This is a genomic window from Candidatus Methylopumilus universalis, assembly GCF_006364435.1.
In the GTDB taxonomy this organism is placed as follows: Bacteria; Pseudomonadota; Gammaproteobacteria; order Burkholderiales; family Methylophilaceae; genus Methylopumilus; species Methylopumilus universalis.
Window position 1 is genome coordinate 914990 of record NZ_CP040977.1, and the last position, 230686, is coordinate 1145675.

Sequence of the window (230686 nt, forward strand, 5' to 3'; positions counted from 1 at the left end):
AAACGACAATGAGATTAAAGAAGCTCAACAATTAAGATATAAAGTATTCGCTGAAGAGATGGGCGCTCATTTGCCTTCAAACTACGAAAAAGTAGATAAAGATGTGCTTGATCAGTATTGCGATCATCTTCTTATTCGCGATACTGAAACATTAAAAGTGATAGGTACTTATCGTGTATTACCTCCTCATAAAGCCAGAGAAGCCGGTTTTTATTACTCAGATATGGAATTTAATTTAGATCGCTTGAGCCATCTCTCTGACAAAATGGTCGAAGTTGGTCGCTCATGTGTGCATAAAGATTACCGCACAGGTGGTGTCATCATGGCTTTATGGAGTGGTTTAGCTCAATACATGAAAAAACATGGCTACGAAGTGATGATAGGTTGTGCAAGTGTTCCTATGGGGGATGGTGGCCACTATGCGGCTAGCCTAGCTAAAAAAATTAATGCTTCACATCTTTCAAGTATTGAGTATCGCGTGACACCAAAACTACCATTACCTATTCATGAGCTTGATCAAGACCTAGATGTGGAACCTCCTGCTTTATTAAAAGGATACTTACGTATTGGTGCTAAAGTCTGTGGCGATCCAGCGTGGGATCCGGACTTTAATACGGCAGATTTTTTAACGATGTTATTCCTCAAAGATATCAACCCGCGCTACGCTAAGCATTTCTTAACATAGTTAAACCTAGTCAAAGCATTTAACACACTACTATTTCGTCTCCTCAATATGTTGTTCTAACTTATCGAGCCTGACGAAACATCACGAACAGTGGGTAACCACTTATTCATTTTTTTTAATCCTCAATCATATAATTCAATCCTTTATAATGCGAAACCATTATGAATAGTTTATTAAAAATACTTGTCTTGTTTTTTAGTTTTTGTGTAATTAATCATGCAGAAGCAGCAAGACCGATGCTTACAGATGATGCTCGCATTGTCGATCCTAAATCTTGTCAGTTAGAAAGTTGGGTCAGAGATTCAAAACATGTCACTGAATATTGGGCACTTCCTGCCTGCAATGTCGGTGAAAATTTAGAGGTGACAATTGGAGGAAGTCTTGAAGATGAGAACGGTCACTCAAGTTTTGCGAATGAGCTCTATCAAATTAAATCTATTCTCCAACCTATCGCTCTTAATCAAACAGGTTTTTCAATTGTTTTGGGTAATGGAAGAGACCCCAAAAGGACAATGAATAAAGCTATACAGGATTGGTATCTTAATGTACCTATGAGCTATCCTTACAATGATCGTTTAGTCATCCATACCAACTTGGGTGTCACACATCTTACAGATGAACATAAAGAAAAAATGAATTGGGGATTGTCGAGTGAATACAATTACAATGAGCGTATCGATTTAATCAGTGAAATATTTAACCAATCCTCTAATAGCACTTTCTTTCAATTTGGGTTGCGATATTGGTTAATTAAGAATCGAGCGCAGATTGATACCACGTATATGAATAGCTTTAATCGTTTCGGTGAAGATCAGTCTTTCTCTATGGGATTGAGGTTATTATCTCTACCATTCCTGCCATAAGAGCCTAGGAGAGCTTATCTACTTTGATTAACCTAATAAATGACCGTGGAGAATTTGTATGCATTTGTTCCATGACCACTGCTGATTAATATTAGACGCAACACTTTTTCGGTCAAGTTTTAAGCATTTTCTAATATTGTCTTCTAAATTATCTCCTAAGTATCCAGTTTTACCTTCCTCGACAATATCTTTAGGTCCTGTGACGTTGAATGCAGCTACAGGCAGGCCATTTGCCAGCGCTTCAATCATAACAATTCCAAATGTATCTGTCTTACTTGGGAAACAAAATACATCATGCGCTTTATAAGTGTCAGCTAATGCTGAACCAAAGCGATATCCTAAAAAATTAACTTTAGGAAATTTTAATTTAAATTTATTGAGTAATGGTCCCTCACCCACAATGGTAATGTCAAACTTGTCCTGCAATTCACATAACACTTCTAAATTTTTTTCTTTACTCACTCTTCCCACGTAAATAATTTTAGGTATTTTTGACTTGCGATAAGGCTTGTTACTTATTAAATTCTTTGATACTCCCCTCGTCCAAACAACGACATGGTTAAAGCCTTTTTTGTTTAACTCTTCCTTACACGATAGAGAGGGAACCAGAATCGCTTTACTATCATTATGAAAAACTTTTAAGTAGCTGTATGTAATAAAAAGTGGGATGTGAGCGAGTTTCCAGAGGTACTCAGGAAACTTCGTATGATAGCCCGTTGTATAAGGAACCTTATTGAGTTTGCAATAAATCCTTGCGGCTAATCCAATAGGACCCTCTGTTCCAATATGGATATGGGTGGGATTTATTTCTTTGATTTTTTTATAGGCCTTCAGAGGCTCTTTACAAATCTGAACTTCAGGGTATATAGAAATACTTTTCCACTTAAATAATCCCGGATGAATGACGTATGTTTTTTTTCGCGAGTGCTTGAGAATATTTCTATAGGTGGTAGAAACACCGTTTACTTGATCAAATGAATCTGTTGCGATGAGAATCTTATGCACAATAGATTCTTACAAACAAATATGACAATTTTTTTACAAAAAGAGAAATTCATTTAATTAAATTTAACAATAAATAAGGATTGCTTTAGAATTCTCATTTAAACATTTGAATTCTAAAATTATGAAAAATCCTTACAAGGGTAAAACTGGTCTTAAACGTCTTGTCAACGCTTTTGGTTATTCTATCGCCGGAACCTTGGCTGCCTTTAAGCATGAAGATGCTTTTAGGCAGGAGGTGGTACTGACTCTTGTGCTTACACCTGTTGCACTTTATTTTGGTGGAACAGCTATTGATCAAGCATTGATGATAAGTAGCCTGCTATTTATTATTATTGTTGAATTATTAAACTCATCGATTGAAGCTACTGTTGATCGTATTTCTGTCAAACATCACAAACTTGCAAAGCGTGCTAAGGATATTGGTAGTGCAGCCGTTTTTTTTAGTCTCATCAATGCTGCTGTGATATGGTTTTTAATTCTTGTGAAATAATTTAATTTTAAACTCTATCTTCTTCGATAATTCGTTCAAAAGTTTCTCATAGCAAGTGAGAAGATTTTTTTGAGAAGTGCGGGACCAGTTTCTGGGCAAATTAAAAATAGTGTTAGTGAGATTTTTTTATGTTATTTTTAATATAATTTTTTAGCTCTATTACCACTTCACTCATAACTCCTTCCCATTGCCCAGGTTCTTTTTGGGTAAAAATTCTGACTGATGGGTACCATGGACTTGAAGTCCTGTGATCTGAAAACCAACGCCAACATGTGTTATAGCGATTTAATATCCAAGTCTCTTTCCCAAGCGCGCCTGAGAGGTGAGCAACAGAAGTATCTACGGTAATGACTAGATCTAAATTCTCTATCAACGCAGCCGTGTCACTAAAGTCATGTAATTCATTCGAAAGATCTAAAATATCTATTTTTGAATCTTCTGACTTTATTAATTTTAATTGTTCAAGGGCAGACTCCCCCTTTTGCAAGCTAATCACATCGATTTTAAGTGAAGTGATTTCTAAAAAATTTTTTAATTCTATGCTACGGCTCTTTTGAAGGTTCCAAACTTTTGGTTGATCAGGTCTATAACCGCCTTCCCATACAATTCCGACTCGATACTGAATCTTATTCAAAAGTTTTTTTTCAAAGTGTTCAATTTTTTTTGGCTGAGCGCTCAGGTATTTTTTAGGGGATGGAATGCTTGAGGTATCCGTTTTAAAAACATAAGGTAGACTCATAATTGGACAGTGATAATCGTAACCATCGACTGGTTGTTTAACTTCTTTGAACTTCACGTTGAGCGTGGACATGATACTTCTCAAAACCTCAGGAACTTCAAGCCAGACAACCGCCCCCATTTTAACCAGCATTGGAATATACCTACAAAACTGGAGGCAATCCCCTAAACCCTGCTCAGGATGGACGTAAATAATTTTGCCATCAATGTTGTCGGTATCGTGTAAGAGGGGTCTGCTAAATTTTTTCTGATTAAGTGTAAGATGCCGACACTCATAAGCCTGCCATCCGCGCTCATAGTCGCCGATCGATAGGTAACACGTTGCGAGATTAAATTGTGCATCTGCGTAGAATGGCTTTAAATTTATTGCCTTATTAAAGTATGTTATGGCGCTTGATGGGTCGCTGTATATGAGTAATAGCGCCTTATTGTTGTAAGCCTCAGCTAGATTTGCATTCGTTGCAATGGCTAAATCAAAGTAATGATTAGCTTCCTCGTATCGATATTGATTGAGCAATGAAACACCCTTGCTATTGAGAAGCTCCTCATGATCGGGCTTTAATATCAGCCCTCGATCTATAAATTCACTTGCCTCCTCATAACGGCCCAAAAGATTGAGAGTGTTACAAAGATTGAGATACACCTCTGGTATCCTATGATTCGACTTCAAAGCCTCTTTATAAGAACTCACCGCCTCAACATAGAGCTTTAAATTCTCATTACAGATGCCTTGGTTGTAATGAAGCTGAAATCCATCACCTCCAGCAAGTAAAGCCTCTTTATAGTCCAAAAGCGCCTTGTCATAGCGCGATTGTTTTTGATAGATATTGCCTCTGTTATTTCTGGCATCAATATCTCGAGGATTAATCTCAAGAATGGCGTCATAAGCAATAAGCGCTTCACTCAAATTTTTTTGTTCAGTGTGTATGATTGCCTTATTGAAGAGCACATCAACCTGACTCGAGTCTAACTCTAAAGATTTTCCATAGGCATCGAGCGCACCTTGATTGTCGTCTGAGGCTAGATAAAGATCGCCAAGGGCGTTAAGAAGGTTTAGGTTATGAGGGGCTTCTTGAAGTCCATCCCTTATAATCTTTATAGCACCGACCTTATCCCCTGTTGAGAATTTATCAGAGGCCTTTGAAATTATTTCATCTTCACTGCGGTCAGCCATCAAACAAAAAAATCCTTTTTAAAAAAAAACCCGCAAGTTTGCGGGTTTTTTTAAACCTTCATTTACCCTAGAACATTATCTGCGTGCGCATAAGGATAGCCTGCTCATCCTTGTACTCTCTTCCATTAAGGGTTGGAGTAGTAGTTCCTAAAAGGCCATTGAAGTCAGTATACACATACTCTGCCATCATCCTAAAGTTTGGATTCGCCCAGAATTTAACACCAACCGAAACTGCATTTGCCTTCGTGTAACCTGCTGTTTTGGTCACTAAGCCATTGCCTACAGTTGTCCCTGAAGCTCCTGCAGTAGCTATAAGCTGTGCTGAAGTACCGAAGTCGCTTGCGTCAAATGAACTGTATCTCGCGCCCACTTCCCAAGCGCCGCCCGTCATGGTATCGCCGTCAAAGTTTTTGATTGGTTTTAATGCACCAAACGCTCCATCCTTGTATCGATCTGCCCACTTCTCACCCGTGAGGGTATGAAGAACCTGCACATAGCCAGTGTTGATGTCGTGGTCTTGGTTCACACTATCAACATAAAATTCGTGGTTCTGTCGAGTGTATTGTGCCTGTATCTTAGTAGAGTTGAAGGCAAAGGCGCCCTCAAGATTCCATCTCGTCCTTGTTTGCGTCTTATCACCAGTACCAATCGGCGATACTACAGGCTGAGTATAGAATGAGAGACCTCTTGCCTCGGTGGAACGATTTCCACCAAATCCTCCTGAAAGCGGAGACTCACCCGCTGAAAAGGAAGCGCCTAGATGCATAACCTTCTCCTTGTCGCCCATTGCCTCTGAAAAGTTATAGGTCAAGCGTCCGATGATGTCCTTGCCATCCTGACGATTATCAAGCTCAGCCGTAGTTGAGTTTGCTGATCCATATCCATTCGAAGCAGCTAGTGCGTAGGTCATGCCCTTTGTAGGGGAACCAAATAGTTGCAAGCCCACCTCTTTTGCTGGGATGTAGGCATCCACAAAGCTACGCTCTATGAAGTCGATGTTGTTCGAGCTTGTCAACTGCTCCAAGCTGAAGGGCATCTTAAACTGGCCGAAGCGGAATTTTGCTTTCTCAAACCATGACACATCCATGTAGCCAACGTCCAATACGTTAACAGCACCAACTGTGTTGATTGTGACCTCACCGCTGTAATACTTAGCAAACTTAAACTTCGTAGTGATCCGAGCACGTCTGATGTCGAAGGTATCTGCTTGGACTGCAGATGGGGTTGCAGTTACTGATGAGAGTGCAGCATTAGAATCACCATTTTCGTTGTAGTCTCTGTAATCAAAATGGATACGACCCCCAATCGACACGTTACCACTACCGTCTGGCGTCTCTAAAAATAGCGCGCCATCTTTCTCTTTCGCAACTGGCGTGACCTTAGCTTTTGCATTGTGGCCCTTAGTAATCAATCGACCCTCTTCTTCTGTTAAAACACCCTTCATCACCAAAGCATCAACGATATCTGTGGAGCTGTCTGCTAAGGCAACTTGACCCGCCATTAACAAAACTGCGCTAGATACAGCGGCTGCTAATTTTTTATTGAAATTCATTTATTGCTCCCTTTGATTTTTACTTTAAGTTTATTAAATTCGAATGTTAGTCAAACTTTAAAGCTTTTTGACATTTATGAATCTTACGGATGGAATATGACACATATGTGACAAACAAATATTACAAGTGGTTTTTTTGAATATATTTTTGATTTGTTGTAAAAAAACAACAACCCTGCTGTTTATAGTTTACTTATAAGGGCTCTGAGCAATCTTAATAGCTAACATTTCACTAAAAATGAATGTGATTCTGGTTAAATTCTACCTCACCTGAAGCCAAATTGTATACAGCCCCCACTAGACCGATTTCTTTTTTTTCAATCATGTCAGTCAAGAGTGGGCTGCTCTTTAAGATCCGTTCCATTTGCACTTCCACGTTATGGAAACACACTCTTTCAACAAACGTGTCATTGCTTGAGTCGCGTTTATCTGTAATTGTTTTTTCTAAAAGAACTGCAGGGTCAATGAGTTCAATAATTTCCCCGATGTTGCCACCCTTGTAATGATCGCACGCCGCCTTGATAGCACCGCAATTAGAGTGTCCCATCACGACAACTAATTTTGAACCTAAGTACTTACAAGAAAATTCTAAACTACCAATCGCTTTGATCGACGCGATGTTGCCTGCAAGTCGCACACTAAAAATATCGCCTAGGTTCTGATCAAAAATAAGTTCAACAGTCGTTCTTGAGTCACTGCATCCTAATACAGATGCAAAGGGATGTTGTTTTTCTTTAATGACGTCACGCACGCTTAACATGTCGTGCTCACGCTGCACATTATTTTTAAAGCGCTCATTACCCTCAATCAAAATATCAAGCGCTTGCCTCGGGGTACATTTATCTCGATCTATGAGTGGATGACGGTACATAGGATTAATTCGCCTCAGCGCGCATGTGTGGAAATAAAATCACATCACGAATCGAAGGACTGTCAGTGAGTAACATCACAAGACGATCAATCCCAATACCACAGCCTCCTGTCGGTGGCATACCGTATTCAAGTGCGCGAATAAAATCCGCATCGTAGAACATCGCTTCATGGTCACCCGCTTCTTTTGCTTTTGCCTGATTGTGGAATCGTTGTGCCTGATCTTCTGCGTCATTCAATTCAGAAAAACCATTTGCAATTTCTCGCCCTGCAATAAAAAGTTCAAAGCGCTCTGTGATGTCTTTATTTTTGTCAGATGCACGTGCAAGTGGCGACACCTCAACTGGATAGTCAATAATATAAGTAGGATTCCAAAGTTGCGATTCAGCAGTGCCTTCAAAGAGTGCTAGTTGTAATGCACCGAGACCAGCGTGATCAAATGCTTTGTGATCGTACTTTAAAAGTTCATCACGTAAAAATTTTTCATCGTTCAATTGTACGTCCGAATATTGCGGTGCATATTTTTTTATAGCACCCACAATAGTAAGTCGCTCAAACGGATCGGTGAAATTAATTTCACGACCTTGATATTCAATTGTAGTTTTTCCTAATGCAATCATCGCAGCATCACGAATACAATCTTCAGTGAATTGCATCAACCAATGGTAATCGGTATACGCTGCATAAAATTCCATCATGGTAAATTCTGGATTGTGTCTTACACTTAATCCTTCATTTCTAAAGTTGCGATTAATTTCAAATACACGATCAAATCCACCGACCACTAATCTTTTTAAATAAAGTTCGGGTGCGATACGCATATACATCTGCATGTCGAGCGCGTTGTGATGCGTGATAAAAGGTTTTGCTGCAGCACCTCCTGGAATAGGATGAAGCATGGGCGTCTCAACTTCGTTGAAACAATGCTTCACCATGAACGCACGAATGCCGCTCATGATTTTTGATCTTGTTAAAAAAGTTTGTTTTGTTTCATCACTCATGATGAGATCAACATAACGTTGGCGATACTTCACTTCTTGATCGGAGAGTCCATGAAATTTTTCAGGCAAGGGCCGAATCGATTTTGTGAGGAGTCTTAAATGACTCACGCGAATAGAAAGTTCACCTGTTTTAGTTTTAAATAAAACACCAGTCGCCCCTAGGATGTCACCTAAGTCCCAGTGCTTAAAATTTTCGTAAATGGTTTCTGCGTCATCACTCTTAATATTGTCTTTTGAGATAAAAAGTTGAATACGTCCTGATCCATCTTGGAGAGTTGCGAAGCTAGCTTTCCCCATGACACGTTTTAGCATCATGCGTCCAGCGACAATCACTTCAACAGCTTTAGGTTCGAGCGTATCATTTTCGAACTTACCAAATTCTTCGTGAATCGTTTTTGCAAAATGTTGTGGCTTGAAGTCATTCGGAAATGCAACACCCGCTTCTCTTATTTTTTTTAATTTTTCACGACGTTCTAATATGACGTGATTTTCATTTTGCTCTATCGGTTGGTTTTCTTCTGACAACTTTTTATACTCCCTGCTTTAAGCTTTCACTAATAAATGGATCAAGGTCACCATCAAGGACGCCTTGCGTATTACCTACTTCAACATTCGTGCGTAAATCTTTAATACGCGATTGATCGAGCACATAACTTCTAATCTGATGCCCCCAACCTATATCGGTTTTTGCGTCTTCTAACGCTTGCTTTTCTTCGTTACGTTTATTTAACTCTAACGCATAAAGTTGTGCGCGTAACATATTCATAGCTTCCGCTCTATTGCGATGCTGTGATCGATCATCCTGACACTGCACGACTGTATTCGTGGGTATGTGTGTAATACGTACTGCTGAGTCGGTCTTATTAATATGTTGGCCACCTGCACCCGATGCTCTATAAGTATCAATTCTTAAATCCGCTGGATTAATATCCACCTCAATCGAGTCATCCACCTCAGGATAGACTTGCACACTCGCAAAAGATGTGTGACGACGATTTCCCGAATCAAAGGGGGACTTTCTGACCAAGCGATGAACACCTGTTTCGGTTCTTAAATGCCCGAAAGCATAATCACCCGAAATTTTTAATGTCGCACTTTTAATGCCGGCGATATCCCCATCTGAAATATCGAGCACCTCTACTTTAAATCCTTTTCTTTCTCCATACCTTATATACATACGAAGAAGCATATTTGCCCAATCTTGTGCCTCAGTCCCGCCACTGCCTGATTGGAAATTAATGAAGCAGTTATTCGGATCCATGGGATGAGAAAACATGCGACGGAATTCCATCGCCTCTACACTCTTTTCGAGCGTTTGACTTTCATCTAACACTACCTTAAGTGTCTCGTCATCATTCTCAGTGCGGGCTAATTCAAATAACTCACACTGATCCTTTAAATTTGACGCAAGGTGACTCAAGCCGTTGACTATAAAGTCGAGCTCGCGCTTTTCTTTACCCAAAGCCTGGCTTTTGGGTTGGTCATTCCAAATAGACGGGTCTTCAAGCTCCTTTGAAATTTGCTCTAGACGTGACTTTTTGACGTCAAAGTCAAAGATACCCCCTAAGGGCTTGATGGCGTTCATTTAATCCATCGAGTCGGTGTTGAATCTGGTTAAGGGTTTCTGCGTCCATGAGCTTTTTACCTATGAAAACAACGCATTATACATTTAAATGGCTAGTTAATTTTCTGTCATATATATGTCACAATTTATCCATAAACTAGCCCCTGATTCACTCAACTTAAAACAAATCCAGGAGCTTTTATGAAGTCTAACAAAATCAAGAACTTAGGTTTAGCAGCTTTAGTTGCTTCAACCTTCGCCTTTTCATACAACATTCATGCAGCAGATAAAGTCATTGCAATTGATGGCTCTTCTACTGTTTACCCAATTACTGAAGCTGTCGCTGAAGACTTCCAAAAGAAAACAGGCACTAAAGTGACTGTGGGTGTTTCAGGTACAGGTGGTGGCTTTAAAAAATTCTGCCGTGGCGAAACGATGATCTCTAATGCATCACGTCCTATCTCTAAAAAAGAAATGGACATGTGTGCTGAGTCTGGTATTACTTACATCGAACTACCAGTTGCCTTTGACGCGTTAACTGTAGTAACAAACAAGGGTAACGACTGGGCAAAATCAATGACAGTCGCTGAGCTTAATAAAGTATGGATGTCAGGTAGCTCTGTTAAAAATTGGAAGGATGTCAATCCAGCTTGGCCTAATCAACCGATGAAATTATTTGGCCCAGGTGCTGACTCAGGAACATTCGACTACTTTACTGAAGCGATTAATGGACGTGCTAAATCATCACGCTCTGATTACACAGCGTCTGAAGATGACAATGTCTTGGTGACAGGTGTGTCAGGCGATAAAGGTGGTATGGGATACTTTGGTTTAGCTTACTACCTCGAGAACAAAGACAAGCTTAACGCTGTTGCAATTGTAGCTAAAGGCAAAACTGAAGGTGTGCTTCCTTCTGAAGCAACTGTGATGGATGGTACATACCAACCACTAGCGCGTCCTTTATTCATCTATGTCAATGGTACTAAAGGTGCTTTTGATAAAGACGTGAAAGCCTTTGTGGAATTCTACCTAGCGAACGCACCTAAATTGGTGAAGGAAGTAAAATTTGTTCCGCTTACTTCACCTGAGTACGCAGCAGTAACTAAGCACTGGCAATCTAAAAAAGCGGGTACTGGCTTTGGTGGTACAAATGAAGTGGGTCTAAAAATCGAAGACCTTATCAAGCGTATTAAAGACTAATCGCTAGAAAGCCTTTAAAGCAAGTTAAGTAACGACTAAAAAAGGCGGCACAAAGGCCGCCTTTTTTAACTTTAAAAAGATACAATCATTTTCAAGTAACTTACATCATAGAAAAAAATAAATTGACAACAACTCAATTAAAAGACCCGCCGATTAGTAAAAGACTCGCTAAAAATATTAAGCGAAACTTTGTTGAGCGCGTCATCGAAATTATTTTGATGTTTGCAGCACTTGCTGCTACTTTTATTACCTTAGGTATTGTTTACATTTTAGTGACTGAAGCCTCAGGATTTTTTAAAGATGTCAGTATTGTCGAATTCTTAACGAGTAGGCAATGGAGCCCGCTCTTTGAAGATGCACACTACGGCATTCTTCCTCTTATATCAGGAACCCTCACCACATCGTTCATTGCCCTTACTATCGCAATTCCGATTGGAACAGTTGCCGCAATCTACCTTTCTGAATTTGCATCACACAAGACACGTGAGACTGTGAAACCAATATTGGAACTTTTGGTGGGTGTACCTACCGTCGTCTTTGGTTACTTCGCCCTTCTTTTTGTCACCCCATTACTCCAAAAGTTAAATCCTGACTTACCAACATTCAACATGCTAGGGGCCGGCATCGTCATGGGCGTGATGATTATCCCTTACATTGCATCCGTAGCAGAGGACGCCATGAGGGCAGTACCTATGAATATGCGCGAGGGCTCTTACGCAATGGGTGCCACCAAATTTCAAACAGCCATTCGTGTCGTGACCCCTGCTGCCACATCCGGCATTATTGCCGCTTACATTTTAGGGATCAGCCGCGCAGTGGGCGAAACCATGGTCGTTGCGATTGCAGCAGGCCAGCAGCCTACTTTTACATTCAACCCATTGGAAGGTGCTGCGACAATCACAGCGTATATTGTGCAAGTGGCTATGGGCGATTTGCCGCATGGAAGCCTAGGCTATCAGAGTATTTTTGCAGCCGGTATGGTGTTATTTGTGATTACCTTCGTGTTTAACATACTAGGTCACATGGCAAGAAAACGTTTTGCAGAGAGGTATTAATTCATGGTGAAAAGTAAAGTAGATTCAGAACATAATTCAATCAAGCCTAAAACGCTTGAAGAAGTGCGCACCATGATTCGAGCGCATAAGCGCAATGACTATATTTTTTCATCGATTGGTTTATTGACCATCACGTTCGCACTCCTCACATTACTTATTCTGTTCGTGGATCTTGTGATGGATGGCTATCCTAAATTAAATTATCAATTCTTTACCGACTTCCCCTCAAGACGAGCAGCAAACGCAGGTATCTTGTCGGCATGGGTCGGTTCATCCCTTATTATGTTGGTGACCTTTATCACCGCAGTGCCTATGGGGGTGGCAGCTGGAGTGTATTTAGAAGAATACGCGCCTAAGAATTGGTTCACTGATATCGTTGAAATCAATGTCACTAATCTCGCAGGCGTACCCTCTATCATCTATGGCTTGTTGGCACTTGGATTATTTGTATACACATTCCATCTTGGTCAAACAATTGTTACAGCTGGACTAACCCTTGGTCTTTTAATGTTGCCGATTGTGATTGTATCTACACGAGAAGCCATCCGATCAATTCCTGTTGCAATACGTGAGGCCGCTTATGCTGTGGGTGCCACAAAATGGCAGGTTGTTTTACACCACGTGATTCAATATTCGTTTGGTGGCATCCTCACAGGGATTATTATTGGCATGGCAAGAGCCTTAGGTGAAACAGCGCCTATCATTACCGTAGGTGCTTTAACCTTTATTGCATTCCTCCCGCCAGCCCCTTTAACCAATGTAGCTCCCTTTATTTCTTTTGAATGGTTGCAATCAGGATTTACAGTACTGCCAATTCAAATGTTTAGCTGGCTCTCGAGACCTGAACATGCATTTCATATCAATGCAGCTGCAGCTGGCGCGGTCATTATCATGCTTACCCTTGTAATGAACGGAACAGCAATTTGGTTACGTTATCGTATTCGTAAAAATATTAAATGGTAAATTTTATCTACAGGAAAAAAAATGGCACAAAATAAACCCAACATCAAAGCTGAAGCAAAGAATCTTAACTTTTTCTATGCGGATGGCACCAAGGCGCTCAAAGATGTAAGCCTACCTGTTTATGAGAATAAAATTACAGCGCTTATCGGCCCTTCAGGTTGCGGCAAATCTACATTCTTACGCTGCTTTAATCGTATGCACGATTTATATCCTGGCAATCGCTATGATGGTCAAATTCTTCTTCACCCAGATAATACAAATGTACTTGCTAAAGGTGTTGATCCGATCGAAGTACGTATGCGCATCAGTATGGTGTTTCAAAAACCAAACCCATTTCCAAAGTCTATTTATGAGAACGTCGCTTACGGCTTAAGAGTGCGTGGAGAAAGATCAAAATCTGCAGTGGATGACAAAGTTGAGGAGGCATTAAAAGGTGCTTCACTTTGGAATGAGGTCAAAGATCGATTACAGGATTTAGCTTTTAATTTATCGGGTGGCCAACAGCAGCGTCTATGTATTGCGCGCGCACTAGCAACAGATCCAGAGATTATGTTATTCGATGAGCCTACATCAGCGCTCGATCCAATTGCGACGGTGAATATTGAAGAACTTATGTCAGGCTTAAAAAATAAGCTTTCCATTTTAATCGTGACACATAATATGCAACAAGCTGCGCGTATTTCTGATTACACAGCCTATATGTATCTAGGTGAAATGATTGAGTTCGACAAGACCGACAAGATCTTCACAAACCCAAGCAAGAAAGAAACTGAAGATTACATTACAGGTAAGTTCGGCTAAGATTTTTTTAAATTGCTTAAAGCTACAAAAAAATTTCTTAAAAAAAATTTAAAGTGGTTTGCCACTTTTTTTATTCTACTAGGACTTCTTCTTACCAATCTGAATCTCTACCCCTACAATATTTTTTCTCACAGCCTTGGTGTTTTAGGTTGGACGTTCACAGGCTATGTCAATAAAGATCGCGCCATCCTGATCAACTTCGGACTTCAAATTCCTTTATTTATGATTGGCTATTTCAAACTGTTTGGAATGAGTTAAGCGGCTTCTTTAACTTTTTCTGCAATAAGCTTAGCGTAACTTTTAACTTCCTCTAAGTCTTGACCCTCTACCATGACACGAATCTTAGGCTCTGTTCCTGAAGGCCTTAGGAGCACACGACCTTTATTGTTTAGTTTCTCCTCCACACTTTTCACAGCATCCTGAATTGATTTATTTTTTTCTAGGTCAATTTTTTTATGGGTTTCAACATTGATTAACACTTGAGGATAAAGTGGCGAATCTTTAGTGGCGTCATGAAGGGATTGATTAAGAAGCCGTAATGATTTTAAAACTTGAAGAGATGCGATGATGGCATCTCCAGTTGAATGCTGATCAAGGGTCAGTATATGGCCTGAGTTTTCACCACCAATCGACCAACCTTTTTCAAGAAGCGCTTCTAAAACATAACGATCACCTACATGTGCTCTCATAAATTCAACGCCTAGATCCTGAAAGGCTTTTTCAATTGCCATATTAGTCATTAATGTTCCAACCACGCCACCTTTTAATTGATTTCTTTCTTTTAGGGCTTTTGCGATCACTAAAAGAAGTTGATCGCCGTCAACAATATGGCCTAAATGATCTATCATCACCACGCGATCACCATCCCCATCAAAAGCAATACCTAAGTCTGCTTTATGTTTTAAGGTAGCTTCCTTAATAGTTTTGGGATGTGTGGAGCCAACATCTAGATTAATATTAAATCCGTTAGGCTCATTACCCACAGCGATAACTTCAGCACCTAATTCAGAGAATATTTTTGGGGCGACATGGTAAGTAGCGCCATGCGCGCAATCTAATACAATTTTAAGACCTCGAAGATTTAGCTTTTCTGGGAATGTACTTTTACAAAACTCGACATAACGACCTTCAGCATCATCGACGCGCTTTGCTTTTCCTAACTCATGAGGCAATACAGTTTTAATAGTTTGATTTAAAGCTGATTCAACTTCCGCTTCAAATGCATCAGGTAGTTTTTCTCCAGCATCAGAAAATATTTTAATACCGTTATCAGGAAATGGGTTATGGGATGCTGAAATGACAATGCCTGCTTGTGACCTTAATGCTTTCGTAAGATACGCAATCGCTGGAGTTGGCATGGGACCAGTTAAATATACATTGACACCTGCCGCAATAAATCCTGACTCCAGCGCTGATTCCAACATATAGCCTGACACTCTTGTATCTTTGCCAATGACAACACTTGGATGTTTGATTTTTTCATCTCGATTATTTTTAACGAGAATAGACCCGATCGCAAAACCTAGACGAATAAAAAAGTCAGGTGTGATGGGATCTTGACCCACAACACCTCGAATACCGTCCGTTCCAAAATAATGTCTTGTCATATTTAAGTCGTGCTCTGAGCTACATGAATAATCTTAAGTGCGCTTTGGGTTTCTTTTACATCGTGAACTCGTAATATTTTAGCCCCTTTTAATACAGAAAAGATAGCTGCTGAAATGCTGCCTGATAGATGATCGTCATGATCACCGCTCAAGATTTTTCTAATGAATGATTTTCTGGAAAGGCCTACCAGCATGGGTAAATTTAGCGATTGAAACGATTCAATGTTTTGTAGAAGGTCTATATTATGTTCGAATGTTTTTCCGAAGCCAAAGCCTGGATCTAAGATAACACGCGATTTATCGATACCTTCATTTGTAAGAAGATTCACACGCTCTTCTAAAAATGATTTCACTTCATTTATCACATTTTTATAAATAGGATTAAGTTGCATTGTCTTAGGTGTACCTTGCATGTGCATTAAACAGATGCCCACATTTGATTTTTTTATTATATCGATAGCATTTGGTTTTTGTAGCGCAAAAATATCATTGATCATCGCCACATCCATATCAATGACTTCTTTCATAACTTCGGGTTTATATGTGTCAATTGATATGGCAATATCAGAAATTTTTTTTATCGCCTCAATAATAGGTGTAATACGCTTTAATTCTTCATCTGCACTGACAGCGTCTGATCCGGGCCGCGTCGATTCTCCACCAATATCGATGATATCAACCCCCTCTTCGATCATTTTTTCAGCGCGCTTTAAAGCTGTATTGAAATCTAAATACATACCGCCATCAGAAAATGAATCGGGTGTGATATTTAATATACCCATTACAAGTGGGCGCTTTAAATCAAAGGAATGTTTATTTAATTGAAGCATTGTAAAAAAACAAAGGCTAGATAAACTAGCCTTGATTTCATTTAGCCCTTGGCGCTCGGCTGAGGAGCTACCGCTACCTTTGTACCTGAAGAACCTTTATCGATCTTCGGAGGATTAGGTGTTTGTTTAGGTTTTGGTGGTCTCGCTTTTTTCCCTGCCATGATGTCATTGATCTGATCTGCATCAATCGTTTCATATTCAAGTAAAGCTTTTGCCATTGCTTCGACTTTGCGACGATTTTTTTCAATCAACTTTCTAGCCACACTATATTGCTCGTCAAGAATACGGCGAATCTCAGCGTCGACTTTTTGTTGAGTTGCTTCAGAAATTGTTTTCGAAGACATCGAACCAAAGAAGGAGTCCTGGTCTTGCCCTACGTAAACCATCGTACCTAACTTATCTGACATACCGTAACGCGTTACCATATCACGCGCCAATTTCGTTGCGCGCTCAAAGTCGTTCGATGCGCCTGTCGACATTTGCTTCATGAAAACTTCTTCTGCAATACGTCCGCCAAAGAGAATTGAGATTTCTTCTAGCATCTTATTTTTGTAATTACTAATACGATCAAACTCTGGCAGCTGCCATGTAAGACCCAACGCCCAACCACGAGGCATAATTGTCACTTTATGCACAGGATCTGCGTGAGGTAGTAATTTTGCAACCACTGCATGACCTGACTCATGGAATGCTGTATTCATTCGCTCTTCTTCTCTCATCACGAGTGATTTTCTTTCAGGCCCCATAAAGATTTTATCTTTGGCATCTTCAAAATCTTGCATATCGACGGTGCGTTTATTTCTTCGAGCGGCAAACAATGCTGATTCGTTTACAAGGTTAGCTAAGTCAGCGCCTGAAAAGCCTGGCGTACCTCTGGCAATGATGCTTGCTTTCACATCAGGATCTGCTGGAATTTTTCTCATGTGTACTAAAAGAATTTCTTCGCGACCTTTAATATCAGGAAGAGATACCATCACTTGTCGATCAAAACGTCCTGGACGTAATAAAGCTTTATCGAGGACATCTGCACGATTAGTTGCCGCAATGACGATCACGCCTGAGTTAGGTTCGAAGCCGTCGAGCTCAACTAAAAGCTGATTGAGTGTTTGTTCGCGCTCATCATTACCGCCACCTGAACCCTGACCTCGATGACGACCTACTGCATCAATTTCATCAATAAAAATAATACATGGCGCACTCTTTTTAGATTGTTCAAACATATCTCTCACACGAGCAGCACCCACACCTACAAACATTTCTACGAAGTCAGATCCTGAAATCGTAAAGAAAGGTACCTTAGCTTCACCCGCAATTGCACGCGCTAGCAATGTCTTACCTGTGCCTGGAGGTCCTACCATGAGAACGCCTCTTGGTATGCGGCCACCTAATTTATGAAACTTGCTTGGATCTTTTAGGAATTCAACAATTTCTGTTACCTCTTCTTTTGCTTCATCGCAGCCCGCTACGTCAGCAAATGTTGTTTGATTGTTCGTTTGATCAAGTTGTCTAGCTTTACTCTTACCAAATGAAAATGGGCCGCCACCTTTAGAGCCACCTTGCATCTGACGCATAAAGAAAATCCAAACGCCTACTAGAAGAATCATCGGAAACCAAGAAATGAAAATACTCATAAGCACTGATTGCTGTTCTTCAGGCTTAGCTTCCACAATGACATTATTTTTTAGAAGGTCGGACACCAACCAAGGATCAGTGGGAGCATAAGTATTAAATTTCTTACCCTCGCTCGTTGTGCCTTTGATTCTATGGTTATCAATCTCAACTTTGGCAATCCTGCCTTCTTTAACCTGCTGCATAAATTGAGAGTAGACAAGTGGTGTATCAGTTTTCGAAGACCCTGAGAACTGATTAAAAATCGTCATGAGAATGAGTGCTATCGCAACCCAGATGGCAATGCTTTTTAGTGTGTTGTTATTCAATTGATGGATGACCTCGTATCATCTGATTTAATCATTTAATTTTAAACCTAATTACGTGACTACATTATGACTTTTTAAGCTTTTGCAAAGCCTAGCAAATAAACCTCACTACTTCGATCACGTGAAGCTTTAGGCTTAACTGTGATAACTTTTTCGAACTCAGGACGCATCTTTTTCACCAACTCATCAAAATCAGCGCCAATAAAGGTTTTGACTAGAAAATGACCGCCTGGTTTCAACCATTGCAAAGAAAAATCTAAAGCAAGCTCAGTAAGATGCATAACACCTGGCTGATCAACTGTCTTTATCCCTGTAATATTGGGGGCCATATCCGAAATTACAAGGTCTATCATCGAATTATTTAAGTAGGCTTCAAGCTCTCTTAATGAGGCTTCTTCTCTAAAATCTCCCTGAATAAAATCGACCCTAGGAATAGGATCCATAGGCAGTAAATCCATAGCGATAATGTGGCCTTTACCTTGAAGGAGTTTTGCTACTACCTGAGACCAACTTCCAGGAGTTGAACCCAAATCGACGACATTCATACCAGGCTTGATGAGCTTATATTTCTCATGGATCTCCATAAGCTTGTAAGCAGCTCGAGATCGAAAGCCATCTTTCTGGGCTTGTTTAACGAAGGCATCATTTACATGCTCTTGCATCCAAGCCTTGCTAGTTCTTGTTCTTTTCATCTGTTAAAATCGATTCTTTTAGATCTTAAGAAGTTTTCTACCTTGAATTCAAAAGCCATTGCATACCTTCGAAGCTTAGCGCACACATTAAATCCAGTGGTTAGAATTGGGAATAAGGGTTTATCAGCATCAGTCATTAAGGAAATTGAGCTTAATCTTAACGCACATGAGTTGATTAAAATTAAAATTCAAAATGATGATAGATCGGTTCGTGAATCCATGTTAAGTGAAATATGTGAGGCACTTAAGGCAACCGCCGTTCATCATATTGGCTTGCAAATTATTGTTTATCGTCAGGCATCCGAGCCTAAGATCGTTATACCCAAATAATTATCTAATTTTTAAAATCGCAAAAACGCCCAAGAAACACTCAAGCAAATACGCAATACTTGATACGCCATGCCACGTTGTAAATCGATCAGCAAATACGCTCTCCATCACATCTTTCGGCATCGCATCTAATTTGAATTTTTCTAAAAGGGGATTAATACCTAAATGACTGATAAGAATTAAAACGAGCATCAGTACAACCAACCAGAAAAAACTTTGCTTTAATGCATTCGTGCCAAACTGATAAACGCGCTGAATTAACAAAAAAATACTCGTTGCCATACCCACATATGCCATCATCTTAAAAAGCTGGCCCGCAATATTACCTGCAAGTTGCGCCTCAGGAATCAGCTTAAATAGTTCATAAGCCACAATACCCACAACCCACAACCCACCTATCCAAAAGGTTGCGGCAACCAGCGCTAAATTTTCTAACCATTGTTTCATGATGTTTTTAGTTTAATACAAAAATGAATTTAATTTACACATACTTGATATCTAATATCTCGTAGGATTTAGCACCCCCTGGCGTATTGACTTCAGCCACGTCGCCAATAGCCTTACCAATAAATGCTTTTGCAATCGGTGAGTTGATTGAAATCTTTTTCTGCTTAATATCAGCCTCATCATCGCCCACAATTTGGTAAGTAAAGATATCTTCTGTATCTAGATCTTGCACTTCAACTGTGGAACCAAACACACATTCACTCTCGCCTACAATCGAAGAAGGATCAATCACCATAGCAGTGGAAAGTTTAGCTTCAATTTCTGCTATGCGACCTTCAATAAAACTTTGACGCTCTTTCGCAGATTCATATTCTGCATTCTCAGACAAGTCGCCTTGCGCTCTTGCCTCTGAGATTGCCTGGATGATATTAGGGCGGTCAACACTTTTTAAGCGGTGAAGCTCTTCTTTAAGCTGCTCAGCGCCTTTAATTGTCATGGGTATTTGTTTAAGCATATTCATTCCTATTAAAACAAAAACCACGCTCTTTGAATGGAGTGTGGTTTATAAAAATTGAGTGTATTTTAAGTGAGTTCTTTATGCAAGCTTTGGATAGAGTTGACTGTAATTTCTTCCACGAAGTTCATGCCAATACAAGCGGCTTTAGCGCCTGCAATCGTCGTGTAATAAGTCACTTTATTTTGTAAAGCATATCTTCGAATTTCATAAGAGTCTGAAATAGCACGCTTATCTTCCGTCACATTCACAATAAAAGAAATTTCATTATTCTTAATCATATCCACAATATGAGGTCTTCCCTCTGCGACTTTATTGACTGGCTCAACATTAAGCCCTGCATCCATTAAAGCTTTTGCGGTTCCTTTAGTGGCAACAATTTGAAAACCTAATGTATCTAATGATTTTGCAATCTCAACCACTTTATGATGGTCTTCACGACGCACACTGATAAATGCTTTTCCATCTTTTGGTAATTTTGTTGATGAACCGAGTTGAGATTTAATAAATGCTTCCGCAAATGTTTTACCTAGTCCCATGACTTCGCCCGTTGATTTCATCTCAGGCCCTAAAATTGTATCAACGCCTGGAAACTTAATAAATGGAAAGACAGCTTCTTTGACGGAGAAAAATTTAGGCACAATTTCTTTTGTAACTTTTTGTGACTTAAGACTTGAACCTATCATTGCGCGGGCAGCAATTTTTGCTAATTGCAATCCGCATGCTTTAGAAACGAAAGGAACAGTTCGAGAGGCTCTCGGATTTACTTCTAAAACGTAAATCACCTCACCTTGAATCGCGAATTGAACATTCATAAGACCTACAACGTTGAGTGCTTTTGCCATCTCAACTGTTTGCTTTCTTAATTGATCTTGAATTTTTTTAGATAAGCTATAAGGCGGAAGGGAGCATGCTGAGTCACCTGAGTGAACACCAGCTTGTTCGATATGTTCCATAATGCCACCAATAATCACATCTGTACCATCTGATAATGCATCCACATCCACCTCAAGTGCATCGTTTAAAAACCGGTCAAGGAGTACAGGTGAGTCATGAGAAACTTTTACAGCCTCTCTCATGTAACGTTCAAGCTGGGCTTGTTCATGCACGATCTCCATTGCACGACCGCCTAGAACATAACTAGGTCTCACAACAAGTGGGTAACCAATTTCTTCTGCTAAACGAATGGCATCTTCAGGCGTTCTCGCTGTACGATTAGGTGGTTGTTTAAGTCCAATCGAATTTAGCATTTTTTGGAAGCGCTCACGGTCCTCTGCCATATCAATAGCATCCGGCGTAGTCCCAATAATTGGGACACCTGCACTTTCTAAATCTTTAGCTAATTTCAAAGGTGTTTGTCCGCCATACTGAACAATGACGCCAAGTGGTTTTTCAATAGCAACAATTTCTAAAACATCTTCAAGTGTCACGGGCTCAAAATAAAGTCGGTCTGACGTATCGTAATCCGTTGATACTGTTTCAGGATTACAGTTCACCATGATGGTTTCGTAACCATCCTCACGTAATGCTAAAGCTGCATGGACACAACAGTAATCAAATTCAATGCCCTGCCCAATACGGTTAGGTCCGCCACCTAAGACAATAATTTTTTTTCTGTCTGTAGGTTTTGCTTCGCATTCTTCTTCGTATGTTGAATACATATACGCAGTATTTGTTGAAAATTCTGCAGCACATGTGTCTACACGTTTATATACGGGTCGCACATCATGCTTATGACGATAATGTCTAATATCTTCTTGTTTAACTTTTAGAAGCGTTGCAAGTCTTCGATCAGAAAAACCTTTTTGTTTTAGATGAAATAAATTTTCTTTGGATAAATCTTTAAGAGAAGTGCCTAATAAATCTTTTTCAAGATCAATAATATTTTTAATTTGATAGAGAAACCACGGATCAATATTGGAATGTTCAAATACATCTTCTATCGACATGCCTAATCTAAAGGCGTCGCCAACATACCAAATACGCTCTGGTCCAGGTTCTCTCATCTCTTTAATAATGAGATCTTGATCAGTCGTTTTTTCATCTAGTCCATCTACACCAATTTCGAGGCCTCTTAGTGCTTTTTGAAAAGATTCTTGGAAAGTACGTCCAATGGCCATAACTTCCCCTACGGATTTCATTTGTGTCGTGAGCCTTGAATCCGCTTGTGGAAATTTTTCAAATGCAAATCTTGGAACTTTGGTGACTACGTAATCAATACTTGGCTCAAATGATGCAGGTGTTGCGCCACCTGTAATTTCATTTTTCAATTCATCCAATGTGAAACCAACTGCTAATTTTGCTGCAATTTTAGCGATAGGGAATCCAGTAGCTTTAGAGGCTAAAGCTGACGAACGAGATACGCGAGGATTCATTTCAATGACAATCATACGGCCATCTTTTGGATTGATTGCGAATTGCACATTCGATCCCCCTGTGTCTACACCAATTTCTCGAAGGACTGCAATCGATGCATTACGCATGATTTGATATTCTTTATCTGTGAGTGTTTGAGCAGGAGCTACGGTAATAGAATCCCCTGTATGCACTCCCATCGGGTCTAAATTTTCAATGGAACAAATAATAATGCAGTTATCTTTGGAATCGCGAACCACTTCCATTTCATATTCTTTCCAGCCAAGCAAAGACTCTTCAATCAGAAGTTCTTTTGTAGGAGATGCTTCGAGCCCTCTTTCACATATCTCAATAAATTCTTCACGATTGTATGCAATCCCGCCGCCACTGCCTCCCATCGTAAATGATGGGCGAATAATTGCTGGATAACCGATACCCGCTTGAACTTGAATGGCCTCTTCTAAACTGTGTGCAATCGCTGATTTAGCAGATCCTAAACCAATTTTATTCATGGCTTCTTTAAATTTTTGTCTGTCTTCAGCTTTGTCGATCGCCTCTTTTGAAGCACCAATTAATTCGACTTTATATTTTTTTAAAACGCCGTACTTATCTAAATCGAGCGCGCAATTAAGCGCCGTTTGTCCACCCATGGTAGGAAGGAGTGCATCTGGCTTTTCTTTGGCAATAATTTTTTCGACAATCTGCCATGTGATCGGCTCGATATAAGTCGCATCTGCCATCTCAGGATCTGTCATGATAGTTGCAGGATTAGAATTCACGAGAATGACACGATATCCTTCTTCACGAAGCGCTTTACATGCCTGCGCGCCGGAATAATCAAACTCACATGCTTGACCTATGACAATTGGGCCAGCACCAATAATAAGTATGGACTTAATATCTTTACGCTTCGGCATAGCCTTTTTTCTTTTTTTCAATAAGATTAATAAAGTGATCAAACAAGTAACTCATTTCAGATGGACCTGGGCTCGCTTCAGGATGCCCCTGAAAACTAAATGCGGGCTGATCTGATCTTTCAATCCCTTGTAAGCTGCCATCAAAAAGAGATTGATGTGTAGCTACTAAATTTTTAGGAAGTGAAGTTTGGTCTACGGTGAAGCCATGATTTTGACTGGTAATAAATACGCGTTTTGTTTTTAAATCTTGAACGGGATGATTAGCGCCATGATGTCCAAATTTCATTTTGGATGTTTTAGCGCCACTCGCTAAAGCTAAAAGTTGATGGCCTAAACATATACCAAAGGTTGGGTAACCATCATCCACTAATTGTTTAATCGCTTTAATAGCATAATCACATGGCTCAGGATCTCCCGGACCATTGGATAAAAATACACCATCAGGTTTTAGACGAACCACTTCTTCATAAGAAGTTTCAGCAGGCACAATAGTGACTTTACATCGCCTTGAAACCAACATTCTTAAAATATTTTTCTTAATGCCATAATCAAATGCAACAACATGATGATCTGATTCAAGGTGATTGCTATAACCTTCAGATAATGACCACTCGCCTTGATTGAATGTATAAGACTTTTTGCAGCTCACGACCTTAGCCAAATCCATGCCAGAAAGTCCTGGAAAGGTTTTTGCTTCTTGGTGCGCTTTTTTATCGTCTTCTGACTCAGCAATAATGCAACCTGCTTGTGAGCCATGCTCTCTTAAATGTCTTGTGAGTTTTCTAGTGTCAATATTTGCGATCGCAACAATATGATTTTCTTTTAAGTATTTGGAAAGGGTTTGTTCGCTTCTAAAATTACTATCAATCATCGCTAAATCACGAATGATTAAACCACTGGCATAGACTTTGTCAGACTCGACATCTGCTTTATTAACACCGACATTACCAATATGAGGATAGGTGAGTGTGACTATTTGTTTTGTATAAGAAGGGTCGGTCAGAATTTCTTGATAACCAGTCATCGAAGTATTAAAAACAACTTCACCTGCGGTTAAACCTGGAGCCCCAATTGAAATGCCTCGAAACTTAGTTCCGTCTGCAAGCACTAACACTGCCGACATATTTCGCGACAAAATGACTCTCCAGTATTTGCGAATTCAAGGGTTGGGTACTGGATATACAAAACGGGAGAAGTTTTTAGCAGCTCCCGTTTCAAATATCGTAGATATTATAGTCGATTTAGCGCCTTAATTCAACGCACTAAACCTTGATAAATGGTTTAATTGTCAGAAAGTCCCAAGACCTTCTGCATATCAAAAAGACCTGATTTTTGGTGTGATAAAAATTTAGCCGCCTTTAATGCGCCCTTAGCAAAAGTGGCTCGGCTTGAAGCTTTATGAGTTAATTCAATTCGCTCGCCAGTGCCGGCATATAAAACTGTATGGTCACCTACAATATCGCCACCGCGAATTGTTGAAAAGCCAATTGTGGTTTGTTTACGCTCACCAGTATTGCCAAAACGTTCATACTGCGCTTCTTTTTTAAGGTCCCTTCCGCTCGCTTTTGCAACAGCTTCACCGAGTCTTAAAGCCGTACCTGATGGAGCGTCAATCTTATGTCGGTGATGCGCTTCAATAATTTCAATATCAAAATCATCTTTGAGTAATTGCGTTGCTTTTTCAACAAGCGAAATCAGTAAATTAACTCCCACACTCATATTGGGTGCAAAAACAATGGGTATCGTTTTTGAAGCATCGAGAATCAATTTTTTTTCTTGATCTGAAAACCCGGTTGTACCAATGACATATTTTACTTGGTGCGCTTCGCATAATTTCAAATACTCAAGACTTGCTTCGGGTCTTGTGAAATCTATAAGAACATCAGTAGATGAAATTACTTTTGTGATGTCATGATCGATTTTAATGCCTGTTGAAATGCCGATAGCCTCGCCTGCATCACGTCCTAATTTATCACTCGACTTATGATCAATAGCCGCTACAAGAGCTAAGTCTTTATCATTAGTAATTTCTTGAATAAGACTCTGGCCCATCCGGCCTGAGGCACCCACGATAAGAATATTTAATTTACTCATACAATTAGAATCCTATTTTTTCTAGCATCAAATCAAAATAATTTCGATCAGTTTCAGCTGGCAATGGTTTCGTATTTTCAGCCTTTGCAGCCTCGGGTTTTACAACTGCAGGCTCTTTTTTAATATCTGCTGGAGCGACTTCCGTGACAGGTTTTATGATATCTGGCTCTGGTATATCTTTTTTAGGAGTCACGATTTTTCTGTCTTCTGCAGGTAAGTCTTTCTTAGGCGGCATAGCTTTTTCAATAGGCTTATCATCGTCTTCCCAAAATTTTAATCGATCGAGCATGCTCTTCTCTTTTTGTCCTGGATTTGGATTAGGTTCACTACTCTTAATAGGCACTATCTCTTGTCGATCTTCATTTTTATTTGCATTTGCATTTGCATTAGCAGGAATCACATCGCCTTTTACTTTAGCCAACAAATCTTTTTCAAACATCAAAATAACTCTTCTTTTCTCGATGATTGCCCCGTCTTTTTCCATTTGGTAAAAATAATCCCATTGATCTTTATGGAAGCTGTCTGTAATGAGGGGTGTTCCCATCACAAATCGCACTTGGGTTTTTGTCATGCCAGGCTTTAATTGCATCATCATTTTTGAAGTCACTAAATTACCCTGTTGAATAGGCATTTTGTAAGGCTTGATAGAGGGTAAGGAAGGAGAGCAAGCGGTGACTAAAAGACTTAAAACGAGAAGAAATATACGCATTTTTATAACTTTAAACATAATGCGTATTAATATAACATGCTAGACAGTATTCAAAATGCTTCCTAAAGCAAATTTTAAGGTGTTTCAATGGGACAAGATCATAAAGATTTAAAAAAATCAGGGCTTAAAGCAACGCTTCCCAGACTTAAAATCTTAAGTCTTTTTGAGCACAGCGATGCGAAACATCTTTCCGCCGAAGACGTGTATAAACTTTTAATTAAATCTGGTGAAGACGTCGGTCTTGCAACGATTTATCGTGTGCTGACTCAATTTGAACAGGCTGGTCTATTAATTCGTCACCATTTTGAAAGTGATAAAGCTGTTTTTGAATTAAGCGACTCACAACACCATGATCATCTGGTATGCATGCAATGTGGTCATGTAGAAGAATTTTGTGATGATGAGATTGAAAAGAGACAGAAAATGATTGCAACGAAAAAAGGATTTACTATTCAAGAACATTCGCTCTATATCTATGCTGAATGTAATAGAAACCCCTGCCCTAATAAAGTCTAAACCTGCAACATTTCCTTCGCGTGCGCCCTTGTCGTATCAGTGATCGATACACCACCTAACATACGCGCAATTTCATCGATGCGCATCTTGTCATCCATCAAATGAATGTGGCTGAGTGTCTGATTATTTTCTTGGGTCTTAGAGACTTTGTAATGATGAATAGCTAATGATGCTACTTGCGCCAAATGCGTGATCACTAAAACTTGTCTTTGATCGTGATGTCCTAGTTCTTTTAAAAGCTTACCTACAATTTCCGCTACACTTCCTCCAATACCTACATCTACTTCATCAAAAATCATACAGGGCACATTCGCTTTAGAAATAGATGCAACACGAATCGCGAGGCTTAGGCGAGAAAGCTCGCCGCCTGATGCGGCTTTATGAATAGGTCTTGGTTCTGCGCCTAAATGAGATGCTACCAAAAATTCAATTTGTTCTAATCCATGCGCTGTTGGATCTTGAGGCGTGAGCTTAACTTCAAAACTTCCATGGCTAAAAGATAACTTTTGCATAGCCGAAGTAATATTCTGACTTAATATTTCTGATGCAGTCTTTCGCGCCTTACTTAATAATTGCGCACTGATATGAAAAGCTTCGAGGGCTAATTTTTCTTTGGCATCAATACCGTCATCCGATTCAAAAGACTCGAGTTCGTCCATGCGAGCTTGCCAAGTGAGTAAGGTTGACTCAAAATCTTCAGGCTTAATACGATGCTTCCTGCCAAAATTATGAATCGCTTGAATCCGCGCTTCAATATCTTTAAGCCTTTCTGGATCTAAATCGACTTTTTGTAAATATCTATTGAGTGAACGAAGCAATTCTTCTATTTGAATATTAATAGAATCGATGAGATCCGAAGGTTCTTTTAATTTCTCATCAATACTAAGCGCATGAGAAATTTTCTGCTGGACTAAATGAAGCCTGTCAGAAATCGCCGTTTCATCTTTTTCTAAAAGCTCAATACAAAGATTAACATCCTCAATGAGTTCATTACCATGAGACATCATGACATGATCTTGTTGCAAGGTTTCCCAGTCACTCAACGTGAATGAAAATTGTTTTAATTCTCGCAATTTATCTCTTAACTCTGCAAGTTCGTCGCTATAGATTAGCGCGTTTTTTTCATACTCAATTTTTTGCACATGAAGCTTGTGCCATGCTTGGTAAAGTTGATAAGTTGTGGCTGCAAGATCTGAGTGGCCACCAAAGTTATCTAAAATTTCTCTCTGTGCACTTAATTTTAAAAGTGAGTGGTGAGAGTTTTGACTGTAAATATCAACGAGGGACTCGCCTAATTCTTTTAATTGCTGGAGCGTGGCTACCTTGCCATTAATAAAAGCTCTTGATTTGCCATCAGCATGAATGACTCTTCTTAAAATAAGTTCAGCGCCATCAGATTCCAATTCATTTTCTTTTAACCAGTCGATCACTTCTTGATTGTGCTTAATATCAAAGATAGCACTGATATCAGCTTTATCTTGATGAAGCCTGACTACTCCACCTTCGTTTCTTTGGCCCAAAGCTAAAGACAAAGCATCAATAAGAATGGACTTTCCAGCACCCGTTTCGCCAGTTAATGCTGAAAAACCAGATTTAAAATCTAAGCTCATTTTATCGACAATGACAAAATCAAGGATAGAGAGATTAAGTAACATAGTGCTTTATTAACCCCAGTTTAATTTTTTTCTAAGCATCTCAAAATAACAGTAGTCTTTTGGATGAAGAAACGTGATCATTTTTTCTGCGCGAATAATTTCGACACGATCATGAATCTCAAGCGGTACTTTAAGCTGTCCATCAATACTTAAATAAGATTCATCCATACTCACCACATGAATTTCAATAGCACTTTTACTACTTACTGCAATTGGGCGATTACTTAATGTATGCGGGCTAATCGGCACGATAGAAATTGCCTCTAATTCAGGATGGAGAATAGGCCCGCCAGCTGAAAGTGCGTAAGCAGTTGTGCCTGTTGGTGTTGTCACAACAAGTCCGTCTGATCTTTGCTTGTGGACAAAACTGCCATTGATAGAAACTTCTAATTCAATTAAGCGAGATCCACTTCTTACTACAACATCATTAAGTGCTAATGATTCATGGATACATTTTGAGCCTCTAAAAATTTTGGACTGCAGCAACATTCTTTTGTCTTTATAAGAAGAACCTTGAAATATTTCATCGATAGATTCAAACATATTACTTGTATTCAGATCTGCTAAAAACCCAAAACGGCCTTGGTTAATGCCTATTAATGGAATGTCGAAATTCACAAGTGATCTTGCAACTCCCAACATCGTCCCATCCCCACCTACAACAATGGCGAGATCAGCTTTTTCACCAATCTCTTCTAGATTAATAGCTTTAAAAGCTTGAAATTTTCCGGACTGATGTGTTTTAGCCTCAATAAAAATATTGATATGCTTATTCGTCAAATATTGAGCGAGCTCTAAAAGCTGGGATTCAATGTCAGAAGATTCACTTCCGCTCGCATATTTTCCGATAATTGCGACTGATTTATAGAGACTTTCCATAATTGAATTAAAGCATACTTAGGATGAAAGAATATATAGCAATTTAATAAAGAAAAATTAGTATATTAAGCATTCATTTTCAAAAGTACCGCATGCTAGAATGGCTTATTACACTATGAAAATTAGGCTTTACTGACTATTTTAAAGCATAACGATTTATATGAATAACCCTATTTGATGATGCTAGATAAGCGCGCCCAAATTCTTCTAAAAACCCTCATTGAGCAACACATTTATGATGGGCAGCCCGTGGGATCTAGAACCCTTTCTCAATCGTCCGGCCTTGACCTAAGTCCAGCCTCCATTCGAAATACTATGAAAGATCTAGAGGATCTTGGTTTTATCACAAGCCCCCATACTTCAGCAGGAAGAATTCCTACGCAATTAGGTTATAGGCTCTTTGTAGATTCTCTTCTAACTGTAAAACCTTTGGATGACAAAATCATTAGCTCATTAAAAGATCAAATGAATATTGGTGACAATAAAAAAATTATTAATAATGCTGCGGATATTTTATCAACACTGACACATTTTGCTGGTGTAGTTCTTATTCCTAAGGCTAAGAAAACAACCTTTAAACATTTAGAATTTATAGGCTTATCTGAGAAAAAAATTCTTGTCATTATTGTGACAAATGACGGCAATGTTCAAAACAGAATTGTCATGACAGAAAAACACTACTCTCATGATGACTTAGTTGAGGCTGCAAATTATTTTAATCACAACTTTAGTGGCAACACTTTTGCTAAAGTTAAAGATACACTCGTGGATGAATTATCTAAAATGCATGCTGATATGATTAAACTTATGACGGCAGCTATTGAAGTCGGTAATGATGTCATTTCGCCAGAGAGCGGATCGATCGTAATCACAGGACAAAATAATCTTATCCAATCTGAAGAGCTCGCAAAAAATATATCCAGCTTAAGAAAAATTTTTGAGATATTTGAAAAGCGAACAGCCCTTATGAAACTTCTTGATCAAAGTCAGCTTGGAGAAGGCATTCAAATTTTTATTGGAAATGAATCAGGCTATTCGTCTCTAGATGAATGTAGTCTCGTTACATCTCCTTATGAAACAGATGGTGAAATTGTAGGCACCCTTGGCGTGATTGGTCCTACAAGAATGGCTTACGAAAGAGTCATTCCCATTGTCGATATCACAGCGAAACTTCTTTCTAACGCATTGAGTCAACACTAAAATGAATTACTTCACAAAAGAACCGCAATACCAACATGGTGATCCACCTAAAATAGGCGTGATCCTCGCAAATTTAGGAACGCCTGATTCCTTGAGTACGCATGCTGTAAGAAGATATTTACAACAATTTCTCATGGATCGAAGAGTGGTCGAAGTGCCTCGATTTATTTGGTGTTGGATACTTCATTTCATTATCTTAGTATTTAGGCCAGGCAGTTCAGCAAAGAAATATGCAAAAGTTTGGACTAAAAAAGGCTCTCCACTTTTAGTCAATGCTACAAATCAAACAAAAGCATTAACTGCAAAAATTAAAAAGTCAGTATCTCAGCCTATTGAAATTGAATTAGGAATGTCTTATGGCAATCCTTCAATGAAAAATGCAGTCCTCAAATTAAAAGAAAAGAATTGCACTAAAATTCTCTTGCTTCCGCTCTATCCTCAGTATGCTGCTTCATCAAGTGCGTCAGCAATGGATGCGCTATGGCGTGTGCTTCTTAAAACAAGAAATGTGCCAGGAGTAAGAACCGTCAGGAATTACCACGATCATCCTCTTTATATTAACGCGCTTAAATTATCCGTCCTGCAATTCTGGAAAAAAAATGGAAAGCCCACAAAGTTAATCATGAGCTTTCATGGCATTCCAAAAAAATCACTGATGCAAGGCGATCCTTATCATTGTGAATGCTATAAAACTGCCCGCTTACTTGCTGAGGCTTTAAAATTAAAGGAAAGCGAATATATAGTCTCTTTCCAGTCCCGCTTTGGCAGGGCTGAATGGCTAAAACCTTATTACGCTGAAATGATGGCTGATCTCGGAAAAAAGAAAGAAAAGAATGTTCATGTGATTTGTCCAGGCTTCTCCAGCGACTGCTTAGAAACCTTAGAAGAAATTAATATTGAGGGTAGACATATTTTCTTAAGCAATGGCGGTAAAAACTTTAGTTATATCCCTGCTCTCAATGACAATCCAGATTGGATTGATGCGATGCAAGGTATAATTTTAGAAAATTTAGAAGGCTGGATTGATAAAAACTGGACAGCTAAAAAAGAAGCTAACAATTCAGCAATCACAAAGAAAAGAGTTGCGCTTTTAGAAAAGAAACAGTCTTAATTATTTAAAGACAATCTCATTATGATAATACTTACGGGTGGTGCTGGCATGATTGGAAGTGTCATTGCTTGGCATCTAAATAGCATTCTCGACAGAAAAGATATCATCGTCGTTGATGATATTCATCATCAAGATCAATGGAACAATTTAAGTAAGCGAACATATATTGATTACCTTGATAAAGATGATCTATTTCCTTGGCTTGAAAAAAAACAAGAAATTGAAGTTATTATTCATATGGGGGCTATCAGTGCTACAACTGAAACAGATTTTAATAAGCTTTTAAACCAGAATATTCGTTACAGTCAAAATCTATGGCGCTATGCAAGCGATCATAACGTGCCTTTCCTTTATGCAAGTTCAGCAGCTACTTATGGCGGAGGAGAATTTGGCTATGATGACAATGAAGCCGAGCTCAGAAAACTAAGGCCTCTAAATGCTTATGGGTATTCAAAACAATTTTTCGATCAATGGGCAGTGCAACAAGTCCTCGCAAAAGAAAAAACACCTCCTCAATGGTGTGGATTTAAATTCTTTAATGTCTATGGTCCAAACGAGTATCATAAAGATAGAATGGCAAGCGTTGTATTTCATGCATTTAATCAACTTAAAACAGAAGGTGAAATTAGACTCTTCAAGAGCGATCGTCCTGACTATAAAGATGGTATGCAATTAAGAGATTTTGTATATGTAAAAGATGCTGCAGCAGTTGTTTTACATTTTTTAAGTCACAAAAAACATTCAGGTATCTATAATGTAGGCACAGGAAAAGCTTCAAGCTTTAAAGCACTTGCTGAATCGCTTGTGAAAAGTGTTAAGGGCGATCTAAATACAATTAAATATATTGATATGCCAAATGATCTTAAGGGAAAATACCAATACTTTACTGAAGCTAATATAAAAAAACTAAAAGATGCTGGATACACAAAGCCTTTTCTTAGCATTGAAGAAGGCGTTGAGGATTACGCAATAAATTATTTAACTAAAAGTGATACTTACGCATGAGTAATGAAAATTTAAAGAAAATTGAATCTATTTTTAAGAAGCATCAAGACACGATTCAAAAATTAACTTCGCTTATTCCCAAGATCAATGAAGTTGCAAGTCTTATTAAAAAAACAGTTCACTCAGGCGGTAAAGTGCTGATCTTTGGAAATGGCGGCAGCGCGTCTGATAGCCAACATATTGCAGCAGAAATTGTAGGTAGATTTGTTAAAGAGCGTAAAGGACTTCCTGCTATTGCATTAACGACAGACACTTCAATTATTACCGCTGTCGCAAATGATTATGGCTATGAGCATATTTTTTCAAGGCAAATCGAAGCGCTATGTTTGAAAAATGATGTAGTGATCGGCATTTCCACATCAGGCAATAGTAAAAATGTCATTAAAGGGCTAGAAAAAGCAAATACATTAGGTGCTATTACAATTGGCTTAACGGGCGGCGATGGTGGTCTCATTAAAAAAATATCAACACACGCTATCGTTGTAGACTCAAACGAAACAGCAAGAATTCAAGAGGCACACATTCTCATTGGACATACGCTCTGCGAACTCATTGATGAAGGTCAATAGCTTATGAGTGAAATTGACATTATTAAAAATAAATTTAATGCACAAAAAAAGTGGGCTTTAGTTGTGGGCGATTTAATGTTAGATCGCTATTTAATAGGTAGCGTCTCAAGAATCTCACCCGAAGCGCCTGTTCCAGTTGTCAGATTAAAAGAGTCATTTGATCGTATTGGCGGGTCAGGTAATGTAGCAGCTAATTTAGCTCAGCTTGGTATCAAAACAATTTTAGCTGGTCAAATTGGAGATGATGTAGATGGTAAAAAGTTACTTGATATTCTCAAGAAAAATCATATTGGTGTAGATGGTATTGTCAAAGACAAAAATCCAACAACCACAAAAACACGGATTATTGGCGAACACCAACAAATGATGCGAATTGATCAAGAAGCCACAGCAGATTTGATTGATTCTAAACCGCTCATTAAAAGAATATCAACGCTTCTTAATAAAAAACCTTCTATTGTTATATTGTCTGACTATGCAAAAGGAGTTTTAAGCGAAGCGCTATGCAAACATGTTATTAAACTTGCAAAATCTAAAAAAATACCAGTACTTGTTGACCCTAAAGGTATTAATTACAGTAAATATAAAAATGCAACTGCGATAACTCCAAACAAAAAAGAAGCTATCGAAGCTTGCCATATTCATGTCACAAAAAATACGAACTTTTTAACACCTCTTCTAAAATTAAAAAAATCTCTTAATTTGCAATTTATTGCCATGACAAAGGGAGAAGATGGTATCGATTTAATACAAAAAAATACTATTAAAAACTTGCCTGCCGTCAATCAACAACAGGTATTTGATGTCTCAGGAGCCGGCGATACTGTTATTGCAACTCTTGCAGCGTGCATGATTGCAAAGATGCCTATTGAGACTTGCCTTAATATTGCAAATGTAGCTGCGGGTATAGTAATTGGAAAATTAGGTACGATACCTATCACGCTTCAAAACCTTATAGAAACTTTAAGCTCTAAGCATTCCGAACAAGAAAAAAAAATTCACTCCCTCTCGGCTCTAATGGAACAAGTTCTTATTTGGAAAAAACAAAAAAAGAAAATTGTATTTACAAATGGCTGTTTTGATATTCTTCACGCAGGGCATGTGACCTATCTAGAAAAAGCTAAAAAACTAGGCGACGTCCTTATCTTAGCTCTTAACAGCGACTCGTCAGTCACAAAGCTAAAAGGTAAATCAAGGCCTGTCATTCACCAAGAAGATCGAGCAAGAGTTCTTTCGGCACTTTCTTCTGTGGATAGTATTATCATTTTTAGCGAAACAACACCGCTTCATTTAATAAAAAAGATTCAGCCTGATATTTTAGTTAAAGGTAGCGATTATAAAAAAAATCAAGTTGTAGGCCACCAAGAATTAAAAAAATGGCATGGAAAAGTTGAATTAGTTTCTGTTGTACCAGGTAGAAGCACGAGTGCTATCCTCAAAAAAATCACTTAAGATTTTGAACCCAAAAAAAATTCTCATTATTGGACCATCATGGCTTGGTGATATGGTTATCGCACAAAAGCTATTTAAGGTCATTAAAGATATTTATCCTGATAGTGAGCTTCATGTAGCCTCTCCCGCTTGGACGATTCCCTTGGTGACTAGAATGCCTGAGGTTGACAAATCTATTTCATTGCCTTTTTCTCACGGTGAGCTAAATATATTAAAACGCTATCAGATTGCTAAAGTTTTGAAGCTGGAAGGTTATTCACAGGCTATTGTCTTACCGAATTCATTTAAGTCAGCTCTGATACCATTTTTTGCAGGCATTTCAAAGCGCACTGGTTTTTTAGGAGAAGTGCGTTTTGCTTTAATTAACGATCGCATTAAAAAAGATCCTTCACTGTATAGAACGGTTGACCAATTTTTAGCGCTTGCACCAAAATCAAAAAGCACTAAGGTGAGTTTATCGACATACCTTATCTCAAAGCCTAGTCAGGGTAAAAAACTTTTGCCAGGTAAATTAAGCGGGTCTGATAAAGTTCTTGGTATTGCCCCTGGTGCTGAATACGGTGAGTCTAAAAGATGGCCTATTGAGTATTTTGCTGATGTAGCAAATGAGGCTATACAAAAAGGATGGGTAGTTATTTCATTAGGCTCTACTCACGATCAAGATTTAGGAAAAACTTTAGATCGACTCACAAAAAACAAAGTGATTAATCTGATCGGCAAAACTAAACTTGAAGAGGTGATTGATGTAATGAGTTTATGCCAAACGTTCTTAAGTAATGATTCCGGACTTATGCATGTGGCGGCAAGTTTAAATATTAAACAAGTCGCTATTTTTGGCTCTTCTGACCCTAAAAAAACTCCACCATTGAGTAGGCATGCAAAATTAGCTTATCTCGATCTCTCATGCAGCCCTTGCTTTGAAAGAATTTGCCCTCTTCAACATACCAATTGCTTAAAAAATATTAAGCCTAGTGAGATTATAAAAAAACTTATTTAACGATTTAGATCGTTTAGCTTTTGATAGACTTCAATTTTATTTTCTTCGCAAAAATGTTTCCACTCGAAGAAATTTGTCCAGTCACTTAAAAAAATAAAATCTAAATTATTCTTCTTTGCAACTTGATAGTCATATTTTGAATCGCCAATAAATAAAGTAGGCGCTTGTCCTGTAGATTTTTTTAATTCGCGCGCCACAATATCTTCTTTAGAATCAGGGCTTCCAAAAATACCAACATCAAAATATTTTAATAATGATTTTCTAGAAAAAAGTCGAATAATTTCTTCTTGATCACCACCGGAAACAATCATCCAGTGAGCCTGTTTTGTTTTTTCTCTAAGATTTTCTAGGCCTTCAGCGATATCACAATTTTCAAGGAGTCTCTCAACTTCAATGTTTAATTGTCTTAGCAAATGATTCATGGCTGACTCATCTGCTGGCTTTTTAAGTATGGTCTCTAAAAAATAAGCAAATTTAATGTTTCTAGATATGCCCGTATATTCGATGTGATGGTTAACTAGCCTCATAGCATCTTCTTCGGATGCTCCGAATTCTAATGCAGTTAACCGATATGCTTCTATTTTTAAAAAGTTTGAATTTAGAATAACCCCATCACAATCAAATAGGATTGTTTTATATTGGGAAATAGGCAGCATTATTTTTGAATAATGCTAAAGACGTTGAATCGCACTGGCTTCTTTTGCTAGTTTTGTAATTTCTACCCAATTTTTATTTGCGACAAGATCTTTTGGGGTTAACCAAGTTCCGCCGCAGACAGGAACATTAGGCAGACTCAAAAAATCTGAAGCTGACTGAACAGTTACGCCACCTGTTGGACAAAACTTAACGTCAGAAAATGGGCCTGCAAATCCTTTTAGAAGATTAATACCGCCAACTGCAACCGCAGGGAAAAGTTTTAAGAAATAATAACCATCATTATTAGCCATCATGACTTCGCTTCCTGTCGATACCCCTGGCAATAAAGGCAGTCCAATGTCCAAACAATGCTTTCCTATTTCACTTGTATAACCTGGACTCACTGCAAACTGACAACCAATCGACTTTACGGCTGAAGCATCTTCTTTAGTTCTTACTGTTCCAGCTCCAACGATAGCCTCCGGCAGATGCTTAATAATTCTATCCATAGCCTCCATAGCGCATGCAGTTCTTAAAGTGACTTCTAAAACTTTAATACCGCCTTCGAGAAGAGCTTCTGCCATAGGCACGGCATCTTCAACTTTATCAATCACAATGACTGGTATCACTGGTCCATAATTTGCTAAATCTAATGTTTTCATATTGTCCTTATATTATCAAAGCCATGTGACTGCCCCTTCTTCGGCAGATAGCACATTTTTTCTCATGCCCGCGAATAACTCGCGGCCAATATCATGAGCATTATCATTTCTATGTTTGTCTGAGAGTACTTCATATTCTCTTTCATGCCATGTATCTTCATCAACTAAAACATTGAGAGTCCCTACCAACGCATTCAATCGGATCGTATCGCCGTTGCGGATTTTTCCAATAGGTCCATTTGCTGAAGCCTCTGGACTTAAATGAATTGCGGCTGGAATTTTACCTGAAGCGCCACTCATTCTTCCGTCCGTAACTATTGCCACTTTAAACCCTTTATTTTGAAGCACAGCTAGAGGTGGTGTAAGTTTATGTAATTCTGGCATTCCATTTGCTTTAGGTCCTTGGAATCTTACGACTGCAACAAAATCTTTTTCAAGTTCTCCTCTATCGAATGCGCTTAAAAGTTCTTCTTGTGTATCAAAAATAATTGCAGGGCCTTCGATAATATAACGATCTTCTGGAACAGCGGATATTTTAATGACTGATCGTCCGAGATTACCATTCAGCAATTTAAGTCCGCCTGATTCACTGAATGGGTTATCTGCAGTCCTGACAATGGTGTCATCACCGCTTTTTTTAGGTAGATCAGTCCAAATAATTTTGCCGTTTTCTTTGCTAGGTTTTTTTGTATATTCTTTTAAGCCACCTTCACTGATAGTCATCACATCCGGATACATACATCCAGTCTCAATGAGCTCACGAATCACAAATGCAGGCCCGCCTGCGGTTTGAAATTCATTGACATCAGCTTTGCCGTTTGGATAAATACTTGCTAATAATGGCGTTGACTTCGCAAGATCATGAAAATCTGTCCAGTCAATAATAATGCCTGCAGCTCTTGCAATCGCGACCCAATGAATAAGATGGTTTGTTGATCCGCCAGTTGCTAGTAAGGCTGCCATCGCATTGACTATCACTCGCTCATCTACTAATTTACCTATGGGTTTATTATGTTTATTTTTAATAATATTCAGGAGAGACCGCACCGACTCGCGCGTAATTTCTTCTCTAATATCTTCACGTGGATGAATAAATGCAGCGCCTGGAATATGAAGACCCATAGCCTCCATCAACATTTGATTGCTATTTGCAGTGCCATAAAATGTGCACGTACCTTCACCATGATAAGCAGCAGACTCAGAAGCCAGCAATTCTTCGCGCCCCACCAATCCTTGAGCATATTTTTCACGTACTTTAGATTTTGAAGTATTGTCGAGGCCGGTAGACATTGGTCCTGCGGGCACAAAAATTGTAGGTAAATGTCCAAAATGCAAAGCGCCGATTAATAAACCAGGGACAATTTTGTCGCAAATACCCAGCATTAGAGCGCCATCATAGACATCATGTGATAAGGCAATTGCTGAAGACATCGCAATAGTATCTCGAGAAAATAAACTTAATTCCATACCTGGTTCGCCTTGTGTAATTCCATCACACATGGCAGGGACACCACCTGCTACTTGAGCAGTAGCATCTAGCTTATTCGCTTCATCGCGAATAATTGAAGGATAATTTTCATAAGGCTTGTGCGCTGAAAGCATGTCGTTATAAGCCGTCACAATCGCAATATTAGGTTTCTTCTCACTAACAATTCTTAATTTGTCATTTTTAGGAAGAGCGGCGATTGCATGTGCCACGTTAGCGCAACCTAAGCGATCTGCTCCTCGCTGCCTTTGAAGCATGGCATCTACGCGCGCCAAATAAGCAAGGCGTGTTGGTCTACTTTTTTCTTTAATTCTCTCGGTAATTTCGACTATGGAATTTTTCATTTAATAGATTCGTTTGGTTGAATGAATAAAAATTTCTCTCTATGACAGATTATCCTAGAAACACTCAGTAAGCGTCAAACGATTAAATATGAATTAATTATATAAATGATTTATAGGCATTGATTTATATGAGAAAATTCTTTATATGGTTCGCATACTTATCATTAAAACATCCTCACTAGGCGATATTGTTCACTGTTTACCAGTCATTAATGATATTAAATATTTTGTCCCTGAGAGCTCGATTGATTGGCTTGTAGAGGAATGTTTCGCAGATGTGCCGAGACTTCATCCAGGAGTTGACTCTGTTATTACGATCTCTTTGAGAACGTGGAAAAAAAATCTTAGAAAAAAGTCAACTTGGATTGGACTGTATAAATCTATTAAGGCTATCCGAGAAAATCATTACGACATTATTATTGATTTTCAGGGTCTTTTAAAAAGTGCTTTTTTTACTCTCTTTACACGTGGGGATATTCATGGCTTTGATAAAACCTCTATCCGAGAAGGAGCCGCCTCTTACTTTTATAAATACACGCATACTGTATCAAAGCAAATTCATGCAGTTGTTCGCAATCGAGAATTAGCCTCTAAATGTTTTCAATATGAATTGTTAGATCAGTCAGCTCATTTTGGATTAGAGATTCATAATATCAACAACTTCAATCTTTCTGAGCGCTATGTCGTTCTGATTCATGGATCTAGCAAAAAATCAAAGCAATGGCCTAAGGAACATTGGCTCAAAGTTATTCAATTTTTCAATATGCTAGGTTTAAGGGTCCTTTTGCCATGGGGTAATCTTGAGGAATATCATTTTTCTAAAGCTCTCCGCAAAGCCTCAACTAATTCTTTAGTGCTGCCTAAAATGAATATCAGTGATCTCGCTAATGTTATTTCAGGAGCTAAATGCATCATAGGCGTTGATTCTGGACTCACCCATCTTGGCAATGCCCTGGGTATTCCAACGATTGGCCTTTATATGGATAGCAACCCTTACCTCACTGGCGTTTATCCTAACATTAAGGTGCCATCAGTTAACCTAGGTGAGATAGGTGTGACGCCCACCCCAGAATCCACGATTTCTCAAATTGAAGCAATTATTTAACTCTACCCTCTTGAAATTTACTACTTCACCCCCAAATTTGTTTTAACCCGCACTATTTTCAAAAGATTTAAAAGGTAAAAATATGAACGCAGAAGATAAAAATAATACTCCCATAGATGAGTCAGAAAATCATTCAGATCAATCTACTACTGATAGTCCAGAAGATAAACTAAAGCTCCTCGAAGAAAAATTAGCTGAAGCTGAAGCGCAGGTTCTTTATGTTAAAGCTGAGGGCGAGAATATAAGAAAACGTTCTATTGAAGATATCGATAAAGCTAGAAAATTTGCACTAGAAAGATTTAGCGGCGAATTACTTTCTGTGAAAGACAGCCTTGATGCTGCCCTTACTGTTGAGAATGCGAATCTCGAGAGCTATAAAAACGGGGTTGAGCTTACACAAAAACAATTAATCAATGTATTTGAAAAATTTGGTATCAATGAGATTAAAGCATTAGGTGAAAAATTTGATCCTAATCAACATCAGGCAATCAGTATGGTGGAATCAGAAGAAGAGCCAAATAAAATTTTAACAGTACTTCAAAAAGGTTATCTATTGAACGAAAGAGTCATAAGACCAGCTTTGGTAACCGTCTCAAAAACTAAAAGTACTTAAGCTCTTGAAATATTCAAGATCATCCCAATTATAGATCTATCAAATTAAACAGATTTTTTAAGGAAAAAAAATGGCTAAAATTATCGGTATTGACTTAGGAACAACAAACTCCTGTGTGGCTGTCATGGAAGGCGGGAAGCCTAAGGTGATTGAAAATGCGGAAGGTGCTAGAACTACTCCTTCAATTATTGCCTATCAAGATGATGGCGAAATCCTAGTTGGCGCGCCAGCAAAAAGACAGGCAGTCACAAATCCAAAAAATACGTTGTTTGCTGTAAAGCGATTAATTGGTCGTCGTTTTGAAGAAAAAGAAGTACAAAAAGATATTGGCTTAATGCCATATGAAATTTCAAAAGCTGACAATGGTGACGCCTGGGTAACAGTGCGTGATCAAAAAATGGCCCCACCCCAAATCTCAGCTGAAGTCTTAAGAAAAATGAAAAAAACGGCTGAAGACTATTTGGGTGAAGAAGTCACAGAAGCTGTAATTACAGTTCCTGCTTACTTTAATGATAGTCAACGCCAAGCAACTAAAGATGCCGGCCGAATTGCAGGTCTTGAAGTTAAACGTATCATCAATGAGCCTACCGCAGCTGCACTTGCTTTTGGTTTAGATAAACAAGAAGGTGATCGAAAGATTGCAGTATATGACCTAGGTGGCGGGACGTTTGACGTATCCATAATTGAAATTTCTACTGTGGATGGCGAACATCAATTTGAAGTGCTTTCAACCAATGGGGATACATTTCTTGGTGGCGAAGACTTTGATAATCGCTTAATTGATTTCTTGGCAGATGAATTTAAAAAAGAAAATGGGCTCGATTTAAGAAATGACTTGCTTGCTAAACAACGCCTTAAAGAAGCAGCTGAAAAAGCAAAGATTGAACTTTCAAGTAGCCAACAAACTGAAGTTAATCTTCCTTATATTACTGCTGATGCGAGCGGCCCAAAACATCTTGTCGTTAAAATCACGCGCGCAAAGTTTGAGTCTCTTGTAGATGATCTTATCGAAAGAACAATTGAGCCTTGCAAAGTTGCAATGAAGGATGCGGGCGTTTCTGGAAGTGACATCACAGATATCATTTTAGTGGGTGGGCAAAGTCGCATGCCTAAAGTCCAAGAAAAAGTAAAAGACATCTTTGGTAAAGAGCCAAGAAAAGATGTCAATCCTGATGAAGCCGTAGCTGTGGGCGCTGCAATTCAAGGAGGTGTTCTTCAAGGTGATGTAAAAGATGTGTTGCTTCTTGATGTTACTCCATTGAGCTTAGGCATTGAAACACTAGGAAGTGTTATGACTAAACTTATTAAGAAAAATACTACCATTCCTACAAAGGCATCTCAGGTATTCTCAACAGCGGAAGATAATCAAAATGCTGTGACAATTCATGTGCTTCAAGGTGAGCGAGAGGTTGCTTCAGGCAATAAGAGCTTGGGTCAATTTAATTTGACTGACATACCTCCTGCACAAAGGGGTTCGCCGCAAATTGAAGTAACATTCGACATCGATGCTAATGGTATCTTGCATGTATCAGCTAAAGATAAAGCTACTGGCAAAGAAAATAAAATTACGATTAAAGCAAATAGCGGGCTTAGCGAAGAAGAAATTAAAAAAATGGAAGATGATGCCGTTAAGTATGCAGATGAAGACCGTAAAATTAGAGAGCTTGTAGATGTTAAAAACTCTGCAGATGGCATGATTCATTCAGTAAAAAAATCTATCACCGACCATGGAGATAAACTAGATGCTGCAGAAAAAGAAAAAATTGAAACTGCTATAAAATCTCTAGAAGAATCTTTGAAATCTGACAATAAAGAAGAGATTGAAGCTAAAACAAAAGAGCTTATGGAATCATCGCAAAAACTAGGTGAGAAAATATATGCCGAACAACAAGCACAACAACCTAACTCTAACTCAGCACCTCAGGAAGAAAAAACGGTGGATGCTGAAGTTGTTGATGCTGAATTTGAAGAAGTAAAGCAAGACAAACAAGACAAATAACCTTTAACCACTAAAACAACATCAGAAATTCTGATGTTGTTTTATTATTTGAAAAAATACCATGGCAACTAAAAAAGATTATTACGAGATTCTTGGTGTATCTCGTGACGCTTCAGAAGATGAAATAAAAAAAGCTTATCGTAAGCTTGCGATGAAATTTCATCCTGATCGAAATCCTGATAATCCAAAAGCTGAAGAAAATTTTAAAGAAGCTAAAGAAGCTTACGAAATACTGTCGGACTCACAAAAAAGAACAAGTTACGATCAATATGGTCATGCAGGTGTAGATCCCAGCATGGGTGGCCCTGGATCTGGAGGATTTTCAGATTTTAATGACGCCTTTGGTGATATCTTTGGCGATATTTTTGGCGGTGGTCGTGGCGGTCAAAAATCTAATGTATATCGAGGGGCTGATCTTCGATACAACATGGAAATCAGTTTAGAAGATGCGGCAAAGGGAACGGAAACAAAAATACGCATCCCTGTCATGACTTCTTGTGAGCCATGTAAAGGGAGTGGCGCTAAACCGGGCACACAACCCGTCTCTTGTGATACATGTCATGGCCATGGCCAAGTCCGAATGCAACAAGGGTTTTTCTCTGTACAACAAACATGTCCTAAGTGTCATGGAACTGGAAAAATTATCAAAGAACCCTGTTCAACTTGTCATGGAGCTAGCCGTGTCAAACAAACTAAAACACTATCCGTCAAAATTCCTTCAGGCATAGATGAAGGCGATCGTATTCGATTGTCAGGTGAAGGTGAATCCGGCATAAATGGTGGTCCACCAGGAGATCTTTACGTTGTAGCTCATCTTAAAAAACATGATTTATTTGAACGTGATGGTGGAAATTTGCATTGCGAAATGCCAATCAGCTTTTCTACTGCAGCTCTTGGTGGTGAAATTGAAGTACCCACTTTAGACGGACATGCAAAAATGAAAATCCCTGCTGAAACACAAACTGGGGCTGTATTCAGATTAAAAGGTAAGGGCATTAAACCATTAAGACAAAGTTCACCTGGTGACCTTCATTGTCATGTTTCTATAGAAACACCCGTTAAGCTGACAGACAGACAAAAAGAATTGTTAAAAGAACTTGAAGAAATCAATCAATTAGATCGAGGCAAGCACAGCCCAAAATCAAAGGGTTGGCTTGATAAAATGAAAGGCTTATTTGATTAATTAAAAAGTACCTGCTTGAATTAACTCAATTTTATAGCCGTCTGGATCTTCAATAAAAGCAATTACCGTTGTCCCATGTTGCATCGCACCAGCTTCACGAACAACTTTTCCACCTTTACTTTTAATTAGCTCGCAAGTTTTATATGCGTCTTCAACTTCAATTGCAATATGCCCAAAAGCGTTACCTTTATCATATGATGTAACACCCCAATTATAAGTAAGCTCAATCACAGCATGGTCTTTTTCATCTCCAAAACCCACAAAGGCTAATGTAAATTTTCCCTCTGGATACTCATAAAGTCTTAAGAGTTTCATGCCTAAAATATTAGTATAAAAAGTGAGTGATTTTTCCAAATCACTGACACGAATCATGGTATGAAGGACACGCATATCTAATTCACTTTGTCTTTCTGCAGTTGATGATATTTGAGCATAAGATCTTCTTTAGACTCTGTGTATTCAGGATGGAGAGGAATACAATCTACCGGGCATACTTCTTGGCATTGAGGCTTATCAAAATGTCCAACACATTCCGTACATAACTGTGGATTAATTTCGTAAATGTTAACCCCCTGATAAATTGCATTATTTGGACATTCAGGCTCACATACATCACAGTTAATACATTCGTCCGTAATCATTAATGCCATGATTAACGTCCAGTTTTTTTCATAGCATCCTTGACGATTGGAGATACAAATTGCTCTATATTCCCACCTAAGGTAGCGACTTCTCTAACTAAGCTCGAAGATACAAAAGTAAATTGCTCAGAAGGTGTTAAAAAAAGCGTTTCAACATTTGGATATAATTTACGATTCATGCCTGCTAATTGAAACTCATATTCAAAATCAGAAACAGCTCTGAGCCCTCTAATAACAACTTGAGCATTTTGTGCTTCAACAAAGTCCATTAAAAGTCCATTAAAACCAATAACTTCAATTTCTTTGTACTCTTTAAATACAGCCTTCACTAAGCCTACTCTTTCCTCAAAAGAGAAAAAGCATTGTTTACTTGAATTGGAAGCGACAGCCACAATAACTTTATCGAAAATTCTTGTGGCACGATGAGCAATATTTTCGTGACCTAATGTAATAGGGTCAAACGTTCCTGGATAGATAGCAATAGCTAGGTTAGATTGAGTCATTATTTTTTAATGTAACTAGATGGTAATAGACATTGCCTGCTTTTCTTTTTTTTATTATTTTAAATAAACTATATTCATTTAAGCTCACTTCTGATTCAAAGTATATTAGCCCATCCGCCGTTAAATGGTTAGCTAATTGAGGAAATAATTTACCTTCCCAGCCCTCATTAAAAGGTGGATCGCAGAAAATAATATCGAACTTAGTATTATTCTTCTCAAGAAACATCAGCGCATCCGTGAGCAGAAGAGACGCTCGGTCAGCTTGTAGAAGTTTTTTATTTTCTTGAATTGTTTTAAAAACCTGAGGGGATTTTTCAACCATAACTACATTTAGAGCGCCTCTGGAAAGAGATTCAAAGCCGATGACACCGGAGCCCGAAAAGAGATCTAAACAAACTTTACCGGTTAAATCCTGTTCTAACCAATTAAATAGAGTTTCTCTAACTCTGCCTGGGGTAGGCCGCAGTCCTGGAGAATCAATAAAAGAAATATTTTTTCTTTTCCACTCTCCGCCAATAATTTTGACTTGATTTTTTACTGTCTTCAAAAACTATTCTGCACCAACAATTATGGTCGTAAGTTTATTAGGATCAATTTTATTTTTAAATGTTGTCTTTATTTGGCTAGTAGTAACTTTATTAATTTCTTGTATGTAAGTATCGATATAAGAAATAGGTAGGTTATAGAAAGCAATCATACTTAGATAATCAACAATTTTTGCATTGCTATCTAACCTTAAAGGGAATCCCCCGACCAAATTTTGTTTAGCAGCAATAAGTTCTTTTTCAGTAGGCCCATCATCGATAAATTTTTTAATCGTGCTATTTACAATAGTAAGCGCTTCATCTGCTTGTTCTTTTTTAGTTTGCAACCCAATTTCAAGGGGGCCTTCAGCGTAGAGAGGCATAAAGTAACTATAGACACTATAAACTAGTCCTTTTTTTTCTCTGACCTCTTCAGTTAGCCTTGATACAAAACCACCACCTCCTAAAATATAATTACCAACATAAAGAGGAAAATAATCTTTATCTCCGCGCTTTAATGCAGGCATGCCCATCAAAATATGCGCCTGTTTTGCAGGATGTTGTATTTTTTTAACGCCAACGTAATTTGAGGCTGTTACAGCACTGATTTTATGTTTTGCATTTCCTTGAGGCAATCCTTGGCTGATTGATTCACTTATTTTTTTAGCTTCATCAATATTAAGATCGCCAACAATTACAATAGAAGCTTCGGATGATAAATAATAGTTTTTATAGAACTGTTTCAAATCTTCTTGATTTAACTTTTGAAGCGTCTCGATGCTACCTGCTTCATCATGCGCATAGGGATGTTCACCATATATAGATTTCATGAATGCCAAATTAGCAATTGCTTCCGGCTGAGTCATCGCTTGCTTAATGCTTGCAATAAATCTATTTTTTTCTCTGTCTATCACTTGCACTGGAAAATCGGGTGAATGAATTACATTTTTAAAAAGAGTAAGCGCTTTGTCTTTTTGAGAAGAGGAGCTTAGTGTTCTTAATTTAAAATAGGCTCTGTCGAGATCAACATCCCCTTTAATGACTGCTCCAATATCTGAAAATTGATTAGCTAACTTTTCCTCATTTATGCCCCCAGCTCCCAAATTCATAAGGTGACGAGTTAAATTAGCAAGACCTTCTTTGCCAGCAGGATCTTGGGCGCTACCTGCAAAAAAATTTATATTGATATCAAGTATAGGAAGGTCATGATTCTCGACAAAAAAAACTTTTGTCCCTGCTTGTGTATTCCATGTATCAATTTTTAATGCAGCAAAAGAATTTTGCATAAAACATACAAACAAGAAAATAATTTGAATGAATTTAATGAACATGAGGCCGCCCCTTCGGTAAGGTAGCTTCCGACATTGGCTGAGGGTCGAGAATTACTATAGATAATTTATCTCGAGTTAAGTATTTCGTAGCTACATTTTTTATTTGTTCAGAAGTAACGCTATTTACTTTTTCAATATAACCATCACTTAAGTGAAATGAATAACCCATTGTTTCAAGTTGACCAATTTCCATCGCCATCCCGAACATTGAGTCTTTTTGGTATACATCGCTTGCGATGACCATAGATTTAACTCTATCTAATTCTTCCTGGGTTACGCCATCTTTTTTAATTTTCTCAATTTCTTGGAGCAATGCATTTTCAAGCTCATTGATCTTCTTAAAGTCATTTGGAGTGCCCTCTAACTCAAAAAGACTAATTCTTCCTCTGGATGTTGAGTCATATCCAGCGCTCACATTCACTGCCAAACGTTGATTTCTGACAATGTTTTGATTAAGTCTTGATGAACCATTCCCAGCCAGAATATTAGATAACATCTCTAAGGCATAAGGCTCCCAAGATGATTCATTATTGCCCAAAGGATCCATTAGAGTTGGTGCTTGATAACCCATTAATAGATAGGATAATTCACTTGGCGCCTTAATAACCGATCTTCTTTCACCAATTTGTTTAGCCTCAACCTGAGGTTTTCTTTCTGGAATTTTTCGTGCAGGAATTTTTTCAAAATACTTCTTTGCTAAATTAAGCACATCATTAGCTTGAATATCTCCAACTACTACAAGAATTGCATTGTTGGGTGCATACCAGTTTTGATACCATTCTCTCGCATCTTCTACTGTCATGTTTTCTAAATCATTCATCCATCCAACTACGGGCCTGCTATATGGGTGAGATTTAAAAACTGTTGACGCAAATTGTTCTTTTACTTGTGAAGTTGGTTTATCGTCAGTCCTCCATCTTCGCTCCTCCATTACAACCTTAATTTCCTTATCGAATTCTTCCTTAGATAAATTAAGATTTTGCATGCGATCGGCCTCTAACCTGAATGAAAGTTCGAGATTTGATTTCTCAAGCTGCTGGAAATAACAGGTATAGTCGGCGCCTGTAAATGCATTTTCTTTTCCACCTGCCTTTGCGATCAACCTTGAAAACTCACCAGCCTTAATTTTCTTGGTTCCTTTAAACATCATATGCTCGAGAACATGAGCTACTCCAGTTTTCCCATTCACCTCATCAAGACTCCCTGCTCGATACCAAACCTGAGATACAACCACAGGTGAGCGATGATCTTCTCTCACAAAAACTTTTAACCCATTGGAAAGCTTAAATTCTTGAGTTTGTGCTAAGAGCAAACTTGGAAACAACAACAAAAGAAGTAAAATATTTTTTAACAACGCGTCTCGTCCTTGGATGATTTAGCTATTATAATGAATATGAATGTTTCGTAGACTTTTCTTTATCTCATTAAGTTCTTAAAATTTTAAAAAATGTTTGAATTCCTAAAAAAAATCATTAAAAAAGATAGCCCAGAGAAAAAGCCTGCGGTAAAAAAAGAAGTTGTTAAAAAACCAGAGAAGAAGACCTCTGCTGCACCCAAACAAATAGTTACTAAAACACCCAATCTCCCAAAAAAGAAAAAAGCTTTAAAACCTGAGTCCTCAATTAAGCCTCCTCCAAAAGCTTTAAAAAATAAACCTCCCGAGATTAAAGAAGAAAAAGCGCCTCCAAAAGAAGAGAAAAAAGGTGGTTTTTTTGGTTTTGCAGACAAGATAAAGAAGGGTCTTACTAAGACCAGAGAAAAGTTAACAACCGAACTTACCTCTTTATTTACTGGCAAAAAAATTGATGAGGCCCTTTTTGAAGAGTTAGAAACTATATTACTTACTTCTGATGTGGGTATTTCGGCTACCACTTACCTCCTTGATAGCATAAGGGCCTCGATCAAAAAAAATAAGATTGAAAATGCAGATGAGATTAAAGGCTTGCTTAAAGAAAAATTAATCGAACTCTTAACGCCTATTGAAAATCCACTTGTATTAGAAGGCACAAGCCCTTTTGTTATTATGGTAGTTGGGGTTAACGGTGCAGGCAAAACAACCACCATTGGAAAGCTGACTAAAATTTTTCTTGAAGAAAATAAGTCTGTCTTGATTGCTGCAGGCGATACTTTTCGTGCAGCCGCCACAGAACAGCTTGAAGTTTGGGGCGAAAGAAATAATGTACACGTTGTTTCACAAGCTTCCGGTGACCCAAGTGCTGTAATTTTCGATGCAATCAATTCTGCAAAAGCAAAAAATATTGATATTGTTATTGCTGACACAGCAGGAAGATTGCCGACCCAGAAACATTTAATTGATGAAATTACAAAAATTAAACGTGTAATTAATAAATGTCATTTGGAAGCTCCCCATGAAATTCTTCTCGTTTTAGATGCTAATACTGGCCAAAATGCTATCAGTCAGCTCAAAATATTTAATGAAGCCTTAGGAATTACAGGTCTTGCTTTAACTAAGCTTGACGGTACAGCCAAAGGAGGCGTAATTGCAGCTATCGCTAAAGAACAACCTACCCCATTAAGATATGTTGGCGTAGGAGAGTCTATAGATGATCTAAAAGTTTTTAATGCAAAAGAGTATGTTGATGCACTTTTTTAAAATCGGCTTTTATCAATGATCAAATTTGACCAGGTTCATAAAAGATATCCAGGAAATTTAGGGGCATTACAAAATATTACTTTTGAAATTAATGCTGGTGAGCTTGTTTTTGTTACCGGTCCCTCAGGAGCAGGAAAATCAACACTATTAAAATTAATAACGGCCATTGAACCTGCTACTCATGGAACGATTATTTTCGAGAATCAAAATTTGGGCCAAGTAAAAAATGCTTCTATTCCTTACATTAGGAGAAAATTTGGTTTAGTTTTTCAAGACCATAAACTTTTATATGATCGCAATTGTTTTGAAAATATTACGCTAGCATTAGAAATTAACGAAGTAGAGGTCAATGATATCAGAGGTCGTGTTCGGGCAGCATTAGACAAGGTTGGATTACTAAACCGAGAAAAATCAATGCCAATTAGCTTATCAGGTGGCGAACAGCAACGTCTCGCTATTGCGAGAGCTATTGCATGTAGGCCTTCCATTCTTCTTGCAGACGAGCCCACAGGAAATTTAGATAAAAAATATGCAGATGAAATTATGAGTCTCTTTTACAGTTTTCAAGAGCTTGGTGTAACCGTAATTATTGCAACACATGAAATGCCAATAGTTTCAAAAAAACATAAACAACTTTATTTACAAGACGGCAATCTCATAAAAATTACTGAGCAATAAATGAGCTATTTAACTGGTCACTATCAGATGTTTCTTAAAGCGCTTCAGCGAAGTCATGCATCATTACTTTCTACACTTATGATGTTTTTAGTCATAGGCGTTACCTTTATATTACCGAGCATATCTTTTCTTGTAGTGCAAAATTTAAAGTCTATTTCTGAGACCATTCAGCATGAATCACAAATAAGTATTTTTTTAAAAAAAGACACTTCATCCGATGCTAAAAATAAAATTGAAAAAGAATTAAAAAATCGTTCCGAAATTAATAGCTTTCATTTTGTGAAAAAAGAAGAGGCTTGGCCTAAGCTCCAAAAATCGATGGGCTTTAATGATTCAAATAATGGGCTATCTGAAAATCCATTACCTGATGCCTTCTTTATTTCTCCCAATACAGTGAATCCAAATCAAATCGTGGACCTAAAATCATTCATAGAAAAACTTGATGGTGTAGATCAAGTGGTTGTTGATACGGGATGGGTTAAAAAATTGAACTCGGTCCTTCATTTGGCAAATAAAGCTATTCTTTTGGCTTCAGTTTTACTTGCTTCTATGCTTACGGTAGTTATTGGAAATACAATTCGTCTTCAAATGACTTCCCACCATGAAGAAATTGAACTGAGCAAATTAATTGGCGCAACTAATCAATTTATTAGAAGGCCTTTTTTATACAGCGGATTTATTTACGGGCTTGGCGGTGGATTAACTGCTGCCATCGCACTCAAATTAATTGTAATTTTCTTAAATCAAACCGTCATTGAGGTTGAAGCTCTTTATGGAGCTCAATTTAGTATTATTGACTTAAAACCTTTGGAATATTTATTCATCGTAGGCGGCTCGATTTTGATCGCTGTCGCAGCATCTTTCATATCCATTAATCAATCGATTAAGAAATTCTAGCCATATAACCTATTGTATTTATTAGGTTAATTTATTATTTAAGGAACCTTATTAGACTAGCACTCTCTAAGGAAGAGTGCTAAAATTATGTTTAATAATGAAGTTTTTACAAAGGATTTTAAAAAAATGACTTTGGATTTAAGCTTGTCTACATTGGGTTCTATTGATAGCTACGACCGCTATATGCAATCCATCAGAACTATTCCTTCGCTCACTGCGGAAGAAGAGATGGCTCTTGGCATGCGCCTTAAAAAATCAAACGATCTCGAGGCTGCGAAAACCCTCATTTTGTCGCACTTAAAATTAGTAGCTAAAGTAGCTAAAGGCTATTCTGGTTACGGGCTTCCTCAATCAGACTTAGTTCAAGAAGGCAATATAGGCCTAATGAAAGCTGTAAAAAGATTTGATCCCGAAAGGGGTGTAAGGCTTGTATCTTTTGCAATCTACTGGATTAAAGCTGAAATTCAAGAATACATTGTTAAAAACTGGCGTTTAGTTAAAACAGCCACTACAAAAGCACAGCGTAAGTTGTTTTTTAATCTACGAAGCATGAAAAAAACTCTTCAACCGCTTAAATCCGATGAGATTAATTCGATCGCAAAAGAGCTTAATGTGAAGCCTGAAGATGTGCGCGAAATGGAATATCGCTTTAATGGCAATGAAATATCATTAGATTATGGATCTGAAGAATCAGAAGATGATGTTTATAGACCCATCGCTTACCTAAAAGATGAGGCGCCTGAACCATCAGAACAAATGGAAATAGACCAATCTGAAAGTAATAGTCTGTCTACCCTTAAAACAGCGCTTTTATCGCTCGATGAAAGAAGTCGTCTTATTTTAGAAGAAAGATGGCTTAAAGATAAAGATGCCTCAACTCTTCACGAACTTGCGGATAAGCTTGGCGTGTCTGCTGAAAGAATTAGACAGATCGAACAATCAGCAATGAAAAAAATTAAATCATTACTACAATCTTCTATTCATTAATCATTTAATTTTTACCAAAAAAGCCAATAGAACTCCGATAATATAGTTTTTTTAGGCTTCCTCATAAAGTGACAACAAGTAACGCTAAAATATACCCTTTAGAAATTAAGCTTCATCAGTCGTCTAATCTGTTAGAAATTAAATTTAACAATCTAACCGAATGCATGCTTTCATGCGAATTTCTAAGAGTGCATTCTCCGTCCGCTGAGGTAAGAGGTCACGGGCCAGGGCAAGAAACACTTCAAGTACAAAAAGAAAATGTCACCATTGAAAATATTGAGCCCATCGGCCAGTACGCAATTAAATTAATATTTTCAGACGGCCATAATACAGGCATATATACCTGGGATTATCTTTATGAACTTGCTGCAACTTATGATGCGCTCTGGGAAGAGTATTTAAGAAAATTATCTCTAGCGGGTATTCAAAGAACAAAAACGCATGCCTAATAAAAAAACACATTTTGGCTATAGTGAAGTAGATGAAACGGAAAAAGCTAGCAAGGTAGCCTCTGTTTTTCATTCTGTGGCATCAAATTATGATCTGATGAATGATCTGATGTCATTTGGAATGCATCATATTTGGAAAAAATTTCTTGTAAATACTTCTAACGTAAAGAAAAATGCACGGATTCTTGATATTGCAGGTGGAACAGCTGACTTGTCTATTCTTCTTGCAAAAAAAATAGGGGTGCAATCATCTGATTTTAAAGGGCAGATGATACATTCTGATATTAATTTATCCATGCTAAACATTGGACGCGATAAATTAATTGATCAAGGTATTTTTATACCTTCTATATTATGCGATGCGGAATCACTCCCCTTTCCTGATAATTATTTCGACTGCGTCACAATAGGCTTTGGTATTCGTAATATGACCGACAAAAAAAGAGCATTAAAAGAAATTTATCGCGTCTTATCTCCTGGTGGAAAAATTTTGATCCTAGAATTTTCAAAAGTTTGGAAGCCACTGCAGTTTTTTTATGATCAATTTTCTTTTAAATTACTGCCAAAATTAGGTAAGTTATTTGCTAAAGATGAATCAAGTTATCAATACCTCGTCGAATCGATAAGAATGCATCCTGATCAAGAATCATTAAAAACTATGATGGAAGCAGAGTCTTTTTTAAAAGTGGAATATCTGAATTTGTCTTCGGGTGTAGTTGCTATACATATGGGATATAAATTTTGATCATTGACACAATTAAAACAAAACTCACTAACCATTTATTTCAACAAAATGAGTGGTTAAAAAAAGGTCTTACCAAGCATAGATCAAAATCTATTTTATTTAATGTAGGGCCCATTCATTACGCATTAATAATTAATGAGAGCGGCCTCCCAGAATATAGAGATCAAATCGATACTTATGATGCAGAAATTAAATTATCTATATCCTCAGCAATTGAACTTATGCGTGGAAATAAAAAAACTTACATTGAAATTAAAGGTGATATCGAGTTTGCCACGCTAATGAGTAACTTATTAAGAGATGTTGAGTGGGATTATGAAGATGATTTGAGTGAGATGATTGGAGATATTCCAGCATACCATCTCGTAAAACTTGCGAAAAAAGTAGTAACTTCAACAAAAGAGACATCATTTAATATTGCAGACACATTTAAAGAGTACTGGCTCGAAGAGAAGCCAATGATTGCTAAGAAAAGACTAGTAGAACAATTTAATAATGAAGTTGACCGTTTGCGATTTGACGTGGATCGTTTAGAACTTAGGCTTAAAAAGCTATGAAGTACTTTAGATTAATTTATATACTTTATATACTTATTAAGTATCGCCTCGAGGAGTTCATCACATTCAATCGACAACTGAATGTTTTTGCCTATTCTATCTCGATACTATTTTTCTTTAGATCAGCCAAAGAAAATAGAGGTACAAGACTTAGGCTTGCGCTCGAAGAATTAGGTCCAATTTTTGTTAAATTTGGTCAAATGTTATCCACCAGAAGAGATCTCATTCCTTTAGATATTGCAGATGAGCTAGCTAAACTTCAGGATCAAGTGCCCCCCTTTCCGTATAAGAATGTTGAAAAAATTATTACAGCTTCATATGGTATGTCGCCAGATAAAATTTTTAAAACGTTTGACCAAACCCCTATAGCAAGTGCATCAGTTGCCCAAGTTCACTTTGCAACGCTTCATGACGGAAAAGATGTTGCAGTCAAAATATTAAGACCTAATATTAAGCGCGTGATTAATAAAGATATAAATTTACTTTATCTCATTGCTTTCATGCTTGAATTGACATGGTCAGATGGCAAACGACTAAGGCCAAGAGAGGTTGTAGCTGAGTTTTCAAAACATGTTCAATGTGAATTAAATCTAATGTTAGATGCAGCAAATTGCAGTCGCTTAGGTGAAAATTTTAAAGATAAAAAACTGCTTATCGTGCCAGAAGTTTATTGGGATTACTGTAATGAAGATGTCATGGTCATGGAAAGAATGTACGGAACACCTATAAGCCACATCGAAATCCTTCGCAAGAAAAAAATCGATATTAAGCAACTCGCACGCAACGGGGTAGAAATATTCTTTACGCAGGTATTTAGGGATAGTTTTTTTCATGCAGATATGCACCCTGGCAATATTCAGGTTGCTGATGATGGTCGCTATATTGCAATGGATTTTGGTATCATGGGGTCTCTTAGTGAGAATGATAAAAATTATCTAGCACGTAATTTTTTAGCCTTTTTTAAACGTGATTACCATGACGTAGCACTTGCTCATATCGAATCGGGCTGGGTTCCTAGGAATACTTCTTTAGATGAATTTGAAAATGCAATACGATCAGTATGTGAGCCGATTTTTAATAAGCCTTTGAAGGAAATATCATTTGGTCGCCTTCTTATCAGGTTATTTCAAACATCGAGACGATTTAATATGGAAATCCAGCCTCAGCTTACCATGCTTCAAAAGACACTTTTAAATGTTGAGGGTCTTGGTCGAAACCTAGATCCTGATTTAGACTTATGGAAAACAGCCGCTCCATTTTTGAAAAAATATATGTCAGAACAAAAAGGTATTAAACATATTTTAAAGAGTTTAAAAAATGAACTCCCACATTGGCTTCATTTAACGCCACAATTGCCAAGACTTATTCATGAGTTTCTCGAACAAAAAAAACATGAAAATATAAATGCATTTAACCAAGATGACATTAATCACCTATTAAAAACGCAAAAAAAACAGAATCGCTGGTTTAAAATTGCTATTGCTTTAATTGGATTTACTTTGTTGCTAAATTTAACAATCTTGTTTTGTTTTATTAAATAAATTTAGGAAGTTTTGATTTGCTTATTTGGTTTGTCTCTCTCTATCTTTTAGTCACAATTGGGATTGGTATTTTTGTATCCTCCCGCGTTAAAAATACGAAAGACTATGCTGTAGCCGGAAGGCACCTGCCACTCCCTATCGTGACTGCAACCGTTTTTGCAACTTGGTTTGGAGCAGAAGCAATTTTTGGTGTGTCGTCTACTTTTGTTAAAGAAGGCTTAAATGGGGTTGTGGCTGACCCTTTTGGGTCAAGCCTTTGTTTGGTTATTGCTGGTATTTTCTTTTCTTCTAAATTATATAAATTAAATATTATTACTTTGGGAGACTTTTACAGGGCGAGATACAACAGAACTATTGAGGTATTAACAACTATCGCAATTGTCATCTCATACTTGGGATGGGTAGCGGCACAGATTAAAGCGCTTGGATTAATATTTAACCTTATTACACATCAATATATTAGCGAAGAACTGGGCATGGTTATTGGGATATTAATTGTGCTGACTTTCACTACCTTTGGCGGCATGTTATCTGTAGCCATATTAGATTTTATCCAAATGATCGTAGTTATTGGTGGGCTTCTATATATTGCATATGCTATTTCTCATTTAACAGGGGGGGTTGCCCCGGTTATTGAAAGTGCCTCTATAAATCATAAGTTAGACTTTTTCCCAAAAGGTAATATTTGGACATGGATAACTTTTTTGGGTACATGGATTACTATGATGCTGGGGTCGGTTCCTCAACAAGACGTTTTTCAACGCGTAACATCGGCTAAAACTGCCAAAATTGCGTTATACGGCTCGATACTTGGCGCTTCAATTTATTTTATATTTACGTTTGTACCAATGTTTATTGCATATTCGGCAACTTTAATTGATGCTGAATATTTTAACGGACTCGTCAATACAAACTCACAGCATGTCTTGCCCATGCTTGTGCTTAACTATATGCCACTCTTTGCACAAGTGATATTTTTTGGAGCTGTTCTATCAGCAATAATGAGTTGCTCTTCAGCAACGCTTCTAGCGCCATCTATTTCTTTTGCAGAAAATATTGTTAAAGGTTATTTTCCGAAAATCAGCGACAAACATTTACTCAAAATTATGAGAATTACCCTCGTCTGTTTTTCTGCTATTGTCTTGCTATATGCCCTTAGTTCAAATCTTTCCATTTTTGGGATGGTTGAATCAGCCTATAAAATTACCTTAGCAGGTGCTTTTGTGCCTCTCGTATTTGGTGCATTTTGGAAAAAAGCTAATAGCCAAGGGGCTTTAATGGCCATTATTGGCGGTATAGGTTCGTGGTTATTCGTAGAAGTATTTTTAGGTGATAGTGCGCTGATTCCTGCTCAACTAATTGGCTTGGGTAATAGTATTATTGGGATGATTGTAGGGTCCTTATTACCGAAGATTATCAAAGAAACAAATAAGCTTAATATTAATTAGTTCTGACACTTAATACAGAAGAAACTTGAGCGCTGTCCAATTTTTATGTTTTCAATAATTGACTTGCACTTTCGGCAAGGCTTACCTTTCATTCCATAAACATTATAAGTCTGCTGAAAATAACCAGACTGTCCATTAACGTTATAAAAATCTTTAAGAGAACTTCCGCCTAGTTCAATTGCTTTTATTAATGTAGCTTTAATATGTTTAACGATCTTTGTGCATTCGTCCAGTGAAGTGTCTTTACCTAATTTACTGGGAATCACTCCAGCTTTAAATAATGATTCACTTGCATATATATTACCAACGCCAACAACGATATGACTATCCATGATGATATTTTTAATAGGTGATTTTTTATTCTGCGCTTTTGAAAATAAATAATCTCCAGTAAATAAACTTTCTAATGGTTCAGGACCTAACCTAGAAATTAAAAAATGATCTTTAATATCTTTATCTATCCAGAATATAGATCCAAATCTTCTTGGGTCTGTATACCTCAAAATATTTTTTGAATTATGAAACGTGATATCAACATGATCATGCTTTTTAGGAGGTATCTCTTTGTCTAAGATTTCAAGCCGTCCTGACATGCCTAGATGAATCATGAGGGTGCCTTTTTCAAATTGAACAAGAATATATTTCGCGCGTCTTTTTATGAAGAGTATTTTCTGGTTAGGAAGTGTTTTCTTTAAGTGCGATGGAATTGGCCATCTTAAAGATGGATTCCTGATAATAATATTTGAAATAGACTTTTGAAGAATGGGTTTTAGACCGATACAGGTGATCTCAACCTCTGGAAGTTCAGGCATAAAAGAATTTATTTATTAGAATGTTCGACGGGAGGATTCAGCATAGTAAATCCAATATCACTCCCAAAGTGGTACAGTAAACCTTCATCTACTCTATAGAGTTGCGTCTCCGGTGATTCCTGGACACGTAAAAATGTAATCTTTTTCCCATCTGTCGTATGGATATCAAAACTCTTATATGGGATCCTTAAATCAATGGCGAATTTTTCAACCGACTTTGCTGGATTTTTAACCCATGTCATATCAAACCATTCAGCCATATCGCTTTGTTTAAGTTGATTGCCTTCGTTTGCAGACCATTCGTTATTATTGCGCGTGACTTTTAATTTTTTAGATTTCCATTGTTCAAGACGAGAAAAATCGAAATCCTTAATTTGTTCTGACTTGCTTAAGGGAGACTTATCAATGAGCTCAATTGGCTGCGTAGATGCAGATTCAGAATAAGAACCGCTAATAAGGTACACATTGTCTTTATACAAAAGGTATTGGTCTTCTGTTACAGAGTTGTATGTGCCAAAAATAAACTCCTCTTCCACCCCCTTATGAATTAATTTTAAATTCATAGTAGGTTTATCTAAGCCATATTTTGCTAGATCGTTTGAAGGCAATTTTTCGCTACTTGATGTTGCTACGATGGATATTATTTTTTGCACTGAAAATTGGTCTGCTCTACCTTTTATAGGCTCAACCATATCCCATGACTCGGTAGATTTTTTAAAAATCACAGAAGCTCTAGATGGAAAATCTACCTTTATAGAGTCAAAATCGCTCAAATTAAAAGTGCTAATTGAAAATTGTTTGGTTTGCTTTATTTTTGAAGGCTTTAGAAATAAAAAGAGTGATATCGATAAAACCATCACTAACAAGATAATATTAATTAGCCAACGATTTTTCATAATTACAAACTAAGCTTTTCTTCGTTTGAACCAAAACAGTATACCTACAACAAAAAAACCAATCGGTATGAAGTATTGAAAACTATGGAATATGGTCCAGGCAATAATGAATGAAATTTTGTTATCAGGAATAGTGACATTGACATCTTTTAATGGCATGGGCTGTATAGAAATTAAATTATCATCGCCTGATAGCCAGTTAATCATGTTGATACCGAGATCTAAATTGCCACCATTTATAATAAATGTATTAGATAAGAAGTTACCATTACCCACTACAACCACTCTTTGGCCCTTTTTTCCATAAACTCTTTGAAGTGCAACTGCTATATTAATTGGGCCAGGCTTATCTTTGCTTTTATCGAAAGTAGGTTTTTGATTTGCCATTACCTGAGTAGACTCCAGCCATCCGTTGGGCGATACCTCTATCAATTTACTAACTTCCCAACCATTATCTAATGTTCCTTTAGCATTAACTTCGTGTGCATTAGAAAATCGAGTTCCTAGCATAAAGTTTTTAGTAATAGCGTGCTCACCATAAGAAGAAGCATAAGCAATATTTTCATTACTCCCCTCACTCCTATCTGCTGGATCTATAACTTGTCCGCTTGAAACGCTTAGTCCAAGATAGGTAGCAATTTCATCTAGGCCATGAAAGTTATTATCATCAAGAAGCCAAAGTAAATTTCCGCCTGACTCTAAGAATTTTTTAATTTTTTTTGCTTCAATTGGAGAAATATTTTTTTGCGGGCTTGCAATCACTAACATCGAACCATTCAAAGGAACTTCTGGCTCAATAGTTAAATTTAAATTAGCGAATTTCAAACCTTTAGATTCTAATTGCTTACCAAATTCACCTACGTCATTATTCTTCAGACCAATTAAGTTTCTTTCACCATGTCCATCTAAATACATAACTGCCTGTTGGCTTGTTCTTGATAAGCGCATAAAAAGATTTGTCATCTCTTGTTCTGCAAAAGGAGGTTTAATATGCTCAGATCTTTTTTGATATTCAACCACAACTTCGCCGTCTTCTTTAATACCGTTTTCCTGGGCTAATTTTGGTTCTTTTATTGGGCTAATAAATTTAACATTGATATCAGGTTTCGTTCTCTGATATCTGGCCATAAAATTAATAATGCCCTGCCTAAATGTGTCACCGTTATTCACGTCATCTTCCGAAGCGAAGACAGTTAATGTTATTGGGCCTTGCATTTGCTTCAATACATTAATACTTCCGGTTGTTAATGTATTTCTATTAGCTTGGGTTATATCTTTAGCAAACTTGTATTGATTTGCAACAAATCCTAATAAAAATATTAAGGCTATGAATAAAACTACAAAAAAACTATTTTGTATAAGAATCTGTAATCTTAATTTTGGATTAACTTTCATAATTATCCACGAAGCCTTTCTGCATCAAGACGTCTTATAGTTAATGTTAAGAATGTTGAAATGAATAAAAAGAAATATATTAAATCCGAGGTATCAATCATTCCCCTTGAAAAGCTTTGGAAGTGTTTCATTAAGGATACGTATGCAAACCAGTGATTAGGATCACTCGCAAACATACTTTCAAGAAAAATTAATGCAAATAATGAGATAAAACTTAGTATTGCAGCAATAATAGGCTGTTTTGTTAAGCTTGAAAAATAAATACCTAAAGCAGAAAAGCTTCCTAAAAGAAGCCAAAGACCAAATGAATTTGCGATTAAATACCCAAAATCTATATCCGACCAAATATTAAGCGTTATGAGCATCATAAAAATATAAACAATAAGAATGCTTAAGAAAATAATCAATCCGACAAATTTACCTAAAACAATTTCAGTTAACGAAATGGGTGCGCTAAATAAAAATGGCAATGTTTGATTGCGTCTCTCTTCGCTAATAAGACGCATAGTCAAAAGTGGAACAGCGAAAAGCATAATATAGCGCGCTATGCCAAAAACTGTCTGACCTACAAAAATTGTAACTCCAACTCTTTCAGCAGGTCGAACTGCACCCGACATCACTTCAAAGTATTTATTTACTCCGGTCAGATAAAAATTACCAAGCAAAGCCATAAGAAGGGCCAATATAGTCCACCCCATTGGTGAAGCAAATAAACTTTTAAGCTCTTTTCTTGCGATATTTAAAATCATTTTAGCGATCACTCATATTCATTTAATTTGTTTGTTTCTTTTCAGTTAATTGCACAAAAACATCTTCTAGGCTCGTTTGATCAGGAGCTATTTGATAAAGCCCCCAGCGATTTTTTACCGATAACCTCACGATAGCATCTGCTGGAGACTGTTTATTTTTAAAGTGAATGCGATACATACGATCTTCTGCTTTTTCAACTTTAATAACACCTTCAATATCTTTAAGTGCTGAGACTGTAGGTGCTTTTGCAAAGCCCACCATAAGCTTATTGCCTTGCCGATGCTGTTTTAATTCATCAATTGACCCATGAAATACTAAATTACCTTTATCGATAATTTGAACACGATCACATACCATTTCAACTTCAGGAAGAATATGTGTAGATAAAATTACGCTATGTTTTTGACCTATTTCTCTAATAAGTGACCTAATTTCTCTAATTTGAATCGGATCAAGTCCTACTGTAGGCTCATCAAGAATTACAACTAAAGGATTATGAATAATTGCTTGAGCAATTGCTACGCGTTGCTGATAGCCATTAGATAAGTTTTCAATTAATCGCTTGCTCATATGGCTTAGGCCACATTTTTGTTTGGCAATTTCTACAGCTTTTTTAATTTGTTTACTAGGTACCTTATGAAGACGGGCAGCAATGGTTAAAAATTCATCCACCGTAAGTTCCTTATATATGGGACGCATCTCAGGCAAATACCCTATTAATGCTTTTGCTTCCTTAGGATTTTCAATCATATCAATGCCACAAATTTTTACGGTACCGATCGAGGGGGCTAAATTTCCCGTAAGCATTCGCATTGTGGTCGACTTACCGGCTCCATTAGGTCCAAGAAAGCCTAGAACCTCACCTTTTTCTAGTTGAAAACTTACATTTTTAACGGCCTCGCGACCCCCAAAAAGGCGCGTCAGCTCAATAGCTTCTAAGGTTAAATTTGACATAGATGTTTTTTTGAATTTTTATTGAAAAAATGAATCATAGATTATACATATTAAAATATCTTGTTTTGCTTTATTAAGCCCCGGATCATTGCTGACAGCTATTTGTCAAATTAGTTTAAACTATTGTGGAAATCAAATCTCAGGAATCTTTATGCATCTGCTTAGAATATTTACACTTATTACCATTCTCCTGTTTAGTATTTTAGCTAATGCAAAGCCAGGCACATCAAGTTCTGCTAATAATTATACCAATCCTGATCTTGTTTTTAGGCTCTTATTAGCTGAAATTGCATCTCAACGCGGGGAGCTTAATCTTGCCAGCGAACTTTTTTTGGATTTAGCCAAGCAAACTGATAACGCTCTATTAGCTGAACGCGCAACAAAAATTACTGGCTACACAAGAAATGCTGCTTTAGCTTTGGAGGCTTCCAAGGTATGGAATGAGCTTAATAAAGATTCTATTGATGCTCAACAAGCCTTAAGTGAAATACTTATAGCCAACAATAAACTTAACGAAGCAAAGTCAGTTTTACAAAAGTTACTCCTCAAAGAAAAAACAAGGGCGAGTGGCTTTTTGTACTTGAATAGCATGCTTTCTCGAGTGCCAGATAAGAAAGCTGTATTGACTTTAGTAACCGAGCTTGCTCAACCTTATCCCAAACTAGCAGAGGCACATTTTGCGGTCGTGCATGCAGCTTGGATTGGTAAAGATCAAAAAGTGTATGAAAAAGAATTGGCTGCTATCAATCAAATTAAACCGGAATGGGAGATGCCAGTCTTATTTAAAGGGCAAATCTTGGCTCAAGAAAGTCCAGAAAATGCCCTTAATTTCTATAGTGGTTTCTTAAGTAAATATCCAAAATCAAACGATGTAAGACTCGAATATGCAAAGCTTCTAACAAATGGTCGCAAATTTAATGAAGCTAAAAATGAATTTATTAAACTTGTAAATACAGCAAATAGTTCTGCGGAGGTTACACTTGCTGTGGGTTTGTTATCAGTTGAGCTTGAAGATTACGATCTTGCTGAAAAGTATTTTTTACAAAGCCTTAAAAGAAACCCAAAAGACAAAGATCAAGTCTTTATCTACCTTGCAAAAATTGCAGACAAAAAGAATCTGACTGATGCGGCAATTGCTTGGCTTAATAAAGTAGGCAATGGAAATCATTTTATTGAATCAAAATTAATTACAGCAGAAATCATTGCAAAAAAAGAATCCGTCGATAAAGCATTGGAATTTTTAAGTACAATAAAATCTAATTCGGCAGATGAAAAATTAAGTGTCGTTCAATTAAAAACATCTTTACTCACTCGATTTAACCGCCACCAAGAAGCGTTTCAGCTCATGCAGAGTGAGGCGCCTAACTTTGCTAAATCTGCTGAATTCAAATTTGATTATGCACTCCTCGCGGATAAGTTAAATAAATATGACTTAATGGAAAATCTTTTAAGGGAAGCTATCAAGATTAAACCTGACTACGCTGTAGCTTATAATGCACTGGGCTATTCATTTGCTGATAGAAACATTCATTTAGAAGATGCAAGAAAATATATTGAGGTTGCTTTATCGATATCACCTAATAATCATTATATTTTAGATAGTATGGGTTGGTTGTATTTCAGACTTGGCAAATTAGATTCTGCTCTTTCTTTCATTCAGAAAGCCTATGATATTCAAGCGGACCCAGAGATCGCAGCACATCTTAGTGAAATTTTGTGGGCCCAAGGAAAAAAGAAAGAAGCTAGCGATGTTCTAGAATTATCACTTCAATCATTTCCCGATAATGAAGTTCTGAAAGAAACGTTTAAAAGATTACGTTAACTCTTACAGAGCTTTTATTTAATTGAATTTTTCTAGCGCCTCCCTTCTTGTTGTAGTATTTTTTTTCTCAGGCTGCACAACATTGAATGATCCATTTGAGATATTTAGATCTCATTCTCCTGCAATTGAAACCTCGCAAGCCATTGACGAAAATCGTTTTATAGAGAAATTTTCCATAAAAGCTAAATTTTCTTACTCTATCGATTCTAAAGGAGGCTCAGGCCGTCTCATTTGGCACTATGAAAATAATCAAGATGAGATTGATATCTTTTCGCCCTTTAATACCCAAGTTGCAAAAATTATTTACTCATCTCATGATAAACGCATCATTGATGCCAATGGAAAAATACTATCAGGTGATGACTTTGATCGCTATATACAGTCTTTATTTGGTAAGAATATTTCACCAGATCTTTTTAGAAATCTGATTACAAATCACGTTGATCGAATTAAAAATTTACGTAAAGATGAAAATCAACTTAATCGTGCAACTCATTTTTATAATGATGAGTGGAATATTTTAATTAATGCTTTCAAAACTCAGGATGGCTATACCGTTCCCTCTAAAATATCAATTACTCAAGGTACATTTAATTTTAATTTTATCGTAGAAGAGATTATTAACATTGCAGGCAAATGAACTTAAAGAAAATGGTTATCAAGAATTTTTGGCGCCAGCAAAGTTAAACTTATTTCTTCATGTAATAAATAAGAGACTTGATGGTTATCACAATATTCAAACAGTCTTTCAGCTCATCGATCTTTATGACAATCTTTTTATAAAGACAAACGAGTCTGGGTTGATACGTCGCACTTCTCATCACCCTAACATTCAAGAAAGTGATGATTTAACCATTAAAGCTGCTCACTTATTAAAGCCATTTGCAAACAAGCAATCAGGTGCAGATATCTTCATTAAAAAAACTATCCCGATGGGCGGTGGTCTTGGAGGAGGAAGCTCAGATGCTGCAACTGTACTTATTGCCCTCAATGCTCTATGGGATTGCCAATTGACTCAGCAAGAATTACAAGAATTAGCTCTTAAGCTAGGGGCGGACGTTCCATTCTTTATTTTTGGTCAAAATGCTTGGGCTGAAGGTATAGGTGAAAAGCTCACCCCTTTCCAGACCACACCGCAAGATTACCTTGTCATAGCGCCTAGGGAGACGGTTTCCACGAGAGAGGTTTTTGAGTCACTTGAATTGACAAAAGACCGGATTCCATTGAAAATAGCAGGCTTTTCCAATGAATTAGACCCTAAAAATTTGGTCAACGATTTGGAAAAAGGAGTCTTAAAAGAATTTAAAGGAATTACCCTTGTTTTTGACTGGTTAAACCAGTTTGGCCACGCAAAAATGACGGGCTCAGGATCATGTTTTTTTATCTCTTTAAGTTCGGTAGATGAAGGTAAAAAAATAGCAGAGAAAAGGCCAGAACATACACTAGGCTTTGTAGTTAAAGGATTAAATAACCACCCTCATTTTAATTTAATGTTGGGAACAGAATAATAGGGGAGTCGCCAAGCTGGTTAAGGCACTGGATTTTGATTCCAGCATGCGAAGGTTCGAATCCTTCCTCCCCTGCCATTTTTTGAGACTGACCATTCATAACTAGGACCGAGACTTTGGACAATAACAGCGTCATGATATTCACGGGCAATGCCAATCCTATTCTTGCTGAGCAAGTTGCAGAGAATCTTGGTATGCACCTTGGTCGCGCTGACGTAGGGCGTTTCAGTGATGGGGAAATCATGGTTGAGCTCCTTGAAAATGTTCGTGGTAGAGATGTATTTGTGCTTCAGTCTACAAGCCATCCAACCAACGATAACTTAATGGAAATTATGGTGATTGTAGATGCCTTAAGAAGATCATCTGCATCGAGAATTACAGCAGCCATCCCTTATCTCGGGTACTCAAGGCAGGACAGAAGACCAAGATCAGCGCGGGTTGCGATTACAGCTAAAGTTGTAGCTAATATGCTTACAAGTGTTGGTGTGAATAGATTGCTTACTATGGATCTTCACTCTGACCAAATTCAGGGGTTTTTTGATATCCCTGTTGATAACATATACGCAACACCTGTGCTGCTTAAAGATTTGCTTGAACAAAAGCATGAAAATCTTGTAGTAGTGTCTCCTGATGTTGGCGGTGTTGTTAGAGCAAGAGCGTGCGCTAAACAATTAGGGTCAGATCTTGCAATCATAGATAAACGTAGACCAAAGCCAAATGTGTCTAAAGTAATGAATATTATTGGTGAAGTAGAAAATAGAACCTGCGTTATTATTGATGACATGGTCGACACTGCAAATACACTTTGCGAAGCTGCCGCTGCTTTAAAAAAGAATGGCGCTATTAAAGTGGTGGCTTATGCGACACACCCAATTCTTTCGGGAGACGCAGCAAAAATTATTACTGAGTCAGCATTAGATGAATTAGTTGTAACAAATACAATTCCACTTAATAAAGTGGCAATGGCATGCAAAAAAATTAGGCAACTAAGTGTTGCTGAACTCTTAGCAGAAACGATTCGTCGTATCAGCCAAGGTGATTCCGTAAGTTCTCTTTTTATGGAATAAAGAATTTGGTCATATTGACCAAGAAACTGCTGCAGTCTGGTCGCGGAATGCAGATTTAATTTAAGGAGTGGTAAATGAAAATCGAAATTAACGCAACAAAACGTGGTGTGAAAGGTACGGGTGCGAGCCGCCGTCTTCGCCACGCTGGAAGTGTTCCTGGAATCTTATATGGTGGAGGCAAAGACCCTATCTCATTAGACCTAGAGCATAAATCTTTATTTTTACAATTTAGACATGAAGCATTTCATGCATCTATCTTAACGCTCAATTTAGAAGGCTCTAAAGAGTCTGTTTTGTTAAGAGATTATCAAATGCATCCTGTAAGAAACACAATTCAGCATATTGATTTTCAACGTGTCAATGAAAATGAAAAAATTCATGTGAAAGTACCGTTCCACTTTATTAATGCTGAAGTATCACCAGGCGTTAAACTTAACGGCGGTATTGTGTCTCACATCATGACTGAAGCAAATATCTCATGTTTACCAAAAAATCTTCCTGAGTTTATTGAAGTTGATTTGGCGACACTTGATATCGGCCAATCAATTCACTTGTCAGAAATTAAAATGGGCGAAGGCGTAGAATTCGTTCAACTTTCGCATGGTAACGATGCAGCAGTGGCATCTGTATCTAAACCAAGAGCAATAGTTGAAGAAGTTGTAGCTAAACCAGCTGAAGGCGCTGCAGATGCTGCCGCTCCAGCAGCTGAAGGCGCTAAGGCAGCTGATGCAGCTCCAGCTGACGAAGCTAAATCAGACAAAGCTAAGTAATTTAACTTTTGATATGAATAAGGCGCACTTAATTTAAAAAAAGTGCGCCTTATTTTTTCATATGAACCAAATTAAATTATTTGTAGGCCTTGGAAATCCTGGCGAAAAATACTCAGATACTAGACATAATGCAGGTTTTTGGTGGATTGATCTCGTGGCTCATCACCATAATATCAAGTTACAAAATAGCGATAAGTTTTCTTCAAGTATTGGAAAATTATCCAATGCAGATGAAATTTATTTTGCTAAGCCTAGCACTTACATGAATGATAGTGGAAAAGCGCTTGCAGCAATTTCAAAGTTTTATAAGATAAATCCAAATGAAATCTTAGTCATTCACGACGACCTTGATATTGACGTCGGTCAAGCCAAGCTAAAATTTGGCGGAAGTCATGGCGGTCACAATGGGCTTAAAAGTATATTTGCATGCATCGGCTCTCAAGATTTTTGGAGGTTAAAAATTGGTATTAGTCATCCAGGAGAGAAGCATTTAGTCGTTGATTATGTTTTAAAAAATCCTTCATCTAAAGAGAGAAGTCTCATCGATGAATCTATAGAAGCAAGCAGTAAACTTTTTAATGAAATTGCATCAGGTCAATTTGAAAAAGCTATGCTCAATCTTCACACTAACAAATAAAGAAAATAAATTATGAAATGTGGCATTGTCGGATTACCTAACGTCGGAAAATCAACGCTATTCAATGCGATTACTAAGGCAAGTATAGCCGCGGAAAATTACCCCTTCTGTACCATCGAGCCCAATATTGGGATTGTAGAAGTTCCAGACCTTAGAATCGAAAAGCTAATAGCAATAGTTAATCCAGAAAAAACCCAGCCAGCCATTGTCGAGTTTGTTGATATCGCAGGCCTTGTTGCTGGAGCCTCCAAGGGCGAAGGCCTTGGTAATAAATTTTTAGCTAACATTAGAGAAACAGATGCCATTGTGCATGTAGTACGCTGCTTTCAAGACGACAATATTGTTCACGTCTCTGGCAAAGTTGACCCTCTCTCTGATATTGAAGTCATCAATACAGAGCTTATTTTAGCGGACATGGAAACTGTGGATAAAACACTTCATCGCGAAAATAAAAAAGCAAAGTCAGGAGATAAAGAAGCTATTCAGCTAGTTTCAATTCTGACAAAAGTTGCAACACACCTTGACCAGGGAAAACTGGTTAAAAATTTAAATTTAGATCAGGATGAGCTTAAACTTATTAAGCCTCTTTGCTTAATTACTGTGAAGCCTGTCATGTTTGTTGCTAATGTGAATGAAACAGGATTCACTAATAACCCTATACTGGACTCACTTCAAGCATTAGCTCAGAAAGACAATCTTCCTGTAATCTCTATCTGTGCAAAAATTGAAGCTGAAATTGCTGACCTAGAAGACGAAGATAAAGCAATATTTTTAAGCGAGCTCGGTCTTGAAGAGCCAGGTCTCGATAAAGTTATTAGATCCGCATACACGCTGCTAGGCTTACAAACCTACTTCACAGCAGGCGTAAAAGAAGTAAGAGCATGGACTGTAAAAAAAGGTGCGACTGCTCCTGAAGCTGCCGGAGTTATCCATACGGACTTTGAAAAAGGCTTTATTCGTGCAGAAGTTATTTCTTACAATGATTTTATTACATACAATGGCGAGCAAAAATCTAAAGAGGCTGGGAAAATGCGCTTAGAGGGTAAAGAGTATATTGTTCAAGATGGGGATGTGATGCATTTTAGGTTTAATGTATAGCGATCAATCTTTGACTTTAAGGGCTTAAAAAAATATAATTCAACGCTTCATTTGTTTCACAAAAGGGTGATGTAGCTCAGCTGGTTAGAGCGCAGGATTCATAATCCTGAGGTCGAGGGATCGTGACCCTCCATCACCACCATCTTTTAAATATTTAATTCAGTTTTATAAGGTGCTCTCTCATTAAGTTCGTTTGTATATTGATCGATTCCAGTCTTTTCTCTTCTTAAAAAATCTTTGATTGCGAGCTCAAATTTTTCATCAAAAATTCTGTGAAATGAAAATGTATTGAATGGCTCAAAACCTCTTGCAAGTTTATGCTCTCCTTGCGCCCCACCCTCAAACGAAACAATTCTATTTTCAATACAAAATTCCTGACCTTGATAGTAAGAAAGTTCAAAATGCAGTCCAGGATAAAAAGATTTTGACCCCCAATATCTTCCATATAAATTTTTATCATCATAAATGAAGAATGACGCTGCGACAGGAAGATCTCCTTCATAGGCCAATATCAATAATAAGTTCTCAGGCATGCTTTCTTTGATAAGACTAAAAAAAATTCTTGTGAGATATGGATGCGAATGATGATCTTGGTAGGTATTACAGTAACAAGCATAAAAAAAATCTAAATCTGATTCTGAAATTTCAGGGCCTTTTATTTTTTTAATCTTAAGCCCTAAGTCATGAATCTTTTTTCTTTCTTGTTTTATTTTTTTGCGCTTATCGTGAGAGAGTTGAGATAAAAATTCTGCAAAATTATTGTAATTTTTATTAAACCATTTAAATTGAACCCCCTCTCTTAGCATCCATTTTGGATCTCCAAATATATCTTTCTCGCTCTCATTGCAAAATAAAATATGACTTGAAGACATTTTATTTTCATAAGCTAGCTCTTCTATTTGTACAGCTATATTTTTTTTAATCGATAGATCTAATCCAAAAATTCTAGGGCCGGTCGCTGGAGTAAATGGTATACAAGAAGCGATTTTTGGGTAGTAGTTTTTTCCATATTTTTGGTAGGCTTCTGCCCAAGACCAATCAAATACATATTCGCCGTAAGAATGTTCCTTCAAAAATATAGGCGATGCGCCAACGAGGCTCCCTTGATCAATGACAATTGCCGGAAAAGGGTGCCATCCTGTTCCCTCTCCTATGGACTTCGATGCCTCAAGTGATTGAAAAAATTCAAGCCTTAAAAAAGGGTTGGATTTTGTAAGATCATTCCATTCTTTTTGATTGATATCTTTAAAGCTAGATTGAAATTCTAAGCGTGCCATAGCGATCTATTCTAACAAGATTCACTAAGACTTAATTTATGGGTGTTTTGGTATTTGATGAGGCTTGATTATTTTTACGTTTGTTAATTTCTATATGGGCTTTTTCAAATTCCTTTGCTAATAAAGCAAGCTCATCTAGTGATATAACTTCATTTTCATCGAGATCAAGACGGTTAAATTGACGGGCGACTTGAGGTAAGCATCGAGTTGTTTCTGCTAAATCCAGCGTATTGTCATTATCTTCATCGCAAGCAATAAATCGGGATTCCAAACCTTTTAGCATTTCTCTCTGTTTTTCTTCAATAAGACTACTTTCTTTACCTGATGATTTTGCGTACGCTGCAAGAGCACGTCTAATTCTTGCTCGCTCTTCTGGAGATAATGCGCTACTTTCTTTTAATTTATTAAGCTCAGTTGCAACAGATGAATTAGTTTCTGATTCAGCTTTTTGTACCTGATTGTTAGTCCCACCAAACGCCTGCATGGATAAGCCAGAAAACGCAGCCGAGCAAAATAAAACGAGTTTTAATAAATTATGCAATTGATTGATTTTTATCTGAAAAGGAGTCCTATATTCAATCCTAAATGTAAACACTTTATTACAAAAAAATGCATATTTGTTTCTATTTGTAACAATGGATCACAATCACTTTGATGTAAACTTATAAATTAAGTTCAACTCGCACCAACTGATTTAGACTAAAACCATGGCAACCAATCCAGCATCTATCTTAATTGTTGATGACGATCCTAAAATAAGGGATCTCACAAGCCAATATCTTATTGATCAAGGCCTAAATGTGCATTCGGCTAACGGCGGCAAGGAGATGGATACATTTATTGCTAGCCATCAAGTTAGTCTCATCATTCTCGACCTGATGATGCCTGAAGAAAGTGGGCTTGCTATATGCCAAAGATTAAGAGGGTCGGGAAATCTCACCCCTATTATTATTCTTACCGCTAAAGGTGATGAAATTGATCGAATTGTGGGCTTAGAAATGGGAGCAGATGATTATGTATCAAAACCCTTTAATCCTCGCGAACTTTTGGCGCGTATTAATGCAGTCTTAAGACGTAATGATTTAAAACAAGCGCAGGCCTCAAATTCCGAGAGCTTAGCGTTTGGTCCTTTTGTATTTAGTTCAGACGCAAGAAGCCTCACAAAAAATGGTGTGCCTATTAGTATTACATCTGGAGAATTCGAATTATTAAAAGTATTTATTGATCACCCCCGCCAACCCTTATCTCGAGATCAAATTATGCAATTAGCTAAAGGGCGTGAACTTGATGTTTTTGACAGGAGTATTGATGTTCAAATTTCAAGATTAAGAAAAATTCTAGAAGAAGATCATACGAGCCCTAAATTTCTTCAAACGATGTGGGGCTTTGGATACATCTTCGTTCCAGATGGTGATGCCGCGCATTGAAATTTATTCCTAATACACTTCTCGCTAGATTTCTTATTCTTATCGCAACAGTGCTTATCATTGCGCAAGTTGTGTCAATTCGAATATTTGACTATTTTGAAAGAGGCCCCAGAGCCGAAGCTGTAGCTCAAGAAATTGAAACGATAGTTAATTTTACAAGAGTCTCCCTTATATCCTCAAGAGAAGATAAAAGACTTGAGCTTCTATCTGAGCTATCAACCAAAGGTGATATTAGAATTTATCCTGCTTATTACTTTGAAGATATTGAGCCGCTAGCTCCGGACCCTTTCTTGCAAGTTATCGTAAGCAAGCTTAAAGAAAGGCTCGGTGAGAATACCATTGTAGTTACTAATCACTATGGTATCCCAGGTCTTTGGGTAAGCTTTGCTATTGATCAAGATGAGTTTTGGGTAGTGATTCCCACGCCAGGAGATAGGCCTTTCCCATGGCACTGGATTGGCTGGGGCATTATTGTTGCCGGTCTTTCAATCATTGGTGCATATGCTACTGCAACAAGAATTAATAAGCCTCTAAATCTTTTAATCAATGCAACAGAGCAGCTAAAAAAAGGTATGTTTCCTGAAAAACTTCCTTTAGATAGTGTGACTGAATTCCAAATGATGAGCCAAACATTTAACGAAATGGCGGAGAGTCTTAATAAAGTAGAGCAAGAGAGAAAGCTACTTCTTGCCGGCATTTCTCATGACGTGAGAACACCACTCACCAGGCTTAGAATTGCAATTGAAATGCTTCCTGAAAAAATAGCTACCAAACTTAAAAAAAGTATGGAGGAAGATATTGGTGAGATAGATAGTATTCTTAACCAATTTATGGATTACGTTCGTGGCTTTGATCAAGAAAGTAAATCGCTAACAAATTTAAATGATTTTTTTAGTCACTTAAAAGAGCAGCATAAAATGCTTAATCACAATATTGTTTTCGTGAGTAATATTAAGATACCTATTTTTTATGACATCAGACCTGTTTCATTTAGAAGATTATTTGATAATTTAATCAATAATGCATTCTCATATTCAAACGGAGAGGTATTAATTACACTTAAAAAAAATAAGGATAGCATTTCAATTAGCATTTTAGATGATGGGCCAGGTATACCCCCTGAAGAAATTAAAAGGCTCCTTAAGCCTTTTGAGCGCATGGATGAGGCAAGAGGCAACAGCGAAGGATGCGGCCTAGGTCTTGCAATTGCAGAGCGCATTACCCAATCACATGATGGAAAACTTACAATCTCAAATCGAGCAAAAAAAGGTTTAGAAGTTAAGATTATTCTTCCTTTAGTGAGCGAAAGCTAACTAAACCAATTTAATTTTTTTCGAAGTCTAACAACGTCGCCAATAATAATAAGTGATGGTGATTGTAATTTTTTCTTATCAACTTTTTGAGTAATATCAGAAAGGCTTCCACTTACAACCTTTTGCCCTGAAGTAGTTCCCTGTTCAACAACTGCGATCGGCAAACCTTTAGAAGCGCCATGTTTAATAAGTTGTTCACAGATTTGCGAAAGTGCTAAGAGTCCCATATAAATGACAATGGTTTGATTAGGCTTAGCTAATGAATCCCATTCGAGGGTCAATCTTTCATCCTTCATATGACCTGTAACAAATGTACAAGACTGCGCATAATCTCGATGGGTTAAGGGAATGCCTGCATAACAAGATACGCCATTAGCAGCAGTAATTCCAGGCACTACTTGAAATGGAATTTTATGTTCCATAAGCATTTCTATTTCTTCGCCGCCCCTGCCAAAAATAAAAGGATCTCCACCTTTTAATCGCAAAACACGCATACCTTTTTTTGCTAACTTTACGAGCAGTTGATTAATTTTTTCTTGTGGTAAAGTATGTCGATCTCTTTCCTTGCCAACATATATAAACTCTGCATCACGTCTCACAAGATTTAATACATCCTTACTGACAAGCTTGTCATAAATACATACATCTGATCGCTGCATTAAATGGAGCGCTCTGAATGTGAGAAGATCTGGATCGCCTGGTCCGCCACCGACTAAAAAAACTTCGCCCTGTTTTTTTTGTATGCCATTCTTTTTTACTAATGTCATTAATTGCTGGGTACTAAGTTTTTTGGTTTGATTAAGAAACTGTCTAACTAAAGGATGATCAATAAAATTTTCCCAAAAAATTCTCCTAGTCTGTGTTGTTTCATACCTCCCTTTGATGCTATCTCTCATGGAGCCCATAATAGAGGCAAGCTTACTAAAGTTATGTGGAATCAAGGCTTCAATTTTTTCGCGAACAAATTTAGCTAATACAGGGGCATTACCTTCGCTCGAAATTGCAATTAGTAAAGGTGATCGATCTATAATCGATCCCATTGTAAAAGTACAAAGTGCAGGTTCATCGACTACATTGACCGGAATATTAAGAGCTTGAGCAGTTTTGGAAACTAACGAATTAACTTTTTTATTGTCAGTCGCTGCAACAACAAGAACCGAATGAGTTAAATCATTTTTCTCAAAGGACTTTAATCTAACTTGAATTTTTTTTAATTTTTCATAATGCTTTAATTCATTACATAACTTAGAGGCGATTACAGTAATTTTTGCGTCAGCCTTAAGAAGCATATCAATCTTTCTTAAAGCAACATCCCCGCCCCCTACAACCAAAACAGGCTTATGTATTAAATTAATAAAAATCGGGAAACTTTTCATAGCATTATTTTACCTGTTCATTGAAAGGTAAATCTTATCTAAAATGCAATAATTTACCTGTATTATTAATCACTTAAAGCCACTATACTTAACATATACCAATTTTAATGCGCCATCTATTCCTGTAGCTTTATGCTTAAAAAAGTTTTTATTAAAACATTCGGCTGTCAAATGAATGAGTATGACTCATCAAAAATGCAAGATGTATTAAATCAGGCCCACGCCAGCTCTAAAACTGAAAATCCCGAAGAAGCAGATCTTATTATTTTAAATACATGTTCCGTAAGGGAAAAGGCTGAAGAAAAAATTTACAGCCATCTTGGCGAGTATGAGACCCTTAAGAAAGCTAATCCAAATCTACTTATTGCAATTGGCGGATGCGTTGCAAGTCAGGAAGGTGAAAATATTCTTAAGCGAGCTCCTTTTGTGGATCTAATTTTTGGCCCACAAACTCTTCATCGATTGCCAGATTTGGTAAGCAAAAGAAGATCAGCTGGCTTGTCACAAGTTGACATTTCTTTCCCTGAGATAGAAAAGTTTGATCATTTGCCTTCCCCAAGTTTCTCAGGTGCTTCAGCCATGGTTTCAATTATTGAGGGTTGCAGCAAATATTGTTCATTCTGTGTCGTCCCTTACACGAGAGGGGAAGAGATCTCGAGACCGTTTGAGGATGTATTAGCCGAAGTGATTCATCTAGCTTCCTTGGGTGCGAAAGAAATAACTTTGCTAGGACAAAATGTTAATGCTTATCGATCTCATACTAAGAATGGATCACCTGCAGATCTAGCTTTACTTATAGAGTACATATCTGAAATTGATGAAATTAAACGCATTAAATTTACAACAAGCCATCCAAATGAAATGAGTGAAAATCTTCTTGAATGCTTTGGAAAATTTCCAAAACTTGCAGCTCATCTTCATTTGCCTATTCAGTCTGGCTCAGATCGCATATTGTCAGCTATGAAAAGAAACTACACAGCGCTAGAGTATAAAAATATCATAAGAAAATTAAAAAAGAATTGTCCTCAAATCTCAATAAGCTCTGATTTTATTGTTGGATTCCCCAATGAAACGGATGCCGATTTTGAGCTGACAAAAAAAATTATGGAAGAAGTGCAATTTGACTTCAGTTTTAGTTTTTTATACAGTCCAAGACCTGGGACTCCAGCCTCATATATTCATGATGAAATTCCACATAAGACAAAATTAAAAAGATTGAATGAATTACAATTGATGAATGAAGCTCAAGGCAAAGCAATTAGTCACCTTATGTTGGGGACTAAACAGCGCATTCTAATTGATGGTCAGTCATGGAAAAATCCAGCTGAAATGGCTGGCAAAACAGATAATAATAGAGTGGTAGATATTAAAACTGATAAATCATTTATCAACCAATTTGTAGATGTAACAATTACTGAGGTAACTTCGAAAAGGCTTCGCGGAGAAATCATTTAATATGGGTATGGAATTCAATTTACCTTCTGACAATAATAGGCAACTATCTAATTTATGTGGTGCATTAGATCAAAACCTAAAACAAATTGAAGCAGCTCTAGAAGTTGATATTGTGAGACGTGGATCAAATTTTATCGTCAACGGCTCTTCAAAAAATATCAAAGCCGCAGCAATGCTTATCCAAAAATTTTATAAAGAAGCGGGCGATCCTATTGAACTGGAAGATATTCAATTAGGGCTTGTCGAAATAAATAAATTTGAAAAAACGGTAAAAGCAACTGCAGAAATTAATGAGCTCAAAACAAAACGAAGTGATCTTAGGGGCAGAACACCAAGGCAAAATGCATATTTAAAAAATATACAAGATTTTGATATTACTTTTGGTATTGGGCCTGCAGGTACTGGCAAAACATATCTTGCTGTAGCTAGCGCCGTGGATGCCATTAATCGAGATAAAATTAAACGTATCGTTTTAGTCAGGCCTGCCGTAGAAGCGGGTGAGCGATTAGGTTTTCTTCCAGGTGATCTAGCACAAAAAGTAAACCCTTATCTAAGACCTCTTTACGATGCACTTTATGATCTCGCAGGTTACGATAATGTTCATAAAATGATTGATAAAAGTATCATCGAGATTGCCCCGTTAGCTTACATGAGGGGGCGTACATTAAATCAAAGCTTTATTATTTTAGATGAAGCTCAGAATACAACACCTGAACAAATGAAGATGTTTTTGACGCGCATTGGCTTTGGTTCAAAAACTGTCATTACAGGGGATATCACGCAAATTGATTTAGCAAAAGGACAAAAAAGTGGGTTGATTGAAGCAAAAAAGATCTTGTCTAAAGTTAAAGGTATTGCATTCACTCATTTCCTATCTGAAGATGTCGTCAGGCATCCACTTGTTCAAAAAATTATTAATGCTTATGAAACCTTCGAAAAAAAAGAAAGTAAGTAATTCACTTTAAATGGAATCGAAACCGATCATTGCCATTCAAGATATGGTGCATAAAAAACCAATCTTAAAAAAAACACAATGTCTAAAATGGCTCTCGCCTATCGTTGATAAAAATGCTGAGATAACTATTCGAATCGTAGATAACGATGAGTCAATAAACTTAAATAATATATATCGCAAAAAAAAATATCCGACAAATGTACTTTCATTTCTCGTAGACGATGAGGTTCATTTAATTGGAGATATTGTTCTTTGTGCGCCAGTTATAGAAAAAGAAGCGCTTGAACAATCAAAAAAACTTGAAGCCCATTATGCTCATCTTATTATTCATGGCGCACTTCATTTATATGGTTACGACCATGAAAATAAAAAAGATGCTGATATTATGGAAGCTAAGGAAATTAAAATTTTAACTAAGTTAGGCTATAAAAATCCATACCTCATAGAAGAGAGTAAATCGCAATGAGCGAATTAAAGAAGTCTAAATTAATCGAACGTCTCAGTCACTTTCTCTTGAGGGGGCCCGAAGATCGCGAACAGCTTTTTGAGCTGCTCAAATCATCATATGAGAAAAATTTAATGGATGCTGATTCGCTTTCAATGATTGAGGGTGTGCTGCAAGTTTCCGAAATGCAAGTCAGAGATATTATGATTCCAAGATCACAGATGGATGTAATTGATATCTCTCATCCACCAGAAAAATTTATCCCTTTTGTTATAGAGACAGCTCACTCTCGCTTTCCTGTTATCGAAGATGATAAAAATGATGTGATAGGCATTTTGCTTGCTAAAGATCTTCTCAAATATTATGCAGGTGATGACTTTGAAATTAGAGATATGCTGCGCCCTACTGTTTTTATTCCTGAATCTAAAAGGCTGAATGTCCTGCTTAAAGAGTTTAGAGGAAGTAGAAATCACATTGCTATCGTCGTAGATGAATACGGCGGTGTTTCTGGTATGGTCACGATCGAAGATGTATTAGAGCAAATCGTTGGTGAGATTGAAGATGAATTTGATTTTGATGAAACCGAAGACAATATTATTCAAGATAAAAATGGCCACTATAGAGTAAAAGCATCGACAGAAATTGAAGATTTTAATGATTACTTTAATGTTAGCTTTAGTAATGAAGAATTTTCAACCATTGGTGGCTTAATTATTCATGCATTTGGCCACCTCCCAAAACGAGATGAAAAAATTACTTTCGAGGGATTTAAGATCACAATTCTCAGGGCTGATAGCCGCAAACTCTATTCCGTACTCCTTGAAATTGACACCCCCTCTAATAGCGTGTAATTTTTTGAACTAATCGACATATTATTCTTCAAATTGTTTTAGGAATCTTTCATGAAAAAACTACTTTTAGCCATTTTTTTAATCGCATCACCATATTTACATGCGGCAGAAACGAACTCTGATAGAAGCGCTCTTCCGGTAGATGAAAAATCCTTTATTGAAGCTATTAGTCGTTTTAATAAGGATGAAATTCTTAAGGTTCTTGGTGAGCCTGCTTTCAAGGAAGACATTAAAATGAAATCTTCTGAGCAAATTGTGGGATCTATCTGGCAATATCACAATATCAATACTGCAGAAGATGGGAGCTATTACCCAACAACAGAATTAGATTTTCTAGACGAGTTCGTTGAGACGGTTGTTTTCCAAAATGACACTGATAAGACCTCGAAAAGTCCTTCTCAAACTTATAAAATTCAAAAGCCTTAATTACTTTAAGGCTTTATTCTTGATAATTCAGTACAATTGCCTTAAACGGCATTTTGTATATTGAATAAACATTACCCACTCTTTTATTTAGCTATTTCTTTTTTGCTCGGAGCACTCTCGGTTCTGAGCTTTGCTCCTTTTAACTATCATTTCATTTCGCTTCTTTCTTTAAGTGGTCTTTTTTACATCTGGCATAGGCTAAATAATGCTAGGCAAGGATTTCTCTCAGGCCTCTTTTTTGGTCTAGGTTTATTTGGCTTTGGTATTTCATGGATTTATATCAGTCTCAATACATATGGTGGCATGCCCTCTTGGTTATCTTGTTTGAGTACTTTTTTATTCTGTCTCTTCTGTGCTTTTTTTACTGGTCTTATTGGATGGTTTTCTTTACATAAAAAATCGAGCTTTTTTTTAATCCCATTTATTTGGACGTTCTTTGAATGGATTAAAGGCTGGGTTTTCACTGGCTTTCCATGGCTTACAATGGGTTATTCACAAGTTCCTTCAAGTCCTCTTGTGGGATTTCTCCCTATTATTGGTATTTATGGGCTGACTCTGATACTCACTTCTCTAGCGCTCATTCTTAGCCTCGTATTGCTGAATAAAGATAAACGCTCAAAGCTTTTAAGGGTTGGTTTAGTGGCTGCTGTATTAGTGTCAGGGCAGCTTTTAAAAAATATAGAATGGACCGAGCCTTCAGGCAAACCTATCTCTATCTCGCTTGTTCAAGGCAATATTGCTCAGGATATTAAATGGCAAAAAGAAACCGTTACACAAACGCTACAAACTTATCAAAAGCTTATTCAAAAAACAAAAGGTCAAATTATTCTTCTGCCAGAAACTGCTTTGCCGCTTCTTGCAGAATATATTCCTGAAACATTTAAAAAATCTGTTTTACTTCATGCCTCAAAAGTACAAGGCCACGTTCTGATAGGTGCGATTGAACGTCAAGATGCAAAATACTTTAATGTGGTATTAAATTTAGACGGTGATTCGTCTCAAGTTTATCGAAAATCACATTTAGTGCCGTTTGGCGAATTCATACCGTTAAAATTTATCTTTCAGTATATTTATTCGCATTATCTCAACATGCCTATGAATGACTTGTCGAGAGGCAGTAATCGTCAAGAGCCCATGGCAATTAAAAATCAGAAAATTGCTTTTAATATTTGTTATGAGGATGTTTTTGGTGAAGAAATTATTCAAGCACTTCCTTCTGCAACAATTTTAGCTAATGTCAGCAACGATGCATGGTATGGAAGATCTATTGCTGCTTATCAACACTTACAATTTTCTCAAGCAAGAGCCATCGAAACAGGAAGAATGCTAATTCGCGCGACAAATACAGGTGCTACTGCGATTATTGATGAGCACGGTATTGTCAAAGAAATATTACCCGCATTTACTGAAGGCATCCTCGAAGGTGATGTGCAAGGATTTAAAAATACAACGCCTTATGTTTTTTTTGGTAATTGGCCAGTTATTACTTTATGTTTCATTGCGCTTCTTGGTTGGATCATGAGACATTCAAAACTTTTATGGATATTGAAAAAGAAGTAGAATGCTTGAATTAGAGATCAATTCATTATGCAATTAACCTTTCAAGACATTATTCTCAAACTTCAACATTATTGGGCTAGCCAAGGATGTGCCATCCTTCAGCCCTATGATATGGAAGTGGGTGCAGGTACTTCACATACTGCAACTTTTTTAAGGTCACTTGGGCCAGAACCATGGAAGGCAACCTATGTTCAGCCAAGTCGCCGTCCAAAAGATGGGCGCTATGGTAAAAATCCAAATAGACTTCAGCATTATTATCAATTACAAGTTGTTCTTAAGCCTTCCCCATTAAACATTCTTGAGCTTTATCTGGGTTCGCTCAAAGCACTCGGCTTTAATCTGAAAGAAAATGATATTCGCTTTGTAGAAGATGACTGGGAAAATCCAACGCTTGGGGCTTGGGGTTTAGGCTGGGAAGTTTGGCTCAATGGAATGGAAATTACTCAATTCACTTACTTCCAGCAAGTCGGAGGCATTGATTGTAAACCCATCACAGGAGAAATCACTTACGGACTAGAAAGGCTCGCTATGTATATCCAAGGGGTCGACAATGTTTACGATCTCACATGGACTGATAATTTAAAATATGGTGATGTATATCTTCAAAATGAAATTGAACAAAGTGCATATAACTTTGAACATAGTGACGCTGATTTTTTATTTCAAGCGTTTACTGCCCATGAAAAACAAGCCAACCATCTTATAAGCGAGCACTTAGCGCTTCCAGCCTACGAGCAAGTATTAAAAGCAGCACACTCTTTTAATCTACTAGATGCAAGGGGCTCTATTAGCATTACCGAAAGAGCAGAATATATTGGTCGTATAAGAAATTTAGCCCGTAACGTTGCGAGTAGCTATCTATTAAGTCGCGCAAATTTAGGCTTTCCTTTAGCTGATAAAGGCCACGCGAAAGAAATTATTGATCAACTCAATGCAAAAAAGACGGTTAAATCGTGAAGTTAGATAATTTACTTATTGAGCTTTTAACTGAGGAACTTCCTCCAAAATCACAAAAGCAGCTTGGTATTTCGTTCGCAAAAAATATCAAAGAATTTCTTGCAAAACATCATCTCGCAAATGAGATATCTGAAGATTCAATCTTTTCAACACCAAGAAGAATCGGCTTATATTTAAAAAATGTTAAAGATGAAGCAGACAATCAGAATGTATCAATTAAACTCATGCCTGCTTCAGTTGGATTTGATGGCTCAGAAAAACCAACTGAAGCTTTATTAAAAAAATTACATGCGATTGGTTTAAATGAAAAAGACGTGAGTGGCATTGTTAAAAAAAATGAAAACAATGCTGAAATTCTATACATCAATAAAAATGAAGAAGGTGCAAAGCTAAAAGATATTATTGCTGAATGCATTTCATCAAGCCTTGCACGTTTACCTATAAAAAAGATGATGTCTTATCAGCTCTCAGATGGATGGACGACTGTTAACTTTGTGCGGCCAGCTCATGGATTAGTCATTCTTCATGGGGCTAATGTCATCAATGCAAATGTTCTAGGCATTACTTCAAATAGAACAACATTGGGCCATCGGTTCGAGTCTAAAAAAGAAATAATTGAGATTCAACATGCTGACCAATACGAAGAGCAAATGAAAATCGAGGGCGCTGTGATTGTGTCCTTTGAAGAGAGAAAAGCGTTAATTAAAAACACTTTAAATGAAAGGGCAGCCAGTCTTTCAAATCAACTTACCCCCATTGAAGACGAAGATCTTCTTGATGAAGTTACAGCGCTCGTTGAATACCCAAATGTTCTAGCGGGTAAATTCGAATCTAAATTTCTTGACGTTCCTCAAGAATGTCTTATTTTGAGCATGAAGGCTAATCAGAAATACTTTCCTTTGATTGATAAAAATAAGAAACTATCTAATCAATTTTTAATTGTTTCAAACATATCACCAAAAAATTCAGACCTCATTATTCAGGGCAATGAAAAAGTGATCAGACCAAGATTATCTGACGCAGAATTTTTTTATGCACAAGATAAGAAAAAACCACTTAAAGACTATCTCTCACAGCTATCACATATTGTGTACCACAATAAACTTGGCTCACAATCTGAGAGATCTGAGAGAGTTAAAACTATTGCATCTCTCATTGTAAAAAATTTAAACCAATCTAAATTGCTCGATGCTGTAATGCTTGCGTCTGATTTATCTAAAGCGGATTTATCTTCAAACATGGTAGGTGAATTTCCCGAACTTCAAGGCATCATGGGAAGATATTACGCCTTAAATGAAAAAATTTCAGATGAGGTAGCATTTGCTATTGAAGATCATTACAAGCCAAGATTTTCTGGTGATTCCCTTCCAAGAAGCACTGTTGGAGATATCGTTGCGATTGCTGACAAAATTGAAACTTTAATAGGTTTATTCAGTATTGGTGAAAAGCCGACTGGCGACAAGGATCCTTTTGCGCTTAGGCGTCAAGTGATTGGAATCATTCGTATTCTTACTGAAAAAAATATTGGCCTAAATTTAAATACAGTTATTTCTGAGTCTATTCAGGCAACTAAATTAGTAGAATCAAAAGATCTTAATTCTTTTATTTATGATCGTCTGTCCAATTTCTTCAAAGACCAAGGTTATGCTGCTCTCGATATCGAAGCCGTGCTTGCGATTGAATCAGGCTTAATCAATGAAATACCCCCAAGATTAAATGCAATTAAAGAGTTTTTATTACTCTCAGAATCTGAAGACCTAGCATCAGCCAACAAAAGAGTTGGCAATATTCTTAAAAAAGCTGACGTTAAATCAACCTTAAAAGTTGATCAGTCTTTACTTAAGGACGACGCCGAAATTAATTTATATAAAACATTAGATTTAGTAGATGCTGAGTCTAGAAAAGAATATGCCGCAAAAAATTATTCGGGTTCATTAAAGTTACTTTGTAAACTTAAAAATCCGATTGATCAGTTTTTTAAAGATGTTATGGTAAATGCTGAAGATGAATCACTCAAAATGAATCGACTTGCCCTTCTCGAAAAACTTTATTCGGCGATGAATTTAGTTGCTGACTTATCGAAACTCTCTTCTTAAATTATGAAATTAGTCATTCTAGATAGAGATGGCGTAATCAATGAAGATAGCGTAAATTTTATTAAAACGCCTAATGAATGGATCCCCATCCAAGACAGTCTAGAGTCAATTGCACTTTTAAATCAGTCTGGCTTCAAAATCGCAATAGCTACCAATCAATCAGGCATTAGCCGGGGTCTTTTTGATGTATCAACACTTAATCTCATTCATGAAAAAATGTTTAAATTACTCTCCCAACAAGGTGGACATATCGACGCTATTTTCTTTTGTCCCCACAGAGCAGAAGAAAATTGTGAATGCCGCAAACCAAAACCAGGTATGTTAAAGGAGATTGCCCATCGTTTTTCGATCAATTTAAAAAATGTTCCAGCCATAGGAGATTCCTTAAGAGATCTTCAAGCTTTTGATGCAGCAGGGGCTCAGCCTATACTCGTTAAGACAGGCAAAGGAGAAGAGACGCTCGCCAAAGGTGGGCTACCTAAAAATACTTGGGTTTGTGAAAATCTCGCAGAAGCGGCACAAAAAATTATTACGGAGTACGCTTAACTTAAAAATAATGCTTTATTTAAGATCTATTATTTTTTTAATTGGTATGTGGATTTTTACTATTCCATTTACTTTGGCATCCCTTCTTACATTTCCGTTTCCAGCCATTACAAGGTATAAATTTATTTCAATTTGGGCAAAAACAATGCTATATTGGCTTCGAATTTCCTGTAATCTAAATTTTGTTGTCAAAGGGGAGCAAAACATAGGTTCAACTGCATCGATTGTACTTTCCAAACATCAATCAGCATGGGAAACGCTTGCTTTTCAAAAAATATTTCCTCCGCAAGTTTGGGTACTTAAAAAAGAATTATTATGGGTTCCGTTTTTCGGATGGGGCCTAGCCATGACATCTCCCATCGCCATTAATCGAAAAGCAGGACGTAAATCTCTAGAACAAATTCTTACGCAAGGTCTCGATCGACTTAAAAAAGGTTTTTGGATTGTCATGTTTCCTGAAGGCACGCGAACCCTTCCAGGACAAAAAGGTAAATATCACATTGGTGGCGCTTGGGTTGCTTCAAAAACAAATACGCAAGTCATTCCTGTTGCTCATAACGCAGGTTTATTTTGGCCAAAAAATTCAATTCTTAAAAAACCAGGAACTATCCAAGTCAGCATCGGCGAAGCTATAGATGTAAACAATAAGGAACCTGATGAAATTATTAGGCTTACTGAAAATTGGATTGAAAAAGAGGTTTTACATTTAAATGATTAATTTAAAACCTACCAATCTTGAGTTATTTTTACCTAGCGGTAAAAAAATTAAATACCTTCTAAAAAGAAGAAATCGAAGAACTATTGGTTTGAAAGTAGATCACGACGGCCTTGTTATTCATGCGCCTATTCTTATTCCTAGATCTCGCATTGAAGAACTTATTGCGCCAAAACTTGATTGGATTCAAGAGAAGCTGTCCCTTCAACTAAACAAGAAAAAGAAAATCAATTGGAAAACAGGTGAATTAATTCACATTTTGGGCAATAAAGTTATTCTCAGTCTTAAGGCGAGCAAAACAAATTCGGTTCTGCAAGATAAAGACATACTTCATGTCGATACAAATCGTGTGAATGATCAAGTACATTCCGCTAAGCTCGTATCCAAATGGTTAAAAGAAAAAGCATTGAAAGATTTTGTTCGAAGAGTAGAAGTATTTAGCGTTAAACTTAATGTTCATCCTTCTAGCGTTTACCTCTCAAATGCAAAATCTAGATGGGGAAGCTGTAACTCTAAAAGAGAAATTAGACTTAATTGGAGGTTAATCCAAGCGCCCCCACATATTATCAATTATGTGATCTGTCATGAATTAGCTCACCTAAAAGAAATGAACCATTCAAATCGTTTTTGGGAAGAAGTAGAAAAAGTACTTCCTGAATATCGCTCATCAGAAAAAGAACTCAAAACGCTCTCAAGCGACTTGTATCTTATTGGCTAAATAAGCTTTGCGAGGTCGCTCGCTAAGTCTTCAGGTTTTTGTCCGTTACTTATATGAAGCTTAATGCTCCCCTTCTTATCAATAACATACAAACCTGCACTATGATCAATCGTGTAGCCGGCTTTACTTCCGTCATTCACTTTTTTATTAAAAATCTTTAATTGATTTGCAACTTTATCGATATCACTCTCTGTTCCAGTAAGTCCTAGGAAAGAACTATTAAAGGTTGGAATAAATTTCTTCAAAACGTCCTCGGTATCGCGCGCTGGATCTAAAGTAATAAAAATAACTTGCACGGCTGAGGCTTTATCCTTGAGGAGAACCATTGTTTTTTTAAGATCAGTCAAAGTTGTAGGGCATATATCAGGACAATGCGTAAAACCAAAGAAAAGCACTACGACTTTACCTTTAAAGTCTTCTAAAGTTCTTATGCGCCCATTAAAGTCTTTTAAACTAAAAGCCGTGTCCATACGAACAGAGCTTATATCTGTACCCACAAAAGTCTGTTGATTAGAGTTTTGACAAGAGACAAGACAAATGAGGATTAAAAATAAAAGTACAATTTTTTTCATAATATGTTTCTCAATAAAAGCGATTCATTTTATCATGTTAATAAATGACAATTAAGCATCAAAGAAACCTAACGAAGATTCAACAATTTTAAGGAAAACTATGGCAATCCCAAGTTCAATGGAAGACCGTGACGGACACATTTGGTTTGATAACAAAATGACGCCTTGGCGTGAGGCTAAAACTCATGTGCTTACTCACACTCTTCACTACGGTATGGGTGTGTTTGAGGGAGTAAGGGCCTATAAAACCAATGAAGGCACTGCCATTTTTAGACTCAAAGAACATACGGATCGATTCTTTAATTCTGCGCATATTCTTGGAATGAAAATGCCTTATGACAAAAATGTCATTATGGATGCTCACAAAAAAGCCGTTAAAGAAAATAAATTAGAATCGGCGTACATTAGGCCTATGGCATTTTATGGCGCTGAAGCCATGGGAATTTCTGCAAAAACTTTATCGACACATGTCATCGTTGCAGCATGGGAATGGGGCGCTTATATGGGCAAAGAAGCGCTTGAAAATGGCATTCGCGTAAAAACATCGTCTTTTTCAAGACATCACGTCAACATCACCATGTGTAAAGCAAAAGCAAATGGTAACTATATGAATTCAATTCTAGCGCATCAAGAAGCATGTCAAGACGGCTATGACGAAGCATTATTACTTGATGTAAATGGTTTGGTTACTGAGGGTTCAGGTGAAAATATATTTATCGTCAAACATAACAAACTGATGACGCCTGATCTTACGAGTGCATTAGAGGGTATTACCCGCGATACGATCATTCAAATTGCAAATGATTTAAAAATACCAGTGATTGAAAAAAGAATCACACGAGATGAAGTCTATACTGCTGATGAAGCTTTCTTTACAGGAACAGCTGCGGAAGTTACGCCTATTAAAGAACTAGACAGAAGAATGATTGGCAAAGGCCATCGCGGAGAAATAACTAAAGAATTACAAAGTATTTATTTTGATGCTGTTACAGGAAAATCAAAAAAATATGCAGATTGGCTTACTCACGTTTAACACATGAATAATAAAGTGATAAGCGTAGATAAAAAAAGTCTTCCATTGTTTTGTCCTACGCAAAAAGAAAATTTATTCTCATCTCACCCAAGAGTGTTTTTAGATATCACGCAAACGGGCATGGTGTCCTGCCCCTATTGCGGTACAACTTATAAGCTAAAATAAATTAAACCCAAAGACCTCTGTAATTAAAGCTTTCCGGGCCTTGCCCCCACAGTTCCGCTATAACCTTATCCGCATTTTGATCTAAGCTATTTGTCCAGAAATGAGTTGTCCCTGAGGCGCTATTTTGATTTAGTAAATCCTTTTCTATTAATACATGTTTTAAATAACTTGCTACTGCATTGCCTGTATCTACAATCTTAATATGATCCGGTATTAATGTTTGAATTACGGGCTTTAAAAAAGAATAATGCGTACACCCCAATACTAGGGTATCAATTTTTTCCTTTAAAAGAGGGTCAATATACTTTTTTAAAAGTGCAATAAGCGCTGGACTCCCTAAATCACCTTGCTCAATAAGTTCAACCAAGCCAAAACATGGCTGCGTAATAAAATGAATATCATTACTATGGTGTTCGAGAAGTGCTGAAAATTTTGCACTTAATAAAGTGCCTGATGTTGCCAATATGCCAACTATTTTATTTTTTGACATCAGTGAGGCGGGCTTAACTGCTGGCTCCATACCTATAATCGGAAAATGAAAGCGTTCTCTAAGTATCTGAATTGAGGCAGCTGTAGCTGTATTACAAGCTACGACAATGCACTTAACGTCTTGTTTATTTAAAAAATCAAAAGCAGTTAAGACGCGACGCGTAATTTCTTCGTTTGATTTTTCACCATAAGGTGCAAACTTAGAATCTGCAACATAAATGAGATTCTCATGAAGCAAATGCGCTCTTATACACTTAAGAACTGAAATGCCCCCTACTCCGGAATCAATCACACCAATAGCATTATTTTGAGATGGAGACATGGGTTTAATCTAAAGTTTTATTCAAATCTAAATATAGATGATAGCAAGCTTAATGTACAATAGATTGAAAAGGAAAATCATGGGTTACCGTTTATCAAAAATATTCACCAGGGGTGGAGACAAAGGATCCACAGGCCTCGGCGATGGATCAAAGACCAGTAAATTTAGCGATCGTATCGTAGCCTTAGGTGCGATAGACGAGCTTAATTCAATGATTGGGCTTATGCTTACAGAAAGTCTCCCGCCAAAAATCAATAAAATTTTAACTGTTGTCCAGCATCACCTATTTAACTTAGGTGGCGAAATATCAATGCCAGGACACAAAATTATCCTAAAAAATGATGTTCTTGAATTAGAAGAAATTATCACCTCATACAATAAAGATTTACCACCCTTGAAAGAATTTATTCTTCCGGGAGGCTCAAGAGCTGCAGCATTTTGTCATATGGCCAGAACAATTTGCAGAAGATCCGAACAAGCTATATTTAAACTCAACGCAAAAGATCCGATTAACGCTTACTCTCTTCAGTTTATTAATAGGCTCTCAGATCTTTTATTTGTGCTTGCGAGAGTTATCAATAAACATAAAAAAGTTAAAGACGTTTTTTGGAAAAAAGATATTAGTTAATACAGATCTTCATTAATGTCATCGACCCCTCCTATACTTAAAGCCTTTTTTAAAAAATTTAAAAAAACTAAAAAATCTAACTTTGAAATCGATTTCAAAAAAATTGATATCAGTCTTATCAGCGTTCATGCAATCAAAACCATAGAAGTTCTAGAAGATAATGGTTTTGAAGCTTACCTTGTAGGAGGAGCAGTCAGAGATCTTCTTTTTGGGATTAAGCCAAAGGACTTTGACGTAGTTACAAACGCTACGCCCGATCAAATACATCATTTATTTAGGCGCTCTAGGATGATCGGACGACGTTTCAAATTAGTTCATGTGATATACGGACGAGAAGTCATTGAAGTCTCTACATACCGTTCCCAGCAAAAAGAAATTCCTCAGCCTGATGGTTCTATGATTAGGGATGATAATCATTACGGAACCATAGAAGAAGATGCGATGCGACGCGACTTCACTATTAATGCAATGTTTTATAGTCCAACGAATCATAAGCTTGTTGATTTTCATGAAGGACTAGAAGATCTTAAACATGGGATTATTCGGATGATTGGCGATCCAGAAAAACGCTATCAAGAAGACCCTATTCGTATCTTAAGAGCATTCCGTGTATGTGCAAAACTCAATATGACTCTTCATAACCCTTCAAGAAGTCCTATAAAAAAAATTATCCCTCTACTTCATGACATTCCTCATTCAAGGCTGTTTGATGAAGTTATTAAATTTTTCTTAACAGGTCACGCATTAAACAGCTATAAAGTAATGCAAGATGAAAGTATCTACTCACAGTTTTTCTTATCACCAACATTTAAATCAGAAGAAATTAATCTTTTCATTTCGAATGGCCTTAAAAATACTGACTTAAGAATTAACCAAGACAAGTCATGTAACCCGAGTTTCTTATTTTCATTTTTATTGTGGCATCAAGTTCATTTATTGTGGGACCAATACAAAGTCGAGCTTAAACATTCTATAGCCGGCCTTAACCAAGCGATTGATGAAGTGATCGAAAAACAAATTAAACTTTTCCCTATTCATAAACGCTTCACAATTACTATGAAAGAAATATGGCGATTGCAGCCACGATTTGAAAATCAATCTCCAAAAAAAATATACCGATTATTGCTTCATCCAAGATTCAGGGCTGCTTATGACTTTATGCTATTGCGATGTCAATCTAATCAGCTTGATCAGAGTATCGGCATATGGTGGACAAGTTTTATTGATGCTGATCACCATGAAAAATCATTAATGGTTAAACAACTTACCCGCAAATAATCAAAGATGGGCACCTTAGCTTACATTGCAATAGGAAGTAATCTTGCAAATCCACTAAATCAAGTTACCTCTGCATTCAATGAAATTGGAAACATGCCCAAAAGCAGACTTATAAAAAAATCAAGTTGCTATAGCAGTTCGCCTCTAGGTTATAAAGACCAACCCGACTTTATAAATGCTGTAGTATCAATTGAAACTGATCTCAGCCCTCATCAGCTCTTAGCGGAACTACAAATGATAGAAATCTCACACAAAAGAGAGCGTCCATTCCCTAACGCGCCTAGAACGCTTGATTTAGATATTCTTCTTTATGGGGACATGAGGCTGGTTGAGCCTAAACTTACGATACCGCATCCAAGAATGCATGAGCGGGCCTTTGTTATTTTCCCCTTACAAGAAATTAATGAAAATATTTCTATTCCCCCTTTCGGAGATATCGCTAAAATAGCCAAAGGATTAGACCCAGAAAATACTAAACGCATAACTCTATGAATATTTTTGATAGATTTCCTTATATCGTAGTTGAAGGGCCTATTGGCTCAGGAAAATCAACGCTAGCAAAAATTTTAGCTGACCGATTTTCAGTCAATTTTTTAAGCGAAAAAGCCGAAAAAAATCCTTTTTTGCCAAAGTTTTATGAAGACATGAAGCGCTATGCTTTATCAACTCAGTTATTTTTTCTTTTTCAAAGAGCGGATCAGATCCAAAAAATTTCACAGATAGATATGTTTAAAGAATCAACGATTGCTGACTTTTTTCTTGAAAAAGATCCTATCTTTGCAAAAATTAATTTAGATCAAGAAGAGTTTAATCTTTACCATCAAATCTTTTCCCACTTGCAATTAAAAGCTCCAAAACCAGATCTCATTATTTATATTCAAACATCGATAGAAACTCTAGAAAAAAGAATTAAAGATAGAAGTATTGATTTTGAGATGGATATTTCAACTGAATATTTAGAAGCGATTGCTGAATCATATAGCCAATTTTTTCATAGCTATGATCACTCACCTGTTTTAATTCTTAACAATGAAAATTTAAATATTCTCAAAGATAAAAATGCAATTGATCTCTTGGTTGAACGAATCATGAACATCAAAAGTAATCGTGAGTTTTTTAATCCTCAGCTTCTATGAACTCAATACCTCTTAAATCTACAGTAAAAAATGGTAAAAAAATTACTATTCTCACTTGCTACGATGCATCTTTTGCAATGCTCTTAGAGTCAATAGAAGTTGATGCTATTTTAGTGGGAGATTCTCTGGGTATGTTTATTAAGGGCGATGTGAATACGCATGATGTTTCTTTAAACGATATGATTTATCACACGAGAGCGGTCGCGCAGGGTGCTAAATCTACACTCATTATCAGTGATCTACCTATCCATACTTATGAGACCAATGACCTTGCATACAAAAGTGCCATAGCGCTTATTGAAGCAGGGGCACATATGGTTAAGCTCGAGGGTGGTGCATCATTGGCATCTATCGTTAGCCACTTAAAAACAAAAAATATTAAAGTATGTGGTCATATAGGATATATGCCACAAAGCATTAAAGATATGGATAGCAATGAAATTCAAACTTCATTAGAAAAAACTCTAAAAACTATTGTTGAGGATGCAAAAGCGCTTGAGAAATCTGGGGCCGATATGTTGGTGCTATCTTCTGTCCCTGAGGATGTTGCCAAGAGAATTACGCAAGAAATATCTATTCCGACGATTGGATTTCACTCGGGCTCATCATGCGATGGCGAGGTTTTTATTTTGTATGATTTATTAATAAATTCGAATACATCTCATGATCTTTATTTAAACAAAACATCCGCACCAAGTAAAAATAGCGACGTCAAAAACCTTCTTTTGCAGTTCATGAAAAATCATTCTTAAAGTATGGATGTCATTCATACTCAAAACCAATTAATTCAAACATTAAAGGGATTAACACATATTGCTTTTGTGCCTACCATGGGGAATCTCCATGAAGGCCACATTAAACTCATTCAAGAAGCATCAAAAGTTTCAAGAAATATTGTAGTGAGCATTTTTATTAATCCACTTCAATTTAACTCAAAAGAAGACTTTAAAAATTATCCGCGGACATTAAAAGAAGACTTATCTATACTTAAAGAATTGGACATACCTTTCGTATTTGCTCCATCCGAAGAAGATATTCTTGATTCATTAGAAACAATTGAAATTAAGCTCCCTGGCATTGCAAACGATTTGTGTGGAAAATTTAGACCAGGGCATTTTAATGGCGTTGCCACTATTGTCTGTAAATTATTTAACCTTATTCAGCCCGACATAGCTTTTTTTGGAAAAAAGGATTTTCAACAACTTTTTTTGATTAAAGCATTGGTAAAACAGCTTAACTATCCTATTGAAATTGTTGGAATCGATACAGTTCGAGATCATGACGGCCTAGCAAAAAGCTCAAGAAATAATTTACTTTCCCAGGAAGATAGAAAAAAAGCCCCTCAATTATTTGAGCAATTGAATACTATGAAGGAAAAGGTGATACAAAAAACTTCTTCATTTAAAGAAATTGAAGCGCACGCATTGAGCGTATTAAATACTTCTGGATGGTCAGTCGATTATCTATCGATTCGCTCAGCTCAATCACTTGAAAATCCAGTTCATGATGAAAATCAGATAGTTATTTTAGGAGCCGCCACCCTAGGGTCTGTTCGCCTCATTGATAATATTGAATTTTGCATCCAGGATTGAACTGGCTATAATAGAACATCCTATATACCTGGTTTTGTAGTCCAAATATATGCAAAGAATCATGCTCAAATCTAAACTTCATCGCGTTCAAGTTACGCACTCAGAACTTGAATATGAGGGCTCATGTGCGATTGATGAAACATTGCTTGAGGCAGCTCAAATTAGAGAATACGAGCAAATTGCTATCTACAATATTACGAACGGTGAACGTTTTACAACTTATGCTATTAGGGCACAAAGAAATTCAGGTGTTATTTCGATTAATGGAGCAGCAGCGCACAAAGCTAACCCTGGTGACCTTATTATTATTGCAACCTATGCAAATTACTCTGAGCTAGAGCTAGAAAAATACAAACCAGCGCTTATTTACGTTAACGAAAAAAACCAGATTATTGCAAAAAAAGATTTTATTCAGATTCAGGCTGCTTAATCAGCAATGACCTTGAATGATATTAAAAAAGCGGTAGTTGAGGCGCTTGAAGATATTAAAGCGTTTGATATTGAAGTGATTGATGTAAGAAAAATTACTACGGTTACAAGCTTTATGGTGGTCGCAAGTGCCAACTCAACGAGACAAACAAAAGCTCTCGCTCACAATGTTTGCGAAAAAATGAAGTCGCTTAATATTCATATTAATGGGGTTGAGGGTGAAAAAGAAGGTGAATGGGTTCTAGTGGATGTGGATGATGTCATTGTGCATATCATGCTCCCTACTACACGTGCCTATTATAATCTTGAGCAGTTGTGGATAGAGCCGCCAAAAAAATCTCCAAAAAAAATTAATTCGCTTCATTGAAAATTAAAATCATCTCAATTGGCAATAAAATGCCAGGCTGGATTAACGAAGCTTTTGACGGATACATTTCAAAGCTCAATCACGATTTTTCTCCTCAGCTCGTAGAAATCAAACCAGAAAAAAAATTTGACTCCATAGAGCAAAAAAAAATGAGTGAGGCTGAAAAAATTTTATCTCATCTCGACAAAGAATTTTTAATTGTGCTTGATGAAAAGGGAGCCCAGTTTACATCGCAAGAGCTGGCTCAAAAATTAAATCATTGGTCAGAACATTTCAAACATATTGCGTTTGTGATTGGGGGTGCTGATGGCATACATGATGACGTTCTTCAAAAAGCCAATCTTACATGGAGCCTATCCAAATCAACATTCCCCCACGCTCTTGTAAGGGTCTTAGTGGCAGAGCAGTTATATCGAGCCCACTCAATTTTAGAAAATCATCCTTATCATCGTGAATAAAAAATATAACAATTCACTTGTTTGGTTTAGAAGAGATTTGCGTGATTATGATCATGCTGCTCTTTCTCATGCGCTTCAAGAGTCTAAACAAGTTTTTTGTATTTTTATTTTTGATAAAGAAATTTTAGATGCGTTAAAAAATAAAGAAGATAGACGTGTCGAATTTATTTGGGAAAGCATTAAAGAACTTAAAGAAAGTTTTATCCAAAAAAAATCTGATTTAATTGTGATGCATAGCTTGGCTTCTGATGCAATTTCTCGTGTCATTGATCAATTTAAGATCGAAGCAATTTATACCAACAAAGATTATGAACCTCAAGCTATCAAACGAGATGAAGAAATAAAAAATATAGCGATTAAAAAAAATGTCGTATTTTATGGCTTTAAAGATCAGGTAATTTTTGAACAAGATGAGATTCTAACTGCGCTCGATAAGCCGTATACTGTTTTTACGCCTTACAAAAATAATTATTTAAAAAAACTTACTCAAACTACGATACCTCGCTTCGACATTGAGCCGTTTATCGAAAATCTTGCTCAATTTAAATCCGATCCACTATTGAGCCTCGAGGACATGGGATTTAAAAAAACCAATCTTCATCAAATAAAAATTCATACCGGTATGACGGGGGGAAAATTACTCGCCGAGGATTTTAAAGAGAGAATAGCGCTCTACAAAAAAACGCGTGATTTCCCAGCGGTTAAAGGTGTCTCATACCTTTCTGTCCACTTACGATTTGGCACGCTATCGATAAGACAGCTTGTTCGGCTAACTCAAGAGTCTTTTAGCGAAGGCGCTGAAACATGGCTTAATGAATTGATTTGGCGTGAATTTTATTTTCAAATTCTATTTCATCGTCCAGACGTAGCGCTTGGTAGAGCTTTCAAAAAAGATTATGAATCGATCGCTTTTGAAAATAACGCTGAATATTTCAAGGCATGGACAGAAGGCCAAACTGGATTTCCTATTGTAGACGCTGCGATGAGGCAACTTAACCAAACAGGCTTTATGCATAATCGACTTAGAATGATTGCCGCTTCTTTTTTAGTCAAAGATCTTCTTGTTGATTGGCGATGGGGCGAAGCCTATTTTGCAGAAAAGCTTATTGATTTTGACTTAAGTGCTAATAACGGCGGTTGGCAATGGGCAGCCTCTACAGGTTGTGATGCTCAACCATGGTTTAGGATTTTTAACCCAATTACGCAGTCCTTAAGATTCGATCCTCAAGGTAAATTTATTAAAAAATATATCCCTGAGCTTGATCATTGCAGTGATGATGAGATTCACGCTCCATGGCTTAGTCAAAACGCTCATAAAATAAGCTACCCAAAGCCCATCATTGATCATGCCTCCCAAAGAGTTAAAGCGCTGGCCCTTTATAAATCTGTCAAAAACTAGGCTGTTGTTTTTATGCTACGCCAATAGCCTCTAGGCTTTAATTTTCAATAAGTTATAGACAAAAAAACAACATTAATAGATAATTTGTCTAACATTAATGCGCCTTTTAGACATGACAAAATACATCAGCAAATTCCTCGTTGCAATCTTAGTTACTTTCGTCATGTTTGGTTGTGCTTCACAACAAAACAAAGACCCTCTCGAAGGCCTTAATCGTACAGTTTACAAATTTAATGATGTCGTTGACAAAGTGGCATTAAAACCTGTGGCTCAGGGCTACCAAGCAATTACGCCCACCCCTGTCCAAACAGGCGTGAGTAACTTCTTTAAAAATATCTTTGATGTCGTAACACTCGTAAACGAATTGTTCCAATTTAAATTCAAGCAAGCTGCTAATACAACGGGTCGAGTAGCCTTAAATACAACCGTGGGTGTGCTTGGCCTATTTGATGTCCATTCAAAAATAGGTGGCGCTCGTACAAAAGAAGATTTTGGTCAAACGCTTGGTTACTATGGTTTTGATAGTGGAGCATATTTAGTTCTGCCTTTCTTTGGTCCATCAAGCACCAGAGACGGCATTGGGTTGGCAACTGATGCATTCTTCTTTAATCCAATTGGTTATATCAATGATGACCCTGCAAGATGGGCTTTAATTGGAGCAGCTATAATTGATAGACGCGCCCAACTTATGGATGACATCGATATTCGAGATAAATCATTCGATCCTTATGCCTATATGCGAGATAGCTATATGCAAAACAGAGAAAACTTAGTTAAAGATGGCGTAGAAGATCCAAGTGGCGTTAAACCTTACACCATGCCTCTTGGCAACTAATTAGCCTTTTATCAACTAGAAGCAATACTCATTGATTCTAGTAAGATCGAACCCGTATGTTTCGATCCGTTTCTGTAAACATCATTTCCAATAGCTAAAATCTGTTTCAACATATCTTTCATATTGCCTGCAATCGTAATTTCTTCAACGGGATAAGCAATCACCCCATCTTCAACCCAAAACCCTGCAGCACCTCTAGAGTAATCACCTGTCACCATATTGATGCCGTGACCCAGTAGCTCTGTTACAAATAGACCTTTATGCATTTGTTTAATAAGATCTTTTAGGTTTTGATTGCCCGTCTTCACAATGAGATTATGCGCACCACCAGCATTCCCTGTTGATTGCATGCCAAGCTTTCTGGCGGAGTAAGAAGATAGAAGGTATCCATTGATTGTACCTTGGTTAACTAACAGTCTTGAATTTGTCGCTACCCCTTCATCATCAAACATAGAACTTGCATCTCCCCGCAAAAGGAAAGGGTCTTCTTCAATCGTTAATTGATCACTTGCTACTTTTTCGCCGAGCGAGTTTAGAAGAAATGAAGATTGGCGATATAAATTACCGCCAGAGATGGCCGAGATAAGAGATGAGATCAGTCCGGTCGCTATCGGTGCTTCAAAAATAACTGGCGCATGGCATGTCTGAATTTTTTTAGCGCCTAATCGTGAGAGTGTTCGTGTGCCTGCTAATTTTCCTACCGATTCAACTGACTCTAAATCTTCAACATGTCTTGCTGACGAATACCAATAATCTCTTTGCATCATCGACTTTTCTTCTGCAATCACAGAGCAGCCAATCGAATGTCTCGATGTGGGATAGCCTCCCATAAAACCATGACTATTAGCATAAATAAAAATACCCTCGGAAGATGAGATGCTAGCTCCTTCGGAATTTGTAATTTTTTGACTTACACCAAGCGCTGAAGCCTCACATGTTTTCGCAAGGTCAATCATATGGTCAATAGAGATGTCCCATGCATTATACAAATCAAGATCTTGCATGTTTGTCGCCATCAAATTTTTATCAGCTAAGTCAAAAAAAGGATCGGGCGCTGTATAGCGCGCAATATTAAAAGCAGCCTCTACGGTATCTTCAATACTTTGCATGGATAGATCAGATGAGCTTGAACTACCCTTCCGCTGGCCATTATAAAGGGTGACAGAAAATCCTTTATCTCTATTGATTTCAAGTGTTTCAAGCTCACCTAAACGTACAGAAATATTTTTACCTGTACCATAACTTAGCTCAACTTCAGATGCAGTAGCACCTATACTCTTTGCATAATGCAATGTGTGGTCAGCAATTTTTTTTAATTGTTCTAAATCAAATTGATTTTTTTTCATGTCTCTATAGGTAGGAAAGTAAACCCTGTTATCATAACTTAGAAATAGTCACTCTATTAAGTCACTTACATTCATATGGCAAAAGATAAAGATTTCGAAAATAATACCGTCAGCAGGACGCAGCTTAAACTTGAGGCTGAAAAACTTCAATCACTTGGATTGAAATTATGTGATTTATCAGTATCCAAATTAAAGGCTTTGAATTTACCACCCGATTTATTCGAAGCAATTATAGCCATGCAAAAAATTACGAGTAATGGCGCCAAAAGGCGTCAGAGTCAATATATTGGCAAGCTCATGAGAAATTTTGATGCTACTGAATTAAATACGATTATGACTTTTTGGGATCAGCAAGAAATTAAAGAAAAACAACATTTTCACAATGTAGAATTGTGGCGGAAAAAATTAGTTGAAGATCCTGGAAGTGTTAATGATTTCTTAATTAAGTTTCCTACGGAAGAAAAATTAATTTTATTAAACACAATCAAAGAAGCAGTTGAAGAAAAGACTAAAGATAAAGCGCCTAAATATAGTCGAGAATTATTTAAGCTTATAAAAAAAATTATAGAGAAATAAAACTATCTGCGGTTAAGTTCAGTAACTACAACCTTTTCCTCATTATCTCTTGCATATTTAATTTTCACTTTATTGCCTTGCTGTTTGAATACTGATTTAGCGAACTCTTCAGGCGACTCAGTATTAACATCATTTAATACAAGTATCACATCACCTTTTTGAATGCCTGATTTAAAAGCGGGTGAATCTTTAATCACTGCAATGACTTTCAAGCCCGCCTCTTCCTTCTTCTCTTTGGTGTCTGAGTTTTTCTTAATTAACTTAATGACATGTAATCCTAAAATTGGCTGAGGGAGCTTGGCCCAATAGGTTGCATAAAAGTCAAACTTACTATTTTTATCTTGTAAGTCCGCTTCACTCACTTCAATCACACTATTTTTTTCACTCTTGCTGCTTTTTTTCATTTCAGCATGAATCTGCCTTAAGCGCTCTGTTCGGGTCATTTCATTAATTTTACGATCGTAGACTAAAACCACGTCTGCTTCGATCGATTGGGCATGTTTAAGCGCTTGGTTAGGTTCCGTAAAAGGCCCCTGAAATGCAGAGGTTCCCATAAGGTCATAGCCATCTTCTAACATTCTAATATTATCTTTTTCTTTATTCATGCCAGCATAAATTTTTGTATCAGGCTTTTTTTGCAACGAATGAAGACTGTCATTACTTTGCGTAAGATAATTTACTTGAAATAGATTGGTCTCTTCAGCAAATGCCAGAGTGCTTAATAAATTGAGGATGACAAAAATAAGTTTAAATTGCATAGAATTCCCTTAAAGCGATAATGTTATGATCGAACTTTCACTAATTATGACCCATCATGAAAAATAAGTTCACTAAAATTGGACTCATTTCAATTAGCGATCGAGCTTCAAAAGGCGAATACGAGGATCAAGGCATTCCTCATCTGAAGGCTTGGCTTCAAAAAGCCCTCATTTCACCCTTCGAAACGATAGAAAAAATTATCCCTGATGAAAGACCAATCATTGAATCTTCTTTAATTCATTTTGTAGATATCGATTTATGCGATCTTATTCTTACGACAGGCGGAACAGGCCCTGCTATAAGAGACGTCACGCCTGAGGCCACCTTAGCAATTGCGGATCGTGAGATGCCGGGCTTTGGTGAGCAAATGCGTCAAATCAGCTTACATTTCGTTCCCACTGCCATTCTATCGAGGCAGGTTGCAGTTGTGCGTAAAAATACCCTTATTATTAATTTGCCTGGCCAACCTAAATCTATTGCGCAAACACTTGAGGGATTGAAAAATGACCAAGGGGAAGTGATGGTGCATGGCATTTTTGCGTCCGTGCCTTATTGTATTGATCTTTTAAATGGCTCTTTTATTGAAACACATCAAGATATCGTGAAGGCTTTTAGGCCTAAAACTAAATAATTATGTCCTCAGAGTTCGAAATTATTGATCAATACTTTAAGAAAAAAATGAAACAGACTTTGCTGGGTGTGGGTGATGATGCAGCAATTATTCATATCAAAAAAAATCGTGAAATAGTGATTTCTTCCGACATGCTTGTAGAAAATGTTCACTTTCTAAAAAATACAAATCCAGCTCACTTAGGCTGGAAATCTCTTGCAGTTAATTTATCTGATATTGCAGCGATGGGCGCCATACCTAAATGGGCGACTTTATCGATTTCGCTTCCTAAAATAAATCATGGCTGGCTAAAAGAATTCTCAAAAGGCTTTTTTAAATGCGCTGATCAATTTGGTATTGATCTTATTGGTGGTGATACTACAAAAGGTCCTCTTACAATTTCAATCACGATCATGGGCGAAGTTAAAAAAAATAAAAGTCTATTAAGGTCTGGTGCAAAAATAAATGACGATATATGGGTGACTGGACAATTGGGGATGGCCTCCATGGGCTTGGCGAGCCTCCAAGGGAAGTTAAAACTTGCTCCTTCTTTAAAAGTGAAATGTATAAAAGCGCTTGAAACGCCTTCACCTAAAGTTTTAATTGGCTCCCATTTATCTCGCTATGCGAATAGCTGTATTGATATTTCTGATGGCCTCATTCAAGACTTAAGTCATATCTTAAAAGCTTCAACTGTTGGCGCTAGTCTTTTACTTAATGAAATCCCATGTGATCAATTTATTCATACATCAAAAAAATATCAACTTGCATTAAATGGTGGTGATGATTATGAATTACTATTTACAGCATCGAAAAAGCATAGGCTCTCTATAGAAAAAATTGCAAAAAAAACGAACACAGCTATTAGCGTCATTGGTGTTATCACTCAGAACAAAACACTAAAAATCATGGATCAAAAAGGCAAATCCATATCATTCAATAAAAAAGGATTTGATCATTTTGCCTAATCTTAAATTTCTAATAAAGCATCCGTCATATTTTTTAGCTCTAGGTTTTGGTGCGGGACTTTCAAAAAGAGCGCCGGGCACGCTGGGGACGCTTGTAGGAATTCCTATTTATTTATGGGCATCGTCGTATAGTTTTTCCATACAGATGATGATGGCCTTGGTGTTTACAATTTTAGGCGTCTTTATTTGTAATCAAACAGCACTTGCACTTAAAGTTAAAGATCCAAGCGCTATTGTGTGGGATGAAATCTCCGCTTTCTTTTTAATGTTAATCATTGCGCAACCCCTTTTAAATGCTTTCAAAATTTTTGAGTTATTTGTGCTCTTTAGAATCTTTGATATTTGGAAGCCTTTTCCAATCAATTATCTAGATAAGCATATGGGGGGCGGATTAGGTATCATGCTTGACGATTATGTTGCTGCATTTTTTGCACTACTTATTTATTTCTCAATTCAATGACGCAAACAATGATTCAAGATATCTGCCTTGAGCTTGGCAATGCGCTCACGAAAAAAAAATTTCGGATAGCGCTTGCTGAGTCATGCACCGGGGGGTTAGTTTGTCAGTACCTCACAAATATTCCTGGTAGCTCTGTCTGGTTTGACCGAGGATTCGTGACATATAGTAATGAATCAAAAATTGAATTACTTAAAGTCAGTCAAGATACACTTTTAAAATTTGGTGCAGTCAGTAAAGAAGTTGCTTCCGAAATGGCATTAGGCGCTCTTAACGAGAGCCATGCTCAAATAGCTTTATCAATTACAGGCATTGCAGGTCCCTCAGGAGGGTCTATTGAGAAGCCTGTCGGTACTGTTTTCTTTGCTATCGCCCATCAAAATAAGATTATTTTTAATGCTTCAAAAGTCTTCCCTGGATCGAGGGAATATATACGTGAATCTTCTTGTCTATTTGCCCTAAATCAAGTCTTAGCGCTTACTTTAAACCCCCAAGTATGAAATAATTATTAGTGATAAAAACACTTTAATTAAAGGCAAATTTAGATGGATGACAATAAAAGTAAGGCACTCGCTGCCGCATTAGCGCAGATCGAAAAACAATTCGGAAAAGGCTCCGTCATGAGGATGGATGATTCCGATGTTATCCAGGACATTCAATCCGTTTCAACAGGTTCCTTAGGTCTTGATATTGCGCTCGGCATAGGTGGCCTTCCTCGAGGACGTGTGGTTGAAATATACGGTCCAGAATCCTCAGGAAAGACGTCTTTAACACTCTCCGTCATTGCACAAATGCAAAAGCTTGGCGGTGTGGCTGCCTTTATTGATGCTGAACATGCACTTGATCCTCAATATGCTGCCAAATTAGGTGTCGTGGTTCCAGACTTACTCATATCTCAACCAGATACAGGCGAACAAGCCCTTGAAATTGCAGACATGCTTGTCCGCAGCGGGTCCGTGGATATTGTCGTCATTGACTCTGTCGCAGCATTAACACCGCGTGCCGAAATTGAAGGTGAAATGGGCGACTCTCATATGGGTCTTCAAGCGCGTCTTATGTCACAAGCCTTAAGAAAATTAACCGGCAACATTAAAAAAACAAATACGCTTGTCATATTCATTAACCAAATTCGTATGAAGATTGGTGTGATGTTTGGCAACCCAGAAACGACGACGGGCGGTAATGCTTTGAAATTCTACGCGTCTGTGAGGCTTGATATTCGCCGTATTGGTGCAATCAAAAAAGGTGATGAAGTCGTGGGTGCTGAAACAAGAGTTAAAGTGGTTAAAAATAAGGTGGCGCCTCCATTTAAACAGGCTGAATTTGATGTGCTTTATGGTGAAGGCATTTCAAGAGAAGGTGAAATTATTGAAATTGGTGCCCAATTAAATTTCATTGAAAAAGCAGGGTCATGGTATAGCTATAACGGTGAGAAAATTGGCCAAGGCAAAGACAACGCCAGAGAATTTTTAAAAGAAAATCCAAAAATTGCTCAAGAAATTGAAGATAAGATTAGGGCAAACTCATCAGCCCTCAACGAGGCGATGACTGCACCGCAGGAAACAGACGAAACTGAGTAACACAAAAAACAATCCATTAGTTTTACTTAAAAAAAGAGCGCTGTATTACCTAGCAAAAAGAGAGTATTCACATCTCGAATTGAAATTGAAATTAAGTGAGTACGCTCATACGCTCGAATTTGATGAAGACGCACTAGATCTTTTTATATCATCTCTAGTGTCAGATGGATGGCTGTCTAATGAGCGGTATTGTGAACAATTTATTCATGCAAAAAAAAATAAATTCGGACGATATAAGATCATTCGAGAACTTGAAGAAAAAGGAATAGAGCAGGCACTGATAGAACAGTTCATAGACCCTCTTAAAAACCAAGAATTATTATATGCAAAACAAGTGTGGCAAAAGAAATTTAAACTCCTCCCATCTTCTAAAGAAGAATGGTCAAAACAGGCTCGCTTTTTACAAAGTCGCGGGTTTGATGTTTCGCTTATAAAAAAAATATTGAATGCCAAGGAAGAATAGCTAGCGTATGTCAACTGCATCAAATCATCCATTTATTTCTAGCGAAGAAATTAGAAATACTTTCTTAGATTTTTTCAAGAACAAACAACATCAAATTGTAGCTTCAAGCTCATTAGTGCCTGGCGAAGATCCTACTTTATTATTTACAAACGCAGGTATGAATCAATTCAAAGACGTGTTCTTAGGATTTGATAAACGTACATATGCCAGAGCGACTTCAAGCCAAAAGTGTGTCAGAGCGGGCGGCAAACATAACGACTTAGAAAATGTAGGCTATACCGCAAGGCATCATACTTTTTTTGAAATGCTCGGCAATTTCAGCTTTGGTGATTACTTCAAAAAAGATGCGATCCAATATGCCTGGGAACTTCTCACGGAAATTTATAAAATCCCCAAAGAAAAACTCCTTGTAACTGTCTATAGTGAAGATGATGAAGCATACGATATCTGGGCTAAATCAATCGGCATTCATCCAGACAAAATCATTCGTATTGGTGATAACAAGGGTGCTAAGTATGCATCAGATAATTTTTGGATGATGGGTGATACAGGTCCATGTGGTCCATGTACTGAAATTTTTTATGATCACGGAAGCCATATCCCAGGTGGTCCCCCTGGATCTAAGGATGAAGACGGCGATCGATTCATTGAAATTTGGAATATTGTTTTTATGCAATATAACCGCGATGAAAAAGGTGTCATGCATGCATTACCAAAACCTTCAGTCGATACAGGTATGGGCTTAGAGAGAATATGCGCAGTCCTTCAGGGCGTTCATGCAAATTATGAAACCGATTTATTTGTGCCGTTGATTCAATCAGCTGCAACTATTACAAAAACATCAGACATCCATCACCCTTCATTAAAAGTATTATCAGACCATATTCGCGCTTGTACATTTTTAATTTCAGATGGTGTGATTCCCGGTAACGAAGGTCGTGGCTACGTTCTAAGAAGAATTATCCGTAGAGCTATAAGACACGGCTACAAACTAGGTTGTAGACAACCTTTCTTTCATAAATTAGTTGATGATGTGGTCCGCATGTTAGGTAAGGCATATCCTGATATCGAAAAAAATAAAAAAAATATTTCGTTGTCTCTCAAGCAAGAAGAAGAACGATTCTTTGAAACCATTGAAAATGGCATGAATATATTAGAAGAATCTATTCAAACGCTTGTTAAAAAAAATCAAAAGACTTTTGATGGTCAAATTGCTTTTAAGCTACATGATACTTTTGGATTCCCTCTCGATCTAACCGCCGACATTTGTCGAGAGAAAAATATCTCCATCGATCAAAAAGGTTTTGATCAAGCGATGGAAGCCCAAAAATCTATGGCTCGATCTTCTAATAAATTCAAAATGAAGATAGATGTTGACTATAACGGTGACGCTACAAAATTTACTGGTTACGAAGCGATAGAGTGCAAGGCAAAAGTATTAGCTTTATTTAAAGATGGTGAGTCGAAGACAGAGCTTCTTAAAGGTGAATCTGGCATTGTCATTCTTGATACCACACCCTTCTATGCAGAATCCGGCGGCCAGGTTGGCGATAAAGGTTTTATTAAAACCTCGAATAGCTCTTTTAAAGTTGAAGATACACTAAAAATCAAAGCTAAAATTTTTGTGCATTATGGTGTGGTTGAAACAAATAGTTTAAAAGTGTCTGATGAAGTCATAGCATCCGTTGAGAATGATTCAAGAAAAAATATTATGCGAAATCACTCAGCGACTCATTTGTTGCATAAAGGGCTTAAGAACACATTAGGCTCACATGTAGAACAAAAAGGTTCGCTTGTTGATGAATCGAAAACACGTTTTGACTTTTCACACCCCAAGGCTTTAACTTCTGATGAAATTAAATCTGTTGAGATGTTTGTGAACCAAGAAATACTAAACAATACAGATACGGAAGCCAAAACCATGCATCTCGATGATGCTAAAAAAAGTGGTGCCATGATGCTCTTTGGTGAAAAGTATGCTGACGAAGTCAGGGTGCTTAGCATTGGATCAAGTAAAGAACTTTGCGGCGGCACCCATGTAAAAAGAACTGGGGATATTGGCGCTTTCAAAATTATCTCTGAGACAGGCATTTCCTCTGGCATTCGACGCATTGAAGCGACGACAGGATTTAATGTGATTCATTATATGAATGAACATGTTTCAATCATTGATCGTTTAGCACACGATCTTAAAGTCCCCTCCTCCGAACTTTTAAGTAAGATTGATCAAATTCAAGACCTGATGAAAGAGCAAGAAAAAAGTATTCAACAACTCAAATCAAAAATTGCTTCTTCTGAAAGCGGTAACTTATCTAAAAAAGCTATCTCTGTAGGAGAAGTGAAAGTTGTGATGGAAAAACTAGGCGCTTCCGATGCGCAAGCATTAAGAGAGACCATTGATAAACTTAAATCAGAACTCAAAAGTGCAGTTATAATTTTAAGTGGCGTTGATGAGGGCAAAGTAACCCTTGCAGTCGGCGTGACTCAGGATCTTGTGAACAAAATAAAAGCAGGCGAAATTGCAAGTGAGCTAGCTATTGCAATTGGCGGTAAAGGTGGCGGTAAGCCTGATCTTGCAATGGCTGGCGGATCAAAACCAGAACTCCTTGATCAAGCCTTTAATGATTGCTTAACTAAAATAAAGAAAATAATACTTAACTAAATATCTATGAGTTTAATTGTACAAAAATATGGTGGCACATCGGTTGGAACGCCAGAAAGAATTCGGGCTGTTGCAAGACGTGTCGCTCGATATAAATCGCTCGGACATCAAATCGTTGTCGTGGTTTCTGCCATGTCTGGTGAAACGAATCGACTCATTGGCCTTGCTAAAGAAATTATGGCAGAACCTGATCCACGTGAGTTGGATGTCATGGTCTCTACAGGCGAGCAGGTCACTATTGGTATGACAACACTTGCTTTAATCGATCTTGGCATTAAAGCTAAAAGCTATACCGGTTCCCAAGTAAAAATTCTGACTGATGACGCTCATACGAAAGCTAGAATTTTGAAAATTGACCATCACAATATTCAAGAAGATTTAGATCAAGGTTATGTTGTGGTTGTTGCTGGATTCCAAGGTGTGGATGAACAAGGTAACATCACCACCCTCGGGCGCGGCGGTTCGGATACAACGGGTGTTGCGCTAGCCGCAGCTCTTAAAGCGGATGAATGCCAAATCTATACCGATGTGGATGGTATTTATACAACCGATCCTAGAGTGGTGCCTGAAGCTAAGAAATTAGATTCAATTACTTTTGAAGAGATGTTAGAAATGGCAAGTCTAGGATCAAAAGTACTTCAAATTAGATCAGTCGAATTTGCAGGTAAATACAAAGTTAAATTAAGAGTGTTATCAAGCTTTGAAGAAGAAGGTGACGGCACTTTAATTACATTTGAGGAAAAAAATAATATGGAAGATCCCATTATTTCAGGTATTGCTTTTAATCGCGATGAAGCCAAGGTAAGTATTCTTGGCGTGCCAGATAAGCCAGGTATTGCTTATCAAATATTAGGCCCTATTGCAGATGCCAATATCGATGTTGATATGATTATTCAAAATGTAGGCGCTGTTGGAACAACTGACTTTACATTTACTGTGAATAGAATTGATTTAAGCAAAGCCTTAGGCATTCTTAATGAAAAAGTTAAGGGTCACGTGGGCGCTAGAGAAGTAAATGGAAACGATAAAATTGCAAAAGTATCTATCGTAGGCGTTGGTATGCGCTCACACGTAGGTGTTGCAAGCCAAATGTTTAGAACATTATCCGAAGAAGGTATTAATATCGACATGATCTCAACGAGCGAAATTAAAATTTCAGTGCTTATTGACGAGAAATATCTAGAGCTTGCAGTCAGAGCCCTTCACAAAGCATTTGGACTTGACGCATAAGCCCTAGAAATTGATTTTTAAAGCAATTTAGCGTATCGTTCGCGCTTCTGGAGAGCTGGCCGAGTGGTCGAAGGCACTTCCCTGCTAAGGAAGCATACGGGCTTAAACCTGTATCGAGGGTTCGAATCCCTCGCTCTCCGCCATTATTCAATATCATTAAGTTATAATGTCACCACGCGCCCGTAGCTCAGCTGGATAGAGTACTTGGCTACGAACCAAGGGGTCAGGAGTTCGAATCTCTTCGGGCGCGCCACTTTTTATCATCTCTACTATTTATGCGCCCGTAGCTCAGCTGGATAGAGTACTTGGCTTCGAACCAAGGGGTCAGGAGTTCGAATCTCTTCGGGCGCGCCACTTTAATAAAAAGCTAAATAATGGGTAAATTAGCCTATAACTTCTTCTCATGTATCTATGGGCATCAAATTTCTAATTTGGATAGGATTAAAATTTATAAGATAATCCAAGACTACCGATGGTTGAATCAGCATCAAATGCAACAGGGGAAACATTTTCTCTGCTATAAAATACTCTTTGCACTTCAAGATTGCCATAAAAGTTATCTGCAATAAGTGTTCTAAATCCAATACCGATACCATAACCATCAAACTTTTTGGTATATCTACTATTGGCTGTTCCTAATTCATTTCCATCTAATGTATTAATATTTTCAAATTTTGTTTGGTGATAAGCGAGTTTTATATATCCAAGAGAACTCTCTGATAATTGATAAGCAGGGGCTACAAAAAGTGAATAATGATTTTTTTCTTTAACTTTTACTTCACTACCGATTCTTCCATAAACTCTAACAATGTCTGAATCATTAAAATCATAAGTACCGCCTAATAAGAATAATGCTCTATCAGAGACTCTGAAGGCATAATCACCAAAGATACCTATACCTAAATTTTGCTGTCCAACACCATCAAGATTATTGGCTATACCATTTATTGTTGTTGATGTTTTTATTGAAGTTGATTTTAAAAGTCCATTAATCCCAAGAGATAATCCATTGAATTTACCTTTAGAGTTTTCTGCTATGAAAAGCTGCTTCCTATCATCCGCAAAACTATACCCCAAACCAAAACTTCCAACCGTAGACCCTGTTCCTAAATTTGATAGAAAGAATGAGTCATCGCTATACATGATTCTTTGAATTTCAATATTGGCAAAGATATTATTAGTTAGATAGCTTCTAGCACCAATGCCAACTCCATAACCATGAAGACTCTTTGTTCCTTGTGAGTAATTAAAATCGTTTGAGTGTTCAATTTTAGAATTATGGTACGCTAATTTTAAATATCCCGATGTGTCAGAGGATAATCTATAAGTCGGAGCGACAAATAATGAATAATGATTTTTTTCTGTGGCTCTTACACTTCTAATTTTATTTATATGAATCCCACCATTTGCATTTAATAAATCATTATCATTAAAATCCATAGTGGCGCCAACTAATAAGCCGAATTTATTATCTATTCTAAATTCATAGTCAGCTTGTAGGTTTGTAATAAAATTTTGTTGTCCTAAACCATCAATACCATAATCACCTGCCTTAACTTTTGCAGTCGTAGATTTAAATTGCCCATTAATACCTACAGATAAGCCATTGAAATTACTACTTTCCTCAGAGCTTACTGACTTAACTTTTATTTGCTGTTTTTTCTCATAATCGTTAGGGCTTGCTTGCAGCTCAATTAACTCTTTATTTTTACTACTCTCTCCGGCAAGAATGTAATCTTCAATTTGTTTAGCGGTCTTTAATACCTCATCTACTGAAGCATTCTTTCCTTTGAGTAACTCCATGGCTTTTGCAAGAGAATTCTCACGGATCCTTGCTAATGTTTCATTGTTAGCAGCTAAAGAAGTTGATATAGATAGGACAATTAATGCTCCAAGCAAAGCTATATTGATTATTTTTTTCATATGCATTTCAAAATAAATTAGTAAACTTCAGTATACATAATTGATGTGAAATATAATGATTTATCAATCTGATATATCTATGATGATTCATACAGATACAAAACGGAGAAATTGACCTGCCCCCTCAGAACCTAAATAAGATACATATATATAGTAAGAATTAGTTCAAGCGCAGTCTAGGCGCAGTCTGTGAGGTAATGTGAGATGGACTTTGTATGGTTAATACTTCAAAGCCCTTGATATTATTGGTGGGTCGGGCGGGATTCGAACCCACGACCAACGGATTAAAAGTGCTCCACTCCCTTGGTAGAGTAGGCGACCCAAGTGTTTCAGAGCCTTGGTTTCGAAAGTACCTTTTTCTGTCAATGTACGCATCCATGAAAATCCACAGCACTAAAATCAGTTAGTACGCTTGTGAATCCTGCGACTGATGATGTCTGCAACAAAGTTTAAACTGTCATCCAATTCCCCCTCTGCAACAGCCTTTTTAAGCGTTTCTACAGCCGTTTCTAACTCTGTGAGTGTCTTAGCCTCAAAGCCTGTTTTGCCTTTAGCAATTTCTAATCGTTTACTTCCGTATTTAATTTCAAATACCAAATTGCCACTTTCTGAAGTGAACCACCAAGGCTTGAGACGTCTTTGTTTAGCTAATTCCACCCTTTCTCCACTATCCTTCTTTAAGCTTACATATTTTGTCTGAACATATTCTTCGCCTTTAATCTTGGCTTTTACACATTGAAGTTGGTCATGAAGTTTAGAGATAAGTTTATTACGACGAATCACAATACTTGGCTGTGATTTGGGGCGAACAACACTAACCGCTTTGAGTTCTGAGAGAATTGACACGATTGACTCCTTATAAAGTTTATATTCATCATCGATGCTATATAAACGATGCGAAGAGTCGATCGTTTTTATGACTTTTCCAAGATAATATCTACGTTTTTAACTAACTATAAATATCAAATTATCCTGAAAACTCATTAAAGTTAAGATAAGCCATAGCACAGTTATAAAAATGATTATTTTAAAATTACTAAAAAATTTTAATTCAATATAAAATTAAATAATATTATTCTAGCCAAAAAAGACTTAAAACGGCTAGCTATTGATTTTACTAATTAAATATATCTAAATGGATCAAAATTGACTAAATCCAAACTTTTTCTCGTAATAACAATTAGCTCCTTCTTTCTTTCAGGCTGTGGAAGCCAAGTAAAAGAAAAATTTATAAATAAAGTCATAGAAGAACAAAAGAATAGCTGGTTGAACATAAAGACGGATGAACAAACACGTCAATATGCTAAATGTCTTTTTGATGTGTATAATAATTTAGGCTTGGTAGAGAAGATAAGATTCTACTTAGACACTTTAGACATTATCCATATACCAGCATCAGACCCACTCTTTTTCGAAATAGGCTTCAAAGCAGGTTTTTCATGTAGCTACGAGGCTTTATATGGTAAAAAAAATGATTCTGGAAATATTTCCGAACAACCTGAGCAGGCTGAAGAAGAGGACCTCAATAATGTCAAACATTACAAGGATGAAAAGCCAATTCAAAAAATCCAAAGCAAGAATGAAAGCATATTTTCAAAATTGAGAAAGAGCTCGGAAATTTCTAGCAATAAAAAAGAATCTGAAATGCAAGAAAAAAAATATGGCAGTGAAAATAGTTCTACTAACTCAAATCATGACAAAAAAAATGTCACTACCTTGTATGAATATCAAACTAATACTGGCTGTATATATAAGGAAATAGCTCCATCAAAACAAAATAATCGATCTATTCATTGGGATGGCAGTTGTCAAAATGGTTACATGCATGGGTTTGGCTCTTTAATCATTGATGATAAATTAAAGAATACAACTACTGTTTGCGAGGCAAACTATAGTTATGGATTAGAAAATGGGCAAGGCAAATGTACATATAATCATAATAACAATGAGATGATTATTACTGAGACAGGTATTTACAAGAATGGAAAATTCTTTTCTGGCTCAAGGGAATATGAGGATCAAGCAGGGCTGTACAAAAAAGATATTTTAGAGCATCCCAGCTATCCAGGCAATCAAGAACATTCGTCACAAAGTCTAGAAAATTATAGTAATCTTATTTCAAAAAAAATAAGGAAAAATTTTTTATATCCAAAAATTGCTCAAATGCGAGGTTGGCAAGGCACTGTTATTGCAGATCTTGAAATTGATAGTAAAGGCTCATTGATTAGTGTTAAGATTAAAAAGAGCAGTTCTTATGAAGTTTTAGATAATGAAGCACTCGAGATGATTAGAAAAGCTTCACCATTTCCACCCCCGCCAGATAATTTGCGTGGTAAAAATTTAAATGCACTTCTGCCTATTTCATTCAAACTCGAATAAATTAAGAGTGCAAATAAATCTAAAAATATAGATGAAAAAGAATTATTAAGCTTAAAAAGTGATTTTAAAAAATTATTAGAAGCCTCTACTCCACAGATTAATTATTCTGACTTAGCCATGTTTTTCACAAATATCATGGCTAATCGCCTAAGCCATTGATTTCAAAGTAGCCTGTAATTAAGCTTTTTTAGGTCGACTCTTTTTATCCTTGTCTTTATCATCGCTGATTATTTAAACAAGGATAATCACCATGCCACAAGCCAAAACTCTCAAAGATAGCGAATTAAGAAAGGTTCTTAATGTTTGTCAGATTGGTAGAAATTCTCATAGAAATAGAATTATGCTTTTAATCTCATTTTGGAGTGGGATGAGAGTGGGAGAAATAGCATCTCTAAAAATTGATGATGTTTTGAATTTGGATAATAGTGTTAAAAGTGAGATATGGCTAAAAGCAGAACAGACCAAAGGTAAATTTGGCAGAAAAGTCATGATCGGTGAAAAATTACGTAAAGAGATAGATGTGTATATCCACACTCTAAAACATACAGAAAGGCATCGTCCTTTAATTTATTCACAACGACATAAAGATGGCTTTACCTCTAATAATTTGGGGCAGGAATTCATAAAGCTATTTAAATTAGCAGGTATAGACGGAGCCACAAGCCATAGTGGTAGAAGGACATTTATTACTAACTTAGCTAACAAAGGTATTGGGGTCCGAATCTTACAAACATTGGCAGGTCATAGAAGCATAGCCACCACACAGCTTTATATAGATGTTAATGATGAAATGTTAAGGTCTGCCGTCGATTTACTCTAAAACACCCCTCAAAAAGCTTGATAATAAAGGGGATTGCTCTCATTGAATCCCATATACAGCCTTCATTCCAAGGCGTCAAAAATCGCTAAATTCACAAAAACGTGTCAATACAAATATTTAATATATTTACAAAAATAGTCTAAAAAAAAGGGTGAATTTATATAAATAGGGTTATAGCCAATAACAAGCTGAATCCCAATTTTATGAATAAAAACCAATTTTTCGACCAATTTTTGAGTGAAATTAGGCCATTTAAAACAACATATTTTTTGACTTTAAACACATTTATTAATGACCAAATAATCTTTGAGCGTCATCTAGAAAAACTGTTTAATCAACTCAACAAATACTGTTTTGGAAGGTCATTTAAAAGAAATAATAAAAGATTAAAGATTTTAGGGGCAAAGCAAATTGGGATTTTTAATGAAACATTACATTGTCATTTAGTGATTGCTCACAATAATGATATGAAAAGATCACATCAAGAAATTGAGTATCTTATTAGAAAAAATTGGCTAGGCATTTTAAAAACTAAAAGCAAAATAAGCAGCAATTTAATTAAATTTGAAGAAATTAATAATTTAAGTGATGTTATGTTTTATTCACTTCGTGAATTGAAATTCAACAAAACACAAAATTACTTGGCATTTTAAATAATTCTGTCCAACGAGCGACGAAGTAAATTAATTAGCCTTACATTTAGATTTTAAATATGGTGAGACTCCATAGCTTGAGCTTTATCTAAATTTTAAGAAATTAATAGTTACGGTGAGCGAAGCGAACGTTAGCTGAATGAAATGAAGATAACTGAATGATGTTACTAATTAGTTATCCAAATTCCACTTCACAAGTAACTTATTAATAGCACTTGGATTTACATGAATCTTATTTAATACTGGATTATAAGCTAACATAGATCTTCGCTTATTTTGAATATTTTTCTTCTTTACCTTTGGCTCATTCATGACGATATAATGTAAATATGATTCTTCTAAGTGCCAAAAAGACTCGCATTGTTTGGCTAACATTTTGATATCTTTCAGTGACTCTTTCCATTTCTGCTCACGCTTGACCATAAAGTAATTGATCGCTGATGAAACAACGATACCCAATAATAAAAATAGTCCATTTATAATTGCATTATTAATTTCCATGACTCTCTCCTAATATGTGATGAAATAACTAATTAACTACACGTTGATGATGATATTGATTAAGTATATATCTAACTTGTTCTATGACATGCAGAATCATTTCTTTGGCTAATGGATCATTAGTCAAAGTGACTCTAAACTTAAAGAAGTAGTTATTGATCACTGTAAATATAATATAACTATCCATGCCATCAACAACATAAGCTCTTGTTATAAAATTATCGAAATTTATAGTATCTAATAAGTCTGACTTTGTTTCTTCACCATCAATCTGACTTGCTGACTCTTCAAATTCATTGATCATCAACTCACGATTGCCATCCATATCAATATTATTGAGTCCTTTGTTATAGATGTACAAGGTTCCCTTAATCATGGGACATGCATAAGTGAAAGTCATGCCATCACCTGCACTATCTTTTTCGTTATCAATGAATTCTCTGAAATTTAACCATCCAAACTGAAATGGAACAGCAACTTTACTTAATGGATCTATGTAAACAGTGGGGAAATAAGTATAGATTGGGATTTCATTAAATTTCACACTGCTAATATCAAAGTAATAATCACGAACAACTTTTGTAGGGGTTTTATCTTTGTAATAATTTACTGCGATTGTGACTTTCTCTATTAGCTTATCATTATGTTTTGATATTTTTTTGTCATAGAGAAACCATGCGCTTTCAAGTGATCTGCTAACACAATCTATGACTCTCCATTCAATATTGGGAGCGTCAATTTCATCAAAGGTATCTATGACAATAGGATCATCTGCGGTTAACCCAACACCACCTGATATAGGAACATCAAATCCATAGTCAGCTTTTATGGATTCTTTTAAATTGAATTTAGCCATCAGTTAAAACTACAAGTAATCAGAGTAATCAGTAACAAGTTTTGGTTCTATTAATGTCCTAACTCTTAACAACACCTTCAAAACCCATTGTTCAGCCAAGATGTCATGCAACGCCTTCATTCTTTCTTTTGCCACTCAAAAACAGAGCAAAAATAATTTTATATTTCTCTAATAACCAAGCCCTTTAAAATATAAAAATATTATTCCAAATAGACTAAATAGCAGAACACAAGAAACAAAAAGATACTTTTGATCGTCGAAAAGACTTTTAATGCTCTCTTGATAATATAGGAGAACAATTATCATCCCAATTAAAATTCCAACGACATCTGCTATTAAATACGGATTGCTTCCCATATGTTAATTTTAACTGAAACTCTTAGCCTTCATAGCCGAATTTAAGTGTGAATAATGCTTTTCAATCATAACCACACTTGTTCCCATTTGCCTTGCTAAATCGTGTATGCCCACCTGCCCTCTCATCAAGGTCATGGTGGCATAGGTATGACGCAGTGAATATAGAGTGCGGTTATCGCCGAACTTATCCTTTAGCAACCCCACAAACTTTAAGAATTGCTCAAAGCTCTGATTAAGATTATTGGTCTGCAACCCATTTCTTAATCTAAACACATAGACATCTAACTTGGCTTCTAATAATTCATCGAATGTCATGGTGTTTAAGTCATCAAATCTACTTTGTATGCGTTTTAAATAAACCAACACATTATGGCGTGCTATCAGCTCACGACGACCTGTTTTACCATCAACGGCAATCATTAAATAGCGGTTGCTGTCCTTATCCATGAACCAATTTATGTGTTTCCATTTAATGTTCTGACTTTCAGTGCCATATCTCATGCCTGTATTTGTCAATATCAACACATAATCTCTTAACAACTCACGCATATCACGTGTGATGGTTTTCTGACCCATGTTTTGCCAAGTTTTTAACTGTCTGATAATGACTTTCCATTCATCAACACTGAATGCAGGTCGCCTTTCACCCTTGACTCCTTTATTGCTCAATGGTGGCACTTGTGATTTCGACATCCATCCTCTACTAATCGCTGTATCAAAAATTCTATTTAAAGATGAGTTGTAATTAGTAAGCGTAGAAGTTTTAAGTGGTCTATTTAATTTGCGTGTTTGATTGGCTTTGAAATTAAGCAAGTCTAATTGTGTAATTTTATCCACAGACTTTTTAGCGAAGAACGGAATTAAATGTGTGCGAATACTACTTATATAAGTGTGATAAACAATTTTACCAATGCCCATGTCTAATTCTTTTTCCATTTCTCTTATTGCTAATTCAGCAACATGCTTAAACTTTTTGCTTTGAAGTGGCAGATTGTATTTGTGCAGAAAACGACTTTCGTCGTAGATTTCTGTGGCGACTTTAACAGCGTAATCAAAATGAATGTGCTTTGTGCTACATCGATGCCATTTGCTATTTGGTAATTTAAAACGACATTGCCAAAAACGATTCGGAGATTTTTTGAACAGCACAACTTCGCCGTCTCTGACATATTTTAAATCGTGAATTACCTTCACAATCGATGTTCAGACCCATGAAAAAACCACACTGACAGAAAAAGTATTGCGATGAAGTGACTATGGAATTCGTTAGCACGAAAAGGCTCTGAAAGCCTTGTAAATGGTGGGTCGGGCGGGATTCGAACCCACGACCAACGGATTAAAAGTCCGCTGCTCTACCGACTGAGCTACCGACCCAGAAGAAACAAAACAGGTGATTATCCTTTATTGAGCCTAAATGGTCAACAATGGTTCATTGAAAATTAGGATCTGAGGCCAGGTATTTTGCCAGCCATACCACGCATCAGTTTGCCTAAGCCGCCTTTTGAAAACATCTTCATCATCTTTTGCATTTCTTCAAACTGATTGAGGACGCGATTCACATCTTGGACTTGCACACCAGATCCCAAAGCAATTCTTTTCTTTCTTGTAGCTTTAATTAATTCGGGTTTTCTTCTTTCAAGAGGCGTCATTGAGCTAATAATGGCTTCTATTTGACGAAGCGATTTGTCGCCATCTTCAGGATTAATTTTAGATGCAGCGCTCGTAAATTGAGCGGGCATCTTATCCATTAATGCGCCTACGCCACCCATTTTTTTCATTTGTCCTATTTGATTTTTGAAATCTTCTAAATCGAAATTTTTTCCTGATTTAACTTTTTCCGCTAACTTCTCGGCTTCTTTAACATCTAATGTTTTCTGTGCATCTTCGACAAGACTTACAATGTCACCCATGCCAAGAATTCTTGACGCCATTCTTTCGGGGTGAAAAGGCTCAAGGCCATTAATTTTTTCGCTTGTCCCAATATATTTGATTGGCTTGCCAGTCACTTGACGCACAGATAAGGCTGCACCACCGCGCGTATCACTATCTAACTTTGTTAAAATAACACCTGTTAAAGGGAGTGCGTCACCAAAAGCTTTTGCAGTATTCACTGCATCTTGTCCTTGCATGGCATCGACTACAAATAAAGTCTCTATTGGATTTAATTTCTTATGTAGCGCTTTGATTTCATCCATCATTTCAACGTCAATACCTAAGCGGCCTGCTGTGTCAAAAATAACTACATCAAAAAAATGTTTTTTTGCGTAATCGATCGTCTCTGATGCAATCTTTAGTGGTTTCTGGGAAGGGTTTGAATCAAAACATTCAATATTTAAACTTTTGGCAAGTGTTTTAAGTTGATCAATCGCTGCAGGACGATATACGTCAGCACTTGCAAGCAATACCTTTTTCTTTTTTTCGATAAGCAGCTTAGCAAGCTTGGCAGAAGTGGTTGTTTTGCCAGAACCTTGGAGACCTGCCATTAAAATAATAGCTGGGGGAGCAACATTTAGATCCAAGGAAACATTTTGATCGCCCATGAGGATCGTGAGTTCATCTTGGACAATTTTAATAATCGCTTGTCCTGGAGATAGGCTTTGCAATACTTCAACACCGAGGGCTTTTGTTTTAACGCGATCGATAAAATCTTTTACGACAGCCAAAGCAACGTCTGCTTCAATTAAAGCGATTCTAACTTCGCGCATCGCATCACTGATATTCTGCTCAGTAAATCTGGCTTGCCCGCGAATTGTTTTAATGACACTCTGTAGTCGGTCGGTTAGATTTTCTAACATGCGTTCATCCTGTTTTAAGTTAACTCTTCTTTATGTACATGGTATATTAAACTTTTAATGACGAATTAAAAATTATGGAAATTTGGCTACCTATTTTAATTGCTTGTGCGTGTTATCTCACGCCAAGTTTCTTACTATTTAAAAAACAAACGCCTGATAAAAAGCTTACTAATTTTAATGCGCTATTAATTGGTATCGGCTTATTAGCTCATTTTACAATTCTTAAAGCTAGCATTTCTTTCAATCCTATCAATCTAGGGTTTTCTAACGCCCTTATTGCAACCTCATTCTTTAGTATTTTGATTTTTTGGTTACTTAATTTTAATAAAAATTTTAATTATCTGCAGCCGTTTTTGCTTATCCCATCGGCTTTTTTACTGATCATACATCCTTTATTTTTATCAAATCACTTTTTAACAACTGATTTATCACCATTATTTATTACACATATCGCGATCGCTTTGTTGGCATATAGCCTATTTACATTTTCAGCTTATTTAGCCATATTCATTTTAATTTTCGAGAAAAAATTACATCAAAAAAAGAAAATAGATATGCTCTTAAGTGGCTTCCAGCCATTAATTGAAATGGAAAATTTCCTTTTTAATATTAATAAAATTGGGTTTCTTTTATTGACCATAACACTTATAAGCGGAATTCTATTTTCTGAGCAAGTTTTTGGGACGCCACTTCAGTTTAACCACAAAACAGTTTTCTCAATATTAGCTTGGCTTATTTATGGGCTTATTTTGGCAGGTAAAAAACTTTTTGGTTGGCGCGGTAGAAATTCTATCTATATTAAACTAACTGCTTTTTTATTTCTTTTGCTGTCTTATCTTGGAAGTAAATTCGTTTTGGAAATTATCCTTCATAGATAACGAATCATCTCAATGAAATTTGAGGCCAGCCCTTAGATTTTGCATATTCACTTAAAACATCATCCGAATCAACAGCCACAGGGTGTGTGACTTTTTGCATTAAAGGCAGGTCATTATGAGAGTCGCTATAGAAGTATGACTTTTCAAAGCTCGCTAATGATAAATTTTTGCCTTTAAGCCAGGCTTCTAAACGAGTCACCTTCCCTTCCTTAAAAGAAGGAAGTCCCGAGACTTTTCCAGTAAATTCACCTTCTTTTTCTTCGGGATCAGTGCCTATTAAATTTTCAATACCAAATAATTCAGCGATGGGTTTTGTAATAAAGCTGTTAGTGGCTGTAATAACAATGATCAGGTCACCTTCGTCCTGATGTCTTTTGACAAGTGCACGCGCCTTTTCAGTGATCATAGGTTTAATCACTTCTTCTACGTATTTTTTAATGAGTTGATTAAGCACCGTCCTAGGATTCCTCGCAAGCGGCTTAAATTGAAACTCAACGAATGCGTATATATCTAGCGTGCCAGCTTTATAATCCGCGTAGAATTTCTCATTTTTTTCAGCATGAATCGCACCATCAAGATAGCCTTCTTGAATAAGAAATCGACTCCAGTTGTAATCACTGTCTCCAGCTAAAATCGTATTGTCTAAATCGAAGAGTGCTAGATTCAAATTAACCTCTAAACCTGAGGATGGGCACGTTCTAATTTGGATTGGAGTTTATTTAATCCATTGATATAAGCTTTTGCAGATGCAATCACAATGTCTGTATCAGCACCTTGACCATTCACAATGCGACCGCCTTTTGCCAATCTCACGGTCACTTCACCTTGAGCATCCGTTCCGCTTGTGATGTTATTCACAGAATAAAGTTGAAGTTCTGAACCTGAGTTTGCAATTTTTTCGATCGCTTTAAATGTAGCATCCACAGGGCCGCCGCCAGAAGATTCAGCCATCACCTCTTTGCCATTTTCGGAAATTTTAATGACCGCGTGAGGGATTGTGCCTGTTTCTGACATTGTTTTTAAATGAATTAATTTATAATGCTCTATCGCCTCAGAGGTATATTCTTCGCTCATAAGCGCATGAAGGTCTTCATCAAAAATTTCGGATTTTTTATCTGCTAAATCTTTAAATCTTGCAAATGCGGCATTAATAATATCTTCTGATTGAATGTCGATGCCCAATTCTTGGAGTCTAGTTTTAAATGCATTACGACCAGACAACTTTCCAAGTGAGATCTTATTTGCTCCCCAACCCACATCTTGCGCGCGCATAATTTCATAGGTTTCTCTATGTTTTAAAACGCCGTCTTGATGGATGCCAGATTCATGTGCAAAAGCATTTGCGCCTACAATCGCCTTATTGGGTTGAACAGGGTAGCCTGTAATTGTTGAAACCAATCTCGAAGTTGGCACAATTTGTGTAGTATCGATGCTTGTCGTTAGATTAAATAGATCTTTTCTGGTTTTAACCGCCATCACGATTTCTTCTAGACTTGCATTGCCCGCTCTTTCGCCCAATCCATTAATCGTACATTCAACTTGTCTCGCGCCATTCATCACTGCTGCAAGTGAATTTGCAACTGCCATGCCTAAATCGTTATGACAATGGGTGGACCATACAACTTTTGAAGAGTTTTCAACTTGGTTGATGAGGGCCTTCATACGCTCGCCCCAAACACCTGGGATTGAATACCCAACCGTATCGGGTACATTGATTGTTTTAGCGCCAACTTTAATCACAGCATTAAATACTTTAACAAGAAAATCCATTTCAGAGCGCACCGCATCTTCGGCAGAAAACTCGACGTCGTCCGTATATTCCAAAGACCATTTCACAGCCTGAACCGCTCGATCTAAGACTTCATCTTCTGACATACGGAGTTTATTTTCCATATGAATTTTGCTAGTCGCAATGAAGGTATGGATACGTCCTTTTTTTGCATGTTGAATAGCTTCGCCAGCTTTGCGAATATCATTTTCAACAGCGCGAGCTAATGAGCATACAGTCGACTCTTTAATGTTTTTTGCAACAGCGCTTATAGAGTTAAAGTCTCCAGGGCTTGCAGCTGCAAAGCCCGCCTCAATGACATCGACACCAAGCTTCTCAAGCTGCCTTGCAATGCGCAACTTTTCTTCCTGTGTCATCGATGCACCAGGGCTCTGCTCACCGTCCCTTAAGGTGGTATCAAAAATGATGAGTTTGTTATTTTGTATTTCTTGTTGCATTCACTATTGCCTTATTCTTAAATTTAAAATTTCTAATGAAATTGAAATAGCCTGACAAGAAATAACAACCCACTATAATAAAAATAGCTTCAGGTGGGCTATAAGAAACTAATACAAATGCCAAAATGACCAATAGAATAGCGACGAATGGAACGCTATTTCTAAGATTAATATCTTTGCCACTATAAAATCTAATTTCACTTACCATGGAAAGTGCGATCACTATGGTGAGTGACCAAGAAACCCATTTCATTTTAATCATATTGAAAAAAATCTCGTTTCCACTAAAGCCATTTTCATTAGATACCCAGACAAAACTTACTAACAATGCTGCTGCTGCCGGGCTTGGTAATCCAAAAAAATATTTTTTTTCATCTCGGTCTAGTTTAACGTTGAAGCGCGCAAGTCTAAATGCTGCACAACAGCAATAAATAAAAGCTGCAATCCAGCCTAACTTACCTAACGGCTTTAATGTCCATACATATAAGATAAGTGCAGGTGCTACGCCAAATGACACCATGTCGGAAAGACTATCGTATTCGGCTCCAAAAGCACTTTCAGTATGCGTCAGTCGCGCAATGCGTCCATCTAATCCATCCATAATAATGGCAATAAATATCGCAATAGCAGCAAGCTCATATTTCCCATTCATCGCTTGAACAATAGAATAAAATCCGGAGAATAAAGCAGCCGTTGTAATAAAATTAGGAAGCAAATAAAAAGTGTGCTTACTTATTTTATTTCTTAATAAATCTTCTTTATTTTTTCCGATACTTTTTAACTTTTTCATGTGTTATTTTTAATTGGAAACTCAATCTTTTAGTATAACAAAGCTTTAACGATTTCATTAATTCTAATTTATACTCATTGACTTACCGCTATCGAGAACTACAAATTAAAGATGCAATTTAAGCTCATAAAAAAAGATGGTGAAGCTAGACGAGGTGAACTCAAGCTTCAACATGGCACCGTGCAAACTCCCGTATTTATGCCTGTGGGTACTTATGGTGCTGTGAAGTCTTTAAGTCCTCAAGATCTAGAATCTATTGGCTTTGAAATTATCCTGGGAAATACTTTTCATCTATGGCTTCGACCAGGATTAGAAACAATTTCAGCCTTTAAAGGCTTGCATGATTTTATTCAATGGCATCGATCAATGCTGACAGACTCTGGTGGTTTTCAGGTGTGGAGTCTTGGCAAAATGAGGAAAATTACCGAGGAAGGTGTTGAGTTTAAATCGCCTATTAACGGTGATACTTGTTTCCTGAGCCCAGAAGAATCCATGCGAATTCAAAAAACACTTAACTCAGATATCGTCATGATCTTTGACGAATGCACGCCCTATCCAGCATCACATGAGGAAGCAAAAGCATCTATGGAGCTAAGTTTAAAATGGGCCTATAGAAGTAAAGTGGCTCACGAAACAAATAAGAATGCTTTATTCGGCATCATTCAAGGAGGTATGTTCGAGGATCTTCGAGAGCACTCACTAGATGAGTTAAAAAAAATCAATTTCGATGGCTATGCCATTGGTGGATTATCCGTAGGCGAGCCTAAAGAAGAAATGCGCAAAGTGATTTCTTTTATCGCACCTAAAATGCCAGAAGAAAAGCCACGCTATTTAATGGGGGTGGGTACCCCGGAAGACATTATCGAGGCCATTGCGCATGGTATTGATATGTTTGATTGTGTGATGCCAACAAGGAATGCCAGGAATGGCTGGCTCTTTACGAAGTATGGGGATTTAAAGCTTAAAAATACACAGTATAAAAATGATACGAATCCAATCGACAGTGATTGTGGGTGCTATACATGCCAAAACTATTCTCGCGCTTACCTTCACCATCTTTTTAGAATTGGAGAAATGCTAGGTTCTCGCTTAAATACGATCCATAACCTGTCCTATTATCAAAAAATAATACAAGAAGCTAGGGTGGCTATTGAAAATGGAACATTTGAAACTTATAGAAAAATATTCCATCAAAACCGTCAGCGTGGCATTCAATAAATGCCTGCTGTGTTAAAATTAACCTTTAAAATTAATTACCTGTAGGAATAAAATGTTTATAAGTTACGCATATGCCGCTGATGCGGTTCCCACTGATCTCATGAGCTTTTTGCCATTTATCATCATTTTTGTACTTTTTTACTTCATGTTAATTCGCCCACAAATGAAACAAGCAAAAGCCCATAAGCTTATGATTGATTCGCTCAAAAAAGACGATGAGATTGTGACCAATGGCGGCCTGCTTGGTAAAGTAGTCAAAATCAAAGATCAGTATGTCACTGTAGAAATTGCAGCGAGCACTCAAATTCATATCCAAAAGCAATCTGTCATCACTTTGCTGCCTAAAGGCACCATAAAATCTATCTAATTTCTGAAGTGATAGCTTAAGTTAAAAATGAATCAATACCCTAAATGGAAGTATGGCCTTGTCTTAATTGCAATTTTTATTGGCCTTATTTACTCCGTCCCTAATTTTTTTGGGGAATCGCCTGCAGTTCAAATCATGCCACCTAAAACATCAGATAAATTAGATTTATCTATATTAGCGACGATTGAAGGCAGTTTAAAGCAAGCAAATCTTCCTGTTGAAGGCATTATCCAAGAACCCAATGGCATTAAAATTAAATTTGCAAATCCTGATAACCAGCTAAAAGCCAAAGATATTCTTCAAAATGCTTTAGGTGCCAACTATGTGATTGCGCTTAACTTGGTATCTAAATCACCTTCATGGCTATCTAAAATTGGGGCTATCCCAATGTATTTAGGTTTAGATTTAAGAGGTGGTGTGCACTTTCTTCTTCAGGTCGACATGAAAGCTGCATCCGAACAAGCGGCTGAAAGTAACCTAAATGATTTCCGCATGACTTTGAGAAAAGAACGTATTTCTTATATTGGTGCTTCAAGATTAAATGAAATTGTAAAGCTTGAATTCGACAATCAAGAAGATCGCGAAAAAGCTAAAAAACTTATCAAAGTGAATTATCCAGATTTAGTGGTCAATGAATCTTCATCGGGGAAAGATAAAGCGCTTGATATTAGTATGAGCGAAATGGGCAAGAAAAAAATTCAAGAATTTGCGCTCAAACAAAATTTACAAACACTCCATAACCGCATTAACGAACTTGGTGTTGCAGAACCTATTATTCAACAACAAGGTTTAGATCGAATCGTTGTGCAACTTCCGGGCGTTCAAGACACAGCAAAAGCTAAAGAAATTCTTGGTCGAACAGCGACACTCGAAATTAGATTGGTCGATGAAGATAAAACAGATATTGCTTCATTAGAAAGCGCACAAAAAGGAAATGCACCTTTTGGAGACGATCTTTTTAAAGATAGAGACGGCAGATCCATTCTTGTTAAGAAAAACGTATTACTTACAGGTGAGAGAATTACTGATGCTGGGCCTGGCGTAGATCAACAATCAGGAAGGTCTGTTGTTCATGTCACACTGGACGGAAGAGGCTCAAATATATTTAAACAAGTCACACGAGAAAATGTAGGGAAGCGTTTAGCAATTCTTCTGGTCGAAAAAGGACAAACGGAAGTTGTAACAGCGCCAGTAATTCAGCAAGAAATTGGTGGTGGTCGAGTACAAATTTCTGGCATGAATAGCCCGCAAGAGGCCACGGATATATCTCTTTTATTAAGAGCTGGGGCTCTGGCAGCGCCTATGCAAATTATTGAAGAGCGAACCGTAGGTCCAAGCATGGGTGAAGAAAATATTAAACGCGGCGTGCACTCTACCTTATGGGGTTTTGCAGCCATCTCTATCATGATGATCATTTACTACATGGCCTTTGGTGGCGTTTCTATTTTCGCACTTGCTGTGAATTTATTATTACTAGTCGCTTTATTATCAATAATGCAAGCCACCCTAACACTTCCTGGACTAGCAGCGATTGCGTTGGCATTAGGTATGGCAATTGATGCAAACGTTCTCATTAATGAAAGAATCAGGGAAGAGCTTAGAAATGGCAACACGCCACAAGCAAGTATTCATGCTGGTTATGATCGAGCTTTTGATACTATCCTTGACTCTAATGTCACTACTTTAATTGCAGGTCTTGCCTTATTTATGTTTGGCACAGGTCCGATTAAAGGATTTGCGGTTGTTCACGTGTTAGGCATCTTAACTTCTATGTTCAGTGCCATTTTAGTTTCACGAGCGCTTGTAAATATTATTTATGGTTATCGTCGCAAAATTGATAAATTGTCTATTGGTCAAATTTACAAGCCACAAGAAGATTAATTATGGAATTATTTAGAATTAAAAAAGATATCCCCTTTATGAGTTACGGTCGACTAACCACGACCATTTCTCTCATTACATTTATTATCTCTATTGTCTTTCTGAGTTTTAAAGGTCTTAATCTTGGTGTAGATTTTACTGGTGGCACGCTTATGGAAGTAAGTTATAGCCATCCAGCCGATATCGATAAGATTCGTCAAGTCATGGATAAAATTGATCTTAAAGATACGACGGTACAAAATTTCGGCACAAGTAAGGATGTATTGATTCGCTTGCCTATTCGACAAGATCTATCTATCGCTCAATTGTCAGAAAAAGTATCCGCGGCACTTATTGAGAGTGATAAAGATACAAAAATACAAAGAGTAGAGTCTGTCGGATCACAAGTTGGGGAAGAGCTTTATGCAAATGGAGCACTTGCTCTACTTCTCGTGTGCTTTGGAATTATTGCTTATCTAGCATTAAGATTTGAATGGCGTTTTGCAGTTGCTGCTGTGATTGCCAATATGCATGATGTCATTATTATTTTAGGCTTTTTTGCATTTTTCCAATGGGAATTTAATCTCACAGTCCTCGCGGCTATCCTTGCTGTCTTAGGCTATTCTGTGAATGAATCGGTTGTGGTTTTTGATCGCGTCAGAGAAAACTTTAAAAAAATGAGAAAAGCGAATGTAGTTGAAGTGATTGATAATGCAATCACAAGAACTATGTCTCGCACTGTGATTACCCATTTGATGACTCAAACGATGGTGTGCTCGATGTTATTTTTTGGCGGCGAAACACTTCATAACTTTGCACTTGCATTAACTATAGGTATTTTATTCGGCATCTATTCATCAGTACTTGTCGCATGTCCTGTTGCAATGTGGCTTGGCGTATCTCAACGCAATCTCGGTCAAGATCAACCTAAAGAAGATACGTCACAAGAAATCAATCCCTAAGTTTTTTTAAACTTTGAATACCCTTTCTATTAGTTACCAATTTGTCATTCTTGCAGCCTTACTCGCTATTGCTGCTTTTTTCTCGCTTGCTGAAACAAGCTTAATGACTCTCAACCGCTATCGATTAAAACACTTAGTGTCTCAAGGCGATCGCGCGGCCAAGCTCACATATAAATTACTCTCATCCCCTGCAAAGCTTTTAGGCGTTATTCTGCTTTGTAAAGAATTTGCAAGCGCCGCATCTGCAATGATTGTCACTATTATTACAGTGCGCCTCTATGGAGAAGGGCAAATAGCTCTTATGGCTGGAACCCTAGTGACCACATTCTTAATTCTTATTTTTGGTGAAGTATCCCCTAAGGTTATTGCAGCCTCCAAACCAGAAAGATTTGCATTTTTCAGTAGCTATATACTCTTCCCTCTTTTAAAAATTCTCTATCCGATAGTTGCTCTAGTTAACTTTTTTGTATTAAGTTTTGTAAAACTATTTAATGTGAAAATTGATTTGAATAATAATCTTCATGCAATATCGATGGATGAGTTAAGAAGTATTATTTCAGAAGCAGGTCAATTTATTCCGAATCAACATAGAAAAATCCTGCTGAATGTGTTTGAGCTTGAGCGCATTACAGTCGACGATATTATGATTCCGCATACTTCAGTTGAAACTATTGATTTTGACTTAATGGATGAAGAAATTATTCAGAAATTAGTCACTTTCCAACACAGCAGAATATTGGTAAAAACAAATTCACCTGACAGCATCCTAGGACTGCTTAATACTCAGAAAATTATTAAGCAACTTAATATTCATGATGCATTAAGTAAAATTACAAAGGATGATTTAAAGGCGCTTATTTCAGAACCATACTTCATTCCATCCGGCACACCTTTATATACTCAAATGCAGCACTTTCAAGATAAGCAAGAAAGAGTGGGTTTAATTGTAAATGAACATGGTGAATTTATTGGGCTAATAAGCCTTGAAGATATTCTAGAAGAAATTGTTGGCGAATTTAACCTAGATTTTCTTTCAAAATCATCTAAATTTAGTCAAGATGATGATGGGGGTTGGATTGTAGATGGTAGTGTAACGATTCGAACACTAAACAAAAAATTGAATCTTCAATTTCCAATTGACGGTCCTAAGACATTAAATGGCTTGGTGTTAGAATACTTTGAAGATATCCCAGAACCGAATACAAGTTTCAAAATTGCAAACCATACTATGGAAGTTCTTCAGTCTCACGACCGAATTGTAAAGAGCATAAAAATCTATCCTCTGTCGTAATTTTTTAAAAATTCTCCTGAAGAATTGCTTGAGTTTTTATTTTTTTTAATCACAATAATAAATAGGGTTTAGCTCATGCCAAAAGTAAATGCAACTGAAGACCTAAAGCTTAGTCCAAAGAAAGCTAAGACTAAACTTCCTAGCATGTATAAAGTTATTATACTGAACGATGACTTTACGCCCATGGAATTCGTTGTGAATACAATTCAGCGTTTTTTTAATAAAAGCGTTGATGAGGCCACTCGTATAATGTTAAAAATACATACAGAGGGCTTGGGTGTTTGTGGAATATTCCCTGTAGATATTGCGGAAACAAAAATGAATCAGGTGCTAAACTATGCAAAAGAACACCAGCACCCTTTGCAATGTATTATTGAAAGAATTGATTAAATTTAAATTATGATAGCTCAAGAACTCGAAGTTAGCCTGCATATGGCATTTATGGATGCGAGACAAAAGCGTCATGAGCTTATTACGGTTGAGCATTTGCTTCTTGCTATGCTTGATAACCCTTCTGCAGCAGAAGTTCTTAAAGCCTGCGGTTCAAATATTGAAACACTCAGAAATGAATTAACCCAATATATCGACGATCATACGCCAACTATTTCTGGCGAGGACGAAGTTGATACTCAGCCCACACTTGGATTTCAAAGAGTTATTCAAAGAGCAATGCTTCATATTCAATCCTCTGGTAAAAAAGAAGTTAATGGGGCAAATGTATTAGTTGCAATCTATGGCGAAAAAGATTCGCATGCTGTTTACTTTCTTCACCAGCAAGGTGTAACCCGACTTGATGTCGTTAATTTTATTGCGCATGGCGTTTCTAAATTAAATGAAGGTGAAACTCATAAACCATCTACCGAACAAGAGAATGATCAAGAGTCATCCGCTACCAAAGCACTAGAAACTTATACTATTAATCTTAATAAGATGGTACTAGCGGGCAAAATTGACCCTTTGATTGGTCGTGATTTAGAAATTGAGCGCGTAATTCAAACTCTCTGTAGAAGAAGAAAAAATAATCCGCTTCTAGTAGGTGAAGCTGGCGTTGGAAAAACTGCAATTGCTGAAGGACTCGCAAAAAGAATTGTCGACAAAGAAGTGCCTAGCATTTTAGAAGGCACAACAATATTCTCGCTTGATATGGGTACATTGTTAGCAGGCACAAAATACCGCGGCGACTTTGAGCAAAGACTGAAATCTGTGATGAAGCAACTCAATGAACATAAAGATGCTATTTTATTTATTGATGAGATTCACACGCTTATAGGGGCTGGATCTGCAAGCGGAGGCACGCTTGACGCGTCTAACCTTCTTAAGCCTGCTCTATCGAATGGATCTATTAAATGTATTGGTGCGACGACATATCAGGAATATAGAACAGTCTTTGAAAAAGATCATGCGTTAGCAAGAAGATTTCAGAAAATTGATGTGAATGAACCAAGCATTCTTGATACGATCAATATTCTCAAAGGGCTTAAAACCAGATTTGAAAAACATCATAATGTAAAATATTCTGTTGCAGCAATTCATAGCGCTGCAGAACTTTCTGCAAAATATATTAATGATAGACATCTTCCTGATAAAGCAATTGATGTCATTGATGAAGCTGGCGCTGCTCAGAGAATACTTCCAAAAAATAAACAGAAGAAAGTAATCACTAACAAAGAAATTGAAGAGGTCGTAGCTAAGATTGCTAAGATTCCTCCAAAAAATATTTCTAATGACGACAAGCATGCGCTAAAAAATCTAGAGCGTGATCTTAAAGCAGTTATCTTTGGCCAAGATAAAGCCATTGAAAATTTAGCTAGTGCTATAAAAATGACAAGAAGTGGATTGGGCGTTCCAAACAAGCCTATAGGTAACTTTCTTTTTAGCGGACCAACAGGTGTTGGAAAAACTGAAGTAGCTCGCCAACTTGCTTACATTCTAGGTATTGAACTCGTTCGTATCGATATGAGTGAATATATGGAAAGGCATGCAGTCTCAAGACTTATAGGCGCTCCACCAGGCTACGTCGGATTCGAGCAAGGTGGTTTAATGACAGAAGCTGTTAATAAACAACCTTATTGTGTTCTTCTTCTTGATGAGATTGAAAAAGCACACCCTGATATCTTTAATATTCTCTTGCAAGTCATGGATCATGGATCTTTAACTGATAGCAATGGTAGAAAAACAGATTTCAGAAATGTGACCCTGATTATGACAACCAATGCTGGTGCAGAATCTATTTCTAAAACTTCTATGGGCTTTACCCAATCTAAAAAAATGGGTGACGAGCAAGCAGAAATTAAACGCTTATTTACGCCTGAATTTAGAAATAGACTTGATGCGACTGTATCATTTGCAGCCCTCGACCATGATGTCATTCTAAAAGTTGTTGATAAATTCCTTATGCAGCTTGAAGATCAATTACATGAGAAAAAAGTAGATGCAACTTTCACAGAAAATCTCAAATCATACCTAGCCAAAAACGGCTTTGATCCAAGTATGGGTGCTAGACCTATGTCACGCCTCATTCAAGACACAATTAGAAAAGCACTTGCAGATGAGTTACTGTTTGGTAAGCTCACTAATGGTGGTAATGTAATTATTGATATTGATAGCGATGACAGAGTGAAATTAATTTTTGAAGAAGAAAATAAAGCTATTCTTCAAGAATCTTAATCCTTCCTCATCACCTCTTGAAACATCTGGGTGTTTATTAAGTTGTGTAGCCATTTTTTTAATTCTTGATATCTAGAATTCAAAAACCAATCCTCATCTACCAACGAAAATTGTCTTACAAATGGAAAGATTGCCGCATCAGCAAGGCTTATTCGCTCTACCATTAAGTAATTATTAGATTGCAATTTATCGTTTAACAAATTCAGAAAAATTTCACATTCAGAACGATAGTATTCTTTTGAATGTTCTGGAAAGCGATCAGCATATTTATATCTATCTAAATTTTTCTTAAAATTAAAATCATTTTCATCAATAAGTTTTTGGCTAGCATTCTCATCATTTAAAAGCCAGCATTCTGGGTCATGTTGACTGAGGGCCCATAGCATAATTTCCAGGCTCTCTTCGATGACTGCGCCATCGATATCAATTAATACAGGAACTGTACCTTTGGGACTTAAAGCTAAAAATTCGCTTGATTTATGCTTGAGTGAAATTTCTATAGGCTCATAAGCGATCTTAGCTTTATACAAGGCCAGTCTTGATCGAATGGCATAAGGACAGCGCCTATATGTATATAACCTTGGTTTAATCAATATCATTAGCCAATGGAATGGCAAGCATCAAGAATGAGCTTTCTTCCTTGGTAAACTAGACCTGAATAGATTTGAACAAGCTCAGCACCTGCTTTTATTTTCTCAACTGCATCTTCTCCAGAAAATATACCGCCAACACCAATGATTGGAACTTCTCCTTGAAGCCTTGAATAAAGCTCGCGAATAATTGAGTTGGACAAATTAAATAAGGGCTTGCCTGACATGCCGCCGGCTTCTTTTCCATTAAAAAGGTCATTTACCGAATCCCTATTAACAGTTGTATTAGTCGCTATCACTCCATCAATTTTATTTTTGATGATGCTTTTCGATATTGCATCTAAATGCTTAAGGGTTAAATCAGGTGAAATTTTTAAAGCAATAGGAACATAGCGTCCATAATAATCATTCAATCTGGTTTGCTCTTGTTTAAGTTGTGCTAATAAAATATTGAGCGCTTTTGTTTCTTGCAGATCTCTTAAGTTTTTTGTATTGGGTGAGGAAATGTTGACTGCAATATAATTTGCATATTGATATACCTTTTTCATACATAAAATATAATCTTCTGCTGCTTTTTCTATGGGAGTATCAAAGTTCTTGCCAATATTAATTCCAAGGACACCTTTATATTTGCTAAGTCTAATATTTTCAACGGCAGCATCTACGCCTATGTTATTAAAGCCAAATCGGTTGATAATGCCCTGAGCCTCCGGCAACCTAAATAATCGAGGTCTTGGATTGCCTGGTTGAGGTCTTGGGGTGATCGTTCCAACTTCAATAAAACCAAAACCTAATTTACCTAAGGCATCAATATGGCTTGCATTCTTATCTAGTCCTGCAGCTAATCCCACAGGGTTTTGAAAGGGGATGCCCATCACAGTTCTGAGCTTTGAAGGATGAGGGGCTTTTAAGAGGCCCAGTAAGCCCATTTTATTAGAAAGAGATAGTGCCTTAAGGGTTAAGTCATGCGAAAATTCTGCATCAAACTTAAATAATAGCGAACGAATTAATTGGTGGCTCATAACTCTGTTATTTTAACTTAGGAAGTTATAAGGCTAAATAAATATTATGCGATTAAATCCTAAAAATCATATTCTAGGAAAGATATCTAACGATGTCTTTCTTAAAAAATATTGGCAAAAAAAACCTCTTTTAATTAGGGGTGCCATTAAGAATTTTAAATCTCCAATTACAGAAAAAGATCTTTTTAAAATCGCGCAAAACGAAACCGCAATATCTCGCCTTATTGAATGCAAGCATGGTATTTGGCAAGTCAAATATGGCCCTTTTAAAAAATCAGATCTCCCTAAAAAAACCAATACATCTTGGACAATGCTTGTACAAAATATTAACCATCATGTTCCTTTTGCTGAGTCATTTTTAAATCTTTTTAAATTTATTCCTTATGCTCGTCTTGATGATTTAATGGTGAGCTTTGCTACAAAAAAAGGGAGTGTCGGCCCTCATTATGACTCTTATGATGTATTTCTATTTCAAGCACATGGCGAAAGAGAATGGAAAATTAGTGATCAAAAGAAATTTTCTTTAGATAAAAAATCGGCTATTAAAATAATTACTAATTTTAAGACTAAAAATACATGGGTACTTAAGCCAGGTGACATGCTGTATTTGCCGCCCAATGTAGGTCACTGGGGTATATCTCAAAGTGATGATTGCCTAACTTATTCTATTGGATTCAGAGCGCCTGGTACATTTGAGATCCAATCTAAATTTTTAGATTTTATTCAAGATAACCTCATTACAAATCAAAATGATCTTTATAAAGATCCGAATTTAAATCTTCAAAAAAATCCTGCTGAAATCAATTTAAATATGATAAAAAAAATTCAGCAGATTGTGAATCAATTGCGCTGGAATGCGAAATCAATTAATACTTTTATTGGTCAATTACTGACAGAGCCAATTGAAGGAGCTGTTTTCGAGACTTCTAAACCTTTAACACTTGAAATCTTTAAAAAAGATCTTATAAGAAAACCACTTAAACTTAACCCAAAAACAAGAATGCTTTTTATAAAAAATAATTTTTATATCAACGGTGAGCTGATTGAGACTGATAAAAAGAGCGTCGTACATCTAAAGCAACTTGCAAATGACAGAGAAATATCAGTAAAGTCTACTTTGAACAAAAAGGATTTGAACGCTTTGGGGATAGTCTTGCTCCCCCTCTATCTCTCGGGATTTATTGATTTTATTGAATAATATTAACTATCTCGCTTATTTTGTTGTAGAATATTTGGTAGGGAGTCTTTCATAGGCCCCGAATTCAACATTAATTTTAAGGATTAAAAATGACACGTTCACTACTTATCGCTTTATTATTAGCTATTGGTTTAACTGCTTGCGGCAAAAAAGAAGAAGCTGCTCCTGCTGCTGATGCAGCTCCAGCTGCTGAAGCTGCTCCAGCTGCTGAAGCTAAGTAATAGATAATTAATCTATTGTTTTAATAAAAAAGCCGGTTTCTAACCGGCTTTTTTTATATCATCTGCCACGACGTTCCCTCAGCTTGAGTTGCAATCTTTATCCAGTCTCGTTCACATCCTATTTTTCCTACAATAGCTTCTTTCACTAAGTCCTCAGTATTATTTTTCTCACTTAGATGTGCGGCTACAAGATGCTTTAATTGTTTAAATTGAATTTTTCCCAAAATATCAGCCGCTGTTTGATTGTCTAAATGACCCAGTTTGCCACTTATTCTTTTCTTTAGACTGTATGTATATTCGCTTGATTCAAGCAAGTTAAGATCATGATTAAATTCTATAATGAGGGCATCGAGCTGCTGAAGCATATTTTCAATATGAGGCGTTGAAGTGCCTGTATCCGTTAAAATGCCTAATTTACGATTACCATCACTCAATGTAAATTGAGTCGGTTCTCTTGCATCATGAGGGACTGGAAAGGGTTGAATTGTAAAGTCTTCTATTTCAAATGCATTGTGGCTATCAATCATATGGAAATCAATTTCATAAGATTTAATCATATGTTTTTCACACATTTTGAAAGTCCCATAAGAGAGCCAAATGGGAATCTTAAATTTGTTGGCTAGTTTAAAAGCGCCTTTGACGTGATCTTCATGCTCATGCGTTAGTAGGATTCCTGTAATATTTTCAGGAGTCTCATTAAGCCGATCTAATCGAGATACGACATCTTGAATTGCAAAACCACAATCAACCATTAAAAGTGATTTTTTTTGCTTAACTACAAATGAATTACCAGCACTTCCGCTACCTAAAGATGCGAATTGCATCTTTATTTCAATTGATCATAAAGAAGTGAGATGATTCGATTTGCGGTAGAAGAGTTATTTTTCTTGCCGTCCTGATGTTCAATGACAACTTGAGAACCCCCATTGTCTATAGAGACGATCTTAATCCGATATTGTTTTTCTGGATTAGTTTTTTCTTTCTCACTACCGCCCCAGAATTTAAGCCTTTCAGATAATGGCTTTTCTTTAGTTTGGCTTGTATCCTTAGTTTGCTTATCTTTTTTATCGTCGTCACTCCAAAATATAAGGGAATCTATGACACCTTTTTTCTTCTTAGGGCTATCATCAATATCCACATCGGCATATTTTACAAAATAGATTCCGTTTGATCTGTCTTTATCTTCAATCACAAATCCAATAATGTCTAAAGCTAAGCCAACTCTGCGCCACGCACGGTCAAATGGATCTTGAATTTCGAGAGAGGTACTTCCATCCGCCTCTTTTTTGATTTCAGCTCTCTTTTGACTGACAGGTGCTGCAATAATTTCTTTTGCTCGCTTATCTGCTACGCCGAGCTTTACCATCAGTCTTCGAAGAAGCTCAGCATCTAACTCACCATCTTTAGAATCGACTTTTGTACCCTCTTGAGTTTTAGTATCATTTTTATAGCCTAAATCAACGACACCAATAGTAGTTTGAAGCCTTTCCTTTCCATCTTCTGCAATATCGATTCCTCGATGAGTCATATAAATTTCAGTCGTACCTTCTTGAAGTCCACGCTCAAGACGAGTTCTAAATTTTTTACGATTAGCTTTAGCCACTGACAGAGCATCAAACCAATCATCCATTTTGTCTAAGACATTTTTATTATCATTAATTTTGAGATCAGTTTCTTTTATCCATTCTGTTTCCATAACACCTGTTTCAGGATTTTCTTTTCTTACGGCAAATCCCATTTCTTCCCAAAAATCTCTTATTACTGGCCATATTTTCTCTGCAGGTGCATTAACGACGAGCCATCTTTGAGCACCCGCTTTTATAATCTTCATACCCTCTGGATTAGGTAAGATTTTTGGCTGACCATTATCTTGTACCTGGCCACTTTTAAATTCTGAATAGCTCGTAGAGCCTGGAATCGCATATGCATCATTAGTTGTAGCTGAAGTTAAATCAGGAGGCACTTCTAGTGGGCGAGATCTCCCAGTCGCTTTATAGTCAGGCGCCGTGACTTGTTCTACAAAAGGAATATTTTCGCAGCCATTCAAGAGTAAGAATAACGGTAGTGCATAGAGCCATTTACTTTGCGCGATTAATTTCATTGAATATGAGCTTCCTTCATAGCAGTTTGAATAATTTTGTGATGCTCTTGATTAAGTTCCACTAAAGGTAATCGAATGCCCTCTTTAATAAGACCCATTGTTTTAAGTGCCCATTTTACAGGGATTGGATTCGACTCTATAAATAGATTTGTGTGAAGAGAAAACAATTGCTGATTGATTTCGATGGCTTTTTCGTTCTGTTTAGACATGACACAAGCGTACATTTCATGCATTAATTTAGGGGCGATATTTGCTGTAACGGAAATAACGCCTTTGCCACCAAGAAGCATAAAGGATAGCGCGGTAGCATCATCACCACTTATAACTGAAAAATGGGATGGCAATCTTTTAATAAGATCTATGCCCCGAGTCATATCTCCCGTTGCATCTTTAATACCAACAATATTAGGAATTTCGCTCAATTTTAATACTGTATCGTTTTGTAAATCACAGCCTGTTCTAGAAGGGACGTTATAAAGAATTTGATCAATGGCAACCTCATTAGCAATCTTAGTGAAGTGCTGCAAAAGTCCTGCCTGATTAGGTTTGTTGTAATAAGGTGTCACCAACAAACAAGCATCTGCACCCAGACGTTTTGCTTCTTTTGTGAGGTCTATAGCTTCAAGAGTTGAGTTTGCACCTGTGCCCGCTATGACTGGAATTCTTTTGTTAGCGTGCTTTACCGTCGTTTCAATAAGCTGACAATGCTCTTCATAACTCACTGTGGGCGATTCGCCCGTTGTGCCTACAATAACAATGCCATCTGTACCTTCATTAATATGAAAATCAATTAACCCATGAAGCGCTTGGATATCAAGACTTCCATCAGGAAACATTGGGGTAACAATTGCAACAATACTGCCTTGAGGTGACATGAGATTGGCTATTAATTAGTAAAGTCGCTATTTTAACTTAAATAGCTAAACACCAAAAAAATTGATCATGTACTATATATAAAATAGTTATATTACTATAAAACTTTATTCTTTGAAGTAATATAGAATTATTGGTATATTTCAAGTGGAAAAAAGATCCTAAACTTTCCAAAAGACATAATAGTCATAGTTCTGAGCTATAAATATTTTCTGCAATTTTAAACGTATAATTTAACTTTATGATTCAACACTATTTCTTAATCATCATTAGCACGGTATTAGTCAATAATATTGTGTTAGTAAAAATATTAGGGCTTTGCCCTTTTATGGGGGTATCTAAGAAACTAGAAACATCAGTCAGCATGTCTGCTGCCACCGCTTTTGTATTAACTATAGGCTCAATGACAAGCTGGGCAATTAATCATTACCTTCTTGAGCCAAATGATCTTGTCTACTTAAGAACGCTTTCATTTATTTTAGTCATTGCGGGTGTTGTCCAATTCACTGAAATGTTAATGGAAAAAAACTTTCCATTGCTTTATCAATTACTGGGTATTTTTCTACCTCTCATCACTACCAATTGTGCTGTATTAGGCATCCCTCTTTTAAATGCGCAATCAAGCCATACTCTTATAGAATCCGCATTATTTGGATTCGGCGGTGCTATTGGTTTTTCAATAGTGCTCATTCTATTTGCATCCATAAGAGAGCGTTTAGAAGGCGCTGAAATACCAGTGCCATTCAAAGGGACTGCAATAGCGCTTGTAACAGCCTCCATTATGAGTCTTGCATTTATGGGATTCGCGGGCTTGGATCGTTAATGGTTACCGCACTTCTTGTGATGATTTTTCTCGCCATCCTTTTAGGATTGGTCTTAGGTTATTCCGCCATTAGATTTAAAGTGGATGGCGATCCTATGGTTGCCAGAATTGACGCTATTCTTCCTCAGACACAATGTGGCCAATGTGGCTTCCCAGGTTGCAAACCATACGCCAATGCGATTGCTAAAGGCGAAGCTGATATTAACCAATGTCCTCCTGGAGGCGATGCTGGCGCTAAAGCTTTAGCAGAACTCATGGGGGTGGAGTTTAAACCGCTCAATCAAGAACATGGTGTTCAGAAGCCAAAATCGGTTGCACTTATCGATGAAGCTACTTGCATCGGATGCACTTTATGTATTCAAGCATGTCCAGTAGATGCTATCTTGGGAGCAGCAAAACAAATGCATACTATTATCGCAAGCGAATGCACCGGCTGCGAATTATGCTTACCTCCATGTCCAGTAGACTGCATTACCATGGAGCCCGTTCATGAAAATTCTGCATCATGGAAATGGAAATATCCTATCTATAATATTCAAAAAACTCAAAAGGCCTGATGGGTTTGTTATGCAATTAGAAAATATTTTTAAATTTAATGGTGGCGTTCATCCGGATGAAAACAAAACTGTATCAACTCGCCTTCCTATTGCAAAATTACCTATCCCAAAGAAATTAATACTTCCTTTAAGGCAGCATGTCGGTCATGTTGCAAAACTTAAAGTCAAGCCCGGCGATCAAGTCCTTAAAGGTCAAATTATTGCCGAAGCTGATGGTAATATTTCCGCGGCGATTCATGCGCCCACATCTGGGAAGGTCGTAAAAATCAGTGAGGAAATACTCCCTCATCCATCCGGCCTGCCTGATTTTTGTATCACAATCGAACCAGACTTTAAAGACACATGGGTTGAAAAAAAACCAATCTCATGGAAAACACTCGACCGCAATAAATTAATTGAAGCGATTTCTCAGTCAGGAATTGTAGGTTTAGGTGGCGCAGTATTTCCAACCCACATGAAATTAAAAATAAATCAAAGTCAGCTCATCAATACTTTAGTTATTAATGCTGCAGAGTGCGAACCATTCATCACTTGTGACGATATGTTAATGAGAGAAAGAGCTGATGAAATTATTCAAGGGTCATTAATTGCCCAAACGATCCTTGGCGCAAAAGAGTGTGTAGTCGGTATCGAAAATAATAAAACAGAAGCCTATGAAGCGCTAAAAAAAGCAGCTCAAAAAACGTCCATTGAAATTAAAGTAGTTCCAACACTTTATCCAAGCGGCGATGCAAAAAGACTTATTTATCTCTTAATGGGTACAGAAGTTCCGAAAGAAAAGCGCTCTGTAGATTTGGGTATTCAAGTATTTAATGTAGCTACGGTAGCAGCTATCTATAGATATCTTGAATTTGGCGAGCCATCTATCAGTCGAATTATAACAATCACAGGGGCCGTTAAAGTACCTCAAAATTATGAAGCATTATTCGGAACACCTTTATCAGAACTCATAATTGCTGCAGGTGGCTCTCCGAACAAAACAAAAAAATTTATTATGGGTGGTCCTATGATGGGATTTGATTTGCCATCAATTCATGTGCCTGTAACTAAAGCGATGAATTGTGTCATCGAAAGTTCGCCAGAATTATTTCCTGCGCCAAAACCTGTGATGCCATGTATTCGTTGTGCTCGATGTGCCGATGCCTGCCCAGTTAACTTACAGCCTCAAGAATTATATTGGTTTTCAAAATCTTCTCAGCTTGAAAAAGCCAGAGATTACAATTTATTCGATTGTATTGAATGTGGATGCTGTACTTATGTTTGCCCAAGTAATATTCCACTCGTACAATTTTATAGATATGCAAAGAGTGAAATTATTGCGCAAGATAAATCGAAAGAAGCTGCAAACACAGCCAGAGAAAGAAATGACTTTAGGCTTGCAAGAATAGAAAGGGAGAAAAAAGAACGTGCTGAAAGAAATGCACAAAAAGCCCTAGGAGCTCAGGAAAAGCAAGCTATTGATGAGAAAAAATCAACGATTGCTGCGGCTATGGAAAGAGTTAAACAAACCCAACAAGAAAATATAAAAAACTAATATGGAAAATAGATCTCCTTACGTTGTTAATGCGCCTTCAATCAGCATAATTATGCTTAAGGTTTTGCTTGCTCTCATTCCTGGTATAGCTTTGTATGTTTATGTTTTTGGTATAGGCGTCATTATAAATATTCTTCTCGCATCTGTTACAGTCATATTGACTGAATGTGCCATTCTTGCCATAAGAAAATTACCGATCAAACCGTTTATTCTAGATGGCAGCGGACTCGTCACTGCTTGGCTTCTCGCCCTCTCTATTCCATCCATAGCCCCTTGGTGGATTATTGTCTTAGGTACAATTCTTTGTATTATTTTTGGTAAGCATTTATACGGCGGACTCGGCTATAACTTATTTAATCCAGCCATGGTGGGATACGCAATCTTACTTATTTCGTTTCCGTCGATTATGACGCACTGGCAAATACCTTCCAATCTGATGATTGGTCATACGGACTGGCTGGATCAAATTAAAGTTATTTTTAATAGCAACTTATTGTCGAAAGAAACCCTCGATGCAATGAGCTCTGCGACCCCTCTTGATTACATTAAAACGCAACTGACTTTGAATCAACCTTTAGCAACGATTCAACAAGACAAAATATTTGGTTTTGTTGGTGGAAGAGGATTAGAGTTGATTAATTTAGGTTATCTTGCTGGTGGTCTTTATATGCTAAAAGAGAAAATTATTTCATGGCATTTACCCGTTGCTTTTTTATCCACCTTATTTGTTTCAGCTTTACTCTTTAATATCATTTCACCTGATACATTTGCTTCTCCACTTTTCCACATTATAAGCGGTGGCAGTATCCTCTGCGCTTTCTTTATTATCACCGATCCAGTAAGCGCCCCAACAACGCCTAAAGGAAAAATCTATTTTGGTATGGGAATAGCTTTATTAGTGCTTATCATTCGACTTTTCGGCGGCTATCCAGAGGGGATTGCATTTGCGGTATTGTTTTTAAATATCTGCGTGCCTCTTATTGATAGTCTTACTCAACCAAGAATTTTCGGTCATAAATAAATATATGTTTAAAGATCACTTTAAGAAAATATCAATCACCGCAACAACTATGATTATCTTTTCTTTGGCAGCATCAACGGCTCTAAGTATTTTCTACTTTGTGACAAAATCTCCAATTGAGGAAAGCGACGCAAAAGCAAAAAGAATTTTTTTAAACCAAGTAATTCCGGCGAATCTTTATGATAATAATCTCGTCAAAGATACAATCTCTATTGAGCCCAATTCCCTCCTCGGAAACAAAAAAAATATTGATGTTTATCGAGCAAAAAAAAATAATCAAGTGATTGCCGTGATTATTGAGACTATTGCGCCTGATGGCTACAGTGGTGAAATCAAAACACTTGTAGGTATTGATCAAGAAGATAAAATACTGGGTGTAAGAGTTATTACCCACAAAGAAACACCTGGCTTGGGGGATTATATTGAGATTGACAAAAGCCAGTGGATTAAAAATTTTGATTTCAAATCTTTAGATAAATTATCAGAAAAACAATGGGCCGTTAAAAAAGATGGTGGTGATTTTGACTATGTGTCTGGGGCAACGATTACGTCTCGAGCTGTCGTTAAATCGACGTACAAATGTCTTCTTTACTCAAAAGAAAATAAAAAAAGGCTATTTGCATCATGAGCGATATTAAGAAAATTGCATTTGATGGATTTTGGAAGCAAAATCCAGGAGTGGTTCAACTGCTTGGACTATGCCCGACTCTTGCTGTCACAACATCTGTGATCAATGGCTTAAGTCTTGGTATAGCAACAGCCCTTGTAATGGCTGCATCAAACGCCTCTGTCTCGCCGATTAGAAAATTTATACCCACTGAAATTAGGGTGCCTGTTTTTATTCTTATCATAGCTTCACTTGTAACAATCATCGATTTCAGCATTCATGCTTATATTCATCCGCTTTACAAAGCTTTAGGCATTTTCATTCCTCTGATTGTTACAAACTGTATTGTATTAGCGCGCGTTGAATCTTTTGCAGCCAAGAATGAAACAGCCCCTTCTTTTTTTGATGGCCTTTTTATGGGTCTTGGTTTAGCTCTGGTGTTGGCACTTCTTGGTGGAATGAGGGAATTTTTTGGTAAAGGTACTTTATTTTCTGGTATTGATCTCATATTTGGCGCTTCTACCAGCAATCTAGTGATTCATTTTTTTAGTGATTACAACGGTTTTCTTTTGGCTATCTTACCTCCCGGAGCATTTATTGGGCTGGCTTGTCTCATCGCACTAAAAAATCGTATCGAAACACGTTAGTCCATTTCCTATGAATCCTCAAAAGCGATTTAAAATTTTTGAGGCGCTATCTAAAGCTACACCCCATCCTACGACAGAGCTTATTTACCAGACACCTTTCCAGCTTCTGATCGCAGTTATTTTATCTGCTCAAGCCACTGATAAATCAGTCAATAAAGCAACCTTGTTGTTGTTTAGTAAAGCGCCTAATGCAAAACAACTTGCCCAAATGAAATTAAGCGATGTTGAGCTTTGTATAAAAACAATTGGGTTATATAAAACAAAAGCTAAAAACATACTTGAAACTGCGAAGATCATCAATAAAGAATTTCAAGGTGAAATACCTCAAGATCGATTAGCTCTTGAAGCGCTTCCTGGGGTAGGAAGAAAAACTGCGAACGTTATTTTAAATACTATCTTTAATGAGCCGACTATTGCAGTAGACACTCATATATTTAGGATTGCGAATCGCATTAACTTAGCACCAGGAGAAAATGTGCTTCAAGTAGAAAAAAAATTAATTAAATTAACGCCTAAAGAATTTTTGCAAGATGCGCATCATTTATTGATACTACACGGAAGATACACTTGTATTGCAAGACAACCAAAATGTGGTGTTTGCGTCATTTATGATTTATGCGAATATAAGAAAAAGCTTAAAAACTAAAACGAAATAAGCTTAATCTGTCTTTCAGATGCTAATTCAACAATCTCTTTTTTTTGTGTTTCATCTAACGCTATCCATTGAGCAATTTCATCTTGGCTTCTAAAACACCCTTCACAAAAATGGTGCTCTTTATTGATGAGACAAACGCCAATACAAGGAGATTCAATCAACATAATTAACTTTCTTTAACTATTCTAAAGCGCCATGGCAATGTTTATATTTTTTATCGCTTCCGCATGGACATGGGTCATTTCTACCCACTTTAGGTAACACATCTTCTGTGTCAGCTTTTTTGCTCGATGACTTTTTAACTTCATCTTTATTTTTTTTATCAATCTCATTAACTTCATCTTCATTCTTAATCTTCACGACCATCGTAATACGAGTCACCTCAGACTTAACCGTATCTAGAAGATACCCAAATAATTCAAAAGCTTCTTTCTTGTATTCTTGTTTTGGGTTTTTTTGCGCATAAGAACGTAAATGAATCCCTTGCCTTAAATGATCAAGTGAAGATAAATGCTCTCTCCAATGGTGATCTATACTTTGCAACATAACCGTTTTTTCAAAATGTCGAATGACATCCGGGCCTACCAAAGATTCTTTTTCTTGATATTGTTTATTCGCAAGAGAAATAACTCTTTCATAAATGTCTTCAATATTAATCTGGGGTTCTTTTTCAATCCATCCTTGGATAGAAAGACTTAATCCGTAATCTGAGAATAAGACTTTTTCTAAGGAAGGAATATCCCACATGTCTTCCATGCTGCCTTGAGGAATATGACTTTGTGAAAGGTTGCGAAGAACGTCAGCTCTCATTGCTGACACTGTTTCAGCAGTTTGATCTGAATCAAGCAATTCATTTCTTTGCTCATAAATCACTTTTCTTTGGTCATTTGCAACATCATCATATTCAAGTAACTGTTTCCTGATATCAAAATTACGACCCTCGACTTTTCTTTGTGCATTTTCAATGGCTTTTGTGACCCATGAATGTTCGATCGCTTCACCTTCTGGCATTTTTAGCTTTTCCATAATGGCTGACACGCGATCAGATGCAAATATTCTTAATAGCGAATCTTCTAATGATAAGTAGAAACGACTCGAGCCAGGGTCTCCTTGCCTTCCTGCACGGCCTCTTAATTGATTATCTACACGTCTTGATTCATGTCTTTCAGTGCCGATAATATGAAGACCGCCTGCTTTAACTACTAAGCTGTTTTGTTCTTTCCATGCATCTCTAATATCTTTAATTGCTTTTTCTTTTTTGCTTTCAGTTAATTTATCGTTTAATTTAATTTCATGAATATCAGCCTCGATACTTCCACCAAGTACAATATCTGTTCCGCGACCTGCCATATTCGTCGCAATAGTAATCATCCCAGGACGGCCTGCTTGCGCAATAATATGCGCTTCTTTTTCATGATGTTTTGCATTCAATACTTGATGTTTTAATTTTACTTTTGTAAGTAATGCTGAAATGAGCTCTGAATTTTCAATCGAAGTAGTTCCTACTAATACGGGCTGATCAATTTTTTGACATGCTTTAATATCTTCAATCACGGCAGCATATCTCTCTTGTGAAGTGCGATACACTTTATCCATCATATCTTTTCTTTGCGTGGTTCGATGCGGAGGAATAATGATGGTTTCTAGTCCATAGATTTGATTAAATTCAAAAGCCTCAGTATCAGCTGTGCCTGTCATACCAGATAATTTCTCATACATCCTAAAATAATTTTGGAATGTAATAGAGGCTAGCGTTTGATTTTCTTTTTGTATCTCAACGCCTTCTTTTGCTTCAACAGCTTGATGAATACCTTCTGACCATCTGCGGCCAGGCATCATTCTTCCGCTAAACTCATCGACAATAATGATGCTATTGTCTTTCACCACGTAATGTTGATCTTTGTTGAATAGGTTTCTAGCTTTTAATGATGCGTTGATATGGTGAACGAGCGAAATATTGGTTGCATCGTATAAGCTCGACTCCTCAGACAATAGACCTGCTTTAATTAATAGCTTCTCTACATTCTCATGACCACTCTCGGACAGAACTACTTGATGTGCTTTTTCATCTATCCAATAATCACCGCCTTCTTCTTCGGTTTTTTGTTTGGAAAGCTTTGCCACAACTAAATTAATTTTAGTATAAAGATCAACGTTATCTTCAGCCTGCCCTGAAATGATTAAAGGTGTCCGCGCCTCATCAATTAAAATTGAATCAACTTCATCTACTAAACCGTAATGTAACTTTCTCTGAACACGCTCTTCTTTAGAGAAGATCATATTATCTCTGAGATAGTCAAAACCAAATTCGTTGTTTGTGCCATAGGTAATGTCAGCCTCATAAGCTTTTTTCTTCTCTTCGCTTGAAATATTAGATAGATTAATACCTACTTCAAGACCTAAGAATCTATAAATCTGGCCCATCCATTCTGCATCTCTTTTTGCAAGATAATCATTTACAGTAATGACATGAACGCCCTTACCCAAAAGCGCATTAAGGTAAATCGGTAAAGTTGCAACAAGCGTCTTACCTTCACCTGTTCGCATTTCTGAAATTTTTCCGTCATGAAGCGCCATGCCGCCAATGAGCTGAACATCGAAGTGTCTCATTTCTAATACGCGTCGACTTGTCTCTCTGACAACAGCAAAAGCCTCAATTAATAAATCATCTAACTTTTGTCCTTCGTTAAGCCGTTTTTTAAATTCAGTGGTCTTAGCTTTTAAAGCTGCATCACTAAGTTTTTTAGTTGCATCTTCTAGTGTATTTATTTGCTGGGCTTTTTTGCCATAATCTTTGAGAAGCCTGTCGTTTCTGCTTCCAAATAAATTCTTAACAAGGGTCTTTAACATAATGTGAATATTCTTAATCGAAATAATTTGAAATAATTAATATTGTAGATATTTTCGAGGATCTAAAGACTCACCATTCATTCTGATTTCATAATGAAGATGAGGGCCTGTCGACCTTCCAGTATTGCCTACTAATGCTACAACTTGATTCTTTTTAATGCGATCACCTTCTTTAACTAATAATTTAGACGCGTGCGCATATCTTGTTTCAAGGCCAGATCCATGAGAGATCCTAACCATATTGCCATACTCAGGCGTGACTTCAGCTGCTATCACTATGCCTGCAGCAGTTGCCTTAATGGGCTGGCCAGCGTCTGCACTAAAATCTAATCCTTCATGAAAAGCCCTAACACCTAAAAAAGGATCTACTCTCCAGCCATAGCTAGATGAATTAAAAGGAGCGTTAACCGGTGAAGCATTTGGCAAAGTATCTTTAAAAACACTTTGTTTTAGATAAATGGCTTCTAAATTATTGTAGTGCTCTTCGTGTTTTTCAATATCAAGCGTTAACTTATCAATAAATGACTGAAGCTCAGCTTCTGAAAAATTCTTTCCAGGCACAAAAGGACCCCCTTGGCCAGATGATTTGATAGGGGCTGGTTTGGGAATTTTTTCATTTGTTTTTAATTTTTCATTAGCAAAGTCTTGCAGTCTTTGAGATTGATTATCTATGCGCATCAATCGGGCCTGGAGCTCGCCAATTTGAGTTGCATAAACATCTAAATTCTTTTGAAAACTTCCCAAATTAAGGTCAAGCTTAAGATTAATTAATGATTTTTTTTCTTCAACGTCGCCGTTATATTTTGAATCAAGCCAGCTAATCCCTTGAATGAAACCAATAAAGAACAAAAATAGTATGGCAATAAAAGTCACTAAATGGACACTTTTTGGCTTTGATGTACTATTTGTTACAAAGATAATTCGCATTGAAATCTAAAATTTAGCTTAAATAATAGATAATTATAACTTATGAAGCCCGTGAACAAGCTTTTGGAAAGTGAAGTATTTTCCTTGATTAGAGAGAAAAATCGCTCTATTTCTGGCTACCAAAAGCTATGGTCTATCAAAGCTCCAAGCAAACTAGCCCCTTTATCTCATGTCGGTGGAATTCAGGATGATGTTTTGACCATTTATGTTGAAAATAGTGGCATTGCGAGCAAATTAAAATTTATCGAGTCCACGCTGCTTAAGGACTTGAATGAAGGCATTAAAAAAGAAATCCCCTTTGCTAATCCTATTAAATCCTTAAAAATAAAATTAGTAATTAAAAACTCCAAAATCACCCCGCCTCGTGATAAAAGCTTTCCTGCTCAAGCTAAATTTGCCTTAGAAAATTTATTAAATAACCTCGAAGATTCACCTTTAAGGCATCGCCTTATTAGATTGATTAAACATCATACCAATGCTGACTGAAGCAATCATCCTTATCCTTGCTGGAAGTATCGTCGGGATTTTATCAGGGCTTCTAGGTATTGGCGGAGGCCTTATCATCGTCCCCGTCCTGACGTTTGTCTTAGTCCATTTTCATCAACTTGCCTTTGATCAATCGATTTTAATGGCAATTGGGACATCACTCGCTTCCATTGTTTTTACAGGAGGGATGTCAAGCTTCTACCATACAAAACGAAATAATATGAACTGGTCGACAGCCGGTCCCTATATTCCTGGGGTTTTATTAGGCTCAACTATTATGGCTTTTGTCATGCCTCATTTAAATATCACACTTATTAAACATGTTTTTATTGCCTATACTTTTCTTGCTGCCTATGAGATTTTTAAGGCACCTATAATCAAAAGTGTTGTTCAATTGCCGTCGGTATTTCTTGCTAATATTTATGGATTTACCATCGCTTCTATCTCGACCGTTATTGGGATTGGAGGCGGAACAATGTTTGTACCTTATTTCATTTATCATAAAGTTAATCCACGGCTTGCTGTCGGACTTGCAAGCTCATTAGGCATATTTATCGGGTTAGGCGCTTCTTTTGGATTTATCAAAAATGGCTTACATGGTAGCCATTTTCCTCAATTTAGTATCGGTTACATCTATCTACCTGGACTTATATTGATGACATCCTCAAGTCTCATTTTTGTTAGATTAGCAACAAAATGGATTCATCAAATTTCTGTTTTATCATTAAAAAAAATATTCGCTTGTTTATTATTTTTAATCGGCTTGTCAATGATTTTCGCAGGATAATTTGTAATTAAAATATCTAGTTTTCTAGTCACAAAGTTATTGAATGTGATAATTTATTAAATTAGTTTTTCATTTTAAGATTTCCAAAATTTAGGAGAATGTATGTCAGAACTTAACCTTATTATTGGCGCAGCACTATTGGCAATTCTTTATGGTGCAGTGATGAGCGCTTGGATATTTAAACTGCCTGCTGGCAATGCAAAAATGCAAGAAATTGCCCTGGCTATTCAAGAAGGGGCAAAGGCTTATCTCGCAAGACAATACAAAGCCATATCGATCGTAGGTGTCGTGCTAGCCATTTTAATTGGCATCTTTATTTCAAAGGATACTGCGTTAGGTTTTGTTGTAGGCGCTTTCCTATCGGGTGCTTGCGGGTTTATTGGCATGAATGTCTCAGTCAAAGCGAATGTCAGAACAGCACAAGCCGCCACAAAAGGCATCGTTCCAGCACTTGATGTAGCTTTTAAAGGTGGTGCTATCACGGGTTTATTAGTCGTTGGGCTTGGGCTTCTCGGAGTCACTGGGTTTTATATGTACTTAGGTGGGGCTGACGCAACTAATTTAAATCCTCTTATTGGGCTCGCTTTTGGTTCCTCACTTATTTCAATTTTTGCCCGTTTAGGTGGTGGAATATTTACTAAGGGCGCTGATGTAGGTGCTGACTTAGTAGGTAAAGTTGAAGCTGGTATTCCAGAAGATGATCCAAGAAATCCTGCTGTGATTGCAGATAACGTCGGTGACAATGTGGGTGATTGCGCAGGTATGGCAGCAGATTTATTTGAAACTTATGCAGTAACTTTAATTGCAACCATGCTCCTTGGTGGTCTCGTGATTACAAATAGTGGCGCAAGCGGAATTATTTATCCGCTTCTATTGGGTGCAGCTTCTATCGTGACATCGATTGTTGGATGTTTCTTTGTAAGAGCAACGCCTAAAATGAAAAATGTAATGCCTGCTTTATATAAAGGTCTCATCGTTGCCGGTGGACTTTCACTTATAGCTTTCTACTATGTAACAAACTTTGTATTTCCTGAAGGCGTTTCAATCCAAGATGTAAATGTTTCATCTATGGCTTTATTCCAAGCATGTATCGTAGGCCTAGTGCTAACAGCAGCTTTAGTATGGATTACGGAATATTATACGGGCACAGATTATGAGCCAGTAAGACACGTTGCACGTGCTTCTAAAACTGGTCACGCAACAAATATTATTGCTGGCATTGGCATCTCAATGAAATCAACAGCCTTGCCTGTAATATCTGTTTGTATTGCAATTTTCGTATCTCATCATCTTGCAGGTCTTTATGGTGTCGCAGTTGCTGCTACATCCATGTTAAGTATGGCGGGTATTATTGTGGCATTAGATGCTTACGGTCCTATAACCGATAACGCAGGTGGCATTGCTGAAATGGCCGGCCTACCTAAAAGCGTTCGTGATGTGACTGATCCATTAGATGCTGTTGGCAATACAACTAAAGCAGTTACTAAAGGTTATGCGATTGGCTCAGCCGGTCTTGCAGCGCTTGTTCTTTTTGCAGACTACACACATAAATTAGAATCGGTAGGTATTGCAACTACATTTGATCTAAGTGACCCGTTAGTTATTATTGGATTAATTATTGGTGGCCTTATCCCTTACCTTTTTGCTGCGATGGCTATGGAAGCTGTAGGAAGAGCCGCAGGTGCAGTCGTTGAAGAAGTAAGACGTCAATTCAAAACGATTAAAGGCATTATGACTGGTAAAGGCAAACCTGATTATGCGCGCGCCGTAGATATGTTAACGACAGCAGCAATTAAAGAAATGATTGTGCCTTCATTGCTTCCTGTTGCAGTGCCAATTGTTGTAGGTTTAACTTTAGGTCCTAAAGCATTAGGCGGTCTTCTCATGGGAACGATTGTGACCGGTTTATTTGTAGCTATCTCGATGTGCACAGGTGGTGGTGCTTGGGATAATGCAAAAAAATATATTGAAGATGGTAACCATGGCGGTAAAGGTTCAGAAGCCCATAAAGCAGCCATTACAGGAGATACCGTAGGTGATCCGTACAAAGATACTGCTGGCCCAGCTATTAATCCGCTTATTAAAATTATAAATATAGTGGCTCTTCTTATTGTGCCGCTTCTGTAATTGTTAAATGAAAAAAGGCGCCTTAATCAAGGCGCCTTTTTTATTTCATTCAATTTACTTTTTAATGTCTTGGCCTGTAAGTTTTTTAAAGGCTTCTAAATATTTTTGACTTGTTTTGTTAATAACATCTTCGGGTAATGAAGGGGGCGGCGGTGTTTTATTCCATCCGCTATTTTCTAGCCAGTCCCTAATAAATTGCTTATCAAAACTTGGCTGAGAAGCGCCTTCGCGATATTGATCTAGCGGCCAAAACCGAGAAGAATCTGGCGTTAATATTTCATCAATAAGCACTAAACGATTTTGATCATCCAAACCAAATTCAAACTTAGTGTCTGCGATAATAATGCCCTTTGTGAGAGCGAAGTTTGATGCTTCTTGATATAACTTAATACTAATTTCTTGAATTTGGGATGCAATATCTTTTCCGACACGAGCTTCGCATTCCTCATATGAAATATTTTCATCGTGACTGCCAACTGCTTCTTTGCTTGAAGGTGTAAATATAGGCTCACTTAATTTTGCAGACTCTTTTAAACCTTGTGGAAGTTTTATGCCACACACTGATTGTGTTTTTTGATAATCTTTCCAGCCACTACCTGACAAATAACCTCGGACAATTGCTTCAATAGGTAACGCCTTTAATTTTCGCGCCACAATGGCGCGATTTTTTACTTGAATTACTTCATTTTCAGCTACGACGCTTTCCGGGGCAATTCCAGACAAATGATTTGCAACGACAAAAGAGAGTTTATTAAACCAAAAATCAGCCATTTGCGTAAGAACAAATCCCTTAAATGGAATCGGCTCACTCATTACAACGTCAAATGCAGATAGTCGATCTGTTGTAACAATCAATAGATGTTTATCATCAATTTCATAAATATCTCTTACCTTGCCTTTGTGAAGTAAAGGCAGACTCTTAATTGATGTCGCTATTAATTGATTTTCTGGCATTTAGAATCTTCTTTCTAAGATTTCAATTGCAGGAAGTTTTTTGCCTTCTGCAAACTCTAAAAATGCGCCACCTGCTGTTGAAATATATGAAATATCTTTTGCAACTTTAAATTTTTCAATTGCAGCAATAGTGTCACCACCGCCTGCTAATGAAAATGCGGGCGAGTCTGCAATTGCTCGCGTCATTGTTTCAGTACCTTTTGCAAATTGATCGAATTCAAATACACCGATAGGACCGTTCCAAATGATAGTTTTAGCATTTTGAATACATTTCACAATTGTATCCACCGAGTCTTTTCCTAGATCAAAGATCATGTCATCTTTGTTAATGTCTTTAATATTTTTTGTGGTGGCTCTTTCATTTGCGTCTAATTTCTTACCACAAACAACATCGGAAATAATAGGCAACGATGCACCACGCTTAGATAGTTTATCAATAATTTTTTTTGCTGCAGGTACGAGTTCTTCTTCGAACAAAGAGCTACCGACTTCAAAACCCATCGCTTTGATAAAAGTATTTGCAATTCCACCGCCAACAATAAGCTGATCAACTTTGTCAGACAATGTATCTAATATACTTAACTTAGATGAGACTTTACTACCCCCTACAATAGCAATCATAGGTCTTGAGGGGTTTAATAAGGCTTTTTCAAGGGCTTCTAGTTCAGCCAAAAATAGAATACCTGCACATGCAATATCTACGTGTTCTGCAATACCATAAGTTGATGCTTCTTTGCGATGTGCCGTCCCAAATGCATCCATGACAAAAATATCTGCGAGTGAAGCGTATTTTTTTGCTAAAACTTCATCATTTCGTTTTTCGCCAATATTAAATCTACAATTCTCTAAAACTACTAGCTGGCCTGGAGCTGTATCAAAGGGAGTAATAGCCCAATCTGACACAAGACGCACTGGATAATCAAGATGATTTTTTAAGAACTCTACTACAGGCTTTAACGAATCACTCTCATTAAATTTTCCCTCTTCAGGCCTGCCTAGGTGAGATGTCACCATAACACTTGCGCCTTTTTGAAGTGCAAATGTAATGCTCGGAATTGAAGCTAGAATTCTTTTAGGGGAGGTAATTTTTCCATCTTGAATAGGGACATTCAAGTCAGAGCGAATAAAAACTCTTTTATCTTTAAGATTTAAATCGACTAGTTTTTTGATGTTCATTAATCAAATATTATTTGGCAGCAATCATAGCCAAAGCTGTATCAATCATTCGACAGCTAAACCCCCACTCATTGTCATACCACCCAAAAACTTTTACGAGCAATCCATCCTCACTCACTTTGGTGAGATTAGCATCAAAATGAGATGAGGCTTCTGTGTGATTGAAATCAACAGATACCAATGGCTCGTCATTGTAAATTAATATACCTTTTAATAGGCCTTGGTTGGCTGCTTCTTTCATGATGCGATTTACTTCTTCTTTTGATGTCGTTTTTTTAGGTGTGAAAGTAAGCTCTACTAATGATACATTTAATGTAGGTACTCTAATTGCAATACCATCAAGCTTACCTTTTAATTCAGGTATGACTAATGCAACGCTCTCTGCGGCACCTGTTTTGGTAGGAATCATAGAGGCTGTTGCAGAACGCGCTCTTCTTAGATCTTTATGTTGATTGTCATTTAAATATTGGTCATTTGTATATGAGTGAATGGTTGTCATAAGTCCTGTGACAATCCCCAGTTTTTCATGCAATGGTTTTACCATTGGCGCTAAGCCATTCGTTGTGCAAGAAGCATTAGAAACAATAAGGTCAGAAGCTTTTAAAGTAAGATGGTTTACGCCATAAACAATAGTTGCATCAACATCTTTATCTCCCGGTGAAGAAATCAATACTTTCTTAGCGCCTTGTTTCAAATGTATGTTCGATTTTTCTTTACTAGTAAAAGCACCGGTACATTCCATAACCACGTCTACATTTAATTCACCCCAAGGTAAGTCTTCAGGATTCCTTGTGCTATAAAATTTAATAACATCACCATTTATAATAATTTCATGGTCATTGGTTTTGATGTCAGCATTAAATTTTCCATGCGCGCTATCGTATTTTAATAAATGGGCATTAGATGCTGTATCACCCCGACTCGAATTAATAGCAACTACTTTAATATCTTGATGATTTAACTCATAAATCGCTCTTAATATTAAACGGCCTATTCTTCCAAATCCTGTGATTGCTATCTTAACTGCCATAAAGATTTCCTCGGTAAAAAATAAGGCATCTCAAAATTGAGATGCCTTATTAAACTTACTCAATAATAATTACAGAATTGATTTAACAGTTGAAACAACATTTTCTACTGTAAATCCAAAGTGTTTAAATAATGCGCCGCCAGGAGCTGATTCGCCAAATGTATCGATACCAACAGCTGCGCCGTCTAAACCAATATATTTTCTCCAGAAGTCGGTCACACCCGCTTCAATCGATACACGTTTTACACCTTTAGTTAATACGCTATCTTTGTATGCCTGATCTTGGCGATCATATACATTTGTTGATGGCATAGAAACAACACGTGCTTTGATATTTTGCTCTTTTAATGCCGCTTGTGATTTCAATGCAAGATCGACTTCTGATCCAGTTGCTATCAGAATGATATCTGCCTTGCCACCTTCAGCTTCTGATAATACATAAGCGCCTTTGCGAATTAAATCAATTTGCGCATCAGTTCTTTTTGTAAATGAAGTATTTTGTCTGCTTAATACTAAGCTTGTTGGGTTATGAATGCTTTCAACTGCAACTACCCATGCTACTGCTGTTTCAGTTGAGTCTGCTGGTCTCCATACATCCATTCTAGGAATGTAACGAAGACCTGAGGTAGTTTCGATCGGTTGATGTGTTGGGCCATCTTCACCTTGACCAATCGAGTCATGCGTTAAAACATAGATCACTCTTTGTTTCATAAGCGCTGCCATTCTCATGCCGTTCTTCATATAGTCTGTAAATATATGGAAAGTGCCACCGAATGGAAGCACGCCACCATGAAGCGCCATGCCATTCATAATAGCTGCCATACCAAATTCACGTACGCCATAGGAAATATAATTACCTGGTGTTTTGCCGCTTACGTGCTGGAATGATGAACAGCTTGTTAAGTTAGACCCTGTTAAGTCTGCTGAACCGCCCACAAATTCTGGCAACATTGGCGCAAGCGCAGCAATAGCATTTTGTGAGGCTTTACGTGTCGCTAATACTTCAGCTTTTTCATTTACTGATTTAATCATGGCATCAGTTGATGCTTTCCAATTTTTTGGAAGATCGCCTTTCATGCGACGTTTAAATTCAGCAGCTAAATCTGGAAATTCTTTTTCATAAGCCGCGAATTTATCATTCCATGCTGCTTCAGCTTTAGCACCTTTATCTTTAGCGCTCCATCCTGCGTATACGTCTTCAGGAATTACAAAAGGATCGTGCTTCCAACCAATGGCTTCTCTTGTAGCTGCGACTTCAGCATCACCTAATGCTGATCCATGACAATCATGTGATCCAGATTTATTAGGTGAGCCTTTGCCAATAATAGTTTTGCAACAAATTAATGATGGCTTGTCTGTTATTTTCTTCGCCGCTTCTACTGCTTTGTTAATGGCTTCAAAATCATGGCCATCTACATTTGGAATTACATGCCAACCATATGATTCGAAACGTTTGGCTGTATCGTCCGTATACCAACCTTCGATGTGACCATCGATAGAAATTCCATTGTCATCCCAGAATGCAATTAAATTTCCAAGGCCCCATGTTCCTGCAAGGGCAGAAGCCTCATGAGAAACTCCTTCCATCATGCAACCATCACCTAAAAATACATATGTGTGGTGATCTACAATTTTATGATTAGGTTTATTAAATTGGTTAGCAAGTAATTTTTCTGCCATTGCAAAACCTACCGCATTGCTTATGCCTTGTCCTAAAGGCCCTGTGGTTGTTTCTACACCTGGTGCATAACCGTATTCGGGGTGGCCTGCACACTTAGAATGAAGTTGACGAAATGTTTTGATTTCATCCATTGGTAAATCGTAACCTGTGAGATGAAGCAATGAATAAATCAACATCGAACCATGTCCATTCGAAAGAATAAAACGATCACGATTAGCCCAGTTTGGATTAGAAGGGTTATGTTGTAAATGATGATTCCATAAAACTTCGGCAATTTCAGCCATACCCATAGGCGCGCCTGGGTGACCTGAGTTTGCTTTTTGAACTGCATCCATTGATAACGCACGAATCGCGTTAGCTAAATCTTGACGTGTTGCCATTATTGCCTCCCGAAATTGACAGCATTACAAATATTTTTTAAGTATTTGCGTACTAAATGTAAAGTTAAAAAATTGATGTTATTTTTATCTAAATTATTGCTTAAATACCCCTTTTCAGCAAGGTGAATAGGGTCTTTTTGCCCCTTGATTATTTGAGCTAAATGCTTTTCATTCTCGCCATTTGATTGAGCAGCCTATACTCGATTTTTGGTCAACGGGGCCTTGCTGGGTCTTAGCAACAAGAAGCATTGCCTCATATAAATCTCGCGTATTATTGGGTGGCGGCTCTCCTCGACCAGTTGCATCGAAGCGCCCACGATATTGCAGTTCTAGATTACGATTAAAACCAAAAAAATCAGGTGTACAAATAGCATTATAGGAACGCGCAGTTTCTTGACTGTGATCAATTGCGTAAGGAAAAGGAAAGTTAAATTGATGCGCAACGAGTTTCATATTCTCAAATGAATCCTCAGGATAATTCTCAGTGTCATTACTTTGAATGGCAACCGTTTCAATGCCGAGATCTTTTAGTGCTCTAACATCTTTCACCAGTCTTGGCAAAATTGCTTTCACATATGGGCAGTGGTTACATATGAACATGATAAGCAAACCATTAGCCCCTTTTGATTTTTCTAGGTTCCAAAAGGTATCATCGACCCCCTGCAAATTAAAATCGATCGCTTTCCAACCAAAATCGCAAAGTGGAGTATTTAAACTAACCATGTTTTATGCCTTAATATAGCTTATCTTTTTAATAGAATTGACTATGGAAGAAAATCGATTTTACCACTCCGAAAACCTGGAACTCAAACATGTCGTTGAGTTAATTGTGCAGACACATATCCATGCTACAAAAGTTTTAAGATTAAAGGTGGGCGATCAATTCGCACTCTTTAATGGTGACGGTTATGATTATGTCGCAAAAGTAATTGAATTATCTAAGCATAAAACTTCTGTTGAGATTATCGATAGGTATGAAGTGAATCATGAGTCACCCTTAAAAATTACCCTCGCACAAGGTCTTGCAGCTGGAGATAAAATGGACTGGATTATTCAAAAAGCGGTTGAGCTTGGCATCCAATCCATACAGCCTCTGTTGACTGAACGATCTATTGTTAAGCTTGACCGTGAAAGAGCAGATAAAAAACTTGAGCACTGGAGAACTGTTGCTATTTCAGCCTGCGAACAAACCGGGCGAAGCATCATTCCGGATATTTTAAGTCCGATTCACCTAGTCCAATGGCTCAGTAATCAAAACCAAACAGCTAACAGTTTGAAGTTAATCCTTACGCCAGCGAAAGCTCAAAATATCAATCATTTAGAAAAACCTTCTTCTCCTGTTGTTTTTATGGTGGGACCTGAGGGCGGCTTTTCAGAAAAAGAAATGAATTTAGCTTTAAGTAGCTCATTCGTTCCAGTAAATTTTGGCAAGAGAGTTCTAAGAACGGAAACCGCCTCCGTCGTAGCGCTATCGATTATGCAAAATTTATGGGGTGATTTTGCATGAAACGCAAAATTTTTGATTTTTTTATAAAAATACATGTAAAATATGCATTTTAAGCAAATTATAAACCTATGTCTCTTGGCGAAGCAATCAGAAAAAGAAGGAAGTCTCTAGGGTTCACCCTGCAGGCATTAGCAAAAAAAATTGCGAGCGACCCCGGTAATCTTTCTAGAATAGAAAGGGGTGAGCAAAATATAGGTGAAGCGCAATTATTAAAAATATGTGAAGCGCTTAATTGCGCCCCCTCTAGTCTTTTTCAAAACAACGTGCCTGCAAACACCATTCCAAAACTAGACAGCCAAACATTTGCAAGATGGTTTAGATTAGCGGCCCCGTATATCAATACTTTTAGCAATAAAACATTTGTTATTGCTTTTGGCGGGGAGCTTCTTGATGAAGATCAGTTTACCGCTCTCTCTCACGACATCAATTTATTAACTTGCTTAAATGTCAAAATTATCCTCGTTCATGGGGCAAGACCTCAAATCGACCAAAAGCTAAAAGAGAAAAAAATTTCAACTCAGCTTGTAAGAAATGTTCGAGTCACTGATGATTTAAGTATGGAAGCTGTTAAAGAAGCTAATGGCCTTATTAAGATCAATATTGAATCAACACTTTCTTCAAGTCTTTTAAACTCGCCCATGGCGGGTAGTGATATTAAAGTCTCTAGCGGAAATTTTATTACTGCAAAACCTTTGGGTGTAATTGATGGTATCGATATGCAACATACAGGGGAAGTAAGAAAAATTGACAGCGCTGCCATCAAGAAAAAATTAGACAACAAAGAATTAGTAGTGATCTCACCCATCGGTTATTCGCCTACAGGTGAAGTATTTAACCTCACAATGGAAGATGTGGCCCTCAAAACCTCTATAGCTTTAGAAGCGGATAAACTTATTCTTCTTATAGATTCCGATGGTATCTTTAATCTAAGGAATGAACTTCTGCATGAGATGACATTAGAAAAGGCAATTAATCTTTATAAAAGCACTTCAAAAAATAATCCAAAAAAACATGAGCTTATTAATATCAACTCCAATGAGTTAGATCTTCTTGAAATTGCTATTAAAGCCTCTGAAGCAGGTATAAATAAAATTCATCTCATTAATAGGCACATTGATGGTGCGATTCTGCAAGAATTATTTACAGATGAAGGTGTAGGAACAGTTATTACCGAAAAAGCTCTAGATGCTATTAGGCCAGCTTCTCATAACGACGTTAAAGGAATTCATAAGCTAATTAATCCCCTGGAGGCTGGAGGGTATCTTGTTAAAAGAGGCAGAGAAAGAATTGATCATGAGATAGAAAACTTTTTAGTGATAGAACATGATAATAAAATTATAGGTTGTGCAGCTTTATATTCTTATGATGATTATGTTGAATTTGCATGCTTTGCTATTAACAAAAATTACCAGTCTAAAGGCTTTGGGTCAAAGCTCTATAATTATTGCGAAGAACTTGCACGACAAAGAAATTATAAATATCTATTTGCCTTAACAACAAGAACTGAGCATTGGTTCATTGAGAAAGGTTTTAAAGAAGAGAATATTCAAAAGCTTCCTAAAAAAAGAATAGAGTCTTATTTGCCACAAAGAAATTCAAAATTTTTTATTAAAAAGCTTTAAAATCTTAAAAAAACTATAGGCATAAAAATGAGTCAAAATATTCAGCCGGAACACAAAGCCAAAATATTAAGCGAGGCTTTACCGTACATCAAAAAATTCTTTGGCAAAACCATCGTCATTAAGTATGGAGGTAATGCCATGGTCGACGAAAATTTAAAACAGTCATTTGCTAGCGACGTCGTACTTTTAAAATTAGTTGGCATGAACCCCGTTGTTGTTCATGGTGGTGGTCCTCAAATAGATGAACATCTCGATAAGCTAGGTAAAAAAGGTGAGTTTATTCAAGGTATGAGGGTAACTGATGCTGAAACTATGGATATAGTAGAAATGGTTTTAGGTGGCCAGGTGAATAAAGAGATTGTAAATCTCATCAATAGACATGGCGGAAAAGCGGTGGGTCTCACAGGCCAAGATGGAAATTTTATTCACGCTAAAAAACTCATTGTACAAAATGATATAGACCCTAAAAAAACAATTGATCTTGGTCATGTAGGGGAAATTGCATCAATTAATCCTAGTATTATTAATTTTTTAGATGAGGGAGATTTTATTCCTGTCATAGCACCAATTGGAGTAGGAGCAAATGGAGAGACTTATAATATTAATGCCGATCTCGTCGCAGGAAAATTATCTGAAGTATTAAACGCTGAAAAATTAATCCTACTTACAAATACACCAGGTGTTCTAGACAAAAAAGGTTCACTTCTTACGGGATTAACCCCGAATGAGATAGATAAGCTTGTAGAAGACGGAACGTTATCAGGCGGTATGCTTCCTAAAATAAGTTCAGCCCTTGACGCTGCAAGAAGCGGAGTAAAAAGTGTTCATATAATTGATGGGAGAGTGCAGCACGCGCTTTTATTAGAAGTACTAACTGACGAGGGTGTAGGCACTTTAATTAAGGCAAAATAATTGTCAAAAATTTGGATTTTTGATTTAGACGACACGCTCCACGACGCAAGTTCTAAAATATTTCCACGCATTAATCAGTCTATGACTACATATGTAAGTCAAAAACTTAATATTAGCAATGATGCTGCACATGAAATTCGGGACCAATATTGGAAAGTCTATGGTGCGACTTTGAAGGGGCTCATGGAAATTCACGGTGTCGATCCAAAAGAATTTTTACTGAAGACACACGATGCATATGAACTTTCTAAATTCGTTAAGCAATCTCACGCCTTAAAAAATACCTTAAAAAAACTCAGGGGTAAAAAGATTGTTTTTACAAATGCCCCTCTTCATTATGCAATAGCAATTATTAAATCATTAAACATTGAAAAATATTTTTCAGCAATTTATAGCATTGAGTCAACGAAATATAATCCAAAACCTTCTCTCATTGCGTTTAGGAAAATTTTAAGGCATCTCGGAAAAAAGGCTTATCAATGCACAATGGTAGAAGATGATCTTGCTAATTTAAAAACAGCATACAAGATAGGCATGAAAACAATATTAGTCTCAAGACAGAATAAAAAAACAATTTTTGTAAATAAACGAATTACAAAAATTACTCAGCTTACTCAGTCAAGCTAGATAAGCTTGACCAATTCAGCAAGTCGCGCTTCATAAATAGCAGCCTTAATATCGACGCCACTTTTATTTTGGCTAATAGCGCCAAGATTTAATTTATTAAGGCGTTTCAAATACTTTTGTAATAATTTCAAAGCAGTCTGTGCTGTTTTTTTCTGACTTTGCTGGCCTTCGATATAAGCCTCGAAAATGCACATTACGTCTGGAAGAATGTCCGGATTCCTAAATAAATCCATTTTGTAGATCAAATCTAAAACTTGACGCGGTTTAAGTTTTTGAAATTGCTTCAATTCAGATAGATTAAATATTACCTTTTCTACTAATTTTTTTACGGCATTCGGTATAGAAAGTCTCATATAAATTTTGTCATTACATTTAGTGCTGACTTTTAAAGGGTAGGTATACAAAAAAAATATTGCTGCTCTAATATCATTTGAGTATTTGTTTTTAGCTGCATACTCTAAACTTTTTTTAATTGAGTTTTTATTTTTTTGATAATCTAATTCTGGTAGTATTAATTTAAGAGCGCCACATCGGTTAAGCACATCAAGCATCAAATAAGATTTTTTCTCTGTAAAACCAACTGAAAATTCATGCCAGACTCTTTCAGACGCTAAGGTTTCGATTTCTTTATTTTTTACAATCTTCTTGAGCAATGCTTCTGTCTTGGGATGAATTTTAAACTTGTAAAATCGAGCAGAAAATCTGGCGATACGTAACACTCGAATTGGATCTTCCACAAAGGCAGGGCTCACATGGCGTAACACTCTATTTTTAATATCTTTCATGCCACCAAAGGGATCAACAAACTGTCCTTTTTTGTCTTTTGCTATCGCATTAATTGTAAGATCTCGTCGTTGCAGATCTTCTTCTAGCGTCACCTCTTTTGAAGCGTAAACTTTAAAACCCTTATACCCTTTTGAAACTTTACGCTCCGTTCTTGCCAATGCATATTCTTGATGTGTTTTAGGATGCAAGAAAACAGGGAAATCTTTGCCTACAGGCTTATAACCTAACTTAACCATTTCTTCTGAAGTCGATCCTACAACTACATAGTCTTTATCTTTAACAGATAAGCCCATAATTTGATCCCGAACAGCTCCACCTACAAGATATACTTTCATTTATCTTCCAGATTTACTTCTATAAACATCATATTTTGAACGCGCTAGAGGTCTATTTTTCTTATTACATAGGTAATGCTCTAAGCGCTCTAAAGAATATCGGTAAGAGATTGCGCGTTTTGGATTCACTACATTATCAACTTGCATAGACCTCCAATTGTCGCGCGTCAATATTTTAATTGGCATCATTTCCATACTTAAAGCAAATAGATATGAAAGGCTTCTATTGAGAGGGATGATTAGCCGAGTCAATTTCTCTGATCGAATAATAAGACGAATAATATCTTTAAGTGAGTAAATATCAGGCCCACCAAGATCATAAATGTTGCCGTATGTCTTTTTATCAAAAAGTGTCTTAATTAGAATTTTTGATACATCCTCAATAAAAATGGGTTGAAATTTAGATTGGGGTGACAAAAGAACTATTCCTGGCAGCCACTTCACAAGAATTCTAAACATATTAATAAAGTTATCTTTTGCCCCAAAGATGATAGACGGTCTTAGTATAGTTACGTTTAGATCTTTTTGTTTAAACAATTCAGACTCGCCAAGAGCTTTAGATTTAAGATATAAACTCGGAGCATTGCTACTTGCACCTAACGCGCTTACATGAAGCAATCGCTTAATACCTAAATCCTTCATGACTTTTGCCAAATGATCTGGCCAAATATGGTGAATATTCTCAAAAGTCTCTTTTTTAGATTGGTGAAGAATACCTAAGAGGTTAATTACAACATCTGTCTTTTTTAAATCTTTTTTTACTTGCGCAAGATTATCTAAATCCAAGTCAAATATTTGAACATATGGATTGACGGTCCATAATTTAATTTTTTCTTTATTTCTAGAGAATAATTTTAGATTGTGATTAGATTGGCTTAGAGCTAAAACGAGGCTGGACCCTAAAAATCCTGATGCTCCAAAAATTGCAATTGTTTTTTTTGAATTAGCCAATTCGAAATTAAAGCATTCTTAAGATAAATATAAGAATTAAAATTAATGTGACATTTGTAGTAAGTTTTAAATACTTCAAATATTTTTTATTCTTTGTATTTAGATACAAAAATGTGAATACAACTAATATTGCAAGCAATAAAAATATAAAAAGTCTTAAAATATTCATTGATAAACTCCTACCATTTCTTGATTTAAAATTCCATTCTTAGAATTAGCATAACGCATTGCTAAATTAGAAGTCTTGGGATCTTGGCTATCTAATGTTGTTAAGCTCCAGCATTTCTTATTTGAAAGTAATGCAAGTAATAATTTGTTATTCAATTCATGGCCAGATTTGTATGCTTTGAAATTACCTATGATTGAGTAGCCTAGCATGTATAAATCGCCCACAGCATCAAGTATTTTATGTCTCACAAACTCGTCGTTGTATCGCAATCCGTCTGTATTAATAATTTTGTACTCATCTAAGACAATTGCATTATCGAGTGAGCCACCTCTAGCTAGACCATTAGATCTTAAGTATTCAACTTCCTGCATAAATCCAAATGTACGTGCTCGACTAATTTCTGTGATATAGGATTCATCGTAAAAGTCCAAAGCGACTTTGTTGGTCGATGTATCAAACACGGGATGGGGAAAATCGATAGTAAAATCAATTTTAAATCCATCGTAAGGCTCAAACCTCGCCCACTTGTCTTTATCTTTTACTTCAATTACATCGTTAATCAAGACAAATTTTTTCGCAGCATCTAGTTCTTTAAGCTTCGCTGTTTGAAGAAGATAAATAAAGGGTATTGAGCTTCCATCCATAATGGGCACTTCAGGCCCATTCAGTTCAATAATAATGTTATCAACACCTGTGGCTGATAATGCAGACATTAAATGTTCAACGGTAGCTACACGCGAAGTATCTTGACCAATAGCTGAACACATTTTGGTATCTTTCACAGCATCAGGGCTTACTTTTATCTCATTACTTTTCTTTTGATCAACTCTTCTAAAAACAATGCCTTGATCCGCTTCGGCAGGCTTTAAAGTCATTGTCACTTTTTCACCATTATGAAGACCGACACCAGAAGTCTGCACAGATTTTTGAATAGTTCTTTGTTTAATCATTGAGTACTTACTCGCCTTTTTTTCTCAAAAATGCAGGGATATCATATTCTTCCATACCTGACATTTTCATGATTTCAACTTGAGCCCTATTTTCATTAGAGCTAAATACATCTGGTTCGTCATCTAGAGATGGCTCTTCTTGGGTCGTGCTTTGTTTATTTTGCATCATAGATCTGGGTTCGATTCGGGGCATCCTTTGTTTTACGTTTTGAGCCAGCCCTGTCGCTACAACAGTAACTCGAATAGAATCTCCCATTGCCTCGTCAATTACATTACCGACGATCACTGTGGAATCAATAGCTGCAAATTGTTTAATCGTTTCCATAACTTCATGGTATTCCTTGAGTGTAAATTTACTACTTGCAGAGATATTTACTAATACACCGCGCGCATTTACTAAATTCACATCCTCTAAAAGAGGACTTGCAACTGCAGCTTGAGAGGCTTTATATGCTCGATGTTCACCCTGAGCAACACCAGAACCAATCATCGCCATTCCCATTTCACTCATAACAGTTTTAACGTCAGCAAAATCAACATTTACCAACCCTGGGCTATTGATAATTTCTGAAATACCTGAAACTGCGTTATGGAGAACGTCATTTGCTGCATTAAAGGCTTCTAAGAATGGGATGTGCTCACCTAAAACTTCCATTAACTTTTCATTTGGGATAACAATTAGAGAATCTACATGCTGAACTAATTCATTAATACCATCAGTTGCAATCGCTGTTCTTTTACCTTCAAATAAAAAAGGTTTAGTTACAACTGCAATAGTTAAAATACCTAATTCTTTTGCAATTTGTGCAATTACAGGTGCAGCGCCCGTGCCAGTTCCGCCTCCCATACCTGCTGTAATAAATAACATATCAGCACCTTTAATAGAGCTAATAATTTTTTCTTTATCATCAAGAGCGGCTTGTTTTCCAATTTCAGGCTTGGCCCCTGCGCCTAAACCTTTAGTCATCTCCTGACCAATCTGCAATATATGGCTTGCCCGACTTTTTTTCAGTGCTTGCATATCAGTGTTGGCACAGATGAATTCAACGCCTGTTAAATTCTTATCGATCATATGATCAATAGCATTTCCGCCACAGCCACCGACACCAATGACTTTTATGATGGCATTTTGTGACTTGCTATCAACAACTTCAAACATATCCTATCTCCAAGAATTAAAAGTTACCTTGAAACCAATTCTTCATTTTCATAAAGATTTGATTTATTGAATTACCATCAATTTGATCCATCATTTCTTTCTCTAACTGCCCCTTACCCATCAGTAACAACCCAATACCTGTTGAGTACCTAGGATTGTCGACAACTTCAGACAAACCGCCTACATTTCTGGGCGTGCCAATTCTGACCGGCATCCTAAATACACTTTCTCCAAGGTTGACCATACCTTTCATCAATGATGATCCGCCAGTAATCACAATTCCAGAAGCTATCATATCTTCCATACCGCTTCGTTTCAACTCGTGAGCTACAAGTTCATAAAGCTCAACTAGGCGAGCTTCAATGACCTCTGCCAATGACAGTGTTGAGATAGTTTTAGATTCTTTTCCATCTACTACAGGAATTTCAATTTGCTCTGAAGCAGAAGCCAAGCTTCTTGCGGCGTAACCATGTTTGATTTTTATCTCTTCTGCTGATGGTAAAGGTGTTCTAAATGCTACTGCAATATCATTATTTATCTGATCACCTGCAATCGGAATCACAGCCGTATGTCGAATAGACCCATGTCTTAATACTGCGATATCAGTTGTACCTCCTCCAATATCAACCAAACAAACGCCCAATTCTTTTTCATCATCAGTAAGGACAGCCATGCTTGAAGCCAAAGGCTGAAGGACTAATTCAGACACTTCAAGCCCACAACGCTTAATACATTTAACAATATTTTGCGCGGCTGCAATCGCGCCTGTGACAATATGAACCTTCACTTCTAACTTCATACCGCTCATACCAAGTGGCTGTCTAACATCTTCCTGCCCATCAATCACATATTCTTGCGTCAATATGTGTAGAACTTGTTGATCGTTGGGGAGTGTAATAGCACATGCAGTTTCAATCACTTTATCAACGTCTAATTGAGAGACCTCAGCATCTTTAATTTTGACCATCCCATGAGAATTTATACTTTTTATATGGCTTCCTGCGATACCAGTATAAACATCGGTAATCTTACAATTTGCCATCAATTCCGCTTCTTCAATAGCTCTTTGAATCGCCTCCATAGTGGCATCAATATTAATGACCACGCCCTTCTTTAATCCTTTTGAGCTATGTTGACCTAATCCGATCACATTCAATAAACCATCTGGTTGTAATTCAGCGACAATAGCCACAATTTTGGATGTTCCAATATCAAGCCCTACGATGAGATTTTTTTCTTCTTTTTGTTTGATCATATAAGCGGCCTCTCACCACTATCAATCTTTTGGATTGGTTCAGTAGATTTCTTAATAGCAAAACCATTTGGATATCTTAAGTCGGCAGAGCCAATTCGCTTAACGGAAGCCAAAATATTGTCGTACTGAGCCATAAAGCGAGATAGACTTTCTTCGACATTATCTTTACTTAAAATTATTTTCATATTATTAGTGGTTCTAATGTCCCAAGTGTACCGAGAAGATAGAGAGACTTGCGCAATTTTTAATTGTTTTTTATCTAAAATACTTTGCATTTTTTTATACTCCAGTGCTATATAGTTCTCGGTACCTTCTGGTCCAAAAAATAAAGGGAGGTCTTCATCAGATGCTCCATGAAAAATTTCACCATTCTCATTTACTAAGGCAATGGCTCCCCACCTTCCTATAACTTGATGCTCCTCGACAAACACTTCCAATCGATCAGGCCAGACTCTTTTTAAACTTACGTTTCTTATCCAAGGTAATTTTGTAAATGCCTCTTTAGTACTATATAAATCTAGTGAAAAAAAATTGCCTTTTACAAATCGGTCTGAAATCATACTTACCTGATCTTCATCAAGGTGCTGATATTGACCTACTACCTTAATTTCTCTAATTGGAAATTTAGCAAAATGCATAAATTGGTAACTAATTAAAAAAAGTATCAAAATAATATTAAGTAAAAAAACTAAATTGCCTAACCAATAAATTTTTAAATAGTTATTTAACATGTGCGGTTTTTAATATCTTCAAAACTAATTGATCAAAATCTATACCCATCTCCTTCGCAGCCATAGGAACTAAACTATGATTAGTCATTCCAGGAGACGTATTCACTTCTATAAAATAGTGATCACTTTTTTTATCCATCATAAAATCAACACGACCCCAGCTAGAGCACCCAATTGAGTTGAAGGCCGCCAAAGCTTCTTGAGCTATTAAAGCTTCTTTATTTTTTTCTATCCCTGAAGGGCAAATATATTGCGTGTCATCTTTAAGATATTTTGCTTCGTAATCATAAAACTCATTGCTTGGCTTAATCTTAATGACTGGAAGGGTTTGACCATCCACAATACCCACTGTATATTCTTCGCCGTCCACAAATTTCTCAACGATTACATTTGCATCAATCCTCGATGTTTTTAAAAAAGCTTCTTTATATTGTTGTTCGTTTTTTATCTTATCAATACCTATACTTGAACCTTCATTTGATGGTTTAATAAAAAATGGTGATCCAATTAAATGAACGATTTCTGCATATAAGGTTTTCTCAGTTACCTGGAGAAAATCTGGTGTTGAAATGTTTAATGAACGCCATAATAATTTCGTTTTAAGTTTGTCCATTCCAATGGCAGAACTTAAGGAATCGCTTCCGGTATATGCAACATTTTTCGACTTTAAAAAAGCTTGCATAGATCCGTCTTCACCGCCTCTTCCGTGTAAGGCTATAAAAACTCTGTCGTAACTTTTAATATCTTCAATATCTCTAACTGAAGGATCAAAAGCTTCAGCATCAATGCCTAATCGGCTTAAAGCACGAAATACAGCATCGCCACTGAGAAGTGAAACAGCTCTCTCATTAGAGTATCCACCCATAAGCACTGCAACTTTTCCAAATTCATTCATCAACCTAGAAAGTCCCCTAAAATTTTAATTTCCCTTTCGAGCTTAATACCTTTTCTTTTAAAGACTTCGCATTCAACATAGTCAATAATATTTTCAATGTCTTTTGCAGACGCATTACCTAAATTAATAATAAAATTGGCATGTTTATCTGAAACTTCAGCGTTGCCAACTCTAAAACCTTTTAATCCGCAGTCTTCAATGAGTTTTGCTGCAAAAGTATCTTTTGGATTTCTAAATGTTGAGCCTGCTGTTGGCCAATTAAGGGGTTGAGTGTTTTTCCTATGGTTAAGATATTCCTTGATCTTACTTTCTGGGTCGCCTGCCATATCTTTTTTAAAATTAAACCAGGCACCTACAAACCACTCTTTTGAATTTGGCTTAATTACTTCTCGGTAAGAAATTTTAAATTCATCTCTTAATCTTGTAACTATATTGCCATTATCATCAATCATATTTATCTGGGTCACATAATTCCATGTTTCAGAACCGTAGCATCCGGCATTCATCGCCAAAGCTCCTCCGACTGTGCCTGGAATACCAGCAAAAAATTCTCCGCCAACGTAATGCTCTCTAGCAAGAGTTTTTGCAATTTTTGCGCAGGTATTACCTGCTTCTGCATACACACCCTTATCAGTCATTTGAATTTCATTTAAAGCTGCATGCATTACAATAACCGTTCCCCGGATACCTCCATCTCTCACTAAAATATTTGATCCCAATCCAATAAAAGTGAGCGGCTTTAAATAGTGTTCATCTTTTAAGAAATTTTTTAAATCTTCTAAATTTTTAGGTGTAAATAAAGCATCGGCAGCACCGCCTACCCGCCAACTGTTGTATTTGGTTAATGGCACATTTTTTAATATCATTGCATTCGTCATGACTTCACAATATTCAATATATCTTTCGTCACTCTTCCTATTGAGCCTGCGCCCATCACAATTAAGATGGAATCTTGTTCAATATGTTGAAGCGCTGTTTTAGCTAAATCTGCAATATCTTTTTCAAAAGAAACTTTTTTCATAATTTTATTCATACTATCCATGATCGCTATGGAACTTACCCCTGGAATTACTTTTTCGCCAGCCGAATAAATATCAGTGAGAAGTGTTTTATCTGCTTTTTGAAGCACCCTTACAAACTCATCAAAACAATCTCTCGTTCTGGTGTAGCGATGAGGCTGAAAAACAAGATAGATCGATTTACCTGGATATGCATCTCGCGCTGCGTCAAGGACTGCTTCAATTTCGACCGGGTGATGCCCATAATCATCAACCAGAGTAAAAGATTTTTTATCAAATATTAAATCTTTATAAGTCTCGAATCTTCGGCCTACACCTTTAAAATGCTTTAATGCATCGATTGTTTTTGAAATCGGTATCTCGAGCTCGTCTGCAAGTGCTATTGCTGCCAATGCATTTCTAACATAATGCTTGCCCGGTAGATTTAAAGTCATTGGTTTTTTAACAACATCAGTGTGTTTAATCGTCACTTTAAAATGCATTTTACCTGCATCTGCTAAAACTTCTTCAGCATGCACATCTGCATCATTTGATAAACCATAAGTTATGATAGGTCTAGAAATTTCAGGAAGAATAGATTTGATAACTGGATCATCGATACACACAATTACCACGCCATAAAAAGGTAATCGATGTATGAATTCTATATATGTTTTTTTAAGTTTTTCAAAATCATTGTCATATGTTTCCATATGATCTTGATCAATATTTGTCACGATAGAATATACAGGTGTCAAATGCAAAAATGATGCGTCTGACTCATCAGCTTCCACCACGATATACTCACCATTTCCTAATTTTGCATTTGCATTCAAGGAAGAAAGTCTTCCGCCAATTACATAAGTAGGATCCATTGAAGCTTCGGCCAAAATGGAAGCGATTAAACTCGTGGTGGTTGTTTTGCCATGAGTGCCGGCTACTGCAATACCTTTTTTAAAGCGCATTAATTCTGAAAGCATTTCTGCCCTAGGCATAATTGGTATTTTATTTGTAATAGCAGCTTTTAACTCTGGATTATCTTGATCGATTGCAGAAGAAATCACTAAAACATCAACATCTTTAATGTTATCTGCTGCATGATTAATAAAAATCTTAATACCGATCTCTTTTAATCTTGAGGTTACTAGTGACTCCTGAATATCGGAGCCGGAAACAAAATAGCCTAGATTGTGCATCACTTCTGCAATGCCACTCATTCCTGAGCCGCCTATACCTACAAAATGAATTCGATTGATATTGTGTTTCATTTGTTAATTAGTCGCTCGCAGGCTTTATAAATAACTTCTTCAGGTTTAGTTGCTTTATTTTCCAATGCAGCTTTTGCCATTTTTAAGCATTCATTTCTTGTCATACTTTGAAGTATGCTTCTCAATGATTCGGTTGTGAGCTCCTCCTGAATTATAAGTCGTGCGGCCTTCTTATCACTTAAGTATTTTGCGTTATAAAACTGATGGTTATCTACTGCAAAAGGGAATGGCACTAATATACTAGGAATTCCTGCTGCCGAAAATTCAGAGACCGTGAGTGCGCCAGCTCTAGCTATGACAAGGTCTGCCCATTCATATAATTTTTCAATATGATCCAAATAAGCCCTGCAATCGGCTTTAATTCCACTTTCCTTATAACTTGCTTTTAATTCTTCAAAGTGCTTCTCGCCAGATTGATGAATAATCGCCGGTCTATTCTTAGGGCTGAGTTGTTTAACACTTAAAGGAATCGTATCGTTAAAAAATTTAGCTCCTAAACTACCGCCCACAACAAGAAGCCTCAAAGGGCCTTTTCTATTTTTAAATCTCTGGGCTGGCGGTTTAATTTGCCTAATGTTATCTCTCACTGGGTTGCCAATTTTTTGAGAGGCACGCATTAGTTTAATTGGAAACGCGGAATATATTTTTGTTGCGATTATTGCTAAAAATCTATTAGTTAGGCCTGGGATAGAGTTTTGTTCATGCACAATGAGTGGCTTACCCATAAGCCTCGACATAAGACCACCCGGAAATGAAACATAGCCCCCCATAGCAATGGCCACATCCGGCTTTTCTTTTTCAATTACTTTTGCACATTGTATTAACGCAATCAAAAGCATAAATGGAAGCTTTACCCAATTTAACAGGCCCTTGCCTCTGACGCCTTTAATATCAATCATGGCTTTTTGATAAGGCTTTTTATCGATTAACCTGTTTTCCATGCCATGAGAAGTTCCAAGCCAAGTGATTGAGTATCCTTTAGCTTTCAAATAATCGGCAATCGCAATTCCTGGATAGATATGTCCTCCGGTTCCTCCTGCGATAATCAATATTTTTTTATTGGGTTTCACTAAGTTAAATTCCTCTTAAGCCTCTTCGATTTTCCCAATCAATTCTGAGTAATATCGCAAGCGCAATCATATTGGCCAAAATACCACTACCACCGTAAGAAAGGAGTGGCAAGGTTAACCCTTTTGTAGGAAGAAGCCCCATGTTGACACCCATGTTAATAATGCCTTGCGTACCAAACCAAATGCCAATACCTTGAGATAACAGAGCTGAGTAATAACTCTCATTAATAATAGCTTCTTTAGCAATACCAAAAGCTCTAATTACAAGCCATGAGAATAATCCAATGACAATAAGCACACCAAAGAAACCAAATTCTTCAGCTAATACAGCCAAAATAAAATCAGTGTGTGCTTCGGGCAAATAAAGTAATTTTTCGACACTACCACCTAACCCTACCCCAAAAAATTCGCCACGACCAAAAGCTATAAGAGCGTGAGATAACTGGTAACCTTTTCCATATGGATCAGCCCATGGATTAAAAAAACCTACTAATCTTTGGTATCTATAGTCAGAGCTATAAATTAAGGCTGCCATACCAATAGGTGCAACAATGGAAAGGCCCATCAGTATTTTTTTGTCTATGCCACCTAAAATTAAGGTACACATTGCAATGACTAAGATTACAGCAAATGCTCCGAAATCTGGTTCAAGCAATAACAATGCTCCTAATAACATAATCACTGCTGCCATTGGAAGAAACCCTTTTAGAAAACTCCCAATTTCTTTTGATTTTCTTAAAACATAATCTGAAGCGTACATAGCAGTAAATAATTTCATAAATTCCGAGGGCTGCATATTAAATACAAATAATGAAATCCAACGCCTACTTCCATTCACAACATGGCCAATACCTGGAATGAGAACAAGAATAAGTGAGACCATGCCTGCCATAAATAAATAAGGCGACATCTTTTGCCACCAGCGAATAGGAATTTGGAAAATAATAAATCCGACAACAAATCCCAATGAAATATAAATTGATTGTCTTAATAAAAAAAAGTAATTTTGATGTTTAGTTAATTTGCTAGATTCAGCAAAAGAAATTGAGGATGAATAAACCATAATCAGGCCAATTGCAATTAATATTAATGAAACCCAGAAAAGGCCTTGATCAAAAGAAGGTTTATCTATTGTCGATTTATTAGAAAATTTATCGATCATGATTTATTTTTTAACTTACTCACACAATCCTTAAAAACTTCACCGCGATGTACGTAATTTTTAAACATATCGGTACTTGCACATGCTGGAGAGAGAAGAACTACATCTCCCGCTTTAGCAAGCTCAAATGATTTGATAATTGCTGATTCAAGATTTTTTTCAATACTTGTTGGAATGGCCCCACCCTTAAATACTTCTTGTATTATTTTTGCGTCCTTACCAATCAAAGAAATATTTTTTACTTTATCCTTAGATGGGCCTATTAATGGCTTAAAATTTTGACTTTTGCCATCCCCTCCGGCAATCAGTAAGATTGGCTTGGACATGCTTTGAATAGCAGCAATCGTTGCTCCAACGTTGGTACCTTTTGAATCATTATAAAAATCAATACCTGATATAGAGTTAACATATTCGACTCGATGTGGGGGAGCGTTAAATTGACTTAGTACTTTTTTGATCACATCTTTTGAAATATTAAATGGCTCACAAAGAGCCAAAGCAGCCATTACATTTAGAATGTTATGTTCACCCTTAAGTTTAATGTCTTCTAAAGAAATAATTTCAGCGCTACCTTTTGCGATGAAATATTGGTTACCATTTTTTTTAATGCCATAATTTTTCTCGTCCAAATGAGTTCCGAATGTTAAAGAGCTTTCATTAATCTGAGATTTTAGATAATCGTCTTCTCTATTTAAGATAATATTTTTAGCATGATTAAATATCCTATACTTGGCTTTAGCATACTCTTCCATGGATCCGTATCGATCCATATGGTCTTCTGAAATATTTAAGACTGCAGCAGTTTCGAGCGCTAATGAATATGTCGATTCCAACTGATAGCTGGATAACTCAAGAACATATACCTCTGGCGCTTTTTGATTTAAAGTATTTAATATAGGGATCCCAATATTTCCTCCGACAATAGTTGATATGCCGGCCGCTTTTAATAAATCCCCAACAAGTGAAGTAACTGTCGTTTTGCCATTTGAACCTGTAATGCCAATCACTTTTGAACTCACAGATTTAACTTGCGCAAACATTTCAATATCACCAATTACAGGTATGCCTTGATTTAATGCCTTTTGAATATAACTTTCTTTCAACGACATACCTGGGCTAATTATGATTAATTCAACATCATGAATAATGGTATCGTTAAATTTTTTCCCGATCGTAAATTTAACGTCTTTAAATTTTTCTTTTATCGCATCAAAATTATCAATTATTGGCCTTGTATCAATAGCTTGAATATCACATTCTTTGTTTGCTAAAAAATGTAGGGCAGATTGCCCTGTCTCTCCAAGACCAATCACCAAGACTTTCTTTTTATTAAAATTGATACTCATCTAATTTTCAGCGATGAGATCCCAATTAATACTAGCATCATTGTTATGATCCAAAACCTAACAACAACCTGCGTTTCTTTCCAGCCTTTTTTCTCATAGTGATGGTGAAGTGGTGCCATAAGAAAAATTCGCTTACCAACACCATATTTAAATTTAGTATATTTAAAGTACATGACTTGAATGGCAACAGAAAAAGTCTCGACCACAAAAATACCGCCCATAATAAATAAAACAATCTCCTGTCTTACAATCACGGCAATTGTGCCAATAGCAGCGCCTAGAGCAAGTGCGCCTAAATCTCCCATGAATACTTCCGCAGGATAAGTGTTAAACCATAAAAATCCCAAACCAGCACCAGCCATTGCAGTGCAAAATATAGCCAACTCACCAGCACCGCTGATATAGGGAATGCCTAAATATTTAGCTATAACATAATTACCTGCAACATAAGCAAAAACCCCTAAAGCACTTGCAACTAATACAGCCGGCATAATTGCTAGGCCATCGAGGCCATCTGTAAGATTAACTGCATTGCTGCTCCCTACAATGACGATATAACTTAAAAGTATAAAAATAGGTCCACTCATCGAAAAACTTACATCCTTAAAAAATGGAAGAATAAGCGAAGTCTGTTCGGGTGTAACAGCGTTAGACCAAAGATATATAGATGCACCAAGGCCTATGATTGATTGCCATAAATACTTTTGCCTGGCACTCATACCATTCGGATCTTTATAAATAACTTTTTTTAAGTCATCAATAAATCCAATAAGGCCAAAACCAAGCGTGACAATTAACAAAACCCAAATATAGTTGTTCCTTATGTCCGCCCAAAGTAATGTCGATACAATAATTGATACCAATATCAAGCCACCCCCCATTGTGGGTGTGCCTGTTTTAATTAAGTGATCTTTGGGGCCATCTGATCTAACAGCTTGTCCTATATTGAACTGATTAAGTTTCTTGATTAGCCAAGGGCCAAAAGCGAAAGAAATAACTAATGATGTGATTGTCGCCATCACAGCTCTTAATGTAATGTAATTAAATACATTAAATCCATGGATCTCTTTTGCTAAAAACTTAAATAATTCGAGCAACATAATTTTTATCTTTCTTAAAAATTTTAAGTAAGTGCATCTACAACCTCTTCCATTTTCATGAATCTAGAGCCTTTAACAAGTACACATGAATTCTTTTTTATCTTGGTTTTGATGTAATTTATAAGTGCTTTTTTATCCTCAAACCATTTTGCATTCCCTTTACAATGGTCTATAACGTGTTTCGTCAATTTTCCTGTTCCAACTACTTCTAATATTTTATTTTTTTTGATATAAGCCCCTATTGATTTATGGTACTCAACTTCCTTTTTTCCTAACTCGCCCATATCACCAATAATTAATATTTTTTCACAGTCTTGATTTGCAAGAACATCAATTGCAGCTCGCATTGAGGCAGGATTCGCATTGTAGGTATCATCAATCAAGATACAGCCACGAAGTCCTTTTTTGAGTTCCAATCTTCCATGTACTGACTTGATAGATTCAATACCTCGCTTAATAGCCTTTAAGGGAATTTTTAGTGCAATAGAAGCGGCAATGGCTGCTAATGCATTTTTTAAATTATGCTCGCCCTTTAATTTGACTTTAATTTCCACGATTCCTTTTGGTGTTTTAATTTGAGAAATGCCTTGAACCGTTTTCTTGACATATACATCGGATTTTGAAGTTAGTCCAAATGTCATAACTTTTTTACGAAGAGCAGCAGTCTTTAGTACGCTATAAAATTCATCTTCTCTATTTATAACTGCAATGCCATTCTTTTTGAGCCCTGAAAATATTTCTGATTTTGCTTTTGCAATACCTGCTTTTGAACCAAAAAATTCAATATGAGCCTCTCCTATATTTGTTATTACTGCGACATCTGGTTTTGCAATTTCACTTAAATATTTAATCTCGCCCTTATGATTCATACCCATCTCAACTACAGCAAATTTTTGAGTTTTTTTAATATTTAGTAAGGAAAGTGGAAGTCCTATATCATTATTGAAATTTCCTTTGCTCATCAGGACTTTTAATTTACTACCAACATAGCAAGAAATAATACTTCCAATCATTTCTTTAGTGGTGGTTTTACCATTACTTCCTGTGATAGCAACAAGAGGTATTTTAGATTGGGCTTTCCAATACTGAGCTATCTTGCCTAAAGCTTCTCGCCCATTTTTAACGATTATTTTATTTTCTAAATTTTTAACGTCTTTAGATACAATTGCGGCTAATGCGCCTTTTTTAATAGCAATTTCTGCAAAATTATCCCCGTCAAATTTTTCGCCTTTAATACCTAAAAATAAATCATTATTTTTAATATCATTGCTATTGATAGAAATGTTTTTTATTGTTTTATGAAGCAAAGCGGTATCGCCAAAATATCGGCCAGAAACAAGTTTTTTAATCTTATTTAAAGTAATTCGCATTCAACTCGCCTTGTACACTTTGAGCGCTTTTCTTGCACATGTTTGATCACTAAATGGATGCTTAATGCCTTTAATTTCTTGATAGGTTTCATGTCCCTTTCCAGCAATAAGGACGACGTCATCTTTTTTAGCATTCATAATTGCTTTTTCTATTGCCTTATGTCGATCAAATTCAATACGATAAGACCCTTTCATATGCTTGCTAATTTCTTTAATAATTTTTCCGGGACTTTCATTCCTTGGATTGTCTGACGTAATAAAATTAATATCAGCTAAGTTAGAAGCTATCTCTGCCATATCTTTTCTTTTTCCGGCATCTCTATCTCCTCCACAACCAAATACACAGATAAGATTACCGTCAGTTTGATTTTTAAGAGTTTGCAGCACTTTTTTTAAAGCGTCCGGTGTGTGAGCATAATCAATAAAGATATTTGGGGTATTTTTAGATCTTAGCCTTTCCATTCTCCCTGGAACCTGAGATATGTAACTTATTTGTTTCACAATTTTTTTTATTGAATTGCCAGATGCTATCAGTGAAGTAATTACTGCTAGTAAATTATATACATTAAACTCGCCTACCACAGGCGCCTCTACTTTGTATGTTTCTTTTTTATATGCAATTTGGAAACGTGTGCTCGAATTTGAATATTCAATGTGTGTCGCTTTAATGTCGCCACTTTTTATTCCATAACTTAAAACTTTAGTTTTATTCTTTACAAGAAAATTTTTTAGTTTTTTTCCATAAGAATCATCGATATTAATAACTGCAACTTTCAAAGATGGGAATTCAAATAACTTCTTTTTTTCATTGAAATAATTCCGAAAGCTAAGATGGTAATCTAGATGGTCCCTTGATAAATTTGTAAAAACTGCAATATCGAAAAGAATTCCATTCACTCTCCCCTGAGACAATGCGTGAGATGAAACTTCCATTACAGCTGATTTTATTTTTTGATTTTTAAATTGTCTTAAAATACGATGATTTGATATCGCATCAGGCGTTGTATACGTATGTGATTTTAATTTTTTGTACCCAAACCCCAGCGTCCCTATGACGCCTGTTTTTTTGCCCAGGAGATTTTGTATTTCAGCTGTCCAGTGCGCACAAGATGTTTTTCCGTTTGTGCCAGTGATACCTATAGTGAGTATTTGCTTCGAAGGCTTTTTAAAAAATGTATGGGCAATTTCACCTTCTTTATTTTTTAATTCTGAAACAGCATAATGTTCTGTATGCCATGTTTTTTTCCATACAAAATTTTTCTTTTCATAAAGTATTATTTTCGCGCCTTTTTTAATAGCCGCTTCAATATAAGCTCTTCCATCATTATGCAGTCCAGGATAGGCTAAAAATAAAGAATTATTTTTTATATGCCTACTATCGTTTGATATATCAGAGATGCGATGTCCAATTTTTTTTAACACACTCTTCATATCGTTTCTTTAATGTTTTTATTATTTTGCGGTAAAACTTTATTTTGAGTTTTTATATCTTGTGGAATCTTTAATATCTTCATGACGTCAGCCATTACACTGCTAAAAACTGGAGCCGCTACTGCTCCTCCGTAATGACTTCCAATGCTTGGTTCATCTATCATCACTGCCATAATAATTCTTGGATTTGAAACTGGGGCTAGACCTACAAATGACCCTATATTTTTATTCTTTTCATAAGCGCCATTTGCTCCAATTTTTTCAGCGGTACCTGTCTTGCCTGCAACTCTATATCCTATAATTTTTGCATTACCTCCAGTACCCTCTTCCACAACTTGTTCCATCATTTCTACCATAGTTCTCGCTGTTTGCTTTGTGAATACTTTTGTACCCATAGGAATTTCATCTTTTTTGAATAATGTAACTGGCTTCATTTCCCCGTCGTTAGCAAAAACTGTATAAGATTGAGCCAATTGAAGAAGTGTTAAATTAATCCCATGTCCGAAAGATATAGTTGCCTGGTCTACTTTGCCCCAATTTTTATAATCACGAAGTCTTCCGGAGGCTTCCCCAGGAAACCCTGCCGAAGTTTGCATTCCAAACCCTACTTTATTTAAAGTAGACCACAAACTCTTGGGTGTTTGCATTAATCCAATTCTTGCTGCACCTACATTGGAAGACTTTGCAATCACTTCTGAAACTGTCATAAAAGGTTTGCTACCATCAGCATGAGCATCATGTATTGTGGCTGATCCAATTTTCATCAATCCCGATGAAATTTCTACCAATGAACTTGGATTAAGAATTCCGGCGTCTAACGCTGAAGACACTGTGAATGGTTTAATTGTTGACCCAGGCTCGAACACATCTGTCACTGCTCGATTTCTTGAAGGGCCGCCACCTTCCCTAAAATTATTAGGGTTATAAGAAGGAAGATTAGCCATAGCTAGCACCTCTCCCGTTTTTGCATCTAGCACTATAGCCGAGCCTGCTTTAGCTTTATGAATTTCGATTGATTTAGCTAATTCTCTATATGTTAAATATTGAATTCTTGCATCTATTGAAAGCTTTATGTCGTGCCCATCTTGCGGCAGTTTCACTTCCTGGAGATCATCTACAATCTTGCCAGCACGATCTTTAATAACTTTTTTACTCCCGAGCTTGCCGGAAAGAAATTTATTTTGAGAAAGCTCAATGCCTTCTTGCCCTATATTATCGAGATTAGTAAATCCAACTAAATTGGCTGTGATGTCAGCAGCCGGATAAAACCTCTTAAACTCTTTTTGAAAAAAGATTCCGGGTATTTTCAACGCTTGTAATCTTCTAGCATCTTCAGGTGAGATTTGTCTTTTGAGATATATAAATTCTTTTTTATTATTTAATAATTTTTGATCAACCTCATTCGCACTTAACTTAAGAATATTTTCTAATTCTAATTTTTGATCTTTAGTTATTTTGACATTTGGTGGATTTACCCAAACCGACTCTACCGGACTGCTGATCGCTAAGATATCTCCATTCCTGTCGGTAATTTTTCCTCTATCTGCGTAAAGAGAAATTACTCGAGTGCTCGTAGCATTTCCTTTCGACTGTAAAAATTTTTTATCTAAACTTTGTAAATAGAATGCTCTAAAAATAAGCGTTAGGAATCCAGCTAAGAATAAAAGCAAAATTAATCTTCTTCGAATACCCGAGAGCTCAAAAAATGTTTTCTCAACTTTATTGTTGATAAATAAACTCAAGGCCGCTCCAATAAAATAATTTTTTTAGGTTCGGGGGTTTTCATTTTTAATGATTTTTTTGCAACTTCTTCGATTCTTCCGTGCATTGCCCAAGTACTCTGCTCAAGTTGCAATTGGCTATACTCAGAATTTAGCTTTTGGCTAATCTCTTTTTGTTGATCAAGTTCAAAATAAAGCTTTCTTGATTGATGTTGTGAGTTTATTTTTGCAAGCGCCATAAGTAGGATTACAAAAAATAAAATAAAATTCACTTTTGTCATTTAATGCGCAGTCCTTTCAGCAACTCGCATAATTCCACTTCTTGCTCTTGGATTACGTTTTACCTCGGCTTCGCTTGGTCTTATAGGTTTTGTCACAATATTCAATCGGGGTTTTGGTAACTCATCATTTCTAATTGGAAAATTAGGGGGTAAAGTATCTCTATTTTTTTCATCGTTAATAAATTGCTTCACAATTCTGTCTTCAAGCGAGTGGAAACTAATCACTACCATAATGCCGTCGGTTTTTAATAACTCTAAAATTTTAGGCAGCGCTTCTTTTAACTCTTCCAGCTCTCGATTTACATAGATTCTTAATGCTTGAAATGTTCTTGTTGCAGGATCTTGTCCAATTTCTTTTTTGGGCATATGGTCTGCGACAATTTTTGCAAGCTGTTTTGTTGTTTCAATCGAGCCTACTTCATCTCTCTCTTTAATGATCGCGGTAGAAATTCTTCGCGCAAATTTCTCTTCACCATATTCTTTTAAAATCTTTTCTAATTCTTTTTGTTCGATCTTTTTTAAAAGTTCAGCTGCCGTTAGGCCCTTTGTTTGATCCATCCGCATATCTAAGTGCGCATCGAATCTAAAACTAAAACCACGATCGCCTTGATCAATTTGTGGTGACGAAATACCCAAATCCAGTAATACGCCATCTACTTTTGAAATGCCTTTAGCGGCTAGAACTTCATCGATTTCTGAAAAATGTGCGTGCACAATTTCAAATCTCGTATCTTTAATTTTCAAACCTTCTTCATATGCAGATTTATCTCGATCAATCGCGATTAATCTTCCTTCTTGATTTAACTTTTCTAGAATTAATCTGCTATGCCCACCCCGCCCAAAGGTGCAATCCACATAAACACCATTTTTTTTTAAAACTAAATGCTCAACTGCTTCGCTTAAAAGGACAGTAATATGCTCATGATTAAAATTATGTTGTGCTTGATTCATGAGGCATTAAATTAAATTGCATCGTTAAAGTGAGAACCCCTCGAGTTCAATTGGCATACTTGAAACTTCTTGTTCTGTGGCATTTTGTATTTGTAGATCCCAAGCTTCTTTATCCCAAAGCTCAAAATGACTTCCCTGTCCCACTAACATGGCTTGCCTCTCTACCTTTGCAAATTCTCTTAATACTTGAGAGAGGAGTAATCGGCCTGCTGTATCTAATGAAATGTCTTCTGCATAACCCACGAGCAATCTTTGTAACGCGCTCGATTTTTTATCAAAACTTGAAAGTGCCATGATCTTCGACTGGATAGGTTCCCAAGCAATCTGGGGGTAAATCAATAAACATCCATGGGGGTGAGCTGTAATGACTAAATCACCTGAAGACTGGACGAGCAAATCTTCTCTATGCTTTGTCGGCATTGCTATTCTGCCTTTAGCATCAATATTCAAGAGATTAGCGCCTCTAAACATAATTCCCGACCTAATTATTTAATTCAAAAAAAGTGGGAAATTACTAAATACCCTTAGTTCTACTTAGAAATTTCCCACAAAAAACCACTTTTTTCCACTAATGACACTATAGATAATAAAAAAGAGCTCTGCAAGCTCTTTTTTGAAGGTTTTTTCATATATGACAAGGGTTTGGAAGAATAAAGCTAGGAATTTTTATGAAAAAGTTGAAGCCAACCGATAAGCCGGGTTCTGTCGTGGACAGTCATTCATCTAGGCACATGATTACTCATGCACTCAAGCAGTCTACCCGGTAGCAACACGAGCCGTGCTATTACTACCCTATTTGACTTTGCTCCGAGTGGAGGTTACCGCGTTTCACCGTAACTAAATACGCTCGTCTCTGTGGCCCTATTCCTCGTTTCGCAACGTACGGCCGTTAGCCGTCACTCTGCTCTGTGGAGCCCGGACTTTCCTCTGCTTGAGTTAACAAGCAGCGACTGTCTAGTCAGCTTCGCATGGATTTTAACACACCTATAAAACGTCAGTTTCGGGTGTATTTAATTGACGTGGGACGCAACCTATATATTTGCTATTTAAAGTTTACAAAAAGCTATGCAACCCTTACTGGTATTTGACTTCTTAAATTTTTGTAAACTAAAGATGGAAGACGGTTCTGGGATAGTCATTTAAGGTTGAGCCCATGACAACAAAAACAAAAGCTTTCGGTCGAGCTTTAAAAAAAATTAGACTCAAAAAAAAATTAACTCAAGAAGATTTGTCACTTGAAGCGCAACTTGCAAGGGTTTATATATCTGAACTCGAATATGGAAAGAAAACACCTTCCATTGAGACTGTATTTAAAATATCCAAAGCTTTAAATATCAAGTGTTCTAAGTTAATGGATTTAACTGAAGAAGAATTCATTAGATAATCAAACTTATCTAATCAATTAAGCGCCAAGCAATTTTTCTTCCAGCATATAGCGGAATAATAGCTTCATCACCTACAGTAATTTTTTCAGGAACAAGCCAGTCTTCTTTAACGAGATTAATTGACGATTTATTTCTTTCTAGTCCGTAGAAATCAGCTCCGTAGAAACTTGCAAAACCTTCTAATTTATCAAGTGCATTGAGCTCATCAAATACTGCAGCATAAAGCTCAATAGCGCTTGCCGCAGAAAAAATACCTGCACAACCACAAGCATTTTCTTTTGTTGATTTCAAGTGAGGTGCGCTGTCGGTACCTAAAAAGAATTTAGCATTGCCTGATGACACTGCATTTAAAAGTGCTTGACGATGTGTTTCTCTTTTTAAAACGGGAAGACAATAATGGTGCGGATTGATACCGCCTATAAACATATGATTTCTGTTTAATAAAAGATGTTGTGGTGTGATCGTAGCTGCCAGTTTTTTAGAGGTACTTAAAATAAAGTCGGCAGCATCTTTTGTGGTGATGTGTTCCAATACAATTCTCAAATTGGGAAATGTTTTATGCAGCCTTGATAAATGTTGATCAATGAATACTTTTTCACGATCAAAAATATCAACTGCTGAATCGACCACTTCACCATGAAGCAAAAGTGTTACATCTAATTTTTCCATGAGTTCAAAAATATCGTAACGATCATCAATGTTTCTAACACCCGAATCTGAATTAGTTGTGGCACCGGCTGGGTAATATTTAATCCCTACAATGTTTTGATGCTCAGGGATCTTTTTGATTTCATCAGGTGAAGTGTTATCCGTGAGATATAAAGTCATGAGTGGCTGAAAGTGGGTATCACTTTTTAAAGCCTTTTTAATTCTTGATTCATATTGAATCGCTTGATCTACAGTCGTAATTGGCGGTTTTAAATTCGGCATCACGAGTGCTCTTGCAAATTGCTTTGCGGTATAAGGCACAACGGACGCCATAAGTGCATCATCTCTTAAGTGCACATGAAAATCATCCGGCGTAGTAATCGTTAAAGTTTTAGACATCTTTTTTTATTTTTAAAGCTTCGTCATATAAATAATTTTTGTTGATACTTAATATTTCTACGCCTAATTTCACAGCTGCATTCGTCGGCATATGATTGAGTAATATTTTCAATATTCTATGCTGATCTTCGCTCAGTAATTCATTTTTTTCATGATGCATCGGGGATACCAAAATCACAAACTCACCTTTTTGAAAATTACTATCGCTTTCAATAATCTCTCTAACCTTTGAAACTTCGCCTCGATAAATACTTTCGAATGTTTTGGTGAGTTCTCGCGCCACCACAATATGATGTTTGTCCCCAAAAAAAACAGCCATATCATTCAAGGTTTTGATGATGCGGTGCGGTGCCTCATAAAAAATTATAGGGCATGTTTGCGTTTGAAGGTTTTCAAACGCCTTAATTCTTTGGCTACTCGACGTCGGTAAAAATCCATAAAAATGAAAGCTTGTATGTTCCATCCCTGAAACTGAATAAGCCGCTGTGACTGCAGAAACGCCTGGAATAGGAATGATTTCAAAACCAGCAGCTGCCACCTCTTTGACGATAAGGCCTCCAGGATCGCTGATATTCGGGGTACCTGCATCTGATACCAACGCAATATGTTTACCGTCTTTTAAATATTCAATGATTTTTTGTGCGGAAGCCTTTTCGTTATGCTGATGAACTGCAAACTGTTTTTTTTCAATGGAAAAATGAGACAAAAGGCCTTGGGTATGTCTTGTATCTTCTGAAGCAATGAGATCTACTGATTTGAAAGTTTCTAGCGCTCTATAAGTAATGTCATTTAGATTGCCTATAGGTGTCGCTACTACATACAATATTCCACTCATCATCAACAGCCCAATTATTTTTAAAGCACTTAAAAAAGCTCTTTTAAGTCGCTTACTCAAGACCTCTTTAAAAGAGATATAATCATTTTGTCACATATCAATGCTAAGTTAATAAAACTTTAGAGGAAAGCATGCTTAAACATATCAAATTATTTTTTATTTCATTTGTCTTGTTGCAACTCTTAGGATGCCCTGCTGCCATTATTGGTGGAGGTGCTATAGGTATTGATACAGTAGCCGATCGCAGAACGCCAGGTGTCATTCTTGAAGATTCTAATATTGAATTAAAGGCTTTTGCTGGCATTCAAAAACTCGAAGGTCAGATTCATACGAATGTCACAAGTTATAACGCACATGTACTTGTATTAGGTCAGGTACCTAGTGAGGAAATTAAATCAACTATCACAACTCAGATTAAAGCGTTAGCTAATGTCAAATCGGTGATGAATGAGCTCACGATTGAGCCTGTGAATTCTTTATCAGCAAGAGCGGAAGATACTTTAATTACATCCAGTGTGAAGGCGCGATTTTTCAAAGAAAATAAGGTTTCACCTTTTTACGTCAAAGTCATAACTGAAAATAAGGTGGTCTATCTTATGGGTCTTTTGAACGAAAAAGAGGCCAAAGAAGCTGAAGAGATTGCGAAAAATACAAATAAAGTTACAAAAGTAGTGAAGCTTTTTGAAACTATAAAAAATTAAGCAAAAAATTTCTGTCTTAAGTCTTTGAAAATAAAAGACTATTAAATAGCCTAAGACTATTCTATGCCAGGCCTTACGCGCCATTTGATTTAATTAAAGATGTTGTTATAATGTTTTTCATAAGTTTTTTCAAAAAATTCAAGTTAGTTCTAAATCCCAAAATAAATTGCCCGTAACGCTAGCTAGCTTAATTACAGAATTAATCCATTAAAGGTCATCATGAGCAAAAATATTATCCATTTGTCAGACGCAACTTTCGAAACTGAAGTGCTTCAATCTACCGTTCCTGTTCTAGTTGACTACTGGGCAGAGTGGTGTGGTCCTTGTAAAATGATTGCACCTATTCTTGATGAAATATGCAAAGACTACAATGGTAAGTTAAAAATTGCTAAACTTAATATCGATGAAAATGCACAAACCCCAGCTAAGTTTGGCATCAGAGGCATTCCTACTTTAATGATTTTTAAAAATGGTAATGTCGAAGCGACTAAAGTTGGCGCCTTATCAAAATCCCAATTAACAACATTTATCGATAGCAATATCTAAAACTTACCTCTCTCTCCTTAAAAAACCCCTCAACGTAAGACTAATCGGAAGCCCCCAAACATGCATTTATCTGAATTAAAACACCTCCCCATTGCACAACTTGTAGAAATGGCGATCACGGACGAAATCGAAAATGCGAGTCGCATGAGAAAGCAAGATTTAATCTTTGCAATCTTAAAAAACAAAGCAAAAAAGGGAGATAGTATTTACGGAGACGGTACCTTAGAAGTATTACAAGATGGGTTTGGATTTTTAAGATCACCTGACACGTCTTACCTTGCAGGTCCTGATGATATTTATGTATCGCCTTCACAAATCCGTCGCTTCAATCTTCATACAGGAGACACCATTCAAGGTGAAATTAGAACGCCTAAAGATGGAGAGCGTTACTTCGCACTTGTAAAAGTAGATGAAGTTAACAACGAAGCGCCAGAAAATACAAAGAATAAAATTCTTTTTGAAAACTTAACACCCCTATTTCCAACTATACCTCTCACGCTTGAAAGAGATATTAACGGTGAGGAAAATATTACAAGTCGCGTGATTGATATGATTGCGCCGATTGGTAAAGGTCAACGTGGCTTGATTGTAGCGAGTCCTAAAAGTGGTAAGACTGTCATGATGCAAAATATCGCACATGCCATCACATCAAATCATCCTGACGTATCTTTAATTGTGCTTCTAATTGATGAGAGGCCAGAAGAAGTGACTGAAATGACGAGGTCTGTAAAAGGTGAAGTTGTTGCATCAACATTCGATGAACCTGCAACACGTCACGTTCAAGTAGCTGAAATGGTTCTTGAAAAAGCGAAGCGTCTTGTTGAACACAAAAAAGACGTAGTGATCCTCTTGGATTCCATTACGCGGTTAGCAAGAGCTTACAACACAGTCATCCCTTCATCCGGTAAAGTGCTTACCGGCGGTGTCGATGCCAATGCGCTTCAAAAACCAAAACGTTTCTTTGGGGCAGCCCGCAATATTGAAGAAGGTGGCTCGCTCACAATCCTTGCAACAGCTTTGATTGATACAGGCTCACGCATGGATGATGTGATTTACGAAGAATTCAAAGGTACTGGTAATATGGAAATTCATCTTGATCGTAAAATGGCTGAAAAACGACTCTACCCAGCAATTAATGTAAATAAATCAGGCACTCGTAAAGAAGAACTTCTTATCCCTAAAGATAATTTACAAAAAATATGGGTACTTAGAAAACTTCTCCACCCTATGGATGACTTGGAAGCGATGGAATTTTTGCTAGACAAGATTAAAGCCACTAAAAATAATAACGACTTCTTTGACAGTATGCGAAGGGGTTAAGACGTAAAATTGATTGATTTTTGGTCCTAAATCATTGATAATGCGCATCTATTGAACTAAAGTTGGAAAAATTATGAAAGCTGATACACACCCAAATTACGCTGAAATTAATATCACATGTAGCTGTGGTAATAAGTTCAAAACACAATCAACAGTTGGAAAAGATATGAACATTGAAGTTTGCTCACAATGCCATCCTTTCTATACAGGTAAACAAAAGATTTTAGATACTGCAGGCCGTGTTGAGAAATTCAAACAAAAATATGGCATGTAAGACTTTATCCTTATATCAAAAGGCAGCATAGGCTGCCTTTTTTTTTAAATATGCGATTTCAACTCGAGCACGATTGGCAAGATAATATGGCCACCCCTCGCAGCCGATTAGGTGAGCGAGCCAAAATCCATTCCTTTGTCGTTTTATGTATTATTTGGGTATTTGCAGGACTTTTTGGTCATGCGCCCTGGAAAGGCTATGAGACGCAAAGTATCAGTGCGATTCATGCGGTACTGAATGGTCATATATTAGCGCCAATGGCTGCCAGTGAAGATACACTTATCAATCCACCCCTTTACTATTGGACAGGGGCCATTCTTGGAAAAATTCTCACACCCTTAATATCACTTCATGACGCGAGCAGAATGATTAATGCCTTGTGGATGGGTCTTACCATTTTGATGATAGGTATGTTGAATCGAGAGTTATGGGGCACCGGCTCTGGAAGACAAGCGGCTCTGATTTTTATAGGTTCAGTAGGCCTCATATTTAATGTGCATACGCTTATGCCTGGTATTGCAACATTAACAGGTCTTACCATGGCATTTTATGGTTTGGCTCTTTCTAAAAGACGCCCTTTTAGATCCGCCCTTCTTTTAGGGTTTGGTTTAGGCATAAGTTTCTTATCAGGCGGGATCATGCCACTTCTTATTCTTATGCTTTCAAGCATACTCTTACCTATGCTTTTTCAAGTATGGCGAACACGTCGTTATGCTCTAGTTCTCAGTTTAAGTCTTCTTGTGAGTTTACCCTTTCTAATAGTATGGCCAGCACTTCTATGGTGGTATGAACACGACATATTTATGAGATGGATTAATCATTTCCAATTATTTCAAACACAAAATTATATTTTTTATATCAAAAATCTTTCCTGGTTTGCTTGGCCAGCGCTCCCTCTTGCAGTCTGGGGCCTGTGGAAATTCAGAGGCAAGATATGGTCTCAAACTAAATTTCAATTACCAATCATCTTTTTTGTATCTGCATTAATTCTTACTTCTTCTTGTGCAACAAAAAACCAAGCTTTCATAATGCCGTTTCTAATTCCACTATCAACAATTGCAGCGGGTAGTATTGAAAATTTAAGAAGAGGTGCTGCAAGCGCACTTAACTGGTTTGGCATCATTTTATTTTCGACCATTATTTTTCTCATCTGGCTTGGATGGAATGCCATGCTCACAGGCTTCCCAAAAAAAACATACGAGCGTATGCAATTTTTAGCACAAACTAACGAATCACATTTCAATATTTTTATTTTAACCATTGCGATACTTTTGACTCTGGTTTGGATTTTTTCTTTGGTAAAAACAAGAATTACAAATCGTTCATGTACGACAAATTGGTCTATTGGCCTCACAGTGAGTTGGGCACTCCTGATGGCTTTATGGCTTCCATGGATTAATCATAAGAAAGATTTTAGTCCGCTTTTTTTATCCATGGGAAAAGTGATGCAAGATAAAGCTTGCCTCACGACTCATAACATTAATAACGCACAAATTGATTTGATTGATTATTATTTAAATATAAAGGCTAGTAGAGAAGGTGATCGGGTTAATTGCAATTATTTACTTATTTACCAATTACACAAAAAAGATCTTCCACCGATTAGCGAAAATTGGAAACTAGTATGGAATGAAAAACAACCAGGCGATAAAAATAATTACAAATTATTTTATAAAGAATAAATACTCAAAGATGCTTTTGGATTGCATCAACCACAATTACTTCTAAACCTTTTCCTGCGTTTTTTGCAACATGCTCTTTAATTTGATTGCGCATAGGTGGCGCCCAGAATTTTGTTAAATGATTTGCAATTTCTTCTTTCGCTTTTTCCTGGTCTGGATAAGATTTAAAAAAAGAACCGATTTGATTGGCCATCGTGACAAGTTGATCAATATTCATAATTAATTTTTTGTAACTCTTTCAGTAAAAGTATAAATCACATATTGAGGGACTCTTGCAAAGCCAATCAAACATAGTCCATATTTTAACGCAGATCGAATTGCAAGTCCCGTGGGCGCCGATATTGCAATCAGCGTTGATGCACCTAGCATCACTGTTTTTTGAACCATCTCATAACTTGCTCGACTTGTAGTAATCACAAAACCTTTGCCATTAAAGCCTTTTTTTTGAAGGGCACCAATTAACTTATCCAAAGCATTATGTCGACCCACATCTTCCCGGACCAACTGAATTTCTCCTTGTTCATTTGCCCATGCACATGCATGTGTAGCACCTGTTTTCTTTTGGAGTGATTGCGTTGTATGAAGCGCCTCCAGTGCTTTTATAATCGCAGTCTCTTTAATTGTTAATGTGATATCTATCTTTTTTTCTGGCAATCTTAAAGCTTGATCTAAGGTCTCAGCCCCACATAAACCGCAACCAGTTCGGCCAAGAAGATTTCTACGTTTATCTTTTAATGATTGAAAACGCGCTGATGTAATTTCAATTTGAAGTTCAATACCTTTCGGCTGATGAACAATTTCAATTCCATAAATATCGCTTTTATTTTCAACAATACCTTCTGAAAAAGAAAATCCTAGAGCAAAATCTTCAAGGTCTGAGGGGGAGGCTAGCATAACTGCATGTGATATGCCGTTATAGACAAATGCAATTGGCACTTCTTCTGCAATGTCATCTTTTTCAACTGCTTTTGCATTACTTTTTAAAACTTCATAAGTCTTAAAACTATGTTCTGTGTCAATAAAAAGGTCTTGTGCCACTTGTTAAATCTAATGAATTTTTAATTCTTTAGATTTACCTGCAAATTCAATTTGTTCTTCACTAAAATGTTGGTATTGCTTCTGCCAATCAGATAATTGTGTCACTTTATTTACCTGCACAGCTGTTACTTTAAATTCAGGACAGTTTGTTGCCCAATCTGAATTATCAGTCGTGATCACATTAGCACCTGATTCGGGATGATGGAATGTGGTATAAATCACACCAGGTTGAACTCGCTCTGTAATTTGAGCCCTTAATACAGTCTCACCTGATCGACTCACAATACCCACCCAATCACCTGATTGAATACCTCTTTCTTCAGCGTCATGAGGGTGAATCTCAACTAAATCTTCTTCATGCCACGCTACATTCTTCGTTCTTCTAGTCTGTGCACCCACATTGTATTGAGAAAGTATTCTTCCCGTCGTAAGGATTAGTGGGTATTTCTGAGTCACTTTTTCTGAAGTAGGCACATATTCAGTAATAATAAATTTACCTTTGCCGCGCACGAATTCATCAATATGCATTGTCGGTGTGCCAAGAGGATGTTCATCATTGCAAGGCCATTGAATACTTCCTAATTCATCTAGCTTCTTATAACTTACACCTTTAAATGTTGGTGTGAGTCTTGCAATCTCATCCATGATGTCTGATGCATGGCTATAGTCCATTTTGTAACCTAAGGCATTAGAAAGCATCTGTGTGATCTCCCAATCTTCGTATCCATTTTTAGGAGACATTACTTTTCTCACTCTAGAAATACGTCTTTCTGCATTTGTAAATGTGCCGTTCTTTTCTAAGAATGAAGAGCCTGGCAAAAATACATGCGCATACATGGCGGTTTCATTTAAAAATAAATCTTGCACAATGACGCACTCCATCGACTCCAATGCATGCGTTACATGTTGTGTATTAGGATCTGATTGAGCGATGTCTTCCCCTTCACAATAGAGTGCTTTAAATTGCCCATCAATAGCAACATCTAACATATTAGGAATTCTTAAGCCAGGTTCATTTTGTAATTTCACGTCCCATGCTTTTTCAAATAAAGCCAAAGTCGCTTTGTCAGATACATGTCGGTAACCTGGGAATTCATGTGGAAACGATCCCATGTCGCAGGCACCTTGAACATTATTTTGTCCTCTTAAAGGGTTAACCCCTACCCCCTCTCGGCCGATGTTGCCTGTCAACATAGCAAGATTAGCAATGCCCATAACCATCGTTGAGCCTTGACTATGTTCAGTCACACCCAGTCCATAATAAATCGCGGCATTACCACCTTTAGCAAAAAGTTTTGCAGCGGCTCTTACATCTTTAGCATCTACGCCAGTAAATACGCTCATCGCTTCAGGTGAATTTTCAGGTTTGGTAATAAAGTCTTTCCATGATTTAAATGCGTCATCTTCACAACGCGCTTTAATGAAAGAATCATCCATGAGTTTTTCAGTCACAATCACGTAGGCTAATGCATTTACGATAGCAACATTGGAACCAGGTTTAAGTTTTAAATGATAATCCGCTTTGATGTGAGGTGAGTTATCAACAAGATCAATAGCACGAGGATCGACAATGATAAGCTTCGCACCTTCTCGTAAACGTCTTTTCATTTGTGACGCGAATACAGGATGGCCGTCTGTTGGGTTAGCCCCAATGATCATGATCACGTCCGAATGCATGACTGAGTCAAAATTTTGCGTCCCTGCAGACTCGCCAAGCGTTTGCTTGAGTCCATAGCCTGTGGGTGAATGACAGACGCGTGCGCATGTATCAACATTATTATTACCCAGTGCTGCACGGACTAATTTTTGCACTACATAAACTTCTTCGTTCGTACATCGTGAAGATGAAATAGCGCCTACTGAATCACGCCCATATTTTTTTTGAATGCGCTGAATTTCACTCGCTGCATAATTAATAGCCACATCCCATGTCACTTTTTCCCAAGGATCATGAATACTTTTACGAATCATCGGTGTAGTGATGCGATCTTTATGTGTCGCATATCCCCAAGCAAACCTTCCCTTAACACAGGAATGTCCATGATTAGCTCCACCATCTTTGTTGGGTGTCATGCGAACTACTTCTTCGCCTTTCATTTCTGCATGAAATGAACAGCCCACACCACAATATGCACAAGTCGTTGTGACACTATGTTCTGGAACACCTGCTTCAATAATTGTATTTTCAATAAGGGTTGCTGTTGGGCATGCTTGCACGCATGCGCCGCATGAAACGCATTCTGAATCTTTAAAGTCTTTATTCCCTGCTGATACTTTGGAATCAAAACCCCGGCCTTGAATAGTCAGTGCAAATGTACCTTGAACTTCTTCACATGCTCTGACACATCTTGAACAAACAATGCATTTTGAAGGGTCAAACGTAAAATAAGGATTTGAAGTGTCTTTAACGCTCTTTAAATGATTTTCACCTTCGTAGCCATAACGCACATCTCGAAGACCAACAGCGCCTGCCATGTCTTGTAATTCGCAATCACCGTTCGTAGCGCAAGTTAGACAATCCAAAGGATGGTCTGAAATATAGAGCTCCATCACACCGCGTCTAATATCAGCGAGTTTAGGTGTTTGTGTGTGCACTTTAATACCTTCAGCAACAGGTGTTGTGCATGAAGCTGGATAACCTCGACGACCTTCAATTTCAACTAAGCAAAGACGGCATGAACCAAAGGGCTCTAGACTATCTGTAGCACATAATTTAGGAACGGTAACACCGGATAAAGATGCTGCATGCATGACGGATGTGCCCTCAGGCACTGACACAGACACGCCGTCAATTGTTAAATTAACAGTCTTATCTGAAATTCTTTTGGGCGTTCCAAAATCTTTTACATCATCCATATTTTATCTCTAAATAAATCACCAAATTACCCTATCAGTCTATGCCTTGAGCTCTTTTGCATCAACCCCAAAATCTTTAGGGAAATGATTTAAAGCACTCAATACTGGATAAGGTGTCATACCGCCCAGTGCACATAAAGAACCATTTAACATGGTATCTGAGAGATCTCTGATTAATGCGACATGTTTTTTAACTTCTTGGCCATTGATGATGTGATCGATCACTTCGACACCGCGCGTGGATCCGATCCGACAAGGTGTACATTTTCCGCATGATTCGATAGCACAAAAATCAAATGCATAGCGCGCCATCTTTGCCATATTGACTGTCTCATCAAACGCTACAATGCCGCCATGTCCTAATACTGCCCAGATCTCAGAAAATTTTTCATAGTCAAGCGGAGTATCAAATTGAGACTCAGGCAAATAAGCACCCAAAGGTCCCCCTACTTGCACGGCCTTAATTGGCTTGCCTGACAAAGAGCCACCACCAAAATCGTAAAGGAGCTCTCTTAAAGTAATACCAAATGCTTTTTCAATCAATCCCGTCTTTTTTAAATTGCCGGCAAGCTGAATCGGAAGTGTGCCTCTGGATTTACCCATACCAAAGTCTTGATAATACTTAGCACCTTTAGCCAAAATAATAGGGATAGTAGCTAACGAAATCACATTATTCACAACGGTCGGTTTACCAAATAAACCTTCAATCGCAGGGAGTGGCGGCTTAAATCTAACCAACCCTCTCTTGCCTTCTAAGCTTTCTAAAAGTGAAGTTTCTTCACCACATATATATGCACCTGCCGCACGCCTTACTTCTAAATGAAAGGCTTTGCCAGATTTTAAAATATCGTCGCCTAAGTAGCCTGCGCCCTTGGCTATATCAATAGCTTGATTTAAAGTTTTTAGCGCATGAGGGTATTCAGAACGTAAATAGATATAGCCTTGTGAAGCTCCGACTGCAAGACCGGCTATGATCATCCCTTCAATGAGCACGAAAGGATCGCCTTCCATAATCATGCGATCTGAATAGGTACCTGAGTCGCCTTCATCCGCATTACATACAATATATTTTTGTGTCGCTTTAGTGTCTAAAACTGTTTTCCATTTAATCCCTGTAGGAAAAGCAGCGCCGCCTCGGCCTCGTAAACCAGAATCTGTCACTGTCTGAACAATCGCTTGTGGATTTAAATTTAGTGCATTCTTTAAACCTTGGAACCCCTCATGCTCAATATATTGATCAATACTGGTGGGCTCAGTAATGCCCATGCGCGCAAAAGTTAGGCGCTCTTGTTTTTTTAACCAATCGATTTCTGATACCAGGCCTAAGGCAAGAGGATGCTTACCGCCATTAATAAAATCTGCATCAAATAATGACTTCGCGTCATTTGGATTAATGGGACCAAATCCTATACGACCTTGAACTGTTTCGACTTCAACCAATGTTTCTAACCAAAACAATCCGCGCGAACTATTTCGTACGATTTGAATATCTAGTTTTCTGGCTTGCGCTTCTTTTGATATAGCTTCTGCAACTTGATCTGCGCCAAGTGATAATGCGGTGGAATCTTTCGATACAAAAATTTTAATGCTCATGATGCACGTTTTAAATCTGAAATAAGTTGATCTATTTTTTTACTGTCTACTCGGCCATAGACTTCTTCATCGATCATCACCGCAGGAGAGCATGCACAATTGCCTAAACAATAAATGGGCTCTAAAGTAATGGCGCCATCAGGGGTTGTTTCATGAAACTCGACACCGAGTTTATTTTTAATATGATTTTCAAGCGCTTCACTTCCCAAAGCCTGGCAGGATTCTGCGCGACACACTTGAAGAATATGACGGCCAGGTTTATGAGATCTAAAATGATGGTAAAAAGTCACAACACCATGGACTTCTGCCACTGACAAACTAAGCCCTTTAGAGATTAAAGGATAGGCGATTTCTGGCACAAAACCTAAGTCATCCTGGATGGCGTGCAAAAGCGGCAATAAGGCGCCAGGCATAGATTGGTGCTCAAAAATATGCTGATTTATGATCTTAAGATCATTTGGATTTAAGACAAGGTCTTCCAACGATATCTCCAAATTTTTCTTGAGCAGTTGGCTCAAGAGCAAAATAAAATAGTATTATAAATTACCAAGATGATATTCACTTAAGTAATTTCATTATTGAAGGGGTATTTAAAGATGGGAACACAAACAGAAAGCAAATATTTTCATGGGGGCTGCCCTCATGACTGTCCTGACACTTGCTCAATGGTTTATGAGGTAGAAGACAATAAACTCATAGGCGTTAAAGGCAATGCGGATCATCCAATGACGCGTGGTGGTCTGTGTGTGAAACTTCAAGATTTTGAAAAGCGCCACTACCATCCAGACCGCCTTCTATACCCTATGAAGCGAATCGGTCCAAAAGGTACAAAACAATTTCAAAGAATTTCCTGGGACGAAGCGCTCGATACCATAGTTGATAAATGGCAATCCATTATTAAAGAATTTGGTTCAGAAGCCATTATGCCAAACAGCTACTTGGGCAATCAAGGCTTGGTGCATGGCATGAACGGGGGAGATTCTTTCTTTGCTCGATTAGGAGCAACCGTTACTGAAAGAACATTCTGCGGAGAAGGCTCGGCCACGGCTTGGCTGCTAACCCTTGGCCCCACTGCAGGGGTAGATCCAGAGAGCTTTATTCATTCGAAATTTATTATTATTTGGGCTTGTAATTCGGTGAGCACCAATATTCACCATTGGCATATTGTTAAAGAAGCGCAAAAAAAAGGCTCAAAGGTTGTTGTCATTGATGCTTATGCTTCAAGAACGGCTAAAGAAGCAGACTGGCATATTTGCCCTAAGCCTGGCACTGACGGTGCTTTAGCGATGGCAATGATGCATGTGATTATTGAAGAAGGATTGGTGGATCAAGACTATGTAGACAAATATACAGTAGGCTTTCCAGAATTAGCAGAACTGGCAAAAAAGAGAAGTCCTGAGTGGGCAGAAGAAATCACGGGCGTCTCAGCGAATGATATTCGAAAATTAGCCCGAGAATATGCAACGACCCAACCATCAGCTATCAGAATTGGTGTAGCCCTTGAAAAAAGCTGGGGAGGCGGTCAAGCAATTAGAGCCGTTGCATCTCTTCCAGCGCTTACTGGAGCTTGGCGCCATGTAGGTGGAGGCATCCTTCAGTTCCCAGTATGGGAGCAACCTTATAGATTTGATGTCATTTGTAGGCCTGACTTAATTCCAGAAGGCACGCAAGTTGTTAATAACCTTCAGCTGGGACGTGTTTTAACGGGCGAACAAAAACTAAAAGTGCCTATCAAATCAATGATGTGCTGGAATACAAATCCCGTCACTCAATCAACGGAAAGCGAAAAAATCTTAGAGGGCTTGAAGCGCGAAGATCTATTTTTAGTTTCCGCAGAACACTTTATTTCTGATACCGCAGCCTATGCTGATATTCTGCTTCCAGCATCCATGGGGGCAGAACAAGAAGATATCATTTTATCTTGGGGTCATTTATACCTCACCTACAATACAAAATGTATAGAATCCCCAGGTGAAGCCGTGCCAAATTATGAAATTTTTAGACGTCTTGCTAAAAGATTTGGTTTTGAAGAAGAATGTTTTAAATGGTCAGATACTGAATGTCTTCAACATTATATCGACTGGAATTCTCCAGCCTGTAAAGATATTGATTTAGATTATTTAAAAAAACATGGTTATGCGAGAATCAATGTGGGCACAAAAGATAATCGAGCGCCTCACAAAGAAGGAAAGTTTCCGACACCATCTGGCAAATGTGAATTTAGGATAGTCGGGGCTAAGAATTTTGTTGCTGGGCCATTTAGGCAAATGTACGAGGCTTTTCAGCCAGGAGATGATATTCCTGAGTTGCCTGATTATGTGCCGTCCAAAGAAACAGCATCCGCAAATCCAGCTTTAGCAAAAAAATATCCATTAAATATTTTGGCACCAAAAAGTCATGGTTTCATTAATTCAAGTTACGCCAATATCGACAATAAACTCAAGGCCCAAGGAGAGCAGTTTGTGATGATTCATCCATTGGACGCAGAAGAAAGAGGCATTAAAAATGGCGATCGAGCTAAAGTATTTAACGATCGAGGTTTTTTTGAAGCTGTATCAAAAATAACAACCGATGTTAATAAAGGAATTGTAGTGACAACGTTGGGCTATTGGAGACAACTAAATAATGGCGTCGTCAATTCAGTGAGCTCCAATGCTTTTGGTGATATGGGAAACTCACCAACTTCCCATGATTGCTTGGTCGAAGTTCAATTAGCTTAATTAAATTGACAATGCAGAGCTCTCCCTTTATGGGATTAACAGATCAATTTCATCGAAAGATTAATTATCTTCGATTATCAATTACCGATCGATGCGATTTTCGTTGTGTTTATTGTATGAGCGAAGATATGCAATTTTTACCTCGTGACGAAGTTCTTTCTCTTGAAGAATCTGCAAGAATTATAAAAATTTTTGCTTCTCTTGGTGTCACAAAAGTAAGGATTACGGGTGGTGAGCCTTTAGTTAGAAAAAATATTTCGTGGCTTTTTCATGAAATATCAACTATTAAACCTCTAAAAGAAATTGTCATTACAACGAATGGTAGTCAGCTAGCGCAGCATGCGCATATGCTTAAAATGTCTGAAGTTAAACGTATTAATATTAGCCTTGATAGTCTTGATCCTGTTCTTTTCAAAAAAATCACACGCTCGGGTGACTTAAATAAAGTACTGCTCGGTATTGATGAAGCCATCAAAGAAGGCTTTTCGAATCTCAAACTTAATACCGTTTTAATGAAAGGAATCAATGATCACGAAGCAATCGATTTGGTTAACTTTGCATTACATAAAAAGATGGATATTTCTTTTATTGAAGAAATGCCTTTGGGTGACATTGACCATAAAAGAAAAGATACTTTTATCAGTAATAATGAAGTCTTAAAAAAATTACAGGCTCATTTTAATTTAATCCCCACCACTTTTTCTTCTGGCGGTCCTGCTAAATATTGGCAAATTGCAAATCAATCTTCTAAGATTGGTTTTATTTCTCCGCACAGTCATAATTTTTGCGACACGTGTAATCGCGTTAGGGTTTCATCTAAGGGCGAATTATTTTTATGCTTAGGGCAGGAAGAAAAAATTGAGCTCATGCCTCTTTTACGTCAGCACCCAAATGAAGACTGGCCAATTCAAAAAGCTATTATAGAGAGCATGGCGATCAAACCAGAAGCACACGACTTTAATCTTGATGCAACAAAACCTGCTGTTGTACGATTTATGTCGCATACCGGAGGTTAAATTCAAATGAGTAAGTCAGCCACTGTAGTCATTTTAGCGGGTGGCCAATCAAAGCGGATGCAAGTTCAAAATAAAGCGATTATTTTATTTGAAGGTAAGCCCTTGATAGCTCATGTCATTGACCGCATGAAGGTTCAGGCAAAATATACCGTCATCAACACACATCGAAATCAAAAGGATTATGAAATATTTCATTTGCCACTTATTGATGACATATCAGATGTCCAGGAGGGTCCACTTTTAGGTATCTTAACCAGCCTTCAAGCAATCAAAACGGATTGGATACAATTTGTACCTTGCGATACGCCCTCCCTGCCAAGCAATCTCATTGCAATATTAATGAAAGCAGTCGAATCCGAAAAAACTTTAGTTGCAGTACCTGAAACGAGTGGCGGTTTGCAGTCAACTTGTCTTTTATGTCACTCATCAACCTTAAATAATCTTCAGATTTTTTTCAATCAAGGGGGACGAAAAATTGAAGACTGGATTCGTCAGTTACCTTTTTCAATTGTGCCATTTAATGATGAGTCACAATTTTTAAATGTAAACACTCAAGAAGAATTGAAAAAAGCATATTCATGAAAAATAATATACATTTAAGTGATTTAATTTCAGACTCTAGTATGGCGGATGATTATGATCCTAATGCGATGTCTGTTGAAAAGGCCAAAGCTTGGATTGCTAATTTTTTAAATCCCATCGATCAAAAAGAAACAATCCATATTAAAGATGCGCTTAATCGCATTCTTGCTGAACCTATTATCGCCACAATGAATGTGCCTAATCACGACAATTCAGCAATGGATGGTTATGCGATAAATCTAGATTTACTCTCCGATAATGGCCCTTTCAAGCTCAAGGTCACGGGTAAACTTTTTGCAGGGAACCTCTTAGAAGGCAATGCAGAAGAAGCTGTGCGTATTATGACGGGCGCAATAATTCCTTCTGGATTAAATGCTGTAATTCCTCAAGAGCATGTTGAACTCAATGAAGGTGTTATTACATTTAAAACAAAACCTCAAATAAACCAAAACATTCGACACATGGGTGAAGATATTAAAAGTGGGCAAATAGTTCATCAAAATGGTCGACGTATAGAGCCCTGTGATTTAGGTCTATTTGCCTCATTAGGTATCGACTCGATTAGTGTTTACAGAAAAATTAAAGTGGCTTTTTTTTCAACGGGTGACGAAATCATTTCGCTCGGTAACCCCTTGTTACCTGGCCATGTGTATGACAGTAATCGCTACAGCCTGATTGGTCTATTAAAACGTCTTGATGTAGAAATGTTCGATCTTGGCATTATCCCTGATGATAAAAAAGTCATTGAGGATACATTGAAAAAAGCGAGCAATATCGCTGATATCGTCATTACCACTGGAGGTGTTTCTGTGGGCGAAGCAGATTACATGAAAGACATTTTAAAAAAAATAGGTGAAATTTTATTTTGGAAAATTTCTATGAAGCCTGGAAGGCCTCTGGCTTTTGGGAAAATTGGTAAGTGTCATTATTTTGGACTTCCAGGAAATCCTGTGTCGACTATGGTCACTTTTTATCAATTTGTAAGAGAGGCTATTCTGACTTTATCAGGTCAAACACCCATCCCTAAAATACCACTTATTAAAGCAAAGCTTCTAGGACCTATTAAAAAAATTCCCGGTCGAACGGAGTTTCAAAGGGGCATTTATGAGCAAGATAATCAAGGTATATTCAAAGTGAGTCCTTTAAAAGACCAAGGATCTGGAATCTTAAGATCCATGTGTGAAGCTAATTGCTTTATCCTCCTTCATGAAGATACCGCGCATTTAGAAAAAGATACATGGGTGGATATTCAATTATTTGATAGTCTTATTTAAGCTTTAAAAACTATAATTTTATTCTCACGAAAGTTCCTAAAACGTTTAAATATTTTTCTAAAATCCCGTCACTTTTTTATTAAAAATCGCTTAATATAGAGACGTGGAAATCAATAAAAAAGTACCCTCATTTAAACTTCTTGGCACCAGTGATCTTCAATTTAATCTATCGGATTACAAAGGTCGTTATCTCGTTATTTATTTCTACCCCAAAGATGCCACTCCAGGCTGCACCACGCAAGGCGTTGACTTTAGAGATGCTTATAAAAAATTTCAGGCGCTTGATACAGAGATATTTGGCATTTCTCGAGACACCTTAAAGTCTCACGAAAACTTTAAAGAAAAATTTACATTCCCCTTCGAACTTTTAAGTGATGATGAAGAAAAAGCGTGCGAGTTATTCGGTGTCATAAAAATGAAAAATATGTATGGTAAACAGGTAAGAGGCATTGAACGAAGCACATTTGTGATTGATCCAGATGGTAAATTGATTCAGGCTTGGCGAGGTGTCAAAGTCGAAGGTCATATCAAAGAAGTTTTGCAATTTATTAAACAACACAACTCTATTTAACTATGGCCAAAAAAAATAGTACGACCAAACTTTTTGTATTAGATACCAATGTATTAATGCACGACCCCTCTAGCATTTTCCGATTTGAAGAACATGATATTTACCTTCCTATGGTGACATTGGAAGAGTTGGACAATAATAAAAAAGGTGTCAGTGAAGTTGCCCGCAACGCAAGACAAACCAGTCGCAATTTAGAAGAGATTATAGGTACCAATGAAGAAAGCCTAGAAAAAGGTCGCTCGCTTGGGATTAAAGGTAACACTCACGTTACAGGAAAACTTTTCTTACAAACCACTGCACTCCCACATGATTTGCCAATGCTCGCTGGCAGTAAAGCCGACAATCAAATTTTAGGCGTCGTTGCCTTCCTCAAAAACGAACACCCTGACCGCCAAGTCATTCTTGTTAGTAAAGATATTAATATCCGCATCAAAGCGAGAGCTCTTGGCATTGCTGCTGAAGATTATTTTAATGACAAGGTGCTTGAAGATACGGAGATGCTCTATACCGGCATCACAGAACTCCCTGAAGATTTTTGGGAGAAGCACAGCAAAGATATGGAATCATGGCAGGAAAATGGAAAAATGTTTTATCGACTGACTGGACCTATGTGTCTTAATTTCTCTGTGAATGAATTTATTTTTTACGAATTCGATAAACCCTTCCACGCTATAGTTAGAAAAATTTCCGGTAAAACAGCAACGCTCGAAGTCATTAAAGATTTTATTAATGGCAAACATAATATCTGGGGTATTAACGCTAGAAATCGAGAACAAAATTTTGCATTAAATCTTCTCATGGATCCTGATATTGATTTTGTAACGCTCCTAGGTCAGGCAGGTACAGGTAAGACGCTGCTCACGCTTGCTGCAGGATTAGCGCAAACACTTGATAAAAAAATCTACAATGAAATTATTATGACACGTGTCACGGTTCCTGTAGGCGAAGATATCGGTTTCTTACCGGGAACCGAAGAAGAAAAGATGACGCCATGGATGGGCGCATTAGAAGATAACTTAGATGTACTTAATAAAACAGATGAAGAAGCGGGGGAATGGGGAAGAGCTGCGACACAAGATCTAATTCGTTCACGCATCAAAGTAAAATCGCTTAATTTTATGCGTGGGCGAACATTCCTTCATAAATACCTCATTATTGATGAAGCACAAAATCTAACGCCCAAACAAATGAAAACGCTTATTACGCGTGCAGGTCCAGGCACTAAAGTTGTATGTCTAGGCAATATTGCACAAATTGATACGCCTTATTTAACTGAAGGCAGCTCAGGCTTAACTTATGTAGTCGATCGCTTTAAAGGTTGGGATCATAATGGTCATATTACGCTTGTTCGTGGTGAACGTTCTCGCTTAGCTGATTATGCTGCTGAAACGCTTTAACTTAAAAGTTTCAGAAGGTTTTGTTCCTTTATTGATTGCACAGTTTTTATCAGCGCTTGCTGATAATGCACTTTTATTTGCAGCTATTGCATTACTCGCGCAGCTTAATTCTCCTCAATGGCATCAGCCTCTCCTGCTTCAATTTTTTGTGATCTCTTACATTATTTTGGCGCCTTTTGTAGGTGGTATCGCAGATGCTTATCCCAAAGGTCGTGTCATGTTTTATTCCAATGCTATTAAATTTATTGGAAGTTTATCTATGTTGTTAGGTATGCAGCCTCTCTATGCATATGCGATTGTTGGTGTAGGTGCTGCGGCATACTCGCCTGCAAAGTATGGGATTTTGACTGAGCTTCTCCCGCCTAAAGAGCTTGTAATGGCTAATGGATGGATGGAAGGTTCAACAGTCTTTGCAATTATTTTAGGCTCCATTATTGGAGGTGCACTCGCTCAATTTGACCCTCTAGTTGCCATCATTATAATTACAGGGCTTTATTTACTCGCTGCTGTTTTTAATCGTTACATTCCATTACTTCCTATCGATCACAAACTGACAAAAAAGAATCCTCTATTTATGATAAAAGATTTCTGGCATGCATTTAAAGTGTTATGGAAAGATCCCGAAGGTCAATTATCTCTTGCAGTGACCACGCTCTTCTGGGGCGCTGGGGCTTCATTAAGATTAATTGTCATTGCATGGGCAGGCTATGCATTACACTTTAATTTAGAAGAGGCGACGCGCTTAACAGCTATGGTTGCTTTTGGAATTGCCATTGGATCAGTCATAGCAGCTCGCTATATCAGTCTTAAGGATTCAGTGAGGGTTCTGCCAGCCGGCATTCTTATGGGTGGCTTTGTGATGACTATGGTTGTGATCCATGATTGGCATATCGCAGCTCTTATATTTTTGTTGATTGGAGCATTAAGTGGATTCTTTATTGTGCCATTAAATGCACTCCTTCAACATCGGGGTCATTTGCTTATTGGTGCAGGCCACTCGATTGCTGTGCAAAACTTTAATGAAAATATTGGGATTCTTTTATTAAGTGGTACTTACACATGGATGGTAAGAGAAGAATTTTCAATCAATACTATTATTATTCTTTTAGGTTTATTTGTCAGCGTCGCTATGCTGGCCATTTACAAACACTACAAAAAAATTATTTAGTGCAACTTAACTTGCGCTTCCGTTCTGCGTGTAATGATGCGAGCGAGTGTTTGAAGCGCTGTACTCATAAATCCATGAAGTGCCATCAAATGCATTTTATAAAGTGATTGGTACATAAGTCTTGCAATAAATCCTTCAATAAACATTGATCCGCCCATTAACGAGCCCATCAAATTACCTACGGTTGAATACTCCCCCATATTCACAAGAGAGCCGTAATCTTTATAAATGTATTGCGGTAAATTCACTTTACCTTTGACGCGCATCTTCATTGACTTGAAAAGAAGCGATGCTTGCTGATGCGCTGCTTGCGCTCTTGGTGGTACAAATTGATCGGTGCCATCAATGGGGCACGCTGCACAATCTCCAAATGCAAAAATAGAATCATCTCTCGTTGTTTGAAGTGTTGTATGAACTAATAGTTGATTAATGCTATTCGTTTCCAATCCATCTATTTTTTTTAAGAAGTCAGGCGCTTTAACACCGGCCGCCCATACGACTAACGCTGAAGGAACAAATCGTTTAGTGTGCGTCGTTACCCCTTTTGCTGAAACCGAAGTTACACGCTCCCCCATATAAAGATGCACACGTAATTTACGTAATTCCAATTCTACGGAATGTGATAATTTTTTAGGCAGTGCTGGAAGTAAGCGAGGACTTGCTTCAATGATGGATATTTTAATATCTCGATCAGGATTGACGCGATCAATGCCGTATGCAGTCATTTCACGTGTAGCTTTATGAAGTTCTGCTGCAAGCTCTACGCCTGTAGCGCCCGCACCTACGATGACCACTTCAAGTTGGCCTGGCTGAATCGCCTTTTTTTGTGTTTGTGCTTTTAAAATAGCATGGTGTAATTTTTGATGAAATACTTCAGCTTGCTCTTGTGTATCTAATGCAATCGAATGTTCCGCCGCACCCTTGATGCCAAAATCATTGGTAGTGCTGCCTACAGATATAATTAATGTGTCGTATTGAAAACTTCTTCTTGGAATAATTTCTTTACCGTCTTCATCGATGTAGGGTGCAATCGATACTTCCTTCTTATGTCGATTTAATCGATCCATGCGGCCTAAACGAAAACGAAAATGATGCCAATGTGCTTGTGCCATGTATTCCAATTCATGCTTATCAGGATTCATGCTCCCCGCAGCAATCTCATGAAGAAGGGGTTTCCACACATGCGTTTTTGTGCAGTCGATAAGTGTAATTTCAGCCTTTTTCTTTTTACCAAGCGAATCACCAAGCTTTGTTGCAAGTTCTAGTCCGCCTGCACCGCCACCTACTATCACAATCTTATGCATTTCACTTCCTTAAATACAGACAATAAAAAACCACTACTGTAATTATACAGGAGTGGTTTTTTAAAATTTTCTAGAAATTATCTAGGGTTTTTGAAATTACTCGTTACCTGTAATTGTTCCTTGCGCACGAACCCATGCAATAACTTTTAACATTTCATCGACTTTAAGTCCGTTTGTAGGATCCGTAGCATCCATCACACCTAGGCCTTTTCCACCCATACCGCCGTTTGTGCCATGCCATAAAGTTTCAAACATACCTTTGTTTGTGGCATCTTTAGGATAACGGAATGTTGGGCCAATGAGACCTGGGCCTACTTGACCCTTTGCATCGCCACCATGACATTGAGTGCATGAATAAAGTCCAAAAAGCTTTTTACCTTTTGCAACCGCTTCTGCATTACCCACATAAGAATTTTTACCAGTCGCTAAAAATTCTTTTGCTGCCGGCGTATCAAAGAGTGCTGGATCAAGTTTAAATGTACTTCCATCTGTTGTTTTTACAAATGAAACATCAGCAGATGCGATACCTGCAATTGTCATCATAGAAACTAAAAGTGATGACATGAGTACTTTTTTTACTAACATAATTTCTCCTAAAAATTGCGTTAATCTTGAAGGGTGTTCGCTCCAAAATATAAATTCTAATAAGCTGTTTTATCTTCCAAAAAATCTAAGAAAACATACAGCAATGTTACTCATTTTTTGTTATAAAGTCACCCTTTTAGAGTGACTTTTTTAACTTTACTTACCTGTCTTATCGCCCAGAACGACTGGCACATGAGGGATGCCATAATCATCTAAAATTTTTAAAATTTTAGATTGATTTCTATCAAGCGCACCTTGGACCATTTCCATGCGGTCTTTATCTTTCTTTCTAACTGCGAGAGAAATATTAAATTCTGCTTGACCCTTTTGAGTGTCAAATGAATTTCGTTCAGATTTAAACGCAGGAAGCGGAACAACCACTAAAGGCTCCTTAGCTTTTTTTGCATAGTAGCCTCCTAGAGGTCCCCATATAATAGCAACATCAATTTTTCCTGCGACTAAATCATCGATCATATGGCCTGGCGGTAAATTTAGATCTCTTTGTAATCGGTAAGGACGAGCATTCGCCATAAGATCATAATCGCGCAATGGAATGGTCGGTGGGCTTTCACCTACGATACCAATAATACCTTTTCTTAAGTCTTCCGAATTCCAATCCTTTATATTGTAGTTACTTGATTTTCGATACACGAATACATAGCCAGAGCGATAATAAGGTTTGGAGGTACGTAATGTATCCACATCTGATCCCATCCCAATAATCACATCACAGCGTTGCGCATTAATCGTGTTTCTTAAATAGCCCTGACGATCGAGCCAAAATTCATAAGTCAGTTCTTTACCTAAATCTTTTGCTAAAACTTCTGCAATTTTATTTTCAAAGCCCTCGCCTTTTTGATTTGAGTAAGGCAAATTTTCTGGGTCAGCGCACACTCTAAATTCTTTATCCGTAGGAGTTCGATATGGCATCCCAGGTAAACCATCTTCACGGTCCTGTCCTACAGCAAACGCATTCCCTACAAAAGCTAAATTCATTACATATAAAAACATTACTATTTTTTTAAACATTTTTTTTCCTTACCAGTTAAATATCAAGGGCCCTATAAAAAAACACCCCGCTCGAAAGCGGGGTGTTTATAGGACATACTAACTAACAGTTAGTTCTATAAAAAATCTTTCGATTAATTATAGGCTAAATACTGTTAAAGCACCGCCGCCAGGAGCAGCATTGTACTTAGTAAGTTCAGCATAACCACCAGCAGCGCCAAGAGCGTCTGTTGGGTTAGTTAAGCCAAGGTTCATTGCAACGCCAGCCCAACCACCGATGCCTGATAAAACGCCAACGTGTTGTTTGCCACCGTTTGTGTATGTGAATGCATTACCAATCACACCTGAACCAACTTGGAATTTCCAAAGTTCTTTACCTGTCTTAGCGTCAAGAGCTTTGAACCAACGATCAAGAGTTCCGTAGAATACTAAGTCTGAAGCAGTATTTAAAGAACCACCCCAAGCTGAGAACTTCTCTTTGTTGTACCAAGCTTTTTTGTTAGTCATTGGATCATAAGCAGCAAAGCCACCCATTACACCGTCTGGACCAGCAAACATCGTTAATGTTGCACCAACCCATGGTTGACCTGCTACATACTTAGACTCAACTGGTTCGTATGTCATACATACGTGGTTAAGTGGTGAGTAGATAAGGCCAGTCTTAGGTGAGTAAGATGCTGGTTGTTGATCTTTTGTACCCAATGCAGCTGGGCATACACCCTTAGCATTGTAGTCTTGGTGTGTAGAAGCTGTAGCTAACTTGTTAGGTACACCAGATTTTTTGTCAATGTCAGTTGCCCAGTTAACAAATGGATGTACTTTTTCTGCAGCAACTAAAACGCCGTTGTCAGCTTGCCATGTGTAAGCAAAACCGTTACGGTCATGGTGCCATGCGTATGTCTTACCACCATTGTCAAATAAGATCACTTCGTTAATACCGTCGTAATCCCACTCGTCATGTGGAGTCATTTGCATACCCCAGCGTGCAACGCCAGTGTTTAAGTCACGAGCGAAAACAGTCATAGACCATTTATTGTCGCCTGGACGTACATCTGGATTCCAAACTGATGGGTTACCTGTACCGTAGTACACTAAGTTTGTTTTTGGATCATATGGCCACCAGCCCCAAACAGAGCCACCACCATGTTGCCAACCATCTTTAACTGCTTGTGGTTTCAACCATGTTTTAACGCCAAGATCTTTTTCACCGCCTTTTAACTTAGCAGTATCAATTTTCTTGAATGAACCGCCTTGTTTGTTACCACCATTAACGTCTTCATAGACTGATAATGCTGAGTAAAGTGGTGTGTCTTTGTTAAAGTCTTTGCCGATTAATACTTCAGCATCAGGACCTGTTGAGTAAGCTTTCCAAGCTAACTTGCCGTCTAAAGTATAAGCTGCGATAAAGCAACGAACACCGAATTCAGCACCAGAACAACCTGTTAAAACTTTGTCTTTAATTACGTGTGGAGCGTTTGTGTTTGTAGCACCAACTTTAGGGTCAGTGATTTTAGCGTCCCAAATCTTTTTACCTGACTTAGCATCCAAAGCAACTAATGTACCGTCGTTTTGTTGTAAGAAGATTTTACCGTCGCCATAACCAAGACCACGTGAAACGTTGTCACAGCAGAGAACTGCTTGAACTGATGGATCTTGTTTTGGGAAGTAAGACCAAACGATTTTTTGATTGTCGTTTAAGTCAAGCGCGTAGATGTTATTTGGGAATGCTGTATGAACATACATCATGTTACCAATAACAAGCGGAGAACCTTCGTGACCACGGTTTACACCGGTTGCGAATGTCCAAGCTGCTTTAAGGTTTTTTACGTTACCTTGGTTAATTTGAGTTAATTTGCTGTAAGCCTGATTTGAGTAGTCACCGCGTGGTGCTGCCCAGTTATCAGAACTAGCAATTGCTTTTTCTTGATCAGCAGCTGCTGAAGCAATCATTGGCATTGCCACTGATAGACCAGCTACTAAACCAAGAGCTAACTTGATTTTGTTAATTTTCATATAAATCTCCATAGTTTTTACTAAGGGTTTTAAAAGAAGTAAACTCTCTTGTCACTTTAAATTTTAAAGTGTTTCGCTTTAAAGACTCTAAGGTGCTTCGAAGGCTTACTTTCAGCACAATTTGACTTGTGCTTGAATAGTAATATATGCCTCTTTTTTTTAAATTGCAACAATTTAGTTACAATTTGTTAACACTTTTTTGTGGCTTTTTTGACAAAAAACCTGATTTCAGCAATTTTTGTTAAAATAGCTAATAAAATCAATAAGAAAGACAAAAATTTCCTATGCCAACTGACTCTTTATATACCTTATATCCAGAGATATCCCCCTATCATGCCACTTGGATAGATCGACCTCATGGGCACAAAGTGTATGTCGAGCTTTCAGGAAATCCTCATGGAAAACCGATTATTTTCCTCCATGGCGGGCCTGGAGGCGGGACTAACCCAAAACAGCGTCAGTTTTTTGACCCTAAGCACTATCAAATCATTCTTTTTGATCAAAGAGGGTGTGGTCAAAGTAAACCTTTAGGTGAAGTTAATGGCAATACCACGGCAGATCTTATATCTGACATGGAAGCCATTCGTGAACATCTTCATATTAAGCAATGGATTATTTTTGGTGGGTCCTGGGGCAGCGCTCTAGCGCTAGCATACGCCACTCAATACTCACAAACTATCAAAGCACTTATATTACGAGGCATCTTCTTAAGTCGGATAAGTGAACTTGATTGGTTTCTAGATGAGGTTAAAGCTTTTTTTCCGGAAGCACATCGAACACTTCTTCATTACTTGCCAGAGCATCAACGTGATGATCTTATAAAAAATTATAGTGCGCTTGTATTTTCAAACGATATAAAAATAAGCGGATCTGCTTCTATTGCTTGGAATCGATTCGAAGGTGGTCTTTTGAAATTACTACCTCAAGTAGAAGAAAATAAAACGCTCACCGATGAAGATATACAAAATGAAATTGCACGCGCACGTGTTCAACTTCATTACATCAAAGACAAATGTTTTATTGATGGGAAAAAGATATTAGAAGAAGTTAAAAAATTAAAAGATATTCCGACGACCATCATTCAAGGGCGCTACGATATGGTATGTCCACCGATCACGGCTTACGAACTTCATCAGCATATGCCTCATGCCAATTTTATTATGGTGCCTGATGCAGGACACTCTGCGTCTGAGACATCTATGACGCATGAACTCATCAAAGCTACAAATAGCTACAGAACATTATCGTAATGATCAAACTTCACCCTCTTTTTAAAAATCTTTATCAAAAAAAAGATGAATCACTTCCTGTTTTTATGATGAAAGAAACATTAGCAGGTTGTAAACGACACAATGTGTTTGGTTTAACTGCATCTCTTTCTTTTTTCTCTCTCTTTGCTTTAATCCCAATGATCCTTCTCATTTTCTTTTTCTTAAGTCATTGGTTAGTCAATTCAGAATTTGCCTTAGGAAAATTAGCACTTCTCACCAGCAATCTTTTGCCGCAAATAAGTAAAAAAATTATGCTTGAAGTATTCAAGATATCAAGCCATACCAAAGCATGGGGAATCTTAGGTACCCTTATTCTATTGTGGGCAGCAACACCTCTCACAAGTTCACTTCGCGCCAGCCTTCTTATTATTTCAGCCACTGAAGAAAATCCATCATTTTTAAAAAGTAAGATTCGAGATATCGTCGCTATCATTGGCATTCTTTTTCTTTTCTTTCTTTTCACGCTATCAGGCATGATCATGCAAAAAACGGCCGTCTTTTTTAGTGAATATTTAAGCTTTGTTAATTCACAAATGATTTATTTTATGAGTTCATTTTCGTTTGTTGTTTTATCGCTGTCTCTTTTTAATCGATTTTTCTTCCCCATTAAGGTAGACGTAAAACATATTATTTTAGGTTCGTTACTGACAGCTTTTTTTTGGCTTCTGCTCCGCTCAACGTTCGATATCTTTTTATCTTTAAGTCATTCATACGGCACCTTCTTTGGCGGGATGCGCAATCTTTTCATTTCACTCATCTGGTTATATCTGAATATTGCCTCTTATTTAATCGGTGTAGAGTTAATGGCGACACTTCACAAAAAAGATATGCTGTTATTAAAAAAATTATTTGACGACTCAATTCCCCTTTCAAGCTCTTTCATTCATTATCTTGCTTCACGTTACGGAAAAATATATAAGCAAAATGCAATGATTTTTGAGCAAGGCAATCGCGAACATAATGTGTATTTCATTGTTCAAGGCTCAGTCAATTTAATTCAAGACGGTCGAGTGATACGCTCTTTAAAAGCGCATGAATATTTTGGTGAAATGGCAGTCTTAAATGAAACTCCAACCATTGCTTCCGCGATGTCAACCTCTAACGAATCTGAAATCATTGCGATTCCAAAAGTACATCTTGAAATGATGCTCGCTGATGAACCTAAAGTAGCGATGAAATTTTTAAGAAAAATGTCTTTGCGATTGCAACAACGCTAAAAGTTTGCAGGTTTTAAATCAAAAGCAATACAAATTCTTTCTTCATTAGAACTAAAAGGTATCGTTCGATGAAAAACAGAAGATGGGAAGAAAACAACATCACCGACTTGAGGTAGGTATAGTTTTTTTTCAAAGTCATCATGCATTCTCGGATAATCATCGCCATCTACACTTAATTCAATACCACCTTCATCAGGATGTTTTTTTTGTTGTGGAATCGATAAGTAAACAGCTCCGCTGATCCAGCCTTCCTCATGAATATGTGATGAAAGATGTCCGCCTGTTTGCATTTTGACAAACCATGAACTACTAAACTCAATCGTTTTTGGAAAAGCCTTAATGAACATTGAATCTTCATGCTTATAGTGGTCATAGTATTTTTTAATAAGCAATGTAATTTCTTGTGCCAATCTTTTAAATGAAGATTCTTTTCTTTTAAAAAGATTGCCTGATGATTGAGTGCCATTCACCAAACGACTTTGCATTCGCTCTGAAATATCAGCTTCATTAATATCACTTAAAAGTGATTGTAATAAGTTGTCCTTAGGATCTTTTAATGCATCTACTTGACCGTGAAACGTAAAATGGAGTGGGTCTGGACAAAAATTATACTCATCTTTTTTGTGAAAGTTTTTTGCAAAGTGGGTTGAGAGAGTTGCTAAAAGTGGGGAGGTATTTTTTTTGACCATCGCGACACTTAATTCTTTTTCGAACGTATCAAATTGTTTTGTCTTGTATAAACAATAGAGAGCTCGCTCCTCCCAGTCGTTTAATTGAGAGGCTTTATAAAACTCATAGGCATCTTGAAATTTTTTATTGTCATGAAGGAATGTTGCAAGATTGTAATTAGCGATTGGGTTTTCTGGGTCAATTGATACAGCTTCCCTTAACCAGTGATTTGCTTCCGCAATTTCGCCTTGGTGCCATAACGCATCGCCGATGACTGAGCAAACTTCCGCATCCTGCGGATTCTTCTCTAACGCTTTTCGGTAAGATTGAATCGCCTCTTCCAAATGGCCTTGATTGCGATAGGCATTGCCTAAATTAAAATGACCTCGTGCGTGATCTTGGATTTTAAGTGACTGCTTAAAAGACTGAATGGCTTGATCAAATTCACCTTGCACCAGATAGACAGCGCCTACACTACCATGTGCCTCATAGAATCCTGGCTCTAATTCGATCGCTCTTTGATAAGCACTTAAAGCTTTGTCATATTCTGATTGGCTTTGGTATGCAATACCAAGATTAAAGTAAGCTACGACTAGATCAGGTTTAATCTGTATTGCTTTTTGATAGTGAAGAATTGCATCTTCACTATCACCCATTTGGTATAAGACTGAACCTAAATTAAATTGCATCTCTGCAAATTGAGGTTGAATTTTTAAAATATTGCGATAAGTCTCTGCCGCCTCTTTGAATTTTTTTTGCGCCTCTAGAGATACACCTAAGACATTATGCAAAATTATTTCTTGCGGAAAATCTTCCAATAAAGCTTTCGCTTTTTTTTCTGCTAAGGCGAATTGACTGGATTGGTGAAGTTGAATTAAATCATTCGCATCTGATGATTTAAAAAGCTTCATATTAATCTTGTTTAATGATGCGGTGTATCTTCTGCAATTTTATCCATAATCGCAAAAAGAACGCCTGAAATAATAAAGGTCATATGAATCCCTACCATCCAAGCCATTTGCGTATTCGTTAATATCTGGCCTGGTGTAGATGCATGCATAAAAGCTTTTAAAAGATCAATCGCTGAAATAGCTACAATGGATCCAATTAATTTAAGCTTTAGTCCTGAATAATCCACTTTACCCATCCAATGCGGTTTATCTTCATGGTTATCTACATCAATTTTAGATACAAAATTTTCATAGCCACTAAAAATAACCATAATGAGAAGATTGGCCACAAGCGTCATATCAACTAAAGCAAGTATAGACAAAACGATTTCTCGTTCTGGCGTGTCAACGACTGTCATGACTATATGAAAAAATTCTTGTCCAAATTTTACAAACAAACATAAGAGACCACCTACTAAACCTAAATACATAGGTGCCAGTATCCAGCGACTCTTAAATACAACTTTCTCTAAAATTTCTTCAGTTTTCATGCAAGCTCCACAGGTTGTCGTTAATTGGATAAATCATATCATTACTCAGATATTGATATCTTTGAGTAATGATTGAAAAATACTACTATTAGGATACTATTTTATCTTTACTTTCGTAAGTCATGTAATGTCAAACGATTCAATTATTATTCATGGCCATCTTTTAAAAGAGGCGCGGGAAGATTTAAATCTTTCATTGGAGGATGTCGCCCGTCAGTTAACTTTAAGTAGTAAACATATCATCTCGATGGAAGAAAATAAGAAAGATGGGTTTGTATCTATTCCAATGAAGCTAATTTCAGTCAGAAAATATATAGCTTTTCTTGAGCTAGATATTGATGCGGTCATTGAACATAAAAAAAATAAAGCAAAGTCTTTGTATCTCCCTGAGCCAGAAATCGACAAAGATGTTGTTGACGCAGAACAGCCCTCCAATAAGAAAATACTTTTATTATTAAAAATAAAATTATTCTTTCTATGGGCAAAAACGCACATTAAAGTGCGCTATATTTTTTACTTCATTACTTTTCTTTTTATTTCTAACTTTTTGATTGGCGTGTATCAGAAGTATGCTGTCGCTCACAAAAATTTTGAAGGGCGCGAAGTTGATTTGCCCAATTTAGAATCCCTTCCAAATGATATTGCGACTTATGAAATGAAACTTGGTGAGCAAAAATCAGAAACCCTTGAAGCGCTTCCTATACAAATCAAAAAAATAGAAGAAAATAAAAGAGATGTTAAGGATCTTGCAATTAAAATGTGTGATCAAACAGTTTCAAAACCAATCACACAAATATCATCCCCTACAGACCCTCTTAAACCTAGCGATTACTTTCACATTATCTCAAAAGGCCCACAAACGATTTGTATACTAGACAGCAACGGTAAAGAAAATAAATATGTGATGACTGAAGGTCAAAAATTAACTTATCGAGGTGGAAAGCCTCCTTTTAAACTTGTCATACACCCCGAGCTTAGTGAAATTTTTTATGAAGGCTGGCTAGTTAAACTCAAGCCTGAACAAAGTTATGTTCAGCTGAATCCTAAAACCTATAATTGAAACAGACTTATTTAAATTTTCTAACAGCACCTGTAACGACACCCCATATTTGAAATTGAATCCCTTCTATAACTTCAATAGGGCTAAATGCTTCGTTTGCAGGTAGCAAGCGTGGGGAGCCATTTTTATTTTTAGCTAAGGTCTTGACGGTAAATTCACCATCTAATGATGCCAATACAATATCACCAATGGAAGCTTCTTGAGATCGATCTACAATCACGACATCATCGTCATGAATACCAGCGTTATCCATCGAATTTCCTTTAATGCGCACAAAAAAGGTTGTATCAGCTTCTCGAATAAGATAATCGTTAAGATCCATTCTTTTCTCAACATGATCATCTGCTTGTGACGGAAGCCCTGCAGGCACCTTGTGCTCGAATAGAGGAATCTTAGTTTTGGTCATCGCCTGATTCACCAAATCAATCGATACCACATTAGAAATTTCTTGGATCTTTCTTTTGGCGTAAGCCTCTAGGATATTTGAAATCACAGCAGTTTGGCTTTCTGGCACTCTAAGTAAAGTTGTCTTCTCACCAAATTTTCCGGTGCCTGATTTTCGTCCAGCACCTGGTCTTTTACCACCTCGAATAGGAACAATTTTTTTCATTTGAATATTGTAACAAGAATCAAACGAAAAGAAAGCTTTATTTTGAATTAAGTAGATATCGACGGAACCCTTATCTATTGTGAAAAAAATTGAATATGACTGTTGACAAGGCTTAAAAATCAATGCAAAGTACGCCTAGACCTTCTATGACGCTGTCATTTCAATGGTCTTACATATCTTAATTTACATTTGGAGGAATTATGAATAAAGGCGAACTAATCGAAGCAGTTGCAAAAGCAGCAGGTTCAACAAAAGCAGACGCTGGTCGTGCGATTGATGCAACACTTGCAGCTATCACTAAAGCACTTAAAAAAGGTGACGTAGTAACGCTCATCGGTTTTGGTACTTTTAAAGTTTCTAAACGCGCTGCACGAGTTGGTCGTAACCCACAAACTGGTAAAGAACTTAAAATACCAGCACGTAAGGCTCCAACATTCAAAGCAGGTGCTGCGCTTAAAGCGGCAGTTAACTAAGCTTAGAATTAGTTATTTATATAAAAGCGCTTGGGTTTAAACCCAAGCGCTTTTTTTATGCCTTAAAATAAAGCGCTATGCCTTATTACATCAAAGGAAACAAAATTGAATTGCTTAAAAACGGCAAAGATTATTTTGCCGCTGTTATTCAATCCATCAAAAAAGCCCGAAAAAGTATTTTTATAGAGGCCTATATATTTAGCCATGATGTGACGGGTAAGAAAATCTTAACCGCGCTTAAAGAAGCTAGCCAAAAAGGGATTAAAGTTTATTTGCTTCTTGATGGATTCGGAAGCCGTGATCTCTCACAAAAAGTTATTAATGAAATCAAGGCCTCTAAAATTCACTTCCTTTTTTACCATCCTAAAATTTCACCTTATCAAATGAAACGCATTTCATTAAGACGACTTCATCGCAAAATGATTTTAATCGACCATGAAATCGCCTATATCGGCGGTATCAATATTATTGATGATATGCATGTACCCAATGGCAAAGGGCCACGCATTGACTATGCGGCGCAATTAAAAGGGCCTGTCGTTCATCTCATCAGCCTAAGTATGGTGAAACTTTGGAAAAGAGTGTCATGGTCACATTTAGAAAAATCATTTACTCCAAAAAATTTCCAAAAACAAATAGCGGAATATCCCAATGGCACAAAACTTAATTTTATTGAGCGTGATAATTTTCGCCACAGACAAGATATTGAAAAAGCTTATTTACATGCTATCGAAAATGCTCAGAACGAAATACTTATTGCAAATGCCTACTTTATTCCAGGTAAAAGATTTGAGAGGGCTTTAATTGCAGCGGCACATCGTGGTGTATCGGTAACGCTTCTCTTAAAGGGCGAAATAGATTATTTCTTATCCAACGCTACACGAGCCTTTTATGGAAAATTTTTAAAAGAAGGAATTGCCATCTTTGAATACACAAAAAGTTTTATGCATAGTAAGGTGGCAGTAATTGATGGAACCTGGTCGACTATAGGATCTTCTAATATTGATCCTTTCAGCCTTTTGCTTGCCCGAGAAGCAAATATTTTTATTTGGGATAAATCTTTTGCATCTCAACTTAAGAAAAATATCGAAGAAGATATTCGATTAGGAGGTACTGAGATTCTCTTAAAGGACTGGGACAAATCATACTTAATTAAAAGAATAAAATCTCGTATTGCATATTTTATTATTCGGATAAGTTTAGGTGTCGCTAATATTTAAGGCATACCACAATCATGGCACTTGCCCTTAACCGTAGAAAACCCTTTTACTGTTGACAGACCCTTAACATTCGTAAAAATTGCGCCATCCACAATGGCATCAGTTAAATCTGCATTTGTAAGATCAGCTCCTGTTAAATCTGCTTTACTTAGATCAGCGCGATACATATTCGTATTTTTTAAATTCGCCTCTCTTAAATCACCAAATAAAAAACTCGCAATATTTAAATCGGCACCTTCAAAATTTGTTTTATAAAATTTACCGCCCACTGAATCAAATTTCATTTGTCCCATCGGCTGATTGCCAACATCCAAACCAAATTGACCATTTTTGATGGTAGCGCCTGACATATTGACTGCACCCAGTGTGCCGATCATACGAGCCCTTGTTAAATTAGCACCCTTAAAATTAGTGTCACCAAAAATCGCCTGAAAGATAGTTGCTTCAGTTAAGTTAGCCCCTGAAAAGTTTGCTTTTTCAAGGCGCGCTAAATTCAAATAAGCTCTTTGCATATTAGTATTCGCTAAATTTGCACCTATAAGATTGGCACCAAAGACACTCGTATTAATCATTTTGCAGTGACTTAAGTCTAAACCATTCATATCAAGATACCCTAAGTCTTTATTCGAAAAATCACAATCAGGACTTTTGATTTCTTTCAGCACATCCTCTTGAGATACCTTTTTACGATCAATTTCTTTATTTTTTTCGTAAAAAACTTCAGCTTTCTTAATAAAGTCATTTGGTGTTTTTAAAAAGATATCCTTACTTACCTCGCTTCCAAAGCAATAAACCTTACCTTGATAATTTGCATTGACCGAACAGTCAGTTTTAAGGAAATTTCCTTCAGATAAACTTAAGAGGCAGTAATTTCCGAACTCGCCTGCGAAAACTAAATTTGTAATAAGGAGTAAAAATAATATCCAATATCTCTTTAATAACATGGCAATACATCCTAAAGTTTTTGATTTATTATAAACCTTTATCATTTCAGATTTTTAATTATGTCAAATAACAGATATACGGTTCTTATCACTGGTGCGAATAGGGGATTGGGCCTTGAATTCGTCAAACAGTATGCTGTAGATGACTATGAAGTCATCGCATGCACAAGAAGGATCAATAAGAATGATGATCTTCATCGACTTCAAGCTTCTTTTGAAAATATTTCTATTCAAGCTCTTGATGTTGAAAATTTTCTGGCAATTGATCAACTTGCAAAAACATTAAAAAAATCTATTGATATTTTGATTAATAATGCAGGGCTTTACCCAAATAGCTCATTCGATGCTATTGACTATGAAGCATGGCTTGATGCTTTCAAAATTAATACACTTGCTGCATTTAAAATGACAAAGGCTTTTCTTCCCCACCTTAAAAAAGGTGAATTAAAAAAAATAGCATCGCTCACAAGCAAGATGGGAAGTATTGATGACAATGCAGGTGGCGGTGAATATCTTTATCGATCAAGCAAAACTGCACTTAATATGGTCATGAAAAGTTTATCGATTGATTTAAAACCTTATGACATGAGTCTTATTACGCTTCATCCGGGATGGGTAAGAACAGATATGGGAGGACCTAATGGGCTCATTGACGCTGAAGAGAGTGTGATTGGGATGAAACGTCAAATTGATAAACTTTCAATGAAGACTTCGGGCCAGTTTATTGCTTACGATGGCAAAAAAATTCCTTGGTAATAAAAACATTTTCAGATCTTCACATTAAAGAATCTATCGAGTTTTATTTTTTCTTGTCCTATTGCAAAAGAAAAAAGCCACTTACTAAGTGGCTTTTCTAGTTATAGAAAAAATCAACCTTTATCTATACTGTCTTCAATGATTGTCGCTAATTCTGCATCACATTCAATTTCCCAACGTTTACCGTCAGCACCCTGAATATCAATATCAAATATAGGTCGACCATCCTCTTTTTCCATTTCAATTTCTACAATTGCTCCAGGATGTTTTTCTAATGCAGTTTTTATGCAAGTACTCATTACTTCATTGTGTTTTTTTAAATCCAGAATCACTGGTCTATCATCATGCTTATAATCATTACCATAGAATAAAACAGCTCCGACGAGGCCTGCCACAATCACCAGGGCTAATATAGCTAAAGATTTTTTCAAAATATTCTCCTTAATTTAAATGCGTTGTAACGTTAAAACTAAAACCAAAAATCTGCAGACACAAAAGTTGTAGCTTTTGTGTCTGCATCAACTTATTTGCCAATATATTGCTTACCCTGTGTATCAACTGCAAGTACTTGAAGATTGCCTTTAATTTTTGGGGAATCAAAAACAAAGACAGGGTTTTCAGATGTGCTGCCACCGCCAAATTCTGCACTCCATATTTCTTTTTCTTGATCTTTGACTACCACACTTGATAAATGCCACTCAGGAAGAATAAAAAGTCCTGTGTAGTTACTTAAATTAGCCTGATATCCATTATGTTGGGGGTGTTTAATAAATACTGAAGCTCTCGTTTCGGTTTGTAATACTTTCATGGTACCCACTTCCTTTAATACCGCATCTGCATCATAAATCATCCCTGCTGAGCAACCACCTGCTGATCGAATTACGACCTGATTATAAAAGAACCTTCCTTCATCGTCCTCAGCAATCACATCAATATAACTGTCTTGCTCCATGCGGATATTAGTTTCAAATGTGAAAGGTGCTACCTTAGGATGCATAGTTAAGGCTAGAGATCCAATGCCTGGTAACTGATGAGGATTACCTTCAACCACCACTGAAATATTTTTATATTTTTTATTTGCTGTAAATTTAAAAGGAACTTGGGTTCCGTCTAGCGCTCTTTTAGCGACATCAAATGTGATGTCATCTGATTTGGTTAAAGATTTACCTTTAAAGTATTTGTCTATCACACCATCTAGATGATTTGGTGTTTCAGCGTGAACGCCCATAGGCGCGAAAGCGCTTACTAAGCTCAACAATATTGAAAAAACTATATTTTTCATCACTTTAACTCCCCTTAACATTGCAGCAAAATTTATCTAAATATAATGCTCTCAAATGCATAAAAGTACAAGAAAACAGGCTTTTACATTATCCACGATATCCTGGTTTCACTAATTTAAGATGAATATCACTGATTACTTTTTCCTTGAATCCGCCTTCACAATAAGCCAGGTAAAAGTGCCACATTCGAATAAATACATCATCAAACCCTAAAGCCTTTACTTCTTTGATATTTGCAAAAAAAGCCTTTCTCCAAAAAGCCAGCGTTCTGGCGTAATGATCACCAATATCTTGAACATTATAAATTTTTAAATCTGAGGATTGCGTAATGCTATTTTGTAAAGCTGTCAAAGAGGGAATACAACTACCCGGGAAAATATATCTTTGAATAAAGTCAACAGATCGCTTAGCTTTTTCATAGCGTTGATCTGCAATCGTAATGGTTTGTATGAATGCAATACCATTAGGTTCCAATAACTGAGCACACACTTCAAAATAAGTATCGTAATACTGATAACCGACAGCTTCTAGCATTTCAATAGATACTAATTTGTCATAACGACCTTTTAAATGCCGATAATCTGAAAGTAACACGTTAATCTTATGCGTTAATTTTAAATCTTTAATTTTTTGTTTTACATAGAGAAACTGTTGTTTTGAAATAGTTGTAGTCGTTACTTTGCATCCATAATTTTGCGCAGCATAAATAGCAAAACCTCCCCAGCCAGAGCCAATTTCAATCACATGATCATGAGAGGATAATTCAAGTCCTTGGCATACCTTTTCTAATTTATAAATGGATCCTTTATGAAGCGAGTCATGAGGATTTTTAAACACAGCGGATGAATACATCATGGTTGCATCTAAAAAAAGCGAGAAAAAATTATTGCCCAAATCATAATGTTTAGAAATGTTAACGCGGCTACCTTTAACTGAATTTTGATTTAAGTAGTGGAGTGTTTTAAGTATTGGCTTTAGAAAAACATTAAATAAGCCTTCTAATTGATCCATTGCATTTTGATTGATAGCCATAATACGAATAAGCTGAGTTAAATCGTTTACAGACCAAAACTTTTGCATAAAGGCCTCGCTCACACCAATGGAGCCTCCAAATGCTAGCGCGCCATAGAATCTCGGGTCATGCACGGTTATATGAGCACTTAATTTCCCTTTATTTCCGAAAGAAAAACTTTTGCCTCCTTCTTGAACAGCGATATAGCCTATATCAATTTTCTTTAACTGATTAAAAACAAGGGATCTAGCTAAATGATGTAATGGATTTTTCATAAGAATAATTGAAAATTTATGGATGTGGAAAAAAAGTAATGCCTTTTATCTTTAGGCATAATGCTTGCCAATAAATGGATAGGATTGTTTTAAAAGTTTCGGGTGGGAATCTGAAAAGTAAAAAATTCAGTGATTGCTTTGTTAAAGGTTTTTTTTGTAGTTGCATCGATGCATTAAAAATAAATTCTTTCTCGTGGATGTTACTCATAAACACTTCTATCTTATCTCCCGGCTCTTTAAAGCTCCAACGGTATTGAATATTCATTGGCATAAAAGGTGATACATGGAAATTCTTCCTAAATTCGAAAGTTTTGATTGGTGTCTTTATATTTCTGCAGTCATGGACATAAGCATGATTTTCATTCCAAGGTGTATTGGTAATATGCGACACAATAACTTCTAACTTATTTTTTGTATTAAAGCAGTAATAAAAACTCACTGGATTAAAACAATATCCAAAATAACGTGGGCTCGTCAGTAAATATACTTTTCCATGATGATTAAAATTGAGCTCTTTTCTAATTTCATCCTGTATGGATTTTTTTAAGTTTATTTTTTTATTACCAAAGTAATCTGACCTTAAAAAGCAGCCAAAATTAAATTTGTTATAACTCCAAAAGAAGTTACCTGAAAACATAGTGTCTATATTGTCCAAATCCAGATACAGCAAACGGATTCGGTACTCGAATGTATGCGTTTTCGGCTTCGACCGGGAATGTTTGAGGGAACCTTCATAAATGGCATTCATTTTTAAAATCTATGTATCTCGTTAAACTGCTTAATCGCAACTAAAGCACTTTTGACACCATCCTCGTGAAATCCATTCCCCCAATAAGCCCCAGCAAAGGAAGTGCGATTTATTCCTGAAATCAGATGATAATTTGATTGGGCCACTATACTTTGCAAGCTATATTGTGGGTGGGCGTAGGAAAGCTTTTTGATAATTTTCTTCCTATTAATTTTTTCTTGCGGATTTAATGTCACTAAAATCGGTACATTTGTAATTAGATTTTGCAATATATTCATATTGTATGTCAGAGACACAGGGGCATGAATATTTTGATTGATATGATAATTCCACGCCGCCCAAGCTAGCTTTCTTTTGGGCATAAAGTTCTCGTCATAATGCAAGATGACTTCATTATCTGTGTAAGGTATTGCCTTTAAAATACTTTTTTCATCTTGAGTGGGGTTTTTAATTAATTTCAATGCTTCATCACTATGGCAAGCAAAAAATACCCAATCAAACTTTTCAGTTCGGTCTTGAAATTGAATAATCACATGGTCACTTTTTCTATCAATAGACTGTATTTTTTCATTGAGCTTAATTTTACTCGCAAAAGATGCAGTTAACTTTTTTACATAATTCACTGAGCCGCCTTTGATAGTAAGCCACTGGGGTCTATCATTGACATTCAACATGCCATGATTATCGAAAAACCGTACAAAAAATTTTGCGGGAAATTCCATCATGGTTTTATAGTTAGAAGACCATATAGCAGAGCCCATCGGCAATATATAATATTTTTTAAAAAATTCAGAGTAGGCTTCTTGATCAAGATACTCACCTAAACTTATTTCTTTATTGCTATTTAAAAGTAAGGTGGAATTTTTATTAAATCGAAGAATTTCTTTGATCATCTTATAAAATGTTGGGCTTATAAGATTTTTTCTTTGCGCAAACAGTGCATTTAAATTTGTTCCGTTATATTCAAAATCTTTTTGACTATCTTTGACACTAAAGCTCATAGCACTATTTTCGTATGGCACATGAAGCTCATGTAATAGATCTAAAAAATGTGGGTAGGTTTTTTTATTAAAGACAATAAAACCTGTATCTACATGAAACTTTTGATTAAATAAATCGATGGCATGGGTATGTGAGTGCCCCCCTACTCTTGAGTTATTTTCAAATAGCGTAATGTGGTGATTCGAATTTAGATGGTAAGCAAGTGTATTGCCAGAGATACCTGATCCTATAATTGCTATTTTCATAGCTAATGATGAAGATGTTCTATTTTTTTAGATTCTCGGATATTGTCAGAAACCGTGCGCACATCCCATATCACACCTATCATCGCTAAAAATTTCAAAACGTAATAAGTTAAATCTATTTCCCACCAATAAAAACCTTGCCTTGCAGAGCCGGGATAGTGGTGGTGGTTATTATGCCAGCCTTCACCAAACGTCAAAAGCGCAATAATAAAATTATTACGACTGGTATCTTTAGTTTCGTATCTTTTTTTTCCCCATTGGTGCGCCACTGAATTTACTAAAAAAGTAGCGTGATAAAGCATCACTGTAGAGAGCGAAAATCCCCAAATGAATAATTGGAATCCATTCGTATTTAATTGCGGCTCATATTGATTTAGGTAATGACCAGCAATAAATAAGCCAATCGACAATCCTAAAGGCATTAAAAGATCAAACCGATCAATGATTCGCAACTCTGGAAATCTTATAAGCTCTCGAATAAATTTCGTATTAGTCACGAAATTTGATTTAGTTAAAAACCATCCCATATGACTCCACAAAAAGCCGTGCTCTTTTGGTGAGTGCTTATCTTCAGAAGTATCTGAGTGCATATGATGACCGCGATGGTGCGCTGCCCACCAGAGAGGTCCTCTTTGAACTGCAGTAGCACCAATCATAGCGAAAAGAAGCTGAACGAAACGGGAGGTCTTAAAAGTTTTATGAGAAAAGTAACGGTGATAGAAACCTGTGATCGCGAACATGCGAATTGCAAAAAGAGAGATACATAGTATAAAAGCAATCCAACTAAAACCTACAACGAAGATTAATAAACAAGACAAATGAAGAAGAATAAATGGAATAACTCTCATCCAATCAATCTCCTTGCCATTTGTGATTGATGCATACTTTTCTTCAAGAAAAGAATTATCAAACCAAAAAAATAGTTTTTTAAAAAATTGACTCATTATTAATTTGAATGCTCAATCCAACGTAATTTCTTAATATCGTAACCATCATCTTCAATTTTTTTGACTAGGTTTTTTAGTGTATCTTGATCTATCTTTTTTTGGCGTGACATGATCCACACGTAATCACGATCGTCTCTAGCAATAATCGTATTTTGGTAATTTTGATCTAAATAAACAATTTTATATTGTGCTTTGATAGGCCATATAAATTGCATGCCCCATAAGGCATTGCCAGACCCTTTCATCACAAAACCTTTAGGGTGATATGTTTTAACAGGTCCTGATAAAGATCCCTCATTAAAAGTGAAGGTTGTGCCGATCGTACCGTCTTCATTTAGTTCGTATGACTCGATGGCATTAAATGCATTTTTTTCAATAAAGGTTGGAATGTGAGCAATAACAAACCATGGCCCCATAAATGACTTTAAGTTTACTTCAGGAACCGTTTTAATCGGGGCTTGACTCATACATCCACTCAATAATAAAAAAAATGCTGCCAGTAGGGAATATTTATATCGCATATTATGCCTTCCAGAATCGAGGAATTAAAGTATTTACTTTTTTCTTGTAAGTTTGATACTCATCAAATTTTTTAACGAGATTAGCCTCAAGAAGTGTCACACCTGAAAATCTTAATATCAAAAAGGTCATAAGAAGTGGCGTTACTAAATTAAAATGAATTCCTGTGGTAAGGGTTGTCATAAAAAAGCCCCACCAAACTAAAAGCTCACCAAAATAGTTTGGATGCCGACTAAATTTCCATAACCCTGATTGTAGAAGCTTCCCGCGATTTTTTATGTTGCTCTTAAATAGCATTAATTGATAATCGGCGACTGACTCATAAACAATCCCAAATAATGCTATTGAAAACCCTAATATATCTATCCAAATTAAAGGATGATCATTTTCTATTGCAATAAAAAGAATCGATCCCACGATCCATGAAAGAACAGATTGGAGTCCAAAAATAATATAGGCACTTTTATATCTAAAATTGGGTTCGTTATTTTTTCGAATTTTTAAGTAACGCGCATCTTCTGATTTTCCCCAATTTCTTATCGTAAGATAAATCGAAAGGCGAGCACCCCACAGAAAAACTAATAAAAGAACCAGAGCAGACCTTAATGACGGCGTAAATGCTGTATAAAAATAAATCGCATTGAGTACAAAAAATAAACCCCACATAATATCAACATGAGTCACATTATTTTTTTTAAGGCTAATAAGCCAGCCAAGGCATGCGAACAAAACATTAATGATTAATGCATTTAAATAGATCATGTGCGAAATCCATTCCACTTTCCTGCAATAAGCAAGCAAACTGGGGTTAAGATGGCCCAGCCAAGCGCTAGGGCATATATTGAAAATTGATTTGTAAGTTGAACTGCATTTAATTGCTCTGCCGCAAAGTAAGCTACAGGGCCACCGATAAACCCAAATAAAACAGCTAGCACCCTATTAGATTTAAGCCAGCTCAAGGAGAGATTGAGTGTGGTTGCAAATAATCCCCACATAGCGACAATCCAAACAGGTACGAGAGTATCAAAGAATTGATTCTGATAGGTTACTAAATTTGTAATTAATAGTAACTGATCGAATATCGAGCCCAATAGCATGATGATCAATAGCAGCAGAGTGGCCTCTTTTTTTCGCGAGGCTTGCATAATATGAGCCAATAAAATCAAAGCTACAACCATCATAGATAAAGGTAGCTTTTGATTGGCAGCTCCCCATACCGAGATAAACCAGCCCAGCTGAAAAAGTACAAAATTAATTAATTTCATTTATTTCTTTGGTCTCTGAAATTGATAATGCGTAACCCACCACTCCTGGCCATCACGATATCCAAATAATTCAGCACAGGCCATATAAAAAATACGCCACCGATTAAACCATTGCGTCGCATGTTGATTACCATATGTTTTTCTAAGAATAGGATAAATGTCTGATTTCTTCTCATCCATATTATCTAACCATGCATTGGCTGTCTTTTCATAATGGGTTCCATCCCAACACCATTTTTGATTCAGTTTTAAATGCTCTTGAAAATGTAAAGGCAGATCATCGCTTGGCATCATTCCGCCTGAAAAGAAAAATTTGCTCATCCAGTCATCCTTATCTTTTACTTCAAATGCATAAGGTGTATGTTGATGCACAAAAATATGCATAAAGAATTTGCCACCGGGCTTTAACCAATCATGAAGCATTCGATAAAGCTTTCTATGATTTCGCATATGCTCGAACATTTCAATTGAGACAACTCGATCAAAAGCTTTTGGAATCTTAAAATTTTTAGGTTGGAATCGATTCATATCGCATGTGATGACATGGATATTTTTAAGCTTTCTTTTTTTCGCCTCAGTCTCAATAAAAACCCTTTGACTGTTTGAATTAGATACCGCAAATATTCGACTTTTCGGATACTTCTGAGCCATAAAAAGCGTTAAAGATCCCCAGCCACATCCAAGCTCTAAAATAGTTTGTCCATTTTTTAAATCAGCATGTGCGGCACTGATATTCAGCGCATTAAATTCTGCATCATCTAAATGATTCGTTTGGCTATCCCAATAACAACTACTATATTTTTTATGTTTACCTAAACAAAAATCAAAGAAAGAAGATGGCACTTCATAGTGTTGTTTGTTTGCAAGGTGAGGAACTAAAGCGATAGGAGAGTCATCCATGCTTTTCAAAAATGCACTTTTTAAATCTTGTGATTTTTCTGAATCTTGATTGCTGATTTCATCAAGGCGTTTCTTTAAAAGCTGTCTGATTCCAAAACGGATGAGTGAGTCTGGGAGCAACCCTTTTTCAGCAAGTAATAGAGCTTGTTTTAACATAATGAAATATTTTATTAAAGTTTATAGATACGAAATCTTACTTTAACTTATCTAATTTATTCAAAATAACTTCTGCGAGACTTGTATTTAATTGATTGACCTTTTTTTGAATATTTTGTAGAGCTACTAAATCCTTTTCAGATTCGGCTATGTCTGCTAACCCCATCATGGCATCCACATGTCTCGGATTTATTCTTTCAGCCTTCGAAAATGCTTCTTTAGCGGCTTTAAGATCTTTTTTTCCTTGGCCAGCTAGCCCCAAAAAATACCAAGCATCAGATGAGTTCGGCTCTTCTTTAATCCACAAATCTGAAATAGACTTAAGCGCATCCCACTCTTTATTTTGGTAAGGAATCACCACTTTCATAAAATAAGGCTTTTGTTCGAATGGCATGGCCCAAAAAGGAATATCTAAGGTTTTAAGTGATTTAGTATCAGGTTCCTTCATAAGCTTTTTAATCCACTCTACTGGCAAACTGTAAAAGAACCCTTGAGGCCCTGGACTTTTAAATGTTGTAATACCGATTAAATTATATTTTTCATCAAATAGGCCACCTCCGCTAGAACCAAGAGCAAAGGCCGCATCTGATCTAATAATGACACTGCTATCCAAGCGATGTATCGCCTTAACAGACCCATAAGATGGCTGTGGCACATTGCTCCCATTTGGATAGCTCACACTAAATACATCTTCTTCGTATTGGAGTGTTTGGCTGTCTCGAAGCGAGACTGGTGTAAATGGTAATTCTTCAAACTTTAATAAACATAAATCATGTTTCCAATCAGCCTTAAATGCTATTGGCTTATATGTATTATCGTATTTAGAAATATTGGCGCCCATTGTATTCGCTATCACATGGCAGTCAGTTGCAACATACTCCTTACTCACAACAACACCTGTTCCAGTGCCTGAGGAGCCATCGGGAAAATCAACATTAACAACTACAATTGAATTATTAAGCTCTAATAATTTTTCAAAAGTGGGGATTGCTTCTGCTTGTGTCGCAATGAGCAATAAAAATAAACTTATCGTATGTTTCATGGTCTATGTGACTCCAAGATTTAAATATCGTTCATAGTGGCGTCTTAAAAAATGACAATTAAAAATGTTCTCGGCACAAAATTAGAAGTGTGCAACCTAAACCCTATCACAGGATTCACTAGAAATGGATGCTGTGAGACAGGTCCCGAAGATATCGGCCAGCACACGGTATGCGCAGAAGTTACCCAAGAATTCCTCCAGTTCTCTAAATTAAAAGGTAATGACTTAATGACCCCAAGGCCTGAATATGAATTTACGGGACTTAAAAAGGGAGATCGTTGGTGTCTATGTTCCAACCGATGGCTTGAGGCTTTAGAAGAAGGTATCGCACCTCCTGTCGTTTTAGAGGCTACACATGAAAAAGCTTTAGAAATTATTGATCTTGCAGAACTCAAATACCACCAAATAAGGTAATCCATGGCTTACAACGCAAAAGAAATAGAAGAAAAATTAACGCTTAAATGTACATCCTGGTCTTATATTTTTCCTTCAATTGAAAGAAAATTCTTAACGCAGAGTTTTGATGAATCGATTCGCATAGCAAATGAAATTGCAAAAATTGCGAACCAATTAAATCATCATCCAGAACTCGTATTTAAACATAATGAACTGATCATTAGAACTCATACCCACAGCGCGTCAGGCATTACAGATAAAGATTTTGAATTGGCGGAAAAAATTGATCAATTACTCTTGATTTAAATTTTTTAATTTAAGTATTTTTAAATCCTCAATAATTTCTTGGCTATGTTTTGAGGTATCTACGCTCAGATAAATTTTTGCAATCTTGCCTTGAGGGCTAATCAGATACGTATATCTTTTAGCAAGCTTAATCACTAAAAAGTTGTTTAATGCCCCGTAGCTATTGGCAACATCTCCTGAAGTATCTGACAAAAGAGGAAAAGGTAAATTATATTTTTCAGCAAATTTCTTATGAGAAAAGCTATCATCAATACTTACACCAATGACTTTAGCGCCTAAAGCCTCTAGCGTTTTAAAATCATCTCTAAACTGACAAGCTTCCTTAGTACATCCAGGCGTATCATCCTTCGGATAAAAATATAGAACAACCCATTTGCTTTTGTAGTCAGACAAACTGACTTGATTGCCTTGGCTATCTGGAAGTGTAAAAGTTGGTGCGTCATCACCAATCTTTAAAATAGGTGCTGCCATCACATTTGCTCTAAGCAAATAAAATACAAGAGCAATCCCAATTAAAATAAAAATTTTCATATAAATATATTAACCTTTCATTAACGAATCGTCTTAATAAGCTCCAAAAGCTTTGTGGTCATTTTAATGAGCGTCTCTTTTAAAACTTTTGCCTGATCGGCTATGATTGATTCACTCCTATCATCTGCATCTGATGCCTGAAGATCTTCAATATAAAAAAGACGGCTATCAAGCTTCAACCATAAAATCAGAACCATGATTCTTTCTTGGTTTGGAAATGACAATCCTTTAAGCCATTTTCTTGCAGACTCTTGTGAGATATGAAGTGAGGTTTTTTTACATTGTTTATTAAACTGAGTCGCAAAATAAAGCGCAGAAATACTTTTAGATTTGTATTTAAGTCTCAATGCTTTGTTAAGTTCAGCTGAAAATAATTTATGTGTATTCATATTTAGCAAATTAACTAGTACATCCAATTTATCGTCCCCCATTCCATCTATAAGTTGCATTTATAAAGGCTTTGTAACTTCGACTTCAAACTATGTCGTCTAAGAATGACAGAATTATTTTTTAAAATAATGCATAGTGATTAGGTGAACAAACTTTCCAAAATAGACAGTACCTTCGGTATCATTCTTCGAAAAAAAAGGCTTAGCAAAAAACTTACGCAAGAAGCTTTGTCAATTGAATCCAGTCTTTCTCGAGCTTATATCAGCGAATTAGAAATGGGCCATAAAGACCCAAGTCTCTATACGATATTTAAGTTAGCTACCGCTTTAAAAATTAAACCTTCCACAATTATCGACGAAGTCGAGCGTCAGATTTAATTCAAATTACTGAGGTGGTGCAGCAGGTGCTTTTCTACCTGGCGCTGCTGGCGGTGTGTAGCCTGCGATACGACACTGAATACCTTCAACAAGTTTACCTTTGGCGCCATGTTGAATAATGGTACATGTCTGAATTAAATTCTTGCTTTGTAATTCTGAAATAGTTTTTCTTAACTCTTTTAAATCAATCCCTGTATCTTTTACGATCTCGTGATCAATTTTTTGTCCATGTTTTTGTAAATATTTTAATACCACTTCTTTTGTCATATTGTTACCTTTCTTTTTACTTACTTTTTAATTCTAATTTGGTGGGCCCACCTGGACTCGAACCAGGGACCAAAGGATTATGAGTCCTCTGCTCTAACCAACTGAGCTATAGGCCCTCTGATAGATTAATTTATTCTTTTCCGTTTTCTAAAAAGCTACGTAATCTTTCTGAGCGTGTTGGATGTCTCAATTTTCTCAAAGCCTTTGCTTCAATCTGTCGAATACGCTCACGCGTGACATCAAACTGTTTACCCACTTCTTCTAACGTATGATCTGTATTCATTTCAATACCAAAACGCATACGTAAGACCTTAGCTTCGCGTGGTGTCAGAGACTCTAAAATTTCTGCTGTCACATCACGCAGTGATCCGTATACAGCCGCATCAATCGGGGTTAATGTTGCTGCATCTTCAATAAAGTCGCCAAGATGAGAATCTTCATCATCACCTATCGGTGTTTCCATCGAAATAGGCTCTTTGGAAATTTTTAAAATCTTGCGAATCTTATCTTCAGGCATTTCCATTTTTTCAGCGAGTACTGATGGGTCAGGTTCAGCACCTGTGGATTGTAAAATTTGTCGTGAGATACGATTCATCTTATTAATCGTTTCAATCATATGCACTGGAATACGAATTGTTCTTGCTTGGTCAGCGATAGAACGAGTAATCGCTTGTCGAATCCACCAAGTCGCATATGTTGAAAATTTATAGCCACGACGATATTCAAATTTATCGACGGCTTTCATCAAACCGATATTACCTTCTTGAATGAGGTCTAAGAATTGAAGGCCACGGTTGGTGTATTTTTTTGCAATCGAAATCACAAGACGTAAGTTAGCTTCAATCATTTCGCGTTTTGCACGACGAGCTCTTGCTTCACCTGTCGTCATTTGCTTATTGATTTCTTTTAAATCTTTAATCGACAAACCTGCTTCTTTTTCAATCGCAATTAATTGATCTTGCTGATCTACGATGGAATGCTTAAAGCGTTCTAATTTTGCGTTATAAGCTTTGTCTAGTTTTAATTCATCGACAAGCCAATTGAGATTCGTTTCATTACCGGGAAAGCTCTTAATAAAATGTGTGCGAGGCATACCTGATTTTTCCACACAGAAGTCCATCAATTTTCTTTCGTGTATACGAATTTGATTTACGCGATTTCTAACGGAGTCACAAAGAGCTTCCACTTGTTTCGCTGAAAATCTAAATTCCATAAGCTCTTTTAAAACAGATTCATGAAGTTTTTTATACGCAGGATCGTCAATACCTTTTTTAAGACGAATATCATTCATCTTCTGATTAGTTTTTCGGATCGCAGCAAAACGCGTTAAAACTTCTTCACGCAATTTGGCAAGCGCTTCAGCTGAAATTGCAGCGGCTTTAGCGCCATCTGCATCATCGTCTTCTTCTGCATCAATATCTTCTTCGACTTCCTCTTCGGCTTCAGCAGCTACGATCGGCGCTTCGACTTCTACATCGATTAAACCATCTACCACTTCATCGACACTTAATTCATTGGATTCAACTTTATCAACCATCGCAAGAAGTTCGGTGATAGTTGTAGGACATGCTGCAATTGCTTGCACCATGTGTTTTAAACCGTCTTCAATGCGCTTTGCAATTTCAATTTCGCCCTCGCGCGTTAATAGATCCACAGTTCCCATTTCACGCATATACATGCGCACAGGATCAGTTGTTCTTCCAAATTCAGAATCCACAGTGGCAAGGGCTTGCTCAGCCTCTTCAGCCGCTTCTTCATCTGTCACAGGAGGTGGCACATCTGCCATGAGGAGCGCTTCTGCATCAGGCGCTTGTTCATAGACCATGATCCCCATATCGTTGATCATGCTCACAATGCCTTCAATTTGTTCTGACTCTTGAATTTCGTCAGGCAAGTGGTCGTTGATTTCAGCGAAAGTTACATAGCCTCGCTCTTTACCAAGGACGATTAAGGTTTTAAGACGGGCACGTCGCTCTTCGATAGCCTGAGGATTTGCGTCATTCGCATTTCCATAGAAATCTTTCATTTTGGGGTTCTTTTTTTGCGACGGGTCTTTTTTTGGTCTGGCCATGCTCTACCTCTTCTTGTTAGGGCTTATTTTGCCTTATAAATCAACAAAATATAAATAAACGCGTAACCTTCAAGTGTACCAAAAAGGGCCTTTTTGGTCAATGAAAGGCTTAAGTTTTAGGGGGTGTTTTGGGTCTTTGGGTAAGCGTTTTAAGGTGTTCTTTTTCTTCATTTGTTAAGCTACTTAAAGGCTTATCTTTCAAAGCACTAAAATGGGCCTTCGTTTTAGACGCTTTTCCCTGCTCAAGGAGGGTTTTTCTCGCCCCCTCAATTTCAGACTCAAAATGGATCTGATCATCAAAGTGGGTAAGCTCCTCATTGACTAAGTCCATCACCACATTATCTACTTGTGATTTAAGACCATGGAGGATTGAAGAAGGTTTCGATTCAGGTTGATTTAAGGCAATTTCTAAGACTTTTTTAAGTAAATCATCTTCAAAAGATTCTGTTTGAGCCAACGCTAAATCTTCGCTCATGGCCAGCTGGGGCTTTAAGATAAGAAGTAAAATAAATTGACGTTTGATTGATGCTGGAAGCTTTCCCTTTGTTTTAACATAGGATTTATTGGCTTGAAATTGAGGCTGTGCCACATGAAGCAATTGATCTATTTCTTTATCATTCAAATGAAGCAATTCCGCAAAACGTTTACGTAAAAGTAAGCTTAATTTAGGCGCCGTGATCTCTTTTAAGATAGGCTCTGCTTCATTTAAAAATTTCACTTTATCTTCTTGAGTCGCTAAATGATTTTTTTCAGTTAATTGCTGGATTAAATACTGCGACAAAGGCATCGCTTCTTGCATCATCGATTCAAAAGCTTCCTTGCTATGCAATCGAATAAAACTATCAGGATCATGCTCTTCAGGTAAAAATAAAAATTTCAAAACAACTTTATCATTCAGGCTCGGAAGTGCATTCATCATGGCGCGCCAAGCTGCCGCTTGTCCTGCATTATCGCCATCAAAACAAAAAATAATCGTATCAGTTTGGCGCATTAATTTTTTAATATGGAATGCAGATGTGGCGGTACCCAATGTCGCGACTGCATGCGTCACACCAAATTGGGCGAGACCTACGACATCCATATAGCCTTCTACTACGAGGACACAACCTTTTTCGCGAATCGATCGACGCGCTGCGAAAAGACCATAGAGCTCTTGGCTCTTTTGGAAGAGTGGTGTTTCAGGTGAGTTGTAATATTTAGGCGTATCTTCGGGATTGATTACTCGCCCACCGAATCCAATAATTTCGCCTTTCATATTATGAATAGGAAACATGATGCGATCACGGAAACGATCATAGCGTTTACCTTGATCGTTCTTTAAGACGAGACCCGCAATATTAAGTGCTTCATCATCGTATTTTTTAAATACGCTTTCTAAATTTTGCCAACCTTCGGGGGCATATCCTAATTGAAATGTTTTTGCAATTTGCCCTGTAAGTCCACGTTTTTTTAAATACTCAATCGCGCGTTCTGATTTTTTTAACGCACTTTGATAATACTGAGACGCGAGTTCTAGAGCTTCGCCAAGTGCTAAATTTTTTTCTTTAACTTCGGGTGAAATTCTTTGTGAATCTTGCGGCACAGCAAGACCAACTGACTTAGCAAGATCTTCTACCGCATCCACGAAGCTCATACCTTGATATTCGATTAAGAAACTTAAAGCTGACCCATGCGCGCCACAACCAAAGCAATGGTAAAACTGTTTCGAAGGGCTTACTGTAAATGAAGGCGACTTCTCTTGATGAAAAGGACAGCAAGCCACATAGTTACTACCGGCTTTTTTTAAAGGCACACTTTTATCAATCACATCGATCACATCGACACGATTTAAAAGTTCTTGGATGAACGACTCTGGAATCATATGCGTTTAATCATAGCTTAAAAATAAAAAGGAGCCTTAAGCCCCTTCATCATTTTTTTAAATTTTTATATTGAGTTTTTTGGGAGGCTATCAACCAAGCTTTTGTTTGATGAGGGCTGATAATTTACCCATATCTGCTCGACCCACTACTTGTGGTTTGACGATCGCCATCACTTGACCCATCTCTTTAATGCTTGTGGCGTTTGTGGCCTTAATCGCAGCATCTAAAATGGCACTCACTTCTTCGTCAGTTAGCGCTTGTGGAAGATAGCTTTGTAAGATTACCACTTCAGCTTTTTCAGCATCAGCTAAATCTTGTCTTTTTGCAGACTCGTAGGCTTCAATGGAATCACGACGTTGCTTTAACATTTTTTCAATGACAGCCATGACATCTTGATCCGTCAATTCAATACGCTCATCGACTTCACGCTGTTTAATAGCTGATTGAAGAAGTCTAATTGTGCCAAGACGAACGACGTCTTTAGCGCGCATAGCATCCTTCATGTCCTCAGTAATTTTTACTTTTAAGGACATCTTAAAAAATTAGAATAATTTTGGGGGGAGCATTTGATTGCGAAGACGACGGTACTGACGCTTGACTGCCGCAGCAGCTTTACGTTTACGTTCCCACGTTGGCTTCTCATAGAACTCACGCGCACGTAAGTCGTTGATAAGACCGGTCTTCTCAATTAAGCGCTTGAAACGACGAAGTGCTACGTCGAATGGCTCGTTTTCTTTTACACGTACTGTTGACATTAAACTCTCTTATTTTAAATAATGCGTTTTTGTGTGTTTTCCCAAAATGGAATTTCGGAAAAGTCCGTTATTTTAATGCTAATCTACTCATTTATCAATCTTTTTTGAGCCTTAAACCCATGCTGGTACTTGGTATTGAAACCTCCTGTGATGAGACTGGACTCGCCCTTTTTGACAATGAAAAAGGTCTTTTAGGTCATGTGCTTCATTCTCAAGTCGACCTTCATGAAGCTTATGGCGGCGTAGTCCCTGAATTAGCGTCCCGTGACCATATTAGGCTTATTTTGCCCTTACTTGAAAGTCTTTTTAAAAAGACAGGGGTTAAAAAAGAAGATGTGGATGCCATTGCTTATACGCAAGGCCCTGGTTTATCTGGAGCTTTGTTGGTTGGAAGTTCGCTCGCTGAAGCGCTAGCCTTTGCACTTCAAATCCCTACGGTTCCGATCCATCATTTAGAGGGACATTTATTAGCCC

234 protein-coding genes, 7 tRNA genes and 1 other RNA gene (2 of these 242 cut by a window edge) are annotated in these 230686 nt (G+C 37.1%); 126 read left to right on the forward strand and 116 right to left on the reverse strand.

Going from position 1 to position 230686, the window contains the following annotated elements; all coding sequences use genetic code 11:
* Together FIT70_RS04840 and FIT70_RS04845 are read left to right on the forward strand one after the other, a co-directional pair.
* Positions 1-685 carry the 3' portion of a GNAT family N-acetyltransferase gene (locus FIT70_RS04840; RefSeq protein ID WP_139877524.1) on the forward strand. Its footprint begins 113 nt before the window's first position, so only the last 685 of its 798 coding nucleotides appear in the window; the start codon falls outside the window, past its left edge; the stop codon is at positions 683-685.
* A gap of 161 nt (positions 686-846) precedes the next feature.
* Positions 847-1548 carry a hypothetical protein gene (locus FIT70_RS04845; RefSeq protein ID WP_139930970.1) on the forward strand — a complete coding sequence of 234 codons (702 nt, stop codon included), beginning with the start codon at positions 847-849 and terminating at the stop codon, positions 1546-1548.
* Positions 1549-1575: 27 nt separating this feature from the next.
* On the opposite strand, the gene FIT70_RS04850 is transcribed toward FIT70_RS04845, so the two are convergent.
* Entirely contained in the window at positions 1576-2553 is a 978-nt protein-coding gene (locus tag FIT70_RS04850) for a glycosyltransferase (RefSeq protein WP_139930972.1), read from the reverse strand.
* Between the two features lie 121 nt (positions 2554-2674).
* Here FIT70_RS04850 and FIT70_RS04855 point away from each other — a divergent pair, with 121 nt between their 5' ends.
* On the forward strand, positions 2675-3043 hold the full coding sequence (locus tag FIT70_RS04855) for a diacylglycerol kinase (protein WP_139930973.1): 369 nt from the start codon (positions 2675-2677) through the stop codon (positions 3041-3043).
* 112 nt (positions 3044-3155) lie between these two features.
* Here the strand turns inward: FIT70_RS04855 and FIT70_RS04860 are convergent, their stop codons facing one another.
* The 5 genes from FIT70_RS04860 to prfB form a co-directional block, all read right to left on the reverse strand.
* Positions 3156-4955, reverse strand: coding sequence for a tetratricopeptide repeat protein (locus tag FIT70_RS04860; protein ID WP_139930975.1), 1800 nt, complete (start codon positions 4953-4955; stop codon positions 3156-3158).
* A gap of 67 nt (positions 4956-5022) precedes the next feature.
* Entirely contained in the window at positions 5023-6507 is a 1485-nt protein-coding gene (locus FIT70_RS04865) for an OprO/OprP family phosphate-selective porin (protein WP_139930977.1), read from the reverse strand.
* A 232-nt stretch (positions 6508-6739) separates the two neighbouring features.
* The gene (locus FIT70_RS04870) at positions 6740-7378 is read right to left on the reverse strand and encodes a carbonic anhydrase (RefSeq protein WP_139930979.1); all 639 of its coding nucleotides are present in this window, start codon (positions 7376-7378) and stop codon (positions 6740-6742) included.
* Between the two features lie 4 nt (positions 7379-7382).
* Positions 7383-8903: a lysine--tRNA ligase gene (gene lysS / locus FIT70_RS04875; protein WP_139930981.1), complete on the reverse strand. Its 1521-nt coding sequence runs from the start codon at positions 8901-8903 to the stop codon at positions 7383-7385.
* Between the two features lie 4 nt (positions 8904-8907).
* A protein-coding gene (gene prfB / locus FIT70_RS04880) for a peptide chain release factor 2 (protein ID WP_139930983.1) occupies positions 8908-10012 on the reverse strand; the annotation gives its coding sequence in 2 pieces (ribosomal slippage) (positions 8908-9930 and positions 9932-10012; 1104 coding nt in all).
* Between the two features lie 131 nt (positions 10013-10143).
* On the opposite strand from prfB, the gene FIT70_RS04885 reads away from it, so the two are divergent.
* From FIT70_RS04885 to FIT70_RS04905, 5 genes are all read left to right on the forward strand, one after another.
* The gene (locus FIT70_RS04885; protein ID WP_139930985.1) at positions 10144-11142 is read left to right on the forward strand and encodes a PstS family phosphate ABC transporter substrate-binding protein; all 999 of its coding nucleotides are present in this window, start codon (positions 10144-10146) and stop codon (positions 11140-11142) included.
* Positions 11143-11264: 122 nt separating this feature from the next.
* A complete protein-coding gene (gene pstC, locus FIT70_RS04890) occupies positions 11265-12197 on the forward strand; it encodes a phosphate ABC transporter permease subunit PstC (protein ID WP_139930987.1) in 933 nt (310 codons plus the stop codon).
* Positions 12198-12200: 3 nt separating this feature from the next.
* Entirely contained in the window at positions 12201-13160 is a 960-nt protein-coding gene (gene pstA / locus FIT70_RS04895) for a phosphate ABC transporter permease PstA (protein WP_139930989.1), read from the forward strand.
* A 21-nt stretch (positions 13161-13181) separates the two neighbouring features.
* A complete protein-coding gene (pstB, locus tag FIT70_RS04900; protein WP_139930991.1) occupies positions 13182-13961 on the forward strand; it encodes a phosphate ABC transporter ATP-binding protein PstB in 780 nt (259 codons plus the stop codon).
* A gap of 12 nt (positions 13962-13973) precedes the next feature.
* Positions 13974-14219: a DUF6552 family protein gene (locus tag FIT70_RS04905; protein WP_139868098.1), complete on the forward strand. Its 246-nt coding sequence runs from the start codon at positions 13974-13976 to the stop codon at positions 14217-14219.
* On the opposite strand, the gene glmM is transcribed toward FIT70_RS04905, so the two are convergent.
* The 4 genes from glmM to FIT70_RS04925 all read right to left on the reverse strand — a co-directional run bounded on the left by glmM (position 14216) and on the right by FIT70_RS04925 (position 19027).
* Positions 14216-15568 carry a phosphoglucosamine mutase gene (glmM, locus tag FIT70_RS04910; protein ID WP_139930993.1) on the reverse strand — a complete coding sequence of 451 codons (1353 nt, stop codon included), beginning with the start codon at positions 15566-15568 and terminating at the stop codon, positions 14216-14218. The genes FIT70_RS04905 and glmM overlap by 4 nt on opposite strands.
* A gap of 2 nt (positions 15569-15570) precedes the next feature.
* Positions 15571-16398: a dihydropteroate synthase gene (gene folP, locus FIT70_RS04915; protein WP_139930995.1), complete on the reverse strand. Its 828-nt coding sequence runs from the start codon at positions 16396-16398 to the stop codon at positions 15571-15573.
* 41 nt (positions 16399-16439) lie between these two features.
* Entirely contained in the window at positions 16440-18278 is a 1839-nt protein-coding gene (gene ftsH, locus FIT70_RS04920; protein ID WP_139870862.1) for an ATP-dependent zinc metalloprotease FtsH, read from the reverse strand.
* A gap of 131 nt (positions 18279-18409) precedes the next feature.
* Complete coding sequence (locus FIT70_RS04925) at positions 18410-19027, reverse strand: RlmE family RNA methyltransferase (RefSeq protein ID WP_139930997.1); 618 nt, start codon at positions 19025-19027, stop codon at positions 18410-18412.
* Positions 19028-19069: 42 nt separating this feature from the next.
* Here FIT70_RS04925 and FIT70_RS04930 point away from each other — a divergent pair, with 42 nt between their 5' ends.
* Positions 19070-19357, forward strand: a complete 288-nt coding sequence (locus tag FIT70_RS04930) for a YhbY family RNA-binding protein (protein ID WP_028818281.1) — start codon at positions 19070-19072, stop codon at positions 19355-19357.
* Here FIT70_RS04930 and FIT70_RS04935 read toward each other — a convergent pair whose 3' ends face one another.
* The 6 genes from FIT70_RS04935 to FIT70_RS04960 all read right to left on the reverse strand — a co-directional run bounded on the left by FIT70_RS04935 (position 19358) and on the right by FIT70_RS04960 (position 26411).
* Positions 19358-19804 (reverse strand): DUF4149 domain-containing protein, encoded by a 447-nt coding sequence (locus FIT70_RS04935; protein ID WP_139874713.1) that lies wholly within the window; start codon positions 19802-19804, stop codon positions 19358-19360. It lies immediately after the preceding gene.
* 34 nt (positions 19805-19838) lie between these two features.
* Positions 19839-20318, reverse strand: a complete 480-nt coding sequence (gene greA / locus FIT70_RS04940) for a transcription elongation factor GreA (protein WP_139930999.1) — start codon at positions 20316-20318, stop codon at positions 19839-19841.
* A gap of 68 nt (positions 20319-20386) precedes the next feature.
* Positions 20387-23590, reverse strand: a complete 3204-nt coding sequence (carB, locus tag FIT70_RS04945; protein ID WP_028818278.1) for a carbamoyl-phosphate synthase large subunit — start codon at positions 23588-23590, stop codon at positions 20387-20389.
* Complete coding sequence (gene carA / locus FIT70_RS04950) at positions 23577-24725, reverse strand: glutamine-hydrolyzing carbamoyl-phosphate synthase small subunit (protein WP_139874716.1); 1149 nt, start codon at positions 24723-24725, stop codon at positions 23577-23579. The genes carB and carA overlap by 14 nt, the downstream gene beginning before the upstream one ends.
* Before the next feature lie 146 nt (positions 24726-24871).
* Positions 24872-25684 carry a 4-hydroxy-tetrahydrodipicolinate reductase gene (gene dapB, locus FIT70_RS04955; protein WP_139874717.1) on the reverse strand — a complete coding sequence of 271 codons (813 nt, stop codon included), beginning with the start codon at positions 25682-25684 and terminating at the stop codon, positions 24872-24874.
* 4 nt (positions 25685-25688) lie between these two features.
* Positions 25689-26411 carry an outer membrane protein assembly factor BamE gene (locus FIT70_RS04960; RefSeq protein WP_223257718.1) on the reverse strand — a complete coding sequence of 241 codons (723 nt, stop codon included), beginning with the start codon at positions 26409-26411 and terminating at the stop codon, positions 25689-25691.
* A gap of 69 nt (positions 26412-26480) precedes the next feature.
* On the opposite strand from FIT70_RS04960, the gene fur reads away from it, so the two are divergent.
* Positions 26481-26909 (forward strand): ferric iron uptake transcriptional regulator, encoded by a 429-nt coding sequence (gene fur / locus FIT70_RS04965; RefSeq protein ID WP_028818274.1) that lies wholly within the window; start codon positions 26481-26483, stop codon positions 26907-26909.
* Here the strand turns inward: fur and recN are convergent.
* Both recN and FIT70_RS04975 read right to left on the reverse strand, forming a co-directional pair.
* Positions 26906-28564, reverse strand: coding sequence for a DNA repair protein RecN (gene recN / locus FIT70_RS04970; RefSeq protein ID WP_139931001.1), 1659 nt, complete (start codon positions 28562-28564; stop codon positions 26906-26908). The genes fur and recN overlap by 4 nt on opposite strands.
* 9 nt (positions 28565-28573) lie before the next feature.
* The gene (locus FIT70_RS04975) at positions 28574-29443 is read right to left on the reverse strand and encodes an NAD(+)/NADH kinase (protein WP_139871856.1); all 870 of its coding nucleotides are present in this window, start codon (positions 29441-29443) and stop codon (positions 28574-28576) included.
* Between the two features lie 180 nt (positions 29444-29623).
* Here FIT70_RS04975 and hrcA point away from each other — a divergent pair, with 180 nt between their 5' ends.
* The 6 genes from hrcA to waaF are packed head-to-tail and all read left to right on the forward strand — an operon-like array spanning position 29624 to position 35777.
* Entirely contained in the window at positions 29624-30643 is a 1020-nt protein-coding gene (hrcA, locus tag FIT70_RS04980) for a heat-inducible transcriptional repressor HrcA (protein ID WP_139868871.1), read from the forward strand.
* Position 30644: 1 nt separating this feature from the next.
* Positions 30645-31754, forward strand: coding sequence for a ferrochelatase (gene hemH / locus FIT70_RS04985; protein WP_139931003.1), 1110 nt, complete (start codon positions 30645-30647; stop codon positions 31752-31754).
* A 21-nt stretch (positions 31755-31775) separates the two neighbouring features.
* A complete protein-coding gene (gene rfaD, locus FIT70_RS04990) occupies positions 31776-32759 on the forward strand; it encodes an ADP-glyceromanno-heptose 6-epimerase (RefSeq protein WP_139931005.1) in 984 nt (327 codons plus the stop codon).
* Positions 32756-33328, forward strand: a complete 573-nt coding sequence (locus FIT70_RS04995) for a D-sedoheptulose 7-phosphate isomerase (protein WP_139870538.1) — start codon at positions 32756-32758, stop codon at positions 33326-33328. The genes rfaD and FIT70_RS04995 overlap by 4 nt, the downstream gene beginning before the upstream one ends.
* Before the next feature lie 3 nt (positions 33329-33331).
* Positions 33332-34780 (forward strand): D-glycero-beta-D-manno-heptose 1-phosphate adenylyltransferase, encoded by a 1449-nt coding sequence (gene rfaE2, locus FIT70_RS05000; RefSeq protein ID WP_139931007.1) that lies wholly within the window; start codon positions 33332-33334, stop codon positions 34778-34780.
* 4 nt (positions 34781-34784) lie between these two features.
* Positions 34785-35777 carry a lipopolysaccharide heptosyltransferase II gene (gene waaF, locus FIT70_RS05005; protein ID WP_139928869.1) on the forward strand — a complete coding sequence of 331 codons (993 nt, stop codon included), beginning with the start codon at positions 34785-34787 and terminating at the stop codon, positions 35775-35777.
* On the opposite strand, the gene FIT70_RS05010 is transcribed toward waaF, so the two are convergent.
* The 3 genes from FIT70_RS05010 to edd are packed head-to-tail and all read right to left on the reverse strand — an operon-like array spanning position 35774 to position 38905.
* Positions 35774-36433 (reverse strand): HAD family hydrolase, encoded by a 660-nt coding sequence (locus FIT70_RS05010; protein WP_189340844.1) that lies wholly within the window; start codon positions 36431-36433, stop codon positions 35774-35776. The two genes, waaF and FIT70_RS05010, sit on opposite strands and share 4 nt — an antisense overlap.
* A 15-nt stretch (positions 36434-36448) precedes the next feature.
* The gene (locus tag FIT70_RS05015) at positions 36449-37075 is read right to left on the reverse strand and encodes a bifunctional 4-hydroxy-2-oxoglutarate aldolase/2-dehydro-3-deoxy-phosphogluconate aldolase (RefSeq protein WP_139870542.1); all 627 of its coding nucleotides are present in this window, start codon (positions 37073-37075) and stop codon (positions 36449-36451) included.
* A 15-nt stretch (positions 37076-37090) separates the two neighbouring features.
* Positions 37091-38905, reverse strand: a complete 1815-nt coding sequence (edd, locus tag FIT70_RS05020) for a phosphogluconate dehydratase (protein WP_139870543.1) — start codon at positions 38903-38905, stop codon at positions 37091-37093.
* A 145-nt stretch (positions 38906-39050) separates the two neighbouring features.
* Between edd and waaC the strand changes: the two genes are divergently transcribed.
* From waaC to dnaJ, 4 genes are all read left to right on the forward strand, one after another.
* Positions 39051-40010: a lipopolysaccharide heptosyltransferase I gene (gene waaC, locus FIT70_RS05025; RefSeq protein WP_139931009.1), complete on the forward strand. Its 960-nt coding sequence runs from the start codon at positions 39051-39053 to the stop codon at positions 40008-40010.
* Positions 40011-40092: 82 nt separating this feature from the next.
* Positions 40093-40623: a nucleotide exchange factor GrpE gene (grpE, locus tag FIT70_RS05030; RefSeq protein ID WP_139868137.1), complete on the forward strand. Its 531-nt coding sequence runs from the start codon at positions 40093-40095 to the stop codon at positions 40621-40623.
* A 70-nt stretch (positions 40624-40693) separates the two neighbouring features.
* Positions 40694-42622: a molecular chaperone DnaK gene (gene dnaK, locus FIT70_RS05035; protein WP_139870545.1), complete on the forward strand. Its 1929-nt coding sequence runs from the start codon at positions 40694-40696 to the stop codon at positions 42620-42622.
* A gap of 61 nt (positions 42623-42683) precedes the next feature.
* Complete coding sequence (gene dnaJ / locus FIT70_RS05040; RefSeq protein WP_028818259.1) at positions 42684-43805, forward strand: molecular chaperone DnaJ; 1122 nt, start codon at positions 42684-42686, stop codon at positions 43803-43805.
* On the opposite strand, the gene gloA is transcribed toward dnaJ, so the two are convergent.
* From gloA to FIT70_RS05070, 6 genes are read right to left on the reverse strand one after another with little or no spacing between them, the layout of a single operon-like run.
* Positions 43806-44195, reverse strand: a complete 390-nt coding sequence (gene gloA, locus FIT70_RS05045) for a lactoylglutathione lyase (protein ID WP_139928878.1) — start codon at positions 44193-44195, stop codon at positions 43806-43808.
* 2 nt (positions 44196-44197) lie between these two features.
* A complete protein-coding gene (locus tag FIT70_RS05050) occupies positions 44198-44455 on the reverse strand; it encodes a YfhL family 4Fe-4S dicluster ferredoxin (RefSeq protein WP_139868143.1) in 258 nt (85 codons plus the stop codon).
* Positions 44456-44457: 2 nt separating this feature from the next.
* Positions 44458-44949 carry a pantetheine-phosphate adenylyltransferase gene (gene coaD / locus FIT70_RS05055; protein WP_049814349.1) on the reverse strand — a complete coding sequence of 164 codons (492 nt, stop codon included), beginning with the start codon at positions 44947-44949 and terminating at the stop codon, positions 44458-44460.
* Positions 44936-45496, reverse strand: a complete 561-nt coding sequence (gene rsmD, locus FIT70_RS05060; RefSeq protein ID WP_139879873.1) for a 16S rRNA (guanine(966)-N(2))-methyltransferase RsmD — start codon at positions 45494-45496, stop codon at positions 44936-44938. The genes coaD and rsmD overlap by 14 nt, the downstream gene beginning before the upstream one ends.
* A 3-nt stretch (positions 45497-45499) precedes the next feature.
* Entirely contained in the window at positions 45500-46804 is a 1305-nt protein-coding gene (locus tag FIT70_RS05065) for a M16 family metallopeptidase (RefSeq protein WP_189340845.1), read from the reverse strand.
* Positions 46794-48158, reverse strand: coding sequence for a M16 family metallopeptidase (locus tag FIT70_RS05070; protein WP_223255697.1), 1365 nt, complete (start codon positions 48156-48158; stop codon positions 46794-46796). The genes FIT70_RS05065 and FIT70_RS05070 overlap by 11 nt, the downstream gene beginning before the upstream one ends.
* A 93-nt stretch (positions 48159-48251) precedes the next feature.
* Here FIT70_RS05070 and ftsY point away from each other — a divergent pair, with 93 nt between their 5' ends.
* The 9 genes from ftsY to FIT70_RS05115 all read left to right on the forward strand — a co-directional run bounded on the left by ftsY (position 48252) and on the right by FIT70_RS05115 (position 56720).
* Positions 48252-49418 (forward strand): signal recognition particle-docking protein FtsY, encoded by a 1167-nt coding sequence (gene ftsY, locus FIT70_RS05075; RefSeq protein WP_139931011.1) that lies wholly within the window; start codon positions 48252-48254, stop codon positions 49416-49418.
* A gap of 15 nt (positions 49419-49433) precedes the next feature.
* Complete coding sequence (locus tag FIT70_RS05080; RefSeq protein WP_139868149.1) at positions 49434-50096, forward strand: cell division ATP-binding protein FtsE; 663 nt, start codon at positions 49434-49436, stop codon at positions 50094-50096.
* On the forward strand, positions 50097-50993 hold the full coding sequence (ftsX, locus tag FIT70_RS05085; RefSeq protein ID WP_139874733.1) for a permease-like cell division protein FtsX: 897 nt from the start codon (positions 50097-50099) through the stop codon (positions 50991-50993). It begins immediately after the preceding gene.
* Between the two features lie 126 nt (positions 50994-51119).
* Positions 51120-51980 carry an RNA polymerase sigma factor RpoH gene (gene rpoH, locus FIT70_RS05090; RefSeq protein ID WP_028818249.1) on the forward strand — a complete coding sequence of 287 codons (861 nt, stop codon included), beginning with the start codon at positions 51120-51122 and terminating at the stop codon, positions 51978-51980.
* 68 nt (positions 51981-52048) lie between these two features.
* Complete coding sequence (locus tag FIT70_RS05095) at positions 52049-52429, forward strand: gamma-butyrobetaine hydroxylase family protein (RefSeq protein WP_139931013.1); 381 nt, start codon at positions 52049-52051, stop codon at positions 52427-52429.
* Positions 52422-53174, forward strand: coding sequence for a class I SAM-dependent methyltransferase (locus FIT70_RS05100; RefSeq protein ID WP_139868156.1), 753 nt, complete (start codon positions 52422-52424; stop codon positions 53172-53174). The genes FIT70_RS05095 and FIT70_RS05100 overlap by 8 nt, the downstream gene beginning before the upstream one ends.
* Entirely contained in the window at positions 53171-53731 is a 561-nt protein-coding gene (locus FIT70_RS05105; protein WP_139928886.1) for a ubiquinone biosynthesis accessory factor UbiJ, read from the forward strand. Before FIT70_RS05100 ends, FIT70_RS05105 begins: the two co-directional genes overlap by 4 nt.
* The gene (gene ubiB, locus FIT70_RS05110; protein ID WP_139928891.1) at positions 53728-55272 is read left to right on the forward strand and encodes a ubiquinone biosynthesis regulatory protein kinase UbiB; all 1545 of its coding nucleotides are present in this window, start codon (positions 53728-53730) and stop codon (positions 55270-55272) included. The genes FIT70_RS05105 and ubiB overlap by 4 nt, the downstream gene beginning before the upstream one ends.
* A gap of 17 nt (positions 55273-55289) precedes the next feature.
* The gene (locus FIT70_RS05115; RefSeq protein WP_139931015.1) at positions 55290-56720 is read left to right on the forward strand and encodes a high affinity choline transporter 1; all 1431 of its coding nucleotides are present in this window, start codon (positions 55290-55292) and stop codon (positions 56718-56720) included.
* Here FIT70_RS05115 and mutM read toward each other — a convergent pair.
* The 5 genes from mutM to FIT70_RS05140 are packed head-to-tail and all read right to left on the reverse strand — an operon-like array spanning position 56717 to position 61527.
* Positions 56717-57532, reverse strand: a complete 816-nt coding sequence (gene mutM / locus FIT70_RS05120) for a bifunctional DNA-formamidopyrimidine glycosylase/DNA-(apurinic or apyrimidinic site) lyase (RefSeq protein ID WP_139928892.1) — start codon at positions 57530-57532, stop codon at positions 56717-56719. The genes FIT70_RS05115 and mutM overlap by 4 nt on opposite strands.
* Positions 57533-57540: 8 nt before the next feature.
* Positions 57541-58428 (reverse strand): DUF4340 domain-containing protein, encoded by an 888-nt coding sequence (locus tag FIT70_RS05125; RefSeq protein ID WP_139868166.1) that lies wholly within the window; start codon positions 58426-58428, stop codon positions 57541-57543.
* A 9-nt stretch (positions 58429-58437) separates the two neighbouring features.
* On the reverse strand, positions 58438-59823 hold the full coding sequence (locus FIT70_RS05130; protein ID WP_028818242.1) for a GldG family protein: 1386 nt from the start codon (positions 59821-59823) through the stop codon (positions 58438-58440).
* 2 nt (positions 59824-59825) lie between these two features.
* Positions 59826-60572 (reverse strand): ABC transporter permease, encoded by a 747-nt coding sequence (locus FIT70_RS05135; RefSeq protein ID WP_139868168.1) that lies wholly within the window; start codon positions 60570-60572, stop codon positions 59826-59828.
* Between the two features lie 22 nt (positions 60573-60594).
* On the reverse strand, positions 60595-61527 hold the full coding sequence (locus FIT70_RS05140; RefSeq protein WP_028818240.1) for an ABC transporter ATP-binding protein: 933 nt from the start codon (positions 61525-61527) through the stop codon (positions 60595-60597).
* A gap of 151 nt (positions 61528-61678) precedes the next feature.
* Between FIT70_RS05140 and FIT70_RS05145 the strand changes: the two genes are divergently transcribed.
* From FIT70_RS05145 to FIT70_RS05185, 9 genes are all read left to right on the forward strand, one after another.
* Positions 61679-63349, forward strand: a complete 1671-nt coding sequence (locus FIT70_RS05145) for a tetratricopeptide repeat protein (protein ID WP_139931016.1) — start codon at positions 61679-61681, stop codon at positions 63347-63349.
* A 22-nt stretch (positions 63350-63371) separates the two neighbouring features.
* A complete protein-coding gene (locus FIT70_RS05150) occupies positions 63372-63989 on the forward strand; it encodes an outer membrane lipoprotein LolB (RefSeq protein ID WP_028818239.1) in 618 nt (205 codons plus the stop codon).
* Complete coding sequence (gene ispE / locus FIT70_RS05155) at positions 63976-64857, forward strand: 4-(cytidine 5'-diphospho)-2-C-methyl-D-erythritol kinase (protein ID WP_139931018.1); 882 nt, start codon at positions 63976-63978, stop codon at positions 64855-64857. The genes FIT70_RS05150 and ispE overlap by 14 nt, the downstream gene beginning before the upstream one ends.
* Position 64858: 1 nt before the next feature.
* A tRNA-Gln gene (locus FIT70_RS05160) sits at positions 64859-64935 on the forward strand.
* Between the two features lie 56 nt (positions 64936-64991).
* Positions 64992-65924, forward strand: coding sequence for a ribose-phosphate pyrophosphokinase (locus FIT70_RS05165; protein WP_049814345.1), 933 nt, complete (start codon positions 64992-64994; stop codon positions 65922-65924).
* 74 nt (positions 65925-65998) lie between these two features.
* A complete protein-coding gene (locus FIT70_RS05170) occupies positions 65999-66694 on the forward strand; it encodes a 50S ribosomal protein L25/general stress protein Ctc (RefSeq protein WP_139931020.1) in 696 nt (231 codons plus the stop codon).
* Between the two features lie 61 nt (positions 66695-66755).
* Positions 66756-67331: an aminoacyl-tRNA hydrolase gene (gene pth, locus FIT70_RS05175; protein WP_139931022.1), complete on the forward strand. Its 576-nt coding sequence runs from the start codon at positions 66756-66758 to the stop codon at positions 67329-67331.
* 12 nt (positions 67332-67343) lie between these two features.
* Positions 67344-68429 carry a redox-regulated ATPase YchF gene (gene ychF, locus FIT70_RS05180; protein WP_028818234.1) on the forward strand — a complete coding sequence of 362 codons (1086 nt, stop codon included), beginning with the start codon at positions 67344-67346 and terminating at the stop codon, positions 68427-68429.
* Between the two features lie 65 nt (positions 68430-68494).
* A tRNA-Met gene (locus tag FIT70_RS05185) sits at positions 68495-68571 on the forward strand.
* Positions 68572-68575: 4 nt separating this feature from the next.
* On the opposite strand, the gene FIT70_RS05190 is transcribed toward FIT70_RS05185, so the two are convergent.
* On the reverse strand, positions 68576-69706 hold the full coding sequence (locus tag FIT70_RS05190; protein WP_139931024.1) for a GNAT family N-acetyltransferase: 1131 nt from the start codon (positions 69704-69706) through the stop codon (positions 68576-68578).
* Between the two features lie 31 nt (positions 69707-69737).
* The gene (locus FIT70_RS05195) at positions 69738-70247 is read right to left on the reverse strand and encodes an EF-hand domain-containing protein (protein WP_139931026.1); all 510 of its coding nucleotides are present in this window, start codon (positions 70245-70247) and stop codon (positions 69738-69740) included.
* Between the two features lie 166 nt (positions 70248-70413).
* Between FIT70_RS05195 and FIT70_RS05200 the strand changes: the two genes are divergently transcribed.
* Together FIT70_RS05200 and FIT70_RS05205 are read left to right on the forward strand one after the other, a co-directional pair.
* The gene (locus FIT70_RS05200; protein ID WP_028818232.1) at positions 70414-71133 is read left to right on the forward strand and encodes a response regulator; all 720 of its coding nucleotides are present in this window, start codon (positions 70414-70416) and stop codon (positions 71131-71133) included.
* Positions 71130-72446, forward strand: a complete 1317-nt coding sequence (locus FIT70_RS05205) for an ATP-binding protein (RefSeq protein WP_139931028.1) — start codon at positions 71130-71132, stop codon at positions 72444-72446. The genes FIT70_RS05200 and FIT70_RS05205 overlap by 4 nt, the downstream gene beginning before the upstream one ends.
* Here the strand turns inward: FIT70_RS05205 and cysG are convergent.
* Positions 72443-73822 carry a siroheme synthase CysG gene (gene cysG, locus FIT70_RS05210; protein WP_139931030.1) on the reverse strand — a complete coding sequence of 460 codons (1380 nt, stop codon included), beginning with the start codon at positions 73820-73822 and terminating at the stop codon, positions 72443-72445. The two genes, FIT70_RS05205 and cysG, sit on opposite strands and share 4 nt — an antisense overlap.
* Before the next feature lie 132 nt (positions 73823-73954).
* Here cysG and miaB point away from each other — a divergent pair, with 132 nt between their 5' ends.
* From miaB to FIT70_RS05265, 11 genes are all read left to right on the forward strand, one after another.
* A complete protein-coding gene (gene miaB / locus FIT70_RS05215) occupies positions 73955-75277 on the forward strand; it encodes a tRNA (N6-isopentenyl adenosine(37)-C2)-methylthiotransferase MiaB (RefSeq protein ID WP_139931032.1) in 1323 nt (440 codons plus the stop codon).
* Between the two features lie 7 nt (positions 75278-75284).
* The gene (locus FIT70_RS05220; protein WP_139868194.1) at positions 75285-76232 is read left to right on the forward strand and encodes a PhoH family protein; all 948 of its coding nucleotides are present in this window, start codon (positions 75285-75287) and stop codon (positions 76230-76232) included.
* 10 nt (positions 76233-76242) lie between these two features.
* Positions 76243-76698 (forward strand): rRNA maturation RNase YbeY, encoded by a 456-nt coding sequence (ybeY, locus tag FIT70_RS05225; protein WP_223255698.1) that lies wholly within the window; start codon positions 76243-76245, stop codon positions 76696-76698.
* A complete protein-coding gene (locus FIT70_RS05230) occupies positions 76695-77528 on the forward strand; it encodes an HlyC/CorC family transporter (RefSeq protein WP_139928899.1) in 834 nt (277 codons plus the stop codon). Before ybeY ends, FIT70_RS05230 begins: the two co-directional genes overlap by 4 nt.
* Positions 77529-77579: 51 nt before the next feature.
* On the forward strand, positions 77580-77954 hold the full coding sequence (locus FIT70_RS05235; protein WP_139870561.1) for a hypothetical protein: 375 nt from the start codon (positions 77580-77582) through the stop codon (positions 77952-77954).
* A gap of 102 nt (positions 77955-78056) precedes the next feature.
* Positions 78057-79514: an apolipoprotein N-acyltransferase gene (gene lnt / locus FIT70_RS05240; protein ID WP_223257719.1), complete on the forward strand. Its 1458-nt coding sequence runs from the start codon at positions 78057-78059 to the stop codon at positions 79512-79514.
* A 27-nt stretch (positions 79515-79541) separates the two neighbouring features.
* Complete coding sequence (glyQ, locus tag FIT70_RS05245; protein WP_028818225.1) at positions 79542-80471, forward strand: glycine--tRNA ligase subunit alpha; 930 nt, start codon at positions 79542-79544, stop codon at positions 80469-80471.
* A complete protein-coding gene (gene glyS, locus FIT70_RS05250) occupies positions 80468-82567 on the forward strand; it encodes a glycine--tRNA ligase subunit beta (RefSeq protein WP_139931036.1) in 2100 nt (699 codons plus the stop codon). Before glyQ ends, glyS begins: the two co-directional genes overlap by 4 nt.
* 3 nt (positions 82568-82570) lie before the next feature.
* Complete coding sequence (gmhB, locus tag FIT70_RS05255) at positions 82571-83113, forward strand: D-glycero-beta-D-manno-heptose 1,7-bisphosphate 7-phosphatase (protein ID WP_139870565.1); 543 nt, start codon at positions 82571-82573, stop codon at positions 83111-83113.
* Positions 83114-83123: 10 nt separating this feature from the next.
* Positions 83124-83831 carry a lysophospholipid acyltransferase family protein gene (locus FIT70_RS05260; RefSeq protein ID WP_028818222.1) on the forward strand — a complete coding sequence of 236 codons (708 nt, stop codon included), beginning with the start codon at positions 83124-83126 and terminating at the stop codon, positions 83829-83831.
* Complete coding sequence (locus tag FIT70_RS05265; protein ID WP_028818221.1) at positions 83824-84546, forward strand: M48 family metallopeptidase; 723 nt, start codon at positions 83824-83826, stop codon at positions 84544-84546. The genes FIT70_RS05260 and FIT70_RS05265 overlap by 8 nt, the downstream gene beginning before the upstream one ends.
* On the opposite strand, the gene FIT70_RS05270 is transcribed toward FIT70_RS05265, so the two are convergent.
* Entirely contained in the window at positions 84543-85118 is a 576-nt protein-coding gene (locus FIT70_RS05270) for an SCO family protein (RefSeq protein ID WP_028818220.1), read from the reverse strand. The two genes, FIT70_RS05265 and FIT70_RS05270, sit on opposite strands and share 4 nt — an antisense overlap.
* Positions 85119-85218: 100 nt before the next feature.
* Here FIT70_RS05270 and FIT70_RS05275 point away from each other — a divergent pair, with 100 nt between their 5' ends.
* Together FIT70_RS05275 and FIT70_RS05280 are read left to right on the forward strand one after the other, a co-directional pair.
* Positions 85219-86151 (forward strand): branched-chain amino acid transaminase, encoded by a 933-nt coding sequence (locus tag FIT70_RS05275; RefSeq protein WP_223255700.1) that lies wholly within the window; start codon positions 85219-85221, stop codon positions 86149-86151.
* A 3-nt stretch (positions 86152-86154) separates the two neighbouring features.
* On the forward strand, positions 86155-86316 hold the full coding sequence (locus FIT70_RS05280; RefSeq protein WP_139868214.1) for a zinc-finger domain-containing protein: 162 nt from the start codon (positions 86155-86157) through the stop codon (positions 86314-86316).
* A gap of 1 nt (position 86317) precedes the next feature.
* Here the strand turns inward: FIT70_RS05280 and murI are convergent, their stop codons facing one another.
* The gene (murI, locus tag FIT70_RS05285; protein ID WP_139881765.1) at positions 86318-87127 is read right to left on the reverse strand and encodes a glutamate racemase; all 810 of its coding nucleotides are present in this window, start codon (positions 87125-87127) and stop codon (positions 86318-86320) included.
* A gap of 79 nt (positions 87128-87206) precedes the next feature.
* On the opposite strand from murI, the gene FIT70_RS05290 reads away from it, so the two are divergent.
* From FIT70_RS05290 to FIT70_RS05340, 11 genes are all read left to right on the forward strand, one after another.
* Positions 87207-87755, forward strand: coding sequence for a cob(I)yrinic acid a,c-diamide adenosyltransferase (locus FIT70_RS05290; protein ID WP_028818218.1), 549 nt, complete (start codon positions 87207-87209; stop codon positions 87753-87755).
* 15 nt (positions 87756-87770) lie between these two features.
* On the forward strand, positions 87771-89033 hold the full coding sequence (gene pcnB, locus FIT70_RS05295) for a polynucleotide adenylyltransferase PcnB (protein WP_139870568.1): 1263 nt from the start codon (positions 87771-87773) through the stop codon (positions 89031-89033).
* Between the two features lie 6 nt (positions 89034-89039).
* Entirely contained in the window at positions 89040-89525 is a 486-nt protein-coding gene (folK, locus tag FIT70_RS05300) for a 2-amino-4-hydroxy-6-hydroxymethyldihydropteridine diphosphokinase (RefSeq protein WP_139881767.1), read from the forward strand.
* Positions 89522-90169, forward strand: coding sequence for a deoxynucleoside kinase (locus FIT70_RS05305; protein WP_028818216.1), 648 nt, complete (start codon positions 89522-89524; stop codon positions 90167-90169). The genes folK and FIT70_RS05305 overlap by 4 nt, the downstream gene beginning before the upstream one ends.
* Positions 90166-90921 carry a 3-methyl-2-oxobutanoate hydroxymethyltransferase gene (panB, locus tag FIT70_RS05310; RefSeq protein WP_139931038.1) on the forward strand — a complete coding sequence of 252 codons (756 nt, stop codon included), beginning with the start codon at positions 90166-90168 and terminating at the stop codon, positions 90919-90921. The genes FIT70_RS05305 and panB overlap by 4 nt, the downstream gene beginning before the upstream one ends.
* Positions 90922-90924: 3 nt before the next feature.
* Complete coding sequence (gene panC / locus FIT70_RS05315) at positions 90925-91761, forward strand: pantoate--beta-alanine ligase (RefSeq protein ID WP_139931040.1); 837 nt, start codon at positions 90925-90927, stop codon at positions 91759-91761.
* Between the two features lie 49 nt (positions 91762-91810).
* A complete protein-coding gene (panD, locus tag FIT70_RS05320) occupies positions 91811-92191 on the forward strand; it encodes an aspartate 1-decarboxylase (RefSeq protein ID WP_028818214.1) in 381 nt (126 codons plus the stop codon).
* A gap of 6 nt (positions 92192-92197) precedes the next feature.
* Positions 92198-92557, forward strand: coding sequence for a ribosome silencing factor (rsfS, locus tag FIT70_RS05325; protein ID WP_139868230.1), 360 nt, complete (start codon positions 92198-92200; stop codon positions 92555-92557).
* Positions 92554-93015 (forward strand): 23S rRNA (pseudouridine(1915)-N(3))-methyltransferase RlmH, encoded by a 462-nt coding sequence (rlmH, locus tag FIT70_RS05330; protein WP_139870574.1) that lies wholly within the window; start codon positions 92554-92556, stop codon positions 93013-93015. Before rsfS ends, rlmH begins: the two co-directional genes overlap by 4 nt.
* Positions 93008-94414: a cryptochrome/photolyase family protein gene (locus tag FIT70_RS05335; protein WP_189340846.1), complete on the forward strand. Its 1407-nt coding sequence runs from the start codon at positions 93008-93010 to the stop codon at positions 94412-94414. Before rlmH ends, FIT70_RS05335 begins: the two co-directional genes overlap by 8 nt.
* A gap of 112 nt (positions 94415-94526) precedes the next feature.
* On the forward strand, positions 94527-95249 hold the full coding sequence (locus FIT70_RS05340) for an MlaA family lipoprotein (protein ID WP_139881775.1): 723 nt from the start codon (positions 94527-94529) through the stop codon (positions 95247-95249).
* Positions 95250-95260: 11 nt separating this feature from the next.
* On the opposite strand, the gene pmbA is transcribed toward FIT70_RS05340, so the two are convergent.
* The gene (gene pmbA, locus FIT70_RS05345) at positions 95261-96595 is read right to left on the reverse strand and encodes a metalloprotease PmbA (protein WP_139931044.1); all 1335 of its coding nucleotides are present in this window, start codon (positions 96593-96595) and stop codon (positions 95261-95263) included.
* A 75-nt stretch (positions 96596-96670) separates the two neighbouring features.
* Between pmbA and yjgA the strand changes: the two genes are divergently transcribed.
* Positions 96671-97171 carry a ribosome biogenesis factor YjgA gene (yjgA, locus tag FIT70_RS05350; protein ID WP_139868240.1) on the forward strand — a complete coding sequence of 167 codons (501 nt, stop codon included), beginning with the start codon at positions 96671-96673 and terminating at the stop codon, positions 97169-97171.
* Between the two features lie 2 nt (positions 97172-97173).
* Here yjgA and FIT70_RS05355 read toward each other — a convergent pair whose 3' ends face one another.
* A complete protein-coding gene (locus FIT70_RS05355; RefSeq protein ID WP_139868242.1) occupies positions 97174-97929 on the reverse strand; it encodes a PDZ domain-containing protein in 756 nt (251 codons plus the stop codon).
* A 56-nt stretch (positions 97930-97985) separates the two neighbouring features.
* Between FIT70_RS05355 and mog the strand changes: the two genes are divergently transcribed.
* From mog to FIT70_RS05410, 11 genes are all read left to right on the forward strand, one after another.
* On the forward strand, positions 97986-98561 hold the full coding sequence (gene mog, locus FIT70_RS05360; protein WP_139931046.1) for a molybdopterin adenylyltransferase: 576 nt from the start codon (positions 97986-97988) through the stop codon (positions 98559-98561).
* Positions 98562-98563: 2 nt separating this feature from the next.
* The gene (thiL, locus tag FIT70_RS05365) at positions 98564-99508 is read left to right on the forward strand and encodes a thiamine-phosphate kinase (protein ID WP_139931047.1); all 945 of its coding nucleotides are present in this window, start codon (positions 98564-98566) and stop codon (positions 99506-99508) included.
* Entirely contained in the window at positions 99501-99968 is a 468-nt protein-coding gene (locus tag FIT70_RS05370; RefSeq protein ID WP_223257720.1) for a phosphatidylglycerophosphatase A family protein, read from the forward strand. The genes thiL and FIT70_RS05370 overlap by 8 nt, the downstream gene beginning before the upstream one ends.
* On the forward strand, positions 99965-100465 hold the full coding sequence (locus tag FIT70_RS05375) for a CinA family protein (protein ID WP_139931051.1): 501 nt from the start codon (positions 99965-99967) through the stop codon (positions 100463-100465). Before FIT70_RS05370 ends, FIT70_RS05375 begins: the two co-directional genes overlap by 4 nt.
* 45 nt (positions 100466-100510) lie before the next feature.
* Entirely contained in the window at positions 100511-101545 is a 1035-nt protein-coding gene (gene recA, locus FIT70_RS05380; RefSeq protein ID WP_028818204.1) for a recombinase RecA, read from the forward strand.
* A gap of 79 nt (positions 101546-101624) precedes the next feature.
* Positions 101625-102008: a regulatory protein RecX gene (locus tag FIT70_RS05385; protein WP_223257721.1), complete on the forward strand. Its 384-nt coding sequence runs from the start codon at positions 101625-101627 to the stop codon at positions 102006-102008.
* Between the two features lie 7 nt (positions 102009-102015).
* The gene (alaS, locus tag FIT70_RS05390) at positions 102016-104670 is read left to right on the forward strand and encodes an alanine--tRNA ligase (RefSeq protein ID WP_139931055.1); all 2655 of its coding nucleotides are present in this window, start codon (positions 102016-102018) and stop codon (positions 104668-104670) included.
* Between the two features lie 6 nt (positions 104671-104676).
* Positions 104677-105900, forward strand: a complete 1224-nt coding sequence (locus FIT70_RS05395) for an aspartate kinase (RefSeq protein ID WP_139868253.1) — start codon at positions 104677-104679, stop codon at positions 105898-105900.
* A gap of 49 nt (positions 105901-105949) precedes the next feature.
* A tRNA-Ser gene (locus tag FIT70_RS05400) sits at positions 105950-106043 on the forward strand.
* Positions 106044-106076: 33 nt separating this feature from the next.
* A tRNA-Arg gene (locus tag FIT70_RS05405) sits at positions 106077-106153 on the forward strand.
* 24 nt (positions 106154-106177) lie between these two features.
* A tRNA-Arg gene (locus FIT70_RS05410) sits at positions 106178-106254 on the forward strand.
* Positions 106255-106341: 87 nt separating this feature from the next.
* Here FIT70_RS05410 and FIT70_RS05415 read toward each other — a convergent pair.
* The gene (locus FIT70_RS05415) at positions 106342-107823 is read right to left on the reverse strand and encodes an outer membrane protein (protein WP_189340847.1); all 1482 of its coding nucleotides are present in this window, start codon (positions 107821-107823) and stop codon (positions 106342-106344) included.
* A 399-nt stretch (positions 107824-108222) separates the two neighbouring features.
* On the reverse strand, positions 108223-108669 hold the full coding sequence (locus FIT70_RS05420) for a DUF6641 family protein (RefSeq protein ID WP_139931059.1): 447 nt from the start codon (positions 108667-108669) through the stop codon (positions 108223-108225).
* Positions 108670-108969: 300 nt separating this feature from the next.
* Here FIT70_RS05420 and FIT70_RS05425 point away from each other — a divergent pair, with 300 nt between their 5' ends.
* From FIT70_RS05425 to FIT70_RS05435, 3 genes are all read left to right on the forward strand, one after another.
* Positions 108970-110202: an energy transducer TonB gene (locus tag FIT70_RS05425; RefSeq protein ID WP_139931061.1), complete on the forward strand. Its 1233-nt coding sequence runs from the start codon at positions 108970-108972 to the stop codon at positions 110200-110202.
* 250 nt (positions 110203-110452) lie between these two features.
* Positions 110453-111022: a tyrosine-type recombinase/integrase gene (locus FIT70_RS05430; protein WP_139931063.1), complete on the forward strand. Its 570-nt coding sequence runs from the start codon at positions 110453-110455 to the stop codon at positions 111020-111022.
* Between the two features lie 203 nt (positions 111023-111225).
* Positions 111226-111675 carry a hypothetical protein gene (locus FIT70_RS05435; protein WP_139931065.1) on the forward strand — a complete coding sequence of 150 codons (450 nt, stop codon included), beginning with the start codon at positions 111226-111228 and terminating at the stop codon, positions 111673-111675.
* Between the two features lie 171 nt (positions 111676-111846).
* Here the strand turns inward: FIT70_RS05435 and FIT70_RS05440 are convergent, their stop codons facing one another.
* The 5 genes from FIT70_RS05440 to ffh form a co-directional block, all read right to left on the reverse strand.
* Positions 111847-112176, reverse strand: a complete 330-nt coding sequence (locus tag FIT70_RS05440) for a hypothetical protein (RefSeq protein WP_139931067.1) — start codon at positions 112174-112176, stop codon at positions 111847-111849.
* A 28-nt stretch (positions 112177-112204) separates the two neighbouring features.
* On the reverse strand, positions 112205-113032 hold the full coding sequence (locus FIT70_RS05445) for a hypothetical protein (protein WP_139931069.1): 828 nt from the start codon (positions 113030-113032) through the stop codon (positions 112205-112207).
* Between the two features lie 366 nt (positions 113033-113398).
* Positions 113399-114583 (reverse strand): tyrosine-type recombinase/integrase, encoded by a 1185-nt coding sequence (locus FIT70_RS05450; protein ID WP_139931071.1) that lies wholly within the window; start codon positions 114581-114583, stop codon positions 113399-113401.
* Between the two features lie 104 nt (positions 114584-114687).
* A tRNA-Lys gene (locus tag FIT70_RS05455) sits at positions 114688-114763 on the reverse strand.
* 65 nt (positions 114764-114828) lie between these two features.
* Complete coding sequence (gene ffh, locus FIT70_RS05460; protein WP_139931073.1) at positions 114829-116184, reverse strand: signal recognition particle protein; 1356 nt, start codon at positions 116182-116184, stop codon at positions 114829-114831.
* Between the two features lie 74 nt (positions 116185-116258).
* On the opposite strand from ffh, the gene FIT70_RS05465 reads away from it, so the two are divergent.
* A complete protein-coding gene (locus tag FIT70_RS05465; RefSeq protein ID WP_139931075.1) occupies positions 116259-117062 on the forward strand; it encodes a cytochrome C assembly family protein in 804 nt (267 codons plus the stop codon).
* 4 nt (positions 117063-117066) lie between these two features.
* Here FIT70_RS05465 and FIT70_RS05470 read toward each other — a convergent pair whose 3' ends face one another.
* The 3 genes from FIT70_RS05470 to pssA are packed head-to-tail and all read right to left on the reverse strand — an operon-like array spanning position 117067 to position 120078.
* On the reverse strand, positions 117067-117729 hold the full coding sequence (locus FIT70_RS05470) for a histidinol-phosphatase (RefSeq protein WP_139931077.1): 663 nt from the start codon (positions 117727-117729) through the stop codon (positions 117067-117069).
* 8 nt (positions 117730-117737) lie between these two features.
* Positions 117738-119288 carry a 2-isopropylmalate synthase gene (locus FIT70_RS05475; protein WP_139931079.1) on the reverse strand — a complete coding sequence of 517 codons (1551 nt, stop codon included), beginning with the start codon at positions 119286-119288 and terminating at the stop codon, positions 117738-117740.
* Positions 119266-120078, reverse strand: coding sequence for a CDP-diacylglycerol--serine O-phosphatidyltransferase (pssA, locus tag FIT70_RS05480; protein WP_028818177.1), 813 nt, complete (start codon positions 120076-120078; stop codon positions 119266-119268). The genes FIT70_RS05475 and pssA overlap by 23 nt, the downstream gene beginning before the upstream one ends.
* Positions 120079-120189: 111 nt before the next feature.
* On the opposite strand from pssA, the gene tgt reads away from it, so the two are divergent.
* The 7 genes from tgt to clpA all read left to right on the forward strand — a co-directional run bounded on the left by tgt (position 120190) and on the right by clpA (position 128443).
* Positions 120190-121296, forward strand: a complete 1107-nt coding sequence (tgt, locus tag FIT70_RS05485; protein ID WP_139868262.1) for a tRNA guanosine(34) transglycosylase Tgt — start codon at positions 120190-120192, stop codon at positions 121294-121296.
* A 52-nt stretch (positions 121297-121348) separates the two neighbouring features.
* Complete coding sequence (gene yajC / locus FIT70_RS05490; protein WP_139868264.1) at positions 121349-121663, forward strand: preprotein translocase subunit YajC; 315 nt, start codon at positions 121349-121351, stop codon at positions 121661-121663.
* A 27-nt stretch (positions 121664-121690) separates the two neighbouring features.
* On the forward strand, positions 121691-123544 hold the full coding sequence (secD, locus tag FIT70_RS05495; RefSeq protein ID WP_028818174.1) for a protein translocase subunit SecD: 1854 nt from the start codon (positions 121691-121693) through the stop codon (positions 123542-123544).
* A 2-nt stretch (positions 123545-123546) separates the two neighbouring features.
* A complete protein-coding gene (secF, locus tag FIT70_RS05500) occupies positions 123547-124485 on the forward strand; it encodes a protein translocase subunit SecF (RefSeq protein ID WP_028818173.1) in 939 nt (312 codons plus the stop codon).
* Between the two features lie 13 nt (positions 124486-124498).
* Positions 124499-125776: an HlyC/CorC family transporter gene (locus FIT70_RS05505; RefSeq protein WP_139931081.1), complete on the forward strand. Its 1278-nt coding sequence runs from the start codon at positions 124499-124501 to the stop codon at positions 125774-125776.
* Between the two features lie 75 nt (positions 125777-125851).
* Positions 125852-126166, forward strand: coding sequence for an ATP-dependent Clp protease adapter ClpS (gene clpS, locus FIT70_RS05510; RefSeq protein ID WP_028818171.1), 315 nt, complete (start codon positions 125852-125854; stop codon positions 126164-126166).
* Positions 126167-126175: 9 nt separating this feature from the next.
* The gene (gene clpA / locus FIT70_RS05515; protein ID WP_139931083.1) at positions 126176-128443 is read left to right on the forward strand and encodes an ATP-dependent Clp protease ATP-binding subunit ClpA; all 2268 of its coding nucleotides are present in this window, start codon (positions 126176-126178) and stop codon (positions 128441-128443) included.
* Here the strand turns inward: clpA and FIT70_RS05520 are convergent.
* Entirely contained in the window at positions 128440-129042 is a 603-nt protein-coding gene (locus FIT70_RS05520; RefSeq protein WP_317615553.1) for a glutathione S-transferase, read from the reverse strand. The genes clpA and FIT70_RS05520 overlap by 4 nt on opposite strands.
* Entirely contained in the window at positions 129042-130055 is a 1014-nt protein-coding gene (locus tag FIT70_RS05525) for a quinone-dependent dihydroorotate dehydrogenase (RefSeq protein ID WP_139874775.1), read from the reverse strand. Before FIT70_RS05525 ends, FIT70_RS05520 begins: the two co-directional genes overlap by 1 nt.
* 46 nt (positions 130056-130101) lie before the next feature.
* Between FIT70_RS05525 and FIT70_RS05530 the strand changes: the two genes are divergently transcribed.
* A complete protein-coding gene (locus FIT70_RS05530; RefSeq protein WP_139931085.1) occupies positions 130102-131253 on the forward strand; it encodes a JmjC domain-containing protein in 1152 nt (383 codons plus the stop codon).
* An 89-nt stretch (positions 131254-131342) separates the two neighbouring features.
* Entirely contained in the window at positions 131343-131474 is a 132-nt protein-coding gene (locus FIT70_RS06945) for a hypothetical protein (protein WP_262981973.1), read from the forward strand.
* A gap of 53 nt (positions 131475-131527) precedes the next feature.
* Here FIT70_RS06945 and FIT70_RS05535 read toward each other — a convergent pair whose 3' ends face one another.
* Genes FIT70_RS05535 through dapA form a run of 3 tightly spaced genes read right to left on the reverse strand, consistent with a single transcriptional unit; the run spans position 131528 to position 134450 of the window.
* Positions 131528-132298 carry an MBL fold metallo-hydrolase gene (locus FIT70_RS05535; protein ID WP_139931087.1) on the reverse strand — a complete coding sequence of 257 codons (771 nt, stop codon included), beginning with the start codon at positions 132296-132298 and terminating at the stop codon, positions 131528-131530.
* Positions 132299-132300: 2 nt separating this feature from the next.
* Entirely contained in the window at positions 132301-133575 is a 1275-nt protein-coding gene (gene bamC, locus FIT70_RS05540) for an outer membrane protein assembly factor BamC (RefSeq protein WP_139931088.1), read from the reverse strand.
* A complete protein-coding gene (gene dapA / locus FIT70_RS05545) occupies positions 133572-134450 on the reverse strand; it encodes a 4-hydroxy-tetrahydrodipicolinate synthase (protein WP_139931090.1) in 879 nt (292 codons plus the stop codon). Before dapA ends, bamC begins: the two co-directional genes overlap by 4 nt.
* Positions 134451-134689: 239 nt before the next feature.
* Here dapA and rsxA point away from each other — a divergent pair, with 239 nt between their 5' ends.
* The 7 genes from rsxA to nth are packed head-to-tail and all read left to right on the forward strand — an operon-like array spanning position 134690 to position 140283.
* Positions 134690-135271: an electron transport complex subunit RsxA gene (rsxA, locus tag FIT70_RS05550; RefSeq protein WP_139875876.1), complete on the forward strand. Its 582-nt coding sequence runs from the start codon at positions 134690-134692 to the stop codon at positions 135269-135271.
* Positions 135271-135828: an electron transport complex subunit RsxB gene (gene rsxB / locus FIT70_RS05555; RefSeq protein WP_139868282.1), complete on the forward strand. Its 558-nt coding sequence runs from the start codon at positions 135271-135273 to the stop codon at positions 135826-135828. The genes rsxA and rsxB overlap by 1 nt, the downstream gene beginning before the upstream one ends.
* A complete protein-coding gene (gene rsxC, locus FIT70_RS05560; protein WP_317615554.1) occupies positions 135761-137362 on the forward strand; it encodes an electron transport complex subunit RsxC in 1602 nt (533 codons plus the stop codon). The genes rsxB and rsxC overlap by 68 nt, the downstream gene beginning before the upstream one ends.
* A gap of 1 nt (position 137363) precedes the next feature.
* Positions 137364-138383, forward strand: coding sequence for an RnfABCDGE type electron transport complex subunit D (locus FIT70_RS05565; protein WP_139931092.1), 1020 nt, complete (start codon positions 137364-137366; stop codon positions 138381-138383).
* 4 nt (positions 138384-138387) lie between these two features.
* Positions 138388-139011 (forward strand): electron transport complex subunit RsxG, encoded by a 624-nt coding sequence (gene rsxG, locus FIT70_RS05570; RefSeq protein ID WP_139931094.1) that lies wholly within the window; start codon positions 138388-138390, stop codon positions 139009-139011.
* Entirely contained in the window at positions 139008-139637 is a 630-nt protein-coding gene (locus tag FIT70_RS05575; RefSeq protein WP_139868288.1) for an electron transport complex subunit E, read from the forward strand. The genes rsxG and FIT70_RS05575 overlap by 4 nt, the downstream gene beginning before the upstream one ends.
* 10 nt (positions 139638-139647) lie before the next feature.
* Positions 139648-140283, forward strand: coding sequence for an endonuclease III (nth, locus tag FIT70_RS05580; RefSeq protein ID WP_139874786.1), 636 nt, complete (start codon positions 139648-139650; stop codon positions 140281-140283).
* Here the strand turns inward: nth and FIT70_RS05585 are convergent.
* From FIT70_RS05585 to FIT70_RS05595, 3 genes are read right to left on the reverse strand one after another with little or no spacing between them, the layout of a single operon-like run.
* Positions 140280-140456, reverse strand: a complete 177-nt coding sequence (locus tag FIT70_RS05585; RefSeq protein ID WP_139884647.1) for a DUF1289 domain-containing protein — start codon at positions 140454-140456, stop codon at positions 140280-140282. The two genes, nth and FIT70_RS05585, sit on opposite strands and share 4 nt — an antisense overlap.
* A gap of 16 nt (positions 140457-140472) precedes the next feature.
* Positions 140473-143142, reverse strand: a complete 2670-nt coding sequence (gene secA / locus FIT70_RS05590) for a preprotein translocase subunit SecA (protein WP_139931096.1) — start codon at positions 143140-143142, stop codon at positions 140473-140475.
* Positions 143143-143178: 36 nt separating this feature from the next.
* The gene (locus FIT70_RS05595; RefSeq protein ID WP_139931098.1) at positions 143179-144069 is read right to left on the reverse strand and encodes a M23 family metallopeptidase; all 891 of its coding nucleotides are present in this window, start codon (positions 144067-144069) and stop codon (positions 143179-143181) included.
* Between the two features lie 42 nt (positions 144070-144111).
* Here FIT70_RS05595 and FIT70_RS05600 point away from each other — a divergent pair, with 42 nt between their 5' ends.
* The 3 genes from FIT70_RS05600 (at position 144112) to FIT70_RS05610 (ending at position 147469) form a co-directional block, all read left to right on the forward strand.
* A complete protein-coding gene (locus tag FIT70_RS05600; RefSeq protein WP_139868298.1) occupies positions 144112-144555 on the forward strand; it encodes a DciA family protein in 444 nt (147 codons plus the stop codon).
* Complete coding sequence (locus FIT70_RS05605) at positions 144545-145342, forward strand: sulfite exporter TauE/SafE family protein (protein WP_139931100.1); 798 nt, start codon at positions 144545-144547, stop codon at positions 145340-145342. Before FIT70_RS05600 ends, FIT70_RS05605 begins: the two co-directional genes overlap by 11 nt.
* Before the next feature lie 102 nt (positions 145343-145444).
* Complete coding sequence (locus tag FIT70_RS05610; RefSeq protein WP_139868302.1) at positions 145445-147469, forward strand: sodium-translocating pyrophosphatase; 2025 nt, start codon at positions 145445-145447, stop codon at positions 147467-147469.
* 54 nt (positions 147470-147523) lie between these two features.
* Here FIT70_RS05610 and FIT70_RS05615 read toward each other — a convergent pair whose 3' ends face one another.
* The 5 genes from FIT70_RS05615 to FIT70_RS05635 form a co-directional block, all read right to left on the reverse strand.
* A complete protein-coding gene (locus FIT70_RS05615; RefSeq protein WP_139931102.1) occupies positions 147524-148423 on the reverse strand; it encodes a phosphoribosylaminoimidazolesuccinocarboxamide synthase in 900 nt (299 codons plus the stop codon).
* Entirely contained in the window at positions 148424-149599 is a 1176-nt protein-coding gene (locus tag FIT70_RS05620) for a phosphoglycerate kinase (RefSeq protein ID WP_139931104.1), read from the reverse strand.
* Between the two features lie 10 nt (positions 149600-149609).
* Positions 149610-150629: a type I glyceraldehyde-3-phosphate dehydrogenase gene (gap, locus tag FIT70_RS05625; RefSeq protein WP_139931106.1), complete on the reverse strand. Its 1020-nt coding sequence runs from the start codon at positions 150627-150629 to the stop codon at positions 149610-149612.
* 69 nt (positions 150630-150698) lie between these two features.
* Entirely contained in the window at positions 150699-152690 is a 1992-nt protein-coding gene (gene tkt / locus FIT70_RS05630; RefSeq protein WP_139931108.1) for a transketolase, read from the reverse strand.
* A 168-nt stretch (positions 152691-152858) separates the two neighbouring features.
* Entirely contained in the window at positions 152859-153413 is a 555-nt protein-coding gene (locus FIT70_RS05635) for a thioredoxin family protein (RefSeq protein WP_139868312.1), read from the reverse strand.
* 43 nt (positions 153414-153456) lie between these two features.
* Here FIT70_RS05635 and FIT70_RS05640 point away from each other — a divergent pair, with 43 nt between their 5' ends.
* The 4 genes from FIT70_RS05640 (at position 153457) to FIT70_RS05655 (ending at position 157358) form a co-directional block, all read left to right on the forward strand.
* The gene (locus tag FIT70_RS05640; protein WP_139884662.1) at positions 153457-154197 is read left to right on the forward strand and encodes a 16S rRNA (uracil(1498)-N(3))-methyltransferase; all 741 of its coding nucleotides are present in this window, start codon (positions 153457-153459) and stop codon (positions 154195-154197) included.
* A gap of 68 nt (positions 154198-154265) precedes the next feature.
* Positions 154266-155819 carry an amino-acid N-acetyltransferase gene (gene argA, locus FIT70_RS05645; protein ID WP_139884664.1) on the forward strand — a complete coding sequence of 518 codons (1554 nt, stop codon included), beginning with the start codon at positions 154266-154268 and terminating at the stop codon, positions 155817-155819.
* 27 nt (positions 155820-155846) lie between these two features.
* On the forward strand, positions 155847-156731 hold the full coding sequence (argB, locus tag FIT70_RS05650; protein WP_139874796.1) for an acetylglutamate kinase: 885 nt from the start codon (positions 155847-155849) through the stop codon (positions 156729-156731).
* The gene (locus tag FIT70_RS05655; protein ID WP_139870618.1) at positions 156732-157358 is read left to right on the forward strand and encodes a pyrimidine 5'-nucleotidase; all 627 of its coding nucleotides are present in this window, start codon (positions 156732-156734) and stop codon (positions 157356-157358) included.
* Here the strand turns inward: FIT70_RS05655 and FIT70_RS05660 are convergent.
* The 20 genes from FIT70_RS05660 to rnpB all read right to left on the reverse strand — a co-directional run bounded on the left by FIT70_RS05660 (position 157355) and on the right by rnpB (position 178253).
* A complete protein-coding gene (locus tag FIT70_RS05660) occupies positions 157355-158479 on the reverse strand; it encodes a tRNA nucleotidyltransferase/poly(A) polymerase-related protein (RefSeq protein ID WP_139874798.1) in 1125 nt (374 codons plus the stop codon). The genes FIT70_RS05655 and FIT70_RS05660 overlap by 4 nt on opposite strands.
* On the reverse strand, positions 158480-159430 hold the full coding sequence (locus tag FIT70_RS05665; RefSeq protein ID WP_139868324.1) for a complex I NDUFA9 subunit family protein: 951 nt from the start codon (positions 159428-159430) through the stop codon (positions 158480-158482).
* Positions 159431-159595: 165 nt separating this feature from the next.
* Positions 159596-160549, reverse strand: a complete 954-nt coding sequence (gene lpxC / locus FIT70_RS05670) for a UDP-3-O-acyl-N-acetylglucosamine deacetylase (protein WP_139870620.1) — start codon at positions 160547-160549, stop codon at positions 159596-159598.
* Between the two features lie 7 nt (positions 160550-160556).
* A complete protein-coding gene (ftsZ, locus tag FIT70_RS05675) occupies positions 160557-161708 on the reverse strand; it encodes a cell division protein FtsZ (protein ID WP_139870621.1) in 1152 nt (383 codons plus the stop codon).
* A gap of 16 nt (positions 161709-161724) precedes the next feature.
* Entirely contained in the window at positions 161725-162963 is a 1239-nt protein-coding gene (ftsA, locus tag FIT70_RS05680) for a cell division protein FtsA (protein ID WP_139868330.1), read from the reverse strand.
* Complete coding sequence (locus FIT70_RS05685; RefSeq protein WP_139868332.1) at positions 162960-163694, reverse strand: cell division protein FtsQ/DivIB; 735 nt, start codon at positions 163692-163694, stop codon at positions 162960-162962. Before FIT70_RS05685 ends, ftsA begins: the two co-directional genes overlap by 4 nt.
* Positions 163684-164589 (reverse strand): D-alanine--D-alanine ligase, encoded by a 906-nt coding sequence (locus FIT70_RS05690; protein WP_139931110.1) that lies wholly within the window; start codon positions 164587-164589, stop codon positions 163684-163686. Before FIT70_RS05690 ends, FIT70_RS05685 begins: the two co-directional genes overlap by 11 nt.
* The gene (murB, locus tag FIT70_RS05695) at positions 164589-165467 is read right to left on the reverse strand and encodes a UDP-N-acetylmuramate dehydrogenase (protein ID WP_139870624.1); all 879 of its coding nucleotides are present in this window, start codon (positions 165465-165467) and stop codon (positions 164589-164591) included. Before murB ends, FIT70_RS05690 begins: the two co-directional genes overlap by 1 nt.
* Complete coding sequence (murC, locus tag FIT70_RS05700; protein ID WP_139870625.1) at positions 165464-166855, reverse strand: UDP-N-acetylmuramate--L-alanine ligase; 1392 nt, start codon at positions 166853-166855, stop codon at positions 165464-165466. The genes murB and murC overlap by 4 nt, the downstream gene beginning before the upstream one ends.
* Positions 166852-167925 (reverse strand): undecaprenyldiphospho-muramoylpentapeptide beta-N-acetylglucosaminyltransferase, encoded by a 1074-nt coding sequence (gene murG / locus FIT70_RS05705; protein ID WP_139931112.1) that lies wholly within the window; start codon positions 167923-167925, stop codon positions 166852-166854. The genes murC and murG overlap by 4 nt, the downstream gene beginning before the upstream one ends.
* 4 nt (positions 167926-167929) lie before the next feature.
* The gene (ftsW, locus tag FIT70_RS05710; RefSeq protein WP_139870627.1) at positions 167930-169087 is read right to left on the reverse strand and encodes a putative lipid II flippase FtsW; all 1158 of its coding nucleotides are present in this window, start codon (positions 169085-169087) and stop codon (positions 167930-167932) included.
* On the reverse strand, positions 169084-170433 hold the full coding sequence (murD, locus tag FIT70_RS05715; protein WP_139931113.1) for a UDP-N-acetylmuramoyl-L-alanine--D-glutamate ligase: 1350 nt from the start codon (positions 170431-170433) through the stop codon (positions 169084-169086). Before murD ends, ftsW begins: the two co-directional genes overlap by 4 nt.
* Positions 170430-171533, reverse strand: a complete 1104-nt coding sequence (mraY, locus tag FIT70_RS05720; RefSeq protein ID WP_139874804.1) for a phospho-N-acetylmuramoyl-pentapeptide-transferase — start codon at positions 171531-171533, stop codon at positions 170430-170432. The genes murD and mraY overlap by 4 nt, the downstream gene beginning before the upstream one ends.
* Positions 171534-171556: 23 nt before the next feature.
* A complete protein-coding gene (locus tag FIT70_RS05725; protein ID WP_139931115.1) occupies positions 171557-172903 on the reverse strand; it encodes a UDP-N-acetylmuramoyl-tripeptide--D-alanyl-D-alanine ligase in 1347 nt (448 codons plus the stop codon).
* Entirely contained in the window at positions 172904-174334 is a 1431-nt protein-coding gene (locus FIT70_RS05730) for a UDP-N-acetylmuramoyl-L-alanyl-D-glutamate--2,6-diaminopimelate ligase (RefSeq protein ID WP_139931117.1), read from the reverse strand. It lies immediately after the preceding gene.
* On the reverse strand, positions 174331-176076 hold the full coding sequence (locus FIT70_RS05735; protein ID WP_223257722.1) for a peptidoglycan D,D-transpeptidase FtsI family protein: 1746 nt from the start codon (positions 176074-176076) through the stop codon (positions 174331-174333). The genes FIT70_RS05730 and FIT70_RS05735 overlap by 4 nt, the downstream gene beginning before the upstream one ends.
* Positions 176073-176336 (reverse strand): cell division protein FtsL, encoded by a 264-nt coding sequence (ftsL, locus tag FIT70_RS05740; RefSeq protein ID WP_139874807.1) that lies wholly within the window; start codon positions 176334-176336, stop codon positions 176073-176075. The genes FIT70_RS05735 and ftsL overlap by 4 nt, the downstream gene beginning before the upstream one ends.
* Complete coding sequence (gene rsmH / locus FIT70_RS05745) at positions 176337-177287, reverse strand: 16S rRNA (cytosine(1402)-N(4))-methyltransferase RsmH (RefSeq protein ID WP_139884685.1); 951 nt, start codon at positions 177285-177287, stop codon at positions 176337-176339.
* A gap of 24 nt (positions 177288-177311) precedes the next feature.
* The gene (gene mraZ / locus FIT70_RS05750; protein WP_139874809.1) at positions 177312-177758 is read right to left on the reverse strand and encodes a division/cell wall cluster transcriptional repressor MraZ; all 447 of its coding nucleotides are present in this window, start codon (positions 177756-177758) and stop codon (positions 177312-177314) included.
* A 204-nt stretch (positions 177759-177962) separates the two neighbouring features.
* Positions 177963-178253: RNase P RNA component class A (rnpB, locus tag FIT70_RS05755), an RNA gene on the reverse strand.
* Positions 178254-178440: 187 nt separating this feature from the next.
* Here rnpB and FIT70_RS05760 point away from each other — a divergent pair.
* Entirely contained in the window at positions 178441-178671 is a 231-nt protein-coding gene (locus tag FIT70_RS05760; RefSeq protein ID WP_139931119.1) for a helix-turn-helix domain-containing protein, read from the forward strand.
* Between the two features lie 10 nt (positions 178672-178681).
* On the opposite strand, the gene pyrC is transcribed toward FIT70_RS05760, so the two are convergent.
* Positions 178682-179719 carry a dihydroorotase gene (gene pyrC, locus FIT70_RS05765; RefSeq protein WP_139931121.1) on the reverse strand — a complete coding sequence of 346 codons (1038 nt, stop codon included), beginning with the start codon at positions 179717-179719 and terminating at the stop codon, positions 178682-178684.
* Positions 179712-180614 (reverse strand): 16S rRNA (cytidine(1402)-2'-O)-methyltransferase, encoded by a 903-nt coding sequence (rsmI, locus tag FIT70_RS05770; protein ID WP_223257723.1) that lies wholly within the window; start codon positions 180612-180614, stop codon positions 179712-179714. Before rsmI ends, pyrC begins: the two co-directional genes overlap by 8 nt.
* Before the next feature lie 71 nt (positions 180615-180685).
* Here rsmI and FIT70_RS05775 point away from each other — a divergent pair, with 71 nt between their 5' ends.
* From FIT70_RS05775 to FIT70_RS05795, 5 genes are all read left to right on the forward strand, one after another.
* Positions 180686-181255: a BON domain-containing protein gene (locus FIT70_RS05775; RefSeq protein WP_139870636.1), complete on the forward strand. Its 570-nt coding sequence runs from the start codon at positions 180686-180688 to the stop codon at positions 181253-181255.
* Positions 181256-181474: 219 nt separating this feature from the next.
* The gene (trxA, locus tag FIT70_RS05780; RefSeq protein ID WP_139931123.1) at positions 181475-181801 is read left to right on the forward strand and encodes a thioredoxin TrxA; all 327 of its coding nucleotides are present in this window, start codon (positions 181475-181477) and stop codon (positions 181799-181801) included.
* A 60-nt stretch (positions 181802-181861) separates the two neighbouring features.
* Positions 181862-183121 carry a transcription termination factor Rho gene (rho, locus tag FIT70_RS05785; RefSeq protein ID WP_139868366.1) on the forward strand — a complete coding sequence of 420 codons (1260 nt, stop codon included), beginning with the start codon at positions 181862-181864 and terminating at the stop codon, positions 183119-183121.
* Positions 183122-183194: 73 nt separating this feature from the next.
* Entirely contained in the window at positions 183195-183395 is a 201-nt protein-coding gene (gene rpmE / locus FIT70_RS05790) for a 50S ribosomal protein L31 (protein WP_139868368.1), read from the forward strand.
* A 50-nt stretch (positions 183396-183445) separates the two neighbouring features.
* Positions 183446-185077: an ArnT family glycosyltransferase gene (locus tag FIT70_RS05795; protein ID WP_139931125.1), complete on the forward strand. Its 1632-nt coding sequence runs from the start codon at positions 183446-183448 to the stop codon at positions 185075-185077.
* Positions 185078-185081: 4 nt separating this feature from the next.
* Here the strand turns inward: FIT70_RS05795 and FIT70_RS05800 are convergent, their stop codons facing one another.
* The 5 genes from FIT70_RS05800 to FIT70_RS05820 are packed head-to-tail and all read right to left on the reverse strand — an operon-like array spanning position 185082 to position 190977.
* The gene (locus tag FIT70_RS05800) at positions 185082-185294 is read right to left on the reverse strand and encodes a formate dehydrogenase subunit delta (RefSeq protein WP_139928999.1); all 213 of its coding nucleotides are present in this window, start codon (positions 185292-185294) and stop codon (positions 185082-185084) included.
* Positions 185295-185296: 2 nt separating this feature from the next.
* Positions 185297-186115, reverse strand: a complete 819-nt coding sequence (gene fdhD, locus FIT70_RS05805; protein ID WP_139929001.1) for a formate dehydrogenase accessory sulfurtransferase FdhD — start codon at positions 186113-186115, stop codon at positions 185297-185299.
* A 9-nt stretch (positions 186116-186124) separates the two neighbouring features.
* Complete coding sequence (gene fdhF, locus FIT70_RS05810; RefSeq protein WP_139931127.1) at positions 186125-188971, reverse strand: formate dehydrogenase subunit alpha; 2847 nt, start codon at positions 188969-188971, stop codon at positions 186125-186127.
* Between the two features lie 39 nt (positions 188972-189010).
* The gene (locus FIT70_RS05815; RefSeq protein ID WP_139929005.1) at positions 189011-190564 is read right to left on the reverse strand and encodes a formate dehydrogenase beta subunit; all 1554 of its coding nucleotides are present in this window, start codon (positions 190562-190564) and stop codon (positions 189011-189013) included.
* Positions 190561-190977, reverse strand: a complete 417-nt coding sequence (locus tag FIT70_RS05820; RefSeq protein WP_262981983.1) for a formate dehydrogenase subunit gamma — start codon at positions 190975-190977, stop codon at positions 190561-190563. The genes FIT70_RS05815 and FIT70_RS05820 overlap by 4 nt, the downstream gene beginning before the upstream one ends.
* Positions 190978-191160: 183 nt before the next feature.
* On the opposite strand from FIT70_RS05820, the gene FIT70_RS05825 reads away from it, so the two are divergent.
* The 7 genes from FIT70_RS05825 (at position 191161) to lplT (ending at position 199292) form a co-directional block, all read left to right on the forward strand.
* Positions 191161-193284: a molybdopterin-containing oxidoreductase family protein gene (locus FIT70_RS05825; RefSeq protein ID WP_139884699.1), complete on the forward strand. Its 2124-nt coding sequence runs from the start codon at positions 191161-191163 to the stop codon at positions 193282-193284.
* 29 nt (positions 193285-193313) lie between these two features.
* On the forward strand, positions 193314-194300 hold the full coding sequence (gene moaA / locus FIT70_RS05830) for a GTP 3',8-cyclase MoaA (protein ID WP_223257724.1): 987 nt from the start codon (positions 193314-193316) through the stop codon (positions 194298-194300).
* A gap of 6 nt (positions 194301-194306) precedes the next feature.
* Positions 194307-194882, forward strand: coding sequence for a molybdenum cofactor guanylyltransferase MobA (mobA, locus tag FIT70_RS05835; RefSeq protein ID WP_139884702.1), 576 nt, complete (start codon positions 194307-194309; stop codon positions 194880-194882).
* Positions 194879-196156 carry a molybdopterin molybdotransferase MoeA gene (gene moeA, locus FIT70_RS05840; protein ID WP_139931131.1) on the forward strand — a complete coding sequence of 426 codons (1278 nt, stop codon included), beginning with the start codon at positions 194879-194881 and terminating at the stop codon, positions 196154-196156. The genes mobA and moeA overlap by 4 nt, the downstream gene beginning before the upstream one ends.
* Before the next feature lie 103 nt (positions 196157-196259).
* The gene (locus FIT70_RS05845) at positions 196260-196727 is read left to right on the forward strand and encodes a peroxiredoxin (RefSeq protein WP_189340848.1); all 468 of its coding nucleotides are present in this window, start codon (positions 196260-196262) and stop codon (positions 196725-196727) included.
* Between the two features lie 2 nt (positions 196728-196729).
* Positions 196730-198124, forward strand: coding sequence for a PhoH family protein (locus FIT70_RS05850; protein ID WP_139931133.1), 1395 nt, complete (start codon positions 196730-196732; stop codon positions 198122-198124).
* On the forward strand, positions 198105-199292 hold the full coding sequence (gene lplT / locus FIT70_RS05855) for a lysophospholipid transporter LplT (RefSeq protein ID WP_139931135.1): 1188 nt from the start codon (positions 198105-198107) through the stop codon (positions 199290-199292). Before FIT70_RS05850 ends, lplT begins: the two co-directional genes overlap by 20 nt.
* On the opposite strand, the gene FIT70_RS05860 is transcribed toward lplT, so the two are convergent.
* The 4 genes from FIT70_RS05860 to FIT70_RS05875 all read right to left on the reverse strand — a co-directional run bounded on the left by FIT70_RS05860 (position 199289) and on the right by FIT70_RS05875 (position 204202).
* The gene (locus tag FIT70_RS05860) at positions 199289-200596 is read right to left on the reverse strand and encodes an NAD(P)/FAD-dependent oxidoreductase (protein ID WP_139874821.1); all 1308 of its coding nucleotides are present in this window, start codon (positions 200594-200596) and stop codon (positions 199289-199291) included. The two genes, lplT and FIT70_RS05860, sit on opposite strands and share 4 nt — an antisense overlap.
* Before the next feature lie 96 nt (positions 200597-200692).
* Positions 200693-201181 carry a c-type cytochrome gene (locus tag FIT70_RS05865; protein ID WP_028818046.1) on the reverse strand — a complete coding sequence of 163 codons (489 nt, stop codon included), beginning with the start codon at positions 201179-201181 and terminating at the stop codon, positions 200693-200695.
* Between the two features lie 156 nt (positions 201182-201337).
* Positions 201338-202177, reverse strand: a complete 840-nt coding sequence (locus FIT70_RS05870) for a quinoprotein dehydrogenase-associated putative ABC transporter substrate-binding protein (RefSeq protein WP_420897695.1) — start codon at positions 202175-202177, stop codon at positions 201338-201340.
* Positions 202178-202327: 150 nt separating this feature from the next.
* The gene (locus FIT70_RS05875; RefSeq protein ID WP_139929019.1) at positions 202328-204202 is read right to left on the reverse strand and encodes a PQQ-dependent dehydrogenase, methanol/ethanol family; all 1875 of its coding nucleotides are present in this window, start codon (positions 204200-204202) and stop codon (positions 202328-202330) included.
* A gap of 284 nt (positions 204203-204486) precedes the next feature.
* On the opposite strand from FIT70_RS05875, the gene pip reads away from it, so the two are divergent.
* Together pip and FIT70_RS05885 are read left to right on the forward strand one after the other, a co-directional pair.
* Positions 204487-205452: a prolyl aminopeptidase gene (pip, locus tag FIT70_RS05880; RefSeq protein ID WP_139931137.1), complete on the forward strand. Its 966-nt coding sequence runs from the start codon at positions 204487-204489 to the stop codon at positions 205450-205452.
* Positions 205452-206690: a YhjD/YihY/BrkB family envelope integrity protein gene (locus tag FIT70_RS05885; protein WP_049814300.1), complete on the forward strand. Its 1239-nt coding sequence runs from the start codon at positions 205452-205454 to the stop codon at positions 206688-206690. Before pip ends, FIT70_RS05885 begins: the two co-directional genes overlap by 1 nt.
* Here FIT70_RS05885 and FIT70_RS05890 read toward each other — a convergent pair.
* The gene (locus tag FIT70_RS05890) at positions 206687-208270 is read right to left on the reverse strand and encodes a tetratricopeptide repeat protein (protein WP_139931139.1); all 1584 of its coding nucleotides are present in this window, start codon (positions 208268-208270) and stop codon (positions 206687-206689) included. The genes FIT70_RS05885 and FIT70_RS05890 overlap by 4 nt on opposite strands.
* Before the next feature lie 11 nt (positions 208271-208281).
* Positions 208282-208800, reverse strand: coding sequence for a TIGR00645 family protein (locus tag FIT70_RS05895; protein WP_028818042.1), 519 nt, complete (start codon positions 208798-208800; stop codon positions 208282-208284).
* Between the two features lie 127 nt (positions 208801-208927).
* On the opposite strand from FIT70_RS05895, the gene FIT70_RS05900 reads away from it, so the two are divergent.
* On the forward strand, positions 208928-209860 hold the full coding sequence (locus FIT70_RS05900) for a helix-turn-helix domain-containing protein (protein ID WP_139931141.1): 933 nt from the start codon (positions 208928-208930) through the stop codon (positions 209858-209860).
* A 7-nt stretch (positions 209861-209867) separates the two neighbouring features.
* On the opposite strand, the gene FIT70_RS05905 is transcribed toward FIT70_RS05900, so the two are convergent.
* Entirely contained in the window at positions 209868-210470 is a 603-nt protein-coding gene (locus FIT70_RS05905; RefSeq protein WP_028818040.1) for a LexA family protein, read from the reverse strand.
* Positions 210471-210670: 200 nt separating this feature from the next.
* Here FIT70_RS05905 and FIT70_RS05910 point away from each other — a divergent pair, with 200 nt between their 5' ends.
* Positions 210671-210943, forward strand: a complete 273-nt coding sequence (locus tag FIT70_RS05910; protein ID WP_028818039.1) for an HU family DNA-binding protein — start codon at positions 210671-210673, stop codon at positions 210941-210943.
* Positions 210944-211020: 77 nt separating this feature from the next.
* On the forward strand, positions 211021-212163 hold the full coding sequence (gene clsB / locus FIT70_RS05915) for a cardiolipin synthase ClsB (RefSeq protein ID WP_139931143.1): 1143 nt from the start codon (positions 211021-211023) through the stop codon (positions 212161-212163).
* Here clsB and FIT70_RS05920 read toward each other — a convergent pair.
* Positions 212160-213152 (reverse strand): pentapeptide repeat-containing protein, encoded by a 993-nt coding sequence (locus tag FIT70_RS05920; RefSeq protein ID WP_139931145.1) that lies wholly within the window; start codon positions 213150-213152, stop codon positions 212160-212162. The genes clsB and FIT70_RS05920 overlap by 4 nt on opposite strands.
* A gap of 15 nt (positions 213153-213167) precedes the next feature.
* Here FIT70_RS05920 and FIT70_RS05925 point away from each other — a divergent pair, with 15 nt between their 5' ends.
* Positions 213168-213863 (forward strand): SDR family oxidoreductase, encoded by a 696-nt coding sequence (locus FIT70_RS05925; protein WP_139931147.1) that lies wholly within the window; start codon positions 213168-213170, stop codon positions 213861-213863.
* 113 nt (positions 213864-213976) lie between these two features.
* Here the strand turns inward: FIT70_RS05925 and FIT70_RS05930 are convergent, their stop codons facing one another.
* From FIT70_RS05930 to FIT70_RS05980, 11 genes are all read right to left on the reverse strand, one after another.
* On the reverse strand, positions 213977-214294 hold the full coding sequence (locus FIT70_RS05930) for a PepSY domain-containing protein (protein WP_028818035.1): 318 nt from the start codon (positions 214292-214294) through the stop codon (positions 213977-213979).
* A gap of 92 nt (positions 214295-214386) precedes the next feature.
* Positions 214387-215145, reverse strand: a complete 759-nt coding sequence (locus tag FIT70_RS05935) for a thiosulfate oxidation carrier protein SoxY (protein ID WP_189340849.1) — start codon at positions 215143-215145, stop codon at positions 214387-214389.
* Between the two features lie 88 nt (positions 215146-215233).
* Positions 215234-216433, reverse strand: coding sequence for an SAM-dependent methyltransferase (locus FIT70_RS05940; RefSeq protein ID WP_139931149.1), 1200 nt, complete (start codon positions 216431-216433; stop codon positions 215234-215236).
* Between the two features lie 16 nt (positions 216434-216449).
* On the reverse strand, positions 216450-217181 hold the full coding sequence (locus FIT70_RS05945; RefSeq protein WP_139931151.1) for a DUF1365 domain-containing protein: 732 nt from the start codon (positions 217179-217181) through the stop codon (positions 216450-216452).
* A gap of 2 nt (positions 217182-217183) precedes the next feature.
* A complete protein-coding gene (locus tag FIT70_RS05950; protein WP_139931153.1) occupies positions 217184-218428 on the reverse strand; it encodes an NAD(P)/FAD-dependent oxidoreductase in 1245 nt (414 codons plus the stop codon).
* A 2-nt stretch (positions 218429-218430) separates the two neighbouring features.
* A complete protein-coding gene (locus tag FIT70_RS05955; protein WP_139931155.1) occupies positions 218431-219372 on the reverse strand; it encodes an acyl-CoA desaturase in 942 nt (313 codons plus the stop codon).
* A 2-nt stretch (positions 219373-219374) separates the two neighbouring features.
* Positions 219375-219842, reverse strand: a complete 468-nt coding sequence (locus FIT70_RS05960; protein WP_223257725.1) for a lipocalin family protein — start codon at positions 219840-219842, stop codon at positions 219375-219377.
* Between the two features lie 55 nt (positions 219843-219897).
* Positions 219898-220656, reverse strand: coding sequence for a DUF1295 domain-containing protein (locus FIT70_RS05965; protein WP_139931159.1), 759 nt, complete (start codon positions 220654-220656; stop codon positions 219898-219900).
* Positions 220653-221159 (reverse strand): DUF2878 domain-containing protein, encoded by a 507-nt coding sequence (locus FIT70_RS05970; protein WP_139931161.1) that lies wholly within the window; start codon positions 221157-221159, stop codon positions 220653-220655. Before FIT70_RS05970 ends, FIT70_RS05965 begins: the two co-directional genes overlap by 4 nt.
* Positions 221160-222215: an SAM-dependent methyltransferase gene (locus FIT70_RS05975; RefSeq protein ID WP_139931163.1), complete on the reverse strand. Its 1056-nt coding sequence runs from the start codon at positions 222213-222215 to the stop codon at positions 221160-221162.
* Between the two features lie 37 nt (positions 222216-222252).
* Positions 222253-223257 carry a S1 family peptidase gene (locus FIT70_RS05980; protein WP_028818025.1) on the reverse strand — a complete coding sequence of 335 codons (1005 nt, stop codon included), beginning with the start codon at positions 223255-223257 and terminating at the stop codon, positions 222253-222255.
* A gap of 51 nt (positions 223258-223308) precedes the next feature.
* On the opposite strand from FIT70_RS05980, the gene FIT70_RS05985 reads away from it, so the two are divergent.
* Positions 223309-223671 (forward strand): DUF2237 family protein, encoded by a 363-nt coding sequence (locus FIT70_RS05985; protein ID WP_139929050.1) that lies wholly within the window; start codon positions 223309-223311, stop codon positions 223669-223671.
* A gap of 3 nt (positions 223672-223674) precedes the next feature.
* Entirely contained in the window at positions 223675-223959 is a 285-nt protein-coding gene (locus tag FIT70_RS05990; RefSeq protein WP_139931165.1) for a 4a-hydroxytetrahydrobiopterin dehydratase, read from the forward strand.
* Here FIT70_RS05990 and FIT70_RS05995 read toward each other — a convergent pair.
* On the reverse strand, positions 223945-224490 hold the full coding sequence (locus FIT70_RS05995; protein ID WP_139931167.1) for a peroxiredoxin: 546 nt from the start codon (positions 224488-224490) through the stop codon (positions 223945-223947). The genes FIT70_RS05990 and FIT70_RS05995 overlap by 15 nt on opposite strands.
* Positions 224491-224510: 20 nt before the next feature.
* Positions 224511-224939 (reverse strand): hypothetical protein, encoded by a 429-nt coding sequence (locus tag FIT70_RS06000; RefSeq protein WP_139931169.1) that lies wholly within the window; start codon positions 224937-224939, stop codon positions 224511-224513.
* Positions 224940-225023: 84 nt separating this feature from the next.
* On the opposite strand from FIT70_RS06000, the gene FIT70_RS06005 reads away from it, so the two are divergent.
* Positions 225024-225257 (forward strand): helix-turn-helix domain-containing protein, encoded by a 234-nt coding sequence (locus tag FIT70_RS06005; protein ID WP_139931171.1) that lies wholly within the window; start codon positions 225024-225026, stop codon positions 225255-225257.
* Positions 225258-225263: 6 nt separating this feature from the next.
* Here the strand turns inward: FIT70_RS06005 and FIT70_RS06010 are convergent, their stop codons facing one another.
* The 6 genes from FIT70_RS06010 to rpsU all read right to left on the reverse strand — a co-directional run bounded on the left by FIT70_RS06010 (position 225264) and on the right by rpsU (position 230212).
* Entirely contained in the window at positions 225264-225524 is a 261-nt protein-coding gene (locus FIT70_RS06010) for a transcription initiation factor IIE subunit alpha family protein (RefSeq protein WP_028818020.1), read from the reverse strand.
* A 39-nt stretch (positions 225525-225563) separates the two neighbouring features.
* Positions 225564-225640, reverse strand: a tRNA-Ile gene (locus tag FIT70_RS06015).
* Positions 225641-225654: 14 nt separating this feature from the next.
* Positions 225655-227550 (reverse strand): RNA polymerase sigma factor RpoD, encoded by a 1896-nt coding sequence (rpoD, locus tag FIT70_RS06020; RefSeq protein WP_223254762.1) that lies wholly within the window; start codon positions 227548-227550, stop codon positions 225655-225657.
* Between the two features lie 154 nt (positions 227551-227704).
* Positions 227705-229456, reverse strand: a complete 1752-nt coding sequence (dnaG, locus tag FIT70_RS06025) for a DNA primase (protein ID WP_139931173.1) — start codon at positions 229454-229456, stop codon at positions 227705-227707.
* A gap of 90 nt (positions 229457-229546) precedes the next feature.
* Entirely contained in the window at positions 229547-229990 is a 444-nt protein-coding gene (locus tag FIT70_RS06030; RefSeq protein ID WP_028818017.1) for a GatB/YqeY domain-containing protein, read from the reverse strand.
* A gap of 9 nt (positions 229991-229999) precedes the next feature.
* A complete protein-coding gene (gene rpsU / locus FIT70_RS06035; protein WP_028818016.1) occupies positions 230000-230212 on the reverse strand; it encodes a 30S ribosomal protein S21 in 213 nt (70 codons plus the stop codon).
* 119 nt (positions 230213-230331) lie between these two features.
* Here rpsU and tsaD point away from each other — a divergent pair, with 119 nt between their 5' ends.
* Positions 230332-230686: the 5' end (the start) of a tRNA (adenosine(37)-N6)-threonylcarbamoyltransferase complex transferase subunit TsaD gene (tsaD, locus tag FIT70_RS06040; RefSeq protein WP_139931175.1), read on the forward strand. It continues 644 nt past the right edge of the window; 355 of the gene's 999 nt are visible here — the first part of the coding sequence; its start codon is at positions 230332-230334; the stop codon falls past the right edge of the window.

Coding starts and splice junctions, on each gene's coding strand:
- FIT70_RS04845 (WP_139930970.1), top strand. CDS start 847: ATGAATAGTTTATTAAAAATACTTGTCTTGTTTTTTAGTTTTTGTGTA.
- FIT70_RS04855 (WP_139930973.1), top strand. CDS start 2,675: ATGAAAAATCCTTACAAGGGTAAAACTGGTCTTAAACGTCTTGTCAAC.
- FIT70_RS04860 (WP_139930975.1), bottom strand. CDS start 4,955: ATGGCTGACCGCAGTGAAGATGAAATAATTTCAAAGGCCTCTGATAAA.
- FIT70_RS04865 (WP_139930977.1), bottom strand. CDS start 6,507: ATGAATTTCAATAAAAAATTAGCAGCCGCTGTATCTAGCGCAGTTTTG.
- FIT70_RS04870 (WP_139930979.1), bottom strand. CDS start 7,378: ATGTACCGTCATCCACTCATAGATCGAGATAAATGTACCCCGAGGCAA.
- FIT70_RS04885 (WP_139930985.1), top strand. CDS start 10,144: ATGAAGTCTAACAAAATCAAGAACTTAGGTTTAGCAGCTTTAGTTGCT.
- pstA (WP_139930989.1), top strand. CDS start 12,201: ATGGTGAAAAGTAAAGTAGATTCAGAACATAATTCAATCAAGCCTAAA.
- pstB (WP_139930991.1), top strand. CDS start 13,182: ATGGCACAAAATAAACCCAACATCAAAGCTGAAGCAAAGAATCTTAAC.
- glmM (WP_139930993.1), bottom strand. CDS start 15,568: ATGACAAGACATTATTTTGGAACGGACGGTATTCGAGGTGTTGTGGGT.
- folP (WP_139930995.1), bottom strand. CDS start 16,398: ATGCTTCAATTAAATAAACATTCCTTTGATTTAAAGCGCCCACTTGTA.
- ftsH (WP_139870862.1), bottom strand. CDS start 18,278: ATGACGATTTTTAATCAGTTCTCAGGGTCTTCGAAAACTGATACACCA.
- FIT70_RS04925 (WP_139930997.1), bottom strand. CDS start 19,027: ATGAAAAGAACAAGAACTAGCAAGGCTTGGATGCAAGAGCATGTAAAT.
- FIT70_RS04935 (WP_139874713.1), bottom strand. CDS start 19,804: ATGAAACAATGGTTAGAAAATTTAGCGCTGGTTGCCGCAACCTTTTGG.
- greA (WP_139930999.1), bottom strand. CDS start 20,318: ATGCTTAAACAAATACCCATGACAATTAAAGGCGCTGAGCAGCTTAAA.
- carB (WP_028818278.1), bottom strand. CDS start 23,590: ATGCCGAAGCGTAAAGATATTAAGTCCATACTTATTATTGGTGCTGGC.
- dapB (WP_139874717.1), bottom strand. CDS start 25,684: ATGAGTAAATTAAATATTCTTATCGTGGGTGCCTCAGGCCGGATGGGC.
- FIT70_RS04960 (WP_223257718.1), bottom strand. CDS start 26,411: ATGTTTAAAGTTATAAAAATGCGTATATTTCTTCTCGTTTTAAGTCTT.
- fur (WP_028818274.1), top strand. CDS start 26,481: ATGGGACAAGATCATAAAGATTTAAAAAAATCAGGGCTTAAAGCAACG.
- recN (WP_139931001.1), bottom strand. CDS start 28,564: ATGTTACTTAATCTCTCTATCCTTGATTTTGTCATTGTCGATAAAATG.
- FIT70_RS04975 (WP_139871856.1), bottom strand. CDS start 29,443: ATGGAAAGTCTCTATAAATCAGTCGCAATTATCGGAAAATATGCGAGC.
- hrcA (WP_139868871.1), top strand. CDS start 29,624: ATGCTAGATAAGCGCGCCCAAATTCTTCTAAAAACCCTCATTGAGCAA.
- hemH (WP_139931003.1), top strand. CDS start 30,645: ATGAATTACTTCACAAAAGAACCGCAATACCAACATGGTGATCCACCT.
- rfaD (WP_139931005.1), top strand. CDS start 31,776: ATGATAATACTTACGGGTGGTGCTGGCATGATTGGAAGTGTCATTGCT.
- FIT70_RS04995 (WP_139870538.1), top strand. CDS start 32,756: ATGAGTAATGAAAATTTAAAGAAAATTGAATCTATTTTTAAGAAGCAT.
- rfaE2 (WP_139931007.1), top strand. CDS start 33,332: ATGAGTGAAATTGACATTATTAAAAATAAATTTAATGCACAAAAAAAG.
- FIT70_RS05010 (WP_189340844.1), bottom strand. CDS start 36,433: ATGCTGCCTATTTCCCAATATAAAACAATCCTATTTGATTGTGATGGG.
- FIT70_RS05015 (WP_139870542.1), bottom strand. CDS start 37,075: ATGAAAACATTAGATTTAGCAAATTATGGACCAGTGATACCAGTCATT.
- edd (WP_139870543.1), bottom strand. CDS start 38,905: ATGAAAAATTCCATAGTCGAAATTACCGAGAGAATTAAAGAAAAAAGT.
- waaC (WP_139931009.1), top strand. CDS start 39,051: ATGGTTCGCATACTTATCATTAAAACATCCTCACTAGGCGATATTGTT.
- grpE (WP_139868137.1), top strand. CDS start 40,093: ATGAACGCAGAAGATAAAAATAATACTCCCATAGATGAGTCAGAAAAT.
- dnaK (WP_139870545.1), top strand. CDS start 40,694: ATGGCTAAAATTATCGGTATTGACTTAGGAACAACAAACTCCTGTGTG.
- dnaJ (WP_028818259.1), top strand. CDS start 42,684: ATGGCAACTAAAAAAGATTATTACGAGATTCTTGGTGTATCTCGTGAC.
- gloA (WP_139928878.1), bottom strand. CDS start 44,195: ATGCGTGTCCTTCATACCATGATTCGTGTCAGTGATTTGGAAAAATCA.
- FIT70_RS05050 (WP_139868143.1), bottom strand. CDS start 44,455: ATGGCATTAATGATTACGGACGAATGTATTAACTGTGATGTATGTGAG.
- coaD (WP_049814349.1), bottom strand. CDS start 44,949: ATGACTCAATCTAACCTAGCTATTGCTATCTATCCAGGAACGTTTGAC.
- FIT70_RS05065 (WP_189340845.1), bottom strand. CDS start 46,804: ATGTTCATTAAATTCATTCAAATTATTTTCTTGTTTGTATGTTTTATG.
- ftsY (WP_139931011.1), top strand. CDS start 48,252: ATGTTTGAATTCCTAAAAAAAATCATTAAAAAAGATAGCCCAGAGAAA.
- FIT70_RS05080 (WP_139868149.1), top strand. CDS start 49,434: ATGATCAAATTTGACCAGGTTCATAAAAGATATCCAGGAAATTTAGGG.
- ftsX (WP_139874733.1), top strand. CDS start 50,097: ATGAGCTATTTAACTGGTCACTATCAGATGTTTCTTAAAGCGCTTCAG.
- rpoH (WP_028818249.1), top strand. CDS start 51,120: ATGACTTTGGATTTAAGCTTGTCTACATTGGGTTCTATTGATAGCTAC.
- FIT70_RS05100 (WP_139868156.1), top strand. CDS start 52,422: ATGCCTAATAAAAAAACACATTTTGGCTATAGTGAAGTAGATGAAACG.
- ubiB (WP_139928891.1), top strand. CDS start 53,728: ATGAAGTACTTTAGATTAATTTATATACTTTATATACTTATTAAGTAT.
- mutM (WP_139928892.1), bottom strand. CDS start 57,532: ATGCCTGAACTTCCAGAGGTTGAGATCACCTGTATCGGTCTAAAACCC.
- FIT70_RS05125 (WP_139868166.1), bottom strand. CDS start 58,428: ATGAAAAATCGTTGGCTAATTAATATTATCTTGTTAGTGATGGTTTTA.
- FIT70_RS05130 (WP_028818242.1), bottom strand. CDS start 59,823: ATGAAAGTTAATCCAAAATTAAGATTACAGATTCTTATACAAAATAGT.
- FIT70_RS05135 (WP_139868168.1), bottom strand. CDS start 60,572: ATGATTTTAAATATCGCAAGAAAAGAGCTTAAAAGTTTATTTGCTTCA.
- FIT70_RS05140 (WP_028818240.1), bottom strand. CDS start 61,527: ATGTCAAATTTAACCTTAGAAGCTATTGAGCTGACGCGCCTTTTTGGG.
- FIT70_RS05145 (WP_139931016.1), top strand. CDS start 61,679: ATGCATCTGCTTAGAATATTTACACTTATTACCATTCTCCTGTTTAGT.
- FIT70_RS05165 (WP_049814345.1), top strand. CDS start 64,992: ATGATATTCACGGGCAATGCCAATCCTATTCTTGCTGAGCAAGTTGCA.
- FIT70_RS05170 (WP_139931020.1), top strand. CDS start 65,999: ATGAAAATCGAAATTAACGCAACAAAACGTGGTGTGAAAGGTACGGGT.
- pth (WP_139931022.1), top strand. CDS start 66,756: ATGAACCAAATTAAATTATTTGTAGGCCTTGGAAATCCTGGCGAAAAA.
- ychF (WP_028818234.1), top strand. CDS start 67,344: ATGAAATGTGGCATTGTCGGATTACCTAACGTCGGAAAATCAACGCTA.
- FIT70_RS05190 (WP_139931024.1), bottom strand. CDS start 69,706: ATGGCACGCTTAGAATTTCAATCTAGCTTTAAAGATATCAATCAAAAA.
- FIT70_RS05200 (WP_028818232.1), top strand. CDS start 70,414: ATGGCAACCAATCCAGCATCTATCTTAATTGTTGATGACGATCCTAAA.
- cysG (WP_139931030.1), bottom strand. CDS start 73,822: ATGAAAAGTTTCCCGATTTTTATTAATTTAATACATAAGCCTGTTTTG.
- miaB (WP_139931032.1), top strand. CDS start 73,955: ATGCTTAAAAAAGTTTTTATTAAAACATTCGGCTGTCAAATGAATGAG.
- FIT70_RS05220 (WP_139868194.1), top strand. CDS start 75,285: ATGGAATTCAATTTACCTTCTGACAATAATAGGCAACTATCTAATTTA.
- ybeY (WP_223255698.1), top strand. CDS start 76,243: ATGGAATCGAAACCGATCATTGCCATTCAAGATATGGTGCATAAAAAA.
- FIT70_RS05230 (WP_139928899.1), top strand. CDS start 76,695: ATGAGCGAATTAAAGAAGTCTAAATTAATCGAACGTCTCAGTCACTTT.
- FIT70_RS05235 (WP_139870561.1), top strand. CDS start 77,580: ATGAAAAAACTACTTTTAGCCATTTTTTTAATCGCATCACCATATTTA.
- glyQ (WP_028818225.1), top strand. CDS start 79,542: ATGCAATTAACCTTTCAAGACATTATTCTCAAACTTCAACATTATTGG.
- gmhB (WP_139870565.1), top strand. CDS start 82,571: ATGAAATTAGTCATTCTAGATAGAGATGGCGTAATCAATGAAGATAGC.
- FIT70_RS05260 (WP_028818222.1), top strand. CDS start 83,124: ATGCTTTATTTAAGATCTATTATTTTTTTAATTGGTATGTGGATTTTT.
- FIT70_RS05265 (WP_028818221.1), top strand. CDS start 83,824: ATGATTAATTTAAAACCTACCAATCTTGAGTTATTTTTACCTAGCGGT.
- FIT70_RS05270 (WP_028818220.1), bottom strand. CDS start 85,118: ATGAAAAAAATTGTACTTTTATTTTTAATCCTCATTTGTCTTGTCTCT.
- FIT70_RS05275 (WP_223255700.1), top strand. CDS start 85,219: ATGGCAATCCCAAGTTCAATGGAAGACCGTGACGGACACATTTGGTTT.
- FIT70_RS05280 (WP_139868214.1), top strand. CDS start 86,155: ATGAATAATAAAGTGATAAGCGTAGATAAAAAAAGTCTTCCATTGTTT.
- murI (WP_139881765.1), bottom strand. CDS start 87,127: ATGTCTCCATCTCAAAATAATGCTATTGGTGTGATTGATTCCGGAGTA.
- FIT70_RS05290 (WP_028818218.1), top strand. CDS start 87,207: ATGGGTTACCGTTTATCAAAAATATTCACCAGGGGTGGAGACAAAGGA.
- pcnB (WP_139870568.1), top strand. CDS start 87,771: ATGTCATCGACCCCTCCTATACTTAAAGCCTTTTTTAAAAAATTTAAA.
- folK (WP_139881767.1), top strand. CDS start 89,040: ATGGGCACCTTAGCTTACATTGCAATAGGAAGTAATCTTGCAAATCCA.
- FIT70_RS05305 (WP_028818216.1), top strand. CDS start 89,522: ATGAATATTTTTGATAGATTTCCTTATATCGTAGTTGAAGGGCCTATT.
- panB (WP_139931038.1), top strand. CDS start 90,166: ATGAACTCAATACCTCTTAAATCTACAGTAAAAAATGGTAAAAAAATT.
- panC (WP_139931040.1), top strand. CDS start 90,925: ATGGATGTCATTCATACTCAAAACCAATTAATTCAAACATTAAAGGGA.
- panD (WP_028818214.1), top strand. CDS start 91,811: ATGCAAAGAATCATGCTCAAATCTAAACTTCATCGCGTTCAAGTTACG.
- rsfS (WP_139868230.1), top strand. CDS start 92,198: ATGACCTTGAATGATATTAAAAAAGCGGTAGTTGAGGCGCTTGAAGAT.
- FIT70_RS05340 (WP_139881775.1), top strand. CDS start 94,527: ATGACAAAATACATCAGCAAATTCCTCGTTGCAATCTTAGTTACTTTC.
- pmbA (WP_139931044.1), bottom strand. CDS start 96,595: ATGAAAAAAAATCAATTTGATTTAGAACAATTAAAAAAAATTGCTGAC.
- yjgA (WP_139868240.1), top strand. CDS start 96,671: ATGGCAAAAGATAAAGATTTCGAAAATAATACCGTCAGCAGGACGCAG.
- FIT70_RS05355 (WP_139868242.1), bottom strand. CDS start 97,929: ATGCAATTTAAACTTATTTTTGTCATCCTCAATTTATTAAGCACTCTG.
- mog (WP_139931046.1), top strand. CDS start 97,986: ATGAAAAATAAGTTCACTAAAATTGGACTCATTTCAATTAGCGATCGA.
- thiL (WP_139931047.1), top strand. CDS start 98,564: ATGTCCTCAGAGTTCGAAATTATTGATCAATACTTTAAGAAAAAAATG.
- FIT70_RS05375 (WP_139931051.1), top strand. CDS start 99,965: ATGACGCAAACAATGATTCAAGATATCTGCCTTGAGCTTGGCAATGCG.
- recA (WP_028818204.1), top strand. CDS start 100,511: ATGGATGACAATAAAAGTAAGGCACTCGCTGCCGCATTAGCGCAGATC.
- alaS (WP_139931055.1), top strand. CDS start 102,016: ATGTCAACTGCATCAAATCATCCATTTATTTCTAGCGAAGAAATTAGA.
- FIT70_RS05395 (WP_139868253.1), top strand. CDS start 104,677: ATGAGTTTAATTGTACAAAAATATGGTGGCACATCGGTTGGAACGCCA.
- FIT70_RS05415 (WP_189340847.1), bottom strand. CDS start 107,823: ATGAAAAAAATAATCAATATAGCTTTGCTTGGAGCATTAATTGTCCTA.
- FIT70_RS05430 (WP_139931063.1), top strand. CDS start 110,453: ATGCCACAAGCCAAAACTCTCAAAGATAGCGAATTAAGAAAGGTTCTT.
- FIT70_RS05435 (WP_139931065.1), top strand. CDS start 111,226: ATGAATAAAAACCAATTTTTCGACCAATTTTTGAGTGAAATTAGGCCA.
- FIT70_RS05440 (WP_139931067.1), bottom strand. CDS start 112,176: ATGGAAATTAATAATGCAATTATAAATGGACTATTTTTATTATTGGGT.
- FIT70_RS05445 (WP_139931069.1), bottom strand. CDS start 113,032: ATGGCTAAATTCAATTTAAAAGAATCCATAAAAGCTGACTATGGATTT.
- ffh (WP_139931073.1), bottom strand. CDS start 116,184: ATGTTAGAAAATCTAACCGACCGACTACAGAGTGTCATTAAAACAATT.
- FIT70_RS05465 (WP_139931075.1), top strand. CDS start 116,259: ATGGAAATTTGGCTACCTATTTTAATTGCTTGTGCGTGTTATCTCACG.
- FIT70_RS05475 (WP_139931079.1), bottom strand. CDS start 119,288: ATGCAACAAGAAATACAAAATAACAAACTCATCATTTTTGATACCACC.
- pssA (WP_028818177.1), bottom strand. CDS start 120,078: ATGAAAAAGTTAAAAAGTATCGGAAAAAATAAAGAAGATTTATTAAGA.
- tgt (WP_139868262.1), top strand. CDS start 120,190: ATGCAATTTAAGCTCATAAAAAAAGATGGTGAAGCTAGACGAGGTGAA.
- yajC (WP_139868264.1), top strand. CDS start 121,349: ATGTTTATAAGTTACGCATATGCCGCTGATGCGGTTCCCACTGATCTC.
- secD (WP_028818174.1), top strand. CDS start 121,691: ATGAATCAATACCCTAAATGGAAGTATGGCCTTGTCTTAATTGCAATT.
- secF (WP_028818173.1), top strand. CDS start 123,547: ATGGAATTATTTAGAATTAAAAAAGATATCCCCTTTATGAGTTACGGT.
- clpS (WP_028818171.1), top strand. CDS start 125,852: ATGCCAAAAGTAAATGCAACTGAAGACCTAAAGCTTAGTCCAAAGAAA.
- clpA (WP_139931083.1), top strand. CDS start 126,176: ATGATAGCTCAAGAACTCGAAGTTAGCCTGCATATGGCATTTATGGAT.
- FIT70_RS05520 (WP_317615553.1), bottom strand. CDS start 129,042: ATGATATTGATTAAACCAAGGTTATATACATATAGGCGCTGTCCTTAT.
- FIT70_RS05525 (WP_139874775.1), bottom strand. CDS start 130,055: ATGAGCCACCAATTAATTCGTTCGCTATTATTTAAGTTTGATGCAGAA.
- FIT70_RS05530 (WP_139931085.1), top strand. CDS start 130,102: ATGCGATTAAATCCTAAAAATCATATTCTAGGAAAGATATCTAACGAT.
- FIT70_RS06945 (WP_262981973.1), top strand. CDS start 131,343: ATGACACGTTCACTACTTATCGCTTTATTATTAGCTATTGGTTTAACT.
- FIT70_RS05535 (WP_139931087.1), bottom strand. CDS start 132,298: ATGCAATTCGCATCTTTAGGTAGCGGAAGTGCTGGTAATTCATTTGTA.
- bamC (WP_139931088.1), bottom strand. CDS start 133,575: ATGAAATTAATCGCGCAAAGTAAATGGCTCTATGCACTACCGTTATTC.
- dapA (WP_139931090.1), bottom strand. CDS start 134,450: ATGTCACCTCAAGGCAGTATTGTTGCAATTGTTACCCCAATGTTTCCT.
- rsxA (WP_139875876.1), top strand. CDS start 134,690: ATGATTCAACACTATTTCTTAATCATCATTAGCACGGTATTAGTCAAT.
- rsxB (WP_139868282.1), top strand. CDS start 135,271: ATGGTTACCGCACTTCTTGTGATGATTTTTCTCGCCATCCTTTTAGGA.
- rsxC (WP_317615554.1), top strand. CDS start 135,761: ATGAAAATTCTGCATCATGGAAATGGAAATATCCTATCTATAATATTC.
- FIT70_RS05565 (WP_139931092.1), top strand. CDS start 137,364: ATGGAAAATAGATCTCCTTACGTTGTTAATGCGCCTTCAATCAGCATA.
- rsxG (WP_139931094.1), top strand. CDS start 138,388: ATGTTTAAAGATCACTTTAAGAAAATATCAATCACCGCAACAACTATG.
- FIT70_RS05575 (WP_139868288.1), top strand. CDS start 139,008: ATGAGCGATATTAAGAAAATTGCATTTGATGGATTTTGGAAGCAAAAT.
- nth (WP_139874786.1), top strand. CDS start 139,648: ATGAATCCTCAAAAGCGATTTAAAATTTTTGAGGCGCTATCTAAAGCT.
- FIT70_RS05585 (WP_139884647.1), bottom strand. CDS start 140,456: ATGTTGATTGAATCTCCTTGTATTGGCGTTTGTCTCATCAATAAAGAG.
- secA (WP_139931096.1), bottom strand. CDS start 143,142: ATGTTAAAGACCCTTGTTAAGAATTTATTTGGAAGCAGAAACGACAGG.
- FIT70_RS05595 (WP_139931098.1), bottom strand. CDS start 144,069: ATGCGAATTATCTTTGTAACAAATAGTACATCAAAGCCAAAAAGTGTC.
- FIT70_RS05600 (WP_139868298.1), top strand. CDS start 144,112: ATGAAGCCCGTGAACAAGCTTTTGGAAAGTGAAGTATTTTCCTTGATT.
- FIT70_RS05605 (WP_139931100.1), top strand. CDS start 144,545: ATGCTGACTGAAGCAATCATCCTTATCCTTGCTGGAAGTATCGTCGGG.
- FIT70_RS05610 (WP_139868302.1), top strand. CDS start 145,445: ATGTCAGAACTTAACCTTATTATTGGCGCAGCACTATTGGCAATTCTT.
- FIT70_RS05615 (WP_139931102.1), bottom strand. CDS start 148,423: ATGCCAGAAAATCAATTAATAGCGACATCAATTAAGAGTCTGCCTTTA.
- FIT70_RS05620 (WP_139931104.1), bottom strand. CDS start 149,599: ATGAACATCAAAAAACTAGTCGATTTAAATCTTAAAGATAAAAGAGTT.
- gap (WP_139931106.1), bottom strand. CDS start 150,629: ATGGCAGTTAAGATAGCAATCACAGGATTTGGAAGAATAGGCCGTTTA.
- tkt (WP_139931108.1), bottom strand. CDS start 152,690: ATGGCAACACGTCAAGATTTAGCTAACGCGATTCGTGCGTTATCAATG.
- FIT70_RS05635 (WP_139868312.1), bottom strand. CDS start 153,413: ATGGTTAGTTTAAATACTCCACTTTGCGATTTTGGTTGGAAAGCGATC.
- FIT70_RS05640 (WP_139884662.1), top strand. CDS start 153,457: ATGGAAGAAAATCGATTTTACCACTCCGAAAACCTGGAACTCAAACAT.
- argA (WP_139884664.1), top strand. CDS start 154,266: ATGTCTCTTGGCGAAGCAATCAGAAAAAGAAGGAAGTCTCTAGGGTTC.
- argB (WP_139874796.1), top strand. CDS start 155,847: ATGAGTCAAAATATTCAGCCGGAACACAAAGCCAAAATATTAAGCGAG.
- FIT70_RS05660 (WP_139874798.1), bottom strand. CDS start 158,479: ATGAAAGTATATCTTGTAGGTGGAGCTGTTCGGGATCAAATTATGGGC.
- lpxC (WP_139870620.1), bottom strand. CDS start 160,549: ATGATTAAACAAAGAACTATTCAAAAATCTGTGCAGACTTCTGGTGTC.
- ftsZ (WP_139870621.1), bottom strand. CDS start 161,708: ATGTTTGAAGTTGTTGATAGCAAGTCACAAAATGCCATCATAAAAGTC.
- ftsA (WP_139868330.1), bottom strand. CDS start 162,963: ATGATCAAACAAAAAGAAGAAAAAAATCTCATCGTAGGGCTTGATATT.
- FIT70_RS05685 (WP_139868332.1), bottom strand. CDS start 163,694: ATGTTAAATAACTATTTAAAAATTTATTGGTTAGGCAATTTAGTTTTT.
- FIT70_RS05690 (WP_139931110.1), bottom strand. CDS start 164,589: ATGAATGAATTTGGAAAAGTTGCAGTGCTTATGGGTGGATACTCTAAT.
- murB (WP_139870624.1), bottom strand. CDS start 165,467: ATGACGAATGCAATGATATTAAAAAATGTGCCATTAACCAAATACAAC.
- murC (WP_139870625.1), bottom strand. CDS start 166,855: ATGAAACACAATATCAATCGAATTCATTTTGTAGGTATAGGCGGCTCA.
- ftsW (WP_139870627.1), bottom strand. CDS start 169,087: ATGATCGATAAATTTTCTAATAAATCGACAATAGATAAACCTTCTTTT.
- murD (WP_139931113.1), bottom strand. CDS start 170,433: ATGAGTATCAATTTTAATAAAAAGAAAGTCTTGGTGATTGGTCTTGGA.
- mraY (WP_139874804.1), bottom strand. CDS start 171,533: ATGTTGCTCGAATTATTTAAGTTTTTAGCAAAAGAGATCCATGGATTT.
- FIT70_RS05725 (WP_139931115.1), bottom strand. CDS start 172,903: ATGCGAATTACTTTAAATAAGATTAAAAAACTTGTTTCTGGCCGATAT.
- FIT70_RS05730 (WP_139931117.1), bottom strand. CDS start 174,334: ATGAAGAGTGTGTTAAAAAAAATTGGACATCGCATCTCTGATATATCA.
- ftsL (WP_139874807.1), bottom strand. CDS start 176,336: ATGACAAAAGTGAATTTTATTTTATTTTTTGTAATCCTACTTATGGCG.
- rsmH (WP_139884685.1), bottom strand. CDS start 177,287: ATGAATCAAGCACAACATAATTTTAATCATGAGCATATTACTGTCCTT.
- mraZ (WP_139874809.1), bottom strand. CDS start 177,758: ATGTTTAGAGGCGCTAATCTCTTGAATATTGATGCTAAAGGCAGAATA.
- FIT70_RS05760 (WP_139931119.1), top strand. CDS start 178,441: ATGACAACAAAAACAAAAGCTTTCGGTCGAGCTTTAAAAAAAATTAGA.
- pyrC (WP_139931121.1), bottom strand. CDS start 179,719: ATGTCTAAAACTTTAACGATTACTACGCCGGATGATTTTCATGTGCAC.
- FIT70_RS05775 (WP_139870636.1), top strand. CDS start 180,686: ATGCTTAAACATATCAAATTATTTTTTATTTCATTTGTCTTGTTGCAA.
- trxA (WP_139931123.1), top strand. CDS start 181,475: ATGAGCAAAAATATTATCCATTTGTCAGACGCAACTTTCGAAACTGAA.
- rho (WP_139868366.1), top strand. CDS start 181,862: ATGCATTTATCTGAATTAAAACACCTCCCCATTGCACAACTTGTAGAA.
- rpmE (WP_139868368.1), top strand. CDS start 183,195: ATGAAAGCTGATACACACCCAAATTACGCTGAAATTAATATCACATGT.
- FIT70_RS05795 (WP_139931125.1), top strand. CDS start 183,446: ATGCGATTTCAACTCGAGCACGATTGGCAAGATAATATGGCCACCCCT.
- FIT70_RS05800 (WP_139928999.1), bottom strand. CDS start 185,294: ATGAATATTGATCAACTTGTCACGATGGCCAATCAAATCGGTTCTTTT.
- fdhF (WP_139931127.1), bottom strand. CDS start 188,971: ATGGATGATGTAAAAGATTTTGGAACGCCCAAAAGAATTTCAGATAAG.
- FIT70_RS05815 (WP_139929005.1), bottom strand. CDS start 190,564: ATGAGCATTAAAATTTTTGTATCGAAAGATTCCACCGCATTATCACTT.
- FIT70_RS05820 (WP_262981983.1), bottom strand. CDS start 190,977: ATGCCTGGCGCCTTATTGCCGCTTTTGCACGCCATCCAGGATGACTTA.
- FIT70_RS05825 (WP_139884699.1), top strand. CDS start 191,161: ATGGGAACACAAACAGAAAGCAAATATTTTCATGGGGGCTGCCCTCAT.
- moaA (WP_223257724.1), top strand. CDS start 193,314: ATGGGATTAACAGATCAATTTCATCGAAAGATTAATTATCTTCGATTA.
- mobA (WP_139884702.1), top strand. CDS start 194,307: ATGAGTAAGTCAGCCACTGTAGTCATTTTAGCGGGTGGCCAATCAAAG.
- moeA (WP_139931131.1), top strand. CDS start 194,879: ATGAAAAATAATATACATTTAAGTGATTTAATTTCAGACTCTAGTATG.
- FIT70_RS05850 (WP_139931133.1), top strand. CDS start 196,730: ATGGCCAAAAAAAATAGTACGACCAAACTTTTTGTATTAGATACCAAT.
- lplT (WP_139931135.1), top strand. CDS start 198,105: ATGCTGCTGAAACGCTTTAACTTAAAAGTTTCAGAAGGTTTTGTTCCT.
- FIT70_RS05860 (WP_139874821.1), bottom strand. CDS start 200,596: ATGCATAAGATTGTGATAGTAGGTGGCGGTGCAGGCGGACTAGAACTT.
- FIT70_RS05865 (WP_028818046.1), bottom strand. CDS start 201,181: ATGTTAGTAAAAAAAGTACTCATGTCATCACTTTTAGTTTCTATGATG.
- FIT70_RS05870 (WP_420897695.1), bottom strand. CDS start 202,177: ATGAATTTAGCTTTTGTAGGGAATGCGTTTGCTGTAGGACAGGACCGT.
- FIT70_RS05875 (WP_139929019.1), bottom strand. CDS start 204,202: ATGAAAATTAACAAAATCAAGTTAGCTCTTGGTTTAGTAGCTGGTCTA.
- pip (WP_139931137.1), top strand. CDS start 204,487: ATGCCAACTGACTCTTTATATACCTTATATCCAGAGATATCCCCCTAT.
- FIT70_RS05885 (WP_049814300.1), top strand. CDS start 205,452: ATGATCAAACTTCACCCTCTTTTTAAAAATCTTTATCAAAAAAAAGAT.
- FIT70_RS05890 (WP_139931139.1), bottom strand. CDS start 208,270: ATGAAGCTTTTTAAATCATCAGATGCGAATGATTTAATTCAACTTCAC.
- FIT70_RS05895 (WP_028818042.1), bottom strand. CDS start 208,800: ATGAAAACTGAAGAAATTTTAGAGAAAGTTGTATTTAAGAGTCGCTGG.
- FIT70_RS05900 (WP_139931141.1), top strand. CDS start 208,928: ATGTCAAACGATTCAATTATTATTCATGGCCATCTTTTAAAAGAGGCG.
- FIT70_RS05905 (WP_028818040.1), bottom strand. CDS start 210,470: ATGAAAAAAATTGTTCCTATTCGAGGTGGTAAAAGACCAGGTGCTGGA.
- FIT70_RS05910 (WP_028818039.1), top strand. CDS start 210,671: ATGAATAAAGGCGAACTAATCGAAGCAGTTGCAAAAGCAGCAGGTTCA.
- clsB (WP_139931143.1), top strand. CDS start 211,021: ATGCCTTATTACATCAAAGGAAACAAAATTGAATTGCTTAAAAACGGC.
- FIT70_RS05920 (WP_139931145.1), bottom strand. CDS start 213,152: ATGATAAAGGTTTATAATAAATCAAAAACTTTAGGATGTATTGCCATG.
- FIT70_RS05925 (WP_139931147.1), top strand. CDS start 213,168: ATGTCAAATAACAGATATACGGTTCTTATCACTGGTGCGAATAGGGGA.
- FIT70_RS05935 (WP_189340849.1), bottom strand. CDS start 215,145: ATGAAAAATATAGTTTTTTCAATATTGTTGAGCTTAGTAAGCGCTTTC.
- FIT70_RS05940 (WP_139931149.1), bottom strand. CDS start 216,433: ATGAAAAATCCATTACATCATTTAGCTAGATCCCTTGTTTTTAATCAG.
- FIT70_RS05945 (WP_139931151.1), bottom strand. CDS start 217,181: ATGAATGCCATTTATGAAGGTTCCCTCAAACATTCCCGGTCGAAGCCG.
- FIT70_RS05950 (WP_139931153.1), bottom strand. CDS start 218,428: ATGAAAATAGCAATTATAGGATCAGGTATCTCTGGCAATACACTTGCT.
- FIT70_RS05955 (WP_139931155.1), bottom strand. CDS start 219,372: ATGAGTCAATTTTTTAAAAAACTATTTTTTTGGTTTGATAATTCTTTT.
- FIT70_RS05960 (WP_223257725.1), bottom strand. CDS start 219,842: ATGAGTCAAGCCCCGATTAAAACGGTTCCTGAAGTAAACTTAAAGTCA.
- FIT70_RS05965 (WP_139931159.1), bottom strand. CDS start 220,656: ATGATCTATTTAAATGCATTAATCATTAATGTTTTGTTCGCATGCCTT.
- FIT70_RS05970 (WP_139931161.1), bottom strand. CDS start 221,159: ATGAAATTAATTAATTTTGTACTTTTTCAGCTGGGCTGGTTTATCTCG.
- FIT70_RS05975 (WP_139931163.1), bottom strand. CDS start 222,215: ATGTTAAAACAAGCTCTATTACTTGCTGAAAAAGGGTTGCTCCCAGAC.
- FIT70_RS05980 (WP_028818025.1), bottom strand. CDS start 223,257: ATGAAACATACGATAAGTTTATTTTTATTGCTCATTGCGACACAAGCA.
- FIT70_RS05985 (WP_139929050.1), top strand. CDS start 223,309: ATGACAATTAAAAATGTTCTCGGCACAAAATTAGAAGTGTGCAACCTA.
- FIT70_RS05990 (WP_139931165.1), top strand. CDS start 223,675: ATGGCTTACAACGCAAAAGAAATAGAAGAAAAATTAACGCTTAAATGT.
- FIT70_RS05995 (WP_139931167.1), bottom strand. CDS start 224,490: ATGAAAATTTTTATTTTAATTGGGATTGCTCTTGTATTTTATTTGCTT.
- FIT70_RS06000 (WP_139931169.1), bottom strand. CDS start 224,939: ATGCAACTTATAGATGGAATGGGGGACGATAAATTGGATGTACTAGTT.
- FIT70_RS06010 (WP_028818020.1), bottom strand. CDS start 225,524: ATGACAAAAGAAGTGGTATTAAAATATTTACAAAAACATGGACAAAAA.
- rpoD (WP_223254762.1), bottom strand. CDS start 227,550: ATGAAAGATTTCTATGGAAATGCGAATGACGCAAATCCTCAGGCTATC.
- dnaG (WP_139931173.1), bottom strand. CDS start 229,456: ATGATTCCAGAGTCGTTCATCCAAGAACTTTTAAATCGTGTCGATGTG.
- FIT70_RS06030 (WP_028818017.1), bottom strand. CDS start 229,990: ATGTCCTTAAAAGTAAAAATTACTGAGGACATGAAGGATGCTATGCGC.
- rpsU (WP_028818016.1), bottom strand. CDS start 230,212: ATGTCAACAGTACGTGTAAAAGAAAACGAGCCATTCGACGTAGCACTT.